Origin of the sequence: Bauldia litoralis (genome assembly GCF_900104485.1) — a bacterium.
Taxonomy (GTDB): Bacteria; Pseudomonadota; Alphaproteobacteria; order Rhizobiales; family Kaistiaceae; genus Bauldia; species Bauldia litoralis.
Map to the genome: position 1 here is coordinate 1 of NZ_FMXQ01000008.1, position 220,343 is coordinate 220,343.

The window sequence follows — 220,343 nt, forward strand, 5'->3', positions numbered from 1 at the left end:
GTGCGTCCGCCCCCCGGGGATCATGGATACGGCGTCCGGTCTCGGCAACCTGTTCCAGCAACTGGCTCAGGGGATCGGCGGACGCGACCCTGACCTCGTTGACCATGGTCTCCTTCCACCGGGCCCGTGTCTTGAGCCAGAAGATCGCCGCGACCACGGACTCTCGACCGTCGCCGGTTGCCTTGCGGAAGAGGTTCTCGGCGACCTTCGAGTTCGCCTTGATGTGGCCGGTATCCAGTTCCTGCCGGTAGTGACGCCTCAGGGTCTTCGGGTCGATGCCGATGACGGTGGCGATATCGGTCTCCGGGACGCCATAGCCTGCCATGGCTTCAACCTGCCGACGGCTGACGAGGTCGGGGTCGTGCGGTCGTCGTCCCATGGTCAACCTAGAAGCTCCAGCGCGTCCTCATGGCGGATAGCGAGTTCGGTGACGCTGGTCTCCTTCCAGCCGGCCCGGCACTTCAGCCAGAAGATGGCCGCGGTCACGCCCTCGCGGCCGTCGCCGGTGGCCTTCCGGTAGAGGTTCTCGGCAACCCGGGCATTGGCCTTGGTGTGCCCGTGGTCGAGTTCCTCGCGGTAGTGCTTGCGCAGGGTCTTGGGATCGATGCCGATCACGCCGGCAATCTCGATCTCGGGCACGCCGAAGCCTGCGAGCGCCTCGACCTGGCGCCGGGAAGCTGTATCGGGGCTGTGGGCGCGGCGTCCCATCACGCATCCTCGCGATTGAAGGTCAGAACGGTCCGTGTGGACGACGTATTTCGGGCTGTGGGCGCTTCCGGGGACTCCGGGTGCCTCGCGGACGGTGCCCGGTCAGGACCGCTCGTGTAGCCGGGCGGTCTTGCGAAGCCACGGGTCGTGGACGGGTTCGGGTCCTTGCCGAGGCGAAAGGGCCACAGGGCGCACCGCGTAGCGGGGCAAAGACGGACCTCGCCGGGCTGGTAGCACGAACAATCCAGGCACTTCGCTCGCACCGCCTGGAGGAGGGTGGCCTTGGTCGTCATGACAGGCCTCCGGCACCATGCGCCTCGCCGACATCGACACCGGAGCCGTCATGGTCTGTTCCAATGTCTGACCTGACACCCGTCTGCGTTACGATCCTTCCCAGATCGTTCCTGCGGCCGCTCGCCTCCTCCGCGCTGCGCTCGCCCGAGACCTCGGCGAACGTCCGCCCATCGGCATCAAGAACCGCCTGTTCGCCGGTGAAGTCCTGCCAGCGCCTGATGGCGACATCGACATAGGCCGGGTCCAGTTCGATGGCGTGGCACGAGCGGCCGGTCATCTCGGCGGCAATGATCGTGGTGCCCGATCCGCAGAAGGGTTCGTAGACCGCCTGTCCGGGCGACGAGTTGTTCTCGATCGGCCGCTTCATGCATTCGACCGGCTTCTCGGTGCCATGGCCGGTGTCGTTCTTGCGGTGCAGGATCGACCACACCGTGCTCTGGCTTCGGTCCCCCGCCCAGTGACCGGTCTTGCCCTTGCGGACGCTGTAGTAGGCGGGTTCATGAGACCAGTGATAATCGCCGCGACCGATCACCAGCCGGGTCTTGTCCCAGATGATCTGGGAGCGGATGGCGAAGCCGGAAGCCTCGAGGCTGTGCGCGACCGTCCCGGCATGCAGGCCGCCATGCCAGACATAGGCGACGTCGCCGGGGAAGAGGGCCCAGGCCTCGCGCCAGTCGGCCCGGTCGTCGTTGAGCACCTTGCCCTTCGCAATGGCCGAACCTTCGGTCAGTCCTGCGCCTTCCCGCCACGCCGGATCGTAGTTCACGCCATACGGCGGATCGGTAACCATCAGGTGGGGCGACACCCCGGCAAGGACGAGGGCAACGTCATCCGGATTGGTCGCATCGCCGCAGACCAGCCGATGCTTGCCCATGACCCAGACGTCACCCCGCTGGGCAACCGGAACCACCGGCGGCTCCGGGATCGCGTCCGGGTCGATCAGCCCTTCGTTGCCGAGGTTCAGGAGACCCGCAAGCTCATCTCCGCCGAAGCCAGTCAGCGACAGATCGAAGCCGACCGCATCGAGGTCCGCCAGTTCCAGCGCCAGCAGGTCCTTGTCCCAGCCTGCGTTCAGGGCGAGCTTGTTGTCGGCGATGACATAGGCCTGCTTCTCTGCATCGCTCATCCCCGCCAGTTCGATCACCGGCACCTCGGTCATCCCGAGCTTGCGCGCCGCCAGCAGCCGGCCATGCCCGGCAATCACCCCGTCCTCGCCATCGACCAGCACCGGGTTCGTCCAGCCGAACGCACGGATCGACGCGGCGATCTCCGCTACCTGCGCATCCGAGTGCGTCCGCGCATTCTTCGCATACGGGACCAGGCGATCGAGGGGACGATACTCGATCTTGAGCCGATCAATTAGACCTTCGTTCATTGCGCCGCCATCCGTGAATGTAGATGAGGCGATTATAGTATCGGTCTCTGTCTTTATCTACGCGACAGGACTACGAAACGCTTCGCAATACTTCGATGAACGGCTGAGCAGGCGGTTGTTTCTCTTCTTATCTGGAGCGAGAGTGACGCATATGACGGATGTGACGGTTTGAGGGCCACTTGGATATTTCTGATAGACGGGTTTTTGAAAAGTAGGCCCAACCGACGGAAATCTGTCACATCTGTCATGGGCCCACCGGTGGCGGCTGACATCACATCGCATCAAGCCGGCGAATTTCTCGCGCCACGGCAGACTGTCAAACGCTCGGCGTGCGCTTCGCCGCCGTCGCGGCTTCGGTTCAGACAACTCGATGACGGCACAGGAGTTAGCCGGTATTCCCGCGCTATCTGCGGATTGAGGGCGGATTACTCTCCGCCCTACGCCTGCTGAAAGCTCCGGCCTGCACTGCTACTGGCGGGTCAGATGAGCGCACTTGGCCGAGGCGTCCTCGCCCATCTCGGAATAGCACAGGTCGAGCACGTCGGAGCCGACGAGCGAGCCGGTGAATACGCCGTCGACGTCGACGACCACGACGATGCGCCCGTCCGGGGTCATGCTGCCGTAGATGTCTTCGGTTTCGTAGGCGCCGGCAGTGCCATAGGACTTCTTCCCCGTGAACGCGGTCTCCCGCTGCTCGCCGACCTCCAGGATGAACTCGTGCCGGTCCCACCCGTCCTGGGCACCGACGCCGACCTCCTCGCCCTTCCAGGTACCGATGAGCGAAACCGGGTCGGCGGCGAGCGCGGGGGCGGCGATGAAAAGGGCGATCGTCGCGAAGGCTGCTGACTTCATGTGATGAACCTCGGATTTGAGCAATATCGTTGCAAAATAATTTTGATCAGACTCAGGCTTACACCTCCGACATCATTGGAAACGGTAGTTCCATCAAGAAGAATAAAGTCGATCAACGTAGATTGCTTGTGGTTGTGAGTCTTACTCGAAATCCCCTAAGCAATTTTGAATTTGCGGTGGAGTTCCCCTCGGGGGATCTCGGATCCGCATCAGCGCGACGATCCGATTGTCTACGCCAACCGATGATCGCGACAATCGGTGAACCGCATGACCTCGGCTGGAAGCTCACCGTCTACTGCCGCTTCGGCAAGCGGGAGGGGATGAAGTCGATTCGGGCATGCACGGCGCGAGCAGAGATGGATCTTGAAACGTTGATGTGGACCCGCGGGCGGGACTTCCCGATCACGCCGCTTGACAGCCGGATGAAGTGCCTCGTTGCGGATCGCGGAAGGTGCTGGTGGCGTTTGAACCGCAGCCATCCCAGACGCGGGCCTGAGCCGGCCCAGGCGGGCCACCCGCTATCCGTTCTATCGGGTTGAGGAAAGCCGTCTCCCCCTACCCGGAGGCGGCTTTCTGCTTTTCACGCTTCCATCTCGATATCGACAAGCTTGCCGCTAAGAGGGTTCCACTCATGGGGCCTGTGGCACGCCGAGCATCTGATTGTCAGGGAGCTTTTTCCATCCCAATCGAGCGCAAGCTGCGAGCCTGGGAAAATGTCCCGCCCGGTGACCGGGCACTTCGCTGTGATTTTTGGCTTTGAGTAAAGGCGCAGGTCCACTCACGCGAGTCGAGTCATTCCGTCTGAGGGGCCGAGTTTCAAACTGAAACACGACCGTCACGCGAGAGGGCTTGAACTCGCGCGCCGAGACAGTCGAACCTTGGTTTTCTTGAGGACTAGAACGGAAGGCATCGTGGAGGTGTCTGCCGATCCCCGAAGAGACCGTCTCCACCCGCCGTTGGAGGCGGCTTCTGCTTTTCTGAGGGACGAATGAGGAAGGCCGCGGCCACGGGGGGCTGTGAGTCAAGGGAAGCCGTAGCCATCCCACCGATTTCCGCAACGTTCTTACGTACTTTATGTCGGACATAATTGACTTTGATCAATGGATCGTGACATAGATCGAATATGATCGAATTTGGACACCGCAAATGTTGCGGTAATAATAGCTGCTGTTACGCGATAAGGCGGGGTCAACATAGAATATTTTTATCAATTGTATTTCGGAATACAGACTTTTTATTTGATTTTGAGAGCAAAAACAGCTTCTAGAACCCGATACATCTGGAGAATAATTTGAATGGGACGTGCAATGAAGCCTGAGTTCCATGTTTCAATATGGAAACTGATAGACAACTTCCAGATTCATGATGCTGAAGCCGGTCGCTTTATTTTATTGTCGCCAGATGGAGAAGTGGAGGTGTGCGCCTCGGTCCAACCTTGGCCCAGCGAAGAAATGGCGCGCAGTTATGCTTTAGCCCGAGGTTGGACGGTAGTGCCGCCCGATACGGATAAAGCATCACCGTTCATATTGGAAAAGTCCCGTGGTGCCGCATCAACGGTGACGGGGTTGGCGCGCGAAGAAACCTCAGGGACGAAGCTCATTCAGCCCGAGCGTCAGCGTATACGATAAGCGTCTGGCTGCAGTTTTGATTTTGCTCGCGACAGATTCCCCACTTTGTTGCCGTCTGCCCAGCGCGCGGACGCGATCCTAGCGAGTTCTGATGAGCGCACGTCGCTTTGCTGCCATGCTCTCCCGGAGAGTACCGTTGCAGAGGCTGTTGAGATGTAGGCATTGTGGGTCAGATGGATCGCAAATTCGTTCTCCCTCTTCTTGTCCCGCTTTTAAGCGCGGCCTTTGTTGCAACTGATTTCGGACCGAGCGTGACAGGACCGTCGTTCTCTGAGGCGCAGCCAAAGAAGCGGCCGGGCTTGTTTCAGCGACTCTTCGGGCGACGCGAGCCCAAGACCGCGACGCCGCCGCGGACTTCATCTCCGCGCGCTTCTTCACCCACCAAGCGCCGCAGCCGCCAAGGCTCGGGCTATCGCACGCTCTGCGTCAGAGCCTGCGACGGCTTTTATTTTCCCATCAGCCATTCAAGCAACCGCGCGCGATTCAAGATCGACGAGACGGTCTGCAAGGCAATGTATGGTGGAGCGGACGCCGAGCTTTTCATACTTGCCAACGGACGCAGCGCTGAGCGGGCCGTATCTCTCTCCGGTCGGCTGCTCACCTCGGAGCCATACGCGTTCGCTTATCGGTCAAACTTCAGCGAAACATGCCAGGAAGAGCTGAAGTCTGGCTTGGCCCATCTTGAGAAAGTCTTTGCCGCGCGCATCGCCGACAAGACCAGGGCAGACGTACAGGCCGCCGCAGGAGTGCAGAAGTATCATACGCTTCCCGTGCCGGTGGCCCGGATCAATGCGAGCGAAGATCCCGAGACTCTGTCCAATCTTGCCGGCCGGTTTGCGGTCGCCTTAGTCAAAGCGATCGGTTCCGAGGGAGTGGCGATAGCCTCGACCCGCATACGCCGTCTCGGTCCCGACTATTATTACCTTGCGCCGGCGACAATCGATTCGCTCTACGATCCGCCCGATCTCGGACCTGAGTTTAGTCTGATTAGCTCGGCTCATGCCGCAGACTGGGCTGACAAGGATGCCGCCCCGCCCGGCTCGACGGTGGTGCAGTAGGCGGCGCATGCCTCGTCGGCTGAAATTGCCGCGTCCATGATTCACCGATGATCGCGACAATCGTTGAAGCGCATGACCTCCTCTGGAAACTCACCGTCTACCGCCACTTAAGGATGCTCCAAGGCCGGCGAAGTTCAGTAGCCAGAATGACGCTCAGAGGCTCCGACTGCCGCCTTGCCGCCGTTGCGGGTGGGGTTCCGACAACTCGATCCAGACAGGCGCGTGATCGCTGGCGTGCTCGCGACCACGGACACTCCGATCGACGCCTGCAGCGACGGCCCGATTGGCGAGTTCGGGGCTCAACAAAAGATGATCAATGCGAAGACCAGCGTCGCGAGCGAAGGCGTTCCGATAGTATTTCCAGAAGGTGTAGACCCGGCGGTCCGGATGCAGCTTGCGGATCGCATCGGTCCAGCCTTGGGCGAGGAGCTTACGAAACGCCTCGCGCACTTCGGGCCGGAAAAGCGCGTCGTCGACCCAGCGCTCCGGAGCATAGACGTCCTGTTCCGTGGGCATGACGTTGAAGTCGCCCGCCAGAACGACCGGCACCCCCGCTTCGAGAAGGTCCTTGGCGTGGTCTCTCAAGCGCTCGAACCAGCAAAGCTTGTAATCGAACTTCGCACCCGGCGCCGGGTTGCCATTCGGCAGGTAAAGGCATCCGACCAGGACACCGTTGACGGCAGCCTCAATGTACCTGCTTTGTCGATCCTCGGGATCGCCCGGTAGGCCACGCCGGGTCTCGACCGGCTCGGGTGCCCCGAGCAAGGATCGCGACGCCGTTCCAGCTCTTCTGTCCCTGCCAGATCGCGCCATAGCCCGCATCGCGGATCGCCTCCTCCGGAAAGGCCTCCTGCGTGGCCTTGAGTTCCTGCAAGCAGACAACGTCCGGATTGGTAACGGTGAGCCACTCAAGCAAGTTGGCGAGACGACCATTGACGCCATTGATGTTGAAGGTCGCTATTCGCACCGGGCCAACCAACCTGACGAGCGGATCAACGGCCTTCGTAGGGCACGGCGTGTCCGGTCCGCATCATTTCCTGATTAACGTCAAGTCCGTCCAGAAAGATCGTCGCCAGCCAGCGGCCGAACGAGTCATCCCGGTCGGCGCCGTCCTTGCCTTTGGCCGTCCGGATTATGACAGTCTTCCCGTCGATGAGGCCCTTCAAGTATTCCGAGGCCGCCAGACCGGCTTCCTTGGACTCTCCTCTGACCTCGGGTGCATCGATGTCCAGCAATCGAATCCGCTGCTTTCTAATCCAGACATAAAATCCCAGATCGATATCGACATCGATTGTGTCCCCGTCGACGACCCGGACAACTTCAGCCCTGTAGAGGTACGCGGGCTCAGTCGGATGGGCCTCTTCAGCAGAGGCCCGCCCGGCGGAAACGAGAAGCAAAAGTGAAATGATGGCGATCGTCCGAAATGAAGGAGCCAAGCTGATTTTCTTCATGTTGTGGGATGCAAACGATCGCGCGAGACTCATCCTAGGCATTATTCCGGCTAGGTTCACCCGGAGGGAAGCCGCAAGCGATGAGATAAACTCCCAGCAATCCTTCGTCGCTGTCGAGTTCTGGAAAGTCGTCGCGCGGATCGCGACCGCGTTCCTTTTGGTACTGTTCGACAGCTGAGACCAGGCGTGGATCCGACACTGGTTTCCAATCGGGCAAGGCATAAACTCCTTCGCCTAAAGATCAGGTGTATGGCCAACCCCACACGCCTAATTCGGCCAATGAACTCACTGCTGAGAACAACCGAGACACGATAGTCTGTCCTTGGTACACTTCAAGTCGATCCGTGTCTCACCATGGTTTGTTCGTGCGGTAGAGGGGTCGGCGACCGCAATCGCCTGTGCCTCTTGATCGATCGGCGAGTGAGGCGGTTCCCATGGGTCATCAACATCTCGGTCAGCTGCCCGCGACGCGTCAATGGCAGTCGGTCATTGGGATGATCGCGGGTGGATCGGATGTCGCCGAGATTGCGGCGGCGACGTCTAGCGTCGCTGCAGCAAGTCTCGAAGCCTACGCCGACGATCCAACTGTCCGCCGGGCATTGTATGTTCTCGCTCAGATCCCGCTGGCGGCAAGGGATGACAATGTCGCCTTTCCAGATGCGTTGAGATTGATCGGGCTGGACTTGGACATACCCGACCTCATCCATATCGCATCGGCTTGCCTCGATGACCTAGACAGGCACGCACTGAGGGGGCGCAGCGATTTCGGTGAAATCGTTTCTCTGAGCGCCGTAGAGAGCCTGCAGGCTGTCACGCGCCGCTCCCTGGACGACCTCTTCGATCCGCAGAGCGAGGCCGAGCGGTTGGAACGAACGCGCGAAGTTCTTTCTGACCTTGCGACCGTGAAACAATTTGGGCTGCTAGCCGAGGATTTCTTCTCTCGGGTTCTCAGGCGTCACCTCGAGTACTACCTCAGCCGAGACCTCCCGAACCACGTTGGGATTTCGAAGCGTTTCTCCAGCCTGAGAGAGCACCAGGCGTTCACCGAAGCGTTCTATCTGCATTGCCGCGAGGCAGCTCGAATCGTCACTCGGTTCGCCGGCGAATGGTTCTCCAAGAACACCTTCGAAGGAGGAATAACCGAAAAGGGCGCCGGCGGCTTCGTACATATCGCCATGGGCAAGCTTCGCGACGAACTGCGGATGCGCAGCGGCACCCATGGCTGAGCAGTTTTCAATCCTCTGTGGCGAGGCGGCTCCGGATCAATGCGGTGAAGGCGTAATCCGCCTCGATGTCGATGGCGCGGAAGGGACAGCCGAACGGGTCAACCTCAAGGTCGATCACATCTCCTGCAAGATGGTGGCGACCGTGCCTGGCCGCCTGGTCGATCTGCTGGAGATCGCGGCATACGTCTATGCGGCGGACCAGTTAGTCACTCGCGGCGGTCCTAAGATGAGAGGGATGGGTCAAGCGTGGCGGAGAACCCTCGACTTCTCGATCCCTGTACGCGATGTGGCGTTCTGGCAATGCCCGGAAGTGCGGGACTGTCTGATCCAGACGCTGAGTTTTCTCTCGGACGATTACTATGAATTCCAATTCATGGGCGCCACCAATCCGCGACGAATCGACGAACGGCTGGATCTTTCGGGAGAGGGCGCGCCGAGGGGGTTTTCACCGGATCATGTGATCCTGTTCTCCGGTGGACTGGATTCGTTGGCGGGCGCTGCTTCGCTCCTGCAGTCGGACGAAAAAGTTGCTCTGATCTCCCATCACGCATCGAGTGCCATCCAGGCCCGCCAGAGAGACCTTGTCGAAGAGCTACGCCGAAGGGCACCGCCGGGGCATGTGTTCCACGTACCGGTGAGGGTCACGCGCGGACTAGACCCCCCGCGCTCGTTCACACAGCGGACCCGATCTTTTCTGTTCGCCTCTCTGGCAATGGTCGTCGCTCGGCTCTTCGACCAGTCGCGTGCGGTCTTCTTCGAGAACGGTGTCGTCAGCGTGAACCTTCCAATTGCCGAGCATGTTGTTGGTAGCCGTGCCACGCGCACGACACATCCAAAGGTACTCGCCGACTACAGCCGGCTCTTTAGCCTCATTGCTGAGACGGAGTTCACGGTCGCAAACCCCTATTTCTGGGATACCAAGGCGGAGGTTCTCCGAAGACTGGCCGACGCGGGCGCGGCTGACTTGATTGGCCGCAGCTTCAGCTGCAGTCACGTCCGCCTGAGCGTGGCGAAGGGGCAGCAATGCGGTATCTGCACTCAGTGTCTCGATCGTCGTTTCGGCGTCCTGACAGCTCGTCTGGAAGAGCATGATCCTCAGGATGGCTATGCTGTCGACCTGCTGACGGGGGCGAGAACCGATCCCCAGGAAGCGGCAGTCGCCGAGTCCTTCGTTCTCTCCGCGACCCGCTATCCCGAAATGTCGGACACAGCTTTCTTCGCCCGCTACGGTGGCCTCTTGCGTGTTCTCAGGCACTTGCCGGGTGATATGAACGAGAACGCAGCGCGCTTGTTCGAGCTTCACCGCCGTCACGGTCTCGGGGTGCGCAACGTTGTCGATGGAGCGCTTGGTAGGCTGTCTTCTCTCTCCAGCGTCTCCTCGCTGCCGCCGACATGCTTGTTGTCGCTGATGCGGTCATCGTTCGGCACGCCCGCATTGAGGGTTGTAGACCCGACCGAAACCGAACCGCCTGTTGCCAAACAGGCGACGGTACGAGATGTGCCGACAATTCCTCGGCCACTCGTCGTATGCCTCGCTCACGAAATCCGAAAGGTAATTATCGCTGACGACGTGGAGTTGGGGGCCAGCGCCTATTCCTTGCTATGCGAGCTGGTAGATCGTCGCCTCGGCGACTTGTCTGCTCGCCGATCCACCGACGAGTTCGAGTTCTTGCCCACCCGCCGCCTTGCTGCGTCTTTGAATATCGATGAAAGCGCTTTGCGCAAGCGAATCGCGCGCGTGCGAAAGGACATCCGAGACGGATTCGAACGGGCCTTTCGGATCCAGCCCACGAACGATGAGGTGATCGAGAGCGTGAAATGGAGCGGCTACCGACTCAATGCTTATACCCAAATTGGATCGGTGCCCCACATCGGCGCCCGCGATCTGGGCGATGTCACAACTCTCGCTAGGGTGTCACGACATCCGAAAAAGGATGACGGAAACCAAAGCTCTCACGGCGGCTGATGTCACGACTCTCGGTGGCCAGACCACATACACTCTGATCGAAATCCCGGACAATTCCTCGCAACGGAACGCGCAAGGAAGCGCTTCGGCGCATCGGCGCAAGCCAAGAGGAAATGTCGATGACTTCAGACGATATTTATTCGATCGAGGGTGTCGCACACCTGACCCAATCGGATGTGTCGCGCCGCTGGCGCCTTAGCCCCAGGACCCTTGAGCGGTGGCGCTACCTCGGGGTCGGCTTGCCCTACCTGAAACTTGGGGGGCGCGTGCTCTACCGTCTCGCTGACGTCGAGGCGTTCGAGGTGGAGCGTGAGCGGCGGGCGAGAACGCCACCCGCGGGCGACTGCCAGTCCAGGACCGGCATCTGAGGAGGATGAGCATGTCGAATCCCGTCCTCAAAGCCGAGGCAATTCGTCCCGATCCGGTAATGATTGCTGCGTTCGCAGACATGGCGCTCGATGGCCTCGACGGCTGGGCTGCGGTCCGGTGTTTCTCGGAGAAAGGCGGTGCAGATCACGTGCCGCGCTGCAAGTTCCACGAAACCGGTGACGACCTGGTCGCGGCGCTGGAGAAAGAGGCAGGTTCCGCGTCTGCATCGCGTCTCGCCTGTTTCATCGTCCCTGGCACAGTGTCTAGTCCGGGGTCGGCAAAGGCAGCCGATGTCGCTGCCATGAGATCAATCGTTGTCGATCTTGATCACGGAGACATTCGGGCCAAGCGGGATCATCTTGCGGAGCATCTGGGCACACCCTCAATGGAGGTTGCCTCTGGCGGCCGGACCGATGAAGGCGTCGAGCGTCTCCATCTGCATTGGCGTCTAAGTGAGCCGGCTACCGGAGATGAGGTCCGGGCTGTGTGCGAACTTCGTCATATGCTCGCACGGAAGATCGGTGGCGATCCGGCGTTTCAATCAGCTCACCAGCCGATCCGCCTGCCTGGTTCGGTCTACCGGAAGGGAAACGTGGAGCGTCTCTGCGAAATTCGCGAGCACCTCAGCGTTGAGTACGACCTCACCTATCTCCGCGAGACCGCCGACAGGATGTCACCGATCGCAGGTATTCCGGCGAAAGAACCATCGACAAGACGGCCGTTGCAGCAATTGATGGCCATGCCGGTGCGTGAAGGCGGCGTCGACGGAATGACACGCTTCGAAGCGGTGAGCCGGGCGATCGGTCATTTCGTCCGGCAGCATCGGCTTGGCGCCGTTGACTGGGACAACGCATGGAAAGAGATTCAGGCCTACAACGAAGCGTGTGTTCGACCACCTTGGCCTTTAGATCGTCTTCGCCGGGAAACTGATCGTCTGATTGCAGTTGACGATCGGAACCATCCTCTGGCCGACGGCGATGCTGCGGCGCCTCCAAGCGGATCGCAAGATGCCTTGGCCGAGTCCTTCTCGTGTCAGTACGGCGGCGAGTGGCGCCATGTCCCCGTTTGGGGAAAGTGGCTGAAGTGGTCCGGCACGCATTGGTGTGCGGACGACAACCATGAAGTTCGACACACCATCCGACTGCTATGTCGGACGCATGCTGCCAAGTGCGATACCGGCCAAAAGAGCATGGCGTCGGCGGCAACCATGTCCTCGGTCGAGCGCCTGGCCCGCTCCGACCCGCGGCATGCGCGTGGCCCGGACGATTGGGATCGTGACCCTTGGCTTCTCAACACGCCGAACGGCTCGGTCGATCTGAGGACCGGGTTGGCGTCGACGCCCAATCCCGCCGACGAGGTTACGAAAATCACCCGAGCCGCTTCGCGTGGTGACTGCCCGGCGTGGCGAATCTTCCTCGACAAGGTGACCGGCGAGAACGTCGAATTGCAGACCTACCTCCAGCGGGTCGCCGGCTACTGCCTCACGGGGCTTACCTCCGAGCATGCATTGTTCTTCCTTTATGGTACTGGCGCCAACGGCAAGTCGGTGTTCACCAGCACTCTGGACGTCATCTTCGGCGACTACGCCGAAGTGGCCCCGATCGAGATGTTGATGTCGAGTTCGGGCGATCGGCATCCGACTGAACTCGCCAAGCTCCGCGGCGCACGATTTGTAACCGCAGTCGAGACCGAGCGCGACCGTGCCTGGGCAGAGAGCAAGTTGAAGGTGCTCACCGGTGGCGACCGCATTACCGCACGATTCATGGGCCGCGATTTCTTCGACTTCACTCCGCAGTTCAAGATCGTCGCTGCCGGGAACCACAAGCCGGTCATCAAGACCGTGGACGAGGCGATGCGCCGTCGACTGCATCTCATCCCTTTCACCGTCACGATACCGCCGGCAGAACGTGACCCGGATCTCTCTGCGAAGCTTCTCCGTGAGGCGGACGGCATTCTCGCCTGGGCCGTCGAAGGTTGTCTCGCATGGCAGCGGGACGGACTGTGCCCGCCGGAGATCGTCCGCCGCGCAACCGACGAGTACTTCGAGACGGAAGACGCGATCGGCCGTTGGCTGGACGAGACTTGTGACCTGGATCTCGCCGCCAGGGAAAGTTCCTCGACGCTATACGGTTCCTGGCGGAACTGGGCTGAAGGAAACGGTGAATCACCAGGCTCGATGAAGAGCTTCGCGTCCGGCCTTGCCGGACGGTTCACTCCATATCGGCGAAGCAGAGAGAGAGGATTTTTAGGCCTACGTCTTCGCCCGAACTCCGACCGTCAGCCGGAGCTTGGTAGATGACCAGCGGCTCCCACACAGCGCATGTCGGTTCAGTGATCGCGCCGGACAGGTTGACCGCCAGCGAACGCCTCCATGAAATTGCTGCAATCCTCGCCGCCGGCGTCATGAGACTGAGGACGCGACAGTCAAGAAGTCTATCCGACCGCGGCGGAGAAAGTTCGGTGGACTTCACGCCCGGGCAGAGCGGTCATGCCAACCGTGTCGAAACGGTGGAGAGAGACCGATGACCGATGGCGTACTCGCCCGCCTCGCGGAGATCCCGAAGATGGACATCGCCGACCTCAAGACCATGTGGCGCCAACTGTTCCAGGCGGAGCCACCAGCGTTCAATCGCAAATACCTCGAAAGCCGCCTGAGCTATCGCGTCCAGGAACTGGCCTACGGAGGCCTGAAGCCGGAGACGGTGCGCCGGCTGGCAATCCTCGGCGATGGGCTGGGGCAGGGAGGAGGTCGAGGCAAGCGGCGCGGCACCACCAGCAGGACCGATCGCCCGGTCGCCGGGACACGTCTCCTGCGCGAATGGCAGGGCACCGAGCACTGCGTCACGGTTCTCGTCGATGGGTTCGAGTACGATGGCCGCCCGTACAAATCGCTCTCCGCCGTGGCGCGCGCCATCACCGGCACCCGGTGGAACGGCTGGGTGTTCTTCGGCCTGCGCGGGCAGGGAGGCGACGGGTGAGCAGAACGGTAACATCCGCCAACCCCGTCGTGCCGAAGCGGCGGTGCGCCGTCTACACGCGCAAGTCGACCGAAGAGGGGCTGGACCAGGAGTTCAACTCCCTCGATGCGCAGCGTGACGCTTGCGAGGCATACATCGCCAGCCAGAAGGCGGAAAGTTGGCTGCTCGTGCCGGACCGCTACGATGATGGCGGCGTCTCCGGCGGTACCCTTGACCGGCCAGCCCTGAAGCGACTCCTCCGCGATGTCGAGGCCGGGCTGATCGATATCGTCTGCACCTACAAGATCGACCGGCTGTCGCGCTCGCTGATGGACTTCTCCCGACTGGTCGAGGCGTTCGAGGAAAACGGTGTGACCTTCGTCTCGGTCACCCAGTCGTTCAATACCACCACCTCGATGGGGCGGCTGACTTTGAACATCCTCCTTTCCTTCGCGCAGTTCGAGCGGGAGGTGATTGGCGAGCGGATCAGGGACAAGTTCGCCGCCTCCCGTCGCAAGGGCATGTGGATGGGCGGCCGAGTCCCACTCGGCTACCGGGTCGAGAACCGGAAGCTCCTCGTCCAGGAGGACGAAGCAGCGACGGTCCGAATGGTCTTCGAGCGGTTCCTCAGCGTGGGGTCGGCGACGCTCCTCGCACGGGCTCTCGACAGCGAAGGCGTCACGACACGAAGCGGCAAGCCGATCGACAAGAGAGTCATCTACAAGCTCCTCAACAACCGGGTCTATGTCGGCGATGCGGTTCACAAAGGGACGGCTCATCCCGGTGAGCACGAAGCGATCATCGATCGGGATATCTGGGACAGGGTCCACACCGTTCTCGACAAAGCGCCGCGTCGTCGTGCGGGCCATACCCGTCGCCAGACGCCAGCCTTGCTCAAGGGATTGATCTTCGCCCCGAACGGCAAGGCAATGACCCCGGTCCACACTCGGAAGCGAGGCAAGCTCTATCGCTACTACACCACCACCAGCGTCAACCGGCTGGGTCCGGAGACGTGTTCGGTGCGCCGGGTGGCGGCCGCACAGATCGAGTCGCTGGTCATTGACCAGCTGCGAGCCATTCTTAGGTCGCCAGAGGTGATCGTGAAAACGTTCGTGGCCGCTCGGGCGGAGGATGCCACCATCACCGAAGCAGAGGTGCGGGATGCACTGTTCTGCCTCGATCCGCTCTGGGAGGAACTCTTCCCGGCCGAGCAGGCCCGCATCGTCCAGCTTCTCGTCGAACGCGTCGACCTCACTCCCGATCGCGCTTCCATCCGCATCCGAGCCGAGGGCATCGAGGCTCTCGTCCGGGAGATCGGGGGGCAGGCCTCGCTACGGCGGGCGGCCTGATGTCGGAGACCGTCATGCCAGAGATCGAGATCAGCCGGGACGGGACGGCGATCACCCTCCACGTCCCGATCACCCTGCGCCGCATCGGCGGACGCAAGATGGTTGTCTCGCCGGATGGCGAGCAGCCATGGGCACCGCCCAGGCCGCAAGTCGATGGCCCGCTGGTCAATGCTCTGGCCCGTGCCTTCCGGTGGAAGGATATGCTCGATGCCGGTCGCTACGCCACCGTCGAGGAACTCGCGGAAGCGGAAAGAATGAACGCCTCGTTCCTCGCTCGCGTCCTCCGTCTCACACTCCTGGCTCCCGATATTGTTGAGGCCATTCTCGATGGCCGTCAGCCGCCGACGCTCCAACTCCAACCGCTCATCCGAAAAGGGTTCCCGCTTGCATGGGGGGCACAGCGCCAGGCGCTGCTGCAGCAGACAAGGGTCGCAGAATAGCGGTAGAGTTGTGCTCATAGTCCGTGAGCGTGAAGGGGTACGGCCCCATTCCGGGTGAATCGCAATCAGGATCGCCAGCCTGATGATCCGCATTTGCGTAGGGATCACGGACGGCGCATGGTTCACGCAGCTGTCTGCGTCGGCAGGGATGGACGAGGTCAACTACTGGCAACTCAGCGGGAGGGTTCAGTTCCGCGCTCTGCAGCCCGCCGAGCTGTTTCTCTTCAAGCTTCATGTGCCGGACAACTTCATCGCCGGTGGGGGTCTTCAGTCACGCGGTTCCGTTGTCGATCGCCTGGGAGGCTTTCGATGAAAAGAACGGAGTGAAGTCGCTTTCCGAGATACGCCAACGCATCGCTCACTATCGCCACGATCCGGCGCTTCTCGATGAACGGTCAGATCCGGTCATTGGCTGCAGGATTCTGACGCAGCCTTTCTTCTGACCGCGAGAGAAGTGGATTCCTGTCCCTGCAAGCTGGGCGCCGAATATCGTGGCAGGGAAGGGCTACGGTTCAGATGAACCGGATGGGCGGGCGTTGTGGGATGCTGTTACCGAGCGACTGGCAGCCGACAGCATGTTTGAGCAAATCGCCCAACCTGATCGAGATCGACTTGCCGAGTGCTAAGAGCGATTTCGCGCGATTTGACCGGAATCTCGACCATCCGCTTTTGACCCAAAGCGGACCTTCGGTCGTGTCGGTGAGGGCGCCGAAGCCGGTGACCGTGCCGGCCACCGCGTTGCTGCGGCCAAACTGTGACCCACTGGGGCCGAAAGGCTGACGTCGACGCTGCTGTCGAGTTGGCGCGTCCATGGCGCTGTGGCCTTGGCGTCGGTCGCGTCGGAGGTCGATGCTGCAAACCTGGCTGGGAAAGGGATTCGTGGATGCATCACGCATGGACCGCCCGTAGCCGCTCATTTTGGCTTGCTCTTCAGATTGAAGTTAATCGAAGCGCATCGGCAGCGCAGCGCCTCGGGCGAGTTCCGTGGCGTGACGTACAGCCATGACCCGCAGTCTGGGCAGCGTAAGGTGCCCAGTAGATCCTTGAAGGCGGCAACGACCGGGATGAAATCGTTCCTCCCGAATTTCGCCCACGGGTTGAAGTGCACGGCCGGGTTCACCGTCCACTGCTCCACGTTGCTGGCCTGGCTCGCTTGGGCGAGGGCCGCTTTGCGCTCGGCAACCGCCGCCTTCGAGGCTTCGTTGCCCCAAGATTGGGCGGCATCAGCCGCCTTGCCGTAGAGTTCTTTGCTGCGCGCAAGTACCGCCGGAATCAGCTCGCCCAGCTCGTATTTCCCGTCGGCATGGAACACCGTTTTCGCGCCAAGATCATCGGCCAACACCCACGCGACATATTCGAGGTGGCGCCGCAGGGCGGCAGCCGCGACGTCGGCCTTTCCCCTGGCGAGCGCCGCGTCGATGTCTTCCCACACGTCCGTGTTGCTCTCGACCAACGGTCCGGTATCGACGCTCCAGCCATAGAGGGCTAGCGATGTCTTCGCGCTGACGAGCCGGTCGGAGCGCATTTGCTGTGCCCACAGCCGGTCGTGCGTGGTGATGATAAATTGGGTGTCCGGGAATTGGGTCTTGAGGAGCTTGCAGAACTGGCGACGGTGATCCGAGTCGACGGACATCACCACATCGTCCAGCAGCGCGATAGTGAAATCGTTGCCGAACAGCCGCTTCATCAGGGCGAGGTAGAGGCACACGCCCATGCCGTCCTGATGCCCCTCGCTGTGATAGGCGGCGGGCGGGTAGAGGCCACGGTCATAGAAATTGACCTTCAGGTCGACGCGGCTCTCGCTCGGTTTCAATTCGGCGGTGAAAGTCGCCTCATCGTCTTCGTTGACCATCCGGTAGAAGGCGCTGAAGTCGGCCTGAATGTCTGCGTACAGCGCGTTGAGTTCGTCCTCCATCGCGCTGCAGTATTCTTCGTAGGCGATCTTGGCGGTGGCACTCGCCAACTTGGCCGCGGCCTCCGCCCGCATGCTGGTGCGGTAATCTTCCAGACGCAACTGGGCCGTAGTCAGGAAGGTTTGCGCCTCGACGGCCGCACTTTGATCGGGCTTCGCCTCGATCGTGCGGCGGAGTCCAGCGAGGTTGTTCGCCACGTTCTCTGGAGCGGTGTACCACTCCTCTCCCAACCGGGCTTTTAGGCCTATTACGCCGTCGAAAGTGCCCAGTTGCGTTTTAAGCGTGCCGAGGTCCTTGCCCCAGCCATTGATGGCGTCGAGCGAAGCGTTGTCGTTCTCGCCCTTTGCAAGGCGATGGGTCTGGCGCAGCAGCGCCAAAAGCCCATCGACGTGACTGCCAATCGCCGCGCCATGGCGGAGTAGCGCTTGCTGCAGCGCGCCGGCATCATCGGATTTCGCCAGCTTGGCGCGCAGGTGCCCAAGGAGATGCTCCTCGGTAGGCCACGGATGGTCGCATAGCGGGCATTCGGGACCATCGACCAGCGCGAGACCTTTATCGAGCAGCACGCGCCGCTGCAGCGTCGCCAGCAGAGCGGGGTCGCGTTCCAGGCGCTCGATCCCGGAAAGAATCGCCGCGCTATCGCCAGCCACCAGAGCCGACACGCTCACGCTGGCCTCGTCGAGCGCTGCAAGATCGCGCAGCGCCGAGGTCTTGTTGAAGGCTGACCCCTTGTCCGGATCCGCGATGCCAGCATCCAGGCGGGTGTCGGCGGTAAGCTCGGCGACCGGCGCCAGTTCGAGGACGGCGCGGCGCTTGTTTACCGACTGCAGCAGTTCGGCGACAGCGTTGTTGTCAATCCCGAGGTGGCGCTGCAGCGTCGAGCGGCTGAAGATGACCTGGTTGCTCGCCGCCTTGAGCGCATTGCCAAGCTTGTTCTGGGCGCTGTTGAGCGCCGAACGGGTCTGCCCGATCTCTTCCAGCTTAAGGATCGTCTGGATTTCCTCGGAGCGCTTGCTGGGCTCGACCAGAATGAAGCGCAGAATATCGCGCCGGGCCAACGTGATCTCGGGGTGCTCCGCCAATTCCCCCAGAAGCGCCTGCACGTCCGGCTCATCAGGAACAATCGTCGGTTTGCTCGACGCCGAGACTTTGCGGGTGATCGTCGCGAGCTTGTTCAGCGAAGGAATGAAGACCTTGAGTTCAACGAAGGCCGCATCCGGAAAGTTCACCATGTCCACATGGGGCCCGTGCTCGGAAACGCTCAGCCCCTTGGTACCGCGCCCAGCCAGGCGCCCGATCTCGCCGGTGAGCCCAAACTCGATCGCGTCGATGATGCCGCTCTTGCCCGAACCATTCGGCCCCGAGATCGCAAACGTTGCCTGGCCGAAATCCACGTCGAGCTTGCGGATGCCGCGCACTTCCTCGATGTGGGCGTGCTCGAGTTTGATCATTTAACCTCGCCGCCGGGCGGGGCGCTGAACACGCGGATGAACTCATCGGCCTTGGGCCTCTTGCGGCGACTCAGCAGTGCCCTCAGCTCCACGACCTTGTCGGCGTCGATCTCCTTGCGCTGGGCGAGTGCGGCCAGGAACTTGTCGGCGATTTGCTGTTGAAGACTGGCCATGGTGAAACTCGTGCGGAAAGGGCGGTCCCAAGTCTAGCCCGCCGGATTTTCGGGGACCAATCCCAGCCGTCTGACCTCCCGCCATAGTCTATTTGGTTCGGAAGCGGTCCCCCTGGAAGCAAGGCATGGGTCTAGAGGATCAACTCGCTACGATCTGAGAGGCGTCCGCTTCTGGCGCAAAGCGGACGATCCGGAGATCGGCAGACTTCGCGTGGTTTTTGTCCTTTTCGCCCCAGCGAAAGTAGCTGCAACTCAGACTATCAGATCGGCGAAGAACGAAAGCGATTTCAACGTGACAAGCCTCCGTGTCGTTTGGTCAAACACCAGTGCTTTGGAGATATCGAGGCGGAGAGAGCGAAAGGGGAGAGGAGTCGCCTCCGAACTGATCGGAGCATCGGTACGGAAAAGCCTGGGATTCCTGCGCTTCTGGGGCGCCGGTAGAGGCTTGGAGAGGCGGGCACCGTTACGGTATTGGTAGCGGAGGAGGGACTCGAACCCCCGACACGCGGATTATGATTCCGCTGCTCTAACCAGCTGAGCTACTCCGCCCCGGCGTCTGGCGTCCGGACGCCGCGCATATAAGGAGTGTGGTCGAATCCTGTCAAGCAACGGGGCCGCCCAAATCCCGGGATTGGCGGCCGGCGCGGCTTGCCCTGGCCGCGCGGTCGCGGCGGCGGGGTGGCGAGCAATCGGCCGGGAGGGCAGCGATTCCCCGGTTTTTCGCTCGATGCGCCGCGGTCGCAGAAAGCCGGCGCGACAACCTTGTCCAGCGGCGAGGCCGAAAACCATAAAAATATCAGCGTCTTGACCGTCTGGTCGCGGCATGTTTCGTCGGTTCGTCATTTTTCAACGCCATTCGGCGATGATCGCGCTAAGACAGTCCCGCCACAGCGCCCCGAAAAGGGCCGATGAGGAGAGACATGGCGAAGTATTTCGGCACCGACGGAATCCGCGGCCGGTCAAACCGGCCGCCGATCACGCCGGATATCGCGATGAAGGTTGGCATGGCCGCCGGCCTGGTGTTCCGGAATGGCGATCACCGGCACCGGGTGGTGATCGGCAAGGACACGCGCCTGTCGAGCTACATGATCGAGAACGCGCTCAGCGCCGGCTTCCTGTCGATGGGCATGGACGTGCTGTTGACCGGGCCGATTCCGACGCCGGGCATCGCCATGCTGACCCGCTCGATGCGCTGCGATCTCGGCGTGATGATCTCTGCCTCGCACAATCCCTACGACGACAACGGCATCAAGCTCTTCGGTCCCGACGGCGCCAAGCTGTCGGACGCGACCGAGGCCGAGATCGAGGCGCTGATCGACGCCGATCTCGGCAGCCGGCTTGCCAGCCCCGACGCCCTCGGTCGCGCCCGCCGCATCGACGGGGTGAGCGACCGCTACATCGAGTACGCCAAGCGCACGCTGCCGCGAAACCTCTCGCTCGAGGGATTGCGGGTGGTGATCGATTGCGCCAACGGCGCCGGTTACAGCGTCGCGCCCGAGGCCCTGTGGGAACTCGGCGCCGAGGTGATTTCGCTTGGCGTCGAGCCGAACGGCTTCAACATCAACCGCGAGGTCGGATCGACCGCGCCGGAAGCGCTGGTCGCCAAGGTGCGCGAAGTGCGGGCCGATATCGGAATCGCCCTCGACGGCGATGCCGACCGCGCCGTGATTGTCGACGAGCATGGCCAGATCATCGACGGCGACCAGATGATGGCGGCGATCGCCACCTCCTGGGCGGCGCAGGGGCTGTTGTCGAAGCCCGGCATCGTCGCCACCGTGATGTCGAATCTCGGGCTCGAACGCTATCTCGCCGGCAAGGGCCTCGGCCTGGTGCGCACGCCGGTCGGCGACCGCCACGTCGCGGAGGCGATGCGTCTGGAGGGCTACAATCTCGGCGGCGAACAGTCCGGCCACATCATCCTGTCAGACTACACCACCACCGGCGACGGCCTCGTCGCGGCGCTGCAGCTTCTCGCCGTTGTCCGCGATCTCGGGCGTCCGGTCAGCGAGGTCTGCCACCTCTTCGAGCCGCTGCCCCAGGTCCTCAAGAGTGTCAGGACCAGCGGCGACCGGCGACCGCTGGAAGACAGCGCCATCCGCAAGATGATCGAGGACTTCAACGGCAAGCTCGGCGACAACGGACGGATTCTCGTCCGTGCGTCCGGCACGGAGCCGGTCATCAGGGTGATGGCCGAGGGCGACGATCCGGGCATGATCGCCGCGATCGTCGACGATCTGGTCGCTGCCCTCAGCGCCAGGGCCGCCTGAGCCGCCGGGATGCACATCACATGATTTCGGTCGATCCCAATGCGCCGCGCGGCATCGTGTGGATCGCGTCCTATCCCAAGTCAGGCAACACCTGGGTGCGGGTGTTCGTCCACCACCTTCTGCGCATGGCGGCCGGCAAGCCGCTCGAGCCGCATGACATCGACGAGCTGCATCGCACCAGCCGCAGCCCGGCGATCCGCATCGACCTCTTCGAGCGCTTCCTCGGCAAGCCGGTGACCGCCGCGAATGCCCGTGAGATCACCGAGGCTCGCCTCCAGGTCCATCAGGCGATCGCCGACGAGGCGGATGGCATCGTCTTCGCCAAGACCCATTCCTTCAATGGCGAGATTTTCGGCTATCCGATGATCAATCGTGCCCATTCGGCCGGCGCCCTCTATATCGTCCGCAATCCGCTCGACGTGGCGGTGTCGCTCGCCAATCACCTTAATGTGCCGATCGACAGCGCCATCGACTCGCTCGCCATGAGCCTGAATTCTCCGGTCGAGACCGAGGAATCGGCGTCGGAAGTCTGGGGATCGTGGACCGAGAATGTCAGGAGTTGGACGTCGAACCCGCCGCCGGTCATCCAGGTGACGCGCTATGAGGACCTGCTTGCCGATCCGCGCGCCCGCTTCGGCGATATGGTCGAGCACCTGCGGCTCGACGTCACGCCGGAACAGATCGACGAGGCGGTGGCGCTGGCTTCCTTCGATCGCATGCGCGCGGCCGAGGAAAAGTCCGGGTTCTATGAGCGCCCCGAACATACCGAACGCTTCTTTCGCGAAGGCCGCGCCGGCCAGTGGCGGGAAGTCCTCAGTCCCGAGCAGATCCAGCGCATCGTCGACGATCACGGTGAACAGATGGCCCGTTTCGGCTATCTGCCGAGCCACTGACCGACGGGCCGCGAGAAAGACCAACACGGACATCCGATGATCACCCTCAACAAGCACCGGCCTCGCGGCATCATCTGGCTCGCCTCCTATCCGCGTTCGGGCAACACCTGGTCCCGGGCCTTCATCCACGCGCTGGTCAATGTCGTGCGCGATCCGGATTACAGCGAGCTCGACATCAACCGGATCGAGCAATATTCGGCCTCGGAGAGCGCCGCCGATCTCTACCGGCCATTTCTCGGCAAGCCGGCCTTCCGCTCGACCCGCGCCGAGATCGCGGCCGCCCGGCCCAAGGTCCAGGCCGAGATCGTTACGCGCCTGCAGCGTCCGGTCTTCATCAAGACCCATAATGCCAACGCCACCGACAACGGCGCGCCAACGATCAACATGTCGGTCTCGGCCGGCGCGGTCTACATCCTGCGCAATCCGCTCGACGTGGCGATTTCCTTCGCCCATTTCCGCGGCGTGTCGATCGACCAAGTGATCGACGACATGGCGACATCGGGCTTTGGCGTCGCCACCAACCGCGAGAATGTCCATATCGTCACCGGCTCATGGACGGAGCATGTCCGCAGTTGGACGGACCGGCCGCACCCGGTGATCCTGACGGTGCGCTACGAGGATCTCGTCGAGAAGCCGACCGAGAGCTTCGGCGCGATCGCCCGCCACCTGCTGATGACGCCGGAGCCGGCGCAGCTCGAGAAAGCCATCGCGATGGCGAATTTCGACACGCTCCGCGAGAAGGAGGCGGCGGCCGGCTTCGTCGAGAAGCCGGAAACCTCGGCCGAGCCCTTCTTCCGCGTCGGCAAGCCCGGCCAGTGGCGCGAGGTGCTGACGCCGATCCAGGTCGACCGGGTGGTTTCGGCCCATCGTGCGATGATGAGCAAGTTCAAGTACCTGCCGGACTAGACCGGTCGGGCGTCAGCGCCCGCCCTTGCCGGCGGCGCCGATGATCGTCGCGACCGATTGCAGCTGCGTGTCGAGCCGGTCGTATTCCGGCGGCCGCAATTCGCCACCCATATACATGTCCGGGCTGCGGTAGCGCATGCCGCTCGGCACCGGCTTCAGCGCGGCGAAATGGAATTCGCGCGCGCCGGTGATCGACACCACCCGGGCGGCATTCCGCTCGGTGATGCCGCCGCCAGGCATGACGATGATGCGGTCGCCGGCCGCCTTGACCAGTTCGGCGATCGTCTCGGCGCCCTCGAAGGCGGTCGGCGCCAGGCCGGAGGTCAGTACCCGGTCGACGCCGAGGTCGATCAGCGTCTTCAGCGCCTCCATGGCGTCCGGCACCATGTCGAAGGCGCGGTGGAAGGTCACCGAGGCCGGGCGCGCCCGCTCGATCAGCCGCCTGGTCACCTTGGCGTCGATCTTGCCGTCGGGATCCAGCGCCCCGAAGACGAAGCCGTCGACGCCGGCCGACTTGGCCGTGGCGATGTCGGTTTCCATCGCCACCAGTTCCTCGACCCCGTAGAGGAAGTCGCCGCCGCGCGGGCGGATCATCATGTGGACGCCGATATTCTGGATCTCGCGGGCGACCAGCACCGTGCCGAGGCTCGGCGTCGTGCCGCCCTCGATCAGCCCGGCGCACAGCTCGACCCGCGCCGCGCCACCGTCGCGGGCGGCGACGATGCCGCGGATCGAATCGACACATACTTCAAAGCGAAGGTCGCTCACGGGCTGACCACCTTTCTGTCCTGACGCGTCACGCGTCGCTACCGTTGATCCATGTCTGTTGTACCGTCAGCCCTGCGTCGAGCAACACCAGGTCCGCCCGGAAGCCCGGCGCGATCTGGCCGATCTCGTCATCGAGGCCGAGAAACTCGGCCGGCGTCCGCGAGGCCATGCGCAGCGCGATCTCGAGCGGCAGGCCGAGCGCCTCCACCGTGTTGCGCACCGCCGTCGCCATGTCGAGGTCCGAGCCGGCGAGGGTGCCGTCCTCCATCGTCAGGCGGCCGCGTTCGCGCGTTACCGTCCGACCGTGCAGGACAAACTCCCCGAGCTCCGAACCGACCGACGACATGGCGTCGGTGATCAGCATCATCCGCTCCCAGCCCCGGGCGTTGATCGCAACCCGCAGGCTCGGCGCCGAGACATGCACGAGGTCGACGATCAGGCCGCACCAGGCGTCGAAATCGTCGAGCGCCGCGCCGACCGGCCCCGGTTCACGGCCGGTCAGCGGCGGCATGGCGTTGTAGAGATGGGTGAAGGCGGTCAGGCCGGCGGCGCGCGCAGCCCGGATCGTCTCGTAGGAGGCCGCGGTATGGCCGGCCGAGACCAGCACCCCGGCCGAGGCGAGCCGGGCGATCGTCTGGGTCGACACCATCTCCGGCGCCAGCGTCACCAGCGTCCGGCCGCGCGTCAGCCCGGTCATCAGCGCGATGTCGGCTTCCTCGACCGGGCGCATGAAGCTTGCCTGGTGGGCGCCCTTGCGCTCCGGGTTGAGGAAGGGGCCTTCGAGGTGAATGCCCAGCAGTCCGGGCACGCCTTTGGCCAGTGCCTCTTCTGCCGCGGCCATCGCCTCGGTGGTCGCCTCGAAGCTGTCGGTGATCAGCGTCGGCAGGAAGCCGGTGGTCCCGTATCGCCGATGGGCGGCGCCGATCGCGGCGATTCCCTCGACGGTCCGCGCGTCGTTGAACAGCACGCCGCCGCCGCCATTGACCTGGACGTCGACGAAGCCCGGTGCGATCAGGCCGTCGACCGCGCGCTGCTCGGCATCGGCCGGCACGTCGCCGGTCGCCACGATCCCGGCGATGCGCGTTCCATCGATCAGCACCGCCTCGCCGTCGCGCAGCCGCTCGCCGTCGAAAATCCGGGCGCCGGTCAGCGCGATCACGGTCATGGAGCGAGCGGTCCGGCGTTCATCGGGTTTCGGTGACCTTGCTGAGATGCGGCGGCCGGTCGGGATCGTTGCCCCGGGCGCGCGAGACGGTCTCGGCCATCGGGTAGAAGCTCTGGATCGTGGTCAGCGGCTGGACCAGCGGATGGACGCCGGCGGTCGTCGGCAGCACCACCGCCCCGGGGATTGTGGCCGGTCCGGCCGAGATCACCGGCACGCCGCGGGCCAGCAGCTCCGCCCCGGTTTCGGCGAGCGAGTCGAGCGCCGCATCGTCCTGGCTGAAGACGACCACCGGGAAGTCCGGCCCGGCGATCCGCTGCGGCCCGTGCTTCATCTCGGCGGCGCTCATCGCCTCGGCGTGAATGCCGCTGGTTTCCTTGAGTTTCAGCGCGGCTTCCTGGGCAACCGCGAGGCCGGGACCGCGGCCGATGACGTAGAGGCTGCGGGCGTCGGTGAGGAGCGGGACCAGGCCTTGCCAGTCGCAGGCCAGCGCGTCGCCAAGGTCGTCCGGCAGTCGGGCGACAGCGTCGATCAGCGCCGTGTCGCCGCTCCAGTGGGCGCCGAGCTGGAGCACGGCGGCGAGCGAGGCGATATAGGATTTCGTCGCCGCGACGCTGCGCTCGGCCCCGGCATGGACCGGCAGCACGATGTCGCAGAGTGCTGCGAGCGGCGAGGCGGTGTCGTTGACGATCGCCACCGTCAGCGCGCCGTCGTCGCGCGCCGCCGTCGCCAGCGTCAGGAGGTCGGGGCTCTTGCCCGACTGCGAAATGGCGATGAACAGCGCGTCGCGCATGCGCGGCCGCGCGCCGTAGATCGAGGTGACCGAGGGGCCGACCGATGAAACGATCGTGTTGAGATGCAGCTCGAAGAGATACTTGGCATAGGTCGCGGCGCTGTCGGACGAGCCGCGGGCGCAGGTGACGACGAATTGCGGCGGCCGGTCGCGCAGCCGCGCGCCGAGGTCGCGGCAGGTGTCGGCATTGGCCGCGATCAGCCGCGCCACCACCTCCGGCGCTTCGAACGTTTCGCTCAGCATCAGCGACCGGTTGCCGGTCGTACCGTCTTGCATCATGCCAGTTTCCTTTCGGCGAATGCGTTCTTCGCCATGAGGATGGCGCCATCGGCAGCGTCGCTTTCCGGCGCGACGCAGACGTCGCGATAGGGCGGCGCCAGCCACGGCAGGATTTCGGGGAAGACGCCGCCGATCATCGCCACCGTCGGCGCGCCGAGTTCCAGCAGCCGGGCGATGGCGCGGGTCACGTCGCGCGCCGCCTCCTCGAGGATCGGCATTGCCAGTGCGTCGCGCCGCGCGGCATGCTCGAACACCGCCGGTGCGAAGCTGCCATAGTCGCCGGGGGTGGCGCGCTCGGCCCATTCCACCGCCTTCGCCGCATCGTTGTCGAAGCGGGCGAGAACGGCCTCGGCCAGCGGCGTCAGCGGCGCCATGCCCTCCATCGCCCAGATCGAGCGGCGAATGGCATTGCGGCCGATCATCATGCCGCTGCCTTCGTCGGCGATGTCGTCACCCCAGCCGCCGACGGTGATCCGCTCGCCGTTGATCACCGCGAGGCCGGCAAAGCCGGTGCCGACGATCAGGATGGCGCCGTCCCGGTCGCCGCAGGCGCCGAGATAGGCGGCATAGGCGTCGGTATCGACGACCACCGAGGCGAAGGGATGGGGTTGGGCGAGGATGAAGTCGCGGTCCCAGGCCTGCTGCGTGCCGGCGAGCCCGAATCCGGCATGGACGCGGCTGAGATCGCCTTCGTCGAGCCCGGCTTCGTCGGCCGCCGCGCGGCAGGCCTTCAGCACCTCGGCAAAGGCGGAGTCCTTGAAGCGCGCGTTGCTTGCGCCGGCCGCGCCTTCGCCGAGCTGGCGACCCTGGGCGTCGCGAAGCCTGGCGCGGGTCCGGGTCGCGCCGCCGTCAACGCCCATGAACAGGGGCTGTCTCATGTCTCTCCCACGCGGTTTTCGCCGCCGCAGAAATAGTGGAACGCCACCGCGAAGCCAACCGCAAAACCGGCCGGTCCGGGAGGCGAGCGGACAGGACGTCGTCATGGTAGCAATAGCGTATGGGATTCCCTCCCGGCAGCCGGTGACTCTCGGCACGATGAATGGAACCGAAACCATCGGCGCGCTGTCCGTCGGGCTCGATTCCCGCGACGATGGCGAGGTCAAGCTGGCGGCGCGAAGACGGCCTCTCGCCACATCGGGCGCCTTACGTGCCGCCCTCGTCGCAGTCGCAGGTCAGCCGTAGCATGACGGCGATCGCCTGATCGTCCGTCAGGCCGCGGTCGCGCACCAGCGTCCGCCATGTGTCGAAGCTCACCGCGACCGCCAGTGCCGCGTCGAGGAGTTTCCTTGCCTGCCCTTTCGCCCTGAAGGGGGCGGCCAGGACCTCGACGGTGCGTTGCCAGTGTTCGTGATAGGGCGCCATGACCGGGTGATCGCGGGCGTCGGTGAGGACGCGACCGATCATCGCTTCGGTCCTCCGATGAAAGGCATAGCTCTCGCGCAGACCATGGCGCAGGCGCGTCCTGGCGTCGGCTATCGCAAGCCATGCGGTCGGATCCGGCAACGGGTTTTCACTGAAATACTGCCCGCTGCAGGCGCGTGTCAGCGCTGTCTCGTCGGGAAAGTGGCGATAGACGGTGACCCGTCCGACCTTCGCCTTCGCCGCGATATCGGCCATCGAGGTCGCCGCCGGCCCCTTGGTCTGGTGCAGGGCGATCGCCGCATCGACGATCTTTTGCCGCGTCTGGTCCTGGCGCTCGGCGCGCTGTTTCAATCGGTAGGGGCGGGTCATGGCTTCATGATACAGTGTCTTTCACCAATATTGACAATCCCCCCGGATCGGATATTTTCGAGAAACATAAAGTTTCATTAAAGGGGAGGTCGGTGCGATGTCTTTGCTAAGCATGGAGAACCCGGTTTTCGTCACCTACGTGATCGCGGCGTCGATCATGATCCTCAAGCTGATGGGGCAGGGCTGGGTGACTGTCGTCAGGATGATGGGGACCGACGCGGGTCTCCTCAATCCCGAGGACCTCAAGCCCGGCCCGGCGAACCGCAATCCGCGTCCCGAACAGCTTGAACCGAATGACTATGTCGAGCGGTCCCGGCGAATCCAGCGCAACGATCTGGAGAATATTCCCGGCTTTCTCGCCGCCGGCCTGCTGTTCGTCGCGGTCGGGCCGTCGCTCATCCTCGCCAATATCCTCATGTATGCCTTCGTCATCACGCGCCTTGCCCATACCGTCGCCTATACCAGCGGGCAGCGTCACGAGGTCCGCGCCACTTTCTACACGGTCGGTTCGGTGATCGTCATCGTCATGGCGGTCTACGCGTTGGTGGTGGCGCTCTTCTGAGGGCCGCCGGCCGGGGCTAGAGCGTCTGCGGCAGTGGCACGCCGTATTTCTCGGCCCAGGGCTCCAGCCGGTCGACGATGCCGGGGTAGAGCGCCAGCCCGTTGCGCATCGCGTCGCGCTTGCGGGCCAGCGCCCTCTCGCCGGGCAGCCGCACCTTCTCGATGCCGACGGCGGGCCGCGATCCGTGGCAGAGCGACACCAGTTCGCTGGTCTCGCGGTTGAAGGCGACGCGGCCGGCGAAGGCGTCGGGCTCGAAGACCTGGATGAAGATCGCCGCGCCCCAGAAACTCGGCTTGGACGATCGCCCGTCGCCCGACAGACCCTGGCTCAGCGACTCGACGATCAGCGCCATGCCGTAGCCCTTGTGGCCGTGGTCGTGGCCGCCGGTCGGCAGCAGCGTGCCTTTCGGTTCGTCGAACAGGATGCGCGGGTCGTTGGTGGCGTTGCCAGCGTGATCCTGCGCCCATTTGCCGGGAAAATGCTCGCCGCCGCCCCTCAGCCTTCCGGCCATGCCGTTGGTGGTGATCGAGGAACTCATGTCGATCAGGATCGGGTCGCCCTCGGTCGGGAAGCCGGCGGCGAAGGGGTCCGGGGTGAAGACGGGATCGAGCCCGCCATGCGGCGCGACGGTGGCGACGGCCGGATCGGAGCAGGCGATCAGGACGACCTGGCCGCGGTTGGTGGCGCGGGTGAGGTAGGCCGCGAGGCAGGCGATGTGGTGCGACTCGCGCACCGAGACCGTCGCGACGCCATAGTCGCTGGCGCGATTGCAGGCCTCGTCGATGGCGCGAGCGGTGATCCATACGCCCGACAGCCGCCGCGCGTCCCACAGCAGCGCCGCCTTGTGGTCGGACAGCACCTCGGGGTCGCCCGTTGCCCGCATCTCGCCGTTCTCGAGTTCGCGCAGGTAGTTCGGCGCGAGGTTCAGCCCGTGGGTGTCGTGACCCATCAGGTCGGCCTCGACCAGCAGCTCGGCGACCGTCGCCGGCTTGTCGCCATCCATGCCGGCGGCGGCGAACAGGGCGGCGGTGAAGTCGACGAGATCGGCGGGGCGGTAGCGGGTCATGTCTTCTCCTCGGTCGGGGGAAGAGTGCAGCCTACAACAAATCCGGATCGACGGCGTTCATCACCTCGACCGCGCCGTCCCAGATCATCACCGCCGCCACCCAGGCTATCAGGATAAGCCCGAGATAGGCGATCCAGCGATGGCGATGGAGCAGCTTGGCGATAAAGGTCGCGGCGATCCCCATCAGCGCCACCGACAATGCCAGCCCGACGACCATCACCCACAGGTGATCGCGCGCGGTGCCGGCGACGGCGAGCACGTTGTCGAGCGACATCGAGACGTCGGCGACGACGATCTGGATCAGCGCCTGTTTCAGGGTCTTGCATTGCTGCGGGCCACCAACCGCCTTCGTGCCCGGCGATCCTTCGACCGCCTGGCCGTGGAGCTTGCCGTCGATCTCGACGTCGAGCGCGTCGGTGCCGAGCGCGGCGGCGCTGTGACCGCCGTCCCGCAGTTCCCGCCACAGTTTCCACGACACCCAGAGGAGCAGCAGGCCGCCGGCCAGCAGCAGGCCGATGATGCCGAGCAGTTCCACCGTGAAGATGGCGAAGACGATCCTGAGCAGCGCCGCCGCAACGATGCCGAAGATGATCGCCTTCTTGCGAAGCTCCATCGGCAGCCCCGCCGCCGCCATCCCGACCACCACCGCGTTGTCGCCGGCGAGGACGAGGTCGATGACGATGACGGTGGCGAGGGCGGTGAGCTCGGAATACATCAGGCGGCGATCGGTTGGTCGGGGTGGCTTACGCCGGAACCGGCGCGTTGGTGGCGATCAGCTTCTCGTTCTTGAGGTCGCTCCACAGCGAGCCGGGAATGTCGGCGGTCCACCATTCTAGGATCTGGTTCATCTCCTCGGCCGATCGCGGGCCGGGAATGGTGCCGGCGACCGTCGGATGGGCGAGCGGGAAACGCAGCGCCGCGGCGGCGAGCGGCACGTTGTGGGCCTCGCAGACCCGGGCCATCGCCTTGACCTTGGTCATCACCGATTCAGGCGCCTTGACGTAGTTCCAGGTCTCGCGGCCGACCAGGATGCCGGAGTTGAACGGCCCGCCGATGATGATCGATGCGCCGTGCTTCTCGACCGCCGGCAGCAGCGTATCGAGCGAATCCTGCTCGAGCAGCGTGTAGCGGCCAGCAAGCAGGAAGCAGTCCCACTGGGCATGGGACAGCGCGTCGGCAATCGGTTGCGATTCGTTGACGCCGATGCCGATCGCCTTGACCGCGCCGCTGCTGCGCAGGTCGTCGAGCGCCCGTGCGGCGCCATCCATGGCGGCGGCATGCATCTTTGGCTGCGTCTCGGCGCCGTGGGTAAAGGTGTCGATGTCGTGGATGTAGAGGACGTCGATATGGTCGAGGCCGAGCCGCTGCAGGCTGTCCTCGTAGGAGCGCATGACGCCGTCATAGGAATAATCGAAGACGGGTTCGAAGGGCAGCGGCTGGCGCCAGTCGTCGTTCTGGCTCTGCTCGCCCTTGCGCGGCCGAAGCAGGCGTCCGACCTTCGTCGACAGCGTCCAGCCGTCGAGATGGCGCAGCGTGTCGCCGACCAGGCGTTCAGAGCGTCCGTAGCCGTAGAAGGGCGCCGTGTCGAAATAGCGAATGCCGGAATCGAAGGCTTCGAGGCAGAGAATCTTGGCGTCGGCGTCGGTCAGGTGCGCCTGGTTGCCGCCAAGCGTCGCGCCGCCCAGGCCCAGTGTCGTCACTTCCGCCGAGGTCCGGCCGAGCTTTCGCGTCTCGAATTTCATAGCTTCCCCCCTGGGTGGTTTTCTTTGAGATGAATCGTGTGCCCGATACATAAGCATCGTGCGGCCATGTAGCCAGCGGCAGCGGTCATCCGGTCGCAGTTTGGCGTCTTCCGCCGGGCGGCGGGCCGTCGGCAGGCCCTCTCATGGCCTTTTGGGCTGTTCCCGGGCGGGATCAGCCGATGCACCAGCCCTTGTAGCGCTGGCCGAAGATGTTGGTGCGCCAGCACGGCTTGGTGTTCTTGCCGATGACGTAACCGGCGACGGCGCCGGCCGCCCCGCCGATCGCCGCGCCGCCGACCGAACCGCCGGCGATGGCGCCGACCGCCGCGCCGGAAACCCCGCCGATGACCGCGCCGCGTTCGGCCCGTGTCGAGACGCAGCCCGACAGGGTGGCGGCAGTCAGCAGGCAGGCAAGGACGGCTGTGGTTGCTTTCATGGTTCCAACCCCCGATGCGCTTCCGGGCCGCGGCCGCGCCGCGCCGGTCAGACAGGCAATGCGCAGTGATAGCGAAAAGTTCGGGGCGGCGATATCGATATCGGCGGGCGGTGCCGGCGGTCAGCCCGGCCGGCTGGCGGGCGCGCCCCGGGCCGATGCGCCGGCCGGTTTCAGCCGCTTGCGGATTTCGGAAAGTACCGTCACGGCGAAGCCGGCGAACAGCACCCACCACGCCGGGCGGATCTGGAAGGAGAAGTCGAGATTGGCCATCAGTACCCGCTCGACGCTGACGCCGGTGGCGATCCCGTACCAGGCCGCCTCGACCACCACGGTCAGCAGCGCGGCCGCCACCGACAGGAGGGCCAGCGGCACGAAGCCTTCCTTGTAGCCGCGCTTGGCCATGATCCGGTAGCCCATCAGCCAGAAGAAGAAGCCCGACATCAGGACCGGCTGGCTGACGTCGATCTTCGACTGCATGTAGTAGTGGAGGATCGCCAGCGGCGTGATGATGTAGATCAGCTTGTGCAGCCGGTTCCAGCGCACGCCGCCGAGCCGCTTGACCCAGCCGTCGGTCGAGGTGACGCCGAGCGCGACCAGCCCGAGCAGCGCGACGAAGCCGATCAGCAGGTAGATGCGCTTGACGATCTCGGTCACGACGAAGCCGAGATCCCATTTGGAATCGAAGATATAGAGAACGAAATGGAGGAGGATGTAGGCGAGGGCGGCGAGGCCGATCATCCGCCGCACCTGGATCAGCTTCGACCAGTCGAACAGCCGCCGCGCCGGCGTCACCGCCAGCGTTATCAGCAACAGGTAGATCGTCCAGTCGCCGACGAAGTGGATCGCCGCGATATAGGGGCGCGGCCCCAGAGCCGTCGGCTCCGCCGGTCCGCCGGTCAGGGTCCGGTAGAGCAGCCATAGCGCCGGCAGCGCCAGCAGCACGAGAACCGTGGCCTTGAACGGCGCGAATTTTCCGGCCCGGTCGTTCCAGGGCATTTTTTGCGAAAACGTCTTGGTCTGGGCCACGGGATAATTCTCCTTGGCCGGAATATCGGCGGCTGGCGGGGCGCGTGCAATGCTGATACGCCGCTCGCGGCTTCACAGTCACGTCACGTGTTTGTCAGGTTTTCCGGGCGAAAGCGCCGCACGGGCGTGATCCGGCGCGTGATCTGCGCTAAGGGACGCGCCGGAACGGGCGGCGCGGGCGGCCCGGTCGGAGGAATACATTGGCTTACTGGACTGCGCGCATCATCCTGTGGCTGGTCGCCGTCTGCTACGGCATCTTCGCCTTTGGCCGGGTTCTCAACATGCTCGGCATGGGCGGCTTCGACTGGGCGACGGCGCCGCTCGAATGGCAGGTGATCGACGTCTTCTATCTCGCGGTCAACATCGCCGTCGTCTACGGCTTCGTCCTGCTCCGGCCGATCGGCTTCATGGCCTTCTTTCTCGCCGTCGTCACCCAGTTCGCGCTGTTCTGGGCGGTCTCCCCGGGTGAAGGCGTCGACGGCGCGCCGATCCGCGGTGCGTCCGTGTTCCTGAGCTACTTCGTGCCCTTCCACATCATAACCGTCGTGCTCGTCGTCGTGGCGCTCTTCCTGCTGCGTCGGCGCGATCGGCCCGAGCCGGCGGAGTGATGACCGGGATGGGCCAGTCGCCGCTTGCGGGAAGCGCCGCGAAGTTCCAATCTGCCGCCGGATGTCGGCAATCCGTTCGCGATCGTCCTGGCATGGCCGCGGCCAGCCGGCGGCGGCTTTTCGTCTGTGTGAGCGTTTGATGACTGCCCCACCCCTGCGTCTGATGACCCTGAAAACGCGCGCCGGCAGCCGGGCGCACTTCTATCATTTCTTCTTTGGCGTCCTGCTGCCGCTGGCCCGCTACATGGCGGGGGGCGACGACGACACGATCCCGCTGCTTGTCGAAGAGTGCGGTCCGATGGACGCCATCCTCGATGAACTGGACCTGCCGGGCCTCATCCTGCTGGGCAAGGACGAACATCGCCGGCTTCAGGGACGCATGCCGTTGACGACGGCGGAGCGCGTTTCACTGGCTCCTTACGATCTCGACGCCGTGAAAGGGGATTACGATCCGGTCGCCATCCGCGCCGGCGTCGATTGGCTTCTGGCCCGCTTTGGCGATCGGGTCGAGGCGCGCCGCCAGGCCTTGCAGGCCGAATGGTTGGGCCAGCCCCGCATCCTCATCGTCGATCGCGGTCCGCCCGATCCCTTCTATGCCAACGATCCGTCCTATGCCTCGGAACCGTCGAGACGGAAGACGGCTGGCGCCGAGCGTCGGCGGGTGGGCAACCACGAAGACCTGGTCGAGAGCCTCTCCGGCCTGTACCCGGGCTGCCGCGGCGTCCTTCTGGAAGGGCAATCGCTGGCGGCCCAGATCGCCTTGTTTCAGGTAGCGGATATCGTTGTCGCCCAGCATGGGGCAGCGCTGTCGAATATCGTCTGGATGCGTCCGGATGCCAGCATCGTCGAACTCGAAGGCGGGGCGCCGGAGATCGGCTATTTCGTGTCGCTGGCAGACGCCCTCGGCCTCAGCCACCGGTTCTTCCCGCAGGAAGGCCCGTTCGGTCCGGTGGACGTGGACAACCTGATCGAGGCGATCGAAGCGATCGCCAGGAACGCCCGGCGCGCCCGGGTGTCGGCGGGAGATGCCGCTGTGTCAGCCGGCGTGCCCGTGTCGGACCGGTCCGGGACCGTCGCACAATGACGTTGGCATCCGGTCGTCGAGACGGTAGCGCGCATGCCATCGCGTGACAGTCGCCAGCGAATCCTCGTCACCGGGGGTGCGGGGTTTCTCGGGTCGCATCTCGTCGACCGGCTGGTTGCCGCCGGCCACGACGTCATTTGCGTCGACAACCTGTTTACCGGGGCGGCCAGCAACGTCGACCATCTCCGCGACCACCCGCGGTTCAGGTTCATCCGCCACGACGTCACGATCCCGCTCTCGGTCGAGGTCGACCAGATCTACAATCTCGCCTGTCCCGCTTCGCCGATCCACTATCAGCGCGATCCCGTCGAGACGACCAGGACATCGGTGATCGGCGCCATCAACATGCTCGAACTGGCAAGGCGTCTCGGCTGCAAGATCCTTCAGGCCTCGACCAGCGAAGTCTATGGGGATCCAGAGGCGCATCCTCAGCCGGAAGGCTATTGGGGGCGCGTCAATCCGATCGGGCCGCGATCATGCTACGACGAGGGCAAGCGCTGCGCCGAGACGCTGTTCTTCGATTATCGTCGTCAACACGGACTGGCCATCAAGGTCGCCCGCATCTTCAACACGTATGGGCCGCGCATGCAGCCAAATGACGGCCGGGTGGTTTCGAACTTCATCGTCCAGTCGCTGGCCGGTGACCCGATCACTCTTTATGGCGACGGCAGCCAGACGCGGTCTTTCTGCTATGTCGATGATCTTGTCGACGGCCTCATCCGGCTGATGGAGACACCGGACGATTTCGTTGGCCCGGTCAACCTGGGCAATCCGGCGGAGTTCACGATCCGCGAACTCGCCATGAGGATCGTCAGCCTGACCGGCAACAGTGGAAGCAGGCTTGTATCTGCCACGCTGCCGGTCGATGACCCCCGCCAGCGCTGTCCGGATATCTCCCTCGCACAGGCGAAGCTCGACTGGCGACCCCGCGTCGCCCTCGAAGACGGCCTGATGCCGACCATCGCCTATTTCAGGGATGTGCTCCGCGCCTGATCGCCGCCTGCGCCGACCTCGGCGGCGATCGCCTCGATGGTGCGCTTGTCCTCGTCCAGCGTCAGCGCGGCAAGGCTTCGTTTCAGGGCAAGGGCCGAGTGACGACGGGCATTGTCGCCGAAGTCGGGGCGGCCCATCCGGGCCAGGGTTCGGAATGCCTTCTGCATCCGGATGCCGACTTCGAGCGTCGCGGCGCCGTCGCGTGCGATGGCATTGAACACGTCGTCGAAGGCATCATCCACGGAGACGGCGGGGATAAAGACCGATGGGTAGTGGATCTCGTCCGCCTCGGCGTCGCGTTCGCCTGCAAGGATGGAGAGGATCCGGACGACCCGGCCGATGATGTCGATCGCGGTGCCCGGATCGTTGATCCCCGGTGACAGTGCTCGCGAGGCGATTTCCGACAGGACGATCAGGCCGAAGCGCGGGTCCTGTGGGAAGGAGCGGGCGCTGTCTATCAGGAAGGCGTTGATCAGGGCCGCTCGCTCATCATCGTCGGGCTCCCAGGATGTCCAGGCCAGCGGTTCGGTGGTGTCGCTGAACGCGCCCGGCAGGCGAACGACGTAGATCGATCCGCCGGCGGTCTCGGCTATCCGGGAGAGGGCGCTGACGTCGAGATACTGGATGTAGCCGATGCGCTTGCCGAGCAGGGGAAAGGACGAGGTCGGCACCGAGACAAGCGCCGCACAGCCGAGATGCGGGCTCTGCCACCGGGCCATGATCGCCTTGGCGGTCGCCGCTTCGACCTTGTCCACCGTCTCGCCGAGCCGGCCGAGATGCGACAGGTAGTCGATCCAGCGAAAGAAGGTGATCAGGACGCCGGCAATGACGATCAGCGTCACGAAGAACAGGATGACCCGCCCGGTCGGCCCGTAGAAGCTGGTGCTGAGGGCGATGATCCCGACCAGGCTAAAGATGAACGCGCCGATGAAGGTCGACAGCACGTTCTGCGACGTCGAATCCTCGACCAGCAGGCGGGAGGCGCGGGGTGTCGCGGTGCTGGCGGCCGCCGCGAAGGCCGAAACCATGGTGCCGAGCGAGAAGGTCGCCACCGCCAGCATGCTGGACGCCATGATGCGCAGGATATCCTCGACGGAATCGGCGCCGAAGACCTCGGTGATGTCGGTGTTGTCGAGCACTGGCGGGACAAAGGCCGCGACGAGGGCCGTGAGCACCGCGACGATCCCGTAAAGCCCGGCGCGGAACCACAGCCGCCGGGTGATCAGCGTCCAGATCCATTCCCAGCGGCTGATCATGCTTTACGCCCCTTTCGCCCTCGGCCCGCTCGGCAGGGTCCGTCGCTGGCCGATCGGCAAGCTAGGCTAACCGATATCCGACCCGATTGGTTCCACGACGTTTGCCGCCTTCGGTGTTGCATGGCCGCGCCGCCTGACCGACACTCCCGGCCGTTCTGAAGGAGCCCTCTCATGTCGCGTACCTCGATCGGCCTCAGCGAGCGCCTCAACGACTATATCGTCGGCGCCCATACCGCCGAGCACCCCGTCCTGACGACGTTGCGCGACAAGACCGCCGCCTTGCCCGAGGCCGGCATGCAGATCGCGCCCGAACAGGGGCATTTCCTCGCCTTCCTCGTGCGTCTGACCGGCGCGCGGGCGGTGCTCGAGATCGGCACCTTCACCGGCTACAGCGCGCTCGCCGTGGCGCTGGCCCTGCCGCCGGATGGCGAGATCGTCGCCTGCGACGTCAGCGAGGAATGGACGAGCATCGGCAAGCGCCACTGGCTGGAGGCAGGTGTCGCCGAGCGGATCGACCTGCGCATCGCGCCCGCCCTCGAAACACTCGAGGCCCTGAAGGGCGAGGGCGCGTCCAGCCGCTTCGACATGGCCTTCATCGACGCGCAGAAGTCCGAATATGACGGCTATTACGAAGCCTGCCTCGACCTTGTCCGGGTCGGCGGCGTGATCGTGCTCGACAACATGCTGATGAGCGGCGCGGTCGCCGAGCCCGGCGCCGGCAGCGCCGGGGTCGCCGCCGTGCGCGCCCTCAACGCCAAGATCGCCGGCGACGACCGGGTCGATGCGGTGCTGCTTCCCGTCGGCGACGGCATGACGCTCGCCCGCCGCCTGGTCTAGGCTTCGTCGGCGACGGCTCAGCCGGCCTTCTTCCAGAATTGCGGGCTTTCCTCGAGGTCCCGCCACCGGGCCTTGGCCTCTTCCCAGCAGCCCTCGGCGCGCGCCTGGCTGGCGCCGATCACCCAGCCGATCGCCCGCTGCACCTGGCGGTCGTCGATCGCGTCGAGGTCGGTGGACTCCAGCGTCGCCGCGACGATGACCGAATCGTTCAGCGCGCCCAGCACGTTCTGGATCTTGCGCAGCCGCTTGCGAAACGGATCGACCGCCTTCCTGCTGTAGAGCGGCGACAGGAAATCGACCGCGTAGCGCAGCTTCTTGAGCTCCTTGCGCAGGTCGTGGCGCTGCTCGACCGTCAGCTTCTCGATCCTGCGGGCGCATTTGCCGGCCTTCTTCCAGTGCCCGGCGAGCGCCGTCTCGGCCAGTCTGGCGATCGGCGTGGCCAGCCGCCGCGACTGGTCGAAATCCGCCGGCAGGATCCAGCCGCGCGTCTCGACGAAGCGGGTCAGGTCGAGGACGAAAGCCTGTGCCCGCGCCCCGGTCAGCGTCTCGGCCACCTCCTTGCGTACCGCGTCGGCATGCTGGCGCAGCGGTGCGTCGAGCGCGGCGAGGCCCGGCTGGTCGGGATGCGTCTCGGCTTCGCGCCGGATGATGTCGTTCGTCACCACGTCGAGATCGCGGAGACCGCCGACCACATGGCCGAGCCAGCGCGCCTCGTCCTCGAGCCGCGACATCTCGGGGCTCTTCAGCACCGGCGCGAAGACCGAAAAGGCACTGCGCAGGCGGCGCAGGCCGACGCGCAACTGATGCGGGCCCTCCGGATCGTCGAGCCGCTGCATGACGACCATGTTGGTCGCCACCTGGTCGAAACACTCGCGCAGGATGTCGCGCGCCGCCAGTTCCGCGGTCTCGTTCGGGTCGAGCGGCACCGTCTGCGCGTTCCGCGGCGCCAGCGGCGGGTCGATCCAGCCTCGTTCCGCCAGCAGGAAGCCGCGCGCCGATTTCGACAGCCGCGAAAAGCGCAGGCCCCCATCGGGGAACAGGAGATGGGCGATGTCGAACAAGCCGCGCCGGTCGCCCTCGATCAGCTCGATCTCGGCCTCGCGCAGCGGCTCCGTCCGCTCGCCGGCATGGATCTCGCCGACATCGATGGCGAGTTCCGCCCGGGTGCCGTCCTCGAGCGTGACTTCCTTGGCCTGGCGGCGGATCACCGTCTCGCAGACCGGCTGCAGCGCCGAGCCGTTGACGGCGTGGAGGATCGTGTCGCGGATCGTTTCGTCGGGGATCGCCTCGAGGCAGAGGCGGCCGCCCGGCGCCGGATTCTCGACCTCGCCGACATCGGTCAGGCCGCCGTTCGGCGCGGCGGTGGTCTTCACGGTCTGGATCCAGCGGCGTCCGTCGCGGCGCAGCCGCAGCGAGAATCCGGCGGCCCTGAGGGCGTGTTCCGGTGTGTCGAAATAGGTGCTTCGCAGCGTTCGCGTCCGTGACGCGCCGGTCGAAAGCTTCGACGCGCGAATCTGCGCTCGCAGCCGCTTCAGCGTCGGATCGTCAATCTCGAACTTGAGCTCAATCTCGCGCATCTGCACCGCATGGAAAAGTCAGCCGATCCGGTTATCGCGAATCACCGGCCAACCCGCAAGCCGACCCGCTGGCGGGAGCCGCCGGGCTCATGGCCACAGGCCAGAAAAAGAGCGCTTCCCCGCCACTGGGGGCGCGCAATCGGCGAGGGCGTGTCCTATATGGTTGCCGCCGCCAAGCGGCGATCTTGCGGAAGGAGGTTACGTGTCTGCCTGGCTTCGTTCGATAGTCGATGATCCGCGCGCCGAGCGGGTCATCATGGTCCTGATCGTCATCAACGCCGTGATCCTCGGCCTCGAGACCAGCGAGACGATCATGGCCTCCCATGGCTGGCTGCTCGAGACGCTCGACCGGGCGATCCTCGCCGTCTTCGTCGTGGAGATCGCGGCGCGGATAATCGCCTATCGTGGCGCCTATTTCCGCGATCCGTGGAACGTCTTCGATTTCATCGTCGTCGCCATCGCCCTGGTGCCGGCTACCGAGACCTTTTCGGTGCTGCGGGCGCTGCGTGTCCTGCGCGTCCTCAGGCTGGTGACCCGCGTCCCGTCGCTGCGGCGGGTGGTCGGCGGGCTGATCACCGCGTTGCCGGGCATGGGGTCGGTCGTCGCCCTGCTCAGCCTGCTTTTCTACGTCTTCGCGGTGATGGCGACCAAGCTGTTCGGCGAGCAGTTCCCCGACTGGTTCGGGTCGATCGGCGCCTCGGCCTATTCGCTGTTCCAGATCATGACGCTGGAGAGCTGGTCGATGGGCATCGTCCGGCCGGTGATGGAAACCTATCCCTATGCCTGGGCCTTCTTCGTCCCCTTCATCGTCATCACCACCTTCGCCGTCCTCAACCTGTTCATCGGTATCGTCGTCAACGCCATGCAGGCCGAGCATGAAAAGGCGGTGAATGAGGAACGTGCCGCCGAGCGCGACATGATCCACGACGAGACGGCGCCGCTGGTTGAGGAAATCAAGGCATTGCGCGTCGAGATGGCGGCGCTGCGCCAGCGGATCGAGAATCCGGCTGTCCGGCCGCCCGAATAAGTCTCCGAACGAGAAAAAAGTGCCGGTCGCCCGGCGCCGGCCCTTGCGGCGGGCTGGCGGCCCCCCATTTGGGAGATTGCGGGCCGGGCCCCTCTGGCGACGCCATCTGTGGCGTCGTGATGTCGGACCGCATCGGGTGCGCTCGATGCCGGGTCCTCAAAAACCGGCGTATCGTGCTGCCCCTCGCCTGGTGAGGGAGCGAAACGCTTGGACCTGCAGACGCTGTTTCTTGGTCATCCGATCTGGATGTGGCTGGGCTTTCTCGGCCTCGTCGGCGTCCTGCTGGCCCTCGATCTTGGCGTTTTCCACCGCCGCAACTGCCAGATCGGCGTTTGCCACAGCCTGCTCCTCTCCGCCTTCTATATCGCTCTCGGCGTCGGCTTCAGTGGTCTGGTCGCGCTTCAGCTCGGCCAGCAGGCGAGCCTCGAATACCTCACCGGCTTCGTCGTCGAGAAGAGCCTGGCGATGGACAACCTCTTCGTCATCGCCACGATCTTCACCTACCTGTCGATCCCGCGCGAGTACCAGCACCGGGTGCTGTTCTGGGGCGTGCTCGGGGTAATCGTCCTGCGCGCCGTGATGATCGGCTTCGGCGCCGCGCTGGTCGCCGAGTTCCATTGGGTGCTCTACCTCTTCGCCGCCTTCCTGGTCGCCACCGGCATCAAGATGCTGTGGTCGGCCGACAGCCATTTCGACCTCGAGAACAACCCCGTTCTCAGGCTCGCCCGGCGCTGCTTCCGCGTCACCGATCGCCTCCACGGCAACCACTTCTTCGTCAAGCAGGCCGACCCGGCCACCGGCCGCCGCGTCACCTTCATCACCCCGCTCTTCCTGGCCCTGCTGGTGATCGAGGTCGCCGATGTCATCTTCGCCGTCGACTCGGTGCCGGCGGTCTTCGCCATCACCACCGATCCCTATCTCGTCTACACGTCAAACATCTTCGCGATCCTCGGCCTGCGGGCGCTGTATTTCGCGCTTGCCGCGGTGATGCACCGTTTCGCCTATCTCAAGCAGGCGCTGGCGATCCTGCTGGTCTTCGTCGGCTCGAAGGTCTTCGTCGCCGACATGCTGGGCTGGACCAAGTTCCCGGCCGAGTGGTCGCTCGCCGTTACCTTCGTCATCCTCGGCGGCGGCGTCGCCTATTCCATGTGGCGAACCCGCGCCTCCCCGGCCGAAGCCGTCGTCAAGGACGTCCCGGAGAAGGTCGAGCTCGAAAGCCGGCTCTAGGCGGCAAGGCGGGTTGCCGGCTGGACGCTTGACCCGGATCGGCACCTGGCGCCGGTCTCAGGCCCCATAGCAAAGATCGAGAAAGGCATTGGCGACCCGGTCGTCGATGTTGCGCGGCACCGGCACGACGCAGGCATCCCGCTCGGCCTTGCCCAGCGCGATCGCCTCGAGGCATCGCGCCTGCAGGGCGAAGCCGAGATCCATCGACTCGATCGAATTGCCCATCGGCCGCGGGCCGGCGAGGTTGAACATGTGCCCTTCGGCGATGATGCCGATGGTGCGGCCGTCGGCCAGACGCAGGGTTTCGATGCCGACTTCGTAGGCCGTCCGCTCGACCACCGTGCCATCACCCGCGATCCGCGCCGCCTCGATCTCCTGCGGAAAATGCCCGGCATTGGCGAGAACGACGCCATCCTTGAACAGCGGCAGGTCGTCGGGGCCGATGACGTGCTTGCCGCCGGTCACGGTGACGATGAAGTCGGCGCTGGCGATCGCCGCGTCGCGGGGCGGCGTTTCGTGGCCGTCGAGATGCGCCTGCAGGCGCTTGAGCGGATCGCGGTCGACGACGCTGACCCTGGCGTTGGCGTTGCGGAAGTTGGCGGCGACCCCCTTGCCGCAGGCGCCGTAGCCGAACACCGTGATGCGCTGGCCGTTGGTGGCGCGGTTGGTGATCCGGATGAAGGATTCCAGGACGCTCTGGCCGACGGCATGTTCGTTCTCGGCGAATTGCTTGATCGGGCTGTCGTTGATGACGAGGATCGGCATCCGGAAGTCGTCGCGCAGCGGTTCGAGCCGCATCCGCCCCGAGGTGGTCTCCTCGGTGCCGCCGAGCAGGCCGGCATACCGGTTCTGCCGGTAGAGGTCGAACAGGTCGCCGCCGTTGTCGAGGATGAGGTCCGGTTCTTCCGCCAGCACTGCAACGAGGCTCTCGTGGTGCTCCTTCGGGTTGCGGGTCGGGCCGCCGATCACCGTCACCCCGTGGTCGCGAAGATAGGCGACCGCCTCCGGCTGGGTGGTGTTGAGGTTGCCGGTCGAGACCATCCGGGCTCCGCCGGCCTGCAGCGTCAGGATCAGCGCCACGGTCTTCGGTTCGAGGTGGATGCCGGTGCCGATGGTCTTGCCGGCGAACGGCTTCGCGGCTTCGAACTCGGTGGCGATCCCGGCAAGCAGGCGGCAGTTCCGCCGCACCCAGTCGATACGGGTCTTCATGGTGGTCTCCATCGGCGGTCCTTGCCGGCAGGTGGGAAGGATCGGCCACCATCGCCTGTTGCCGCGATTCCGCCAATGGCGCCGTCCGACTTTTCACGACCGTCAGCCGATGGCGGCCGGATCGTTCCGATGCGCCAGGATCCACGTCGCCGCCGCCGCCAGGTCGTCGACCACGGCGGTCGGCGGCGGCGTCGCGCCGTCCTCGATGCCGGCGGTGTATTTCCCGGTCCGCACCAGCAGCGCCGCGCCGATCCCGGCGTCCAGCGCGCCGGAGACATCCGCCTCGATATCGTCGCCGACCATCACCGCCTCTGTCATGGCGCAGCCAGCCCCGGCCGCCGCCGCCGCATAGAAAGCCGGCGCCGGCTTGCCGAGCACCACCGCTTCGCGCCGGCTGGCATATTCGAGTGCGGTGACGAAAGCCCCGGCATCGAGGCTCAGGTCGCCATCGTCGTCCCGGAAGGTACGGTTCTTGGCCAGGGCGAGAAGGTCGGCGTCGCCGGACAGCGCCCGAAAGGCGTCGTTCAGCGTGTCGTAGGTAAAGTCGCGTCCCGCGTCGCCGACGACCACCGCCTTGTCCGGAAAGTCGGGGAGGCCGGCGAAATCCTCGACAAGCGCCGGATGGACCAGGAGGTGAGGCGATCGCCGGTTGGCGACGAGCCAAGTGCGCGCCGCCTCCGCCGGCGTGACGAGTTCGTCATTGTCGATGAGGAGGCCGATCCGCGCCAGCCGGTCGACGATGCCGGTTTTCGACATCCGCGTGGTGTTGGTGACGAAGCGCAGCGGCAGGCCGGCGTCGCGCAGCCGGGCGATTGCCTCGCCCGCGCCCGGAATCATGCTCTCGCCGAGATAGACCACCCCGGCGAGGTCGAGAAGAACACCCTTGATCATGGGTCGTCACCGCTGGGAGGAGGCGTGACACCAAGCCCCGACCATAGCGGCGATTGCCGGTGTGTGTGAAGCGGCGACGCGCCTCGCGCGCCGGGATTGTGGATTTCGACAATCGCCGGAATGTGCGATGACCCTTGCCGCAGGATGAAAACGAAACCGACGGGGACCCATGCCTGACATCATTTCCATCGGCGAGCCGCTCTTCGAACTCAACCAGCCGAAGGGCGAGGACATCTTTCGCCAGGGCCATGGCGGCGACACCTCGAATTGCGCCATCGCCGCCGCCCGCCAGGGCGCCAGCGTCGCCTATGTCACGTCGGTCGGTGCCGACCAGTTCGGCGAGTCCTTCATGAAGCTGTGGGCCGACGAGGGCATCGACACCAGCGCGGTGAGCCGCAGCCCGGTCGCCCATACCGGTCTCTATTTCGTCACCCATGCCGCCGACGGTCACGTCTTCTCCTACATGCGGGCCGGTTCGGCGGCGAGCCGGATGACGCCGGAGCAGTTGCCGGTCGCGATGATCGAGGGCGCCCGCATCCTTCATGCGTCGGGTATCAGCCAGGCGATCTCGTCGAGCGCCGCCGATGCCGTCTTCGCCGCGATGCGGATCGCGCGGGCGGCCGGCGTCACCGTCTCCTACGACACCAACCTCCGTCTCCGGCTGTGGCCGCTCGACCGGGCCCGCGCCGTCATCCATTCCGCCGTGGCGCTTGCCGATATCGTCCGCCCCGGTCTCGACGACGCCCGCCACCTGACCGGCCTAACCGACCCGGACAAGATCGTCGATTTCTACCTCGCGATGGGGGCGAAGATCGTCGCCCTGACCCTCGGCGAAGACGGCGCCATCATCGCCACCGCCGACCGCCGCGAGCGACTGCCGCCGATCGCCGTCAAGCTCGTCGACGCCACCGGCGCCGGCGACATGTTCGACGGCGCCTTCCTCTCCGAATACCTCCGCACCAACGACCCCTTCGCCTCGGCACGCTATGCCAACATGGCGGCGGCGCTGTCGACGGAGGGGTATGGCGCGGTCGCCCCTATGCCGCGTCGTGATGCGGTCGAGGCGGCGATCGCCGCCGGTCGTCGCTGACCGAAGCGGCGAATCGTCAGCCGAAACGAATCACTGTCGGGACAAGGGCGTCGCGCAGGTATCCCGGATCGACCGCGAAGACCGCCCGGGGTGTCCCGGCCGCCGCCCAGACTGTCCCAAACTGTAACAAGTCCTGATCCAGGAAGGTCGGCAGCTTAACCATGTGGCCGAAGGGCGGGATGCCGCCGATGGCGAAACCCGTGGCCTTTCGGACGAAATCGGCATCCGGCCGGACGATCGCCTCGCCGATGGTTTCCGCCATCGCCTTTTCGTTGACACGGTTGGTGCCGGAGACCAGGAACAGGTAAGCCTGTTCGCTGTCTTTTCCCTTGAATATCAGGGATTTGACGATTTGACTTACAGTACATTCGCAAGCCTGCGCCGCCTCTTCCGCGGTGCGGGTGCTGTCCGGCATCACGGTTACGGAAATCTCCAATCCGAGCCGTTCCGCCTCCTCCTGGACCCGTCTGGCCGCGGTGGGAAGCTCGGTCATTTCGGCAATTCCTTTTGTGGCGCGAAGTGTGCACAGCCTGATGCCAAGGGTGCGTGTTCTTGCTAACATATTGCTAACCAAGACGCATCCGCGTGAAGGAAGCCAGAACGATGAGTGACGTCACCGAAGGTCAGGGCGGAGCCGGGAATGTGCGGACGCTTCAGTCCGCCATCCGGCGCGTGCGAACGGCCGAGGCCGAACGCTCCGACGTGGTGGTCGAGTTGCGCGACGCCGAGCGCGCCCGCCTCGAAATGCTGGCGGATGAACTGAAGGGCGTCTTCGCCGAAGTCCCTGAGGATAACGACACTTTCGTCTTCAGCATTGGTGCCGGAACGCCGGCGCGGCTGTGGATCGACATGACCTCCTTCGTCGTCCTTGGCCGCGATCGCAGGACCTATCGCTTCCTCAAGGATACCCGCCTCGGCCGGACGGTGATCATCGAGACCGCCAATCTCGACGAGGTCGCCGACTGCGTCACCGACTATGTCGCCGAGCGGATCATCGAGCGCGAACGCGCCATCGAAGGCGACTGGGTGATCCGGCGCGCCAAGCGCGAGGAAACTGCGCGGCGGCAGGAAGAGAAGGGCATTCCCGCCCCGGCGGCAGCGCCCCCGGCGGCAGCGCGTTCGACCGACCGCAAGGCGCTCGGCTGGATCGCGGCGGCGTTCCTCTTCGGCATCCTTATCGGGGTGGCGGTGCTTCTCGGCTACGCCTGGATCCGTGTTCCCGCCTAGGTGACACCGGGCCCGACCAGCCGTTCTTCGGTCAGGGTCTCGATCGCGCCGCCATCGGCCCGCGTGCCGCGTTCCTCCATGTCGCATTCGAAACCGCCGTTTGCGGCGGCGATCTGGAAGGTCAGGTAGCTGCCACCGTGCCGACCGTGGCGGGGCGGCAGCGAGGCCGACGACGCGCCGATCACCGGGATCGGCCCCGACGGTCCGTCGATGCGATCGACGGTCGTGTGGTGATTGTGGCCGTGCAGGACCAGTTCGGCGCCGGCGCTCTTCAGGGCCTTGCGGAAGTGGCTGGCGCCAATCAGGCGCCGATGCCAGGGCGCGGAACCGATTGCCGGCGGGTGATGGATCAGCACGACGCGAAACAGCCCGGCTTCGCCCAACCGCTTGAGTTCCGCCTCGAGACGGTCGGCCTGAGGCTGACGGATCCGGCCAGTCGCCATCAGCGGTCCCGTGGCGATGGCGCTGGACAGCCCGACAATGGCGACCGGCCCCCGTATCCGGGTGAAGGGAAAGACCACCGGCGCATCGCCATGATCGTCGCCGATCATGTAGGGTTGCCAAGTCTTCTCGTAGTGGCGGATGGCGCTCGGCAGGTAAGCATCGTGGTTGCCCGGCACGGCGGTCACCTCCGTCGGCGCGCCGAGGCCCGCCAGCCATTCGGCGGCGGCGTCGATTTCCGGCGACAGGCCGATGTTGATCAGGTCGCCGGTCACCGCAATGTGGTCGCGCGGTCGGTCGAGCAATTCGTCGACCAGCACACGCAGGTTCTTCGGGCCGAGATCGGCAGCGCGGTTCCGATGCCAGTTGACGTAGCCGAAGATGCGCTTCGAGGCGAGCTGGCGCCATCGAACCGACGGCAGGGGACCGAGATGCGGATCGGAAAGCTGGACGAGGGTGAACACTGGTGCGACGTTCCATGAACTGCGTCGGCGGGTGGCTGCCGACGTCGTGGGTGGCGTGCCAGGGTATCCCTGATACGGGTGCGGCGGCTTGCCGGCGGGCGGCGACGCCGGACGGCATATAGAGCGATGGACAGCGGTCTGCCAACCGTGGCGGCCCGGTCTGGCAGCGGGACAAGGATCGGGAGACGGGATGGCATCCTGGAAGAACCGTCAGTTGGTTCGCGCGTTTCTGTTCTATTCGCGGTTTCGCAGGGGCATGACCCTCGGCGTGCGCGCCGCGATCTTCGATCCCGAGGGGCGCGTCTTCCTCGTCCGTCACAGCTACGTTCCCGGCTGGTATCTGCCCGGCGGCGGGGTCGATGCCGGCGAGATCCTCGTCCAGGCGATGGCGCGCGAAGTGATGGAGGAGGGCGGGATCCGGGTCGAGGGGGCGGACCTGTTCGGAATCTATCTCAACCGTCATGCCTCGCCACGCGACCATGTGGCGCTTTATGTCTGCCGGGACTGGTCGCAGGCAGCGGAGCCACCGCGCAACCGGGAGATCGTCGACAGCGGCTTCTATGCGATCGATCGCCTGCCACCGGAAACCACCGACGGGACGCGGCGTCGGCTGGACGAAATCGCCGGTGGCGCGGCGCCCGCGCCGGAATGGTAAGCCGGCCAAGCTGGACGCCCGATGGGGAAAGTGGTATCGCCGCGCACCCTGAGGATCGAACGATGTCCCTGACGGCCAACCTGCGACGACGACAGATGCGACGTGGCTTCCAGCCACCGATCGCCGTCCGGCTCCTTGCCTGCCGCAATCGCTGAAAAGCGTCCCGGCCGGCGGCGGGACCGGACCTGAACAGGATCCGCCATCGCAGGCCCGTCTCATGACCGCCCAACCCTTCTCATACCGTCTCGAATCGCCGGCGGATTCCGCCGAAATCGAAGCCCTTCACGCCGAAGCCTTCGGCCCCGGCCGATTTGCCCGTGCTGCCTTCCGGCTGCGCGAGGGCGTGCCGCATCTTCCGGCGCTCTCCTTCGTCGCCGTCGTCGACGAGGGTGTTGCGGCATCGGTGCGGCTGACCCCGATCACGATCGGCGACAGGCCGGCGCTCCTGCTGGGACCGCTGGCGGTCAAGCCGTCCTTCAAGGGGCGCGGGGCGGGCAAGCAACTGGTGCGCATGGCCGCCGAAGCCGCGCGCAACGACGGCCATTCCGTGCTGCTCCTGGTGGGCGACCTGCCTTACTATGGACCCTTGGGATTCGAGCAACTGGCGCCGCATGCGATCACCATGCCGGCGGCGGTCGATCCCGAGAGGGTACTGGTCGCCGGACTGGCGCCCGGGGTCCTCGACGGCCTGGCAGGCCCGGCCACCGCGGCCCCCCGGCGGTAGACGCCTAGCGACCTTCCCGGAACCAGGTGAAGGCGGGGAGGAAAAGCAGGACGAGGAGCGCCAGGAAGGCCGCCGGTCCCGCGTAGCCGCCAAGCAGCGGTACCCGGACGATGCCTTTCAGCACGCTGGCTTCAGTCATCCTGACGCCGATCCAGTCAGACCCCGAGAAGGTGGCTCCGGAGCGGATGGGCACGATCCGGGGAACGATCGGGGCGCCATCGCCGTCGCTCATCCGGGCAATCCGGCCGCCGGTCGCCTCGGACAGGGGAGCAAGCAGCCTGTCGGTCGAGCGGGCGTCGATGAACTCGCGCGGGTTGGCGGCGCCGACATGGGCGAAAGCGCGCTTGTCGCCCTGTTCGATGCGATAGAGGCCGATTTCGTCGCCGGGCAGCGTCGCGCTCCACAATCCGGGCTCGACTGGATCGAGGGTCACCGTCTTCGTGGCGCCGGATGGCGTCCGGACGGTGACGGGGGTGGTGTCCTCGCCCATCGTCTGGCGCTCGATGGTCAGCTCGCCGCCACGGGCCGTGGCGCGGAGCACTTCCTCCTCGAGGTCGGGCTCTTTCATCAGCCAGTGGGCGAGGCGGCGGAGCAGGTCGACATGCGGGCCGCCCCCCTCGTAGCCGCGCGCCCAGAGCCAGGCATGGTCGGACAGGAGCATGGCGACACGGCCTTCGCCGACCCGGTTCAGCACCAGCAGCGGCTTGTCGTCGGCGGCGCTCATTACCGTATCGCCTTCGGGCGCACCGACGTCGATCACCCGGAACCAGCGGCCCCATTCGGGGGGATCGAAGTTTCCGCCCTTCAGGCCGCGGGTAACCGGATGCTTGTGGCCCGTCTCGGTGACATTGGCGCGGAACGGCTTTTCGGTGATCGACCCGGTCGGGGCGACGGGCAGGACCGGAGACAGGGGCGTATCGAACAGGCTGCCATCGCCGGCATAGTCGGGCCCGGCGGCGATCAGCACGGCCCCGCCATCCTCGACATAGCGGGCGATGTTGTCGAAGTAGAGGATCGGCAGCACGCCGCGATGCTGGTAGCGGTCGAAGATGATCAGGTCGAACTCGTCGATCTTCTCCGAAAAGAGCTCGCGGGTGGGGAAGGCGATCAGCGACAGCTGGTTGATCGGCGTCCCGTCCTGTTTCTCGGGCGGGCGCAGGATGGTGAAATGGACGAGGTCGACCGCCGCGTCGGATTTCAGCAGGTTGCGCCAGGTGCGCTCGCCGGAATGCGGCTCGCCGGACACCAGGAGAACCCGGAGATTCTCGCGGATTCCCTCGATCGATGCGATGGCGCGGTTGTTGATCTCGGTCAGTTCGCCGTCGAGCGGTTCGGCCTCGAATTCGAGGATGTTGGGGCCGCCATGGGCGATCTCGACGGTGAATTCCTCCGTCGCGCCCGGGGTGACCAGTTCGCTCGAAAGCGGATTGCCGTCGCGGGTCACGTTGACCCGGACCCGGCCGCCGCTGGTCGCCACGCCGTCGTCGATGACCCGGAAGCGGATCGTCTGGGTCTCGCCAACGATCCCGAAGCGCGGGGCGCTTTCGATGATCAGTCGGCGGTCGAACTCGTCGTCATGGCCGGACAGGAGGACATGCACCGGCGCCTTGTGGCCGAGCGCGTCGGCGGTCTTCGGCACGTCGTGGACCTCGCCATCGGTCAGCACCACGACCGCACCCAGCCGATCGGGCGGGACGTCGACGAGGCTCGTTTCCAGGGGCTCGAAGAGCAGCGTGCCGTCGACGGTCGCGCCGCCGGCCTTGCCGGCCTCGACGGTCCGCACTTCCACGTTCTGAAACTCCGAGAGACGCTCCTTGAGTTCCGCCTCGGCGATCCGAGTCGCCTCGGCGCGGTCGTCGAGTTCCTGACTGGCGCTCTTGTCGACGACGACCGCGACGACCGTCGGCAGCGGCTCGCGGTCCTCGCGAAGCGCCACCGGATTGAACAGCGCCGCGAACAGGATCAACGCGGCGGCGGCGCGGATCCAGGCGCCGCGCATGCGCCGGATGACGCCGGGCAGCACCAGCGCGATGGTGACGATCGCGGCAGCGATCAGCAGCCACGCAGGCAGCAGCGGCTCGAAGGCGATCGACCAGTTCATTGCCCGAGACGCTCCAGAAGGGCCGGCACGTGCACCTGGTCCGCCTTGTAGTTGCCGGTCAGCGTGTACATGACGATGTTGACCCCCGTGCGGAAAGCCATTTCGCGCTGCAGGGGATCGGACGGGATCGTCGCGTAGAGCAGATCGCCGGCGGCGTTCATCGCCCAGGCGGCGGCAAGGTCATTCCCGGTGATCAGGATCGAGGAAACGCCGTCGCCGGGCTGTGCCGGTCGGTCGCTGCGGCCTTGATTGGCCTCCACCGCCTCGACCCATAGCGGCCCGCCGGAATAGCGGCCGGGGAAGTCGTTGAGCAGGTAGAAGGCCTTGGTCAATACATGGTCGACGGGTACCGGCTCCAGCGGCGGGACGTCGAGGTTGGCCAGCATGTCGCGCAATCGCTCGACGGCGGGCGTGCCGCTGAAGGTATTGAGGTTGCTGGATCGCTCGAGCTGGTCGCGGGTATCGAACAGCACTGTTCCACCCTGGCGCATATAGGCGTCGACGCGGGCCATGGTCGCCGATGTGGGCAGGTCGCTGTCCGGGTCGATTGGCCAGTAGAGCAGCGGGAAGAAGGTCAACTCGTCCCGTCCGGGATCGACGCCGACCGGGCTGCCCGGCTCGAGGGCCGAGCGTTCGGCAAGGACGCGGGACAACCCGCTGAGACCGGCCTCGCTGGCCGCATCGATCTCCCCGTTGCCGGTGATCACGTAAGCGAGGCGGGTTTCGCTGACGGCATCGATGGCGAACTGGTCGCTGGCTTCGTCGGCGACCGCCGGGCCGACCGTGGAGGCTGCGGCGACGACAACGAAACCGATGGCAAGCATCGCCGCGACCGCCGGTCCCCGTCGCCTGAGGTTCAGCATGCCGTTCAGCCAGAGCACCGCCAGCGCATCCAGCAGGAAGAGCGCCAGCGCCGCGGCAAGCAGCCATGGCCGCAGGTCGGTAGGCGCCTCGCTCGGGTAGGGCTGGACGGTCGCGTCCGGCACGGATGCCGGGTCGAACCGGGCCAGCGTCGCGGTCTCGTCGAGCAGGTTGAGCGAGCGGAAGCCCTCCTCGGTGCCGTAGAGGCCGGGCGGATGCTGCGGACCCGGAACGATCGTCGTCGCACTGGCCGGGAGCGGTCGCGCCTCGGCGCCGGGCGGGACGAAACGGCCGTAGCCGTCCAGCAGCCGGTAAGGCGCAATGGTCGCGGCGGATTGACCGTCGGCGCTGGTCTGGGTCCGGGCCGCGCTGGAGAAGGCGACGACCCGGCGCAGCATCTCGACGAAGGCGCCGGAGAGGGGCAGGTTCGACCAGCTCGTATCGGCGGTGACGTGGAAAAGGACCAGCCAGCCGCGGCCGGACTGGGCGGCGGTGACCAGCGGTGTGCCGTCGTCCAGCGCCGCCCAGGTGCGCTCGGTCAGATCGCCGTCCGGTTCGGCAAGGACCTGGCGCTTGATCAGCACGTCTTCGGGGACGGTCATCCCGGCGAAGGGGCTCGTCTCAGAGAAACTGGCGAGCGGCTGCTCCTCCTGCCAGGTCAGGCTGCCGCCGAGGGCGCGGTCGCCCTGCCGGAGACGCGCCGGGATCAGGGAATCGGTCGCAGCGGAAAGGTGGGGGCCGGCGAAGCGGACCAGCGTGCCGCCCTCGGCCACCCAATCGGCGACCGCGGTCTCGACATCCGCCGGCAGCGTGCCGATATCGGCCATGACAATGACCGAGGCGCCGGCTTCGATCAGTTCAGGCACGGCCACGGTGGCGTTGGCGTCGCGCGGTTCCTGGACATCGGCGAAGGGCTGGACGGCGCGGGCGATGTAATAGAGCGGCGAGAGCAGGGGCTGCGCGGCATCGGCGGCGGCGCCCGACAGCAGGCCGACCCGGCGGCGGCGCCAACGCTCGTCGAGGAGCTGCACCGCGCCGGCTGTCTCGGCACCGACGATATCGAGCCGGGCGATGTCGTTGCGCAACTCGACCGGCAAGTCGATGCGCGCCTCGGTCGACGCTTCGCCGGAGGGGAAGTCGAAGGGGAAATCGCCGATCGAGCGGCCCTTGATGTCAGTGGCGCGCACGAACCCGGCGGCAGGAAGACCGGCGTCGTCGCGGATGACCGGGACGTTGAGCGCGTCGGCGCCGCCGATCGGCGGGGTCAGCGCCATGGTCTCGGTCGCGGAGTCGGCATAGACCACCATCGGGCCGTCGATCCATTCGGCGAGGTAGCCACCGAAGGCGGCATTGGTATCGCCGCCGAGCCCGTCGGAAAGCCAGGCGAGCCCGCCAAAGGGCGTTTCGCGGATGGCCGCGTCGATCGTCGGGACGAGGTCGCTGTAGCTGGCGGCGTAGGGGCGCGGGGCGAGGGCTTCGAGCCGGCGGGTGGTTTCCGCCGCGTCCGCCGGTGCCAGTTCCTGGCCCGGGCCGTCGGCGGTGGCGAGCAGCGACATCGGGCGGCCGTCTTCCTCGGCGAGACCGATCACCCGCCGCGCCGTCTCGACGGTCGCCTCCCAATGCGGGGCGGAGGCCCAGCCGTTGTCGACGACGAGCAGGAGGGGGCCGGATCCCGGCGCCTGCTCGGTCGCCGGCTTGTAGACCGGGCCGGCAAGCGCGACGATCAGCGCCGCGGCCATCAGGCAGCGCAGCAGGATCAGCCACCACGGGGTGCGGGCCGGCTGTTCCTCCTTGCGGCTGATTTCCAGCAGTAGGCGGGTCGGCGGGAAGCTTTCCGTCTTCGGCTTCGGCGGGGTGACGCGCAGCAGCAGCCAGATCAGCGGCAGCGCCAGCAGTGCCAGCAGGATCGGCGCATAGGCGAAGGCGAAGGGCAGCCCGCTCATGCCGCCTGTCCCCAGGCCGAGGACGCCGCGTGCGAGTGCCGGTCGGCGAGACGGGCGTGGATCGCCAGCAGCGGCTCCGTCGCCGGCCGATCGGTGCGATGGATCAGGAAGCTCCAGTCAAGCCGGCGGCAGATCAGCGACAGGCGCTCGCGCAGGGCGGCGAGACGGGCCTGGTAGTCATCCCGGTACTGCTCGGCGCGGCCGACCGTGTGGCGCACGCCGCTTTCCGGATCGATGAACTCGGTGCGACCGCTGAACGGGAAAGTCTCCTCGATCGGGTCGACGACCTGGACGAGGTGGGCGCGGGCGCCGCTGCCAACGACGGCGTCGAGCATCGCTTCGGTCTTCGGCAGGGGATCGAGGAAGTCCCCGATCAGCACCACATCGGTAAAGCGACGCAGCATCCGCGTTTCGGGGGGGCGGGGCTCGGCACGGGAGAGGAAATCGGCGATGCGCTCGGCAGCATTGCGCGCCAGCATCGGGTCGCTTTCGCCGAGCAGTCCAACGCGCTCGCCGGCGGTGGAGAGCAGTTCGGTGAGCGCGAGGAGGAGAACCAGCGCCCGGTCTCGCTTCGAAACGGTGGAAAGCCGAGAGCGGAACATCATCGACGGCGACAGGTCGGCCCAGAGCCAGACCATGTGGGCCGCCTCCCACTCCTTCTCGCGGACATAATACTGATCGTCGCGGGCCGAGCGGCGCCAATCGACGGTCGAGGCGGCCTCGCCCGGCATAAAGGGGCGGAACTGCCAGAAGGTTTCGCCGCGGCCGGCGACACGACGACCGTGCCAGCCGGCAACGACGGTGGCGGCGACACGGCGGGCCTCGATCAACAGGTCGGGGAGGCCGCTTGCGACCCCCTTGGCCTCGGTCAGCGCGCCACGAACGCCACCGTCAGCACTGCCCGTCGCGAATGTCGACATTCCTATCCGATCTTGGCCTTCAGGCCGGCGATGATGTCGTTGATGGTCACGCCGTCGGCCCGGGCCGCGAAGGTCAGCGCCATGCGATGCTTGAGGACTGGTTCGGCCAACTCGCTGACATCGTCCAGCGACGGGGCGTAGCGGCCATCGATCAGGGCGCGGGCCCGGACGGCGAGCATCAACGACTGGCTGGCGCGGGGGCCCGGTCCCCAGGCGACCGCCTCGTCGAGTTTCGCGTCGCCATTGCCGGGGCGGGCGGAGCGCACGAGGTTGAGGATCGCCTCGACGACCGATTCGCCGACCGGCATGCCGCGGACCAGCCGCTGGATCGTCTGTACACCTTCTCCGTCGAGAACCTGTTCGGCGCCGGCATCGTTCGATCCGGTGGTCTCGAAGAGCATGCGTCGCTCGGCCTCGCGATCGGGGTAGTGGACATCGATCTGGAGGAGGAAGCGGTCAAGCTGCGCCTCGGGGAGCGGGTAAGTGCCTTCCTGCTCGAGAGGATTCTGGGTGGCGAGCACGTGGAACGGCGATGGCAGGTCATGCCGGACGCCAGCGACAGTAACGTGATGCTCCTGCATCGACTGGAGAAGCGCCGACTGGGTACGCGGGCTGGCGCGGTTGATCTCATCTGCCATCAGCAACTGGGTGAATACCGGTCCCGGCACGAAGCGGAAGGCGCGGCTGCCGTCGGCGCCGACATCCATCACCTCGGAGCCGAGAATGTCGGAGGGCATGAGGTCGGGCGTGAACTGGACCCGCGCGGCGTTCAATCCGAAAACAGTGCCGAGGGTTTCCACCAGCTTGGTCTTGGCGAGCCCCGGCACGCCGATCAACAGACCGTGACCGCCTGCGAGAATGGTTATTAGGGTCCGGTCGACGACCGTTTCCTGACCGTAGATGACCTTGCCGATCGCTTCGCGTGCGGATCGGATCTTGGCGACCGCTGCTTCGGTCTCCGCGAGAATCTTGTCGGGGTCGATCGCGACCTGGGGCTGGGTGGGTGCGCTCATTTTCCTAGACGCCTGGCTCTCTCGATGATGGAGCTTCCGATGGAAGGACCGGATGTCCGCAAGTGTTGCATGGGCGGCGCCACCGCAATAGAGGATTGTCCCGGCCGGGCCCGATCGGGGTCTTGCGCCTGACTGTAATCACATAGGGCAAAGCGCGGCAAAACAATGGCCGGGCTTGGATCGCATGGCCACGCCAGACCCGACCAGTGCTCCTGCGACGGCAACCGCCGATCGGCTTGGGAAATCGCCGGCGGTAAGTCCGGGGTCGCATCAATGACCGGCCACACTGACGACGAGTCGCGGTTTTCACCGTCGCGGTTCTTCCCGATGATGGCCGAAAAGCTCGAAACCGCCCCCCTGGCGGCGCAGTCCGAGCCGCAGGGCGATCACGTTCTCAATCCCGATCTCGCCGATGTGCCGTTCTCCTATCGCGATGCCGCGGTGCTCATTCCGGTCATCGCGCGGGAGCCGGATGTCACGGTGCTCCTCACCGTCCGTACCGCGCATCTCAGCGCCCATGCCGGCCAGATCGCCTTTCCCGGTGGCAAGATCGATCCATCGGACGGGTCGCCGACGGCCGCCGCGGTGCGCGAGACCGAGGAGGAAGTCGGCCTCGATCGTGCCGCGATCCACCCGATCGGCGGTCTCGTGCCATATCTCAGCCGCACGGGCTATCGCATCTTCCCGATCGTTGCGCGCGTCGACCCGGATTTCGCCCTGACGCTCAATCCGAACGAGGTCGAGGAGGCGTTCGAGGTGCCGCTCGCCTTCCTGATGAGTCCGGAGAATCATCGTCGCGGCAGCCGGATGTTTGGCGGCCGTTCGAGGGCCTTTTACGAAATCCCCTTCGAGAGGCACTATATATGGGGTGTCACCGCAGGAATCATCCGCGGTCTGTACGAACAGGTATGTGACTGATGGGTCGGCTGATCGCGTTCAATCTCTTGTTCTTCATGGTGCCGTTCGTCGTCTATCTCGGCTGGCTGTACATGAAGCGGGGACGGGTCAACGACACGGCGGACTGGACGCTGAGAATCGTCGGCTGGCTGGCCGCCGGCGGCGCGGTGATCATGATCGCCTCCCTGCTAGTCTTCGTGCATTTCTCCGGTGCGCCTCCCGGTGCCGTCTACGTTCCCGCCGAAATCGTCGACGGTGAACTGATCCCCGGCCACTTCGAATGATCGCCCGGCCAGACCGATGACCGGTCGTCTCCCCGATCTCGTCGGGGCCGGGTGGCTGGCGGATGCGCCGGTCAGGGCAGCATTCGATTTCCTCGACAGGGACGCGCCGCCGTCGCGGATCGTCGGCGGCGCGGTGCGCGATGCGCTGGCCGGGCTACCGGTCGGCGAACTCGACTTCGCCACGCCGCTCGAGCCGACGGCTGTCATGCAGCGGGCCGAGGCTGCCGGCCACAAGGCCGTGCCGACGGGTTTCGATCACGGCACGGTGACGGTCGTCGTGCGCGGACGACCATTTGAGGTGACGACGCTACGCGAGGATGTCGAGACGGACGGTCGTCATGCCGTCGTCCGGTTCGGCTCCGACTGGGAAGCCGACGCCCGTCGGCGCGACTTCACGGTCAATGCCCTCTCGGTCGATGCTTCGGGCAAGGTCCACGATCCGCTCGGCGGTTATCCCGATATCGTTGCCCGCCGGATCCGCTTTATCGGCGCCGCAGACCAGAGGATCGCCGAGGATCGCCTGCGGATCCTTCGCTTCTTCCGGTTCAATGCGACATTCGCCGACGGAGCGCTCGATCCGGAGGGATTGTCGGCGGCGATCCGGGGCCGAGACGGCTTGCGCGCGCTGTCGGGTGAACGGGTCGGCGCGGAAATGCGCCGGCTGGTGATAGGTCGGCGGGCGGTGCCGGTCGCCACGACGATGCAGGATTCCGGCATTCTCGGCGTCGTGCTCGGCGGCGTTGCCTATCTCGGCCCCTTTGATCGGTTGGCAGCCTTCGCGCCCGAGGGGGTTGCGCTGCGCCTTGCCGCGCTCGGTTGCCGTATCGTGGAGGATGTCGAGCGCCTGACCCAACGGCTGCGGCTCGCCAATGCCGAACGCGATGCGATGCTCGCCGCCGTGGTGTCGGCCCGCCGCTTCCGCCTGCCGCTGCGGGACCGCGAGGCGCGGCAGCGCCTCTACCGCCAGGGGCCAAAGCTCTGGCGGGACACGATCGCCCTGGCCCGGGCATGGGCCGGATCGGCGACGGACGACGACACCTGGCAGGCGCTCTATCGTCTGCCCGAGGTATGGACGGCGCCGCGCTTTCCGCTTGGCGGGCGGGATGTGCTCTCCGCCGGCGCGGTGCGCGGCCCGGCGGTTGGCGATGTTCTCAAGGCACTCGAGACCTGGTGGGTCGAGCAGGACTTCGCACCGGACGAAGCCACCCTCCGCGCCCGTCTTCAACAGATGGTGAGCGCGGCCCAATAGGGTTGGGCCGCGCCAGCCTTTGGGCTACGGTTTCGCGGAACTGCGGGGAGGGCAGGATCCATGGCGGCGACACGCGGCGGACGAATCTGGCGGGCGATCGCCATCTTCCTGTTCGGAGGCATCCTCGGCACCGCCTTTGGCGTCGCCGTTGGCCTCTTCATTTTCCCCTACGTCTTTCCACCGCCGCCCGCGACCGAGACGATCGCGTTGGAGGACACCGAGGCGTTGGTGGCGACGGGTGAATTCATCCATGCCGACCCATCCGATCCGGTCCACTACGGCAGCGGCAAGGTCAGCGTCTACGAGAAGGCGGTGTTCCTGGAGCCGGATTTCGAGGTCGGGCCGGGGCCGGCCTATCACGTCTATCTCGTGCCGAAGGAAAGGGTCCGCGTCTCCGGCGATGTCCGCGATACGATGTATGTCGACCTCGGCCAGCTCCGTGCCTTCAAGGGCAGCCAGCGCTATCCGATCCCCGATGGCGTCGACCTTGCCGACTATCCCAGCGTCGTCATCTGGTGCGAGACCTTCTCCGTCCTGATTTCGCCGGCTGACGTCACGCCAGTCGAGGAGACGTCGCTGCTGCATTCCTCCGGAACTGATTCCGCTTCCGCGCTCAAGCTGTTGTCGACAAACGAAAATCAGGGTTAGTCGACATGGAAAAAGTCAACGGAATCGGCGGTCTTTTTTTTCGCGCCAGCGATCCCCAGGCGATGGCCGAATGGTACGAGACCCATCTCGGCGTGACCCGGGCGCCCGGCAGCTACGAGGCGCCGGTCTGGTCGCAGGAGGCAGGCACGACGATCTTCGCGCCGTTCCCCAAGGACACCGACTATTTCGGCCGGCCGGCCAACCAGTGGATGGTCAATTTCCGCGTCGCCAATCTCGACGCGATGGTCGCCCAGCTCCGGGCCGCGGACATCGCGGTGACCGTTGACGAGACGGCCTATCCCAACGGCCGCTTCGCCCATCTCAACGATCCCGAGGGCAACCGGATCGAGCTGTGGGAACCGGCTGGCGCCTGACGGTTCACGGCCACTTGGCGACCGGCGGCATCGAGGAGAGGATCGAGTCGACGTTGCCGCCCGTCTTCAGCCCGAAGATCGTGCCGCGATCGTAGATCAGGTTGAACTCGACATAGCGCCCACGCCGGACGAGCTGCTCCTCCCGGTCCGCTTCGGTCCAGGGCGTCTCGAAATTACGCCGCACCAGTTGCGGATAGATGTCGAGGAAGGCGCGGCCGACATCCCGGGTGAAGGCGAAATCCGCGTGCCAGTCGCCCGTGTTGAGCCAGTCGTAGAAGATGCCGCCGATGCCGCGCGGCTCGTTGCGGTGCTTGAGGAAGAAATACTCGTCGCACCATGTCTTGAGGCGTTCATAGCTCGCCACGTCATGGGCGTCGCAGGCGGCCTTCATCGCGGCATGGAAGGCCTGTGAATCCGCGTCCTCCTGGGTGCGCCGCCGGTCGAGCACCGGCGTCAGGTCGGCGCCACCGCCGAACCACTGCCGGCTGGTGACGACCATCCGCGTGTTCATGTGGACGGCCGGAACGTTCGGATTGTGCATATGGGCGATCAACGAGATGCCGCTTGCCCAGAAGCCGGGGCTCTCCTCGGCGCCTGGAATCTCCTTGCGGAACTCCGGCGAGAATTCGCCGTGGACGGTCGAGACATGGACTCCGACCTTCTCGAAGACCCGGCCCTTCATGATCGCCATGACGCCCCCGCCACCGTCGGCGCCGCTGTGGTCCTTGCGGCTCCAGGGGGTGCGGACGAACCGACCGGGCGGCTGATCGGCGAGGGGGAGGCCAGCGGGGAGGTCGTCCTCGATCGCCTCGAAGGCGGCGACGAGCTGGTTGCGGAGGTCGCTGAACCACTTGTTCGCCTCGGTCTTCTTTACCTCAAGGTCCTCCGGCAGCGCGGCGGGCGCCCGGTCCATCATGTCTTTCCTGTTCATGCAGCGAATCCACCTGTCTGTCGGAGTGCCTCGCCGGCTACCATTGCCGCGGTGCTGGCGACATTGAGCGAGCGCAAGCCGGGGCGCATCGGGACGATCAGCCGGGCGTCGGCGGCCTGGTGCACGGTGTCGGGGACGCCAGCGCTTTCGCGGCCAAACAGCAGAATGTCGTCTTCCGCGAAAGCGAAGTCGGTGTAAGCCGTCGCGCCTCGGGTGGTCAGCAGGACGAGCCGCCCGCCGTTGGCCGCGCGCCACGCCGCGAATCCGTTCCAGTCGACGTGGCGGACGATGTCGACCATCTGAAGGTAATCCATGCCGGCGCGGCGGAGCGACCGGTCGGAAATATCGAACCCGGCCGGCCCCACGACGTGAGCCGTCAGCCCAAGGCAGGCGGCGAGCCGCAGGATATTCCCGGCATTTTGCGGTATATCGGGTTGATAGAGCGCGATCGAAATCATGTTCAGCCGGGTCTGGCGATGCCGGGCGGTGGTGCGTGCCCTACCTATCGCTGCGAAGCACCCTGAGTCGACTCGGGGCGTCCCCGACACCATATCGAGCAAACATGCTGAACTGGCTTTCCAATCTGAGCGATCCGTTTGTCGAGGCGCCGGTGGTCCGTCCGCCATCGGGGATGCTCGGCTTCTTCCGCTATTTCCTGGCGCCGGTTCGCGGGCTGCTTGCCTGGCTGGTGGTGGTTTCACTGATCGCGTCGCTCAGCGAGCTCGCCCTGTTCGTCTTTCTCGGCCAGCTGGTCGACCTGACGACGGACAATCCGTCGCCCGGCACGTTCTTCAGCGACAACGCCTGGCTGCTGACGGGCATGGCTTTCGTCCTGCTGGTCGTCCGTCCGGTCAGCGTACTCCTGTCGCGGGCGCTGACCACGGTTTCCTTCGTCGCGTCGCTGACGGCGCTGGTCCGGTGGCGGAGCTACCGCTACGTGCTGCGCCAGAGCCTTTCCTTCTTCCAGAACGATTTCGCCGGCCGTATCTCCCAGAAGGTCATGCAGAGCGGGCCGGCTTTGCGGGAAAGCGTTGTCAACGTCGTCGAGGGCGTGTGGACCCTGGTGATCTATCTCGCCGGGACGATCATTCTCTTCGCTGGCCTCGACGCCTGGCTGATCCTGCCGGTGGTGCTGTGGGCGCTGGCCTATGCGGTGACCATCGTCCGGCTGGTGCCGCCGGTGCGCGCCCGGTCGCAGGCGCTGGCGGAGGCCAATTCCAGCCTCTCCGGGCGGATCGTCGACGGCTACACCAATATCCAGGCGGTGAAGCTGTTCGCCCATGCCGAGCGCGAGGACGCCTTCGCCAAGGAAGGCTTCGTCCGGCAGGTCGACTCCTTCCGCCGGCTTGCAACGTCCATCCTGATGATGATGGCCTCGCTCAACGTCATCAACAGCCTGTTGATCTTCAGCGTCACGGGGCTGGCGCTGTGGCTGTGGTCGGTGGGCCAGATCAGCGTCGGCAGCATCGCCATGGCGAGCGCGCTGGTGATCCGGCTCAATCAGATGTCGGGCTGGATCCTGCGCACCATCACCTCGCTGTTCGAGAATATCGGCACCTTGCAGAACGCGATCGAGACGATCAGCCGGCCGAACGACATTGTCGACAATCCTGAGGCGAAGCCGATCGCGGTGACCGGCGGCGAGATCCGTTTCGAGAATGTCCGCTTCCACTATGGACGGGAGGACGGCGGGGTGATCGACGATCTGTCCCTGACCGTGGCGCCCGGCGAGCGGGTCGGGCTGGTCGGACGGTCGGGCGCCGGCAAGTCGACGCTCGTCAATCTCCTCCTGCGCCTCTACGACCTCGAAGGTGGCCGCATCCTCATCGACGGCCAGGACATCTCCGGTGTCACCCAGGAATCGCTTCGCAGCCGAATCGGCGTCGTGACCCAGGACACGGCGCTGCTCCATCGTTCGGTGCGGGACAACATCCGGTATGGACGCCCGGATGCCGGGGAGGATGAGATCGTGGCGGCGGCGGAGCGCGCCGAGGCGCATCACTTCATTCCCAATCTTCGCGATTTTCGCGGCAAGACCGGCTTCGACGCCCATGTCGGCGAGCGCGGTGTCAAGCTGTCCGGTGGTCAGCGGCAGCGGGTGGCGATCGCCCGGCTGCTGCTCAAGGACGCGCCGATTCTCGTTCTCGACGAGGCGACGAGCGCGCTCGATTCCGAGGTCGAGGCGGCAATCCAGGATCAGCTTTACAGCCTCATGGACGGGCGCACAGTGATTGCTATTGCGCATCGGCTCTCGACCATCGCCGTGCTCGACCGGCTGGTGGTGATGGACGAGGGGCGGATCGTCGAAACCGGGTCGCACCGGGAACTGCTGGAGCGCGACGGTCTCTATGCCGCACTGTGGCGGCGCCAGTCGGGCGGCTTCCTGGGCGGCGATCCCGGATTTGGAGACGAGCGCAGCGCCGCCGAGTGAAACCGGCCTGTGGCAGGATGACAACAGCCGCGAATCCCATGCCTCGCTGGATGTGACTTCCGGTTGAATTGCGCCACCGTCGGGTGTAGACACGTCGCCGCAAGGTGAACCGCTTCCGCAACGACTTCAGGAGGGATGAATGCAGCGCACTCGACTTATCATCCGCTCCGCGGTGGTGTCTGATCGCCTTCGGCCGACCGCCAACTAGGTCCGCCTCAATCTTTTCCAAGCGATAGCCTCAGGCGAGGACGGGACGGCACGGTTCGTCCCGGTTTCACTCGCCCTCGGAAGGGTCAACGGATCGAACCGCCAAACCGCTCCGAGCCGGGATTCACCCGGACGAAAGCCGGGTAGCGATGTGACGGATATCACAGCAGGGCGCGAGGCTCTTCGCTAGAAGCCGTCGCCCCATCGAGAAATGTCCAAGATGAATTTTTGCGCCCGCGCGGCAACTGCGCCGTCCGGACAAGGGAACTGACCCATGTTTGCCTTCTTCGAGAGACTGGTTGATCCGTACCCGGCAGAGGAGCCGGCGATGCCGCCGAAAGGTGTCCTCGCCTTCTGCCTGCATTACAGCCGGCCGCTGCTGCCGGCGCTGATCGCCATGTCGTTGCTGACCGCGCTGATCTCGATCATCGAAATCACCTTCTTCGCCTTCATCGGCGATCTGGTCGACTGGCTCGGCAGTGCCGACCGTGCGACGTTCTTTGGCGTGCACGGCTGGACGCTGGCTGCGATGGCGGCGGTCGTCCTGGTCGGCTTTCCGCTGGCGACTCTGGCGCAGTCCCTGTTCATGCACCAGGCGATCTACGGCAACTTCCCGATGATCGTTCGCTGGAAGGCGCATCGCTACATTCTGGGGCAGAGCCTCGACTTCTTTCACAACGAATTCGCCGGCCGCGTCTCGCAAAAGGTGATGCAGACGGCGCTGTCCGTGCGCGAGACCGTCACCAAGGTTCTCGATGTCTTTGTTTATGTGGCGGTCTATTTCATCGGCACGCTGGTCCTTGTCGGTCAGGCCGACCTGTGGCTGGTGGTGCCGCTGATCGCCTGGCTGGCGGTCTATTTCGCCATCCTGTTCCACTTCGTGCCGAAGCTGCAGCACATCTCCGGCATCCAGGCCGATGCCCGCGCCCAGATGACCGGCCGGGTGGTCGACAGCTACACGAACATCCAGACGATCAAGCTGTTTGCCCACACGATGCGCGAGCAGTCCTATGCGCGGGATGCGATGGACGAATTCATGGTCACCGTGCATCGCCAGATGCGGCTGGTCACCAAGCTGACGGTGGCGCTCCACATCGCCAATTCGGCATTGCTGGTTTCGATTGCAGGTGTCGCCATCTACGGCTGGCAGCAAAACGTCGTCAGTCTCGGCGCGATTGCGGTCGCCATCGCGCTTGTGATGCGGATTCGCGCCATGTCGCAGTGGATCCTGTGGGAGATCGCCGGGCTGTTCGAGAATATCGGCACCGTCGAGGATGGCATCAACACCATCGCCCAGCCGGTGGCGATCACCGATCGGCCCGGAGCAAAGGCGTTGACCGTCCACGAGGGCGAAATCCGCTTCGATCACGCCCGCTTCCACTATGGACGCCAGACCAAGGTGATCGAGGACCTGTCGCTGACCATCCGGCCCGGCGAGAAAGTCGGGCTGGTCGGTCGCTCGGGCGCCGGCAAGTCGACGCTGGTGAACCTGCTCCTGCGCTTCTACGACCTGGAAGGCGGGCGGATCCTGATCGATGGCCAGGACATAGCCGGCGTGACCCAGGAGTCGCTTCGCCGCCAGATCGGGATGGTGACCCAGGACACCTCGCTGCTGCACAGGTCGGTGCGCGACAACATCGCCTACGGTCATCCGACAGCCAGCGAAGTCGATATCCTCGCCGCCATACGCGGGGCCGAGGCCGACAGCTTCATTCCCGACCTTTCCGACATCAAGGGAAGGGCGGGGCTGGATGCCCATGTCGGCGAGCGCGGCGTCAAGCTGTCGGGCGGGCAGCGCCAGCGGATTGCGATCGCTCGGGTCCTGCTCAAGGATGCGCCGATCCTGATCCTCGACGAGGCGACCAGCGCGCTCGATTCGGAAGTCGAGGCGGCGATTCAGGAATCGCTCTACCGGCTGATGGAGGGCAAGACCGTGATCGCCATCGCCCATCGCCTGTCGACCATCGCCGCGATGGACCGGCTGGTGGTGCTTGAGCAGGGCAGGATCGCCGAAATCGGCACGCATGACGAGCTTCTGCGCCGCGGCGGCATCTACGCGCAGCTCTGGGACCGGCAGTCCGGCGGCTTCCTCGATCAGCAACTGATGCAGGCCGTCGATGCATGAAGAAGGCAAACCGGGGGCGCCTGTCGGTCCCGGGACGCCTGACGGTTCCCCGCGACAATGTGCGCATTCGTCAATGCTACACTGGACAAATTCCGATCCCGCTGGCTAAACAAACGCGGCCGGAAGGGAATCTGCTAAGCACCCTTGCCGGACTTGGGCCGGGGCTGGCTCGACAGGGGAAGATATCTTGGCGAATACCGAAACTGCGGATAACGCGGAACCGACCCGTCGCGATTTCATCTATATCGCGACCGGCGGTGTTGCCGCCGTAGGCGCGGCACTTACCATCTGGCCGTTTATCGACCAGATGAACCCCGATGCCGCCGCGCTGGCGCTGGCACAGGTCGAAGTCGACGTCTCGGCGCTGGAGCCGGGCATGTCGCTCACCGTGAAGTGGCGCGGCAAGCCGGTTTTCATCCGAAACCGCACGGCCAAGGAAATCGAGGAAGCCGAGGCGGTCGATGTCGACAGCCTTCCCGACGGCCTCGCGCGGAACGCCAACCTTGCCGCCGATGCACCGGCCAGCGACGCCAATCGCGGCGCTGACGGGCGCGAGGCCTGGCTGGTCCAGATCGGCATCTGCACGCATCTGGGCTGCGTACCGCTTGGGCAGCAGGGCGCCTATGGCGGGTACTTCTGCCCGTGCCATGGATCTGTTTACGACACGGCCGGTCGCATTCGGCAGGGGCCGGCACCGGAAAACCTGCATATCCCGGTCTATTCCTTCGTAACTGAAACGAAGCTTCGGATCGGCTGAGGGGACGGGCGCAATGGAAGGCCATTCGACATATCAACCGAAAAACGGCGCGGCCAAGTGGCTCGAGCGCCGGCTCCCGATCATGGGGCTCGCTCATTCCTCCTTCGTGGCCTATCCGACGCCGCGTAATCTGAACTACTGGTGGACCTTCGGAGCTATTCTCTCCTTCGTCCTTGCCGAGCAGATCATCACCGGCATCGTGCTCGCCATGCACTATGTTCCGGCCGGATCGCTGGCATTCTCGTCGGTCGAGTCGATCATGCGGGACGTCAATTTCGGCTGGCTGCTCCGCTACATCCACGCCAACGGCGCCTCGCTCTTCTTCTTCGCCGTCTATATCCACATGTTCCGCGGCATGTATTACGGCTCCTACAAGGAGCCCCGCGAAGTCCTGTGGATCCTCGGCGTCCTGATCCTGCTGCTGATGATCGCGGCCGCCTTCATGGGTTACGTCCTGCCCTGGGGGCAGATGTCCTTCTGGGCGGCGACGGTGATCACCAACCTGTTCTCGGCGATCCCGCTGGTCGGTCCCAGCATCACGGAATGGCTGTGGGGCGGCTTTGCGGTCGACAGCGCGACGCTGAACCGTTTCTACGCGCTGCACTACCTTCTGCCGTTCATGATTGCCGGCGTGGTTGTGCTCCACATCTGGGCGCTGCATGTCAGCGGCCAGAACAATCCCCTCGGCATCGACGTCAAGTCGAAGAAGGACACGCTGCCCTTCACGCCGTTCGCGACGATCAAGGACATGTTCGCCACCGTGGTGTTCCTGATCCTGTTCGCCTGGCTGGTCTTCTACCTGCCGAACTACATGGGCCATCCGGACAACTACATCCCGGCCGATCCGCTCAAGACCCCGGCCCATATCGTTCCGGAATGGTACTTCCTGCCGTTCTACGCGATCCTGCGCGCCATCCCTGACAAGCTGCTCGGCGTCATCGCCCTGTTCGCTGCGATCGCGGTGCTCTTCCTGCTGCCGTGGTTCGATACCTCTCGGGTCCGTTCGGCGAAGTTCCGCCCGATCTTCCGGCAGTTCTTCTGGATCTTCGTGCTGGTCTGCATCGGCCTCGGCTACCTGGGATCGCAGCCGGCGGAGGGTGGTTACGTCATCGCTTCGCGCATTCTGACGGCCTACTACTTTCTCCATTTCCTCGTCATTCTGCCGGTGATCGGGCTCATCGAGAGGCCCAAGCCGCTGCCCAACAGCATTTCGGAATCCGTTCTGCAGGGTTCCGGGGCAGCCGCGCCAGCAACTGGATCGAAGGGGTAGCACCGTGCGCAACCTGTCACTCACGGTCCCGCTGCTGACCGCTCCGTATCTTCGCGCCAGCCTTCTCGGCGCCATGGCGCTGGGTTTCGGCGCCTTCACGTCCCCGGCGATCAGCCAGGAGGGGGACGACGCATCCGAGCCGACCCAAGCCGAAATCGCGGCGATCGACGAAGAGCAGGAAGTGCACGACACCGCGCATTTCCCGCTCAAGAAGCCCGAACTGCTCAACTGGTCCTTCGCCGGCATTTTCGGACGCTATGACCTGCCGCAGCTGCAGCGCGGCTTCCAGGTCTATCGCGAAGTCTGCGCCAGCTGTCACGGTCTCGAATACGTCGCTTTCCGCAACTTCCAGGGCCATGGCGGGCTCGGCTATTCCGAGGCCGAGGTCAAGGCGCTCGCCGCCGAGTACCAGATCACCGCGGGTCCGAATGACGAGGGCGACATGTTCGAACGGCCCGGCATTCCGGCCGATCGCTTCCCGTCGCCGTTCCCGAATGTGCAGGCTGCGGCCGCCGCGAACGGTGGCGCTGCGCCGCCCGACCTGTCGCTGATGGCGAAGGCGCGCGGTGCGTCCCGCGGTCCGGTCTGGACGGTGCTCGATTTCTTCACGCAGTACCAGGAAGCGGGGCCGGACTACATCCACGCCCTGCTTACCGGCTATGGCGAAGAGCCGCCGCACGGTCTCGAAGTGGCGGAAGGCACCTACTACAATCCCTACTTCCTCGCCGGTGCGTCGCTGGCCATGCCGCCGCCGCTGTCGGATGGGATCGTCACCTATAGCGACGGATCGCCGGAGACCATCGACCAGTATTCGCGCGACGTTTCGGCCTTCCTGATGTGGGCGGCGGAACCGCACCTGGTCGAGCGGAAGCGCCTCGGCTTCCAGGTCGGCATCTTCCTCATCGTTTTCGCCGGGTTGATGTACCTGACCAAGAAGCGCGTCTGGGCCCGCGAAGCCCACTGATCGGCGGCAGGGGCGGCTGGGTTCTCCGGGCGCCGCGCTTGGGCGATCGGGTTATGTCGCTGACCCCTGCGAAGACCTGCGTAATTGCGTAGGATGGCGCCGTGAATCGGCGGATCGGGGGCGGGCGTAGCGACATGACTGGGGAACCGAGCCGCTTCGTCACGCTGGTCCTTGCCGTCGTCCTGGCGTTTGTCGTCGGCTGGCTTCTGGTCATAGGGCAGGGGATTCTCCTGCCGATCTTCGCCGCGGTCATCGCGGTCTACGTACTGACCGCGGCTGCCGACGCGATGGAGCGCGTTCCCGTCCTCCGTCGCCTGCCGCTCTTCCTGCGCCGGCTTCTCGTGCTCATCGGCTTCACCATGAGCTTCGTGGCGCTTGGCATCGTCATCGTCGTGACGGTCAATCAGCTCATCGAACTGGTCCCGGTCTATCGGCAGAATCTCGAAACGCTGGCCATCCAGTTTGCCGACCTGATCGGGATGAAGGAACACCCGACCTGGGACGACATCCACGAGGCGACGATCGGGCGCATCAACATCCGGGGCCTTCTGACAACGACGCTGGGCTCGGTCGCCAATCTCGGGACCACCACCTTCCTCGTGGTCGTCTATGCCGTCTTCCTGATGTCGGAGCGTGGCACCTTCGTCGGCAAGCTCGGCGCCGCCTTTCCGCAGGGCGACAGCGCGGAATTGACCACCCAGCTCGTTACCGACATCAACCGGCGGATCGGCGAATACCTGGCGATCAAGACGCTGGTCAACGTCATCCTCGGCGCTGTTTCCTATGTCGTCCTGCTGATCATGGGAGTTGACTTCGCGCTGTTCTGGGCGGTGATGATCGGGCTGTTCAACTACATCCCCTATGTCGGCTCCCTGATCGCAGTGGCGCTGCCGGTGATCCTCTCGCTCGCCCAGTTCGGGTCGGTGGCGACGACCGTCATGCTGGCGGCGCTGCTGATCATTCCGCAGGTTTTCGTCGGCAACTTTCTCGAACCGAAGCTGCTGTCGAAGCAGCTCAACCTGAGCCCCTTTGTCGTGCTCGTCGCCCTGGCGGTGTGGACCGCGATGTGGGGCCTGCCCGGGGCAATCCTGGCGATACCGATGACCTCGATGCTGGCCATCATCTTCGCCGCCTTCCCGGCGACGCGGTTCATCGCGGTCCTGCTGTCGGAGCGGGTCGATGAGCGCCATCACGGCGCGTGAGGATCGGCCTGCTCGCATAGCCTCCGTCCAGCGACTTTGCTAAACGGAGGCGCCACTCGAAAATCCGCCGCCCACCGACACCCAGAGTCCCGTCCATGCCCGCTGACACCGTCGACCTGAAATCGTTGATCCGGACCATTCCTGACTATCCGAAGCCGGGTATCCTGTTTCGCGACATCACGACGCTGCTTGCCGACCCGGTTGGCCTTCGGGCGGCGGTCGATGGCCTGGTCTGGCCGTTCCTCTCCTCCGGCATCGACTATGTCGCGGGGATCGAGGCGCGCGGCTTTATCCTCGGCGGCGCGGTGGCGCATGAACTCGGGCGCGGCTTCGTCCCGATCCGCAAGAAGGGCAAGCTCCCGTCGCGGACCATCGGCCAGGACTACAGCCTCGAATATGGCATCGACACCATCGAGATCCACGCCGACGCGATCCACCACAATGCGCGGATCCTGCTTGTCGACGACCTGATCGCCACCGGCGGTACGGCCGAGGCTGCGACCGAGTTGATCCGCCGCTCCGGCGGCGAGATCGTCGCAGCCGCCTTCGTCATCGATCTTCCCGACCTCGGCGGGGCGGCGCGCCTGGCCGCCAAGGACGTCGCCGTCCACACCCTTGTCAGCTTCGAAGGACACTGACCTCGCATGCCCGACCTCCGTATCTACATCGGCTATCGCACCGTTTCCTCCTGGTCGCTGCGCGCCTGGCTGCCGCTCACCAAGGTCGGCGTACCCTTCGAGGAGACGCTGATCCGCTACCGGCTGCCGGAGCACAAGCAGCGGCTCGTCGAGATCTCGCCGACCGGCAAGGTGCCGCTGCTCGTCCATCACCGCGATGGTGAGGAGATCAAGGTCTGGGACTCGATCGCGATCGGCGAATATCTCGCAGATACCTTCCCCGAGGCGCGGCTATGGCCGGCCGATCCGGTGGCGCGGGCCTTTGCGCGCTCGATCTCGGCGGAGATGCATAACGGCTTCCGGGCGCTGCGCGAGCACCTGCCGATGGCGCTGCTGGAGCGGACACCGAAGACCATCGACGATCCGGAAGCGCGGGCCGACATTGCCCGCGTCGCCGAGATATGGCGGCAGGCCCGCGACAACTGGGGCCGCAAGGACGGCGGGCCCTGGCTCTTCGGGCACTACACGGTCGCCGATGGCATGTATGCGCCGATCGTCACGCGGTTCCGAACTTACGGCGTGACGCTCGACCCGATCTGCGAGGCGTATATGGAGGCGGTCTGCGCCGACGCCGATCTCAAGGCCTGGGAGGCGCAGGCCGAGATCGATCCGCCGCAGGAGCCGCTGATCGGCTGAGGTCGGTCGCCGCTGGCAAGCGTCAGGGGGCGGCGTTCCGGGCCACGAAGACGTGGCCGATGAAGCTGAACACCGGCTCGCCCTTCTGGTTGGCGCCGGTGGTCTCGATCGAGACCAGCCCCCATTGCGGCCGCGACTTCGATACGCGCTTTGCGCTCACCTCGCCGACAAAGGCGATGGTGTCATCGGGATAGACGGGCCGGATCCACCTGAGATCGTCGAAGCCGGGGGAGGGACCCATCGGCGCTGCCGGTCGGCCGCTCAGCCGGGCCCGCTCCGCTTCCCTGGCGAAGTATCGCGACAACAGCCCGACCATGACCGAAGCGGTGTGCCAGCCACTGGCGCAGAGACCACCGAGCAGGCTGTCGGCGGCGGCGTCTTCGTCGACATGGAAATGCTGCGGGTCGTAGAGGCCGGCGAAGCGCTTGATCTCTTCCCTGGTGAAGGTATGCGCTCCGAAGTCGTGCGCACTGCCGACAATGATGTCGTCGTAGATCATCGAGCCGGCCGCCGTTCGAACATCACGGGGTTTTCCATCCACATGACGATGTCGCCGGACTGGTTGGATACCTCGTGGCGGAAGCGCACGATGCCGATCGTCGGGCGGCTCTTCGATGCGCGCGCCTCGAGAACGGTCGACGTGCCGGTCAGCCGGTCGCCGGGGCGCACCGGGCGGCGCCATTTCAGCGTTTCGATTCCGGGCGATCCCATGCAGCGCGAATCGAGCAGGTAAGCGTCGCAGACCATGCGCATGAACATCGCGCAGGTGTGCCATCCCGACGCCGAAAGCCCGGCTGTCAGATCGGTCGGCGCCGCGCGCTCGTCGAGGTGAAATGGCTGGGGATCGAACTCCGCCGCGAAGGCGATGATGTCGCTGCGTTGCACCTGCCGCTCCGGCAGGCGCAGCACGTCTCCCACGACGAAGTCTTCGAAGAATCGTTGGGCCATTGCCTGAACGTTGTCTCGTGATCTGCCGGGTCGACGGCAATCTTAACCGCAAGCGCCAGTATCGGCCGCACCGGCAGCCTGTCAAAGGCAATTCTGGTTTCCAAGACGGCCTGGGGCGGCTATAATTCTAGTATACCCCTCGCGGTTTCGAGACCTCCCCAGTGAACATGTTCGCATTCGCACGCCAGCACGTGCGGCCGCTGGCTTTTGGCGCATTGCACTCCTTCTACTCAGCGCCCGGCCAGACCTTCTTCATCGGCCTGTTCGTCGTCTCCTTCGGTGCCGATTTCGGTCTCGATCCGGCGGGCGTCGGCGCGCTGTATCTGGCTGGAACGCTGGCCTCTGCGGCCACTCTGCTTTTCGTCGGACACTGGATCGACCATATCCGCCTTGTTCATTTCAGCGCCGCAGTTGTGGTGGGTTGCGCCATCGCCTGTCTTGTCACATCGCTTGCCGTCGGGCCTTTGACGCTGTTCTTTGGTCTCTATCTCTTAAGGCTGACTGGGCAGGGATTGATGGTCCATGTCGAGGCGACGGCTACCGCGCGCACCTTCGATCGCGAACGCGGGCGTGCTCTCGGCATTACGGCGCTCGGCATTCCGATCTCCGAGATCATTTTTCCGCCGCTGGTGGTTGCCGGCATCGCCGCGATCGGCTGGCGGCCGACCTATGCGCTGGTCGGCGCGGTCGCCCTGTTCGTGCTGCTGCCGCTGACCCAGTGGCTGCTCTACGGCATAACGCGCTCGCCCCGACGGGAAGGCGGCACCGGCGGTGCTTTCCGGAGCCTGCTGGCGGGGCTGCGGGTCCTGTTACGCTCGCGCTATGTCTGGGCGGCGCTGCCGGCTATGGCGGTTCTGCCGTTTTATGCAACCGCGATCATGTTCCACATTACGACGATGGCCGACATCAGGGGATGGCCCGTCGGGTTCGTCGCGGCGAGTTTTCCGGCCCTGGCGATTGCGAATGTCTGCGGGTTGTTCATCTCCGGCCAGATCATCGACCGGGTTTCAGCGCGCAAGCTCTTCATGTTCCAGATGATACCGCTGTTATGCGGCATGACCGTGCTTGGAATGGTGACTGCACCCTGGGCGCTGCCCGTCGTCATGGCTTCAATCGGGTTCAGCGGCGGACTGTCGAAAACCACGCTGACCGCGGTCTGGGCGGAACTCTTCGGCACCGAAACGCTGGGGACGATCCGCAGCGCAGTCGCGATGTACATGGTGCTGATCTCGGCACTCGCGCCCTTTGTGCTCGGGGCCTTGCTTTCCGCGGGGTGGAGCATCGAGGTGGTAATGACTTGGTTCGTCATCATCGGCGTCGTGTGCATCACGCCGCCCGTCATCGCCGAGCGCTACGCCTTTCGCTGAGATGCTCTGGCGAGGGGATCAGCCGTTCCGCGCTGCTCCGACGCTGATCGACAGGACCGTGCAGGGTTCGTCATAGGGAACCCGCCAGGCGTGGCGCGTGCCGTTCTGGATCAGGATGTCTCCGGGGCCGAGATCGGTCGTCTCGCCGCCTTCCAGTTCGACGACGCATCGCCCGGACATCACATAGACGACGTCGATCGTGTCCGTCCGGTGCATCCCGGGATGCTTCGGGTCCATGTGCTCCAGCAGTCCCGGCAGCTTGCGGTTCATCTCGGCGGCCGCCTCCGCCATGTCGAGGTCCGGCGTCGGCGGTGTCGATGACGGCGGAATGGTGATCTGCTCGACGCGGTATCCGGCGGCCGGTGGGAACCAGGTGGTGTAGTCCGGCTTTTCGCCGCTCGTCGGCAGCGTCTGTGGCCCGTCGGCGCCCCAGATGCTGACGAAGCCGGCGCCGGGCATCATGGCGATCCCGTCGCTCTCCAGCACCGTGTCGCTGGCGATCATCGCCTTGCCGTCAGGCGATGTGCCGGTGACAACCCGGCGGATCTTGAGGCCGCTCATCGCCTCTCTCCAGACAGCGATTTCCTAGACGTTGAACTTGAACAGCATCACGTCGCCATCGGCGACCACGTATTCCTTGCCTTCGTCGCGCGCCTTGCCGGCTTCCTTCGCCGCCTGTTCGCCGCCGAGCGCGACGAAATCCTGGTAGGCGATGGTCTGGGCGCGAATGAAGCCGTGCTCGAAGTCGGTGTGGATGGTTCCGGCGGCCTGCGGCGCGCGGGCGCCTTTCTCCACGGTCCAGGCGCGCGCTTCCTTCGGTCCGACGGTGAAGAAGGTGATCAGGCCGAGCAGGTCGTAGCCGGCGCGGATCAGGCGATCGAGGCCGGGCTCCTTGAGGCCGAGCGATTCCATGAACTCGCGCTGTTCGGCATCGGGGAGCTGGGCGATCTCGGATTCGATTCCGGCGGAAATGACGACGCAGCCCGCCCCCTCCGCAGCGGCCATCTCCTCGACCCGGCGGGAGTGATCGTTGCCGGTGCCGGCCGAGGCTTCGTCGACATTGGCGACGTAGAGCACCGGCTTGGTGGTCAGCAGGTTGAGCGCCTTGAAGGCGGGGAGGTCGGTCTCGGCGATATCGGCGAGGCGCGCCGGCTTGCCGTTATTGAGCTGCTCGAGGGCTGCGTCCATCAGCGCCACTTCGGCCTTGGCGTTCTTGTCGCCCGTCGCCGCGCGTTTGCGAAGCGGCGTCACCCGCTTCTCGAGGCTGGAAAGGTCGGAGAGCATCAGTTCGGTATTCACCGTGTCCGCATCCGCTACCGGGTCGATCGTGCCCTCGACATGGGTGACGTCGCCGTCGTCGAAGCAGCGCAGGACATGGACCACCGCCTCGACCTCGCGGATGTTGGCGAGGAACTGGTTGCCGAGTCCTTCGCCCTTGGAGGCGCCGCGCACCAGCCCGGCGATATCGACGAAGCTGATCCGTGTCGGCACGGTCTGCGCCGACTTGCCGATCGCCGCGATCTTGTCGAGCCGCGGATCGGGGACCGCGACTTCGCCGGTATTCGGCTCGATCGTGCAGAAGGGATAGTTGGCCGCCTGTGCCGCCGCTGTCCGCGTCAGGGCATTGAAAAGCGTCGATTTGCCGACATTGGGCAGGCCGACGATGCCGCATCCGAAACCCATTCAGAAGTACCCTGTTCTCGATTGAAGAAAAAATGCGGCGGCTGCCGCGCTGCTTCTCACCGTACCGCGACGGTCACGTCAAGTGCCGATAGCGCTTGAAAAATCTCGCGCGGGCGTCAACATCGCCCTGTCTGGGGAGTTTCATCAGGCGCCGGCGCGATCCGATGCCAGTGTATCAGTTCAAAGGGAGGTCGAGAATGCGGTTTTCTGACGTGGCGCGGTCCATGGCGATCGGCGGCGTGGCCCTGACCATGGCGGCATTGCCCGTAAAGGCGCAGGATTTCGTCAACATTCTCACCGGCGGGACCAGCGGCGTCTACTATCCGCTCGGTGTCGCGCTCTCCAACCTCTATGCCGAAGCGCTTCCGGACGCCAAGGTCCAGGTCCAGTCGACCAAGGCCTCGGTCGAGAATCTCAACCTGATCCAGCAGGGCAAGGGCGAGGTGGCCTTCGCTCTCGGCGACTCGGTCAAGAACGGCTGGGAGGGAAACACCGAACTCGGCTTCCCCGGCAAGCTCGACAAGCTGCGCGCCATTGCCGCGATCTATCCGAACTACGTGCAGATCGTCGCCAGCCAGGATTCTGGCATCAAGACGCTGGCCGACCTCAAGGGCAAGAGCGTCTCGGTCGGTGCGCCGAAGTCGGGCACCGAACTCAACGCCCGGGCGATCTTCGGCGCCGCGGACATCACCTATGACGATCTCGGCCGCACCGAATACCTGCCTTTCGGCGAGTCGGTCGAACTGATGAAGAACCGCCAGCTCGACGCAACGTTGCAATCGGCGGGACTGGGCGTCGCCTCGATCCGCGACCTTGCCTCCTCGATCCCGATCCAGATGGTCGAGGTTCCGCCGGCGGTGATCGATTCGATCGGCGCGCCCTATCAGTCCGGCGTGATCCCGGCCGGCACCTATGATGGCCAGACCGAAGACGTGAACACGGCGGCGATCACCAACATCCTGGTCACCAGCGCCGATCTCGACGACGACACGGTCTACGCCTTGACCAAGGCGATGTTCGAGAATCTCGACGCGATGGTCGCCGCCCATGCGGCGGCGAAGATGATCAGCACCGACACGGCGACGAAGGGCTTGCCGATCCCGCTCCATCCGGGCGCCGAGCGCTACTACAAGGAAAAGGGAATCCTCTGATCGGGATCATCCCTGTGACCGGGGCGTCACGCCCCGGTCGTTGCCTGGCCGTCAGGAAATGGTGGAGCGTCGCTCATGCCGGTTGAGCGGTCGCATCCGCCGTCCGACGCATCGCCCGAGATCGGCCTGCACGATCCGCTGGCCGACAGTTTCAGCGGCAGCCGGGAAGGGCGGTTGCTGTTCGGGCTCGCGGTCGCCTTTTCGGCCTTCCAGCTGGCGACTGCCCTCGGCCTGCTGGTGCTGCCGAGCCAGATCGTCCGCGCCGTCCATGTCGGGTTCCTGATGCTGCTGGTCTTTCCGCTGATCGGGGTCGCGCGCCATGCGTCCCTGCCGGTCAAGTTGCTCGGCTGGATCCTCGGGCTGATCGGCGCGGCCATCGCCGCCTACCAGTGGATCTTCTACGACGACCTCATCATCCGGGCGGGCTATCCGACCGTCCTCGACCTTGTCGTCGGCACTGCCTTGATCGCCGTCGTCCTGCTTGCCGCGCTGCGGGTCATGGGACCGGCCCTGCCGATCATCGCCGGGGCTTTCCTCGCCTACTGCTTCTTCGGCCAGTACCTGCCGGCGCCGCTGGTTCACCGGGGGTACGACTTCGACCAGGTCATCGACCATATGGCCTTCGGCACCGAGGGCATCTACGGGATTCCCGTATACGTTTCAGCGACCTATATCTTTCTCTTCATACTCTTCGGGTCGTTTCTGGAGCGGGCGGGCATGATCCGCCTCTTCACCGACATTTCCCTCGGCCTTGTCGGTCATGCCCGCGGCGGGCCGGCAAAGGTCGCGGTCATCTCCTCCGGCCTGATGGGCACCATCTCGGGCTCGGGCGTCGCCAATGTCGTCACCACCGGCCAGTTCACCATCCCGCTGATGAAGCGCTTCGGCTATCGCTCGGCCTTCGCCGGCGGCGTCGAGGCGACCGCGTCGATGGGCGGCCAGATCATGCCGCCGGTGATGGGGGCGGTCGCCTTCATCATGGCCGAGACGCTCGACATCTCCTATGCCGAGGTGGTCAAGGCGGCCGTCATCCCGGCGCTGCTCTATTTCGCCTCGGCCTTCTGGATGGTCCATCTCGAAGCCGGCCGGCTCGGGCTCTTCGGCTTGCCGAAGGAGGAATGCCCCTCGGCGCTCAACGCCGTGCGGCGAAGCTGGTATCTGATCCTGCCGCTTGTGGCCCTGGTCTACCTCCTGTTCAGCGGCTACACGCCGCTCTTTGCCGGCTCCGTCGGCCTGGCGCTGACGGTGATGCTGATCCTCGGCACGGCGATCGCCGCCGGCCCGCCGGCGCCCGCGATCCGGATCGTCTTCTGGGTCGGGCTCGGCCTGGTCGCGGCGGCCTTCCTGGAATACGGCGTCTATGTGCTGGTCGGTGCGCTCACCGTGCTGGTGGTGTGGAACCTGTGGTCTCGCGGCGGCCGGGAGACCCTGTGGCTGTCGATCGACAGCCTTGCCGAGGGGGCCAAGATCGCGCTCACCGTCGGGATCGCCTGCGCCACCGTCGGGCTGGTGATCGGCACCATGACCCTGACGGGACTGGCGACGACCTTCGGCCAGTTCATCGTGTCGGTCGGCGGCACCAGCCTGTTCCTGTCGCTGGCGTTGACCATGGTCACCTGCCTGATCCTCGGCATGGGCATCCCGACCATCCCGAACTACATCATCACCTCGTCGCTGGCCGGGCCGGCGCTGCTCGAACTCGGGGTGCCGCTGATCGTCAGCCACATGTTCGTCTTCTATTTCGGCATCCTCGCCGACTTGACCCCGCCGGTGGCGCTGGCGGCCTTCGCCGCTGCGCCGATCGCCCGGGAAAGCGGCATGAAGATCGGCCTGTCGGCGGTCAAGATCGCGCTGGCCGGCTTCGTCATCCCGTTCATGGCTGTCTACGCACCGGCGCTGATGCTCCAGGATGGCGGTCCGCTGGCGGCGACGATCGGCTATGTGCCGGCCGTCGCCTATGTGGTCCTCAAGGTCTGCCTGGCGATCGCGCTCTGGGGCGCGGCTGCGATCGGCTACCTGCGCCGGCCGCTCGCCCTGTGGGAGCGGTTGCTTGCGGCAGTGGCCGCGGCGACCCTCGTCCTGGCCCTGCCCATCACCGACGAGATCGGCTTGGCCCTGTCGGCGGCTTTCGTCGGCCAGCATCTGTGGCGGGCGAGGCGGGCGGAGGCAGTTGCGTGAGCCTTTGCATCTTCGCCGGGGGCAAGGTGCTGACCATGGCGGTGACCGCCTTCACGCTGTCATGGACGCATACGGTCGAGAAGACGACATGGTCCGAGTCATGGCGGGTCCTGCCGGAGGGACTGACCGTCGTCTCGGCCCGTGTCGAGGGTTCCGGCGCCGGCATGGAGCCGCCGCCCGACGCCGTGTTCGACGGGACGGGCTGGACCTATCGGCCCGAGCTTCCGGCGCAGCCGCGCGTCGTGCTGGCCAACTCTGCCGAGGGCGGGACGTGGCGGCTTTGCGGTGGGGATGAATGCCTGACGCTGGGCGGCACCGGTGGCGCGCCGATCGTCCTGGAGCCGTGCCGCTAGATTGCGCTCAGCGGCCGAGGAGTTTCTTCAGGCCGCGGGCAAGGGGACCTTCGCCGGCGCCTTCCTTCTGTTCCGACGCCGATTCACCGGACGCAGGCAAGCCCTTGACCGGCTTGGTCTTCTGCTTTTCCGGCTTGGCCGTCCTGAGTTGCTCATGGACGCGGTTCGAAAAGGTCTGGTCCATGCGCTCGCCCATCAGCGGCGCATGTTCGGCCATCGCCTCGATCAGCGGTTCGAGCCAGGCTTTGTCGGCCTTGGCGAAGTCGTGCAGGACGTAGTGCGGGACCGCTTCCTTGACCCCCGGATGTCCGACGCCGATGCGCAACCGGCGGAAATCCGGGCCGATGGCGCCGGCAATCGAGCGGAGGCCGTTGTGGCCGGCAGCGCCGCCGCCCGCCTTCATGCGGATCTTGCCAGGGGCGAGGTCCACTTCGTCATGGATGACCATGACGTCTTCCGGCTTGAGCTTGTAGAACCGCATCGCCTCGCTGACGGCGCGGCCGGATTCGTTCATGTAGGTCTGGGGTTTGACGAGCAGGCACTTGTCGCCGGCAAAGGTGCCTTCGGAAATCTCGGCCTGGAATTTTCGCCGCCACGGAGTGAATCCGTGACGGCGATGGATTGCGTCGATGACCATGAAGCCGACATTGTGCCGGTTGGCGACGTATTGAGAACCCGGATTGCCGAGGCCGATGAGAAGCAGCATGACTGGCTCTCCCGGAGCCCGATTGCCGGGCTTCTACTAGCTGTCGTCGCCGTCCTTCTCGCCACCTTCTTCGCCTTCGCCGGCTTCTTCGCCGCTGGCAGCAGCTTCGGCGGCGGTCCGCAGCTCTTCCTTGATGCCGGCCGGAGCGGCAATCGTCGCGATGGTGAAATCGCGGTCGATCGTCACCTTGACGCCTGCCGGCAGCTCGATCGAGGAGATATGCAGGGAATCGTTGATGTCGAGGCCGGTGAGATCGGCGACGATGTGATTGGGGATCGCATCGGCCGGGCACTCGAGTTCGACCCTGTGACGGACAACGTTCAGCACACCACCACGGCGGATGCCGGGCGCGGCCTCTTCATTGGCGAAGTGCACCGGGATCTCGACCGTGATGGTCGATCCGGCCGTGATGCGGACGAAATCGACGTGGATCGGCTGGTCGGTGACCGGGTCGAGCTGGAAATCGCGCGGCAGGGTGCGGATCGTCTCGCCATTGACGTCGATCTCCGCGACCGTCGTCATGAATCCACCGCCGTGCAACTTGAAATAGATATCGCGGCTGGATAGCGCGATGGAAATCGGGGGTTCCTTGCCGCCGTAGATGACGGCCGGTATCAAGCCTTGACGACGTACGGCGCGAGCGGCCCCCTTGCCCACTTTTTCGCGTACGGTCGCCGTGAGCTGGTAATTAGCGCCCATCGGACAACTCCTTCATGTTGGAAACCCGCCAAATGGCTGGGTCTATGACCGCGTTGCCTCCAGGGGTGTCGGCGCGGCCGGCTGCGGTATAGACGATGCCGGGTTGCGGTGCAATGCGGGCGGGTGACTGCCGGTTCGGCCGGTCCTCAGTCGAAAAGACTGGAGACCGACTTCTCGCTCGCGGTCCGCGCAATCGCCTCGCCGATCAGGTTGGCGATGCTGCAGACGCGGACGCAGGGGGCGGCCTCGATGGCAGCCGTTGCCTGGATCGAGTCGGTGATCACCAGTTCCTCGAGCTTCGAAGCCATGATCCGCGCGACGGCGCCGCCGGACAGGACGCCGTGGGTGCAGTAGGCGAGCACCGACCTGGCGCCCATCTCCATCAGCACTTCGGCCGCGTTGCACAGGGTGCCGCCGGAATCGATGATGTCGTCGAACAGGATGCAGTTGCGCCCCTCGACGTCGCCGATGACGTTCATCACCTCGGCTTCGCCCGGCCGCTCGCGGCGCTTGTCGACGATGGCCAGCGGTGCATCCAGCCGCTTGGCGAGCGCGCGGGCGCGGACAACGCCGCCGACATCGGGCGACACCACCATCACGTGGTTGAGGTCGTGATGTTCCTTCACGTCCCGGGTCATCACCGGCACCGAAAAGAGGTTGTCGGTCGGGATGTCGAAGAAGCCCTGGATCTGGCCGGCATGGAGATCGAGCGTCAGCACGCGGTCGGCGCCGGCGCGGGTAATCAGGTTGGCGACCAGCTTGGCCGAGATCGGGGTCCGCGGGCCGGGTTTGCGGTCCTGCCGGGCATAGCCGAAATAGGGGAGGACAGCCGTGATCCGCTTGGCCGACGAACGACGCAGCGCGTCGATGATGATCAACAGCTCCATCAGGTGGTCGTTGGCGGGATAGCTCGTCGACTGGATGACGAACACGTCCTCGCCGCGGACATTCTCCATCACCTCGACGAAGATTTCCTGATCGGCGAAGCGACGCACCATGCACTTGGCAAGCGGGACTTCGAGATAAGCCCCGATCGCTTCGGCGAGGGCGCGGTTTGAATTACCGGCGACGAGCTTCATGTGGGTTCCGGCCCGTGGGAGGAGCGACCGACTGCATCTGGGCAATGCGCCGGGCGGGCGGCGCTATGTAACAAGGTGGTTCCCGCAGTGCAAACGCCGAGAGGCATTCCTCAAGCCTATCCGCTAACTATCCACCCATTTCAACAATTCGGCGATCGTCTGCCGCGCGGCCAGATTGACGGTCTCGTTGCCGATGCCCGTCCATGGATCTCCCGTTGCCCGACCACCGGCCTGCTGGCCGGTGATTCGATGCAGCCGGGCGCCCTTGTTGTCGACCACGTCCCAGACATAGACGAGCCGGGTCGACTGTCCGTCCGCCACTGCCGAGACGAAGCCTCGCACCTCGTAGACGCGGGACGGGTTGTTGTTCGGCACCACGTTCAGCCGCTGCGCCGATGCTTCGCGATTGAGGGCTGCCGACAGCGCCTGCAGAACCTGGATCGGTACACCCTCGACGGGCGCAAAGGCAAAGACGGCCGCCGAGCCGGTGACCGGCGGCTTGACCGATGGCTGGCTGGCGCCGGGGGCAAATTGTGTCGTGTTGCAGCCGGCGAGGAGGGTGGCTGCAATCACCAGAATCGCGAAGGATCGTCGGTTCCAGCGCATTTCAGACATAGGTACACACCCCGACACGCCCCTGAGCCTGTCTAGCTCCATTCCGCACAGCGGTCCAGAAACCCGGCGACAAATCCTGTGGGGGACGGTCGGCCGGAAACGCTGTCAATCCAGCGTGATGGCCGAGAGCAGGCGGCCGTAATCGGCTTCGCCCCGGTGGGTTGCTCGCCGGTAGGAGAAGAAGCGGTCCTCGTCGGCATAGGTGCACAGGCCGAGATCAGCCGCCAGCACGCCGGCGGAGAGGAGGCGGGCGACGATGAAGCTGGGGAGGTCGAACATCGCATGGCCGTCGCGGTCGGACGGGCCGAAGAAGCGGCTGTTGGTCGGATCGGCCGCCTCAAAGGCGTCGATCAGCTCGCCGCCAACCTCGTAATTCGCCCGCGAAATCGTCGGACCGAGGACCGCGACGATGCGCTCGCGATCGGCGCCAAGTCCTTCCATTGCCTCGATTGTTGCTTCGAGAACGCCCCCCAGCGCACCGCGCCAACCGGCGTGCGCGGCGGCGACGACACGGGCGGCCGTATCGGCAAAAAGCACCGGCCCGCAATCGGCGGTTCCGACGCCGACGGCGATGCCGGGGCGATTGGTGACGACGGCGTCGGCTCTTGGCCCTTCGCCGACTGGCCAGACCTTGTCGACGACCACGGCGATGTTGCTATGTATCTGATAAGGCGTCGCTAATTGCTCGTGATGAACGCGGAGCGTGCGGGCGGCGCGGGCTCGATTCTTGAAAACGAAGCCCTTGTCGTCCTTCGAGCCGACGCCACAGTTGAGCGATGCGTAGATGCTCGACGAGACCCCGCCCTCGCGGGTGAAGAAGCCGTAGCGGATGCCCGGCAAGGCGTCGAGAAGGCCATGGCCGAGCGTGCGCGGCTTCACCGCCTCGCCACTCCATGACACCCGTCCAGATCTCAGCATCCGCCCGATTCCTCACGCCTTTTCAGGATCATCCGCGTCGAAGACGGCGAGCGCAAGGCCGGGCGCGGAAACGGCGAGAACCTTGAAAATTTCCCCCATGCCGGCCGGGGAGGCGAGGCGCTCGACTGCCCGTTCCAGCGCTTCTCCGGTCGCCGCGTCCTTGCCGCGGGCGAGGCTTGCGGCACGTTCGGACAGGCCCAGGCGGGCGAGAAACGCCCCCTGCGACAGGAGCGGGCGCGGACGGGCGCCGACGGAACGCGCCGTCTCACCCAATGTCCCGAAATCGACATGGGCGGTGAGGTCGGCCTCGCCGGGAGCGGCCAGCGGATCGTCATATTCGTGTCGTCGGACCGCCTGGAAGGTGTCGCCGGCGGCGGGGCCGGAATAGCCGTAGTCGATGAACAACCCGGCGCCGCCTTCGGCCGCGATCCGGCCGGCGAGCGTCGCCATGATGGCTGTCGCGGCGGGGGCAGTCTCGACGATTGCACCCTCGGCGACGTCGTTGCCGAAACCCGGCGGCGGGGGCGCGGGGCGCAGGCCGAAGGCGAGGGCGCCGGTCTCGTCGAGGCCGATCATGCGTTCGGCCCAGCCGGTTTCGGTGCGGAGGAACTGGCGGATCGGCAGGGCGTCGAAGAATTCGTTGGCGACGACGATCAGCGGACCTGACGGCAGGTCGTCGATGCGTTCGTGCCAGGTCGGGGCGATGCCGGCGGCGGCGAGGGTCTCGGCCTGGATGGCGCGGAGGCGGGGGCTGGTCTCGACGAGGTGGACCCGGGCCGCCTCGACGAAAGCCGGGCGGAGGTGGGCGGTGCGCATCAGGTCGCTCATCAGCGTGCCGCGGCCGGGGCCGAGTTCGGCCAGCACGAACGCCGCCGGTGCGCCCATCGCCTCCCAGACGGCGACGGTCCATGCGCCGATCAGTTCGCCGAACATCTGGCTGACCTCCGGCGCGGTGACGAAATCGCCGCCACGGCCGAAAGGCTCGCGGGCTAGGTAGTAGCCATGCTCGGGATCGCCCAGGCAGGCGGCCATGTAGTCGGCGATGGTGATCGGGCCGTTGGCGCGAATGCGCGCGGCGAGTTTTTCGCCGAGCGGCGTCACTCGACCGGGGACTCGCCGCCCCGCCGCGCGGCGGTGGGCGCTACCGGTCGACGCCGCGACGCCCAGACCATCAGGATGATGCCGGCGATGATCATCGGCACCGAGAGCAGCATGCCCATGGTCAGCCCGCCGGCCAGGTAGCCGATCTGGATGTCGGGCTCGCGGAAGAATTCGACGAAGGTGCGGGAGACGCCGTAGCCGGCGGTGAAGGCGCCGGCGACGAAGCCGGGGGTCCGCAGCTTGAGATAGCGGTGCGTGAGAATCCGGCACAGCACGAAGAGGCCGATGCCCTCGAGCCCGGCCTCGTAGAGCTGGCTCGGGTGGCGCGGCTCCGTCCCGCCGAAGGGAAAGACAAAGGCCCAGGGGGCATCGGAAAATCGACCGAACAACTCGCCGTTGACGAAATTGGCGATGCGCCCGAGGAACAGGCCGAAGGTCACCGAGGGAGCGATGACGTCGATCAGCGACCAGACCGGGATCTTGCGCAGCCGGGCGAACAGGATCATCGCCAGCGTCGTGCCGAGGAAGCCGCCGTGGAAGGACATGCCGCCCTGCCACAGGGCGAAGATTTCCAGCGGGTTCTCCTGGAAGCGCGGCAGGTCGTAGAAGAGCACGTAGCCGATCCGGCCACCTAAGATGATGCCGAGGGTGCACCAGACGACGAAGTCGTCGATATCGGCCGGCTTCATCGGCGAGCCGGCAGGCCCCCACAGCCGCTGGTTCGAGACCAGCCGCTTGGCGTACCACCAGCCGAGAAAGATGCCGACGATATAGGCCAGCGCGTACCAGCGCAGCGCGAAGGGGCCGATCTCGATCAGCACCGGGTCGATGGTCGGAAAGGGCAGGGCGAGAAGGGACATCGCGGGCGCGGCTTCCAATGGGGCTCCGCGCCGGCGTCGTCAGGTCAGGCGCGGGGGCGAAGCAGGGGCAGGTTATCCCGAATGTCGCGAGGCGGGGCAAGGGTGAGAGGTGAGACGATCTCCGGTGGCGGATTTGCCGCGCCCCGTAAATCAGCCCAATTCAATGCCATGAACCGAGCACTTCGAGAACCGGGCATTCGGGCACCTCTTGTCCGGAGCATTGCGCCGCAGTCCTTGCCAGAACGCGCTCGACCCGCTTCAGATCGCGAATCTTGGCGCGAACGTTTCTCAGATGTTCATCGGTGCGCTTCTTGACTGCGGCACAGGTTTGAGTGTCACCGTCGACGAGTTCAAGCAGTCCCTTCATCTCCTCGATGGAAAAACCGAGTTCTCGTCCGCGCAGGATGAAACGGATCCGGACCGCGTGGCTTTCATCATAGACACGGTAACCCGCCGGAGTCCTTGGCGGGTCGGGCATCATGCCGATCTTTTCATAGTAGCGAATAGTCTCGAGATGACAGCCGGTCTTGCGCGCGAGTTCCGCCCGCTGAAAACCCTTCGCAAGAACGTGATCGCTCATCGTGCTGCGCACCCTTGAGTCTGTAGGAAGTACAGACCCTACCCTGCTCTGCATGGAAACACGAGATGTGACACAAACGAGTGACCACGACGCTCGAGCCGGACCGGCCGATTTGTCCGATGCGGCTCCGGAATCCAGGCAAGGATGGTTTGCCGCCGGTGGGATCGCCGGCGCTATCCTCGCCTCATCCTGCTGCATCGTTCCTTTGGTTCTTGTGACGGCAGGTGTCTCCGGCGCCTGGATCGGCGGCCTCGCTTCGCTGGAGCCCTACAAGCCCTACTTTGCAGCGTTCTCACTAATCTTCATCGGGCTCGGCTTCTGGCGAGTCTATTTCAGCGTGAGACCCGAATGCGCTGCAGGAGACTACTGCTCCAAGCCGCGATCGTCGGTGATCACTCAAACAGCACTCTGGAGTGCAACCGCGCTCGTTCTTCTCGCCTTGACCATCAATTGGTGGGCTCCGCTTTTCTACTGACGAGCCCGGAATTCGAGGAACAATCGTATGAAACGTCCCCTGACCGTCGCAGCGCTTGCCGTGGCCCTAGGGAGCGTTGGCGCCCTGTCGGCGCCGGTCATTCCGATTTTTGCCGCGCACTCAGAACAAGCACAGGCCGCGGACGTCGAGACGGTGACCTTCGCGATCGAAAACATGACCTGCGCACTCTGTCCGATTACTGTCAGGACGGTGATGGAACAGGTCGACGGCGTTCGATCGGTAAAGATCGATTTCGATGCCAAGACGGCCCTTGTGTCGTTCGATCCATCCGTTGCGACGGCCGAGGCGATCGCAGCGGCGTCGACGGATATCGGCTATCCGGCGAAGCCCGCGGATTAGCATCGGCTCTGCCACACCCGAAGGCGCCTGTTTTCGCGACGACGATTCACAACCCCTTCGTCGGTCCATTCCAGGACCCTGCATCGAAAGCACCGACATGATTGACTGCTGCGAGACAGACGCAAAGATGGATCGCTACGACCTCGCCGTCATCGGTGCCGGTTCGGCGGGCTTCTCCGCCGCGATTACGGCCGCGGAACAAAGGGCGCAAGTCGTCCTGATCGGTCATGGCACGATAGGCGGAACCTGCGTGAATGTCGGTTGCGTTCCTTCCAAGACCATGATCCGCGCGGCGGAAGCCTTGCACAGCTCCCGCGCGGCCAGTCGGTTTCCAGGCGTCTCGGGCGAGGCCCATCTCAGTAGCTGGCGGGATCTGATCGCAGCGAAGGACGATCTGGTCACGACGCTCCGACAGAAGAAATACATCGACCTGCTGCCGGACTATAACGGTATCGCCTATCTCGAAGGCGAAGCGCTGCTGGATGACCGAGGCGTTCTCGTCAATGGAGGCGTCGTCGATGCCGGCAGGGTCATTATCGCGACCGGATCTTCACCATCGCTGCCGGACATCCCCGGCGTAGCGAACATTCCCTATCTGACCAGCACCACCGCGCTGGATCTGACCGAGTTACCGCGCTCAATGATCGTGATCGGTGGTGGCTATATCGGTTGTGAACTGGCGCAGATGTTTGCGCGCGTCGGCACGGAGGTGACATTGGTGACCCGTTCGCGCGTGCTGCCGGAAGCGGAGCCGGAGATTTCCGACGCGTTGACCGGCTACCTCCGCGAAGACGGTATCACCGTCCGCTCCGGGCTCGCCTATCGCCGGATTGACCGCAGCGCGGACGGGATCGCTCTAGCCATTGAGATGAGCGACGGAGAATGTGAAACGCTCATCAGCGAGCACGTGCTGATCGCGACCGGTCGGTCGCCCAATACAGGCAAATTGGGACTGACCAAGGCAGGCGTGGAGTTGACGGCCGAAGGCGGTGTGTCCATCGACGATCGCATGCGCTCGTCGAAAAGCGGGGTATACGCTGCGGGGGACGTCACCGGTCGAGATCAGTTTGTCTATATGGCCGCGTATGGTGCGAAGCTGGCGGCGCTGAACGCGCTCAACGGCGATCGTCTCGTCTATGACAACACTGCCATGCCCTGGGTCGTATTCACCGATCCCCAGGTCGCCGGCGTCGGCATGAGCGAGGCGGCAGCGAACGCCGCGGGCTTTGAAACGAAGACTTCGATCGTCCCGCTTGACCAGGTACCGCGGGCACTTGCCGCGCGTGACACGCGGGGTCTCATCAAGCTCGTCGCCGACGCCAGGACGGATCGACTGCTTGGCGCGCAACTGTCGGCGCCAGAGGGCGCCGACAGCATCCAGACCATGGTTCTGGCGCTCAAGCATGGAATGACGGCAAAAGCACTCGGCGAGACGGTGTTCCCGTATCTGACAACCGTCGAGGGCCTTCGACTGGCAGCCCAGGGTTTCGGGAAAGACGTCAGTAAACTTTCCTGCTGCGCTGGCTAACGGGGCAATCTCCCGCAGGGACGGGTTCGCCGCGACCCATTTCGCCCGGAGGGGACTGGTGTCGTGGTGTGGGGCTGTCCCGCGGGCGCCGAGGCGCTGCGATTGCCGGGCGCGCGCTGGAAACACCGGCGGTCAGCCCCGCAGAGCGGGGATCCAGTAAACGATGTCGTGATTCGTTCTGCGCCGGCATCGGTTACTGGTTCCCCTTCCCTCGGCCCTTCGGGCCTCGCCGGGGATGACAGTCGCGCGAAGGTCGGCCGCGCGATTCATCCCGGCCGGGGAAACGCGTGGCCACGTCAGGCGCCGGACGGGGCGGAGACATCGGCCCAGGTCCGTCGCAACGCTCCGGCGGTGATGAAAAGGCCGGCCACCACGGTCAGGCCGAGCGCCAGCGGCAGGGTGAAGGCCTGGGCAATGAAGCCGATGATCGGCGGGGCCAGCAGAAAGCCCGCGGTCAGGCCGGTCGCGGTCGCGGCGACGCCGACGGCCGGCTCGACCCCAGGCATGTGGCTCGCCTGGCTCATGAAGAGCGGTGCGAGGTTGGCCGCGCCGATGCCGATGAGCAGGAAGCCGGAAGCGCTGAGCAGCGGCCAACTCGCCGACAGGACGACGACCATGCCGAGGGCCGCCGTCAGCCCGCCCGCGACCACCACCCGCCTGGCGCCCAACCGCTCCACCGCCTTGCCGCCGGCGAAGCGCGACACCGCCATGGCCAGCGCGAAGAGCCCGAGCCCGCTCGCCGCGTCGCCCGCGCTCATGCCCTTCTCCGTCGTCAGGAAAAGCGCGCTCCAGTCGTTGACGGTGAACTCGATGGTATTCGACAGGAAGGCGAGCAGGACCAGTCCGAGCAGCGCCGGCGGCGGAAGGGTGAACCGCGGTCCCTTCTTCGTCCCGGCCGGTCCCGCGGTTTCGTCGGCGAGAAGCCATCGTCCCGCGATCAGCGCGATCGGGATGAGGATCGCGCCGGCCGCGACGACCCCGCTGCCGTCGTCCCAGCCGTGATTGATCATCGTGCCGCCAGCAACGGATGCGAGCAGCACGCCCGAGGAGAAGAAGCCGTGGAAGACTGACATGGACGGTCGCGCACGCGCCGTCTCGATCCGCGATGCCTGCGTGTTGACTGAGACGTTCAGCGCGCCGCCGACCATGCCTGTCGCGATCAGGGCAACGAAGAGCAGTGGCACGTTCGGCACGTTCACCACCACCGGGAAGGCGATCAGGAACGCGACCGCGAAGACGACCGTGGCGCGCTTCGATCCGACCCGGCCGACAATCAGGCCGGCGACCGGCTGGAAGGCCAGCGATCCCACGCCGAGGCAAAGGAGCGCGAGCCCGAGGACGGCCGGCTCCAGCCCCAGCCGCCCGGCGACCACCGGGATGTGGACGAACCAGAAGCCGACGATCGACCCGAAAATGAGGAAGACGGTCGAGGCGGCGTATCGGGCGCGGCGCACCTCGAACGGCTCTCCTGGATAGTCGCGCGGCATGGCCGTATCCGTACAATGCGGAAATCGAGGTGGTCAGCAGGCCGGAACCGGTCATCCGTGCCCATAGCCGGCGGGCGCTGTCAATCCCGGCTGCCGAGGCATGCGCCGGGGGGAACGGTAACGGGAGGACGGCCAGTCTTCGGACTGTGCGTCGGCGGTCGTCCTGGCTGTCATCCCGCCATAGGGGAGGCTACCTCTTCGCGCCGGCCTCCGGTTCGGTGATCGCATCGTGGTCGACGAGGTTCCATTTCATGCCGGCGTTGCGGTAGATGCGCTTGCCGAGGCGCGGGTAGTCGCCGACGTCGTGCGCAAGGCGTTCGCCGGCAACGATGCATCGCAATGTCACCGTCCCGGTATTCCTGATCGAATGGGCGAGGCCGCCCTTGCGGTATCCCACGAAATCGCCGGCCTTCAGGGCGTAGCTGCGGTCGCCGATCATCGCCGTCGCATTGCCCTCGAGCACGAAGACGCATTCGTCCTCGTGGTGATGGACGTGATGCTCCGTGGTTTCATGCCCCGGATCGACCTCGATGATGTGAAAGCCCAGCCCCGTGAGGCCGGCGGCGTCTCCAAGCGACTTGTTGATTCGCACCGCCCCGGGATTGAGGAAGTGCGCCTTCCGAAGACCCTTCATGTCCGCGATCTCCTCGCGCGTGATCAAGTATCCGGGCTCTTCCATGTCAGAGACCTCGCGTGCCGGCGACGCACCAATTGCAGCGCGGTTCATCGTCCATATTTCGCTGTGATCGATGCCCTGTCGATTGCGGCGTTCTGGACATAGAAACCGACAAGTGCGCCTGAAGCCGTCTCGTCCAGCGGCAGGGCCTCCTGCGGCATCGCGTAAACGGTAAAGACATAGCGGTGCGGCGCCGACCCCTCGGGCGGACAGGCGCCGCCGAAGGCATTCTGCGAAAAATCATTTCGCGCCTCGACCATGCCACTCGGCCCGGGAACACCGTCCGTGCCGACGCCCTCCGGCAGCGACGTGACACCGGCCGGGATGTTGATCGCCGCCCAATGCCACCATCCGGATCCCGTTGGCGCGTCCGGATCGTAAGCCATGACGACGTAGCTTCTCGTCGCCTCCGGCGCGCCGGACCACGACAACGATGGCGACAGGTTTTCGCCATCGCATCCGAAGCCCGCATAGACCTGATCCCGGTCCATCAACCGACCTTCGGCGATATCGTCGGATGTCAGGCGCATTTCCGCCAAAGCCGACGCATTGAGGAGCGGCAGCAGGGCCATGGCCAGGCCGGCCCGGCGTAGTCTCGAATGGATTGCAGCGATCATCGGGAACTCCTTCAAGGTTCCCGACCATCGCTACATGCCCGGCTGCTGCGTCGCGGTGCCGGACCGATCTTATGCGGTGCCGATCCGATCAATCCGTTCATTCACGTCGGCCTGGCGGACATGCGACGGTGAAATGCCGAAGCGTTCCCGAAATCGGACCGCGAACCGCGAGGGCGAGGCGTATCCGACGTCGAGCGCAATCCGGTTGATCGGCAGATCGGTCGTCTGGATCATGCCAAGGGCAAAGGTCATTCGCGCGTCCATCAGGACATCGCCGAACGTCGTGCCTTCCGCTGCCAGACGCCGCCGGAACGTCGCTTCGCTGACCCCAAGGGCCCGCGCCGCGTCGATCGCACGCCATGCCGCATCCGGCTCGGCCGAGATCAGACCGCGAAGCCGATCGACGAAAGACGGCGCCAACCTTGGCCCGAAGCCGATACCGTCTTCATAGAGCCAGAGGATCACCTCGCGGAGCGCGTGTTCCCGCAGACGAACGGGCGTCAGAGGGTCTTCGACGCAGGCGCTCGCCCGTTCAAAGGCCTCAACGGTGCGGTCGTGCGCGGTGGCGCGGAATGGATCGCCGTCGAGCAGATCATCGCGTCGCAGACCATCCAGAATGCGATCGTCGACAACCAGGGCGTTTGCCGCATAGATCCCGCCGGGGGGAGGCCGGTTCTCGATTGTCAGCGGCACGCGCGGCGAGATCACGCCAAGTGACCCCGTCTTGAGGTCCACTCCGTTTCCTCCGGCCCGAATCCGTTTCGTGCCACTCCGCACGAACATGATCGCAGTCCTGTCGGCCGTCAGGGCCCTGAAAACGGCGCGGCGCGATTGCCGGACCAGAAGCAGCGGAGACATGGTCATGGCCGGGTATTCGGTTGTCATTTCGGATCCGGGTCCTGACAGGCAACCCGTTTGTTAGCGACTTGGCGCAGGGCCTTCAATCGTTGTCCGGACGACGGGTGCCGGCGCCTGGGGCGGAATGCCTCCGATCCTGGAAGGGGGCGGCTCGACCCTATGTCGCGGTTTCCGGTTCTGCTTCATCTTCCGGGCCGAGGACCTTCAGGGGTTGCTTGAAGGTCAGCGTCCGGTACGGGAACGGAATCTCGATGCCGGCGGTATCGAGGGCGGACTTGATCGCGGCGACGGCCTTGTCGCGCGAGGCGTGTTCGTCGGCCGGCGTCGAGCCCGCCCACCAGCGGACGAGGAAATCGATCGAGGACGAGCTGAATGCCTGGGCGAAGACCTCGACCTTTTCGTCGGTCCGCGTCTCCGTAGCGTTCTCCACCGCCTCGGCGATGACGGTGCGGCTTCGATCGACATCCTCGCCGTAGGCGACGCCGACGACCAGGGTGATACGGCGCCTCGGGCGATCGGTGAGAACGGTGGTCGGATTCTTGTAGATGTAGGAATTGGGAACCAGGATCAGTTCGCCTGACCGCTTTCGGACATACGTATCGCGGATCGTGATTTCCTCGACGCGGCCGGAAATGTCGTCACAAACGATGTCATCGCCGATGCGCATCGGCGCGCGCAGCAGGATAAGCAGCCCGGCGATGTAGTTCTCGAAGATATCCTTGAAGGCGAGACCGACGGCAATCGAGCCGATACCCAGCCCGGCCAGCAAGCTGGTCGGGGTCAGCCCCGGAAAGGCAATGGTCGCGGCAACGAGGATGCCGAGCACCCACGCGCCGATGCGGGCGAGCGACGACAGCGCCCGTCGCAAGGAGGGGCGCGCTCGCCACTTGCGGGTCAGCTTGCGCCCCGCCTTGCCGAGCAGGAAGACGGCAATCCACGTGGCGACAAGAACGAACGCCGCTGCAATCAGGTTTGGCGTCAGCGCGATCAACCCGCGCAGCAGGTTGCCGATCTGATCCTGGATGATCGTCAGCGGCGCAATTTGTCGATCCAATGGACGGCGCCTTCCTCTGGACCCGGATTACCCGGCATCAGGACGAACCGGCTCGCTTTCCGTTGCCGAGGTCGGCCTCGATGGCTTCCACCGCTTTCGATGCATGCTCGGTCGTCTTTTCATAGACGTCCGCGACTTGCTCCCGGGCCGTGTCGTAAGCCCCCTCCGCCTGACGGCCGAGGCTTGACTTCAATTCGTCGGAAGCAGCCCCCATTAGTTCGTCTTCGCTTTCGGTGCGGGGGAACGCAGCGGCGATCGCGGCCCCGGCGGCAAATGCCAGCGCCCCACCGACGAGCGGCTGGTTGCGGAAAGCAGCGACCACGGTTTCGTTGATCTGCCTCGCCTGATCGGTCGTGCTGCGCCCGGTTTGCGATGCCATGTGGGCGACGCGTGATGCGCCCGCGCCAAGGCTGTCCCTGGCGTCTTGGATGGCGTCGATCGCACTACGCCACGTGTGCGATGCCCATTCGGATGCATCGTCGAGGAGGGCGCCTGCCTCGTCCTTGAATGCTTTCACCTCCTTGCCGGTCGCGGTGGTGAACCCGCGATACGTATTCCCCGCCTCGTCGACGAAATGCCCGGCCCTGCGGCCCGTTTCGTCGGACAGGGCCTTGAACTTCGAACCGGCTTCGTCGGCGAACTCGACAAAGTGCCGGCCCGGCTCGTCGCTTGACCGGCGGACGCGTCTGAGGCTCTCACCGGCGATCGGCATGAGTGGGTAAAGCTCGTCGTCGGATCGATAACCATCGGTCCGCGCGGGACTGGCATCCGCATCGCGCCGCGTCTGACTGGTCATCAGCCATGCCAGGCTGATGCCGAGAAGGGCGACCGGCAGCGGGTTGGCGACAGCCGTCTTGCCGAGATTGCCAACGAACGCACCCCCGCTGTCCTTGGTATAGGCAAGGACCTCGTCGACGAGTTGACCAGGCGACAGGCGGGCCTGGAGGTCATCAATGGTGGCGTCCACCCGGGCACGCTGCGCTTCGATTTCGCGCTGGAGCCGATCCGTGCTGACTTCGGTGCTCATCATATTTTCTCCTTAACGAGATGAACGTCACGATCGAGCGATCGCACGGTCTTCGGGAGGCCGAGATTCGATGCCTTGAGGGCGTTCATGGCGCGCGACAGGAGCACCCAGGCGATCACCGCCAGCACCACTCCGACGATGCCGGCGGAGAGCGAACTCGCCCCGGTCTCGCCCATTCCCTGAGCGACAAACAGCGCGGCAAGGGCCGCGACCAATGCCGACAACAGGACGCCCAGCGCGGCGATCATCAGGACCGCGGCAGCGAGCAAGAGTTCGAGCGCCCCAATTGTCTGCGAGACCTTTTCCGTTGCCTCGGCCTTGGCAAGGCGCAGTTCATTTCGAAACAACCCGATGACATCGTCAGCCAACGTCCGAACAAGATCGGCAATCGACGGTGATGCACTTTCCCTGGACATCATTTTCTCTCCTCAATCCTGTCGAACCGGACAGCGGCGGTTCATCGGGCGGCTTTCGGAACGCCTGAAGTCGGCCGTGGCGAAACGTTGGGTTGGCTCGACGGCGCCGAAGAGTCGTTCTTCCGCTTCGCGGCGGAGGCGAGCGCGAAGCGTCCACTGGCGAAGCCGGCAAGCGCGGCGAGACCCAGGAAGGCAACAGGCTGCTTTCGCCCGAAATCCTCCGCCATCGCTACAAGATCGCCAACTTCACGATCCTTCAGCGTGTGCGACGCACGGTCGACGCCGTCGGCAAGGTCGCGCGCATACCGCGCGATCGCGTCGTCGTCCCGTTCCTTCAGGCTCTTGGCGACGTCGTTCAGCGCAGACGCCACGCCTCCAAGACGATCGGCGGCGGCGTTCTTCTGTTCGCCAGCAAAGGAGGCGGCTTTCTTCTCGATCACGCCAGCCTGCTTCTTCGCCTCCTCGGCAAGGTCCGAACCAATCTCGGCGGCCTTTGACTTGACGGCGTCGATGTCGCGCTCGGCGCGTCCCGCAACTGCGGACACACCGTCTTTCTTTTCTTCCTGACCCGGATGGGTGTTTTGTGAATCTGCCATCGTGGCTTCCTCCTCCACAGAGAGACATTTCTCAAAACCAACTTTCGGTGTGAGCATTTGTTCCTCTGGTGGCGGGATTTCTCCGATGCCGCGGGGAGTGCCGGCGCGGGCGGCGCATCCTTCGCGAAACCTCGTCGATCCTTGGCGGTGCGGGCCGTCCCGCGATGGGGAGAGGGGCGTCGCGATTGCAATGCGACCACGCCGCCGATAGATCGCGGTTCGGCGTGTCGTGCTGTAGGCTGGGCGGCACGGTCGCGACTCGGGGGATGACGCCAATGATGGTTCTTGCCGGGCTTCTGGCCCTCGACGCGGTGCTGCACGGGATCGTGGTGGCGCGGTTCGGCGCGCGGGAGAACGCGCCGTTCCTGGTCTTCACCGTCATCTATGCGGGGCTGGCGATCGCCGTCTTCCTGATGGTGCCCTACGCGCTGTGGGCAGTGCTGCTGCTGACCGCCTTCGGGCTGATCGGGCTGACCGTGACCTTTGGGAAGGTCCGCCGCGACAAGACCCTCGATGTCGTCATCTGGGGGCTCGATCTCGTCATCCTGATCGATACGGCCTATCTGCTTTACGCGACCTGGTGATCGGGACTGTGGATATCTGACGGCCGCTCAGCCCGTTCGCCGAGCGCGAGATCAGACGGCGTTGGATCGCGGAAACCGGCGAAATCGAGGGATTTCTGCAAGAATCCACTGTCGATACACGGGTTGTTTCCAATTTTCGTCATATCGTCGCTATTCGTGGCGCGCGAACGGACTGAATTCGCCGCGTCCCGATGGGCGGCGCGGTGTCGCAGAGGGTGGCGGGATGCAGTCTGGTCGCGGTAAGTCAATGAACAAGGTCACAACCGGCGCCACGGCGGTTGCTATAATTCCCAGGGGCTCTCCGGATCACCGACGGGGGCTCGCTAAAGGGCGGGGGTTGAAAATATCGAACCGATTGACGCCCGACGCAATGAGGCAACGAGTGAGCGACGCTGACGAATTCATTGCGCCGCTGGACTTGCCGGGCGTCGATTTCACCAGCACTGCCGATGTGCGGCGCCTTGTCAGGGAGCGCTACGAGCGCCTCGCCAAAGCGTCGGATGACGGGTTTATCGACGACTATATCGATGCCGTCGAATACCTGTTCAACGGCTCCGATCCCGAATACCAGGCCATGGACACGGCCTATCACGACATCACCCACACGCTGCAGGCGACGCTGTGCCTGGCCGAGCTGATCCATCGCCGGCACGAGGACGATGCCACGCCGCGCATCTCGGCGGCGGATTTCCGTCGCGCGCTGGTCGCGTCGCTGTTCCACGATATCGGCTTCCTCAAGAAGTCGGACGATCGCGAGGGGAGCGGCGCCAAGTACACCCATGTCCATGAACAGCGGTCGTGCGATTTCGCCCGGACCTTCCTCAAGGCGCGGGGCTGGACGGACAACGACATCCGGTTTGTCGAGAACCTGATCAGTTCGACGGGGCCGCGGGTCAACGTCAACGAGGTCGGGTTCCGCAGCGAGACAGAGCGCGTGCTGGGCCAGGCGGTCTGCACCGCGGACTATATCGGCCAGATCAGCGATCCGCGTTATCCGGACCGTCTCGAGCCCCTGTTCAACGAATTCGCCGAGAGCTACCGCTACCAGGGCCTCGCCCCGGACCAATGGCTCTTCCCGAGCTACGAGGCGCTGCTGCGCGGCACGCCGTCCTTCTGGGACGTCTTCGTCCTGCGCAAGCTGAACGAGGAATGCGCCGGCATCTGGCGTCACCTCGAGCATCCGGTGACCGGGGAGAATTCCTACAAGGCCTCGGTGGAGCACAACCTGGCGATCATCCGGGACCGGATCGCGGCGCTCGGCTGACCGACAACCACGTCCGTTCCTGGCGCGCGCCGCCGACCGATGCCGGCGACGCGCCGGCTTTCAGGACTCGACCAGAATCACAACCGAATCCGGCACGACGCCATCGTGGTTCATCGCCTCGGCGGCTGCCTCGGTCTGCAGCGCCGCACCCATCGCGTCCATGTCCGGCACGTCCATCATGACGGCGACATGCGTCGGGTCCCGGGGATTGACGAAGGTCCGAAGGTTGGTCACCCCGATCGAGCCGAAGAAGGCGTCCCGCTTCGGCGAGTTGAGCCAGTGATCGGCGCCCTTGGTGATGGTGTGATGAGCAATGACAGTCGGCATGACATCCTCCCTTTGGGCGGCCCCGACGGTCATGAGCGCCGCCTGTGGCCGCAGGGAGGAACGCAACCCGCCCGGCGGTTGTCAAGCCGCGGGCGGGATGCCGGCGGTCGCATCGGTCCGTCGGCTCAGCTTCCCTTCAGGAGGTTTTCGCGTTCGTCCGGGGTGCGGGTGGCGCCGGCTTCGCGCAGGACGTCATCCTCCTCGCTGGCCAGCCCGCCCTCGGCGCTCGTCGCGTCCGACTCGGCGACCCGGCGGGGCGGTCGGGCCCGCCTGGGTGCGACCGGCTTGCCCCCGGGCTCGCCGCGATAGATCGGCAGGCCCTGCGGGAAGATGACCTCGCGGGCTTCGTCTGGCATCGAGATGCCGCCGTCGAGCAGCGCCTGCTTGGTCTGGCGCATCAGGGCCGAGCGCAGCTTGATCGGCGAGTGGGTGTCGCTGTCGAACCAGAAGAAGACCTTGAGGTTGACGGTCGAGGCGGCGAGCTCGTCGACGACGACGATCGGCGCGGGGTCGTGGCGGACCGCCGGATGGCTGGTGAGGACCTTCTCGACGATCTCCTGCGCCTCGCTGGTGCGGTCGTCGTAGCTGATGCCGACCGAGAAGTCGCCGCGGCGGCTGGGGTTGCTCGAGAAATTGGTGATGACGCTCTTGAATACCAGCGCGTTGGGGATCTGGACGTGGTTGCCCTCCTGGGTGAGGAGGACCGTGCTCCGGGTGTTGAGGTTGGTGACGATGCCCTCGGCTTCGCCGACCCGGACGAGGTCGCCGGCGCGGAAGGGATTGCGGACGCTGAGCAGCAGGCTGGCGAGAAAGTTCTCGGCGATGTCGCGAAAGGCGAAGCCGATGATGATGCCGGCGACGCCGGTGCCGCCCAGCACGGTCAGCGCGAGGTTGGTCAGCCCGGAGATCTGGAGCACCAGATAGAGACCAAGGACGAAGACCGGGACGGCGAAGGCGCGCGACACCACCGTCAGCATCAGCGGTGAGGTGATCCGGTTGCCCAGCACCCAGCCCATGAATCGCGCCGCCAGCCGGGCGATCTGCCAGGTGATCAGCAGGATGACCGCGCCGATCAGGATGACCGGTACGGCGCGCTGCGCGGCCGTGCTGATCTTCTGGATTTCCTGAAGGGCGGGCGAGAGATCCCAGTCGATGTCGGGCTCGATCTCGATGCGGTTGACCACCGCGACGACATCCTCGGTGCGCGCGGCCAGCGCGCCGGCCCACTCGGACTGCTCCAGCGTGCCGCTGAAACCGTCGAGGAAGACGATGCCCTCGCGGACCTCGACCTTCGGATCGGTGAACCAGCCGCTGGCTTCGAGGATGCGCTGCAGCCGCGCCTGGATCTGGCTGTCCTGCGCCTCCGGCTTGACCGGGACGTTGTCGGCCATGGCGCGTCCGCTCCTTGCGCCGTCCTCGGCCTCGGACTGTGCCCGGACCGTGCCCGGGGCGACGGCCGCCATGACGATCACGGCGAGCGCCAGGAGAGGCGTGCGCCAGCGCACAGGGATCGGCGATTGGGGAACCATCCGACGAAGTCTCCACCGTTGAAGGGGCGGGCGAGGTCGCCCGCATTCCGGACATCCTGTGCCACAGCCGGGCAATCGAGGATAGGTTTCGGCTGTGTCATGAGGGGGGCAGTCCCGGGCGGCCGCGATCCAAGACGGAGGGGTCGCCGCGACAGCGGACGATCGGCTCATATGTTGATCAATTGCACCGCTTGCATGCAATCGACGGGCCTAGCCCAGGTTCGGCCGGTGGGCGCGGGTGCCGGGTTCTTGAAATCCGGGTAACCGGCAAGGCATGGCGCATGCCTTGCAAAGGCTTCGGCGTTCGACGCCAACCTTTCAAGGAGCATAGTGTGGTGACAAACCATTTGAAGAGCCGACTGAGCGCGGCCGCATTCGCATCGGCCGTCTTTGCCGCCGGGGCCGGCGGGACCGCCTTGCCCTCGCTGGCCGCCGTCGACTGCGGCGAGGCGCCGGCCGCGCCGGCCCATCATCTTCTTCCGGCCAACGCGGATACGGTTCACTGGGGCTATTTCGCCAAGGGGCGGGAGCCGGTGGTCGCCGCCCATTCCGGCGATTTCGTGACGATCGAGACGCTGACCCATCACGCCAATGACGACGCAGAGCGGATGGTGAAGGGCGATCCGGGCGCCGAGAGCGTCTTCAAGTGGGAGCCGGGCGACAAGGGCGTCGACCGCCGCGGCGCGGGGCCGATGGATGCCTCGGCTCTCGGGCGGGGCGCCGGCGAGGGCTTCGGCGTCCACGTGCTGACCGGGCCGGTCTATGTCTGCGGCGCCGAGCCGGGCGACGTGCTCGAAGTCAAGATTCTCGATCTCGCGCCACGCCCTTCCGCCAACCCGGACTATGCCGGCAAGACCTTCGGCAGCAACGCGGCCGCGTGGTGGGGATTCCACTATAACGACCTGATCGAGGAGCCGAAGCCGCGCGAGGTGATCACCATCTACGAGCTCGACGCGACCGGCGGCAAGGACTGGGCCAAGGCGGTCTACAGCTATCGCTGGGTGCCGCAGACCGATCCCGACGGCGTTGTCCACGAGATCATCGATTATCCCGGTGTCCCCGTCGACCACAGCACCGTGACCGAGACCCCGGCGCTCGAAGGAATCCGCGTTCCGATCCGTCCGCATTTCGGCACGATGGGCGTCGCACCGGCGGAAGCCGACTTCGTCGACTCGATCCCGCCAGGCTATTTCGGCGGCAATATCGACAACTGGCGGATCGGCAAGGGCGGCACGATGTACTACCCGGTCGCGGTCGAAGGCGCGCTGCTCAGCGCCGGCGACCCCCATGCCGCGCAGGGCGATTCAGAGCTTGCCGGCACGGCGATCGAGACGTCGATGACCGGTGTCGTGCAGGTGATCCTGCACAAGAAGGACGAACTGGCAGGGACGCCGCTCGAGGAACTGGACTATCCGCTGCTCGAGACCGATAGCGAGTGGGTGGTGCATGGCTTCAGCTACGCCAACTACCTCGACGAACTCGGCGATACGGCGCAGAGCGACATCTATTCGAAGTCGTCGATCGACAATGCGATGCGCGACGCCTTCCGCAAGATGCGGCACTTCCTGATGACGACGAAGGGGCTGAGCGAGGACGAGGCGATCTCGCTGATGTCGGTGGCGACCGACTTCGGCGTGACCCAGGTCGTCGACGGCAACTGGGGCGTCCATGGTGTGATCGAGAAGCGGGTCTTCGCGGACTAGCCTGACGACGACCGACAAGGGTGGCGGCTTCGCGGAGCCGCCACCTTATGGCTTCTCAAACGACCGCGAGGCGCGTCAGCTCAGCGTATAGTTGACCGTCGCGAACTCGACGTCGAGCGTCACCTTGTTGCGGGAACTGGTCTGGTAGAGGGCCGAGTAGGCGGCGGCGACGGCGACGACGTTGACCAGAGCGCCGAAGCCCGAATTCTCCGAATAGGCTTCCGACGCCTCGAATTCGAACTCGCCGTGGATCGTCGCGGTCTTCGGGATCAGGAGGTCGATCTCGTCGATCGAGTCGATGCCCGCTTTCACCGCGCCCAGCGCCTGCTTGACGCCCACCATGTTCTCGATCAGCGCGTCGGCATTGTCGTTGGCGGCGCCGGCGCTTTTCTTGGCGGCGCGCAGCATGGCGAGGAAGGTCGCCGGCACCAGCGTCGAGACGGAGACGGCGGCGAAGGTTTCCGCCATGACGACGGAGAAGGATGCGACGGAGATTGCGGTGCTCAATGCCATGATCTGTTGCCTCTCGGGTTGATCAGGGGCTTGGGGACGGGCCGATATCGAGCTTCAGGGTGGTGGTGGCGCCGGCGATGCCGCCGACCGATACGACCAGCGAGACCTCGGCCGATGCGCGGCCGATGGCGAGGTTCTCGACGTTGAGGAGCTTTTCCGCCTCGCGCATCGCCCGGGCGATGCTCTTCATCACGGCGGCGGGGTCGATCGGCTCGAGCGACGGCGCCGGAGAAACGCTGCCGCTGTCGCCGCCGGGCGGGGCTGGGAAGGGGTTGGGGATGTCGAAGCCGATTTCCTCGTCGAGATCGACCAGCCCGCCCACCGCCGCCTTGAACCCGGAATAGGGCAGTCCGCCGGCGCCGACCTTATCCGCCATCGGCTTGACATAGGTGTCGAGAAATTCGCCCGGCGTGATCTCGATCTGCGGCATGACGGTCTCGCTTGCTCAGGTATCGTTGCCAGTATCGGCGCGGCGCGGTGCGTCGGCGATCCGTTCCAGGCGCTGCTTGACGTCGGCGAGGACGGCGGCCGCGCGGTCGAGCTTGTCGTCGGTGAGGAACTGGAAGGCCTCGTCGAGCATCCCGGTCAGGCCCTCGCGTTCGGCGCGCTCCAGCCGCAGGCCGGCGACCTCCGCCCGCAGCAAGCCTATCGCCGAGCGGATCGCCGTTCGGTCGGGCGGAGCGGCGACGTCCTTGTCGTCGTCGGGGGCGATGGCGGGCGGCGGGGGTTCGGCGATCGCGACGATCTCGAGTTCGATGCGGCCGTGGTTGCGAACCAGGTCCTCGGTGGTGGTCGCGGTGGAGCCGATGCCGAAGAGGAAGGTCCGGGCGCCGAGGCCGACGGTGTCGTCGTCGCGGGTGGCGCTGCCGGAAAGTTCGAAATCGATCTGGACATTGGCGCGCTTCATGGCGACGGCGCCGACCGCCGAGCGGGAGGCCTCGGGCAGCTTCCGGGCCGCGGCACCTATGCCTTCGGCAATGTCGAGCAGCATGCGGTCGATGCCGATCGGAAGCGGAAATTGCGCCACGCTGTGTCGCCTCCCAGCCGTGTCGAAAGACAGCCTAGGGGGAGGGGCGGAATACTGTCAAATATTGACCAGGTGCTAACAGGTTTGTCGGCTTTTTATAGTTTGCCTGTGCTGCCGGTCGGCGCGCGATAATCTTGCCGGTGTCGCGGCTCGTCATGTCGACGCGGGGACCCGGCGGGGACGCCAGCAACTTGCGGGCGGACGACCGGATCACCATAGTGAAACGAACAGCCGGATTCCCGGCGCGTGGAGATGATTGCAATGACCCAGACCTCAAACCGCATGTTCGACGAGCTGGCCCGGTTGATGACCGACGCGGCCAATGTCGCCCAAGGCGTGCGTCGCGAGGCATCGACCGCCTTCCGCAGCCAGGCCGAGACATGGATCGCGGACATGGATCTCGTCCGCCGCGACGAATTCGACGCGGTGCGCGAGATGGCCTCCCGGGCGCGCGAGGAGAATGAGAAGCTGGCGGCGCGGATCACGGCGCTCGAAGCCGAACTCAAGGCGACGAAAGTAAAACGGCCAAAAGCCGCGGCAAAACCGGCGGCGAGCCGAAGTGCAACCGCCACCAAAACCAGCAAGGCCAAGCCTTCCGCCAAAAAAGCGCCGCCGACCGAAACTTGAGCCGGCAAAACAGTGGCTTGAACTGGGCTGTTGAAAAGGCGGTGCGCTTTGGCGCCGCCTGTGGCGACGCAGCAGTTTCGCGCCTATATACTGATTCTTAATGAAGATTCGAACCGGACGCGCGACTCGGACCAGTTCTTCTGCGGATCGGTCTATCTGTGTCCGTTACTTCGTCTCAGTATTCGACTGTCGCAGGCTTTCATGACCTTCATCGAAATCGAGCAAGAACGCCAGTCTCACCCCGTCGATGTGATCGAACACATCGCCGCGCTGAACGACTGGTCGTTCGAGCGGGCCGGCGACGACGAGATCACGGTCTCGGTCGCCGGGGGGTGGTCCGACTACCATGTCTCCTTCTCCTGGATGGAGGACAAGGAAGCGATCCATCTTGCCTGCGCCTTCGACCTCAAGGTGCCCGAGGCGCGGGTGGTCGAGGTGATGCGGCTCCTGACCATGGTCAACGAGCAGATGTGGATCGGCCATTTCGACCTGTGGACGGCCGAGGGCGTGATCATGTTCCGCCAGGCGCTGCTGCTGTCGGGCGGGGCGGAGCCGAACTCCCAGCAGGTCGAACGGCTGCTGGTGACGGCGATCGAGGCCTGCGACCGATACTTCCAGGCGTTCCAGTTCGTCGTCTGGGCCGGCAAGGATGCCGCGGAGGCGCTCGAGGGCGCACTCTTCGAGACCGCCGGCGAGGCGTGAACCGGCGCCCGCCATGCAAGGCATGACCCCCACCGCAGACCGTCCGCTGGTCCTGATCGGCGCTGGCAAGATGGGCAGCGCGCTGCTCTCCGGCTGGCTCGACGGCGGGCTGGATGCCAAGGCTGTCGTCGTCATCGAACCGTCGCCGTCGCCCGAGTGTGCGGCGCTGCTCGGCGATGCCGGGATCGTCGCGCATGCCGCGCCGCCGGCCGGGGTGACCGCCGATGTCGTGGTGCTGGCGATCAAGCCGCAGATCATGGGCGACACGCTGCCCGGTCTCCGCTCGCTGATCGGGCCGGGGACGACGGTGCTGTCGATCGCGGCCGGGACGACGCTGGCCAACCTCGAAGCCGGCCTTGGGCCGGCGGCGATCGTCCGGTCGATTCCCAATACGCCGGCACAGGTCGGCCGCGGCATCACCGCCGCCGTCGCCAATGGGCGGGTCGGCCCAGAGGCACGGGACCTCGTCACCCGGCTGCTCGAGGCGGTCGGCGATGTCGCCTGGGTCGAGGAAGAGGCGATGATCGACGCGGTGACCGCCGTTTCGGGCTCGGGGCCAGCCTATGTCTTCCACTTCGTCGAAAGCCTGGCCGCGGCAGCGGTCGATGCCGGGTTGCCGCCGGACCTCGCCGAGCGGCTGGCCCGGGCGACTGTCGAGGGCGCGGGCGAACTGCTCTATCGCTCGGACCTGTCGCCGTCGCAACTGCGCAAGAACGTCACCTCGCCGGGCGGCACGACCGCCGCGGCGCTCGACCACCTGATGGCGGAAGACGGCCTGTCGCCGCTGATGACGCGGGCGGTCGCGGCCGCGAAGAAGCGGTCGGAAGAGCTGTCTGGCTAGGGTCTGCCGACCTGGCTCGCTGACGCATTCTCCAGCGTGGCGTTCAGATCCTGATGTCGCATCTACTTCATTTGGGTGATGTGCGTCGTCAACTTGTATGACAATTTACTCCCGTTTCAGCGTTCTGGATCTTGGGAGGAAAGTCATGCGTGCTTTCAAACTTCTGGAGATGGACGACACGCTGCTGGTCGCGATCACCGACCGGAAACTGGCGGCAGCCGTCCGGGCTTTCGATTACGCCTGGCATGAGGTTGTGAACGACGGCGCAGGGGACCGGACAGACGCGATCATCGCCGCGCTGGATCGGCTTTACGTCGAGGCGTCCGAAGGACGATCCCACTGACGGACTGCTGCTTTTCGCTGCTTTTTTGTCGCCTCGTCCTCGCCATCGTCCGGGCGTAACATCGCGGGACCGAAGCGAGGAGTGACGCAGATGGCAAAGGCAACCAGACGGACGACCCGCAGTGCGAAAGCCGCTCCGAAAGCGGCCGCCGATCCGCGGGACGCGATCATCGACGCCTTCATGGCGCTTGCAGCCGAGCGCTCGGTGCGGGGCATCGAGCTTGGCGATATCGCCGAACGGGCCGGGCTTTCGCTCGCCACGTTGCGCGAAAGCCATGCCGGCAAGCTCGGCATTCTCGCCGGTTTCGCCCGGCGGATCGATCTTGCAGTGCTTGCCGAGGGCGACGCCGACCCGGAGAGCGAGCCGCGCGACCGGCTGTTCGAGGTGATGATGCGGCGCTTCGATGCGCTGGCGCCCTACAAGCCGGCGATCCGGCGCATGGCTCGGGCCGCGCGTTGCGATCCGGCGCTGGCGGCGGTCCTGCGACGGCTGACGCTGCGCTCGCAGCGATGGAACCTCGCGGCGGCCGGGATTTCGCACGGCGGGCTCAAGGGCCGGGTCGCGGAAAGCGGATCGGCGCTGGTCTATGCCGAGACGATGAAGACCTGGCTCGACGATGACGAGCCCGACCTCGGCGCCACCATGGCGACCCTCGACCGGGCGCTGCGGCGTGGCGAGCGCGGCATGCGGATGATGTCGAACCTTTGCTCGGTCCTGCCCCGGCTGGCCGAGCGGGGCCGTCGCGCGCGCGACGGCGAGGAAGCGACGGCCGCCTGACATCGGTCTGCCGCGAACCACCCGGTCGCCGTTGAGCGGCGTCGCCGGCCATGCTAGGCGGCGTCGACCAATTTCATGGAGAGGGCGATGAGCGGCGAGCCGGCGGCGACGATCAGTTTCGACGATTTCCTGAAGGTGGATATCCGCGTCGGCACGGTGGTGGAGGCGCGACCGTTTCCGGAGGCGCGCAAGCCCGCCTTCCAGCTCTTCATCGACTTCGGGCCGGGGATCGGCATCAAGAAATCCTCGGCGCAGATCACCGTCAACCACACGCTGGAGGACCTGGTCGGCCGGCAGGTGGCTGCGGTCGTCAACTTTCCGCCGCGCCAGATCGGGCCGATCAAGTCGGAGGTGCTGACGCTCGGCTTTCCAGACGCCGACGGCGAGGTGATGCTGTTCGGGCCCGACCGCAAGGTGCCGGACGGCGGGCGTCTCTACTAGGCGCTGACGCGCCTTTCAGCCGGGCCGGATTTCGTATCCGAAGAAGCGCACGACATCCGCGTCGGTCGAGAGGGTCTTGCCGATCCGCTCGATCTCTTCGGTCGACAACTTCGAGATCTGGTCCTCGTTCATGTTCCTGATCGGCTGGGACGGGTAATCCTTGACGTTCACCAGATAATTGCGGTCCGCCCCCGCCGAGCCCGTTTCCGACAGGCCGAATTTCTGGAATATCGCTTCCGGCGCCTCGCAGAATTCTTCATAGCGGATCATCGGGTAGCCTTCCCGCTCGGCGATGCGCTTCAACATGCGAGCGCACCCGATCCACCTTTCAGCCAGGCTCTCGACCCGCTCAAGCCGCTGCGCCCGATCGAGTTCGTCGAAGCCGTGGTAACGGTAACCGAGCGACGAGACGCTGGCATACGGGTCCCGGTTGTTGATGACGACGCGGGTACGGTCGAAGAGAGCGAGGATCTCCCGGTATCGGACCATGTTCGGCGGGCTCTTCTCGATAAGGTAGATGACCTCCGGATGCTTCTGCATCGTGGCATCCGCCGCTTCCCTCCACACTTTCCCGATCATCTCGTAATCGCACGGTTTCTGGTCGTTCCAGCGATCCTTTTCGTGAAGATGGTCGACCAGCCACTGCCCCTCGTACCTGCGCTGCAGCCCGCCGACTTGCGGGCTTTGCGCCATGAAGTCCGCCATCGACGTCGAACCGCTGTTCGGCGGCGTGAGGAGCAGGAGCATTTCGACGGGCCCGGGCGCGGGCGGTGTTTCGCCGATGCTCATGCCGGGATCACCACCTGGACGCGGAGGCCGCCGAGCGGGCTGATGTCGAGGGTGATGTCGCCGCCGTGGCTGCGGGCGATGTCGCGGGCGATGGCGAGGCCGAGACCAGTGCCGCTCTCGTCGATGTTGCGGGCGATATCGCCGCGATAGAAGGGCTTGAACACGGCCTCGCGCTCCTCCAGCGGGACGCCGGGTCCATCGTCGTCGACCTTCACCGTCAGCAGGCCGTTTTCATGGACGCCGGAGACCATCACCCGGTCGCCGTGGCGGATGGCGTTGCGGACGAGGTTGGTCAGGCAGCGCTTGAAGCCCTGCGGCCGGACCTTGACGATCGGATCGCCGGAAAAGGTGATGTCGGCCTCGTGGCCGGCGACGCGGATGTCGTTGCCGATCTCGCGCAGCAGCATGTCGACATCGGTATCCATCGTGGTCTCGCCGGCATCGCCGCGGGCGAAGGCGAGGTAGCCTTCGAGCATGCGGTTCATGTCGTCGACATCCTTGACCATCGGGTCGACGTCGGCCTTGTCCTCGATCAGGGCAAGCTGCAGGCGGAAGCGGGTGAGGATGGTGCGCAGGTCGTGGCTGACGCCGGCGAGCATCGCCGTGCGCTGTTCGATCTGTCGGTCGACGCGGTCGCGCATCTCGTGGAAGGCGATCGTCGCCCGGCGGACCTCGCGGGCGCCGCGCGGGGCGAAATCGGGCACGGCGCGGCCCTTGCCGAAGTCGTCGACGGCGGCGGCGAGCCGCAGGATCGGCCGGATCTGGTTGCGCAGGAAGATGATGGCGATGGTCAGTAGGATGACGCTGATGCCGACCATCCAGGACAGGAAGGTCAGCGAATTGGAGGCGTAGGTCTGGCTGCGCCGGGCGAAGACCCGCAGGACGTGCTCGTCGAGCTGGATGCGCATCTCGATCAGGTTCGAGCGGCCGACCGTGTCGATCCAGAACGGCCGGCCGATCTGCTTGGACAATTCGTGGCTGAAATTCTGGTCGAGGCTCGAGAAGAAGGGTTTCGGGCCGGCGGCGGGCAGGGGTTCGAGCGGCAGGACGGCAATGCGCAGGTTGAGGCGGTCCTTGGCGATCTTCGACAACTGGTCGAAATCGGCGTCCTGGGGATAGGTCTCGAGGACGTCGATGATCGCCGCGATGTCGGCGACGACGGCTTCGGTCAGGCGGGCCGTGACGGTCTGCCAGTGCTGCTCCATGAAGACAAAGGCAACGACGGTCTGGATGACGACGACCGGGGTGATGATGATGATCAGCGAACGGGCGTAGAGGCCCTTCGGCATGGCGTTGCCGAGGCGGCGGGCGAAATTGCGATAGGCGGCACGGAGGCCACGCCGCTTCGCCGCGGCGGGTCTGGCCGGGCCGCTCGTCCTGTCCCCGCTGCCCTTGACGGCCGTGTCCATGGTCAGAATGCGATCGTCAGCCGATACCCTATGCCGCGTACGGTCTGCAGGTAGAGCGGGTTGGCCGGGTCGGTCTCGATTTTCCGGCGGAGGCGGTTGATCTGGACATCGACGGTTCGCTCGCCCGTCGGCTCGCCGCCGGCGACGAGATCGCCGCGCGGCACCGTATCGCCGGGGGCGGCGGCGAAGATCGCCATGATCTGTCGTTCGCGATCGGTGAGGTGGACGATGTCGGTGCCCTTGCGCAGTTCCATCCGCTCGCGGTTGAAGGTGAAGGGACCGAAGCGGATCGCCTCGATCAGCGGTGTCGCGGCCGGCTGGCCGCGCTTGAGGATGTTGTTGATGCGCAGAAGCAGCTCGCGCGGCTCGAACGGCTTGGCGAGGTAGTCGTCGGCGCCGTTCTCGAGGCCCTCGATGCGCGCGTCGATCTCGGACCGGGCGGTGAGCATCAGGATCGGGACGTCCATCGTCTCGCGCAGACTGCGGGTCAGCTCGAGGCCGTTTTCGCCGGGCATCATCACGTCGACGATGAGGAGATCGAATTCGAGGCCGGCCAGCCGCCGGCGGGCGTCGCTGGCGTCGCTGGCGGCGGTGACGCGGAAGCCGCGTTCGCCGAGATAGCGTGACAGGAGATCGCGGATGCGGCTGTCGTCATCGATGACGAGGAGGTGGGCGGCGCCGTCGTCGACCGTGTTCTCGCCGCTGCCGGCCGGACTGGATTCGGTGTTCATGAGCCGATCAACCGTTCCACCATGTCGCGCTGGTCAGAATCGATGACGCGCCGCAGGAAGCGCTCGGCGCCCTGGCGCTCTTCGGGCGACAAGGCCTCGAGCGCATCGGCGATCCGCCGCTCCTGCGGGGCCATCAGCCGCAGGCCGAGGGCGCGGCCGGTCTCGGTCGGATAGAGCAGGCGCTGGCGACGGTCCTGTGGCCCCTGGACCTGCTCGATGAAGCCGCCATCGACCAGTTGTTTGAGGACGCGGCCGAGGCTCTGCTTGGTGATGTTGAGGATATCGAGCAGGTCGGCCACCCGGATGCCGGGATGGCGGTTGACGAAATGGACGACCCGGTGATGGGCGCGGCCGAAGCCGTAGGCGGCGAGAACCGCGTCCGGATCGGAGGTGAAATCGCGATAGGCGAAGAACAGGAGCTCGACAAAGGTGATCTCCGGCCGCTCGTCAACGGAGAGCGGTTCGGCGATCAGCCGGCCGGAGTCGCCGGAGGGACGACCCTGCGTCGCATCGGCTCTGGAAATTACGTCAGCCATGTTGACATATTTTTTTGCGTTTGTTACTCAATCAGGCGTCGTCACGAAACAATCGACTGCCGCGCCGGGTGTCGCCTTGCGGCGCACCTGTTGCCGGCACATTATCGACGATCGTGGCGCGACGCAAAAAGGTCCTGGCGGCAATCAACAGCCGGGGGCCGGGCCAACGGGAGCCGCTTCGAGCGGCCGTTTCCAGGGAGAGACTTCGATGGCGGCTGCGCCTTTCCACGATCGTCCGGGCGTCATCTGGATGAATGGCGAATTCGTTCCATGGGCGGATGCCAAGGTTCATGTCCTGTCCCATGGGCTGCATTATGGCAGCGGCGTCTTCGAGGGCGAGCGCGCCTATGGCGGCACGATCTTCAAGCTCGACGAACACACCCGCCGGCTCCACCACTCGGCCGAAATCCTCGGCTTCAAGATTCCGTGGTCGGTCGAGGAGATCAACCAGGTGTCGATCGAGCTTCTCGCCCGGCAGGGGCACAAGGACGCCTATGTCCGGCCGATCGCCTGGCGGGGCAGCGAGATGATGGGCGTCTCGGCGCAGGCCAACACGATCAACCTGTCGATCGCCGTATGGGAATGGCCGTCCTATTTCAAGCCGGCCGAGCGGCTGAAAGGCATTCGCCTCGACATGGCCAAGTATCGCCGGCCCGACCCGGCGACGGCGCCCTCGAAAGCCAAGGCGACCGGCCTTTACATGATCTGCACGCTGTCGAAGCACGATGCCGAGGCCAAGGGTTATGCCGATGCGCTGATGCTCGACTGGCGGGGGCGTGTCGCCGAGGCGACCGGCGCCAACGTCTTCTTCGTCAAGGACGGCATCATCCACACGCCGACGCCGGACTGCTTCCTCGACGGCATCACGCGGCGGACGGTCATCGGGCTGGCGAAGGATCGCGGCTACGAGATCGTCGAGCGGACGATCATGCCGGAGGAGATGGCCGACTTCGAGCAGTGCTTCCTGACCGGCACCGCCGCGGAAGTCACGCCGGTGTCCGAAATCGGTCCCTACAGCTTCACCGTCGGCGACATCACCCGCAACCTGATGGAAGACTATACCGCGCTGGTGCAGGGCAAGCTTCAGCCGGCCATGGCCTCGAGCGGCTGAGGTCGATCGACCGGCGCGCGGAAGCCGCGCTCCGCCAGCCCTGGTTCTCCCGGTGCGTTCCGTGTCGCGCCATCACCGGCCGATCGGCAAGTGCAAACCGGGCAGGCGACAGGCATGAGCGAAAGCGGCGAGGGGCGGAACTACCGGATCCTGCTCGGCCATGGCGCCGCCAACGGCGCGGGCTATGAACTGACCAGCGAAAAGCTGGTCCTGCCGTTTCTCTATACTGCCGTCGGCGCGCCGGTGTTCTTTGCCGGACTGCTGGTGCCGATCGCCGCCGTCGCCAAGCTGGCGGTGCAGATCGTCGCGGCGCCGGTAATCAGCGCGGCGCGGTCCAACAAGAAGTTCATCGCCCTGGCGGCGGTCGCGACGGCGATGGCGCTGGTGGTCATCAGCCTTACCGTCAATGCTGTGCCGGTCGACTGGCTGGTGCCCGTCTTCCTGCTCGTTTCGATGACGATCGGCGCGGCGGGCGGCTTCTACTCGCTCGCCTTCAACGACATGCTCGGCCGGGTGTTGCCGCAGTCGCGGCGCAGCCGCCTGCTGTTCACCCAGTCGGGGCTGGCCGGGGTCTTCGCCGTCGCCGTCGCGCTTGGCTCGCAATTCATCCTGCCGCCGGGAACGTCCCTGGCGGCGCACCAGGAACTGCTGTGGCTCGGCATCGTCCTGATCCTGGTTTCCGCCGGGCTGGTCGCCACGGTGCGCGAGCCGGAGAAGGTGCGGGCGCCCGAGCCTGAACCTGAACCTGAACCTGAACCTGAACCTGAACCTGAACATACATCGGCCGCCCGAAAGGGGCGGATCGCGGAACTTGGCCACGGCTTCCGGATCGCCTTCGCGCTGCCGTGGTTCAAGCATTTCGTCATCGCGCGCTCGCTGTTCCTGTCGATCGAACTGGCCATGCCGTTCTTTTCGATTCACGCGGCGACCTTTCACGGCAACAGCGTCACCGGGCTCAGCACCTTCGTCATCGCATCGAGCGCCGGGCTGGTGGTCGGTGGAATCGTCTGGCCGCGCATCGGCGCGCGCTCGATCCGGCTCCTGCTGACGCTGGCGGCAGGCGCCGCGGCGCTGGGCGGCGTGCTGGCGCTGACCATCGAATTCACCCCGGCCCTGCAGTCGGCGCAGGTCTACGCCATCGTGTTCGTGCTGGTCGGTCTTGGCGCGCAAGGCATCCTGAACGGCCGGACGCTCTACCTGGTCAGCGTGACCCGCGATATCGAGCGGCCCTTCTGCATCGCGTCGTCGAGCGTTATCACCGGCGTGGTGGCGGTTGGCCTGGGCGGGGTAGCCGGCGCCTTCGCCCAGCTTCAGGGCGTCGGCTGGCCGATCGGGATCATGGTCGTCCTCAATATCGCGGCGATGATCTACACGACGAGGCTTCGCGACATCCGGCCGACGCCGGCGGCGACCGAGGTGGCTCCGGCGACGCTGGAGCCGCGATAGGGGGTGGAGAGGGCGGCCCGTTCGATGCCGTCCGCTCCGGTTTTTCTGCGCGATTCTAGAGGATGCGTTCCTCGCCGGCGCCGTGGGCGATGACTTCGCGGTCGATGATCTCGACGTTCTTGAGGTCGGCGCGCCAGGCGTCCATGTGCGGCGCCTTGCCATGGGCTTCGAGCGACGGCCAGTCTTCCCAGCGCTCGACGATGCGGATCAGGCCCGGATCGATCAGGTCCTCGGCGAAGGCATAGAGGATGCAGCCTTTTTCCTGGCGGGTGGCCTCGAGCGTGCGCTTGGCGGCCGGCCGAAGGGCTTCGATGGCGTCGGGTGCGACGCGCAGGTGTCCGGTGACGATGATCAAGGCTTGTTCCTCGCATTGACGGGATTATTTGACGGGCCTTGGTTACCCGAAACCCTGCCATGCGGCCAGTGGGCGGAACCATGCGCGCCCGGATGCCTTATAAGCGGGCTGGCCGGATCGATTGAGGGCCGGCAGGGACAGAATCATGCAAACGTTTCGCTGCGTCTGCGGCAACACGCTCTTCTTCGAGAATACCTCCTGCGGCAATTGCGGGCGCGATGTCGGCTGGTGTCCGACATGCCGGCAGGTCAGCGGGCTCGACGCGCGCGACGACGGCACGTTCGCCTGCGTCTCGCCGGGTTGCGGCGCGGTGGTCAGGAAGTGCCTCAACTACAGCCAGGAGGGCGTCTGCAACCGCTGCATCGCGGTGGCGGGGACGCGGTCCGGGGAACTGTTCTGCGATTGCTGCCGGCTCAACGAGACGATTCCCGACCTGTCGGTCGACGGCAACCGCGCCCGCTGGGCCCAGCTCGAAGCGGCCAAGCGGCGACTGATCTACGGACTCGATTCGCTCGGGCTGCCTTACGGATCGGCGGCGGACGGCTTCGATCCGCCGCTGGCCTTCGCCTTCAAGGGGGACGTCATCCCGACCCAGGGCCTGTGGCGAACCATGGGCGAGGGCGAGCGGGTCTATACCGGGCATGCCGACGGCATGATCACCATCAACATCCGCGAGGCCGACGATGCGGAGCGCGAGAAGCTGCGGGTCGATTTCGGCGAAGCGCACCGCACGCTGATCGGCCATTTCCGCCACGAGATCGGCCATTACTACTGGGACCTGCTGGTCCGCGACCGGGCCGAGGATGGCTTCAAGGCGGTGTTCGGCGACCACGAGAACCCGGATTATGGCCAGGCGCTGTCGCTCTATTACGACAACGGCGCGCCGTCCGGCTGGCAAGAGACCTATGTCAGCGCCTATGCGACGATGCACCCATGGGAGGACTGGGCCGAGACCTTCGCGCTCTACCTGGCGATGGCGGCGATGCTCGACACCGCCTTCCACCTGCGCCTCGTCGATGCGGCGCCGGATGGCGACCTGGCGACGATGCTCGCCCGGTATCGGGGACTGGGGCTGGTGCTGAACGAGATCAGCCGGGAGATGGGGCTGCTCGACCTCGTGCCGGCGGTGATCACCGACGCAATCGCGGTGAAGCTCGGCTTCGTACACGACATGGTCGGCGGGGCCCGGGGGGCAGGCTGACCGCCGTTTCCCTACATCGCGCTTGGCAAGACCCTCATCCGGAAAGCCCGCCGAAGATCCAGGCGACCAGCAGCCCGGCGGCGAGGACTGCGAAGGAAACGGCGGCCATCACAGGGACGGGGGGACGCGGGGCCGGCGGCTTCATCGCGCTCATGTCCGTGCCCGCGCCGGGCTTCGTGTCCATGGTCATGCCAGGCATGGCATCGGTCGCCGCCGGCTTGCCGGCCGGTTGGGTCGGACGGACAGTCAGCATGCCGTGCTTGAGATGGTGGGCGACGAGCCACCAGTTCATCGGATAGGCGACGGCGAAGCCGGCCATCAGCGCGACCGACATGCGGAACCAGAACAGCGGCTCGCCCGGGTCGTGGGCGGCGGGGTTGCCCTTCCAGGCCAGCGTCGAGACCGCGATCATGCCGCCCATCAGGCAGTTCATCGACAGGAGTTCCGAGGTGAAGGTCATGCGCAGCGACTTGCCGTAGTCGCCGCCGGCCATGTCGCGCATGAACAGCGCCTGGAAGATGGTCCAGCCGAAGGCGAAGCCGAGCAGGTATTCGAGGCCGAGATCGACGACGATCGGCAGGGCGACCGCCGCCCCGATCACCGCGCCGACGAGGATGCCGATGCCGTCGCCGGCGACGCAATGCATGGTCGAGCCGAGCACCTGACGCCAGCGCGCGGCAACATATTGCTCATGGGTGCCGGGCAGCGGCTCGCGGCAGCCCAGCACATAGAGGAAGGCGCCGAACGGTCCGGCGTAGAGGGTGAAGAGGACGAAGCCCCACTTCATCACCGTGCTTTCGGGCGTGTTGCGGATGTCGATGGCGACGAACAGCACCGAGAGCGCCGTCAACCCGAACCACAGGAGCATTACGCCGTCGATGATCATGGCGGTTTCCGAATCTCCGCATGTTGTCGCCGCGAGGATAACAGATGGTCCGGTCGTCTTGAAAAGGGCGATTCGATCCGGTGCGCCGGATGCCTCTCGCCGATACCGGCTCCAGAATGCCTCTCCGGTCGGACTCGTGGCCGCCGCGAAGCTTGAGCCGGGTCCGTCAACCTGCCACCATCGGAGCAAGGGAAACGATGGCGGGGTCCCTTTATGAAGATCTTTCTTTCCTATGCGTCCGAACGCAGGGCGGCGGCCGAACCGATCGCCTTCTCGCTTCGCGACCGCGGGTTCGAGGTCTTTCTCGATCGCGACGACCTGCCGCCGGGCCGCAGCTTCGACGAGCAGATCGAGATGGCGGTCGCCAGGGCCGATCTCTTCGTCTTTCTGATCAGTCCGGAAGCGGTCGATCCCGGCCGTTTCACGCTGACCGAGGTTGAGTTTGCACGGCGCCGATGGCGCAAGGCGGACGGATACGTCCTGCCGGTGATGATCGCGGAAACACAACTCGCGTCGATCCCGAGCTTCCTCAAGAGCGTGAACATTCTTCAGCCGGCTGGCAACGCTGCAGCCGAAGTCAGTTCCGCCGTCGCGGCGATGGCGCGGCCGCCGCCGGCCGCCCGTATCGTGCCGCTGGCGATTGCAATGGGCGTCGTCACCGGGTTGCTGACGACCTTCGTGCCGCTCCCCCTCGACGCCATCCCCGGCGAGCCGGTGTCCGCCGGTTACGTCATCCACTATCCGGTCGCGGCGCCGCTCGGAGCCCCTGTCTTTTTCGGGATCGGCCTAACCGGTCTGGTGGCCTATTTCGAGCGCCCGTCGTTCGCCCGGCTGCTTGCCATCCTGCTCGCGGTCTTCATCGGCTGGCTACTCGCCATCAACCTCTATCTGATCCTCGCCGACATCGATGTTCCGAGCGACGACTCGGAAGGACTGCGCAAGGTCACGACGATCGCTGGCGTTGCGATCGGGGCGGTGTCCGGCGCCGTCGGCGCGGCGTCGACCTGGGCCGGCGCCGCGCTGGCCACGCGGCGGCTGGGGCGCATCGACGTGCTTCTGTCCGTGATCGTGACCGGAACGGTTTTCGGATGCCTTGTCTTCGTCAGCCACCGTGGGGATATCGACAAGCTGCAAAGCTGGATTCTGTTCTGTGGCTGGCAGGCAGCGGTCGCGGCGGTGCTTGGCTGGTATCTATCGCGGATTCCGCGATAGACCGTTGGCAGCAGGGGCGAATGCTATCGCCCGTCGAGCAGGTCCTGCAACGAGTTGCCGGGCTTCAGCGCGTCGAGGAGGATGCCGACGAAGCGGGCGATCAATCCTGACTTGATGAAGGGCGGCAGAAACGGGAACGGAAGGAGCCGAGCGAGCATATCCGGCAGGTTTTCGCGAAGGGCGTCGAGAAATTCGCCAGGCACGCCCTGTTCGCGGTTGAGCGCAGCCGCGAGGATCTCCTTCGGTATGAATTTAAAGGTGTTGCGATCGAGGCTCTGAATTATCTTGAGGATTATCTGGCCCTCTCGTTTTTCGGAGAGGAAGGGAAGATTGATAAGTGCATTCAATCGCTTGGCGAGCTTATCCTGCAGGTCTTCCGACAGGAAAAAGGTCTCCTTGAAGTCCCGTGCCGCCTCCTGAAAATCGAGATTGGGATTGGCGTTGACGTTGCTCATCGTGTTCCTCCGACGCCTGTTACCGGTGTGTTGTCCTGGGTCACAACCACACGTTAAACGAGCTTATATTGATTTGTCACTACTTAAAATTGCGTTGCAATTCTCACGGCCCGGGATCGCACTGGTGGGTCTTGTTCGATCCAATGGCGGGCAAGGTTCCTGACACATATGTGTCAGGAACTCGCGCTTGAACGCGCGCCGCGAGGCCTCGCCTTTGGCCGAGTCATCCCCCATATTCAGGCCATGCCAGCAAAGAAGAAGACCGGATTCTCCGAAGCGCCGCAGAAAGCCTTCAAAGAGGCGCGGAGCGATGACGGGGCGACAGGGAAAGAAAAGACCCTTCGAACCGCCCGCGGGACCTCCATGGGGGGGCCGGGGACGGCGAAGGAGCGCGCCGCCGCGGGGCTGAACCCGGTGCCGGGCATCGACATGAATCTCGAGGAGGCGGAAGCCTTCCTCGCGTCGACGCGGCCCAAGCCAGCGCCCGCCTCCGGGCGGGGAAGCAAGCGCGGGCCGGCGGCGGACGAGGCGCTGGCGGCGGGGGCAGTGACGGCGACGGTCGAGGCGCTGTCCAACCTGATCGAGAGCGGCCGGCCGGAATTCATCGCCAAGACCTGGGCGCCGCACCGGCCGCCGCGGCCGGAGAAATCCGAGGGCGGGATTCCGCTGCGGATCGTCTCGGAATTCGAGCCGAAGGGCGACCAGCCGCTGGCGATCGAGGAGCTGGTGACCGGCGTCAACGCGCACGAGCGCGACCAGGTGCTGCTCGGCGTCACCGGCTCGGGCAAGACCTACACCATGGCCAAGGTGATCGAGGCGACGCAGCGGCCGGCGCTGATCCTGGCGCCGAACAAGACCCTGGCCGCGCAGCTCTACGGCGAGTTCAAGGCCTTCTTCCCGGACAACGCGGTCGAGTATTTCGTTTCCTATTACGACTATTACCAGCCGGAGGCCTACGTCCCGCGCACCGACACCTATATCGAGAAGGAATCCTCGATCAACGAGCAGATCGACCGCATGCGCCACTCGGCGACGCGCTCGCTGCTCGAACGCGACGACGTGATCATCGTCGCCTCGGTGTCCTGCATCTACGGCATCGGCTCGGTCGAGACCTATACGGCGATGACCTTCGCCATCACGCTCGGCGAGCGGATCGACCAGCGGCAGCTGATCGCCGACCTTGTGGCGCTGCAATACAAGCGCTCCGACACCGACTTCCGGCGCGGCACCTTCCGGGTGCGCGGCGACACGATCGAGCTTTTTCCGGCGCATCTGGCCGATCACGCCTGGCGGATATCGCTGTTCGGCGACGAGATCGAGGCGATCACCGAATTCGACCCGCTGACCGGGCAGAAGCAGGGCGAACTGAAGACGGTCAAGGTCTACGCCAACTCGCATTACGTGACGCCGCGGCCGACGCTGGCGCAGGCGGTGAAGGGCATCCGCGAGGAACTGAAGGGGCGGCTCGACGAACTGAACCACGCCGGGCGGCTGCTCGAGGCGCAACGGCTGGAGCAGCGGACGCGCTTCGACCTCGAGATGATCGAGGCGACCGGCGCCTGCGCCGGCATCGAGAACTACTCGCGCTACCTCACGGGCCGCAAGCCCGGCGAGCCGCCGCCGACGCTGTTCGAATACCTGCCCGACAACGCGCTGGTCTTCGCCGACGAGAGCCATGTCACCATCCCGCAGATCGGCGGCATGTATCGCGGCGACTTCCGCCGCAAGGCGACGCTGGCCGAATACGGTTTCCGGTTGCCGTCCTGCATGGACAACCGGCCGCTGCGCTTCGAGGAATGGGACCTGATGCGGCCGCAGTCGCTTTACATCTCGGCGACACCGAGCGCCTGGGAGCTCGACCGCACCGGCGGCGTCTTCACCGAGCAGGTGATCCGGCCGACCGGGCTGATCGACCCGCCGGTCGAGGTGCGCCCGGCCAAGGACCAGGTCGACGACCTGCTCGGCGAGGTCAAGGCGGTGGCGCTCCAGGGCTACCGCTCGCTGATCACCGTGCTGACCAAGCGGATGGCCGAGGACCTGACCGAATACCTGCACGAGCAGGGGGTGCGGGTGCGCTACATGCATTCCGACGTCGAGACGCTGGAGCGGATCGAGATCATCCGCGACCTGCGGCTCGGCGCCTTCGACGCGCTGATCGGCATCAACCTGTTGCGCGAGGGGCTCGACATTCCCGAATGCGCGCTGGTGGCGATCCTCGACGCCGACAAGGAAGGTTTTTTGCGCTCGGAGACGTCGCTGGTCCAGACCATCGGCCGCGCGGCGCGCAACGTCGACGGCCGGGTCATCCTCTATGCCGACAAGATCACCGGCTCGATGGAGCGGGCGATGGCGGAGACCGACCGCCGGCGCGAGAAGCAGGTCGCCTACAACACCGAGCACGGCATCACGCCGGAGAGCATCAAGAAGTCGATCGGCGACATCCTCTCCTCGGTCTACGAGCAGGACCACGTGACGGTCTCGACCGGGCTCGGCGAGGACGAGGGCGCCTTTATCGGCCACAACCTCAAGGCGACCATCGCCGACCTCGAAAAACGGATGCGCGACGCCGCCGCCGACCTCGAATTCGAGGAAGCGGCGCGGATGCGCGACGAGATCAAGCGCCTGGAAACGCTGGACCTGGCGGTCGGCGGCGAGACCGACCGGGGGATGGGGGGCGATCAAGAGGCGAGGAGCGGCGGAGCCGCGACCGGGAATGGAAAAAGCCGCAAGGCTTCCGAGCGGCCGCGCAAGAATACGCTCGACGAGATGACGGTGCGGCGGACGGAAGTGCCGCTCGGCGGGGGCAAGCCGGTCAGCCGGCCCCACAAGCCGACGCTTGATTACATGGGTCCCGGCACGGACACCGAAGTGCCGCTCGGCAAGGCGCCACCGGCGAAACCACGCTCGATCGGTGGTCGGGCGGGCAGCCATGCCGGGAAGAAGGGGCGGCGTTAGGTTTGGCGCGTTGTTCGCCTAAAGTTTAAAAACTGGCGATTATTTTAGAGGCTGCTTCCGACAATTTGGCAATCTCTGGTACAATCTTTACTAAACCATCCCAGTAAGTTTGGAGGATTCCTTTTCTCGGAGAATCGCTGTCGATCTCTTTCGTAAACTCACCAAATATCTCTCCGGCCTCCTGACTGTCCGTTTGCATCACTGCCGCAGCGATTTCTGATAATGCTCTGCTTCTTTCTTCATCGCCCTTAGAGGAGAATTTATTAAACGCGCCCTCTACGTGGCTCCCTACGATTATTGGGGAGTTTTTTACATCTTCAATATTAAAGTTATAGACCATGCCGTTGCCTCCATCGCTTCGCTCTTCGCCGTTTCGCGCTGTTCCTCCGGGAAGGTGGTCATCAGCATCGCCAGCGAGGCGGGGAAGATGATCGCCGCGCCGACGCCCTGGACGCCACGGGCGACGATCAGCCATGTGCCGGTCCCGGCGAAGCCGCTGGCCAGCGAGGCGAGGCCGAAGACCAGCAGGCCTGCGATCATCAGCGCCTTGTGGCCGATCATGTCGCCGAGCTTGCCGGCGGCGGCGACCAGGCCGGCCAGCACCAGCATGTAGATGTTGACCACCCAGTGGGAGCCGAGCGTCGTCATGGCGAGGTCGGACTGGATGGTCGGCAGCGCGACGCCGACAATGGTCTCGTCAAGCAGGATGACGCCGAGGATCACCCCCATGGCGCCGAGGATCCACCATTTGCGACGGGTCGTGCTGTCGGTCGGCATGGCTCGTCCCGGTGTTCGTGTCGGCCGATCAGACCGGATTGCCGTCCGCGTCTTCCAGGTCCCGCTGGATGAAATGATCGGAGGCATGGATGCAGGTGATCTCGAGGCGCGCGGGCCCGAGGCTGATGAAGCGGTGCGGGGTGTCGGGCGGGACGACGACGATGTCGCCGGCCTCGGCGAGGATTTCCTTGCCGTCGACCAGCATCCTGGCCCTGCCGGCGTGCAGCACCCAGGTCTCCGAATAGGGGTGCACGTGGAGGACCGGGCCATCGCCGGGCGCCGCATCGACCAGGAAGATCGAGACGCCGCCGCCATAGGGGCGGCCCTCGAAGGCGACGGTGCCGTTTTCGAAGCGCTTCTGGTCCGCGGGGCGAATGACGTGGGTCATCGGGTGGCTCGCATGATTGTCCGCAGGCAGGCGGCGGTCCTGCCGCCAATGCCTTGCCGTCCATGTCTCACAGAATGCGAGTCGGCGCGGGGCGGTCAAGCTGCCTGCACGCCAGAGGGTTGCCGAGGCGCTAAAGCAGGAAGTCGGAGTCCGACAGGTCGTGGATGCCGGTGAGGTGGATTGCGAGGTCGGCGACGGCGTCGCCGTCGGTGTCGCCATAGACGATGGTGTCGCCGCCGGTGTGCTCGTAGCGGAGCTGGCCTTCGCGCCCGGTGAAGTCGCGCATGCCGATGAACCGGAAGGCGTCGTCGCCCTTGTCGTCGGGCTTCGCGTCGATCTTGCGGAGGTCGATGCGGTCGTTGCCATTGCCGAAATCGACAATGGTGTCAGGAGCGGAAACGGACGACTGGTCGACCGCGGTGATCTTGAACCGGTCGGCGCCGTTGCCGCCGTGGAGCAGGTCGGCGTCGCCGCCGCCCTTGATCATGTCGCGACCGTTGCCGCCGTCGATGGCATCGTCGCCGCCGCCACCTTTCAGGCTGTCGGCGCCCTTGTCGCCGTAGATGTCGTCGGCGCCGCCCTTGCCGTTGATCGTGTCCCTGCCGGCGCCACCGACCAGACCGTCCGCCGCGCTGCTGCCGGTCAGCTTGTCCTTGCCGTCCTCGCCAAAGAACAGGACGCCGGTGCTGCCGGCGTCCGCCGTCATGACGTCGGGCCCGTTGGTGCCGAAGGTCAGGGGCAGGGGGCTGGCGGCGCCGGCGTCGTTCGACGGGTCGTCGTCGAAGACGGAAGCGACACCGACGTCGGGGTAGCCCGGCAGCGAGTCCCAGGCGCGGTCGCCCGGCGCCACCTCGCCCATATAGGCCCAATGGGTGATGTTGAGGGCGCCGCTGCCGGTGGTCATCTGCATCTCGAAGAACCACTGGCCTTCGCTCTGCACCATCGTGCCCTTGCCGACCGTGATGTCCGAGGTCGGGTCGCTCGGCGTGAAGCTGAACGATACCGAGCCGGTCGGCGTGATCGAGCCGACGAGCGTCGAAAAGGTCCAGCCGCTGCCGATCGTCGTGGCGACCTGGCCGATGACGTTGCCGTTGATGACCTCCTCGATGTGCCAGATGGTCTGGTCGACGACATCCGCGGTCTGCGACGGATCCGTGTTGATGAGAACCACCGCCGGCAGATAGGGGGTCGGGACGTACCAGTAGGTGTCCTCGAGGAACTCCCACTGTCCGTCGTCGGTCGGCGGGTAGGCGATCGGGGTGGCCATGTGTCGGAACTCCTCGGGCGCGGATGCGTGAGAACCGGTGTCTAGCAGGCGAAGGTTAGCGGATTGCCAAGCCGGATGAGCTCGTCGCCGCCGGCGGCCGGGGGCAGGTTGGCTTCGCCGGGACCGCGACTGACGTTTGCGAGGCGGGCAGTTTCGCGCCGATCATGCTAAAAAGGGGACATGGGTTCGGTGCCTCACGGCTCGTCTTCATGTTTCAGGAGGGGAAGACCATGCGACGGATGATCTTGATTGCTTCGGCGGCGATGCTCGCCGGCCTGTCCCTTGCCAAGGCGGAAACGCTGCCGCTGCCGGAAAGCGTCATCGGCCTGACGACGCCGGAGGGCGAGGCGCTGCTGTTTGGCGCGGAGGCGCGCAGCGACTATTTCCCGCTCAGCATCCACTTCACGACACAGGTCAATCCGGCCTATTGCGGCCCGGCGTCGATCGCCATGGTGCTCAATGCGCTGGACGTGCCGCGCCCGGCCTCGGACATGACGACGGGGCTCGGCATGTTCGACCAGGAGAACATCTTCACCCCGGCCGCCGAGGCGGTGAAGCCGGCCGCGGCGATCCTCAGCCCGCCCTACGGGATGACGCTCGACGAGCTTGGCGGTGTCCTTGCCGCGCATGACCTCGACGTCGCGGTGGTTCACGCGGCCGATTCCGATCTCGATACCTTTCGCCAGACAGCGATCGCCCAGATCGAGGACGACGATCATTTCATCCTGGTCAATTACCTGCGCAAGGCGATCGGCCAGGAGGCCGGCGGCCATATCTCGCCGCTCGGCGCCTATGACGAGGACACCGACCGTTTCCTCATCCTGGACGTCACCCGCTACAAGTATCCGCCGGTCTGGGTCGAGGCGGCGGCGCTGTTCGGCGCGATGAACACGATCGACTCCGACAACAACGACCAGACGCGGGGCTATGTCAGCGTCAGCCGCTGAGCCGACTGCGACCGGCCGGCCGACAATCGCATTCCCTGCCACCCGGCTTGGCGCTACAGTGCGTGCCCCGCCTCACCTTCGAGGGCGCGGCATCGGAGAAGACCATCATGTCCAAGGGACGCGATCGACCCGGCAAGGAAACCCGAAAACCCAAGGCCGAAAAGAACAAGAAGAAGACAGGCGCCGCGACGCCACCGGCCGGCGGCGCAGCCAAGCCGGCGCTTGCCGTCGGCACCAGCCGCAAGAAATAAGCGTGCGCGCCCCGGCAATGCCGGGGCCGCCCGAAGCTGTGGCCATGCATCGCAAAAGATGCCTCAGGTCGGGAACATGCTCACGCTAGACGTCGCTGTCGGCAAGCATCGTGGCCATTCTTTCGGCTTCCGCCGCTTGCGTGGCTTGGCCGTGATGGTGGGCGAGCTTGGCGCGCAACTGCCAGAAGCCGACCGCATGGTGCGAAAGGGGCGCATCAGCGCGAATGGCTTCGCTCCACTTCCAGGCGCCTGACAGGTCGCCCATGTTCATCAGGGCCTTGATGACGGACTGGGCCATGAAGAAGCGCGACCACGCTGGCGCGGCGGCGCATTCCGTTTCGATCGCGCGCAGTCGAGCCTCCGCCTCAGGGCCGGTTCCGGCATTGAGATGAAAATGCGCAAGGGTCACGGCGGGTCGCGCCCGGCATTGGTCGAGGAGTTGCCGGATCTCCTGGCGTTCGAAGACCTTGCGAAAGTAAGACACTGTCCCTGCCGTCGGAAATACCGGCCCGAGGCGGGCATCGAGCAAACCATCCAGCGCCAGCCCGGCCGGGCCAGGATCTGGCTTCGTGCCGGTCACGACTTCCCGAATCGCCATCACCGCGGCGGCCTGTTCGGGGCTGATGTGCGGCGCTGCACCCGCGTGGGCTTGCGACATCGCAAATCGCCCGAGAAGGGTCGTGACCGGGTCCGCGTCCTCCAACCGGTCCAATCGCGACAGCGTGTGGAACAGTCGTGACGCATGATACACATAGCTGGCCGCGTCCCGCGTCTGCCGCTCGAAGGTTTCGCTTCCGATCCGGCTCTCCCAGGATTCCAGCTCTGCTGCGCGGTCCGGCGCCGGCATGCCGACGCGACAGGCGCCGTGGAAGGACAACGCCGTCACCCGGTGCAGGGTTCGCCAGACGACCCGTCTATCGGAGGCGAAGCTCTGGAGCATATGCAGGACGACCCGGCGGTCGCGGACACTCATCCATGCGCTTTCGCCGCGGAGATAGGTCGACCGGCGGTGCGCGAGATGCGTGTCGAAGATGCTCTTGAAATCGTGCTCGACCAGCAACGCCCGCTGTGCGGGATCCGAGGAATCGTGCAGGCCGAGCGAGACGGCGCCGTCCTCCTGGACCGATACCGGGGGCGTATCGACGACATCGGCGTCGTCGAGGCCTGCTCCCAGTGTTTCGACATGGTGCGGCAGCAGAAGGTCATCGTCGTCAGCGTAGAAGATGCGCTCCGAGCGGGCCTCGTGCACCGCGCGATTGCGACTGGCGGCGCCGTGAAACGGCGCCTTGGGCAGGTCGAGGAACCGCACCCTCGCATCGTGCGCGGCAAACGAGCGGGCGACGTTCCGCACCTCGGCGGTGCAGCCGTCGCCGACGACGATGACCTCGATATTCGGGACTGTCTGGTTGAGCGCCGATCGAAGGGACGCGCCAAGCGTCGCGGCGCGATCGTGGCTCGGAATGATGATGCTGGCGTATGGCTCCGTCATTCGCGGCGCACCCTAGCGCGCACGACGGGGTGGTCGGGATACAGGTCTTCGAGGCGCGGCAATCCGACGTCGGTCTGGGACAGGAGCGGCGATGGGTCAGGCCAGTCGACGGCGAGGATCGGATCATTCCAGATCACCCCCCCGCGATCGTGCGGGTCGAACTCCTTCGACACGTCGTTGATGTAGTCGGTCTCGGTGTAGCAATAAAAGGCGTTGGCCAAGCCTTCGCTGACGAACAGCCGCATATGGTCCCCCGGCGGATCACCGAGGAGGAAGCTCTCGCTCCGACCGAATGTCGGGCTCTGCGGCCGGACATCGGCGACGACGCACAGCGCGGTGCCGCGGACGATGTATACCAGCTTGCTCCATGGTTCGCGGTGAAAGCCGCGCAGGACACCGGCGGCCGACCGCGAATGATTGCCCTGCCGAAGGACCGGCTCATGGCCAAGCGCGTCCGCCAGTTCGCCAGCCTGGTAGCTTTGACGGAAGAAGCCGCGTTCATCGCGAATCGTTTCGCCACGCACCACAAGCAGGCCAGCGATCGTGGACTTTTCGACCGTCACAAGAGCCTCCAATTCGAAGCGGGAAATGCTACAAGCCTAGGCTGATACCGCCGGCCGAACAATTCGGGGCCGGCCGGCGGTGGGCGCACGATCAGCGGAGATCCGCGCCGAAATGCACTGCCAGCCAGACCGTTGGCCTGTCAACGTCGGTCCAGACGACGCGGTGCCGCTTGCGGGCGGGGAGGAAGGCCATGTCGCCGGGGGCCAGCGTACGCTCGGCCTCGCCTTCGACCGCGAGCCCGGCCGAACCGGTGAGCACAATCACCCATTCGTCGTTCGGCTGGTCATACCAGAAGTCTGGGGGAGAGGCCTGGCCGGTCGAGACGATGCGCTCGATGCGGATGCCGGGGCGGGAAAGCAGTTCGGTGATTTCCTCCTCGTCAAGCCGGGCCTTCACGCCGTGGAAGATGTTCTCCATGGCGGATCAGGCGTCCGGGTCGACGGGAGGGAAGGTGGAGAAGCCGTGGCTTTTCCGTTTTGCCCCTAGCGCGATGCGCGCCGCGGGAAACGCGGCTCGCGGGTTGGGCGGGAATAGGGCCAGCCCTGCAGAGTGGGGGCGGTGCGGTAGATTCGCGAGTTCATGGGTCTTTCCTTTTTGTTCTTGCGAGTCAGCGCCCGGTGGCGCTCCGCGAGGATATGATGGGGAAGAGACCATTTTGGAACCACCACTTTCGCCATGGCAGCCATGCATGCCGCGCGCGATGGCGGGACGCCGCCGGACACGGTTTGTTAACCACCGCATGCGGGGCCCGGCTGGCTACATGCCTTCGCCGGCTTCCGCCTTCAGGTACATGATCTGGGCGGTATAGGCGTCGATCAGGCAGTCGTAGTTGGCGCCGCAGGCGTCGCGCTTCTTGAGGAACTGGGCCTGGGCGGTCTTGACCTGGGAGACCTGGGCCGGGGTCAGGCTGCCGTTGGAGATCATCGTGTAATACTTGCCGGAGGTCTGGTCATCGAGCGAGGAAATCTGCGGGTTGTCGCAGATCGCGTGCTCGGTGGGCGTTGCCGCCTTGGCGCAATCGAAGGACGCGGCGTGGCCGGTGCCGGCGGTGAGGGCCGCCGCGGCGAGGGTCGTGGCGAAGGTGATCGCGATACGCTTGGTCATGGCCGTCTCCCTTGGGGGTTGGTTGCCAGCGTAGCAAAGCGCGCCCGCGTGGCGAACCGATGACGCCGGGCATGGTTTGCGCAGCGTTAGAGCTCTTCCTCGTAGGCGAGGTAGCGGATGATCCGCCACTTGCCGTCGGCTTCGCGGCGGAAGATGTCCATGCCTGGCTCGACGGAGGTGATGTTGAGCGGCGAGATGAACAGCGTCCAGGTCAGCCGGACCACGGCGAGGTCGCCCTCGACGATGATCTCCCGGAGGTCGAGCTCGTAGTGATAGTCGTTGGCCGGATCGGCGATCGACTTGCGCAGCAGCGCGCAGATCTCGTCATAGCTCCGCTCCGGCTGGCCGCGGTAGCTGGAGATGGCTTCCGACGAAAAGAGATCGCAGGCCTCATCGGCCCGGCCGGCGTTGAAGTCGTCGGTCCATTGCTCGAGCCGGGCGCGGATGTCGTCGACATCGCTGGCGGCGGCCGGGCTTGCGACGAAGACGACTGCAAGAATGACGGCCGCGAGGACGGCCAGCCGGCTGCGCATGCGACTATCCGTGGCCACGGTGATAATGAGTGATGCCCTCGAGCTTCTCGCGGTCGAACTTGCCGCCGACGAAGAACACCACCACCAGCAGTCCGGCGATCGCCAGGCAGGCGTCGACCAGGAAGGCCGTGCCGATGCCGTCCGCCAGCACCGGGTTGCTGACGACGATCGCGGTGTTGAGGCCAAGGCCGATCGAGCCGCCGGCGATTTGCGCCATGTAGATGATCGCGCCGGCGAGACTGGCACGCGACTTGTCGAGGGCAGTGACCCCGGCGGTGGTGATCGACGAATAGAACAGGCCAACGCCGACGCCGAGGACGGCCATGCCGGGGACGAGGTCGCCATAGGGCGACGACTGCTCGATGCGGGAGAGCAGGAACATGCCGATCGTCAGGGCGATGGCGCCGGCGGTGATGACGATCTTCGGACCCAGCCGGTTGTAGAGGGGGCCGGCAATGAAGGAGGTGGCGGCAAACAGGCCCATCATCGGCAGCAGCCCGGCGCCGGCCTCGATCGCGGAGTAGTCGAGCCGCTTCATCATGAATTGCGGCAGATAGAGCAGGGCGGCGAAGAACAGCGCTGACATCAGCAGGACCGCCAGCGCGGCGGCGGCGAATTCGCGGTTTTCGAGTACGTCGCGCGGCACCAGGGCGTGGCTGCCGGCGCGGCGCTCGACCAGTACGAAGCCGGTCAGGGCGAGGATGGCGACGACGAAGAGGCCAATGATGCGAACGTCGAGCCAGCCAAGGTCGGTGCCTTCGTCGAGCGCCAGCAGGAGGGCGATCAGGCCGGCGGAAAGGACGGCGATGCCGCCAAAGTCGATCTTGTGGTCGGCCCTGGTTCCGTCTTCCTTCGGCACCACCAGCCACGTCACCAGAACGCCGAAGGCGGCAATCGGCAGGTTGAGGAAGAAGATCCAGCGCCAGCTCGCGGCGTCGGTGAGAACCCCGCCGATCAGCGGTCCGACAGCGTTGCCGAACCCGGCGGCGCCGAGGATGATACCGCCGGCAAGGCCCTTCTTGCTCTCGGGCAGGAGGCCATAGGTCATGCCAAGGATCGCCGGCCACATCAGCGCGCCGCCGACGCCCATCAGGAAGCGCGAGGCGAGCAGCAGCCAGATATCCGGCGCAACGCCGCCGATGAAGGAGAAGAAGGCGAAGATGGCGGCGCCGACGAAGAATCCGAGCCGGCGGCCGAACATGTCAGCGAGACGCCCGCCGGTGACGATCAGCACGCCGAACACCATGGCATAGCCGTTGATCACCCACTGGGCGGTGGTGAGGCTGACGCCGAAGTCCTTTTCGATCGCGGGAATGGCGACAGACAGGGCGGTGAAGTCGTTGGCGATGATCAGGACGCCGACGGCCATCGCCGCCAGCCCGAGCATCTGCGCCTTGGTGAGCTTGTCGTCGTCCGGTCCGGCCGTGGTCTTCCCCGCCATCGTTCGAATCCCCCGTCGCCCGCATGACCCGTCGCGGCCGGAGTCTGCCACAGCGTGACCGCCGGCGCACTACCCACGCGCGACCGATGGAGCGCGGCTACTGGACGATGCAGGCGAGCGGCGACTCGGGGTGCAGGATGATTACCTTGTCGTCGCCGCCCCGGCCGAGATCAGGGCTGAAGCTGGCGTTGCCTTCCAGCGTCAGGTGATCGCCGATGCCGACCCGCAAGCCGTCGCCGCTGGCTTCGAGCGTGAAGGTGCCGGCGTCGCCTTCGGCCCAGCACTGGGCGGCGTCCATGGTCGAATCGCAGCTCGCCGAGCCGTAGAAGACATCGGGGCTGTTCTTCACCAGGAAGCCGAAATCGACGATGAAGGCGCCGGTGTCCGGTTCCCCGAAGTCGCCGCCGGTGACGTAGAAATACGTGACGCGCTGAAGCGGATGGGCGGCGAGATGCGCGGCGTCATAGCTGCGCGCATAGCAGGGCGGCGCGAAGTGCTTCTGGTAGAAGGACTCCTCGGCGATGGCCGCCGGGGCAGCCAGGACGACGAGAGCGAGCGATGCGATCAACTTGCGCATGCGCTATCCTGCCACGGCATCGGGCGACAGGCCAGATCGCCCCAGTCAAATCGAACCGGAAGGACCCTTGCCCCGCACAATCGCCACCGTGACATTCCTGGTTCGCGCCTATGACGAGGCGATTGCCTGGTTCACCGATGCGCTCGGCTTCACGCTGGTGGCCGACACGCCGTTGCCTGACGGCAAGCGCTGGGTCGTCGTCGCACCGCCGGGGAGCGGCGCCCGGCTGCTGCTTGCCGAGGCGGCGACACCGGAACAGGCGGCCCGCATCGGCGACCAGACCGGCGGGCGTGTGTTCCTGTTCCTCAAGACCGACGATTTCGATCGCGACCATGCCGCCATGCGCGAGCGCGGCGTCCGCTTTCGTGAGGTGCCGCGGCATGAGGCGTATGGGACCGTAGCGGTGTTCGACGACCTTTACGGCAATATGTGGGACCTGATCGAGCCGGCGGGATGAGGGCTCTTCCTGCTGTCGTCCTCCGGCTTGACCGGAGGACCGGTTTGAATCCGCATTGTCGGAATAAATTGTTTGCGGGCCATTCGGGCGGCGTTTCATTACTGATGCATCGCCGGCTTCTAAACGGTCCTCCGGTCAAGCCGGAGGACGACAGGCTTATGGGGCGGCGTTGGATCACAGGAACGATGGATTGAGATCTTCCCAATTGGGGTTGATGCTTTCAATCAGTTCGACCTTCCAGGCCCGGTTCCAATGCTTCAGTCGCTTCTCCCGGTGGATGGCGTCGGCGATGCGGTCGAAGCGTTCGTAGTAGACGAGTCGATCAAGGCCATATGTCTTCGTAAAGCCATCCACGATCCGGGCTCGGTGCTCGCTGAGCCGGCGCACGAGGTCGTTGGTGACGCCGACATAAAGCGTACCGAACGGACGATTGGTCAGAATATAGACGTGGTACGCCATGGAAGAATGCAGGCGGAAACGACGCTGACAGTCAATCGCTATTGAGCGACCACCGCGTTGGGTCGATCTCCTCCGGCTGCGTTGTGTTGGCGTCTTATCGGGCGCTGAAATCCCGCGCTGTTTCGGCGATCTCTGCCTTGATCCAGCGTCTGAAGTCGCGGACCTTGGCCGGTTCGCGGCGGGTGGCGGAGGTGACCAGCCAGTAGCCGAGGCCGGTGGCGGCGCGTTCGGGGAAAGGCGCGACGAGCTGGCCGACCGACAGGGCGTAATGGGCCAGCGTCTGCCAGGCGAGCATGACGCCCTGGCCGGCGATCGCCGCGTCGAGGGCGAGCGAGGCGTCGGTGAAGGTGTTGCCGTCGCGCAGGTCCGCGTCGCAGAGGCCGAAGGGCGCCAGCCAGACATCCCAGCTGATCGAGGAATTGGCGTCGCGGACGATCGGCAGGGCAAGGATGTCGCGCGGCTCGCGGAGCGTTTCCGCCATCGCCGGGGTGCAGACCGGGAAGACCTCCTGGGGGAGGAGGAAATCGGTGGCGACGCCGTGCCAGTCGCCGTCGCCGACCCGGATGGCGATGTCGATGTCCGAGGCGTCGGGACTGACCATCGTCACCGAGGCGTCGAGACGGACCTGGATGTCGGGAAAGGATTGCGCATAGCGCGAGAGGCGCGGCACCAGCCACTTCGAGGCGAAGACCGGCGCGACCGAGATGGTCAGCGTGGTGTCGGCGTGATGCTTCGACAAGGCGACCGCCTCGTCGAGGGTGTTGAAGCCGGCGGTCAGCCGACCGAGCAGGGCGCGGCCAAAGGCGGTCGGCGCGACGCCACGGCTGGTGCGGTCGAAAACCGGGGTGCCGAGCTGCTTCTCGCATTTGATGATCTGCTGGCTGACCGCGCCGGCCGAGACGCCGAGCTCTCCGGCGGCGGCGCGAAGCGAGCCGAGCCGCCCGACCGCCTCCACGGCGCGGAGCCCGTTGAGATGAACGCGATTGAGGTTTTTCATATAGTTTTTCTATATCGATTGCGATTCAATCTCCATTGAAAAACGACCGATAAAAGCGGATTTCAGCGTCATCACAACGCGAATGGGTGACGCCATGTTCACGAAAACCTTAAGCAAGTGGTTCGGCCGCACGAGTCGCTCACGGCAGCCGGCGCCGCTCAGTGACGAAGCGCGATGGGCGGCCGATCCGCTGTCGCATCCGGTCCTGAAGGCGATGACGGCGGCCGAGCTGGCCGACCTGACATTGCCGCGCTATCGCGTGGATCAGCCATCGGGTCGTCGCTGCGCGGGTTGAATCCGGTACCGACGGCCAAGGGCCACCGTCCGGTGGAGCCGGGACCTTGTGCCGGAAACGGGCTGCCGTCCGGTCGGCTGGATGATACAAGGCGGGAAACTTCCGGCATGCCCGTGGTTGCCCGCCGTCCAGTCGAATAGGGTGACCGGCGACACGGCGCGGGCACCGGGCTGGCGGACGCAGGGAGGCGACGGACATGATCAGGGTCGGTATCGGCGGATGGACCTTCGCGCCCTGGCGCGGCACCTTCTATCCGGAAGGGCTGAAACATGCCGACGAACTGAAGTATGCCGGCGAGCACCTGACCACGATCGAGATCAACGGCACCTTCTATCGCACCCAGTCGGCCAAGAGCTTCGCCAAGTGGCGCGACGAGACGCCCGACGGCTTCGTCTTCGCGCTGAAGGGGCACCGCGCCGTGGTCAACAAGAAGGTGCTGGCCGAAGCCGGGGAGGGGATCGAGTGGTTTCTCAACTCCGGCTTGCTGGAACTCGGCGACAAGCTCGGCCCGCTGTTGTGGCAGTTTGCGCCATACAAGAAATTCGATGCCGACGACTTCGGCGCGTTCCTGACGCTGCTGCCGAAAGAGAAGGGCGGCCTGGCGCTTCGCCACGTCGTCGAGGTCCGGCACGAGAGCTTCCTCGTGCCCGAATGCGTCGATCTCCTGCGCCAGCACGGCGTGGCCGTCGTCTATGCGGAATCGGACGACTATCCGGCGATCGCCGACGTAACGGCCGACTTCGTCTATGCGCGCCTGCAGAAGACCGAGGAGTCGATCGCGACCGGCTACGCGGCCGATGATCTCGACCGCTTCGCCGCGATGGCGAAGACATGGGCGGGCGGCGGCGAGCCCGAGAGCCTGCCGCGCTTCGGTGCGAAAGCCAAGAAGGCGAAGCGTGACGTCTATGTCTACATGATCGCCGGGGCCAAGGTCCGCGCGCCGGCCGCCGCGATGGCGCTGATCGAGCGGGTCTCCTAACCTTCTCGGAATCCGTCAGAGCGACGCGAACTGCGTGTAGCCGTCAGGCAGCGGCTTGCCGGTCCGCTCCGACTCGTCCTCGAGAAGGCGAAGGAGGTTGAGCCGGGTCTCGTCAAAATCCGGGACCGGATTGCCCTCGGCCATGGCAAGACGCTGGAGGCCCAGCCCGGCGGCAGTGTAGCCGGCGGCGTCCCGGGCAATACCGATCTCCGCGATCTCGATGTGGTCCGGAGGCGGATAGATCGGATCGCCGCCCGGTTCGGTGCCGGGCACGGGATAGTAGAGGCCCACCGAGGCTATCGCTGGTCCGGCCGGATGGCCGCTCGGGGCGAAGTAGCCGGAGCCATCGCCCATGGTGCGCGCCTCGGCGAGCGGGCGCTCGAGAAAGCGGTTGGCATCGAACCCGTCGAGGTCGTCGAGGTGCGGCCGGAATTCTTCGGTCGAGACCATCAGCATCTTCGCCGGATCGAGGCCGCGTTCGTCGATGAGGAAGCGGAGGACCGCCGGAAGGATGGTGTCGTCCTCCGGCTCCGGATGGCCGAGCCCGATGATGTCGAAGGCGGCGAGCACGCCGGCGCGGTCGCGCTCGGGGATGTCCTCGACCCTGGCGGCGGTCTGCAGGCGCATGGTCGGGCCGTCGGAGCTAACCGAATCCGACTCGTCGAAGCGAAGTCCGCTGTTGAAGGCATCGCCGGTGATCAGATCGAGCGGTGGGACGGACTTGTAGCCGAGGCCGGCGAAATAGGCCGCGGCATTTTCGGCGATGGCGCGCTCGGCGTCGGTTGCGGCCCAGGCAAACCGTCCGCCGGCGGCTGCGGCGACAGCACCAGCGGCCGAGAGCTGGAGAAGGTTCCGGCGATTGAGGGTCATTGCGCGGTCTCCCATCCGTGACTGCATGGCAGCTACCCTAACGCGGGCCAGCCGCCGGACCCAAGAGCCTGCCTCGCTTCTTCCAGCTATCGTTCACGCAACGTAACCGGACGAATCCATTGGTGACCTCCGGGCCGCATTCGCGCCCCATTCCGCCCGAAGAAAGCGGCCATCGTTTCGGCGCCAGAGGGGGTCGAACGGATTTTCCTTTGGGGCCAGGGGGACGCAATCGCGGCTTGCGATGCGGATCTCGCAACAGGATGAGTAAAGAGTGGGGTTTGTAAAGTCGCGCATCGGCGCGTTTGGAATGGCCATCGTTGTGTGTACGGCGATGGTTGGTCTTGCAAGTCAGGCGGAAGCCGCCAGCCAGTGTGGCAAGGCTTCCTGGTACAAGATGGGAACCAAGACGGCGAGCGGTGAAAAGATGAATGCCCGCGCCCTCGCCGCGGCCCACAAGAGCCTTCCCTTCGGTACGAAGGTTCGGGTCGAGAATCTCTCCAATGGCCGGTCGGTCGTGGTGCGGATCAACGACCGCGGTCCGTTCACCGGTGGACGGGTGATCGACCTCACCCAGGGGGCGGCCGAGAAGATCGGCATGATCAACTCGGGCGTGGCCCGGGTGAAGATGACGGTCGTTGGCGGCAAGGGCAAGCTGTCGGCGAACTGCAGCTAGGGCATCCCCGGGAAAGCGCAGGCGCGCTTTCCCGGCCGGATGTCTGGCCTGCGACAAGGGTTGCTGCTCGGCGAGCAAAGTGGGGCGTGACCGAGCGCGAGCGTCCCGGTAGCGATGGCTTCGGCCGGCGTTACCGGGACGATCCCGCCATACGAAACAGACTCAGATTCCTGATCCGATTGTATTCGCGACGGTCGAAAGCCCGGTGCTTCGACTGGCATGCGCGCTTTTCCGATTCTAGCAGCCTGCGGATCGAGGCCTGGAGGCTGCCGCAGCTTTTCGCCGAGAGCCGCTGCGCCTTGGCGACGAAAGTCTTGCCGCACTGGATGTAGATGCTGCGATGGGTGTTCTCGTGGCGCTTGGAAAAGGCGACGAAGCTGCGCCAGGCATTGCGGGTACTCGACGCCATTGAGGATTCGCTGCGACCACGGGGCAGCGTCATGACGAAGTTAATGTTGAGGGTCACCTTCGGCGCCCGGCAGGTGCCGCCGGTCATCTTGGACGGGGCGGAAATCCGGTAGGACGGCCGGATGTTGGCGACGGCATTGCCGTGATCGCCGCGAAACGGGTTCGACCGCATGTATGAGACCAGCGAGCGAGCCGTCGAACCACTGACGCTGTACGACCGGTATTGCGTACTGGAGCGGACGTCGGCGACCGACATCGATACCGCCCCAACGGTCAGCGCCGCCGCGACCGACAGTCGCGCAATACCACTCCACCCAATCCAGGACAGGATCATGGTCTCAGCTCCCAAGTCCGACTCTACCCGGGTTGGCGCGAAAGGGAACCCCGTGCGGGTATTTGATTTCAGGCGTCGGAGGGGCGGGCTGCCGGTCCAAAGGCGGCACGGTCGAAGGACGACGACTTGATCAGTGCCGTGACGGGCTGGCCGACCCGCAGACCGAGCGCGCGGACAGCTTCGCCGGTGATGCTGGCGATCAGCGGCATGCCGGCCGCGTCAAGGCTGACCTCGACCGTCGGCGGCTCCGCCTCGACGATCGCCGTGACCGTCGCGGAGAGGCGATTGCGGATCGACAGGTTGCCCGGGTCACCGACGGCGAGGGCGACGTCGCGGGCGCGAATGCGCATGCGTATCTCGCTGCCCTCGGCCTGATCGAGACGTGGCACCGAGAAGCGTCCGGCAGGATGCTCCAGCGTCGTGAGGTGGGGATCGGGACCGGGCGCGCCGACCCGCAACGTCAGCACGACGCTCGCCTCCTGCTGACCCGTATGGGCGCGCAGGTCGGCGCGGGCGAGGATGTCGCTGACCGGCCCGTTGGCGACGACCTTGCCGCCGACCAGCAGCACCATCGTATCCGCGATCCGCGCGACCTCGTCGATGGCGTGGCTGACATAGACGATCGGCAGCCGCATCTCGTCGCGCAGGCGTTCGATATAGGGCAGGAGATCGGCCTTGCGGGCCTCGTCGAGGGAGGCGAGGGGCTCGTCCATCAGGAGGAGCCGGGGGCTGGCGAGCAGCGCCCGGCCGATGGCGACGCGCTGCTTCTCGCCGCCCGACAGGCCGGCCGGCTGGCGCTCGAGCAGGGAGGCGATGCCGAGCAGGTCGACGATCGTGTCAAAGTCGGCCCAGCGTTCCTTCGTGGTCGAGAAGCGGCGCCCGTAGACCAGGTTTCGCCGCACCGAGAGATGGGGGAAGAGGCGTCCCTCCTGGAAGACATAACCGATGCGCCGCCGGTGGGCGGGGACGAAGACGCCCCGCGTCGTGTCGACCAGCGTGTCGCCATCGATGGCGATCGCGCCGCGCTCCGGACGGGCAAGGCCGGCGATCAGGTTGACCAGCGTCGTCTTGCCGGCGCCGGAATGACCGAACAGCGCGGTGATCCGCCCGGCGCTCTCGAAGGCCGCGTCGAGGGCGAACCCGCCGGCCCGCGCCGAGATGTCGACCGCCAGCGTCATTGTCCGAGGACCCGGCGGCCGGCGCGGCGGGACAACGCTTCCGAGGCGAGGAGCGCGGCAAAGGCGATGACGACGGCGATCAGCGTCAGGCGGAGGGCGGCGGCCTCGCCGCCGGGGACCTGGGTATAGGACCAGATCGCCGAGGGGATGGTCTGGGTGACGCCGGGGATATTGCCGACGAAGGTGATGGTCGCGCCGAATTCGCCGAGCGCCCGGGCGAAGGCGAGGACGGTGCCGGCAAGGATGCCGGGCAGCATCAACGGCAGGGTGATCGTCAGCAGCACGATGGGGCGGCTGGCGCCCAGCGTCGCGGCGGCGTCCTCGTAGCGCCTGTCGATCGCCTCCAGCGACAGCCGCATGGCGCGGACCATCAGCGGCAGCCCCATGATGCCGGCAGCGAGCGCCGCGCCCGTCCAGTTGAAGGCGAGGACGATGCCGAAGGTCCGTTCGAGGAATTCGCCGACCGGCCCGCGTCGACCGAAGGCGAGAAGGAGCAGGTAGCCGGTGACCACTGGCGGCATCACCAGCGGCAGGTAGACGATGCCGTCGAGGATGGCGCGCCCGGGGAAGCGAAAGCGGGCCAGCACATAGGCGGCAAGCAGCCCGATCGGCAATCCACAGAGCGCGGCGGCGAAGGCGACCCGGAGGCTGAGCCCGATGGCCGACCATTCCTGCGGGGTCAGCGGTTCGAGCATGGCCGCTTACGAACCGGCATCGATGACGGTGAAGCCTTCGGTCTCGAAGGCGGGGCGCGCGGCGTCGGAGAGCAGAAAGTCATAGAAGGCCCGGGCGTCGGGGTTGGTCGAGGCGGCGATCATCGCGACGGGGTAGCGGACCGGCGGATGGCTGTCCTCGGGAAAGACGCCGATCACCCGGACCGCCGGTTCGGCGGCGGCATCGGTCGCGTAGACGATGCCGAGCGGCGCTTCACCGCGGGCGACGAAGGCGAGGGCCGTGCGGACATTGTCGGCCTCGACGATATGGCCGGCGACACTGTCCCAGGCGCCGAGCGACTGGAGCGCCGCCTTGCCGTAGCGACCGGCCGGGACGGCCTCGGTGTTGGCCATGGCGAGCAGACCGTCGCCGAGCAGGGCGGCGAGGTCCATGCCGGGCGCGATGGCGATCGTTGCGTCGGACGCCGCGGGCGCGATGAGGACGATGCGGTTGCCGAGCAGCGTGTGGCGCGTGTCGGGAACGATCAGGCTACGGTCGGCGACGTAGTCCATCCATGCGGTGTCGGCGGCGATGAAGATGTCAGCCGGCGCCTGTTGCTCGATCTGCTTGGCAAGCGTCGCGGTGCCGGCATAGCTGACCAGCACGGTCCTGCCGGTCGTCTCCCGATAGGTGGCGGCGGCCGTGTCGAGGGCGTTCTTGAGGCTGGCGGCGGCAAAGACCACGACATCGTCGGCGGCGGCCGAGACCGTCAGGCCGGCGCAGACGGCAAGGGCAAGAAAGAAACGACGGGCGAGGGCGGTGAACATGCTGCGGGACCGATATGGTCAAACGGAAATATCGCTCGACAGGTCAGCACGCTCCGGGCTGCAAAGTCAATCGGAACCGGCGTTCTGTCCCGGATCCGCGAGGTGCTGGCGCAGGTCCGCCACGCCGGCTTCGATCGCACTCTCGGCGTCCGCTTCCATCTGCCGGTAGCGGGCGAGGACGAATTCACCGAGTTCGGTGAGGCGCGCGCCGCCACCGCCGCCGGAACCGCCTTTCTCTGTTTCGACCAACGGGGATCTGAACGCGGCGTTCAATTCGCGGACGAGGCTCCAGCCGCGCTTGTAGCTCATGTCGAAGCGGCCGGCGGCAGCGGTCAGCGAGCGGGTGTCGCGGATCGCTTCGAGGAGGTCGGCCTTGCCGGGGCCGAGGGCAACGCCCGGCCGAAGCACGACGCGAAAGCGCAGGCCTTCGGTGATGTTGGCGAACTGGGCCACGTCGATCTCACTCCGGCGCCTTGGAATCCGGCATTGGCCAGCCGGACGGTCACCAGACGTTGTCTAGCGCCAAAGCGCGACGGTGAGAACCGGCGCGTGCCCGCAAGCCGCCACCGGGGGCGCGGTCAGCCGCCTATCTCGCGGATCGAGTCGCGGGGGATCAACGGGCATTCAAGCTTGGTGACGGGGTGCTTGCCGGTCGGAGCAGAGGTCATGGACAGGGCATGCTCGACCGCCCAGCGGCCCATCTCGCGATGCGGTAGGACCAGCGTCGTCAGTTGCGGCGTGAGGTGGCGGGCGACCTCCTCGTCGTCGTAGCCGATGACCGAGACGTCGTCGGGAATCGTCCGGCCCGTCTCCTTCAGCGCCTCGTAGCAGCCGACCGCCATGCGATCGTTGGAGCAGAAGATGGCGGTCGGCGGATCGTCGAGTTTCATCAGGGCGAGGGTGTGTTCGTAGCCGGCACTGGTCTGCCAGTTGCCCTCGCGGACCAGGTCGGGATCATAGGGAATGTCGGCGGTGGCCAGCGCCTGGCGGTAGCCGCGCAGGCGGTCGCGCGCCGCGTCCATCCACATCTCGCCGGTGATGATGGCGATGCGGCGATGACCGGCGCCGATCAGCGCGTCGGCGGCGCGATGGCCGCCGGCCACCTCGCCCGGACAGACGCTCGGGAAGGCGCGATCGTCGGAATAGCAGTTGAGCAGGACGACGGGGACGCGGGCGGCGTAGAGCGCCGGCGGCACCTCGACCTTGCGGGTCATGATCGTCGCGTAGATTAGCGCGTCGATACCGTTGCGCAGCATTGCCGCGATGGTGATCGGCTCCATCTCCGGGTCGTTCAGCGTCTGGGCGATGGTGACGACATGCCCGGTCTGCCAGCCGGCCTCGCGCGCGCCCTCGATCGAGACGACGGCCTCCGGACTGGTGGCGATATGGTCGAAGACGATGCCGATCTGGTGGGGGCGGTCGCCGAGGGCGACATGGCCCGGGATGATCTCGTAGCCAAGATCGCCGGCGACCGCGATGACGCGGGCGCGGGTCGTCTTCGAAATGCGGATGCCGGGAGTATTGTTGAGGACGACCGACACCGTCGACTGCGAGCAGCCAGCGAGCCGGGCGACATCGGTCATCGTGACCCGCTTGCCGTTGCCGCGACCGGCGGAGGTGGTCCGGCCCGGACCGGGCGCGCCCTTGCCCCGTTTCATGCGATTTCCATTTTCACTAATACTGGGATAATAATATTAGCAACCGGATCGAGTGGACACAAACATGCCGGCTGCCCCGATCCGGTCGTCCGGTCCCTCAGAGGATTCAGGCGGTCTCGATGGCGCCGGTAATCAGGCCGGTGACTTCCTCCGGCGAACTCATGGCGACCTTCTTGTCCGCGACCTTGTGGCCGCGCCGCATGACGATGATGCGGTCGGCGACCGTGAAGACATCGGGCATGCGGTGGCTGATCAGGACAACCGCAATACCCTGGTCGCGCAGATGCTTGATCAGATTCAGCACCTCTGCCACCTGACGGACGGAGATCGCCGCCGTCGGCTCGTCCATCAGCACGATCTTTGCCTCGGACAGCATGGTGCGGGCGATGGCCACGGCCTGGCGTTGGCCGCCCGACATCTGCTTGACGAGGTCGCGGGGCCGGGTCTCCGACTTGATTTCACCAAAGAGCTCGCCAGCACGCCGGAACATCGCCGGGTAGTCGAGAATCTGGAAAGGGCCGATGCCCCGGCGCAGTTCGCGGCCGAGAAAGACGTTGGCGGCGGCGCTGAGATTGTCGCAAAGCGCGAGATCCTGGTAGACGATCTCGATGCCATGCTGCCGGGCCTCGATCGGCCGGTGCATGACGAGGTTCTTGCCCTCCATCTTCAGCGTGCCGTGAGTCGGGCGGAAATTGCCGGCGATGATCTTGACGAGCGTCGACTTGCCTGCGCCGTTGTCGCCCATCAGGCCGACAACTTCTCCGGGTTCGAGACTGAGCGAGACGCCGTCCAGCGCATGGATGGCGCCGAAGTGTTTTGCGATGTTGGTGAGTTCAAGCAGGGCCATATCGGACGTTCGCTCCCAGCCGGCGCGCGATGGGCCGGCGCCTCCCTTGTCCGCGTACTTTCTGGAAGCGTTTCCGACGCACCCAGAAAGGCGGCTCTGGAATTAGCTTACCATCGTCGCACCCGTCAAATGCACGACAGAATCATTCATCGGACGAAATGGGCGCATTCCGGTCTCTAAAACAAACCACTGGTAGCAGGCATGGTGTCTCCTACACCGGATCCGCCCTGATGCAAGACAGCGAGAAGGATTGGGAACGTTTCCATAAAATCCGCCAGAAGCGCTGTCAATATCCGTATCACAAATTTGTACGATAACTTACCGTTGACGGACGTACCGTACGACGATTAGCTAGTTGCCGGGAGAATACTGAATGCTGATGTTGGTTACCGGCGCGACTGGCAAGGTCGGGCGCGCTTTCCTGGCGCGCATGTCCGCCGATCCGTCTTATCGAGAGGCTCGTTTCCGCGCCCTCTGCCACAACCGGATGCTCGAGCCGAGCGACCGTCTCGATGTCGTCAAGGGATCGATATCGGACCGGGCCGTCGTCGAGCAGGCGATGGATGGCGTCACCCATGTCGTTCATCTGGCGACCTGCAAGGAGACGCCTGACGACGTGATGGATATCACGGTGAAGGGGATGTTCTGGCTGCTCGAAGCGTACCGTGAGAGCGCGACGGCGCGCCAGTTCATCCTCATCGGCGGCGACGCCGCGATCGGCCACTTCTTCTATCGCACCGATGGGCCGCTGACCGAAGCGGCGCCGCACAGCGCGTATCCGGGTTGCTACGCGCTGTCGAAGGTCCTTGAGGAAGTCATGCTGGAGCAGGTCGGTATCCAGTATGGCATCAACCATTGCTGCCTGCGTGCGCCATGGATCATGGCGGATGACGATTTCCGGTACACCCTGTCGTTTGGCGACGATGTCTTCGGCGGCCCCGACTGGAAGACGATGGTGCCGGCGGAAGATGCCCGGCGCTACCACCTCGAGGGGACCGTGCCACTGCTTCTCGACGCCGACGACCAGCCGATGAAGCGCAACTTCGTGCATGTCGACGACCTGGTAGCGGCGATCATGGCCGCTATCGACAATCCGAAGGCGGAACGGCAGTTGTTCAATATCTGCATGGACCGGCCGGTGGACTATGGCGAGGTTGCGGATTATCTGCAGCGGACGCGCGGCCTCGATTCGATTGCGATTCCCAGCGCGTTTCATTCGACCTGGCTGGACAACAGCAAGGCGAAGTTCGCCTTGGACTGGCAGCCCGAATACGATCTGGAGAGACTTGTCGAGGCGGCCTGGACCCATGAACGGGCGCCCGACAATCCGCGTGTCGTCTGGTATCCGGGATGACGACCGTGGCCTGGAAGAGCGGAGAGGCAGGAACGAGATGAGGAGAGGCTTGCTGCTGATTGCCGCCGCGGCGCTCCTTTGCGCCGGCGCGCCCGCCATGGCGGAGAAGAAGACGCTCGCGGTGGTGGTCAAGGGCCTGGACAATCCATTCTTCAAGGCGGTCGGACGCGGCTGCGATGACTGGAACACGGACAACGCCAAGTCCGACTACGAGTGCGTCAACGCCGGTCCGGAGTTGAGCGCCGACAGTGCCGGGCAAATCCAGATCGTCGAGAAGCTGATCGACTCCGGCGTCGCGGGGCTGGCGATCGCGCCCTCCGATCCGGCGGCGATGGCGGCGGCGATTCGGGCCAAGGCGCCGACGATGCCGGTGATGACGATCGATTCCGATTTCGATCGGCCTGACCGCGGTCTGCGCGCGACCTTTCTCGGCACCGACAACGAGCAGGTGGGCGCGCTGATGGCGCAACTGCTGATGAAGTACAAGCCGGAGGGCGGCACCGTCTGCCTGCAACTCGGCGCCGAATCCAACGAGAAGATCAACGCGCGGGCGCAGGGCTTCCGCGACGCGATTGCCGGCGAACCGGGGGCCGGCAGGTTGTCGGAAACCAACGGCTGGAGCGAAATCGCCGGCTGCCCGGTCCATGCCGACGACCGGATCGACCTCGCGGCCAGCCAGATGGAAGAGATCCTCGCCGCCAATCCGGCGCTCGACGGGTTCATCCTGGTGGGCGGCTGGGCGCAGTTCGCGCCGCAGATCTATGGCCAGGTCGCCAGCACGGTGAAGGACAAGCTCGACAGCCGGAGCCTGATCGTCATCGGCGGCGATACGCTGCCGCCGCAGATGGCGGCGCTCAAGGCGGGCAACAGCCATGGGCAGATCGGCCAGCGACCGTTCGAGATGGGCAATCGCGCACCCGATATCCTGATTCAACTGATCAAGGAGGAGACCGTCGAGGATCGCCTCCACACCGAACTCAGCCAGTGCACGCCGGAGAATGCCGACAGCTGCCTTGGCAAATGAATCGGGGACGACCGGCGCAAGACCGGTCTCCCCCAAGAGCTCATCCGCTGGATGAGAACCCGACGGAACGGAAACTTGGAGGCGCTTCGGCGCCTCCCTTTTTTTGTGCATGACGGTTGAGAAGGGACGCGGCGAGGGCGTGCTGCCCTTATCATGCGCTGTCGGCCGAATCGGGCTGCAAGACAAACGTTCGGGGGAACGCCATGGCCAGGAAGATTGTGCGGTGGGTCGCCATCGGACTCGTCGCGATCGTCATTCTCGCCGTCGCCGGGGCGTTCCTGATGCCCCGCTACCGGATTGTCGAGCGGTCGGTCGACATCGATGCGCCGGCGGGGGACGTCTTCGCAGTGGTGAGCGATCTCCGCCGCTTCAATGAGTGGTCGCCGTGGTTCGGGCGGGACCCGGAGGCCACCTATACCTTTACCGGTCCGGCCGACGGAGTCGGCCAGACGTTCCACTGGGAAAGCGACGATCCCGATGTCGGCTCCGGGTCGATGGAGGTCGCGTCGATCACGCCCGACGACCGGGTCGACATCGCGCTCGACTTCGCCGATCAGGGGACCGCCGAGACGTGGTTCACGGTCGTTCCGGAAGGCGCCGGCAGCACCGTGACTTGGGCCTTTTCAACCGACCTCGGTTTCAACCCGATCGGACGGTATTTCGGCCCGATGATCGACGACATGGTCGGCGCCGACTACGAAGCTGGGCTTCAGAAGCTCAAGACCCTGGCCGAGACGCCGCCCCCCGAGGCGCCCGACGAGGAATAGCCGCGCGGACGGTCTATTCGACCGGCCGCCACGTCAGGGGAACGTGGCCGGGGTGCGACGCGACGCGACCGAGCCATCCGCGGATGCCGGGATAGGGGGTGAGGTCGAAGCCGCCTTCATCCGCAACATGGGTGTAGGAATACAATGCGATGTCGGCGATGGAAAAGGCGCCGCCGGCAAACCAGTCATGGGTGGCGAGCCGCGTCTCCATCACCGCGAGCGCCCGGTGTCCCCGGGTCTGCCAGTCGGCGAGCTGCTCGGCCGTCGCCTTGCCGATTTTCTCGGGATAGACGGACATCCATGACCGGGCGACCGCGATCGTCGGTTCGTGCTCGTATTGCTCGAAGAACAGCCACTGGTAGCAGACCGCGCGATCGTAGGCGTCGGCGGGCAGGTATGCCGTACCCTCGGCAAGATGGATCAGCATGGCGTTGGATTCGGACAGCCGCCGTCCGTCCGGCAGGACGAGGAGTGGGGTTCGGCCATTCGGATTGAGCGCCAGGAAATCCGGCGTGCGGGTGGCACCCTGGCGCGGATCGGTCTCGATCAGCCGGAACGGCAGGCGGAGAAGATGGAGGAGCAGGCGGACCTTGTAGCAGTTGCCCGAGGCTTCCATCGAATAGAGCGTGTAGCGATTGTCCATGACATGGCCCCCCTGTCGCGTTCCGGCGATGCTAGCGTCGCGGCCGAAGGCGATCCAATTCCAAATAGGCGCGACATTCATCAACGAAATCGAACGGTGCCGGGAACGACTCCGGGAATCTGGCGTTGAGGCGGGACAGACATTTGTAACCGCCAGACCAAGGAGACCCGCATGTCGCTGAAGACACTCGACGACCTTTTCTTGCATTTCCTCAAGGACATGTATTTCGCAGAGAAGCAGTTGGTGAAAGCCCTGCCGAAGATGGCGAAGAAGGCATCTTCGCCGCAACTCGCCGAGGCCTTCGAGAGCCATCTCGCGGAGACCAAGGAGCATGTGTCGCGTCTCGAGCAGGTGTTCGAGATCGTCGGCAAGACGGCCCGTGCCGAGACCTGCCCGGCGATCAAGGGCATCGTCGAGGAAGGCGAGGAGATCATGAGCGAGGCGGAGGATCCGGAGGCGCTGGACGCCGGTCTGATCGCCGCCGCCCAGGCTGCCGAGCATTACGAGATTGCGCGTTACGGCACGATGGTGGCATGGGCCGAGAAACTCGGCATCAAGGACGCCGTCAAGATCCTCAACACGACGCTCGACGAGGAATACTCGGCGGACAAGAAGCTGTCGGCGCTCGCCGAGGGCTCGGTCAACAAGAAGGCCGCGTAACCACGCAGCAGCGCTGAGCGAATGGAAGCCGCTGCCGATACAGAAAATCGGCTGCGGCTTTCATCGTTTTGTCAGGCGCTGCCCAGCCCCTCGGCTTCGCGACGGAGGCTGACAGCCTGGTTGTCGCCGATGGTCACGTCCGACCAGCGCACCGCTTCACCCTCCGCCACGTCATGGTCGAGGGTCACGCCATGGGCGAGACCGATTGGCAGCGCGCCATGGGCCAGGCTGCGATCGGCCGGCCAGAGCTTGCCCCACACCGTGTAGCCGCCTTCGCCGTCGAGCTTCTCACCGGCCTTGAGATTGCGCTTGGCGACCGCCACCGCGTCGCCGCGGAAGGACATGGTGCTGCCCGTCGGCTCGCCGCGCAGCGCCGCCGACAGCACCGAAATCCCGAGTTCAAGTCCGATCAGGTGATAGGGGCGGTAGAGCGCGCCGTATCGTCCAGAGGGGTCAGTCCGCATGCCGTATTGCTCGAAGCAGCTGGCGGTGTAGTCGTTGGTCGCCTCGATGACGACATAGACGCCCCAGCGCAGGTCGCGCTCGACCGGGCTGCCGTCGCGATTGAGCGACGAGACCACTTCGACCATGCCGCGGCTTTCGAGCTGACCGCCATCCGACTTCGGCTTGAGGATCGTCGGCAGGTCGTCGACGCCGCAGGGCGGGAAGCGCAGGCCGTCAGACGGCACGGCGAGGCCACAGGCATTGGCGATTGCCGCCATCTCGATCGACGACTTGGTGCCATCGAGGAAGGAATTAAACATCTGTGGGTTCATGCCCGCCGCCTTGGCCCGGGCGGGGTCGAGGCCGTAGTGGCTCCAGACATCGTCCGGGGTCACGGCGTGGTACTCGGGCATGTACTTGGTGCCCTTGCCGGCGGCGATGACCTGGAAGCCGGCGGCGCGGGCCCAGTCGACCTGCTCGGCGACGAGGGCAGGCTGGTCGCCATAGGCCATCGAATAGACGACGCCGGCGGCGCGGGCGCGGGCGGCGAGCGCCGGCCCGGCCAGCACGTCGGCCTCGACATTGACCATGACGATATGCTTGCCGGCCTCGATCGCGGCGAGCGCGTGGCGGATGCCGGCGGCCGGGTTGCCGGTGACCTCGACGACGACCTCGATATCGTCGCGAGCGATGGCTTCGGCACCGTCCTCGGTGAAATCGCAGGCGGCGATGCGCTCCTCGTCCCATCCGACGTTGCGGCAGGCGGCCTTGGCCCGCTCGATGTCGAGATCGACGATGACGTTGATCCTGAGACCCGGCGACGTCGGGGCCTGGGAGAGGAACATCGAGCCGAATTTACCGGCGCCGATGACGGCGACGCCGATCGGTCCCTTGGTGGCGGCGCGTTCGGCGGCGAGGCGAGCGAGATTCATCGGGTCTTCTTTCAGGGCGGTGGGAGACCAGCGTCTTTTCGCCGGTCGCGCCCTTGCAGACAAGCCCCGTCTAACGCCGACCCTCTCTTGCAGTTTCGACCGGCCCGGTTTGGCTGTTCAGCCGCCGGGAGCGAAGAATCCGATGGCCCGGCCGATGATCAATTCCATCAGGTCGTCACGCAGTCGCTTGAGCCGCGCCGCGGTGATGCCGGCAGCCGCCAGGGAGGCGAGGATCGCCAGGTCCTTCTGGCTCTTCATCAAAAAGGAAAACTCCTGCGCGGTGAGTTGGCCTTCCGCCAAGGCATTGCCCCAGCGCTCGACCTTTTCCTGGGTGCTTTCAAGAAAGGATCCTGCGTCGGTCGTCAGTTGCTGCGTGTAGTCCTTGAGCGCACCGACAGCCAGCGCCTTGACGCCTTCCAGGACATCCGCAACGAAATCGTCGAAATCCTTCACGGGGACCTCCTCAGCCGGAACGGCACGCGGATGCCGATTGCTTGTTTGCCTCGAGGCAGATGATGTAGTCGAACCCTTCCGCGATCTGCGCCTTCGCCTCGGCGAGGAAGAAGGACGAGAGGCGCCCGTTCTCCCGCCACATCCGCACGAGCCCTCCATAAAGATTGCGGTCCGAATCGCGCATGATGCGCCACTGTTCGGCTGAAAGCCGGTTGTTGGGCGTTCCCGCGGCAAATTCGTAGGCGGCATCTATCCTGACGTTCAGCGCGTCGACCTGGGCCGCGTGACTGGAATAGGGCTCGTCGGCCCGGGCGACGAGCGCCAGCGTCTCGGCCTTCAACGTCGTGGCGTTGGTGTAAGCCTGAAGGCTGTATTCGCCGATTGGCAGCGAACTGCAGGCGGCCAGCGAGACGGCCGCCACGAGAGCGATCGCCAGCCAATGCAGTCGGGTTCCGAGGTGTGCCGCCATCTTCCCTCCGGAGCGCAACCGCGCCCTTCACGGGATCTAACCCTGCGCCAAGACTAGCATACAACCGGGAGTATTGCCAAAACTGCACGGATGCGCTTGGCGCGATGAGAGCGCCTGCCGCTTGAGATTCTCGCTGCACCGCACTACGGTCCGCGCGCCTTTCGCCCAATGGAGCATATGAAGATGGGTTTCCTTGCCGACTCCCTGTCGCGCATCAAGCCGTCGGCGACGATTGCCGTCACCGACAAGGCCCGGGAATTGCGCGCCGCCGGGCGCGACGTCATCGGCCTCGGCGCCGGCGAACCGGATTTCGACACGCCGGACAACGTCAAGGAAGCGGCGATCCGCGCCATCCGCGAGGGCAAGACCAAATACACGGCCATTGACGGTATCGCGGAACTCAAGGCGGCGATCGCGGCCAAGTTCAAGCGCGAGAACAATGTCGATTACGAGACGTCCGAGATCAGTGTCGGCACCGGCGGCAAGCAGGTGCTGTTCAACGCGCTGATGGCGACGCTCAATCCCGGCGACGAAGTGATCGTCCCGGCGCCGTATTGGGTGAGCTATCCGGAAATCGTCTCGCTGGCCGGCGCGACACCGGTGATCCTGCCGACCACGGTCGAGGCCAAGTTCAAGCTGACGCCCGAGGCGCTGGAAGCGGCGATCACGCCGAAGACCAAGTGGCTGATCCTCAACTCGCCGTCGAACCCCTCCGGCGCCGCCTATTCGCGGGCCGAGTTGAAGGCGCTGACCGACGTGCTGATGAAGCACGAGCATGTCTGGGTGCTGACCGACGACATGTACGAGCATCTGATCTACGACGACTTCGTCTTCACGACCGTGGTCGAGGTGGAGCCGGGGCTGAAGGCGCGGACACTGACGCTGAACGGCGTATCGAAGGCCTATGCGATGACCGGTTGGCGCATCGGCTACGGCGCCGGGCCGACCATGCTGATCAAGGCGATGGCCAAGCTCCAGTCGCAGTCGACGACCAATCCGTCGTCGATCTCGCAATGGGCGGCGGTCGAGGCGCTGAAAGGTCCGCAGGACTTCATCCCGAGGAACTGCTCGATTTTCCGCGAACGGCGCGATCTGGTCGTATCGATGCTCAACCAGGCCAACGGCATTTCCTGCCTCAAGCCGGAAGGGGCGTTTTATGTCTTTCCGTCCTGCGAAGGGACGCTGGGCAAGACCAGCGCCGGCGGCAAGGCGCTGAAGACCGACGAGGATTTCGTGACGGCGCTGCTCGAGGAAGAGGGCGTCGCGGTGGTCCATGGCTCGGCATTCGGCCTGTCGCCCTTCTTCCGTATTTCCTATGCGGTCGCGACCGAGGCGCTTGAGGAAGCCTGCCTGCGCATCCAGCGGTTCTGCGCCGGGCTACGCTGAGACAGGCGGGGAGAGCGGGCATCGGAGCCTTCGGTGCAGGGCCGGAAACCGCCAGCGTGGAGGCACTCCGCGCCCACCAGTTCGAGCGTCTCAAGACGACGATCGCGCACGTTCTCGACCGGGTGCCGCGCTACCGGGAGAAACTCACGGCCGCCGGGGTGGGCCTCGACGACCTGACGTCGCTCGACGACCTGGTGCGGTTTCCCTTCACGACCAAGGACGACCTGCGCGCATGCTACCCGTTCGGGATGTTCGCCGCGCCGATGGAAGACATCGTGCGGCTGCATGTCTCGAGTGGCACGACCGGCAAGCCGACGGTGGTCGGCTACACGGCCGGCGATATCGACCGCTGGGCCGATATCATGGCGCGATCGCTGCAGGCGGTCGGCGTCGGACCGGCCGACCTGGTGCATATCGCCTTCGGCTACGGGTTGTTCACCGGCGGCCTCGGTTGGCACTACGGGGTTGAGCGCCTCGGCGCGACCGTGATCCCGGCAAGCGGCGGCTTTACCGACCGGCAGGTCGACCTGATGCGGGACTTCCGGCCGACGGTGCTGCTGGCGACGCCGTCCTATGCGCTGGTCATCGCAGACGCTTTCGCGGCGCGCGGCTTCGATCCGGCAGATTGCGGCTTACGGACCGTGATCTGCGGCGCCGAGCCATGGTCGGAGGGGATGCGTGCCGAGATCGAAGCGCGCTTCCGCGTCGAGGCTTACGATTCCTACGGGCTGTCGGAGGTGATCGGCCCCGGCGTCGCCCAGGAGCGGGCGGGAGACAAGGGGGCTCTGACAATCTTCGAGGATCACTTCTATCCCGAGGTCGTCGATCCCGAGACGGGCGCGATCATGCCCGAGGGCGAGCCGGGCGAGGCCGTCTTCACCTCGCTGACCAAGGAGGGTTTCCCGGTCATTCGCTACCGGACCCGGGACCTGACGCGGCTTTTGCCGCCAGTCGATGGGCCGATGCGGCGGATCGCGCGGGTGGCCGGGCGCAGCGACGACATGCTGATCATCCGCGGGGTGAACGTGTTTCCGTCGCAGATCGAGGCTATCCTGACCGGCGAGCCGCGGCTGGCGCCCTGTTACCTCCTCGAGATCCGGCGACGCGGGCGGCTCGACGAACTGACAGTCAAGGTCGAGACACGGACGGTCGAGGCGGCGGAAGCGAACGGGGGCGATATCGGCCGGCACGCGGAACGTCTGATAAAGGACCACGTTGGCGTCGGCGCGACGGTCGTGGTGGTGCCGCCCGGGACCATCGAGCGCTCGCAGGGCAAGGCCAGGCGCGTGGTCGATCTCAGGCCCGCATCGTGATTGCCTCGGCGTCTCTCGCCGGTTGGAACACCTGAAGACAACGAATTGCGTATTGGGGAACGATAGTCATGGATGCAGAAGGCAATACCGCGTTGGACGCTCTCATCGCCGCCGGCCTCGATTCCGAGGCGGTTCATGGATGGGGCGCGGCGGAACCGGCTCGGACCGCCGACATCACGACCGATCGGCATCGATATTCGGCATTCTGGGACCGTTCGACGGGGCTGATAGACGCGTTGCCGACCAAGTCGAAGCGGACCGAGGCCGAGGCGGCAGCGGCGGCACACATCTTCGCGGTGGCGCGGGAGAGCCGCGAGCGCTTCCTCGCGGTCCATGCGGCGGCGGTTTATGAGGAAATCACCGACCGGCGCGGTCGGCATGTGCGTCTCGAGGATCTGGTCCTCGCCGCCGCGGCGGCGATTCCCGGCCTGACGCCGACCGAGGAGGAAGTCGCGGCCGAGTCCCGACTCCACCAGGGAGACAAGGACGGCGTCGAGATCGACCAAGGGATCTTCCTTGCCCAGACGCTCGCCGTCGAGGAGGCCGGTCTGCATCTCTGTCACGCGATGCTGCTGCCGCGGGCCGAGACGGCGGAGCACCTCGAGCGCTTCGTCGCCGATGGCGTGCTCGATCTCGGCACGGTCAGGCTCGAGCGACGGGGCAAGGCGGTGTTGCTCACCGCCACCAATCCGCGCTTCCTCAATGCCGAGGACACGACGACCCTCGACCTGATGGAAATTGCCGTCGACGTGGCGACCCTCGATCCGGTCAGCGAGATCGCGGTGATGCGCGGCGGCAAGGCGGAGCATCCGAAATACCAGGGCCGGAGCGTCTTCGGCAGCGGCATCAACCTGACGCATCTCTATTGCGGCAAGATACCCTTCGTCTGGTTCCTCAAGCGCGACCTCGGCTACGTCCACAAGATGCTGCGCGGCGTCGCCCGGCCGGACTCGCTGCCCGACGACGTCCGCGGGCGGGGGATCGAGAAGCCGTGGGTGGCGGCGGTGGATACCTTCGCGATCGGCGGCCATTGCCAACTCCTGTTGGTCGCCGACTACGTGCTGGCGGCCGACGATGCCTTCATGACGTTGCCGGCGCGCAAGGAGGGGATCATCCCGGGCTTTGCCAACCTCCGCCTGCCGCGCCACACCGGCGACCGCATTGCCCGCGAGGCGATCCAGTATGAACTGAAGCTCGTCTGCGACAGCCAGCAGGGGCGGCTGATCTGCGACGAGATCGCCTCGGCGGACGCGATGGGAGAGGCGATCGACAAGGTGGTCACCGGGCTGACCTCGGCCGGCGTCGTCAGCGCGGTCGGCAACCGCCGCGCTTTCCGGGTCGGAGAGGAGCCGCTCGACCTCTTTCGCCGCTATGCCTCGGTCTATGCCCGCGAGCAGGCCTACTGCCACTTCAGCCCGGCGCTGATCGCCAACCTGGAACGCAACTGGGATGCCAAGAACCGCAAGGCGTGAGGTCTCAACGGGCGGCGCGGCCTCTGTCGGCGATCCGGCCGTCAGGGCGGTGATAGACGCCACGCCGCAGCCGGCGCGGGACCGGTTGCTCGCCTTGCGGGCGCTGATCCTCGAAACCGCCGACGCCACGCCGGGCGTCGGCCGGATCGAGGAGACGCTCAAGTGGGGGCAGCCGAGCTACCTGACGCCCGAGACGAGGAGCGGCACCACCATCCGGATTGATACGGTGAGGGACGAGCCGGGTCGCGTGGCCCTCTACGTCCACTGCCAGACCCGCCTCATCGACCGCTTTCGCGAGCTTTATCCCGACGACCTGTCCTTCGAGGGCAATCGCGCCGTGCTGCTCGGCGCGGATGCGCCGCTTCCCGAGGCACCTCTGCGCCATTGCATCGGGCTGGCGCTGACCTATCACGCAGAGAAGAAGCGCCGCTAGAACAGGGCGCCGGGGCGGCCGCGGCGGAGTGATCCGCCACGGCCGTGTTTATCGTCGCGTCAGGTCAGGTGTTCCTTGAAGAACGCGATGGTGCGGTCTTCGGCGAGCTTCGCCGCTTCGGCGTCGTAACGCGGCGTCGTGTCGTTGTGGAAGCCGTGATTGACGTCGGGATAGATGTGGGCGGTGTAGGTCTTGCCAGCCGCCTTCAGCGCCTCCTCATAGGCAGGCCAGCCGGCGTTGATGCGCTCGTCGAGGCCGGCATATTGGAGGAGGAGAGGCGCCTCGATCGCGGCGGCGTCCTCGGCGGCCGGTTGACGACCGTAGAAGGGGACGCCGGCGGCGAGTTCGGGATAGGCAACGGCGATGGCGTTGACGACGCCGCCGCCATAACAGAAGCCGACGGCCCCGACCTTACCGGTGCAGTCTTCGCGAGCGGCCAGATATTCAAAGCCGGCGAAGAAATCGTTGAGCAGTTTTTCCGGATCGACCTTCTGCTGGAGCTCCCGGCCTTCGTCATCGGTGCCGGGATAGCCGCCGACCGAGGTCAGGCCGTCGGGAGCGAGAGCCATGAAGCCGGCCTTGGCCATGCGTCGGGCGACGTCCTCGATATAGGGGTTTAGGCCGCGGTTCTCGTGGATGACGAGGACGCCGGCAAGCTTGCCGGTCGCGCCGGCCGGGCGGACCAGGTAGGCGTTGACCTCGCCATTGCCGTTCGGCGAGGGATAGGTGACCCGGCTGGTCTCGATATCGGGATCGTCCTCGGCGACCTGGGCCGCGAGGGCGTAATCCGGCGAGAGCTGGTGGAGGAGGGCGGCCGCGGTGACGCCGCCGATGGCGAACTTACCGGCCCTGTTGAGGAATTCACGCTTGGTGATCTTCCCATGGGCGTAGAAGTCGTAGAGCTCAAGCAGCTCCTGCGGGAAGTCCTTCGCGGTTTTGCGACGCATGGGGGTGAGATCGTTCATCGGCTCTGTTCTCCGCTTCTGACTAAGGACAAGCGGCAGAGATCCGGTCTCCGAGGTCAGAGCCAGCCACGCCGCTTGAAGTAGAGATAGGGCAGCACTGCCGAGGCGACCATAAGGCCGATGGCGACGGGATAGCCGAATTGCCAGGACAATTCCGGCATGTCGGTGAAATTCATGCCGTAGACCGTTCCGATCAGGGTCGGCGGGAAGAAGATCGTCGCCGCGATGGTGAGGACGCGGATCACCTCGTTCTGCTCGACCGAGATCAGGCCGAGGGTGGCGTCGAGCAGAAAGGTGATCTTGTTGGAGAGAAAGCCGACGTGATCCTCCAGCGAGCGAACGTCGCGGGCGATCAGCTTCAGGCGGTTCTTGTTGACGCCCTTGGTGAAGCCGCCGGGCAGGGTAAGGCTGGCGAACTGGATCAGGCGCTCGATCGAAGCGAGGCTCTCGCGGGCCTTGGCCGCGAGGTCGCCCTGGGTGCCGACATCGCCGATCAGTTGTTCGAGGCGGAGGCCGCCGCGACGCTCGGTGCGGGCGGCGAAGATATCCCGGTTGATGCGGTCGACATCGGCGCTGATCCGCTCGAGGACGTCGGCGGTCCGGTCAACCACCGCTTCGATGAGGCCAAGGAAGACCGATGGAATCGTGCCGCAGCGGCTGCCCGGCTTGCTGGCCCGGGCGAGAAACTGATGGAGGGCGCGCAGGTCGTCATAGCGCAGGGTGGCAATGCGCTGGTCGCCGGTGACGACGATGGTCAACGGGACCAGTGACGCCTCGCCCTTGTCGACGCCGGTCAGCACGGTCGCGGTCATGAAGACTGCGCCGTCCTCGCTGTAGAAGCGACTGGAGAACTCGATCTCCGACGCTTCCTCGCGGGTGGGAAGGCTGGCACTCAGAAAGACTTCGGTGGCGGCATCCTCGCTCGGCGTCGGGTGAACGAGGTCGACCCATCGCGTTTCCTCCGGCACCGGCCCGCCATCGGTCAGGTCGAGGCGCTTCGGGCCGCCGGGACTGAGGGTGTAGGCATCGAGCATTCAGGAAACCTCGGCATGACTCAGCATGGAACTGACATGCATACGCGCCGTTGATCAAGGGACGGTGAACCAAGCGCCCGCCCGCCATGCCTATACCGGCAACCGGGGTCGGACGAAACATCCATCGTAACGAGACAACGGCGGTCCTGACTGGCGGACAGCGTCGACGCCGACTTTCTTCAATCCCGCCAGAAGGAGAGTACCCATGCGCGCTGCACACCTTGGAAAATCTGCGCGAGCCCTGGCGATTGCCGGCGCCGTCCTGTTTGCCGGCGGAGCGTTCTCCGGGCCGGTCGAAGCGGCGGAAGGCAGCCACGTCAAGATCGGCGTCCTGACCTGCGCTGCCGGCCCCAAGATCGGTCTGCTGATCACCTCGGCCGAGAAGATCGAATGCACCTTCGAACCTTCCGGGGCCGAGGCGGAGCAGTATTACGGCCGCATCCGCAACTTCGGCCTCGACATCGGCGTGACCGCCGGCAGCGTCATCGTCTGGGGCGTGCTGGCGGCGCAGGATGACTATGCAGCGGGGTCGCTGGCAGGCGAGTATGTCGGCGTGTCCGCCGAGCAGACCGTGGTGCTGGGGCTTGGCGCCAATGTGCTTGTCGGCGGCTCCGACGACTCGCTCATCCTTCAGCCGCTCAGCGTTCAGGCGCAGGCCGGGCTGAACCTCGCCGTCGGCGTCAGCCGGATGGTGATCGAACAACGGTGACGGGCCGGATCGCGATGGGAGCGCCGGGCAATGTCCCCGCTCCCATCCACCGGTCATCTTTCCGGAATGCGTCGACGGCTTGCCAGCCGCCCCGTTCCCTGAGACGATCCATTGAAGAGCGGAGGAAGGCTCAAGAACAATTGGAGAACGGGGAGGCGGCGCGATGTCTGACGGCAACAGGCACGCTGCATACGCTTGCCCATCGTTGCACAGCCCCTGCTACTCTAACCCCTTGATCTTGCACATAGTCTGCACAAAGCTTGCCCAAGGCTGCACAAGGCCGAACATTGTCGCGTGTTATGAAGGGAACCTTGCCTTTCATAAGTTCGCAACCTAATCGTCGGGACCACCAAACGCGAGGAACCGACGATGGCTCGACCGACAAACAGGCTGACCGATACGTGGCTACGCAAGGCGAAGATCGGCAACGGCATCTACGCCGACGGAGCGTCCCTCTACCTCCGAGTCCAAGGGGCGTCTCGGTCCTGGCTGTTCATCTATACCGACGCCAATCGGAAGCGCCGCGAGATGGGCCTTGGGGCTTACCCTGCGGTGTCGCTGAAAGACGCGCGGTCGAAGGCCGAGGCCGCTAGGCAACTACGCGCCGAGGGCCGAGACCCGATTGAAGCCAAGCGCATTGCCACGGGTGGCGATGCCGAGGCCGCGACGTTCGAGAAGGTCGCCCGCGATTGGATCAACCTAATGGTCCCGACATGGACGGGGGCCGAGGTCGCGACGCGCTACCAAGGCTACCTGCGAAATTGGACGTTCACCATCAACGCGCTGCCGGTCGGTGAGATCGACAAGCACGCCGTCGCCTCGACGTTGAGACCCATTTGGGGCAAGCCGACCGGCGATATGGTCCGTAGCTTCATTGAGCGCGTCCTCGGCTACGCGATGGTTCGTGAGCTACGCCCCGAGGGTCTGAACCCGGCTCGCCTGCGTGGCAACATCGACAGTCTGCTGAAAGCTCCCAAGCACGTCACGACACACCATGCCGCTATCGGCTGGCGAGACGTCCCTGCGCTGATGTTGGAACTTGCTGGCGAGCCATCGGTCGCCTCGTCTGCTCTGCGCCTCGCGATCCTGACGGCGTCCCGGCAACGCGAAATCCGCGAGCTTCGCTGGCGGGAGGTCCAGGCCGACCGTCTCGTGATCGATGCCAAGCGGTACAAGACCCGGCAGGAGCACACAGTGCCGATTTCAGCACCAGCGAAGGCGATCCTAGACGCCATGCCGCGCGGTGACGACGAAGCGCTAGTCTTCGAGGGTACGAACTCTCATTCGTTCGGCTCTCTGCTGAAAGAGGGAACCCCGCACGGCATCGCGCGGTCGTCGTTCGCGGTCTGGGCCGTCGAAAACGGCTTCAGCACCGATGATGTAGATCGCTGCCTTGGGCACATTGTCGGCAGCGAGGTCACGCGGTCTTATGTGCGCTCGGATTTCTTTGAGGCCAAAGCCCGCCTGCTGTCGGCGTGGGGCGAGTTCATCGACGGTTGTTGAGTCCTCGACAAACGACCCGGTGGCGATGCAACCTGCGCGGATGGGACCGTGGAGGAAGTGGCAGAACCCGTCTATCTTGATCGCCGCAGGTCTGCTTTTCGGCTTGCTGATCGCGGGCCTCTGGCCTGCTGCTGGCAGCCCTCCGTCGCCTTTCTTTGAGCAGGTCCACCGCTGGCAGACTCTCGTCGGGGCATTGGTCGCGGGCGGAGCGGCCCTTCTTGCGGCTCGCATCGCTTGGCGAGCGGTCCGCGATCAGATCCAGTCAAACAAGCTTCTGGCCGACGAACAGCTCGGGGAAATGCGTCGGCAGTTCCGGCACCAGATGGATGTCGTCACCGTCCGCGATAGGGTCGCCATAGATCGCGAGACCAAGGGAATAGCCTCTCTCCTTGAGAGAAATGTCGAGAGGATCGACAGAATCGAGAAGGATATCCGTGATGGAAAACACACTGCCGCAGCTTCTCGCTGGAGATGGGTTGTAGAAAATGTCCGCGCTTTGGAAGAGTGGATCACCACCGACAAATCTATAGAAACTCGAAAAATCCTCTCCCTCAGGGAAACAGGCAGGATTCACATGCTCGCGTTGAAAATCAAGATGCACGTAGATGACGGCCTCGCCACCCCCGGCGTGGACGACTTGTCCCATATTCGAGAAGACGCCGTCGCGGCTCGAGACGCGGTCGTAGATGTCAGGGAGCGCGTCGCGGGTTGGGTTCCCAAGGAAGGCTGATGTCGCGTGCCGTCACGACCCGACCTGCCCGCGCATTCGGTCGAAACGCCCTGACCGGCGCTCAGGGCCGCTCGGTGGGGGCAGTCGCCGTCGCCGGCTGACCCGTTGACCCTATCGCCCTCACGCTGCCCTCACACTGCCCGCATATGTCGGCGCGAGGGGCGTAGTTGTTCCCGCTGAACAGCAGCAATCCAGCGTTGCTGCCGAAGGCCAGCACCCTCCATAAGTTTGGTGCATAATTTCCATCAGGGTAAAGCCTTGGTGCCGGGTTCCTATTGGCTAGGGATTGTTGCCACGGGGGTGGTGATTGGCCGCTCGGCTCGTCGTGGCTCGGGTCGTCGTGGCTCGGGGTGAGGGCTTAACCGAAGATTGGTTCTCATGCGGGCGGGTAATAGGCGTCCGTCCGCAGGGCTTAGCTGGCTGTGGATCGAGCGCCGAACGTTTCACACCCGGTTACCCTTCGACATCCAACATCCCTCATTCGCTTACGCAATTACCCGCTTCACCAATCTAAATGTGCCCGTCAGCCGGTGTCAGGGGTCCGTCAGCCAGCCAGTACCCTTCAAAACGTATGATTTCCGCGCCCTCGTCAGCCCATGTCAGCCATGTCAGGGGTAATAAACAATTTGATTTAATATAATAAGAGGGGGGGTACGTAGGAAACAACAATTACGCGGGACCCCTGACGGGCTGACGAAACGGCAGAAATCGGCCGTTTCATGGCTGGCAGCACCCCTGACAGGTCGACCCAACTATTCAGGATTTATGGCAATACCTGTGAAGGTATGGACCCGTTTACCCTCAATTGTTGGACGGCCTTTTGAAACCTTAGCACCAAGATTTGAAAACAAGTCTCGGGCAAATTGATCCAATGTTATTGTTTTCGCATTGTTTCGTGAGCACCACACGCCCCATTCAACATAAAGCTGATCCTTGAGGCACCATGCCCCCGTGGCAACTGTACAACGGTCTGCAACGAAGGCTGCAACCGGCGAGCCAAGACGTTCGATGTCATTGATCTCATCGGTGCCGCTTTGCGATTGCGTGAAATGGTGCTGCTCATTGAGATCATCTAAACCAGCCAATGCCCACATGGCTATGCTCGCAAGCTCAGGCCGAAGCTTTTGGGAAAAGAGGGTTCGATCTTCATTGCCATAAAATGAATGGGTGAACTTCAGTAAGATCAGGCGTGACGACAACGCGCCTGACGCGTCCGAGACGCTAATCGCCTCGTTAGCGGCTAACACGATCCGAGCTGACAGCTTGCCGACATAATCCGATAGGTATTTGCGCTTCGCGTTTACTGAATCTTCGCCCGAGATCGCCTTGAAGTTGCCCGCTAGCTTCGCCTGCGCATCGCCGCGCAAACCCTTCATAATCATATCGGGAAAAAAGACGGCTAGCTTATCGATGGCGCTTTGCAATCCGAAATCGCTGCCGAAATCTGAGGCTGTAGACGACGAGTAGTTTTCGCGGCCCATGATTTCCTGAATGACGCGAAGGATGGTGCCTTTACCACCTCGTTTGACACCGATGAATGCAAAGATCTTTTGAAACGAGGTGTCATATGTCATCAAGTAGCCAATGATCTGACGAAGGCACCTAATCGAATCTGGATCGTCTGGCCAAAGGGTATTCAAGAACCCCAACCATTCAGTTGGCGGTGGTAACGCGTTGTCATAGGCCACACCAATCGCGGCCGTGTTGAAAAAATCAGGGTCTTGCTTCAACAGCGTCTTTGACGGCCAATGGTAGATCCCGTTCGTAAACGCGATACAATCCGCTGGCTTTTTATCGATGCCGTTTGCCAACCAACTTGGTGCTTCAACCAGTGTCGAAACCATTGTGATCGGCTTAAGCGCCTCGAAGGTCTTACGAACATCTTGTGGTTGTGGATTAAATTCAACAACGGCACCCTTGTCGTTGAGCACCTTCATCTTATCGAGAAACATCCAGATGCCGTTGTCAACAGCCTGATCCTCAAGCTGCCGATAATGAGAACCAACCCAAATATAAAATGCGCCGCGCCAAAATTTTATAGGAGGTAATCTTTCGCGGAGTAAAAATTCGCGAGCGTTTGTCAACGGTGCTTGTCGATTAAGCACCATATCTCGCATCTCGTCGCCGGTAGCCTGGTTTACTGATGCCTTAGGCTTACCGTAGAGCATCTCATAGGTCTGCTCGGCAGAGGATTTACTTGGTTCGTCTGTCATTATAGTTCACCCACGCCAAATTGTTGCTTGACAAGCGCGGGCAAGTAACCGATAGGGGGAAAGCGGTTCACCCCCCGCGCCAATGCGAAGCCCCCATCGATCAGCATCGGTGGGGGTTTTCTTTTGACGTATATGCGGGGAACGTCGAACCGTTACTGCCGACACCTATGCCGTCTCTGCGACTGCGTCAACCCTCACGCGCCGGCACAACGATCTGCGCATTCGGCAGGAAATATTCGATCAGCGCATCAAGCATCTCAGGCTTCGGCCAAGTAGTTGCACCCCGCCGAAACATATAGATTGCCTGAATATCGACGCCGGTCTCATGGGCGAGGGTTGGCGCATGCGCCTTCACCGCCGCGGATCGCAAGTATTCGATTACCTGAACCAAGTTCAATGGCATCGGCGCGGTGTTGATGTATTGCTTATTTTTGGTCATTGACTGCCTTTCTTGCGCAATTCTCATTGACATCACGTTTTAATTATAATACATTTAATCCAATACGTCAACAGCCAAAATATTACTTGATCGGGCAAGAAAACTATGACACTTGACCTGCCGTTCATCTTGCCGCCTCAGCTGGAACCGCTGACGACGCTGAAGATTTGGGCGAACTGGCGGCCATACGGGCGACAGGTTCGGAACCCTGACGGCACCAAGACCATGAAGGTCGGCAAGCCGCCGATCAATCCGTTGAACGGTACCTTTCTGAAGTCCTCAGATCAAAGCTTGTGGTTCCCTTATGAGACCTGCCGCGAGCGGATCGTTACGTTGTCGATGGCACGGGGGCGGACGACGCCGGGGTTCGATCCAGCAGCCAATGTCAAGGGGTTGGGTTTGTTTCATGGGGCCGTCAACGATGAGGGCCGCGCCTCGAACCTGACCACCATCGATTTCGATTTCAAGGCGCTACCTCGCGACGACGCGCGGTGGGTGTGGGCGCGCGATTGGCTCCGTCGCTTCGATATGTCATTCACGCAGACGTCGCCGTCAGGCCAAGGTTGCCACGTCATGGGGTGGGCCTCTGACGAGCTTCGGTCGCGTATCGGCGCAACCCGGCCGGTCAGAGGCTGCATCGACATCATCGCGCAGATGGGTTTCCTGACAATCACCAGCGTTGAAAACACGCTTCGCAATCTGCCGCTTGCCGACATCAGCGAACCGCTGGCAGCTTTGCTCGACGCCGAGGGCATTACAGCGGCACCACCCGTGGCACCATCGCCTCCGGGCACCCTGGAGGGCTTGGAGGCGTATTATGCAGCGTGTCGTCTCGACAAGCGGTTTCAGCCGTTGCTCTGCCGCACCGTCGAACCCGGCAATCGCAACTACAACTTCGCCGTGACGACGCTGGCGGGCACCTTGAAGCAGGCCGGGGCTACCGAGATGGCCGCGTATCAGATCATCCTCGAAGCAACCATCACGCGACGATCCCCGCCAAGCGCGAAGGGCGAGGCCCGCGACGATAAGTTGCACCGTCTATTCTTTGGCCCGAAACCGATTTGGGAACGGCTGAAATGACCGCGCAAGTCTTGATCGTGCCGAACCGCGACTTCGACACGTGGGAACCGAAGCGGACCCCTCCCGAGGCGCAGGCCGAGACTTGGCTGAACTACCTACACATGCGCCATATGCTGGCTCACGGGTCCGAAGCGGCCGATGCTTGGCGGGCAGGCATCGAAGTCGTGATGATCCAAGACATCAAGGTCATCGCCGTCACCGAACGCGGGGTCTTTTCGTCGAAGCATTGGCTCGTGGATTACCTCAACGCACGTCTGGTTTTCGAGGTCAACTTGACCATCGTTTCCGAGGACGGGAAGCGGATGAAGCATTTCAGACCAGCTATGCCACGGATGCGGCGGGCAACACCCGAGGATGGCGGCACCTCAACGATCCTTCGCATGCCTCCGCGCTGCCTTCGGTAACGTTCGGGCGATTTTCCGGCATATGCGCCCTCACGGGCAGGCAATTTCCCCCACCCCCCTAAATTCACGTCTTTACGGGCGGTGCCCGGGCAAATCGCCTTGTCGGGCATATGACCCTTACTTGATACCCTGCCGCCCGTCAGCGATGCCCCGCAGCAAGCGAGTTTGGGTGAGGCTGGCAGCCGTCGCCCGTGAGCCTTAAGCGGGTAATTTGGGCGGGAAGTGGTCATTCGCCGCGATATGAACGAACCGCAGTGATGCGCCAAACGGTCGTCCTGAGGCAATCGATTACCACACCTCTTCTTCGCGTTCGTCAACAAGGTCGCATTCGGTTTCGGTTCGACTTTGGATCGTCGTCCAACACCTGAGTGGTCCGGGGACATCCATCCTCGCCGCTGCGGTCTACCGGCTGCTCAGCATGATTACGGGACGGCGCCTGTCTCGCGATGGCTGAAGGTCGGCATCACGGCCTTGCGGGGTCACCGTTTCCCGTGAGCCTTTGTGCGGGCTGGCACGCATGATGTTACGGCACACGCATCTCCGAGTAGTCACCCCGCGCGCGAAGCGTCATTGTCGCCGGCGCTTCGGTGCGGTTTCGCCAGAACCATCCGTGATTCCCGGTGAACGCCGCCGTCAGCGTTCCCACCTGATCCGGTACCCCCCGACCTTTTTCATAGCTGATGTTGTTGCCGCCACCGTCACCGTGGGTGTCGAAGTTCAAGACTGCGCCATTCGCCGTCCATTCGAACTCGGCCACCGCACCTTCCTCCATCACCAGCTTAATCTCGATTCCCTCTCCTGGCGCGAGCGTATAGCTGACTTCGTCGCGCCACGCTGACACGGGCGCGTCGGATTGCGCTGGTGCAGCGGCGATTTCGGCCGCGGGCGCTACCGTTTCCACTTGCGGTGCGGCCGGCATATCTTCAGGCGACACCGGTGCAGCACTGGTTCTCGCGGCAATAGCCGCAAGTTGTGCTTCAAGCGCCGCCAACCGATCGGCCTGGGCAGGATCGCCCGAAACCGGCGCGGGAGCCGGGATCGGAGAAGCCGCCAGCGCAGCATCTTCCGCCGCGGCTTCTGCGTAGAGTTGTTGCTTGATTTCACCCATCTGGGTCAGCCCGAGTACTCGGCCAAGGCCGGTCGCGTCGATCCCGTATTCCGCGGGAAGCCAGAAGACGGTCAAGATGACGCCCGCGACTGCCGCGGAGCCGAGCGTAGCGCGGATCAGGCCGCCCGAGGTCGCCTCAACGCCCTCGATATGTCCGGATCGCCCCGGCCTTGAAGGATTGCGCGGGCCTGAGCGACGCGGCGGGACTGGGGGATTCTGACGGTCGAATCTTTCTTGCATTGGAACTTTTCCCTAGGATCAGGCGACGATGTAGCCGGCGAGCTGGAAGCCGATCAGGGCGAAGCCCGCCGTCATCATGAGGACGTTTGCGGCATAGGCATGCCGCGCGAAGGAAGGAGTGGCGCGCCAACGCGTCATCACCAGCAGGATCGCGGTGAGCGCCAGGAGTTGCCCAATCTCGACGCCGACATTGAAAGCGAGAAGATTGGGCACGAGGCCGTCGGGGGAAATGTTGTAGTCGATGATCTTCGACGACAGGCCGAATCCGTGGAGGAAGCCGAAAATCAGCGTGGCTGCTTTAGTGTTCGGTTGGACGCCGAACCACAACGGAAAGGCGCCGAGATTGTCTAGCGCCTTGTAGACCACCGAGAACCCGATGATCGCGTCGATGATGTAGCTGTCGATGCCTATGTTGAAGTAAACGCCGAGAAGCATCGTCGTGGAGTGACCAATGGCGAACAGACTTACGTAGCCAGCGATGTGCTTCATTCCGTAAAGAAAGAAGATCACACCGAACAGGAAAAGTATGTGATCATAGCCGGTCACCATATGCTTGGCGCCGAGATAGATGAACGGGATGATGTGCATCCCAGTTATTTCCTGGATGTAGCCCTGGTCGCCAAGCGTGACCGCATGGGCGAGGGCGAAATCCGACCAGAGGACTAGGACGGCCGCGAGCGCGAGCGACGCCGCAGCGGGATGGACGTGGGGGCGCGCAACGCCAATGCGTTCGCTTTGGATCATGTACGTTTCCTTGGGAAGCGGTCAGCCGAAAGAGGAGAAATCAGGCTGACGCTATCCTCGGCGGACGCTTGACGCCGCCCGGCCCGCGATCGACGCGCGCAATTGCGACCGGATGAAAGCGGACCGAACATGGGTCCGCGGCGGCCGCTGACTGGGTATGCAAGATCGCGTGGATTTGATGCTCGTGATCGCTGGCATCATGGGCATGCCCTGTCGACCCTGGCGAATAACCCTCTTCATGGGCTTGTTCATGAGTTGACGCGGTTTCCTGAGCGATCGTCGGCGTATGCGTCAGCGCAATGAAAACCGGCGCGAACATCATCACCAATAGCCCGAGTATGGCGATCGCTCTTCGCAAAGTTGGTCCCACCCCATTCAATCCGTTGCTTCAACCCTTGCGAGGCTTTGGCAAACTCATGTTATATCCCCCCCAGGGGGATAAATGATTCATATGACAGACCAGCATCTTCACGCAACCCACCCCGGCCTCATCAAACGCCTGAAACGGGCCGATGGCCATCTCAGGCACGTGATCGAGATGATTGTTGACGGCCGGCCCTGCGCCGAGATCGCGATCCAGATGCAGGCCGTAGAGCGCGCGATCACGGCGGCGAAGCGGACGCTGATCCACGATCACATCGACAACTGCCTTGGGGATGGGGGCGAGGATGACCTCTCCGAACTGCGGGCCCTGGCCAAGCTCCTTTGAAGCCACGCCATGTTGTCAGTCCTCGCCAACCCGACTTATCGACACCTCTTCGCCGCCCAAGTGATCGCTTTGGTCGGGACCGGCCTCATGACGGTGGCGTTGGCGCTACTTGCGTTCGAACTCGCCGGTGAGGACGCCGGGGCGGTGCTCGGCACGGCCCTAGCGATCAAGATGATTGCTTACGTGGGCTTGGCACCTGTCGCAGGGGCCTTCGCGATGCGCCTGCCGCGTCGTGCACTGCTGGTCGGACTTGACGTCATCCGGGCCACGGTGGCGCTGGCATTGCCCTTCGTCGACCAGATCTGGCAGGTCTACGTACTGATCGCGGTCCTGCAGTCAGCGTCGGCCGCCTTCACGCCGACTTTTCAGGCGACAATCCCGGACATCCTGCCTGATGAACGCGATTACACGAACGCGCTATCCCTTTCCCGGCTCGCCTACGACCTGGAGAATCTGCTGAGCCCTGTACTGGCCGCAATGTTGGTCGCACTGATCGGCTTCCACTGGCTCTTTGGTGGCACAGTCATCGGGTTTCTGATCTCGGCGGCGCTGATCGTCTCGGTGTCGCTACCCGCCGCAGCCCGACAGAAGACAGAGGAGCGGTTCACCGCCCGCGTCGCGAGGGGCTTGCGCATCTACCTCGCGACCCCACGCCTGCGTGGTCTGCTCGCGATCAATCTTTCGGTAGCTGCGGCAGGCGCGATGGTCATCGTCAATACAGTTGTTATCGCCAAGGGCATGCTCGACCTGGCCAACGCTGACGTGGCGGTCGCCCTGGCGGCCTTTGGTGCAGGTTCGATGATCTCGGCATTGGCGATGCCGCGCCTGCTAGACCGCTTTCGCGACCGATCCGTCATGGTCATGGCCGCCGGCGCAATGGCGTTCATCCTTTTTGGCTTTGCCGCCATCGTTAGTGTCAGCACTGCCTTGACGCTGTGGGCGCTGCTCCTCGCGACCTGGCTACCGCTGGGCATGGCCTATTCTGCGGCGCAAGTGCCGGTTGGCCGTCTGCTACGTCGCTCCACCCACGCCCAGGATCGTCCGGCGGTCTATGCCGCCCAATTCGCCCTGTCCCATGCCTGCTGGCTCATCACCTATCCTCTCGCGGGCTGGTTAGGCAGCACCGCGGGCATGCCGGCAACGCTGGTTGTGCTCGCAATTTTGGCCGCGGCCGGTTCGGTCCTAGCCGCACGCCTGTGGCCGGCCGCCGACCCGGATGTCGTTGGGCATATCCACCCCGACCTGCCGCCGGATCATCCCCACCTGACGGGAACCGACAGCGGGCGGCAACACGCACATGCCTTTGTCATCGACGAGCTTCACGCACACTGGCCGGTGCCGACGCGATGATGGCATGGCTGGTCGCCGCCCAGGAATGGATCTACGGAACCATCAACGGCTACCTGTCCGCCTTCGCGTCAAATGAGGACTGGTCTGCGCTACTGAGCGTCATGCCGCTCGGGATCGGGTTCGGAGCGATTCATGCCCTGACACCCGGCCACAGCAAGACACTTCTCGCTTCCTACCTTGTAGGGTCACCGCTGGCCTACCTGCGCGGCCTCGCGGTTTCCAGCGTCCTTGCAGCGACGCATGTAGGAATGGCCGTGGTCATTGCCCTATTTGCGGCGGAGCTCCTCACCCGTACGCTCGTCGGCGCAGGACGGGCGCCGACAGTCGAAGATATAAGCCGTGGCCTGCTGGTTCTCATAGGGATTTGGTTCGTCGTGAGGGCGGTTCGCGGCTCCTCTGGCCACACGCATGGTGAACGCGAAGGCGTCGCGGTTGGCGTGATCGCCGGGCTCATTCCCTGCCCGCTGACATTGTTCGTCATGGTTCTGGCCTTATCTCGTGGTGTGCCGGAAGCGGGCCTCGCCTTCGCGCTTGCGATGATGATCGGAGTTGGACTTACGCTTGGCGTCGTTGCCCTGCTTGCAGTGGCCGGCCGCAGCGCTCTCACTGCGGCGATGAAGAAGTTTGGCACATCAATCTCGGTCGTATCGCGCACGCTTGACGCACTCGCGGGATCGTTGCTCATCGTATTTGGATTTCGAGAGCTCTTGCTGTGATGCTGTCGATCTCCTCCAGGACGGGAGCCGGGTTTGTCCATGCGCGCCTCCTGCTTGTCCTAAGCGCGGCCGCTGGACCGGCAATTCTGCCGGAAGAGACTGTCGCGCACCCGCATGTTTTCGTGGATGCGAAGGTAGAGGTCGTCTTCGATGACGCCGGCCGTTTGGCGGCCGTACGGAACATCTGGCGTTTCGATCCAGCGTTTAGCCAATATGCGATAGAAGGGCTCGACACCGATGGAGACGGTACGTTCAGCGAAAACGAACTAGCGTCGCTTTCCAGGGTCAACGTCGAATCGTTGGCCGAATTTGGCTATTTCACATACCTGAGGGTCGGTGACCGGGCAGCAGGCTTCGGGGATGCCGAGAACTATTGGCTTGAACTCGACGGCGAGCAGTTGACCCTGTTCTACACTCTGCCGGTCGCAGAACCATTCGTCATCCAGCAACCGCCTTACCTCGAAATTTTTGATGCCGCGTATTTCGTCGGCTTCGGCTTCGACGAGGTCGAACCATTTCGTCTCGTCAACGCACCCGAGGGCTGCACGGGCAACCATCAACTTCCCGAAGAGCTCGACGTGCAGACGATGACAATCCTGGGCCAACTCCCGGCCGATCAACGCAGCTTGCCGCCCGAACTCGCCGAGGCGACCAAGAGCCTGGCGAACTACATTGAGATCGACTGCGGTGGGCGTCAGCAACTTGCGGCGATCGATGACGCCGAAGTCGCGGCCATCCCGTTGCGAGAACCAGCGAACAAAGCCGAAAGGCATTGGCTACTGGGGGCCGTCCTGATCCTCGTCGCGGGGGGAGGGTCTGCAGCGTGGTGGATATGGAATCGTTCGAAGAAAGCGTAATCGCTCCACCGTCGCAGCGCCTCAGGCGACCGGCCCGGGCAAGTGTCCGCGACGGGTCGGGAGCTGTCATTCCCAGCCTAGCGGTCCAATGGCGGCTTTGGGCCGGAAGTGCCGGTGCGACAAGTCAAGCCGAAGGTCTCGGGATGGCTCGGAGCTGACCTTGCCACGTCCCCTGGTCAGGCGGCCTCCGGTCCATACTGACGCCACAACTCGATGCCCCCCGACGCCCATCCGACGTTGTTCGTCCCTTCGAGAGCTGTGCCCGCGCTGGATGCGCGATTGCGCACCGTGAGGATTTCGTCGCCCGCATGCATCACAGAGAACGCGATGAACTTGAGGCATCCGAGGATGATGCCGGCCGGAATATCTTCGCATGCTGCGAAGCCCGACTTGTACATGATCATCAGGCCCGGATTGACTCCTTGCGCGGCACCTTGCCCGCACGGATCGCAGCACTGCCTCAGATCGATGACGTAGCGGTCAACCGCAATCGAGACGACCTGCGCACCGGGCTTAATGCGAAGCTGTTGCGGAGGCAGCGACCCGCCGTAGAGGTAGACGATGCCGTCCACCGAGGGGTGCGCCATCTGGAACCGATAGCTCGGCTTCATGAACCCGAACTTGCTCCTCCGTGGCAACGCCTCAACCGGCTCAGTGATGGTGCGCTGACCTGCCAACACCATGCCCGTATACTGCTCGGCGGCCTCGACGGCGGCCTTGCGATACAGATTTAGTTGCTCGTCCGAGACCTGCGGCACGTCGTCGGTTTTCGTGTGCTCGCGGATTAGTTCGATTGGCAGGAAAACTTCGAGGTCCCACCATTTGTCAGCCCCGCATGACGGCACGCCACCGACGTTATCCGGTGCGGCGCAGGTGGGCATATTCGGCGGCTGATGTTGGGGGCGGTAGTCATTCATCATCGAAATCCTTATCGAGTACGTCTCGATCGATCTGAGGCACGTATGGCTCGGCAAGCTGCTGCGGTGTCAGCGGACCCGGCTGTGCATTGCGTTCTTGCTCCGACCTGTACGGGCGGCCTTCGCGGGCTGCGGCTGCTTCCTCCAACGAGGGTGAATTCAGTCCGAGCGGTTGCGCGGGCTTGCCGAAATGATTCTCCAGGTCTGACAGCAGGCGCGGCTTGATTGTCATCGGCCCCACCCTGCTCCGGTCTTGCCGTCCGACATATGCCGCTTGAGGCGCACCGCATCGTCCATCGGATCAGCGCCGAGGGTCGGCAACGCGTCATTGCTGTAGACGACATTGCCACGGGGGAGGTCCGGGGCCATGACGCTGGCGAGCGACTTGGGTTCACCGACTGAAGCCGCGCCGATAAGGGTGTCGGTCATCGCGTCATAGGTCAGCAGATCGTTGAAGACGAAGCTGACGATCTTGCCGAGGGTCTTGGCGTCAACGTCAGCCTTGCCCTTCGCAAAGCGATCCAGCTGATCGAGGTTGATCTTGGCAAACTCTTGCAGGCGGGCGCGGCCTTCCCCGAGCGTCGAGACTGCGTATCGGATGCGGGCGAGACCGCTTTCATCTTGGTTCATGTCTGAACTTTCTCGGTTCGTTGAGTTTCAATCATCACGCGGATGATCTCGCGTGCTTTCTCGACGGCATCCTTGCCGATCTTGAGAAATTCGGTTGTTGGTGCGGGGCCGATCTTTTCCCGGCTAAGGATGCGACATGCGGGGTTGACCGGGTGGAGGCAAAGCGACACCTCATCAAGCCGCGCCTGCGACACCTCGGCGTAATAATCCGAGCGGCCTTTGTTGCGAATCTCGTAGGCGACAACGCCGAAAGCTACCGAGAAGCCCTGTGTCTGCTCTGCCTTGGCGTCGTCGTCCACAAGGGCCGAAATGTGCAGCTCATCGCCGCGATAGCCGAGATGGATGATGGTTCCACACGTGGCTGACATTCCATGCCGCCACAGCAACGGCACTGCCCGCGTCACGTCAAAAGCCCCGGCCCGCACCGAATGTCGGGCATGGTCGATTGCCGGGGTTGACGCGATGCCGCGGACGATGGTTGTCACGGCTAGTGCGTCCTGCCGCTGAACTCGGGGCTCATCTGGATCGGCTTTTCGCCCATCAGCGCCCGCAGTTCGAGGGCCTCGGCCTGCTCGGCGAGCTCACGCTGCATCTTGTGCGCGTTGCCAAATTCCTTGGCGATGATGCCGCCGTCTGCACCCATGCTGGCCGGGCGTTCGGCACCATGCATGTGCATGCCTTTGCGGATGGTCTTCGGGTCTCGCTTTGTCATCTCATTTCCTCGTTGGTTTGAGCTCAGCGGACGTGCAACCCCAACAGGAGAAAAGGCGCACATCCGCTAGTTCGCTCAAGACTCGTCAGATCACCAACAAGGGCTCAGTTGACGGGGCGAAGCCCCCACCTGCACCACACGGGCGCTGGAGGGGGATTGAAGCTCGGACGCGGATGCATTGGCTTGCCGACACAAAGCACGACGAGCGTCCGAGCACCCAGCCGCAGGGGGCTGAGTATTTGCTGCAGCTTGATTGGATGAATGCTGCATTTCGTCTGGCTTTAGCTGTGTCGGCACTTGCATTACTTCACACCCTCCAAGTAATGTCAAATGATTTTCTTGAAGATGTGATGATTTTCATGTATTGCGATGGGCAATACATGGATCGAACACCATCTATACAGGAGCAAGCAGATGCCCGAGGCCATCCCAACCGGCAACGAGCTAGTGGCTAGCGCACCCTTCCCGCCCGAGGGCTGGACGCAGCATCCCGACAATCCGGCCTACTATTTCAAGGGCAAGGAGGTGTTGAACGAGGCGCAAATCCGGGCCAAGTACAGCCGCTATCACACCACGCCAGTCCACGGGCATGCGAGCGATCCGCGGCTCAAGGAGACGATGGCCCTGCGTCGGTCCAACATGCTTGAGACCATCGAGCAAGCCAGCACCCACCACCAGAAAGCAATCGACACCCTTTCCGACATCATGGACGACCCGGATGCTACCGCAGCGCAAGTTCGAGCCTGCGAAAGCATCATCCATTGGGCATCCGGCGCACCCGAGCGGTTCATCCATATCGCCCTCGAGATCAGGCATGCGTCCATCGGCGACGCCATGAATGCCGTCATCGCCGCCGTGGCAGATGGCGATTGCTCAGTTGAGGCCGGTGAATCTTTGATGTCGATGCTCAAGCAGAAAGCCGAGGTCTCAGACATGGCCCTGCTCCAGGCGCAAATCTCGGAACTGCGCGATATGGTTCAGACCGTTGCCACGGGTGGCGGTAGGCTGATCAACGGATGAGCGGCCGCATCACGAATATGATCAGCCAGATCGCGACGTTGAAGCGCACGCTGCGCAAGACCTCGAACATCAACGTAGCGCGCACCGTCCTGTCGATCTTCGACGGGGCCGAGGACCTCGTTAGCTTCGATCCCAATCCTCGAGACGGCCCCTTCGTCCGCGTGACCCTTTGCGCTGTGCCGTCAGGTTCTTTCTTTTACGCCAAGCCGATGGACCCGACGAAGCCAAGCAGCGTCATGGTGCGGCTAGGCCCTGTGTACGCCGCGCCCGAGGTTGACGACTTCGAGGAGGTCAACCGCGTCATCGATCTGCACGCCACTACCGGGGCCAAGCCCGTCACGCCAGAGGAAGATCGGGTCCAGCACGACGCCAAGGCAACCGAGAAGCTAACTGAGGTCGATCAGATCAGTTCGATTGAGGCTTACCGGAAAGCGCACAAGGCAAGACTGATAGAGAAGATGAAGGAACTGAACTAATGGGGCCATCCACATTGCCAGAGGGCGTCAGCGCCCTTGAACACCATCGCAACCTGATCCTCGAGCGCGCGCTGCAACGCATCGCTGATCGAAAGCGCCGCCTTGCCGAGCAGGCCGAGAAGCCCCGAGCCGTAGGGGTGTCAGGCTACATCGTCTCCCCCATTGCCGATCAGATCGAGGAACTGCGCCGCCAAGCCAGTGGCAAGGCCAAGGGCGGGCTATTCAGCTTCCTGCGCTGGGGCCGCTAGTTCGTCGTCATCGAAATTATGCGGGGTGAAGTTCGGGTAATCTTCCTCGAACTTCGCTTTGATCATCTCAATGATTACCGCACCTTCCTCTGACGGGTATTTCTCGATCTCGGCGATGATGTCTTGCATAAACAACCAGAGCTTATTCGGCGCTACGAACTCCAGAGCATATTTGGCGTGTTCATCGGCAATTTTTTTGAGGACTTCCCTGATGGTGGTTTCGTCGGGGGTGGGCATCAGTCTGCTCCTTGCGTGCGCTAGTCGTCGTATGGCTCTTTTAGTTCGGCGGTAGCCGCGTCGAAATCCGCGACCGAGATGTGCTCCCAGCCGGGCGTGACCCTGCGCCCTGCGTCGATGGCGAGGACCGGGGGCTTGATGTATCGCAGCAGTTCGGATTCGAGGTAGTAGACCCTGCCGCCGTCGCGATAGGCTTTGATCGCGCCCGACCGAACACGGTTGCCGAGGGTGTTGCGATGGATGCCGCCGAGCAGTTCGCACGCAGCTTTGGTGTTGAGCCGTCGATCTGTCATTGTAAGATCATAAGCGGCACCTCGCGTTCCCGCAAATTATGGTGCGAATTATGAAAGGGTGCCCGAAACCGTTGTAAATGGGGGGGTTCGAGATGTCTGACGGCAACAGTGCGAGAGTAGAGGGCCCCCGGTGCATTGCCTTGGTCGGCCCGTTCGCCAGCGGCAAGACGACGTTGCTTGAAGCCATCCTTGCCAGAACCGACGCAATCAACCGACAGGGCACGATCGCCGAGAAAAACACGGTCGGCGACGCTTCGCCCGAGGCGCGGGCGCACCAGATGAGCGTCGAGGCGAATATCGCCGAGACGGATTTCATGGGCGACCAGTTCACTTTCATCGATTGTCCCGGGTCGATCGAGTTCGGTTTCGAGGCCGCGCCGATCCTCGCCGGGGTCGACCTCGCGGTGGTGGTGGCGGAAGCCGACGACAAGAAGATCCCGGCGCTTCAGGTCATCCTCAAGGGGTTGGAGGACAGGGGCATTCCCCGCATCCTCTTTCTCAACAAGATCGACAAGACCGAGGTCAGCGTTCGCCAGACGCTTGAGATGCTGCAATCGGCGAGCAGCGTGCCCCTGGTCCTGCGACACATCCCGATCCGGCAGAACGATGTCGTCACCGGATTCATCGACCTCGCCCTGGAACGCGCCTTCGTCTACCGCGAACACGCGGCGAGCGAACTGATCGACATGACCGACGCCGACCGCGCCCGGGAGGCGGAGGCTCGCTACACCATGCTGGAGACGCTCGCCGACTATGACGACGGGTTGATGGAGCAACTGCTCGAGGACATCCAGCCCGACCAGGACCAGATCTTCCAGGACCTGGCGAAGGAGACGCGGGAGGGCGTGATCTGCCCGGTGCTGATCGGGTCGGCGGAGGGTGCCAACGGCATCGGCCGGTTGCTCAAGGCGATCCGCCATGAAGCGCTCGCCATTGACGATACCCGTGCCCGGCTGGGCGTAGCCGCCAGCGACGATGGCGCGGTGCAGGTGCTCAAGACGCTGCATACCACCCATGGCGGCAAGTTGTCGATCGTCCGGGTGCTCAGCGGCACGGTCGGCGACGGCGCCGAATTCACCGGTCCGGACGGGCCGGTCGGGCGGGTTTCCGGTGTCTTCAGGATTGCCGGTCAGCAGGCAACCAAACGCAACGCCGCGGTCGCTGGCGAGACGGTCGGTCTCGGCAAGCTCGACGATGCGCAGACCGGCACGACGTTGTCGACTGCGAAGGAGGCGCCGCCTCAGGTGGTGACGCTGACGCCACCGGAGCCGGTGCTCGGCACCGCGGTCTCCTCGGCCGAGCGACGGGACGACGTCAAGCTGTCCTCGGCGCTGACCAAGGCCGTCGAGGAAGATCCATCGCTACGGGTCACCCATGTCCAGGATACTGGCGAGACGGTGCTGGAAGGGCAGGGGGAGATGCACCTGAGGGTGGCGCTGGAACGGCTGACCGGCAAATACGGCATCTCGGTCGACACCCACGATCCGCGCATCCCCTACAAGGAAACCATCCGCGCTTCGACCACAGTGCGCGGCCGGCACAAGAAACAGTCGGGCGGTCACGGACAGTTCGGCGATGTGGTGCTCGAGATCGCGCCGCGGCCGCGCGGCGCCGGCTTTGCCTTCGACGAGAAGATCAGCGGCGGTTCGGTCCCGCGCAACTATTTCTCGGCGATCGAGGCCGGCATCGTCGAATATCTCGACCGGGGCCCGCTCGGCTTCCCCGTGGTCGATGTCGCGGTGACCCTCACCGACGGGTCCTATCACTCCGTCGATTCCTCCGACCAGGCGTTCCGCACGGCGGCGCAGGTCGGCATGCGCGAGGGCATGCCGCTGTGCAAGCCGGTGCTGCTCGAGCCGATCCTCAAGGTTGAGATCGCCGTGCCGTCGGAGGCGACGCCCCGAGTCAACGGCATCGTCTCGCAACGGCGCGGCCAGATCCTCGGCTTTGATGCGCGTCCGGGCTGGCAGGGCTGGGACGTTGTCGAGGCGATGATCCCGCAATCCGAGATCCGCGACCTGATCATCGAACTGAGGTCGGCGACAGCCGGTGTCGGCACCTTCGAGGCGCATTTCGATCACCTCGCGGACCTCAGCGGCAAGCTGGCCGACCAGGCGATCGAGCGGGCGAGCGCCCAGGCGGCGTAGGCGCGCCTCGGCCGGACGGAGAATCGCGCTTCGATCAATGGTGGTGTTCGCGCCGCGCCCGGTGCCGCTTGGCCTTCGTGCGGTTTCCGCATGTCGCCATGTCGCACCAGCGGCGCGAGTTGTTCTTGCTGAGATCGAGAAACAGCCATTGGCAGTCGTTGCCCGGGCCGTGGCCGGGGCATTGCTTGATCCGGGAGAAATCGGCGGTCGCAAGCAGGTCGATGGCGGAGAGGGCGAGCGGTCCGATGAGGGCAGCTTCCGGCGACGCTTCGCTGAAGTCGAAACGATAGCCACCGCCGGCCGCCGGCGCGAGCTCTCCCGATCCGATCGCTCGCTGGGCATGATCCCGAAGCACTCGCAGGTCAGCTCCCTCCGGCTTCTCGCCGAAGGCGAGGGCGCTGCCGATGCGATAGATCGCGTCGCGGAGGGCCAGGGCGTGGCGGAAGGTGCGCTGCGCGACGCCGGCATCGGCGTCGAAGGCCGCAAGGCAACGCCGCGCGCCCGCTTCGTCGACAATCCCCGCATGCCGTGCCCACGCGACAAGGTCCGATGGCGCATGAAGGTTTTCGAACGGAGTCGGTGAATCGCGACCGCTGGCGGTATTGGCAAAATCGAACGCCGGAACACCCCCGACGAGCGAGACGCTGGCTGCTGAGGACGACATATGACACCTTCAAAAACTGTATAGCTGGTTATTGACATAACCGTCAATAATAAAATAGACGGTTATATGACCTGACCGGATTCAATCGCGCCACTCCAGAGGAGGTTCTCATGGACACGACCCACTACATGCTCGCCAGCCAGCTTCAGACCGCCCTCACGACCAAAGGGGCTGCGGTTCGCGGCGGGAACGGCCGGGACGATCCCTATGCCGCAATCGATGCGGCGATCCGGGGTGCCCGCAATGCGCTCTTCCGGTTCATGACCGTGATCGCGAGTGTCAGCGTCGGGTTGGCAGCGATTGGGTACGCCGGGGAAGGGGGCGCCGGGGTTCTGGTCGCCGCGCTTGGCTGGACGCCGTTCGGATGAGACCGGCTATCGCCCGGATCTGGCGGGGCCGCACCCGCACAGCAGATGCCGATGCCTATGCGCGGTACCTCTACGACGCGGGTATCAAGCCGCTTGAGGAGACCGCGCTGGCGGTCGAACTGTTTCGGGAAGATGGCCCGGAGGAGACCGAGTTCGTCACCATCTCCTATTGGGAATCCATCGAGGCGATGGCGCGATTTGCCGGCAAGAACCCGCGCCGCATCCACCACCTTGCCCGCGATCCCGAGTTTCTGGTCGCGATGCCCGAGGGCGTGCAGATCCTCCGGATCGTGGCGTCCGCGGGGCGGTTCGACGCTGATCGAGGAACGGCGGAACCGACGGGCCCGCGCGCCGGTTGATGGACAGCCCACACCTTCGTGATTTGATCGTGTGTAGGCAGGGGCATAGGTCTGTCAGACGACAGAATGCGCCAATGGAGCATGCGATGTACGTGAAACGACAGAAGGGCTGGGAGATTCCGGAGCGGCTTGCCACGCCGGAATCGGTCTATCTCAACCGCCGCCAGATCCTCGCGGCAAGCGGTCTCGGACTGGCCGCGGCAACCCTTCCCGGCATCGCCAGCGCCCAGACCGATCCTTCGGCCGATCTCTACCCGGCGGCGCGCAACTCGAAATATACGATCGAGCGCGAGGTCACGCCGGAATCGATCAACACCACCTACAACAACTTCTACGAATTCGGCACCCACAAGAACATCGCCCGCGCCGCCGAGGCCCTGCCGATCCGGCCGTGGGAAGTGAAGATCGACGGGATGGTGGAGAACGAGATCACCACCGATTTCGACACGCTGATCCGCAAGATGCCGCTGGAGGAACGCCTCTACCGGCATCGCTGCGTCGAGCGGTGGTCGATGACCGTGCCGTGGACCGGCTTCCCGCTTGCCGAACTGGTGAAGATGGCCAAGCCGCTCGGCGACGCGACATATCTGCGGATGGAAACCTTCATGATGCCGGATGTCGCCACCGGCCAGAAGCAGATCTGGTATCCGTGGCCGTATGTCGAAGGCGTCAGCATGGCCGAGGCGACCAACGACCTCGCCTTCCTGGTCACCGGCGCCTATGGCAAGCCGGTCGCCAAGTCGATGGGCGCGCCGCTGCGGCTGCACCTGCCGTGGAAATACGGCTTCAAGTCGATCAAGTCGATCGTCCGCTTCACCTTCACCGACGAACAGCCGGTGACCTTTTGGCAGGATCTGGCGGCCAGCGAATATGGCTTCTGGGCCAACGTCAATCCGGAAGTGGCGCATCCGCGCTGGAGCCAGGCGAGCGAGCGTGACCTGACGACCAACGAGCAGATTCCGACACGGTTGTTCAACGGCTATGCCGAATACGTCGCCGATCTCTACGTCGGGATGGAAGACCAGAACATCTACATGTAGCCGCTGCCGGCGCCCTCGTTCGAGGGCATCCGGAACGCCTGAACCCGGCCCGTGGCGATCATCGCCGCGGGCTTTTCGCGTGTCCGATCAATGCCGCCAGGCAACGTCCGGACTATGTCGGGGGAGAGGGCATCTTCAAAGAAAAAGCCGGGCCGCTATGGCCCGGCAGTTCTTTGCCACATCAGCAACGCGAGCGACAAACCTTCCAGAGAGGAACTGACGACGTTGCGATCCGTGCGTAGGGAGGAAGTGACGAACGAATCACTGCGCCGACAACTCAGTGTACTCCTGCAAAAAAATTGTGCAGCGTCTTGTCGTCAGTGCTGTGAAGAAAGTGTGACACGCGGTAAAATTGCAACAGCACTCCAAAGCACTGCTCAATATGACCAGTTCTGCGCCTTCGACAGAAGGAAATCCCTGAAGACATGGACTCGTGCCGAGTTCTTCAACTCGGCCGGATAGACGAAATACGACGCGAAGCTCGGAACTTCTGCTTCCGGCAGAAGCCGCTTCAGTCGCGACTCGCCTTCCACCATGTAGTCGGGAAGCACTGCGATGCCGATGCCGCGAACGGCCGCGCTCTTGATCGACAGCAGGTTGTTGATCCGCAGGATCGGCGTCCGCGGATTGCCGGGATCGCGGCCGGCGAGTTCCAGCCAGTTCACGTCGCGCAGGTAATTGGGCACCGGTACGCCGAAAGTGACGATGCGGTGCTTGTCCAGTTCCTCCAGCGACTTGGGATGGCCGAAACGCTCAAGATACTCCGGGGCGGCGTAAAGGTGCATGTGCACGGTGAACAGGCGCCGCTGGATGAGGTCGGGCTGGGTCGGCTGCCGCAGGCGAATGGCGATGTCGGCCTCGCGCATGTTGAGGTCGAGTTCGCCGTCATCGAGGATCAATTGCAGTTCGATGTCGGGATAATGGTCGATGAACTCGTGGATGCGATCGGTCAGCCAGGTCGAGCCGAGGCCGACCGTGGTGGTCAGGCGGAGTCGCCCCGTCGGTTGCTCGGCCGAATCGGCGAGCCGGGCACGGACCGCCTCGAGCTTCGACATGACCTCGTTGGCGGCCCGGTAGAGGTGTTCGCCCTGTTCGGTCAGGATCAGGCCGCGGGCGTGGCGATGAAACAGCGAGACGCCGAGGTCCTGCTCCAGCGCGCTGACCTGGCGGCTCACCGCCGACTGGCTCATGTGCAGCGTTTCGCCGGCATGCGTGAACGAGCCGGCCTGGGCGGCGGCGTGGAAAATCCGGAGTTTGTCCCAGTCCATCGAGGGCCGGTCTTTCGCGTTATTCAGCCGCTTCGGCTGCGTCTTCCGACATGGCCAGGAATTTCTCGGCTTCGAGGGCGGCCATGCAGCCCTGGCCGGCGGCGGTCACTGCCTGGCGATAGAAGTCATCGGTAACGTCACCCGCGGCATAGACGCCGGGAATGCCGGTGGCGGTCGAGCCCGGCTCGGTCAGCACATAGCCGCCGGTCTTGGTTCGCAACTGGCCGCCGAGGAAGTCGACCGACGGCGCATGGCCGATCGCGACGAAGACGCCGTCGACCTTCAACTCGCTTTCGGTGCCGGACTTGGCATTGCGCAGCCGCAGGCCGTTGACCGAGAGCGGCGGTCCGGAATCGCCGAGGACATCCTCGACCACCGTGTCCCAGAGCACCTCGATCTTGTCATTGGCGAACAGCCGGTTCTGCAGGATCTTTTCGGCCCGGAAGGAATCGCGGCGATGGATGACCGTCACCTTCGAGGCGAAATGGGTGAGGAACAGCGCCTCCTCGACCGCGGTATTGCCGCCGCCGATCACCGCGACCTCGCGACCCTTGTAGAAGAAGCCGTCGCAGGTGGCGCAGGCCGAGACGCCGAAGCCCTTGAAGCGGTCCTCGCTCGGCAGGTTGAGCCACTTGGCCTGGGCGCCGGTGGCGATGATCAGGGCGTCGGCGGTGTAGGTCTCGCCGGCGTCGCCGTTCAGCCGGAAGGGGCGCTGCGACAGGTCGACCGAACTGATGTGGTCGGTGACCATGCGGGTGCCGACATGCTCGGCCTGGGCCCGCATCTGCTCCATCAGCCATGGCCCCTGGATCGGCTCGGCGAAGCCCGGATAGTTCTCGACATCGGTGGTGATGGTGAGCTGGCCGCCTGGCTGGATGCCCGCGATCAGGATCGGTTCCAGCATCGCGCGGGCTGCATAGATGGCAGCCGTGTAACCGGCCGGCCCCGAGCCGACGATGATGACTTTCGCATGCATGAACCAGGGTCCCCTGAAATGTCGTCCGCGCGACGCGACAATGCGCCGGCGCGTTCCGGGATTCGAGCCAGTCGAAATCTAGGGACTAAGGCCCCCAGTCTGCAAGGAGCGCATGGCTCCTGTGAATAACAATCCACTCACGAAATGGTGGCCGCGGAGAGCGGGAAGCCTCCGCGGCCGTCATAAGCGAGACATAATGGGCCGGCGCGAAGCGGGATGAGGACCCGGCATCACGCCAGCCATGCGGCAGCTAGCCGGAGGGCGGGGTCAGGCCACCGCCGCCCGATCCGCCGCCGCTGCCACCGCCGCCCGGTGTCTTGCCGCCACCGCCGGTGCCACCACCGCCGGTGCCGCCACCGCCACCGCCCGGGGGCAAGGGCGGTGGGCCGCCGGCGAAGGCGGCTGCCAGTTCGGGATAGCTCTCGGCCGGCGCCCAGCCCGGCGCGCCCGTCTTCCAGACCAGGTCGGTCCGGGCGACACTACCTTGCTGAATGCGCTGGATCATCTCCTGAAGGGGCAGCGGGCCCACCGGTTGGCCGTTGACGGCGACGAAGTACTCGACATCGGTCTGCGGCAGCGGCGGCGGGCCGGGCGGCGTGGGGCCGGGGCCGGGCGGTGTCGGGCCAGGACCGGGCGGCGTCGGGCCGGGAGCCGGACCACTGCCGCCAGCCTGGAAGAACACGTCGCGCGTTCCGTCCGTGAACTGGAGCCGCATGGCGAGGCCGTTCTGCGACCAGACGCCCTGGAACTTGATCGGAGCGATACCGGGCTGGGCGAGCTGGATTTCGCCCTGCGCGTTGTTGCCGCCGTCGGTCTGACCGGTCAGCGTGCCCTGATCGGAGCCGGAAATGGTTCCCTGAAGGGAGTTACCGTTCTGGCGCAATTCAAGCGTCACGCCAGCGACGTCGCCAGTGCCCTGATACGTGCCGCTCATGTGATCGGCGGAGGCGGCTGAGCCCCAGAGCAACGTCAAAATGAAGAGGAGAACTGGACCTGCAATGCGCATCGCTCACTCCGGCTTCTATCATAAAAACGGCATCCTAGCAGCGGCCGGACGCCGGGGACAGAGCGCGGGTTCGGGAGTTTTCTTTCGTCTTTGGAAGCCAATTATTTCAAATCGTGCGAAATTGGGTAACATTCCGCCGCGTAGCACCACCGCCATGAACTTCGGAAGCGAGATCGCCAGACGTGAAAGCCCGACTTGACGCGATTGACTGGAAGATTCTCAAGGAACTTCAGGCGAATGGCAGGATCACCAACGTTGCGCTGGCGCAGCGCGTCGGTGTCTCGGCGCCGCCGTGCCTGCGCCGCGTCCGGGCACTGGAAGAGGCGGGCGTCATCGAGGGCTACAGGGCGCTGATCGATACGAAGGCGCTGGGCCTGACCGTGAGCGCCTTTGCCCTGGTGGGGCTGTCGAGCCAGAGCCAGGCCGATCTTGCGGCCTTCGAGGAAAAGGTGCGGGAATGGCGGATCGTGCGCGAGTGCCACATGCTGTCCGGCGACATCGATTTCATCCTGAAATGTGTCGCACCGGATCTCGAAACCTTCCAGTCCTTCATCATCGAGGACCTGACGCGCTCGCCGCAGGTCGAGAGCGTGCGGACGTCGCTGGTCATTCGCCGGCTCAAGGATGAGCCGGCGGTGCCGATAAATTGATGGGCCGGGGAGGCGTCGTCAGCCGTATTTGACGGAGATGATCTCGTAGGAGCGCGCGCCGCCGGGCGCCGCCACTTCGACGGTATCGTTCTTCGACTTGCCGATCAGGGCGCGCGCGATGGGCGAGGAGATCGAGATCTTGCCCTCCTTCACGTCGGCCTCGAGGTCGCCAACGATCTGATATTTCTTCTTTTCTTCCGTATCCTCGTCAACGAGGGTCACGGTCGCGCCGAACTTGATGGTCTTCGAGCCGGTCAGCTTGGCGACATCGATGATCTCGGCGCGCGAGAGCTTGTCTTCGAGCTCCATGATGCGCCCCTCGTTAAGGCCATGGGCTTCCTTCGCAGCGTGGTATTCGGCGTTCTCGGACAGGTCGCCATGGCCGCGGGCCTCGGCAATCTGTTCGATGATCCGCGGACGCTCCTCGGAGGTGCGCCGCTTCAACTCCAATTCCAGCGCCGCGTGTCCGGCTGCGGTCATTGGAACGTTTTCCATTACCCTTCAACCTCGTTCTTGGTCGGCTTGCTTGCCGATTCCGTGCTCAGTCATACCACAAGGCCCGCATTCCATTCCTGCTGGAACACCGCGACCCGATTCAGTTTTTGGTGGTCTTGGTCAAGCCGGAGAAAAATAGGATTGCAGTGGCCGGACTTCAAGACTGCCGTGCTTGTATGCCTCGATCCCCAGTGACGCCGCGACCGCACCTGCGATCGTCGTATAATACGGGACCCGGTGCAAAAGCGCGGCGCGTCTCAGCGACCGACTATCGGTGAAAGCCTGCCTGCCTTCCGTCGTGTTGATGACGAGCTGGATGCCTCCATTCTTGATAGCATCGACGATGTGCGGCCGACCTTCAAGCACCTTGTTGATCTTGGCGCAGGGAACGCCTTCCGCCTCGAGGAACCGCTGGGTGCCGCTGGTGGCGACGATATCGAATCCCAGCGACTTCAGCAGCTTCATCGCATTGACAATGCCGGACTTGTCGCTGTCGCGGACGGAAACGAAGACCGTGCCGCTGATCGGCACCGCGCCGCCGGCTGCAAGCTGGCTCTTGGCGAAGGCGACCGCATAGTCCCGGTCGAGCCCCATCGCCTCGCCGGTCGAGCGCATTTCCGGGCCGAGAAGCGTGTCAACATTCGGGAAGCGGGCGAAGGGGAAGACGGCTTCCTTGACCGCAACGTGATCGATGCCATTCGGCTTCAGGTCGAAATCCGCCAGCGGCGTCCCGGCCATCACCAGAGAGCCGATCTTGGCGAAGGGCTTGCCGACCGTCTTGGCGACGAAGGGCACGGTTCGCGAGGCGCGCGGATTGACCTCGAGGACGTAGATGTCGCCGTCCTTGATCGCGTACTGGACGTTCATCAGGCCGCGAACCTCCAGCCCGAGGGCGAGCGCCCGCGTCTGCTTCTCCAGTTCGGCGATGGTCTCGGCCGAAAGGGAATGGGGCGGCAGAGAGCAGGCGGAATCGCCGGAATGAATGCCGGCCTGCTCGATGTGCTCCATGATCCCGCAGATGAAGACGTCCTTGGTGTCGGCCAGGGCATCGACATCGACCTCGATGGCGTCCGAGAGGTAGCGGTCGAAGAGCAGCGGATTCTTGCCGAGCAGCGTGTTGATCTGGCCGGTCTTGTCGTTCGGGTAGCGGATCTTGACGTCGCCCGGCACAAGCTCTGGCAGCGTGCCGAGCAGGTAGTCGCCGAGTTGCGTGTCCTCGCGGATGATCTGCATCGCCCGCCCGCCGAGCACGTAGGACGGCCGCACCACCAGCGGATAGCCGAGTTCGGCGACGACCAGCCGCGCCTGTTCGACCGAATAGGCGATGCCGTTCTTCGGCTGCTTCAGGCCGAGCTTGGAAATCAGCTTCTGGAAGCGGTCGCGGTCCTCGGCCAGGTCGATGGCGTCCGGCGAGGTGCCGAGGATCGGAACGTCCGCCTCCTGCAGGGCATGGGCGAGCTTCAGCGGGGTCTGGCCGCCGAACTGGACGATGACCCCATGCAGCGTGCCTTTCGACTGCTCGACCCGGACGATCTCGAGCACGTCCTCGGCCGTCAGCGGCTCGAAATAGAGCCGGTCGGAGGTGTCGTAATCGGTCGACACGGTCTCCGGGTTGCAGTTGATCATGATCGTCTCGAAGCCCGCGTCCGAGAGCGCGAAGCAGGCGTGGCAGCAGCAATAGTCGAACTCGATTCCCTGGCCGATGCGGTTCGGGCCGCCGCCGAGGATGATGACCTTGCGGCGGTCGGTCGGCTCGGCCTCGGAGGCTGCCGCTCCGGCGAAGGGCGGCTCGTAGGTCGAGTAGAGATAGGCGGTCGGCGAGGCGAATTCGGCGGCGCAGGTGTCGATGCGCTTGTAGACGGGATGGACGCCGAGTTCCGCCCGCAAGGCGGCGACATCTGCCTCCGACTTGCCGGCCAGCCCGCCAAGCCGCGCGTCGGAAAAGCCCATTGCCTTCAGCCGCCGCAGCGGGCCGGGAATGTCCGGCAGGCCATGACTGCGAACCTTGCTTTCCGATTCAACGATTGACTGTAACTGCCTGAGAAACCACGGATCGATCTTCGAAACCGCGTGGATCTCCTCGATCGACATGCCGTGGCGCATCGCCTGGGCGCAGGTCAGAAGCCGGTCCGGCGTCGGCCGGCCGAGGGCGGCGCGGATGGCGTTCTTGTCGTCGCCTTCGTCGAGGCCGGGGATGACGACTTCGTCGAGGCCCGAATAGCCGGTCTCGAGACCGCGCAGCGCTTTCTGCAGGGACTCGGCAAAGGTCCGGCCGATCGCCATGACCTCGCCGACCGACTTCATCGCGGTGGTCAGCAGCGGCTCGGCGCCGGGGAATTTCTCGAAGGCGAAGCGCGGGATCTTGGTGACGACGTAGTCGATGGTCGGCTCGAAGGCGGCCGGAGTCGCACCGCCGGTGATGTCGTTCTCAAGTTCGTCGAGGGTGTAGCCGACAGCCAGCTTGGCGGCGACCTTGGCGATCGGGAAGCCGGTCGCCTTCGACGCCAACGCCGAGGAGCGCGACACCCGCGGGTTCATCTCGATGACGATCAGCCGGCCGTCGGCCGGATTGACGGCGAACTGGACGTTGGAGCCGCCGGTCTCGACGCCGATCTCGCGCAAGACCGCGAGCGAGGCGTCGCGCATGACCTGGAATTCCTTGTCGGTCAGCGTCAGGGCCGGGGCGACGGTGATCGAATCGCCGGTATGGATGCCCATCGGGTCGATATTCTCGATCGAGCAGACGATGATGCAGTTGTCCGCCTTGTCGCGGACCACCTCCATCTCGAACTCCTTCCAGCCGATCACCGATTCCTCGATCAGCACTTCGTCGGTCGGCGAGGCGTCAATGCCGCGCTCGACGATTTCGAGGAATTCCTCGCGGTTGTAGGCGATGCCGCCGCCGGTGCCGCCCATGGTGAAAGAGGGGCGGATGATCGCCGGCAGGCCGATGATATCCATGGCCTTCAGTGCATCGACCAGCGAATGGGCCAACTCGGAGCGGGGAGTCTCGAGGCCGATCTTGCCCATCGCCTCGCGGAACAGTTCGCGATCCTCGGCCTTGTCGATGGCCTCGGCGGTGGCACCGATCAGTTCGACGTCGAACTTGTCGAGAACGCCGTCCTTGCGCAGCGACAGGGCGCAGTTGAGCGCCGTCTGGCCGCCCATGGTCGGCAGCAGGACCAGCTTCTCGTCAGGGCGCTCGCTGCGCTCCTTCTCGATGATCTTGGCGACCAGTTCCGGGGTGATCGGCTCGATATAGGTGGCGTCGGCGATCTCCGGATCGGTCATGATCGTCGCCGGATTCGAATTGACCAGGACGACCCGGTAACCCTCTTCCTTCAGCGCCTTGACGGCCTGGGTTCCGGAATAGTCGAACTCGCAGGCCTGGCCGATGACAATCGGGCCGGCGCCGATGATGAGGACGGACTGGATATCTGTGCGTTTGGGCATGGGGCTCCAGGCGCGAACGAAACCCCGGGGCGGCGATTCCGACCGGGGCCAAGGCGAAAATATGAGGCTGGAGGCGGCTTATAGGGGAAATGGGCGGCGGGGGGAAGATGGGCGGGCGTTATTGGCTGCGACATCGCCTGGCGGGATTTCCGGGGGTTTCGGACCCGGCACGCGGTGACCATGTAAGGAGATACGGAAATCAGGTTCAGCCGAAGAGTGAGATCATGGCCTATTATTTTGCCAAGACCGTCGATATGCCGTTCGACGCGGCGATCGAAGCGGTTACCGCGGCGCTGGCGGAACGCGGCTTCGGCGTGCTGACCACTATCGACGTCCAGGCGACGATGAAGAAGAAAATCGACGCCGACATGCCGCCCTACACCATCCTCGGCGCCTGCAACCCCGGATTCGCCTTCGAGGCTCTCCAGGCCGAGGACAAGATCGGGACGATGCTGCCGTGCAACGTCATTGTTCGCGCGACGGAGGACGGCAAGGTCGAGGTCGCGGCAGTCGATCCGGTCGCGTCCATGCAGGCGGTCGGCAGTTCCGCGCTGGGCAAGATCGCAGGCGAAGTGCAGCAGCGGCTGAAGGATACCGTCGACAGCCTTTGACCGCACTCGAGCGATCGGCGGAACGCTCCGGCCCCGATTGACGTTTCATTCTTCGCCGTCGAATGTCGGTCGGTTTCAAGGCTCAGGAGCAGACACGTGAAGTGGCGCGGGCGACGGCAGAGCAGCAATATTGAGGACCGTCGCGGCAGCAGCGGCGGATTCGGCGGTTTCGGCCGCAGTGGCGGTTCCCGGATCGGCCTGCCGACCGGTCGGGCGCGCGCCGGCGGCGGACTCGGGATCGGCGCGATCGTCGTGATCCTGATTGTCGCCTGGATTGCCGGGATCAACCCGCTTGAACTCCTCAGCGGCGGCGGTGGCGGCGGTCCCGTCGTGACTGGCCAGCCCAGCCGGCAACAGGCGCCGACGGGCACCCCCGACGATGCCGGCGGGCAGTTCGTCGCCGTGGTGCTCGCCGATACGGAGAGCACTTGGCAGCGCATTTTCCGCGAAGGCGGTGAGACCTACAAAGAGCCCATCCTGGTGCTCTTTTCGGGGCAGACATCGTCGGCCTGCGGCTTTGCCAGCGCGGCGACCGGGCCGTTCTACTGCCCGGGCGACCAGAAGGTTTACATCGACCTCGACTTCTACCGCGAACTCCGCGACCGCTTCGACGCGCCCGGCGATTTCGCCCAGGCCTATGTCATCGCCCACGAGATCGGCCACCACATCCAGAACCTTCTTGGTGTGCTTCCCGACGTCAATGCGGCGCGACAGAAGGCGAGCAAGGCCAAGGCGAACGAATTGTCGGTGCGGCTCGAACTCCAGGCCGATTGCCTGGCCGGCATCTGGGCGCATGACGCCGAGACGCGAGACGTTCTCGAAGTCGGCGACATTGACGAGGCGCTGAACGCCGCCGCCCAGATCGGCGATGACGCGATCCAGCAGCGCACCCAGGGCTATGTCGTCCCGGAGAGCTTTAACCACGGCTCCTCGGCGCAGCGCAGCCGGTGGTTCAAACGCGGCTTCGAGCAGGGTAACCTCGACGCCTGCGATACCTTCGGTCCGGCGAATATCTGATCTCGCCGGGCGAGCCGCGTTGCCTTCAGGGGAGGAATCCATGCGGAAAGCGACGGGAGCTGCGCTCCTTCTGTCCCTCGGGCTTGCTGTACCGGCGGCGGCGCAATCGAGCCCGCCCGATCTCGGCGGCGACTGGGCCTGCGACGCCACGCCGATGCTGATCCGTGGCGAGTGGACGACGCTGACCTACGCAATCACCATCGCCGACCAGCGAGACGCGCTGTTCACCGCCGAGATGGACTGGTCGCTGCCGCCGGATAACGACGTCACCGGCAACCAGGCGGGCACCTCGTCCTTCAGCGGCACGATCAAGGCGCTCGGCGTCATCGGCTGGGACAACGAGACCGTCGACATGGTCGCCTTCGGCGACGGACACCGGCACCACGGCACCCTGGTCGACGCCAACACCATCCGCTTCGTCCACAGCGAAACCGGCGACGACGCCTGGGTGGCGCGATCGGTCTGCCGGCGCGAGGGCGGCTGATCGAAAGCGCCCGGCCGCTGCGCATGTCATGCGGGCGACGGCAGGTGTTATCTTCGGCAGCGTCGAAGTCGGAGGTCTCCCATGCCGAGTGACACCATCGCAGAACTCGCAAGCCGGCTGCTGGCGCTGGACGAGGGCGACCTGACGCCGCGGGAAAAAGCCGTGATCGAGCGGGCGGCGCGGCGGTTGGCCGTGTCCCGCAACATCAACGTCGAGTTCCAGGAGAGCTTCACCTTCGGTCAGCGGGTCGCCGATCGGGTCGCCGAGATCGGCGGATCCTGGACCTTCATCATCGGCTTCCTGACGTTCGTGGCGCTGTGGATGCTGCTCAACACCTGGCTCGTCTTCGCCCGGCCATTCGATCCCTATCCCTTCATCTTCCTCAACCTGATCCTGTCGCTGCTCGCCGCGGTCCAGGCGCCGGTGATCATCATGTCGCAGAACCGGCAGGCGGCGAAGGATCGCCTCAGCGCCGCCCACGACTACGAGGTCAATCTCAAGGCCGAGATCGAGATCGCCGCGCTGCACGAGAAGCTCGACCAGATCCGGGCGCACGAACTGGCGATGCTGGTCGAGAGGACCTGCGGTCCGCAGGCCTCCTCGACCGAAAGCAGCAAGTAGGACCGTGTCCCTGCCGGGCTTTTGAGCACGGCCGTGCCGCGCCGATAGGCGTCTGATCCTCGCCGTGCGCAACGGCGGGGCGCATGCGAGCAGCGCTTCTGGCCATACCGCCCCAGGGTCCGGCGTATGTCCGATCTGGTCTTCTTATTGCTTTGCATGGAGGGAGGCAGCGCGGCTTCGCGCGGCCACGGTTCGCGATTGCAGACTCTTGAGGTGACCTCCATGACCCGCAAAGTTCCCGTCATCGACCTCACCGATTTCCGTACCGGTCGAGACAAGCAGGCAGTGGTCGAACAGGTGGCCGATGCCTGTCGGTCGATCGGCTTCCTGGTGATCTCCGGCCACGGCGTTCCGGCCGAGATGTTCGACGCGATGCTCGGTGTCTCCAAGGGCTTCTTCGATCTTCCGGTGGAGACGAAGAAGCGGGCGATACCGGCGGACGGTTCGTTCCGCGGCTACTCGGAACTGGCCAACATGTCGCTTGGCCAGTCGCTCGGCGACGACGCGCCGCCCGATCTGCGTGAGGGCTTCAGCGTCAATCGCGTGCAGGACAAGAGCGACCCGTATTACAGCAACCCGGCCGCGGGAAAGCTGTTCGCTCCCAATGTCTGGCCCGACCCGGAGGATGTCCCCGGCTTCGAGCAGGCCTTTTCGGACTATTACCTGGCGATGGAGGGGGTGGCGACGACGCTGATGCGTATCTTCGCGCTGGCCCTCGAACTGCCGGAGGACTTCTTCGACGCCAAGGTCGACAAGCACTTCACCAACCTCGTCGCCTACCACTATCCACCGATGCCGGCGGCGCCGAAGCCCGGCCAGTTGCGCGGCGGCGCCCACACCGATTTCGGCAGCCTGACGCTGGTCTACGGTCACCCGTCGGTCAGTGGCCTGCAGGTGTGGGATGGCAGCGAATGGGAAGACGTGCCGGTCGAGCCGGGCACGCTTGTGGTCAACCTCGGCGACCTGATGGCCCAGTGGACCAACGACCTGTGGGTGTCGACGCTCCACCGCGTCGCCAACCCGCCGGAGTCCGAGTGGGACAAGGCGCGCTACTCGCTGATCTTCTTCCACCAGCCCAATTACGACTGCGTGATCGAGAGCCTCGATCAGGTCAACCCGGCCAAGTACCCGCCGACGACATCGGGCGAGCACCTGCGCCGGAAAATCCTGGCCATGCGCGTCGCTGCATAGCCAACAGAGAGGAGTTCGGACCAATGAGCCTGAAGCATATGGCGGTGGCGGGATACGTGGCCCTCGCAATCGCGGCGGCGCTGCCCGCCTTCGCCGCCGACAAGGTGACCTTCGGCACCAACTGGACGGCGCAGGCCGAACATGGCGGCTTCTACTACGCCAAGGCCTACGGCATCTACGAGGAGTACGGTCTCGACGTCGAGATCAAGCCCGGCGGTCCGCAGGTCAACACGCCGGCCCTGCTGATCGGCGGACAGCTCGACTTCGCCATGCTGTCCGGCTCGTTCAATCCGCTCAACATGGTGCGGGAGAACATCCCCTATATCGCGGTCGCCGCGACTTTCCAGAAAGATCCGCAAATCCTTCTTGCCCACGCCGACCAGGGGCTCACGAAGCTGTCGGAACTGAAGGACAAGCCGATCTTCATCGCTGCCGGGGCGCATGAGACCTTCTGGCAGTTCCTGCGGGTCAAGTTCGGCTTCAGCGACGAGCAGATTCGTCCCTACGCCTACAGCATCGCTCCCTTCCTCGCCGATCCGACCGCGATCCAGCAGGGCTATGTCACCAACGAGCCGTTCCGGGCGCGCGAGGCGGGAATCGAGCCGGAGGTCTTCCTGCTCGCCGACAACGGCTACGGCTCCTACGCGACGCTGATCGGCACGTCGATCCAGATGGTCGAAGACCACCCCGATCTGGTCCAGCGCTTCGTCGATGCCTCGATCAAGGGCTGGTATGGGTATCTGACCTCGGAGCGGTCGAAGGCCGACGCGCTCATCCTCGCCGACAATCCTGACTATTCGCTGGACAAGGCCGACGAAGCGGTCGCGGCGATGAATGCGTTTGAGCTGGCTACCGGCGGCGACGCCGAGACCCTCGGGATCGGCGTGATGACCGACGAACGCTGGCAGGCCTTTTTCGAGACCATGGTCGAAGCCGGCGTCTATCCGGCCGACCTGGACTGGCAGAAGGGCTACACCCTGCAGTTCGTCAACAAGGGCGTCGGCATGTAGCGCGCCGGTCAACCATGCCTGCGCCGATCGTGCTCGGCGCAGGAGCGGCCGCTCGGGTCGGCGTCAGCCCTTGGCGTCCATCATGTCGGTGAAGCGCTCGAACAGGTAGCGCGAGTCGCGGGGGCCCGGGGAGGCTTCCGGGTGATACTGGACCGAGAAGACCGGACGGTCGCCGAGCCGCAACCCGCAATTCGAACCATCGAACAGCGACACATGGGTCTGTTCGACGCCGGCCGGCAGCGTGTCGGTGTCGACGGCGAAGCCGTGGTTCATCGAGGTGATCTCGACCTTGCCGGTGGTCAGGTCCTTGACCGGGTGGTTGGCTCCGTGATGGCCCTGGTGCATCTTCACCGTCTTGCCGCCCAGCGCGATGCCGAGCATCTGGTGGCCGAGGCAGATGCCGAAGGTCGGCGTGCCGGAGTCGACGACATGGCGGATGGCCGGCACGGCATAGGCGCCAGTCGCCTCCGGGTCGCCGGGGCCATTGGAGAGGAAGACGCCGTCCGGCTTGTGGGCGAGGATCTCCTCGCCGGTGGCGGTCGCCGGCAGCACCGTCACCCGGCAGCCATGGTCGGCGAGCAGCCGCAGGATGTTGCGCTTGATGCCGTAGTCGACCGCGACGACATGATGGCGCGGCGATTCCATCCGGCCATAGCCCTTGTCCCACTGCCAGGAGGTCTCGTCCCAAGTGTAGGTCTGGGCGGTGGTGATGTCCTTGGCCAGGTCCATGCCGACCAGCCCCGGCCAACCCTTGGCCTCGGCCTTGAGCCGGGCAAGGTCGAAATCGCCGCGGCGGTCGTGGACGATGATCGCGTCGGCGGCGCCCTTGGTGCGGATCAGGGTGGTCAGCGCCCGGGTGTCGATGCCGGCGAGGCCGATGATGCCGCGGGCCCGCAGCCACTGGTCGAAGTCCCGCGTCGCGCGGTAGTTCGACGGATCGGTGATGTCGGTCTTCAGCACGCAGCCGCGCACGCCGGAGGAGGCAGCCATGTTGACCGTCTCGATGTCCTCGTCGTTGACGCCGACATTGCCGATATGCGGAAAGGTGAAGGTGATGATCTGGCCGGCATAGGAGGGATCGGTGAGGATCTCCTGGTAGCCGGTCATCGCGGTGTTGAAGCAGACCTCTCCGGTCGCTTCGCCCTCGGCGCCGATTCCCTGTCCTTCGATCACCGTGCCGTCGGCAAGGATCAGAACGGCGGTCGGGCGTGGCTCAGTCCAGCCTGAATCGGGCATCTTGATTTCCGCGGGTGTTGGAACCATATGATTGCGCCGATGGGTAATCGGCACGAACGCGCTGATGATGCGCGGGGCCAAAGTAGGTGAGCCGTATCATCGCGTCAACTGTGGACCAAAATACAAAGTCCAGTTGAATCAGATACTTACGGACGATCGAAAAGTTGCGCGTGGAAGCGCGCGGGGTTATCCTCGCGCGTCGCGCCACCAGGAGGCTCGGAATGCGTGAGCAGATCAATGCGGCTCTCAAACAGTCGACGCTCGACAAGAACAAGCGGAAGGTTTCCACCTTACGCCTGATAAATGCGGCGATTCTGGACCGCGACATCGCGGCGCGGGGGGCTGGCAGGGATCCGGTCAGCGACGAGGACATCCTCGAAATCCTGACCAAGATGATTCGCCAGCGCCTTGAATCCGCCAAGACCTACGAGGAGGGCAACCGCCTCGACCTGGCCGAGCAGGAACTCGAGGAAATCGCGATCATCAAGGCCTTCCTGCCCGCACAGCTCGACGAGGACGAGGTTCGCTCGGCCTGCGCCGATCTGGTCAAGGAGACCAACGCCAAGGGCCTGCGCGACATCGGCCGCTGCATGCAGACGCTGAAATCGCGCTACCAGGGCCGCATGGACTTCGGCAAGGCCAGCACCGTGGTGAAGGGCCTGCTGAGCTAAGCGGGCCTCGATCGACCGTGAGGCTCAGCCGCGTGGCGGCCTCGCGATCAACGACTTCAGGTCAAAGGATTCGTCCGCGCAGGATTCGGGCGAGGGTGATTGACTCGCGCCGAGCAGGCGTCGCCCGACCATGTGATCGGCCGCGCGGTTGACCGAGTCGATCGCCACCAGGCGATCCCCGTCAAAGTGAAACACCGAAAAGATGCCGCTGTCCGGCGCGCCGCGAGTGACGCTTCGCGTCGCGTTGAACGGGAGGCCGACCATCTGCAGCTTGACGTCGCCCTGATCCGACCAGAACCACGGCACCTCGCGGAACGGCTCGGGCTTGCCGAGAATTGCCCGGGCGGCGCATTTGGCCTGGTCGACGGCGTTCTGGACCGATTCCAGCCGGATGCGGCGGCCGAGGCTCCAATGGTCGAAGGTCGCGCAATCGCCGAGGGCGAAGATTTCCGGCACGCTGGTCGCCATCACATCGTCGACGAGGATGCCGTTGTCGATGGTCAAGCCGGCGCTCTTGCCGAGTTCGACATTCGGTATGACGCCGATGCCGATGATCGCGAGGTCCGCCGGGATCGGGTCTCCGGCGGCGGTCTCGACCGAGACGACATGGCCTGAATCGCCAACGATGCGGCCGACCGGCGTGGCGAGCCGGATGTCGCTTCCCCAGCCGCGGTGAAGAGCGAGGAAGTGGGCGGAGATTTCCGGCGCGACGACCCGCCCCATCAGACGCTCCGCCGCCTCGAGGACCGTCACGGTCTTGCCGAGCAGGCGGGCGGTTGCGGCGATCTCGAGGCCGATGAAGCCGCCGCCGACCACGACAACATCGTTTGCCGCGTAGAGCCGGTCGCGGATGGCGCGGGCGTCCTTGGCGTTGCGCAGCGCCAGCACGCCGTCGAGGTCAATGCCTTCGATCCCCGGCATGCGCGCCCGCGATCCCGGCGCCAGCACCAGCCGGTCGAAGGGCAGGGCGCTGCCATCGGATAGGCCGAGTGTCTGCGCCTGGCGGTCGATGCCGGTCGCCTCGGTCTCCAGCATCAGGGTGATGTCGTTCTTCTCGTAGAAGGCTTCTGGCCGGAGCGGGAGAAGGTTGTGATCGGCCTCCTTGAGAAAGGCCTTGGAAAGCGGCGGGCGCTGGTAGGGAATGTCAGGCTCGGCCGTCACCAGTGTCAGCCCGCCCTCGTAGCCTTCCGCCCGAAGACTGGCCGCGGCCTGTGATCCGCCATGACCGCCGCCGACGACGATGATTCCCTTCTCGAACACGGGTCGACCTGCTCCCTCTTCCATCAAAGCCATCGCGCCAGGGCGCTTCGAATGCGCGGTTTGCTAACAGGTGGCAGGCGAAAGGTCTTGGAAAATTATTCTACGCATTTGCGCGTCCGGCCGTGGCGCCGGGGCGACCCTGCTTTACCGCTCGTTAACCATAGTTGCCGATAGTCGTGCCACCGATTTGGGGCCGAAAACCGAAATGCGATTCGCAATCATCACCAAGGTCGTCGCGGCATTGGCGCTGCTCGCCGGATGCGCGACCTACGACCCCGCGATGCTGGTGAATCACGGGGATCTCGTCGCTCCCTATCGCCTCGACAGTGGCGATCAGCTGCGGATGGTGGTCTTCGGCCAGGACAATCTCTCGAACACCTATATCGTCGATCAGGCGGGTGCGATCTCGGTGCCGCTGATCGGCAACGTGTCGGTGCGCAACCGCTCGACGGCCGAGGTCGCGAACCTGGTCAAGGCGAAGCTGCAAAAGGGCTTTGTCCGCGATCCCAATGTCTCGATCGAGGTCGTGCGCTACCGGCCCTTCTTCGCCATGGGCGAGGTCGCCGCCGCGGGGCAGTACAGCTTCGCACCGGGGATGACCGTGCAGAGCGCAATCGCCACGGCCGGCGGGTTCACGCCGCGGGCCGACAAGCGCTTCGTCAAAGTCAGCCGGCGCACCGGCGGCGAGGTCGAGACGATCAGCCTCGACATGACCGATCCGATCAAGCCAGGCGATACGCTCTACGTGCAGGAACGCATCTTCTGAGCAGCGCGAAACACCGTCGCGCACCTGAATCTTAACGTCTCCTGACGCATCTTCCCGGCCCATCGGCAGGCAACAGCCACGCAGAGGGAGCGACGATGAAACGCGCGGTGACGACCGGTCCCGGTTCGCTCGGCTGGTACGTCCGGCGCCTGCGCAACATGCCGCTCCGGGAAGTCGCCTTCCGGGTTTCCGAACACGCCAGGAAAGCCTATTCCCGCCGCCACCATCGGGGCTGGGAGCGGTTCGCCGACTCCGCCGCCAGGCCGCCGATGCTGCCCGGCATCCGCGAAGCGGTGGCGGCCGCCCCGGTCGCAGCGCGTCAGGCGATCGACGCGGCCGCGGCAGACGTCCTCGCCGGGCGTTTCAAGGCGCTGGGCGTCGCCTGGCCGCAGCGCTCGCCGGAAGCCCTTTTCCCGGCCGGGATCTGGCGTCTCGATCCGACGACGGGCGGACTGTGGCCGGGCAGCGAAGCCTATACCTTCGACATCGCCTATCGGCGCCAGCAGGGCCTCGGCGACGTCAAGCAGGTCTGGGAATTCAACCGCCTGCAATTCCTGCAGCCGCTGGCGGCAAAGGCGCTGCTCGACGATGACGCGGCGGCGACGGCCGCGATCGATGCGGCGATCGCCAGTTGGTACGACGCCAATCCGCCCTTCATGGGCATCGGCTGGAGTTCGGGAATCGAACTGGCGCTCCGATCGATCAGCCTGCTGGTGGTCGCCTCGCTCTGCGGGGACCGTCTCAAGCCGGAGACGCTGACCCGGATGCGCACCATGCTGAAGGCGCACGCCTTCTGGCTCGCGCGCTTTCCGTCGCGCTTCTCCTCGGCGAACAACCACCTGATTGCCGAGGTGGCGGGCGAATTCCTCATCGCGGTGGCGATGCCGGAGCTGACCGGGGCGGGCGCGATGGTCGCTCGGGCGCAGGCAGTACTGGCGCGCGAAGCGCTCCTCCAGATCCTGCCCGACGGCGTCCCGGCCGAACAGTCGCCGACCTATGGCGCCTTCAGCGTCGAGTTCCTGCTGCTTTGCATCGTGGTCGCGCGAACCGCCGGGCATCCGTTTCCCACAGAGGTCGAGGATCGACTTGGCCGCTTTGCCGACTTCGTCATCTGGATCGCGACGGCCAACGGTTCGGTGCCGGCGATCGGCGACGACGACGAGGGGCGCGTGCTGACGTTGGGGGGCGACGAGCCGCGCTACGTCGCCTCCGTCGCTTCCGCCGCCGCTGCCTGGGTCCGCGGGAAAGGGCCGGCCTTTGCGGGCGAGACGCTCCGCAATGTCATCTTCGACAAGGCCGGCACGTCGCCAGCACCGGTCGGGCAGCGGACCTTCGAAACCGGCGGCTACTCGGTATTCCGTGACCGGGCAGGGGGGCGGGATATCCTGCTCGTCCTCGACCACGGACCGCTCGGCTATCTCTCCATCGCCGCTCATGGCCACGCCGACGCGCTCTCCATCTTCCTGGCGGTCGATGGCACGCCGGTGCTGGTCGATCCCGGGACCTGCGCCTACAACGCGGACAGCGCCTTGCGCGACTGGTTCCGAGGTACCCGCGCCCACAACACCCTGTCGATCGACGACACGGACCAGAGCGTCATGGCGGGCGCGTTCAACTGGTCGCACAAGGCCACGGCCCGTCTCGACGAGCGGGTGGATGGACCGCAGTGGCGGCTACGCGCGTCACACGATGGATATGTGAAGCGCAATGGCCTGCGCCACGAGCGTACGCTCGCCGCCGGTGCCGACCGGATTCACATCACCGACAGGCTGCTGGGCGGCGGCGAGGCGGATGCCGAGGTCTGCTTCCAGCTTGCCCCGGCGCTCGACGCGACACGCGACGGCGACGCGGTCGTCGTCTCACGCGGCGGCGACATGGTGGTCCGTATCGTCCTGCCGCAAGGCGCCATCGCGATCGCGCGAGGCGAGGAGGGTCTCGCCGGCGGGTGGGTGTCGCCGTCCTTCGGGATCAGGGTACCGGCCAGCCGCATCGCGTGGCGCGGGCGCGTCGGCGCTGGCGGGGTGCAGTTCCGGATCGAGGTCTGAAGGCGACAGGCCTGTCGGCTAGACCGCGTTCTTCCGCGCCGAGGCGGAAAAGACGGTCAGGATCATGATCCAGACATCGAGAAAAACCGACCAATTGTCGATGTAGTAGAGGTCGTGGGAGGTGCGGCCTTCGAGCATCTCCATCGTCAGCGTCGCACCGCGAAAGCCGTGGACCTGTGCCCAGCCGGTGATGCCGGGCTTGATCCGCTGGCGGTTGGCGTAGGTCGCCAGCTGGCTGCTCAGCTCGTTGTCGTGCGACACCGCATGCGGCCGGGGACCGACGAGGCTCATCTCGCCGAAGAAGACGTTGATCAGCTGCGGCAGCTCGTCGATGCTCAGCGCGCGGAGGATGCGCCCGACCTTCGTCACCCGGATGTCGCCGCGCACCGCCTGGCGAATGTCGCCATTTTCCATGACCGTCATCGTGCGGAACTTCCAGATCATGAAGACTTCGCCGTTGAAGCCGCGCCGGGCCTGGCGGAAGAAGGCCGGGCCGGGGCTGTCCAGATGGATGATCGCGGCGATGATCAGGAAGGACGGGGCGAGCACGACCAGGCCGATGGCGGACAGCACGATATCCATCGCCCGCTTGACGAAGACCCCGGCGTCGCTCAGCGGCTTGCGCATGAAGCGCAGGGCGTTGTTCGGGCCGATCGCGACGACGTCGACAAGGTTGAGCGGCGCGGTCTTGGTCACCGGCGCATAGGCGAAATTGAGGGCGAAACGCTGGAGCGCCGAGACAATCGGCTGAAGCTTCTTCAGGCTGAATCCGTCGCCGACGAAGATGACGTAGCTGGCGCCGAGCTGGACGCTGTCGGCGGCAAATGTGCTGAGCCGTTCCTCGTCGGGCATGCCGTCCCGGTCGGCGATGTCGTCAATGTAGAGGACGTTGGTCAGCCGGTATCCGAAGCGCGACAGATGGCCATTGAGCAGAAAGCCGACGACGTCGATTCGCTTGCCGATCACGGCCACCTTCTGCAGGGCCAGTTCGCCGCTGCGGATGCGGTTGGTCGAGATCGAGCGGACGAGGTTTCGGGTCCCGATCAGGACCGGGATGCCAAGCAAGTAGGCCGACGTCAGGGAGACGCGTGAGAATTCCGCGACGCTGCCGCTGAGGAAGGCAAGAAAGAGCACCGTGGCGAAAGCGCCTGTCCACTGCACGACGCTACTGGGCAAGGCGGTGTTGGTCCGACGACCGTAATCGAGGAACCGACTACATGCCGCGGCCGCCGATCCGCCGTAGATCGTTCCGGTCAGGGCAGCGAAGGTCAGGTAGATCGTCCAGCGGAAAGTCTGTGGCTCAACATCAAGGATAAAAGCGTGGTAGCAAAACGAAACGATCAAAACGCAAAGAGCTGCCACTGTTCCTTCAATTAAGGATACAATTAAGCAAAATATCAGCCGGTGCGCGCCAATGAATTGCAGAAAAACGTCTGCAATTGTCTGGTGTTCGCTTGTCTTGCTATCCGGCGTTGCCGACATGGTTCGCGTTCCGAGCATGCGTTCACGACCAATAGGCAGTTTAAATCAAATCTTAAAGAATTTTTCTGGATATGGGTTAATCCCCGACGCCGGTTTTGCCACCGGGCGCTGCCAGAAGCGCCAGCGCCGCGCGCTCGCTGTCCGCCGCAGAGCCGCGTGGCACCGCGACAGTGGATGAAATCGCCCCTCCGTCGTCCTTCGCGCGTCTCGTGCAGCGATCTCGTCATTAATATTAACAGATAAAACGCATTGAAAGTTATCCGTTGTTATTTATCTAATTCTCTGCAGAGAGCAAAATTAAGAATATCCTCTGCGGCGTGAGGTATTACTGACGATGCGTGTGTCGTTTCTCGACCTTCCCATAGACATCCTGACGATGGACGAAACCGTCGATCGCGCCCTTGAGGGCATGCGATCGCGGACCCGAGTCCAGCATGTCGCGGTGAATGTCGCGAAGGTCGTGAAGGCGCAGTCGGACGCGGAGCTTCGCGAGGATATTGTCGGTAGCGACCTGATCGGCGTCGATGGCATGGGCCTCGTGCTCGGCCTTCGGATGGCCGGCATCCGCGTCCCCGAACGGGCGGCCGGCATCGACCTGATGAACCGGCTGCTCGAGCAGTGCGCCGCCAAAGGGTATCGGCCGTATTTTCTCGGCGCCACCGACAGTGTCGTCCATCGCGCCGCCGAGGAAGCCTGCCGCCGGTACCCGGGACTGGTCATGGCCGGGGTCCAGGACGGCTATTTCACGCCGGAGGAGGAACCGAGGATCGTCGACCGGGTCCGGGCGAGCAATGCCGACTGCCTGTTCATCGGCCTGCCGACGCCAGCCAAGGAGCGTCTCCTCGGCAAGTATCGCGACCGGTTCGGTGTCCCCTTCGTCATGGGTGTCGGAGGCTCCTTCGACGTCCTGTCGGGCATGGTCGCGCGGGCTCCGGTGTGGGTGCAGAAAAGCGGTTTCGAATGGCTCTACCGCGTCCTGCAGGAGCCGCGACGTCTCTGGTGGCGCTACGCCAGCACCAACGCGGTCTTCCTGCGGCTGATGTGCAGTGTCCTGGCCCAGCGCGTCACGACCGGAAAGGTTCACTGACATGCCGCGCATACTCGTCGTCTTCGGAACGCGGCCGGAAGCGATCAAGCTCTGGCCCGTCATTGTCGAACTCGAGCGGCAGCCGGACACCGAGGTTTCGGTCTGCGTCACCGCCCAGCATCGCTCGATGCTCGACCAGGTACTGGAAACGGCCGGCCTGGCGCCGGATTACGATCTCGACCTGATGCGCGATGCCCAGTCGCTCGATGCCTTGACCGCCCGCATCCTTACCGGTCTGGGGCCGGTCCTGGACGAGGTGAAGCCGGACTGCGTCGTGGTCCAGGGCGATACCGCCACGGCGATGTCGGCGAGCCTTGCCGCATACTACAAGAAAGTTCCGGTCGCCCATATCGAGGCGGGGCTCCGCAGCGGCAACATCTACGAGCCGTGGCCCGAGGAAGTTGCGCGCCGGGTGATCGGCACGATCGCGCGCTACCACTTTGCTCCGACGCGCCGGGCGGCCGACGCGTTGCGCGCCGAGGGCGTACCGGGCAACGTCGTCTTCCAGACCGGCAACACCGTGATCGACGCGCTGCTGATGACCAAGGCAAAGCTTGATCGCGACCGCTCGCGGGTCGCGGGCCTTGCGCCGCTTTCCGAACGCTTCTCGGGCAAGCGGATCCTGCTTGTCACCTGCCACCGGCGGGAAAGCTTCGGCGCCGGCATCGACGAGATCATGGACGCGCTGCTCGATCTCGCCGAGCGCGGCGATGTCGGAATCATCTTTCCCATCCATCCCAATCCAGCGGTGCGCGGGCCGGTCCAGGCGCGGCTGGCGAAGCATCCGGCTATCGCGCTGATCGAGCCGCAGGACTACCCGCATTTCGTCCGCCTCCTCGATATCGCCCACCTTGTCCTCACCGACTCCGGGGGAATTCAGGAGGAGGCGCCGGCGCTGGGCAAGCCGGTGCTGGTCCTGCGCAACACAACCGAACGCGGTGAAGGGGTCGACGCGGGGACAGCGCGCCTGGTCGGCACCGACCGGACGCGCATCGTCTCGGAAACCAACCGGCTGCTGGACGACGCCGAGGCCTATGCCGCCATGGCGGAGGCGCACAGCCCCTTCGGGGATGGCCATGCCGCCAGCCGGATCGCGGCGATTCTCGCACGCATGGCCGACACCGCGCCCGCGCCGGTCCAGGTTGTCGGGAATACCGACGCCCACCGCGCCAGGGCCGACGCCTATCGTGTCTTCCGGGAGCGGCGTGCTGTCGCCCGGGCAGTCGGGGGCCACCGCTGATGAAGCGCCCGGATTTCTCCACCGTCATGGTCGTCGGTCTCGGCTATGTCGGGCTGCCGACCGCCGCGCTCATCGCCAGCCGCGGCTTTCAGGTCATCGGGCTCGACAACAATCCCGACGTTGTCTCGACGATCAACTCCGGTCGTGTCCATATCGTCGAGGCGGATCTCGACGGACTGGTGCAGAAGGTGGTGGGCAGCGGGCTCCTGCGTGCCGTCGAGGCGCCGGTCCCGGCCGACGTTTACCTGATTGCCGTGCCGACGCCGATCACCGAGGACAAGCTGCCCAATATCGGCCTCGTGCATGACGCGGCCCGCTCGATTGCTCCGGTGCTCAAGAAGGGCGATCTGGTGATCCTAGAGTCGACTTCTCAGATCGGGACGACCGAGGCGATCTCCGAACTGCTCGGCGAACTCCGGCCCGACCTGTCGATGCCGACCGCTGTCGGCGAGGCGGCCGATGTGTCCGTAGCCTATTGCCCGGAGCGGATCCTGCCCGGTCGCGTCCTGGCCGAGCTGGTCTCGAACGACCGGTGCATCGGCGGTATCTCGCGGCGCTGCGCGCGGCGGGCCCAGCGCTTCTACACCACCTTCGTCCGCGGCACCTGCTTTCGCACCACGGCGCGCACCGCGGAATTCGTCAAGCTGGCCGAGAATTCCTTCCGCGATACCAATATCGCCCTGGCCAACGAACTGTCCCTGATCTGCGAGCGCTTCGGCATCGACACCTGGGAAGCGGTCGGCCTCGCCAACCGGCATCCACGGGTCAATATCCTCAAGCCGGGACCGGGCGTCGGCGGCCACTGCATCGCCGTCGATCCGTGGTTCATGGTCGCCTCCGCGCCGGATCTCGCCAACGTCATCCGCACCGCCCGCGTCGTCAACGACGGGCGCGTCGCGCATACGGTCGAGCGGTGTATCGAGGTCATCGAGCGCGGCGACGCCGATGCGCCGATCGCCTGTTTCGGGCTCGCCTACAAGGCCGATATCGACGACCTTCGGGAGAGCCCGGCGCTCGATATCGCCACCGAGCTTTGCCGGCGCTATGGCAGCCGCATCAGGATCGTCGAGCCCAACATCCAGACGCTGCCGAAGGACCTCGCCGCTCTTGGCGCCGAACTGACGGACACGGACAGCGCGCTGGCGGCTGGCGGCATCCTGCTGCTCCTCGTCGACCACGAGGAATTCAAGATGATCGCTCCGGAAGAGCGGGCTGGCGCCTTGACCTACGACTCCCGCGGCATTTGGCGGGCGACCGAAGCGGCCGTCGATTGAGCGGCATCCCGGCCCGAACCGAATGATGACCGCTCGGTTGGTTCCGCGCTCCGGATGGAGACATCAGGTGAAGGCACCCGTCACGCTCATGCGCGCGATTGCTATCGCCGCGGCAGGCATGGTTCTGGCGAATCCCACACTCGCGGGCCCCGCCAACGGAACAGTCCTGGTGCTGCCGTCGCCGAACGGCGATTCGACCTATGCTTTTGGTGTGCAGACCTCCGACAAGCCGTGGAGCATCGAGACGCCCGCGGCCGGCGCGCTTCGGTTCGAGGTGAAGGCCGGCGACCGCTGGCCGAACGATGCGCCGGGAAGGGAGCGAAGCGAGATCGCCGCGGCGGCCATCTATCCGCCGGGCGAAGACATTGCCGTGTCCTATGATTTCACGATCGAACCAGGTGTGGCGAGTTCCGCCAAGTGGCTGGTCGCCGGTCAGTTTCACGCCAACGATCGCCAGACGCCGCCGCCTTTTGCCGTCGAGATGCGCGGCGAGAAGCTGGCGATCGCGATCCGCTACAGGCGAGCCGAGGATGACGCGATCCAGTCGCAATACATCTACAGCGATCCAAAGGACCTGGAGCGCGGTCGGCCTTACGCGATGCAGATCGAGGCGCGGTTCAGCACAACCGACGGAGCTCTGCGCGTGCTTCGCGACGGCATCGAGATCGTCAGCTATCGCGGACCGCTTGGCTATGACAACGGCGTCTACTGGAAGCAGGGGGTCTATCGGTCGTCGGCCGATGAACCGATCGCAGCGACATACCGAAACCTGAGGTTCTCGCCCGGTTGAGGCAACCAGAAGGGCATGGATGAGGCGGGGCGCTTTCAACCTTGAGCGCGGTCCATAGCCGGCAAATCAGGTCGCGATTCATCCGGTGATTTTGCCTGCGTTGGGGAGGCTGCCAGTTTCTCTACGATTTTAACCAACTTTTCAGGATTGAGTCCAAGTCGGCGACTTCTCGTACTAACAATCGTCATCGAACCCGACGACGAAAAAGGGTTTCCCAGTGGCACACACACTCGACAATCAAGGAACCGCAGTCGCAGGCCCGGCCTCGCCGAGGGCGCGCAGCTATGCGGAGGCCCGGGCGGCCAGCGGGTTGGCGGTCGAACGTGGGCGGCTGGTCGATCGTCGTGTCTCGGATGGCACAGTTGCCGTCGATATCGGTCATCTCGGCGGATGGCTGCGCCGGGGTCTGGTGGTTCTGTTCCTCTTGGCCATTCTCGGAGCGGTTGCCGGCTTTCTCTTCGCGACGATGACCAAGCCGATCTACACGGTGTCGACCGACATCCTGGTCGATCCGACCAACCTGCAGGTCGTGCAGGACGACCTCTTTTCGCCGAACGTCCAGAACAATTCCCAGCTTCTAAGCGTCGACAGCAAGCTCCGCGTCCTGACGTCGCGGAACGTCCTCCAGCGCGTCGTTGCCGGCCTCGGCCTGCAGAACGACCCGGAGTTCGTCGATAACACCCCGTCCTTCTTCAGTATCGCTCGCCTGCTTGGCCAGGAGCGTCCGGCCGGCCGGCCCGAGGATACGGCGATCATGGCGCTGGCCGAACGGGTCAAGGCATCGCGCGACGAGCGGTCCTTCGTGGTGACGCTGTCGGTCTCGTCAGAGGATCCGCAGAAAGCCATCCTTATCTCCGAGGCGTTGGCCCAATCCTTCAAGGAAGAACTGGCGCTCGCCGAATCGACCAGCGCGTCGCGCACCGCGGCATCGCTTAACGGTCGGCTGGCGTCTCTCAGGGAAGAGGTCGATGTGGCCGAACAGGCGGTGGCGCGCTTCACCAACGAGCACGGACTGCAGTCGAGCGGCGACGAGTTGACCAGTACCCGCGAGATGACCGAGTTCAATGCCCTGAAGGTCGCAGCGCAGGGGCGCCTGATCGAAGCGCGGACGCGATATGAGGCGCTGGTATCCGATAGCGCCGACCCGACCGGCAACGCCGCGGTCCTGCAATCCGAGACCATTTCGCTGCTCAAGGCCCAGCAGTCGCTCCTGATGCAGAGGGCCGGTGGGCAAGCGCTCGCCTACGGGCCGCGGCATCCCGAGAGGCTGGCACTGGAGCGGCAGCTGGCGGATATCGACAAGGCAATTGCCGACGAGACGAAGCGGATCGTCGAGGCGGCGCGGATCGAACTGGCGGAGGCCGAGGCGACGGTGGCCGCGCTCTCGGATCGTGCCGACGAGAGTCGGTCGACCGTCGCGACGGATAACGGGGCCGAGGTCGAACTGCGCGCCCTGCAGCGCGAAGCCGCCGCCAAGGTCTCGGTCTATGAGGCATTTCTTTCGCGGGCACGCGAGATCACCGAACGCGAGCAACTCGACACGACGAATATCCGGGTCATCTCGAGCGCGGTGCCGCCGACCACGCGAAGCTGGCCGCCGAGCACCGCCATTGCGACCGCCGCCGGCGGGCTTCTCGGCCTGGCACTGGGCGTCATGCTGGTCATCGCTTTCGGGCTGGCGCGGGACATGCGTCGCAGCCAGCAACGTGGCGCCTAGCCGCTCGAGGACGTACCCCGGTCGCAGGACGAGGCGGCCCGGACCTTCCAACATTGCCCAGGGCGCCAGCCCTGCCGGTCCCGACATCGAGGTCGCAGATTCGCCGTGAAGGCTCTGATCCGATCATCCGTCATCGTCACCGGAATCCGGGGCGTCGGCATCGTGCTGCAGAGCCTGGTCCTGCTCTTCCTGGCCCGGACTTTGCCGGTCCATGACCTTGGCATCTTTGCTCTATTCTATGCCGGTTTCGGCATCGCGCGCATTCTCGGGCCTCTCGGCGCCGACCAGGTGACGATGCGGCGGGCGGCGGTCGCCGGCGGCGCGTTCGACGAAGAGCTTCACCGCGTCCTCAACACCTCCTTCGTCCTTGTCGTCGGCGTCAATGCGGCCGTCGCGGCGCTGCTCGCCGCCGTCGCCTTCCTCGCCTTCCCGTCGCTTCTGGCGAATACGGGCCTCTCAACCCCGCAGCTCCTGATTGTCGCCGCTTCGCTGCCGGCCTTCGCGATCATCGGGCTGATGACCTATCAACTGCGCGGCTTCAATCTCAACGCTCTGGCGCAGTTTCCCGACAGTATCGTGCTGCAACTGGCGCTTGGCGGCAGCGTTGCCGTCTTTTCGCTTCTCGGGCATCTCGATCTCGCCACGGCCTTGCTGTCGCTGGTCGGTGCGGCATGGCTGGTCGTGATCATCTATCTGGCGATCCGCCTCCGGCTTGGAGTCGACCTGAGCATCGGGCCGCGTTGGGCGACCACGAAGTCGCTGTTTCGGGAAAGCCGCGCGGTTCTCTACGCGCTGAGCGTCACCACCATCTCGGGCCGGGTGCCGCTCCTCCTTTCGGCGCCGCTGCTCGGATCGGCCGCGACGGCCATTTTCGATCTCGCGGCACGTTTCGGCAGCGTTCCGTCCATCACCACGTCGGCAGTGACAGCGGCCTTCTCGCCCCGATTCGCGGAGCTGGCGCACGCCCGTCAATGCGGGACGCTCTCCCGAACGCTTTCGGTGTCGTCGCTCGTCGCGGTGGCGCCCGCGCTTCTCTGCTTCGTCGTCATCGCCGTGGCGGCGCCATACCTGATCGAGGCCGTGCTGCCGCCGGTCTACGGGCACATCTATGTGCCGATGCTGGTGGTCTGCGCGGCGGCGACCGTCAATGCCTGCTTCGGCGTCACCAGCAGCCTCCTGTTCATGGCCGGGCAAAGCCATGTGGTGCGGAACTTCTCCTTCGCCCAACTGGCGACGGTCTGCATCCTGACTCCGCCGCTTGCGCTGGCTTTCGGACCGCTCGGTCTGGCCTGCGTGGCGCTGGCCAGTTCGATCGTCCGCGATCTCGGCATGGCGATCTGGGCAAGCCGGACATTCGGGATCGCGCCGCCGCCGTTCGGGATCCGCCGCACCGGGCAGCCGCAAATTCGAGAATCCGGCGAGCTCGCCTGATGGGCCAGGCGCGCCGGGTCAGTGCCTGCTGTCGGCCAGGCACGCCGCGTAGAGCGCCGCCATGCGCGTCGCATAGCCGTTGACGTCAAATCCTTCCAGGAATGCGGTTCGGGCGCCGTTGGACAGCAAGCGCCGGAGGTCGGCATCGGAGATCACGCGGCCCAACGCGTCGGCCAGTGCCTCGACATCGCCGGGCGGGACCAGGAGGCCGGAGACACCGTTATCGATCGCCTCGCCGATGGCGCCGACCGGTGTCGACACTACGGTCAACCCGTAGGCCATGCCTTCCAGCACCGACATCGGCAGCCCTTCGTGATGCGACGGCAGCACCATGATATCCGCGGACGAGAGCAGTTCGCGCACTGTGTCGGGGCCAACCCATCCGGGAAATGCGATGCGATCGCCGATGCCGCGCTCGGCGGCCGCAGTGCGGTATGCCTCGATGTCTCCGTCGCCGGCGAGCACCGCCGTCCAGGACAGGGCTGCGATCCGTGGCGTCGCGAGCGCCTCGATCAGTTCGGGAACGCCCTTGCCCTGGCCGAGCCGCCCGAGGAAGAGGATCTTCGGCGGTTTGGAGGCGTCCTCTCGGCGCTCGATGATGGCCGGGCCGGGGACCGCGTTGTGCATGACGACGACCCGATCCGGATCGATGCCGACCTCGTCGACAACGAAGGCGCGCCATTCGGCGCCGAGGACGACGACGCGGGCGGCACGGGTCAGCATGCTGCGGGTGAAGGCCCGGACCGGGCGCGGCAGGCCACGATAGAAGTGGTGATAGCGGCCACTGTGGATATGCACGAGATAGGGAGCGCCGACCATCCGGGCGACCAGTGCGATGATCGACTTGCGCGCCGTGCTGGCGCCGACCGAGACATTGATGTGGAGGATATCGGCCTTGGCCGTAGCGAAAAGCCAGGCAACCACCGCGGCGGCCCGCATGAGAAAGAATGGCGACCAGACGAGGCTGCCGGTGCCACGCGGATCGACGATCCTCACCTGCGGTGCGTCAGGCCGTTGCTCGAAGGCAGTCGCCAGGTAGTCCATCGCCCGGCTGATCCCTCCCTCGAAGTGTCGCCCGCCGGGGCAGACGATGACGGCGCGGATCTTTGTCGGACCGGGCGAGGCGGTGTCCTGGACCATGTGGGGCGAGCCGGTATTCCTGTCGGGCCAGAGGCCGGAAATGCCTGGACGCAGACCCGGTCGAAGCGGATCTCCGATGCCTTCCACCGTAGCCGCGAGGTCTGAATATTTCCTTTGGTCTCGCGCGAAAAGGCGCAGCGAAGGCCGCTTGCAGTGATCGCGCCATCGGCGTTCGCGGGCCGATTGCCTGGTTAAACATGTTTGCCGAAAAGCTAACGGGCTCCCTAAAGCAAGCGTAGAATATGAGGGATTTTCATGAGCCGACGGCAGGCGACCAAAGCCGGCATCCACGTTGGCGATCGAGCCCAGGGCGGCGATGTGAATCGGCGCGGCAGTCATGACCACCTATGACGATACCTTAGCAGGAACGGGCGGGCAGAGGCTGGTTCTCCGCATCTGGGGGCCGGTGACGCTGCTCTTCGTCGCCAGCGCCGTCCACACGCTCGCCTTTCCCTTCACCTCTGAGGCGATGGGCTATGCCATCGCCGGTGTGGTCGGACTGGCGCTGGTGCTGACCGCGATCCTGCCGGCCTATGCCGATGGCCGGCTCGAATTCGACGGACGCAAGGTCTGGTACCTGGTCATGCTGGTCGCGACAGCGATCGGCTTCTTCTTCCGGATCGCCAACGAGGCGACGGTGTTCGAATTCGTTACCAGTCTCATCCGGGTGCAGACGGCGCTCGCCGCGCTCATCTTCTTCACCTCCACCAGTGGAACCCTCGCCGTCCGTCCGGCGATCGTGACCTACGCCGCGATCGTGGCCATTGCCGTTGCGATGACGGCCTCTTTCGGTCTGTATGACTATGCCGGCATCGCGCGTCCCTATCCCTTCACCGGGGTCGGTGGCGTCCACCCCAGTGCCTATGCGGTCGCGGCGGCGCTGGTTGGCACCATCGTCTTCAAGATGCGCGGGGCGATCGGCTGGAAGCTGGCCATGCTTCTCGGTGCCCCGCTGCTCGGCTTGCTCCTGGCGTTCCAGGTGCGGACGACATGGATGATGATGCTGGCCTTCGTCAGCGTTCTCCTCATTGCCGCGATCCGTCGCCGCGTTGATCAACGAGCGTTCTCCGCGATGCTCGGCATTTCGCTAGCGGTGATTGTCATCGTTGTCGCGCTGCTGATGGTGTTCGGCCTCGGCGGGTTCGACCTCACCAACTTTTCGAGCGGTCGAACCAGCGTCTATGTCGAGCGCCTCCAACTGATCGCCCAGCGGCCCTGGCCCGAGATACTGTTCGGCACCGGTGTCGGGTCCGACAGCCTGCGCAGCGCGACCTGGTGGTGGGAGGAGAAGGATTCCCACAACGACTTCCTGCGGATCGTCGTCGAGCAGGGTGTCATCTGCGTCGTGGCGGTGGCGGCCATCCTGATCGGATCGGCGCGGCGGTTGACGGATACGGTCCAGTTCGCCGTTTTCGCCGCCCTGGTCTCCGGGTCGCTGCTCAGCAACGGTCTGCTGGATCGGCCATTGCTCGCCGTGCTCTTCGTCAGCACGCTGGCCATTCGGGACAGGCGGCCGGACGCCAGGGGTCGGATGCCCGTGGCCGGCGACTGAGCCACCCGGACTGGTCGCTGCAAGCCGACGACATTCTCGCAGATCCCGGCGCAGATGATGCGGGCGTCAGGTCAGAACCGTGCGGGCCGCGGTTGCGGCGACGGCGGGGTCTGGCGCCATCGCGATCCGACAGATCGACCGGCGGCGCGGAACGCTCTCGTCGATGCCGTCGATTGTCTCGAGCCGGCCGGCACGGTTTAGCGTGTGGATATGCGGATACGGCCAGTCGGAACGGATGTCGATGCCGACCGGCGGAGCCATCGTCACCATGGCCGCGTCGAGGTGGATGATCTCGGACAGTCCCAGTCCGCCGCCGTAGCACTGCGTACCGTTCTGGACCGGCAGGAAGAACCGGCCGTCGATCTCGACAACGGCGCCGCCCGGGCGGGCCCGGCTGCGGTCGATCAGGATCGGGTTCATCGGGTGGGGCATCCACGGGCCTTCCAGCGATTCGGCATGAAAGACGACGAGGGTGTCGGAGGCGCTGCCGCCATGGTCGCGTTGGGTGGCAAAGAGCCAGAGCTTGCCGTCGCGGTCGAGCAGGGTCGCGTCAAAGAGATCCTCGCCCTCGATCAGAGTGCGATGCCGCGTCCAGCGACGGGGAAAGTCCTCCGCCCGGTAGAGAATGAGGCTGTTGCCGGCGCCGCCTTCCGGCAACATCCAGATCTCGCCGTCCCGGGCGAAGACCTGCGGATAGGAAAGATGATGCGGTTCCTCGAGAACCGGGCCGGTGCCGATGACATGGCCGTTCGCGTCGATCTCGGCCACCGAGATCACACCCTTGCCGGTGGTGTAGGGGAGCTCCTCGACGAAGATGAAATGGCGGCCGGCCCAGGCGAAGGGAAAGGGGTCCCCATAGAAGCGCTGGCCGTCTTCGGGAAGCATCGACCACGCTCCGCCGCCGAGCGTGCCGGTCTCGGCGACCCCCGGGCCGTCGACGAAGCGATAGCCGACCCGCCAGTGATGGTCGCGGTAGCACAGCCGGCGCGCCGCCCGTTTCACCAGCCGCGGCAGGGTTGAAGACAGGTATGCGCTGGCCAGGCCCCGCCTTGGCGGGGCCGCCGGTGCGGCGATGGGTTTCGGGACGATCGCCGCCAGCCGGCCCTCGACGAACCGCTCCGCCGTGGTGACGACGAGGGTGATGGCGCGGGCGAGGATGTCGTCGAGACCGCGCGATATCAACACGCGGCTGTCGACCATCGGCGCGGCGGTTGCGACGGGTTCGCCGTCGAGGCTGAGCGACAGGTCGGGCAGGCCGCCATTGGCGAGCACGCGGGCGGCCGTCGATACGCAGCGGCTACCATCGAAGGAGATGGTGAGGGTCGGTGCGACGCGGTTCACGCTGGCCCCGGTGAGGTCTATGGCCAGCTCGGCGGCGCGCGGAGAGGCGAGCTCGGCGGGACCTTCGACGACGGCGGCGAGGTTGCATCGTCGCGACGAGAGGAGTCGCCCTTCGAGCGCAAGAATCAGGTCGAGAGTGGGAAGCGATGCCGACCCCGAGCCGGTCCGGATCACCGCGACGTCATGCCCGGTCACGCGAAGCCGGTCGACAATTGTCGCCTGCCACCGCCGCAGTCCCTTTTCAGGCAGGATGACGTCAATGCATGCCACGCGTCACAGCCCCACTCTTCATGGCATCGGTCGATGCCGACAAATCATGCGTGCAGCGAGATGGCGATTTTCCGGCAGGGCCAGGTGTCGCTGCAGGGAGGCCCCGGGGACTCGGCCCCGGGACTAGCCTACAGGCCGATGGCGTTGGCCCCGATCCGCAGCGCCTTGATGACGCGCCCGGGATTCTGGATCCGGAAGGTCTTCCTGATCCGGTCGTTGACCACCCAGGTCGCTGTCGTGCCGGCAACGAAGCGGGTGCTCTCACCGGCCTTCAGGGTGAACTTGCGACCCATATAGTCGATCTCCGCCGACCCTTCGAGCACGTAGATGTCCTCGTCGACGCTGTAATGCCAGACGAAGCTGCCGGGGCCGACCGCCTGCCAGATGCCGCTCGACGAAGCCCAGAAGTCGGAGCGTTCGAAGACGGCCATGCTGAATTCCGGCGATCCGGAAAGGATCCAGGAGGGGTCGATTGGCGACGGCTGCAATTCGTGCGGCTGCGCCAACCCGAGGTCGGCCTTGTAGCCGATCACCGCCGGCATGCGGGTGGCGAGGCCGATCGCCCCGACCACCGCCAGGGTGACGATCACGGTCGTGGCCACGAGTCCGAAACGCCGTGTCTTCTTCGGTGCGCTGTCCGTTCCCGCGCCACCGAAGGCGTCGGTGAGCGCCGGGCCGGACGCCGTTGATTGCCGATAGTTGCTCATCATGCGGCCTCCTGCGGATCCAGTAGTCGGGAGACGAGGGTGGTGATGCTGTCGACGGAGCGGAAATTCTCCGGCGTGATCTGGACAGGGGGGATGGTCACGTCGAATTCGGCCTCGACCGCCAGCATGAGGTTCACCATGTCGACCGAGGTCAGGCCGATTTCGATGAGGTCCTGACCGGTCGAGATCGGAGGGCGGCCGGTTTGCCCGTCGGGGTGATTCCTCGCGAGGATGTCCTCCACGAGGGCCACGAGCCTGTCTTCCGAAGCGGAAACGAAAGTCTTGAGCGGTTGCATGGGCGGATACCTGCGGTCGCGTTTTCTAAAGTCACGGCATCCTTTTATCTCCGGCGAATTCTGTCAATTTTTAATCAATATCCACGACCATGTCGCTGAAATTAACCTTACGACTTAAAGTTAAGATCCGCACATAGACAATTTGAGTCAGATTCGAGAATAGATTTCTTGAATTGCTTCAAAATTTGCACGAGTTTGTTTGCTGCGATCCTTGCTACCTATCGGAGAAGCTGCGGCGCGATTGCATCGGAGCAAGATGGCAAGGGACCGAGCAGGAGAGGCACACCATGACCGCGCTCGACATTACCAAGCCCGAATCCCGTCCAACCCGACCGCACGCCAACGGCAATGCCGTTCCGGCGGATGCCGTGTCTGCAACCCGCAAGGAGCGCGTCGAAGCGGCGGCCGCCATTGCCCGACAATACGCGCCCGAGGTCGACACGGCGGGACGGTTCCCCAAAGAGGCGATCGCGGCGATCCGCGAACAGCGGCTCTTCGGCATCATGATTCCCCGCGAGCTCGGCGGCGAGGGCGCCAGCGTCTCCGACGTTGTCGATGTCTGCTACCGGCTCGGCCAGACCTGCGCTTCGACCGCAATGATCTTCGCGATGCACCAGACCAAGGTCGCCTGCCTGGTCCGCCATGGGGCAAGCGATCCCTGGCATCGCAACCTGCTCCACCGCGTCGCGGCTGAACAACTGCTCCTCGCCTCGTCGACGACGGAGGGCAAGGCCGGCGGCAATGTCCGCTCCAGCGACGCCGCCATCGTTCGCGACGGCGATGCGATCAGTCTCGAGCGCGCCGCCACCGTCATCTCCTACGGCGCCTATGCCGACGGCGTGGTCACCACGGCCCGGCGTTCGGTCGAGGCCGAGTCCTCGGACCAGGTGCTCGTCGCCTTCCTCAAGGACGACTACACGCTGGAGCCGACTGTCTCCTGGGACACGCTTGGCATGCGCGGCACATGCAGCTCCGGCTTCGCGCTGAAGGCAACCGGTTCGGCCAGCCAGATCCTGCCGGTCTCCTATGACAAGATCCACGCCCAGACCATGACGCCGGTCGCCCATCTTGCCTGGGCCGGGGTGTGGACCGGCATCGCCGCCGCGGCGGTCGAGAAGGCGCGGCTCTTCGTTCGTAACGCGGCGCGCCATTCGAAGGGTCAGTTGCCGCCGGCGGCGGCGCGCGTCACCGAGGCGAGCGCGTCGCTCCTCAAGCTGCAGAGCCTGATGGACGCGTCGCTTCGCCGCTTCGAGCAGGCCGCCCATGATGAACGGGTGCTCGGATCCTTCGACTTCCAGACTGCGATCAACCTGGTCAAGGTCGATGCGTCCGAGCTGGCGGTCGAGACCGTGATGACGGCCATGCGCGCCTGCGGATTGTCCGGCTATCGAAACGACGGCGATTTCACCATCGGCCGTCATCTGCGCGATGTGCTCTCGTCGCCGATCATGATCAACAACGATCGGATCATGGCGAATGCCGGCGCCTCGTCGTTGATGGTCGCCATCCCCGAATCCCTGCAGGGCTGAGGCCGACGGCCGGAGCCCCGAGAAACCGAACCCCTTGTCGAGTTGCGGAGTCCGACGATCATGACCGTAGCCATCAGAACCACTGTTTCCGAATCGCCGGACCGGCAGGATGCCCTTGCCGACGCCCTGTTCCATCCCATGGGTGTCGCCGGCGTCTATGCGCGCACCGGCCTCTACGAGGATATCGTCGAGCGCCTGACCGCATGGATTTCCGCCAAGCGCGAAGAGGGCACCGAGGTTCTTCGCTTTCCCCCGGTGATGAGCCGGCGCGACCTCGAGAAGCACGGCTACCTCAAGAGCTTCCCGAACCTGCTCGGCTGCGTCTGCGCCCTGCACGGGACGGAGGCCGATATCCGCGCCGCCGCCGATCTTCAGGCGACCGGCGGCGACTGGACCGCATCGCTGTCGCCGGCCGACATGGTGCTCAGCCCGGCCGCTTGCTACCCGGTCTATCCGCTGGCCGCCAGCCGCGGTCCGGTCACCCCCGGCGGCTGGCTGTTCGACGTCGCGTCGGATTGTTTCCGGCATGAGCCGTCCAGCGATCTCGATCGCTTCCAGTCCTTCCGGATGCGCGAATATGTCTGCATCGGCAGCGAGGACGAGGTCCTTGCCTTCCGCGACCGCTGGATGGCGAAGGCCGAGGAGCTGGCCGGCGAACTGGGGCTCCCCTGCGCCGTCAAGCCGGCAAGCGATCCCTTCTTCGGTCGCACGGGCCAGGTCATGGCGGTCAGCCAGATCCAGCAGGCGCTGAAGTTCGAGCTGTTGATCCCGCTCCACTCGGCCGAGAAGCCGACCGCCTGCATGAGCTTCAACTGTCACCGCGATCACTTCGGAACGACCTGGGACATCAAGGACCAGTCGGGCGCTCCGGCCCATACCGCCTGTGTCGCCTTCGGCATGGACCGGCTGGCGGTGGCGCTGTTCTGGACCCATGGCCTCGACACGGCCGCATGGCCCCATGCGGTCCGCGATTCCCTGAAGCTCTGAACACGACGGCTCGCGGCGACCGCGAGCCGATCACCTCGACCACGACAATGCCGGGCCTCGCGACCTCGTCGCGGGGCTTTTCGTTGCAAATACCGGTGGGTTTCAGGCCGTGCTGCCGGCGTCGACCGTCAGCACCGTACCGGTGATGCTGCGCCCGCCTTCGCCGAGCAGGAACTCTATGCTGCGGGCGACGTCGTCGACTTCCGTCAAGCGTCGCAGGGGGCTGCGGCGGACCAGGCGCGCGTGATGATCCTCGTCCATGCCGTTGGTCATGTCGGTGTCGATGAATCCCGGCGCGATCGCGTTGACCGTCACGCCGACCTTGCCCATCTCGCGGGCAAGCGAGCGGGTGAAGCCGACAAGGCTCGCCTTGGTCGCGCTGTAGACCGACAAGCCGCTATAGCCGTTCGAGGCGACGATCGAGGCGATGTTGATCACCCGCCCGGCGCCCTCGATCATCATCGAGCGCGTCACGTATTTGGTCAGGACGATCGGCGCCAGGGTGTTGAGCCGGATCAGGCCCTCGATCTGGGAATTGTGCATGTTGGCGAGCAGGCCCGACGTGCCGATGCCGGCATTGTTGACGAGGCCGTAGATAGCGCCCGACGACTTGCGGATATCGGTGACAAATGCCGGGATCGCGTCGGTGTCGGTCAAATCGAAGGACGCGAAGCGCAGCGCGCCGGTTCCCGCCTCGCCGACCGCGTCGATCGCGGCGGAGAGTTCGTCGGACTGCGACCTCGCAACGGCAATGACGCCGTAGCCGGCCGCGGCCAGCCGCGTTGCGATGCCGAGGCCCAGTCCCCGACTGCCGCCGGTCACGATGACGTTATGCATGGTCGCGGGCCAGCTTGCCGGCGGCCGTCACCGTCAGCGCCGGGACGAAGCGGATCGTTGCCGGCACCTTGTGCTGGGGCAGGGTGCCGCGGCAGAGATGGATGATCTCATCCTTGAGCGCATCGTCCCAGCCTTCGCCGGAAGCTGCCGGTTGGTTGTCGTTCAGGACGACTTCGGCGACGACGATCGATCCCATGATCGGGCTCTTCCTTGCCTTGACCAGCGACATGCGAACGCCCTGGTGCCGGTTGATGACCGCCTCGACCTCTTCCGGGTGAACTTTCAGGCCGCCGACATTGATGATGCCGCCACGCCGGCCAACGAAATAGAAGCGGTCGCCGCGGCGCTCGATCATGTCGCCGGTGTCGATGAAGCCGTCCGCATCGGTGAGCGGTTCGGCGTTGCGGCCGAGATACCTATCGGCGCCGCGCGGCGAGCGAATGCGAAGCGAGCCGTCCTCGACCTTCATCGAGACATCGCCACCGCCTTCGATGAGGCTGGCCGGGAAGCCTTCGAGGCCATCGTCGACGGCGAAGCCGACTCCCGCCTCGGTCGATGCATAGGCATGGCCGATCGCCGCGTCGGGAAAGGTGTCGTGGAGGGCGTTGAGAATCGCCTGGTCCGCGATCTCGCCGGACAGCCGGATATAGTCCGGCGCGATCGCATTGGCCGTCGCGCACATGATCGTCCGGCGCCAATGCGACGGCGTTCCCGAGATGTGGGTGACGCCGCTGGCCGCCAGTCGATGGAGATGATCGACGATCGTTTCGCCGGCATGGGAGAGGACGAGGGAACTGTCGCCCAGCATGGCGCGCAGGAAGATCTGCAGTCCGCCGTAGCGACGGATGTCATAGAAGGTCGCCCAGACCGTCGGCCGTTCGCGCGGTGGCGGCGTGGTGATCGCGGCGGTCAGGCCGTCCAGGCTGTGGACCACCATCTTGGGGACGCCGGTCGTGCCGGAGGTCAGCAGCACCCATTCGGTCGCGCACGGTTCGCTCGGCGCTCCCTCGTATGCGGCGACGGGAAGGCCGCAGCCGACAACCGGCTTGCCGATCGCGGCGAAGGTCCCGGGATCGCGGTCCGAGACGATCGCGTCGACCTCGGCGTCGTCGACGATCGCCGCGAGATAGTCGGGACGGAGGTCCGGTGGGGACAGCACCATGCGCCGCGCGACACCGTCGAGTTCGATCACGGCGAGGGCAGCGGTCATCTGGTCGTCGGTGGCGATCAGGACAGATCGGCCGGCCAGGGTCTGGCGGTCGACGGCGAGGCTCGTCCCGACGGCGATCGCGTCGAGGGAAACGCTCGCGTCGACGCCCAGGATGCGGCGGCCGGTGAGACCGGCGCCGCGCAGGATGCCGCCAAGCGTCCGCGGTCTAGTGTGCGCCATCCTCGTACAGCCTGACGAAGTCGCCGAAGGTGACGGGGAAGTTGACGTCATCCGACGCGGTGAAGGGGTCGTAGCCCAGCTTGTCTTCGAGATTGGCAACCAGCAGGGCAAAGCACAGCGAATCCAGACCGGAATCGGTCAGGACCAAGTTATCGTCCAGCGCGGCGATCTGTTTTTCTTGTTGTTTGGCAATGGTCTCTATCTGAGAGACGATCTTTTCTCTGGTCGTCATTTTAACCATCTGATCGAATTAAATTGTACTTAGACTGTAATAAAGAGGCGGATACGATACAAGTTGATTGACTATTCATGGTGAACGACGCCGCCGATGGAATCCGAACCCAGAATCCGCTGCCGAGCGATCACGGAAGACGATCTCGATGGAGTGATCGCCCTGCTCATGCGCGGCTTCCCGATGCGCGATCGCGCCTACTGGGCGCGTGGTCTCGGCCGGCAGTCCGAGCGCATCGTGCCGGAGGGCGTTCTACGATACGGCTGCATGCTCGATCGGGGCGGCGAGGCGGTCGGCGTGCTGCTTGTGCTGTCCGGATCGGTGGAGATCGACGGCAGGACCGAGACCCGCTGCAACCTGTCGAGCTGGTATGTGGAGCCCGCGTTCCGGAGCTTCGCGCCCATGCTCGTGTCGGTGGCGCTGAAGAACAAAAACGTCACCTTCATGAACGTGACCCCGGCGAAACACACCTGGCCGGTGGTCGAGGCGCAGGGCTTCGCGCCGTTCTGCCATGGCCAGTTCACCGCCTTTCCGTTTCTCAACCGGAGTCGAGGCGCTGTCCGGGTGAGCCGCGTCGATGCCGGCCAGACGCCGACGCAGTCCCTCGCATCGCCCGAACGCGACCTGCTGCGGGCCCATGCCGGCTATGGCTGCATCAGCCTTGTCTGCTCGACGCCGGATGGCGACGTTCCGTTCATCTTCCGGCCGTTCAAACGGTGGAAGGACCGGCTGCCCTGCATGCGGCTGATCTATTGCCGCGACATCGCGGATTTCGTCCGCTTCGCCGGACCGCTCGGCCGGCATCTGCTGATGCATGGCAGTCCCTGGGTGATCGTCGATTCCGACGGGCCGATCGACGGGCTGGTCGGCTTCTACCAGACCGAGAGCGGCCGCAAGTATTTCAGGGGGCCCAACAAGCCGCGGCTCGGCGATCTCGCCTATACCGAATTCGCCCTCTTCGGACCCTGACCCCCAGACAGGCACCCCCGCGATGCATACGCCCCTGAAGACCCGGACCGCCGCCGAAGTTCTCGTCGACCAGCTCATCGCCAACGGCGTCGAGCATGTCTTCTGCGTTCCCGGCGAGAGCTACCTCGGCGTCCTCGATGCGCTCTACGATCGCGACATCACCGTGACGGTCTGCCGGCAGGAGGGTGGGGCGGCGATGATGGCCGATGCGATCGGCAAGGCGACCGGCAAGCCCGGCGTCTGTTTCGTCACCCGCGGGCCGGGCGCCACCAACGCGGCCGCCGGCATTCACATCGCCGACCAGGATTCGACGCCGATGATCATGTTCGTCGGCCAGGTCGACCGCCATGTCCGGGGACGCGGCGCCTTCCAGGAGATGGACTATCCGGCGGTCTTCGGCAGCATGACCCGGTGGACGACCGAGATCGACGACGCCACCCGCGTACCCGAACTCGTCTCGCGCGCCTTCCATGCCGCCACCGGCGGACGCCCCGGCCCGGTGGTGGTCGGACTGCCCGCCGACATGCTGCGCGAGCGCGTCTCCATCGACATCGCGCCGCCGTTCGAGCCGATCGAGGCGTCGCCCGGCAAGGCCGAGATGGCGCGACTCGAGGACTTGCTGGGCAAGGCCGAACGACCGCTGATGATCCTCGGCGGCACGCGCTGGACCGAGGACGCTTGTGACGCCGTTACGCGCTTCGCCGAGCGGCTTCATCTTCCGGTCGCCACCAGCTACCGGCGGCTGCCGCTCTTCGACCCGCTGCACCCCTGCTATGCCGGCGACCTCGGGCTCGGGCCGAACCCGAAGCTGATCGCGCGGGTCAAGGCGGCGGACCTCGTCATCCTCTGCAGTGGCCGGCTCGGCGATATTCCCTCGCAGGGCTACACCCTTCTCGACATCCCCGGACCGCGTTGCAAGCTGGTCCATGTCCATCCGGCGTCGGAGGAACTCGGCCGGGTCTACCAGCCCCATCTCGCCATCCAGTCCGGGCCGGTGCGCTTTGCCGAGGCGCTGGAAACCATCGCCGCGCCCGGCGACATCGCCTGGCGCGCGGTGACCGACGCGACCCATGCCGAGTATCTCGACTGGACCGAAACGGCGACTGACCAGCCCGGCGGAGTCAATCTCGGCGCGGTCATGGTCTGGATGCGCGACAACCTTCCGGTCGACACGATCCTTTGCAACGGCGCCGGCAACTACGCCGCCTGGATTCATCGCTTCTACCGGTTCCGGCGCTTCGCCACCCACATCGCGCCGACCTCGGCGTCGATGGGCTACGGCATGCCGTCGGCGGTGGCGATGAAGCGGCTTCATCCGGACCGGACGGTGCTGTCCGTCAACGGCGACGGCGACTTCCTGATGAACGGGCAGGAGTTCGCCACGGCGGTCCAGTACGACCTGCCGATCATCACCATCGTCTGCGACAACGGCATGTACGGCACCATCCGCATGCACCAGGAGCGGGAACACCCGGGCCGGGTGTCGGCGACCGACCTGCGCAATCCGGATTTCAGCGCCTATGCGCGTGCCTTCGGTGGCTTCGGCGTCACGGTCGAGAGGACCGAGGATTTCCCCGCCGCGTTTCGGGCGGCCGAGGACTCGGGCCAGCCGGCGATCATCCATCTCAGGATCGACCCGCAGGCGATTACCCCGTCGGCGACACTCGACGGCATCCGCGACCGCGCCCTGGCGGCTCGCCGGGACTGAGCGGGGCAGGGGACTCCGGGCACCGGTTCAGCGGTGGGCGAAGTCCCAGTAGAGCTTGCGGGCCTTGGCGTAGAACGGGCCGGGCTGGAGTTCCCGGTCGTCGATCCGGGTGACCGGCATCGCCTTCGAGAAATTGCCGGTCGAGAAGATCTCGTCGGCCGCCTGGAAGTCGGCAAAGGTCAGGGTCTTCTCGATCACCGTGTTGCCGTCCTCGCGGAGCAGGCCGATCATCCGCTGGCGCGTGATGCCGTTCAGGAAGGTGCCGTTGGGAACTGGCGTGTAGACGACACCGTCCCTGGCCATGAAGACATTGGAATTGCCGAGTTCGGCGACGTTGCCCAGCATGTCGCGCATGACGCAGTTGGTGAATCCGCGACCATGGGCTTCGAGCATGGCGCGCGAGTTGTTGGGATAGAGGCAACCGGCCTTGGCCTTGACCGGCGCGGTCTCGTCGGTCGGGCGGCGGAAGGGCGAGAGCGTGATCGACATGCCCTTCGGCTCAGGCATCGGCGCCTCGTACATGCACAGGCACCAGCGGGTCGATTCCGGATCGAAGCGGACACCGCCGCCGGGGCCACCCGCCTCCGCCCAGTACATCGGCCGGATATAGAGCGCCGCATCCGGATCGAAGCGGCGAAGACCCTCCTTGGCCAGCGCCATCCATTCCACCTCGCTGACCACCGGCTTGAGGCGGAGGTGGGTCGCGGACTGGTTGACCCGGGCGAAATGCAGGTCGAGGTCGGGGGTGACGCCCTCGAACGCCCGGCCACCGTCGAAGACCGCCGACCCGAGCCAGGTGCCATGGGTGCGAACGCCCATGATCGCGACGTTGCCCTCGTGCCAGTCTCCGCCGAAAAACGTCCAGGTCTTTGATGGCGCCGCGGTGAGGTTCTCGCTGGTCATCGCTCTTTTCCTTCCCACGCGTTGCGCGCGTTTGGCCTATTATGGGCCGATCGATAGTGTAGAGTCAGGTCGTCTTCCCCGTGCCGATAGATCCCCACGCCCGGCGCTTTCTCGACATGGTGGCGATTGCGCCATCGGCCGATCCGGCCCGCATGACCGTTGAGGAGCGGCGCGAGTCCTTTGTCAAGCTGATGGCGCTTTCCGGCTCGCAGGTCGCGGTCGGCGGTGTCGAGGATCGCACGATCCCCGGACCCGGCGGCCCGTTGTCGATTCGCCTCTACCGCCCCGTTTCCGACATGGAAGCCGCGCTGCCGGCCCTGGTCTTCTTTCACGGCGGCGGCCTGGTCGCCGGCAGTCTCGAGACCCATGACGCGCTCTGCCGGACGCTCGCCGGAGAGAGCGGCGTCATCGTGATCGCCGTCGACTACCGCCTCGCGCCCGAGCATCCGTTTCCGGCCGCCATCGAGGACGCAAATGCGGCCACCGCCTGGGTGATGGCCCATGCCGCGTCGCTCGGCATCGACCCCGACCGAATCGCCGTCAGCGGCGATTCCGGTGGCGCCACGCTGGCGACCGTCGTCTGCCGCGAGGCGCGGGGCGGGGACGGGCCGGCGATAGCCCTGCAACTGCTTCTCTGTCCCGTGCTCGACCTGGTTGCCGAGACGCCGTCGCGGCAGGAATTCGCCAGCGGCTACCTTCTCGATCGGGCGATGATGCGGCGCGACCTCGAGCACTACGGCCCCTGCGATCCCCTCGACCCCCGGGTGTCGCCGCTGCGCGCGCCGGATCTCGCCGGCATGCCGCGGACGATCATTCATTCGGCCGAATTCGATCCGCTGCGCGACGAGGACCGGGCCTATGCCGAGCGCCTGATGCAGGCCGGTGTCGCGGTCGATCACACCTGCCATCCGGGGATGATCCATCATTTCTACGGGCTGACCGGAATCGTCCCCGCCGCCCGGACCAGCCTTGCGGCGATCTGCCGGGGGCTTGGCGACGCGCTGTCCTAGGCGCGCGACAGTCTCAGAGCCGGACCCGACCCGCGACGATGCGGGCGTAGAGGTCGCTATCGAGCCTTGCATAGGCTTTCTCGGTTGGATCGTCGAAATACAGCACGTCGGCGATGGCCTCCGGATCGAAGCCCTCGGAGGCCAGATGAAAGGTCTTCGGCTTGAACGTCTCGGTCACTTCGAGTTCCGCCCGGATACGCAGGAAGAGCGGCCGCGCATAGGCAGGCAGCCGGTCGTCGAGATGGGCGTGGAGGGTGGCGAGGTCGAAGTCGTCGGCAATCTCCAGCGCCGCCATGCCGGCGCGACCGTCGGCGCCGGGCACAGCGACGCCATAGACCTGCGCATCGAGGACGCCGGGGCAGGCGGCAATCGCCGCATGGACCTCCAGCGTCGAGACATTCTCGCCTTTCCAGCGAAACGAACCGCCGACGCGGTCGACGAAGTAGAAGAAGCCTTTCTCGTCCTGGCGCATCAGGTCGCCGGTGCGAAACCAGGCGTCGCCGGGGGCGAAGACGTCGCGCAGGACCTTGCCCTCGGTTTCGTCGTCGCTGGTATAGCCCTCGAAACGCGTGCCGCCATCGCCGATCCGGCCGATCGCCTCGCCGACCTCGTTGCGGGCGCAGCGGATGCAGAGGCCGGCGGTGTCGCGAACCGGGGCGTTGGCGTCGGCGTCGAAACGGACGATCGCCGCCGGGAAGCGATGGGCGAGATAGGGCGGGATCCGCCCGATCGAGCCCGGCTTGCCCTCGAGGTTGTAGAGCGAGAAGGTGCCTTCGGTTGCCGCATAGAATTCGAGAATCTGCGGGATGCGGAACCGCTCCTGGAACGCCTCCCACACATCGGCGCGCAGGCCGTTGCCACAGCACAGCCGCAGCCTGTGCCGCCGCTCGGCCGGGGAGGGGAGTGCTGCGTTCAGGTAGCGGCACAACTCGCCGATATACTGGAACAGCGTGCAGTCCCAGCGGACGATGTCGTTCCAGAATTCGCCGACCGAGAAGCGCTCGCGCAGGACCACGGAGCCACCGCCGACCAGCACGCTTGCCGGCGCCACGATGCCGCCGATGCTGTGATACATCGGCAGGCAATCATACATGCGGTCGTCCGGCCCGACATCGGTCATCCCGGCGAACCAGTACGCCCAGGCCATGATCCGCCGATGGCTGATATTGGCGGCTTTCGGCAGGCCCGTCGTCCCCGAGGTGTAGATGCACAAGGCGCGGTCGGAGAGCGTCACCGGCCGTGTCTCGTCAGCCACCAGCGGCGCGCCGTCATAGGCGCCGGCGACCAGCGGCGTCAGGGTGCTGTCGCCCGCATCCGGCCCGCCGCCGATCGTCCAGGTTTTCGGGGCAGCATGGGTCAGTTCCGGCGACGCGATGGCGGCGCGGTAGTCGTCGGCGACGACGAGATGCTTCGGCGCGACCACGCCGATGCAGTGGGCCAGAGATGCCGCCGTCAGGTTGGTGTTGAGCAGCGCGACGACGCCACCGACCCGGCTGACGCCGAGCCAGAAGGCCATGTAGTCGGGGCAGTTCGGCATCAGCAGGCAGACGACGTCGCCGGGCGCGATCCCCTGGTCAAGCGCCCAGCGCGCATAGCGGCGCGACCGTTCGGCAAGTGCCGAGAAGCTGAGGCATTCGCGATCCGACAGGAGGGCAGGGGCATCGCCGAAACGCTCGGCCAGTTCGTCGATCACCACCGGCAGGGTGCGCAGCGGCGCGTCGTCGAGGCGAGCGGTCATTTCGAGCGCCCGCAGCCAGCCCTTCGACGATCCGCCCGGACTGGCGTCACGCGCCGGGCTGGGCGCGTCGCGGCTCATCGGAGTAGCCATCGTGTCGACCTTGCTGAGCGTTTCGCGAACCGCTCGACAATGAGCCCGCCGGCGACGTGATTCAATAAGATCGCCGGTTTGAGTCAAATCTAAACTTAAACGTTAAGGTTACCAGCAGCGAAAATCATATAAATATTGATTGAAATAGTAGTTCTCGCCACTGTCTGGCTGCGGGCATCGCCCTTGGCAAGTATCGCCGGGCCGATATCCGATGGCTCCGAAAGGCCGCCGCTTGCGGCCGGGAAGTGGCAGGATGCGAAGCGAAACGATCGCAATTCACGGTGGCTATGACACCGATCCGGTCACCAAGGCGGTGACCGCCCCGATTTACCAGACCGTCGCCTATGAGTTCGACAGCGCCGATCACGGCGCATCGCTGTTCAACCTTGAGGTCGAGGGCTATCGCTACAGCCGGATCAGCAACCCGACCACCGAGGTGCTGGAGCGTCGCGTCGCGCTGATGGAGGGCGGTCTCGCAGCCCTTGCGGTCAGCACCGGCCAGGCGGCGCTGCACTATGCGCTGGTCAATCTCGCCGACCATGGCGGCAACATCATTTCCGTGCCGCAGCTCTACGGCACCACCCACACGCTTCTCGCCCATGTCCTGCCGCGGCAGGGGATCTCGGTCCGCTTCGCCGCGACCGACCGAGCGGAGGACATTGCCCCGCTCATCGACGACGACACCCGCGCCGTCTTCTGCGAAACCGTCGGCAATCCGGCCGGCAATATCTGCGACATCGAGAAGATCGCCGCCGTGGCGCACAGCGCCGGCGTACCGCTGATCGTCGACAACACGGTGGCGACGCCGATCCTGCTGCGGCCGATCGAGCATGGCGCGGACATCGTCGTTCATTCGCTGACCAAGTTCATGGGCGGCCACGGCACGACGATGGGCGGCATCATCGTCGACAGCGGCAAGTTCCCCTGGACGGAGCATGGCCGGCGATTCCCGATGTTCAGCGCGCCCGACGCCTCCTATCACGACATGGTCTATTCCGACGCCTTCGGCCCCGGCGCCTATATCGCCCGCGCCCGCAGCGTCTACCAGCGCACCACCGGCGCGGTGCTGCCGCCGATGAGCGCCTTCCAGCTTATGCAGGGCATCGAGACCGTGGCGCTGCGTGTCGAGCGGCATGTCGAGAATGCCAGACGGGTGGCGGAGTTCCTGCGCGACGATCCGCGCACGGCCTGGGTCTCCTATGCCGGTTTTCCCGAGAGCCCGTATCACGGGCTGGTCGACAAGTATCTCGGCGGCCGCGTTCCCTCGCTCCTGACCTTCGGCGCGCGCGGCGGCTTCGAGGGCGGCAAGGCCTTCTATGACGCGCTGACGCTGGTCAAGCGTCTGGTCAATATCGGCGACGCCAAGTCGCTTGCCTGTCATCCCGCCTCGACGACCCATCGCCAGATGACCGTCGAGGAGCAGCGGGGCGCTGGCATCACCCCGGACACCATCCGTCTCAGCATCGGCATCGAGCATATCGACGACATCCTCGCCGATATCGACCAGGCGCTGGACGCATCGATGGCGACTGACGAGACGGCACAGGCGGCCGAGTAACGGAGGCGAGAGACTGTTGTTTGTCGTGCTCAATCAGGATCTGCAAGGACATCCGATCAGCGGCGACGGGCAACTGGGCGACGCCGGTCGCCGGACGCTTGGCGCATCGGATACCGGCTGTCTTGAGATCGGGCTGGTCAACAACATGCCGGATGCCGCGCTACGGCCGACGGAACGCCAGTTCTCGCGACTTCTCGCGGCGGCGGCCGGCAGGCATACGGTTCGGCTCCATTTCTACTCGCTCGACAGCATCCGCCGTGGCGACGAGGCCCGTGCCTATCTGCGGACGACATATGGCGACCTCGCCGAACTCCGGTCGGCCGGGCTCGATGCCCTGATCGTGACCGGCTGCGAGCCGTGCGCGCCGCACCTGAGCGACGAGCCTTACTGGCAGGATCTTGCGGGCATTGTCGACTGGGCGGAGGACAACACGACCACCACCCTGTGGTCCTGCCTCGCCGCCCATGCCGCGGTGCTGCACATGGACGGCGTCGAGCGGCATCGCCTGGCGGACAAGCGCTTCGGGGTCCTGGATTGCGACGTGGTCTCGGACAGCCCGCTGGTCGCCGGCATCCGCTCGCCGTTCCGCGTATCCCATTCGCGCTGGAACGAATTGCGGGCGGACGAACTGACGGCCGCCGGCTACCGCATCCTGACGCGGTCCACCGCCGGCGACGTCGACATGTTCGCCCGGGAGCGGAAGAGCCTGTTCCTGTTCTTCCAGGGGCACCCGGAATACACCGCCTATTCGCTGATGGGCGAGTACCGCCGGGACGTCGGCCGCTACCTGCGCGGTGAAATGGCCCGCTATCCGGCCACGCCGCTCGGCTATTTCGACAGCAAGACCGAGCAGCGACTGGCCGCTTTCGGCGAGAAGGCGGCGGGGGCCCGCGATCCGGCTCTGCTGGAGGAGTTTCCGGGAAGCGGCATGCTGCGTCCCAGGTCCGTCCGCAGGCTGACAACGTCCGGTGTCGCCGTCATCCGCAACTGGCTGTCATCGATCGCCACGCGCAAGGGAGAAGGCGCATGGGCGTCATGAGTACCGCGCTTGCCGCCGTCGATCTCGATGATATGCCGCATGACTTCCGGCTTGCGATGCGCAATCTCGCCGCCGGCGTGTCGATCGTCACCACGGGAGAAGGCCGGGGCCGCGCCGGTCTCACCGCGACGTCGGTCAACTCGCTGTCGATCGATCCGCCGTGCCTGCTGGTGTGCATCGGCCGCGCTTCGGGCACCCTGGCAGCGCTCCAGAAGAACCGGTCCTTCGGCGTCAGCGTCCTTGACGCAGGGCAGCAGGCGATCGCCGAACGCTTCGCCGGCAATGGCGGGCAGCATGGTGCTGCGCGGTTCAACGGCTTCGACTGGACGACCGGAGTGACCGGCGCGCCGCTTGCCGAAGGCGCGCTGTCGGCGTTCGACTGCACACTCGAAACGCTGGTCGAATGGCATTCCCACGCGATCGTCGTCGGCCGGGTCCGGTCGGTGCACACGAATGAAGGTGCCGCGCCGCTGACCTACTGGCGTGGCGGCTATGGCAGCTTCGATCCCCAGGCCGGATAAGCAGCGCCGGCTGGCGGCCTAGCCGCCGTATCCGGCCGACCTCGGGATGAACAGCACCAGGTCCGGCAGCAGGACGATTGCCAGCAGGGCGATCACCAGGGTGAGAATGAACGCCCAGGATTCCCGGATCAGTTCGGCCAGTGGAATGCGCGACACGCCGCTGATCAGGAACAGCAACTCGCCATAGGGCGGGGTGATCAGCCCGATCATCATGTCGACGACCACCACCACGCCGAAATGCACCGGATCGACGCCCAGCGCGTGGACCGAGGGCATCAGGATCGGCACCATGATCAGCAGCATCAGCAGCGTGTCGAGCACGGCGCCGAGGACCAGGAAGAGCACCGAGACCAGCAGCAGAAAGGCGACCGGGCTCAGGCCCAGGCTGGTGATCCAGTTGCCGAGGGCATAGGGGATCTGCTCGCTCGCCACGACATAGTTGATGAACAGCGCGCCGACGACGGTGATGGCGACGATCGCGGTCGCCCGGGCCGAGCCGAGCAGCGACTGGTAAAGCGACCGGAGGTTCATCTCGCGGTAGATGAAAGCGAGCAGCATCGCATAGGCGGCGGCGACCGCGGCTGCCTCCGTCGGCGTCACCGCGCCTGAATAGATGCCGCCGAGGAGAATGACCGGCAGCATCAGCGCTGGCGCCGCGCGCAGGGTGGTGCGGCGCACCGCGGTGAACGGCACCGGGTCCTCGACCGGGAACCCGCGCCGCCGCGCGACGATGAACACCTGGATGCAGAGCGCCAGCCCCATCAACAGGCCG

At 65.1% G+C, this 220,343-nt stretch carries 232 protein-coding genes, 1 tRNA gene and 2 pseudogenes (1 of these 235 running past the window's edge); 113 read left to right on the forward strand and 122 right to left on the reverse strand.

The window, feature by feature from the left end:
• The 4 genes and pseudogenes from BLT60_RS17825 to BLT60_RS17845 all read right to left on the reverse strand — a co-directional run.
• Positions 1-325, reverse strand: a pseudogene (locus BLT60_RS17825) (hypothetical protein); the annotation flags it as partial.
• Between the two features lie 56 nt (positions 326-381).
• The gene (locus BLT60_RS17830) at positions 382-708 is read right to left on the reverse strand and encodes a hypothetical protein (protein ID WP_090878494.1); all 327 of its coding nucleotides are present in this window, start codon (positions 706-708) and stop codon (positions 382-384) included.
• A 289-nt stretch (positions 709-997) separates the two neighbouring features.
• Positions 998-2,377 carry a site-specific DNA-methyltransferase gene (locus BLT60_RS17840; RefSeq protein ID WP_090878498.1) on the reverse strand — a complete coding sequence of 460 codons (1,380 nt, stop codon included), beginning with the start codon at positions 2,375-2,377 and terminating at the stop codon, positions 998-1,000.
• A 468-nt stretch (positions 2,378-2,845) separates the two neighbouring features.
• The gene (locus BLT60_RS17845) at positions 2,846-3,229 is read right to left on the reverse strand and encodes a hypothetical protein (protein WP_090878500.1); all 384 of its coding nucleotides are present in this window, start codon (positions 3,227-3,229) and stop codon (positions 2,846-2,848) included.
• Between the two features lie 1,295 nt (positions 3,230-4,524).
• Between BLT60_RS17845 and BLT60_RS24120 the strand changes: the two genes are divergently transcribed.
• Complete coding sequence (locus BLT60_RS24120; protein WP_139167883.1) at positions 4,525-4,857, forward strand: hypothetical protein; 333 nt, start codon at positions 4,525-4,527, stop codon at positions 4,855-4,857.
• A gap of 173 nt (positions 4,858-5,030) precedes the next feature.
• Positions 5,031-5,915, forward strand: coding sequence for a DUF2865 domain-containing protein (locus BLT60_RS17855; protein WP_090878502.1), 885 nt, complete (start codon positions 5,031-5,033; stop codon positions 5,913-5,915).
• A gap of 153 nt (positions 5,916-6,068) precedes the next feature.
• On the opposite strand, the pseudogene xth reads toward BLT60_RS17855, so the two are convergent.
• Both xth and BLT60_RS17865 read right to left on the reverse strand, forming a co-directional pair.
• A pseudogene (xth, locus tag BLT60_RS17860) lies at positions 6,069-6,882 on the reverse strand (exodeoxyribonuclease III).
• Positions 6,883-6,907: 25 nt separating this feature from the next.
• The gene (locus BLT60_RS17865; RefSeq protein ID WP_090878504.1) at positions 6,908-7,366 is read right to left on the reverse strand and encodes a thermonuclease family protein; all 459 of its coding nucleotides are present in this window, start codon (positions 7,364-7,366) and stop codon (positions 6,908-6,910) included.
• A 434-nt stretch (positions 7,367-7,800) separates the two neighbouring features.
• Between BLT60_RS17865 and BLT60_RS17875 the strand changes: the two genes are divergently transcribed.
• The 8 genes from BLT60_RS17875 (at position 7,801) to BLT60_RS17915 (ending at position 15,986) form a co-directional block, all read left to right on the forward strand.
• On the forward strand, positions 7,801-8,592 hold the full coding sequence (locus tag BLT60_RS17875; RefSeq protein ID WP_090878508.1) for a hypothetical protein: 792 nt from the start codon (positions 7,801-7,803) through the stop codon (positions 8,590-8,592).
• Positions 8,585-10,558 (forward strand): hypothetical protein, encoded by a 1,974-nt coding sequence (locus BLT60_RS17880; protein ID WP_090878510.1) that lies wholly within the window; start codon positions 8,585-8,587, stop codon positions 10,556-10,558. The genes BLT60_RS17875 and BLT60_RS17880 overlap by 8 nt, the downstream gene beginning before the upstream one ends.
• A gap of 119 nt (positions 10,559-10,677) precedes the next feature.
• Positions 10,678-10,926 carry a helix-turn-helix transcriptional regulator gene (locus tag BLT60_RS17885; RefSeq protein ID WP_090878925.1) on the forward strand — a complete coding sequence of 83 codons (249 nt, stop codon included), beginning with the start codon at positions 10,678-10,680 and terminating at the stop codon, positions 10,924-10,926.
• A gap of 11 nt (positions 10,927-10,937) precedes the next feature.
• Positions 10,938-13,226 (forward strand): phage/plasmid primase, P4 family, encoded by a 2,289-nt coding sequence (locus tag BLT60_RS17890; protein WP_175478515.1) that lies wholly within the window; start codon positions 10,938-10,940, stop codon positions 13,224-13,226.
• A 223-nt stretch (positions 13,227-13,449) separates the two neighbouring features.
• A complete protein-coding gene (locus BLT60_RS17900) occupies positions 13,450-13,905 on the forward strand; it encodes a DUF2924 domain-containing protein (RefSeq protein ID WP_090878515.1) in 456 nt (151 codons plus the stop codon).
• Positions 13,902-15,233 carry a recombinase family protein gene (locus tag BLT60_RS17905; RefSeq protein ID WP_090878517.1) on the forward strand — a complete coding sequence of 444 codons (1,332 nt, stop codon included), beginning with the start codon at positions 13,902-13,904 and terminating at the stop codon, positions 15,231-15,233. Before BLT60_RS17900 ends, BLT60_RS17905 begins: the two co-directional genes overlap by 4 nt.
• Before the next feature lie 14 nt (positions 15,234-15,247).
• Entirely contained in the window at positions 15,248-15,673 is a 426-nt protein-coding gene (locus BLT60_RS17910) for a hypothetical protein (RefSeq protein WP_090878927.1), read from the forward strand.
• 82 nt (positions 15,674-15,755) lie between these two features.
• The gene (locus tag BLT60_RS17915; protein ID WP_090878519.1) at positions 15,756-15,986 is read left to right on the forward strand and encodes a hypothetical protein; all 231 of its coding nucleotides are present in this window, start codon (positions 15,756-15,758) and stop codon (positions 15,984-15,986) included.
• A gap of 199 nt (positions 15,987-16,185) precedes the next feature.
• Here BLT60_RS17915 and BLT60_RS24125 read toward each other — a convergent pair whose 3' ends face one another.
• From BLT60_RS24125 to BLT60_RS17930, 4 genes are all read right to left on the reverse strand, one after another.
• The gene (locus BLT60_RS24125) at positions 16,186-16,590 is read right to left on the reverse strand and encodes a hypothetical protein (protein ID WP_139167884.1); all 405 of its coding nucleotides are present in this window, start codon (positions 16,588-16,590) and stop codon (positions 16,186-16,188) included.
• A complete protein-coding gene (locus tag BLT60_RS17925) occupies positions 16,587-19,037 on the reverse strand; it encodes an ATP-binding protein (protein ID WP_090878523.1) in 2,451 nt (816 codons plus the stop codon). The genes BLT60_RS24125 and BLT60_RS17925 overlap by 4 nt, the downstream gene beginning before the upstream one ends.
• Positions 19,034-19,210 carry a hypothetical protein gene (locus tag BLT60_RS24425; protein WP_175478516.1) on the reverse strand — a complete coding sequence of 59 codons (177 nt, stop codon included), beginning with the start codon at positions 19,208-19,210 and terminating at the stop codon, positions 19,034-19,036. The genes BLT60_RS17925 and BLT60_RS24425 overlap by 4 nt, the downstream gene beginning before the upstream one ends.
• A 472-nt stretch (positions 19,211-19,682) precedes the next feature.
• Positions 19,683-19,759: transfer RNA gene (locus tag BLT60_RS17930), tRNA-Met, on the reverse strand.
• Positions 19,760-20,130: 371 nt separating this feature from the next.
• On the opposite strand from BLT60_RS17930, the gene glmM reads away from it, so the two are divergent.
• Genes glmM through BLT60_RS17945 form a run of 3 tightly spaced genes read left to right on the forward strand, consistent with a single transcriptional unit; the run spans position 20,131 to position 23,276 of the window.
• On the forward strand, positions 20,131-21,477 hold the full coding sequence (gene glmM, locus BLT60_RS17935) for a phosphoglucosamine mutase (protein ID WP_090878525.1): 1,347 nt from the start codon (positions 20,131-20,133) through the stop codon (positions 21,475-21,477).
• Between the two features lie 20 nt (positions 21,478-21,497).
• Complete coding sequence (locus BLT60_RS17940; protein WP_090878527.1) at positions 21,498-22,370, forward strand: sulfotransferase domain-containing protein; 873 nt, start codon at positions 21,498-21,500, stop codon at positions 22,368-22,370.
• A gap of 36 nt (positions 22,371-22,406) precedes the next feature.
• Entirely contained in the window at positions 22,407-23,276 is an 870-nt protein-coding gene (locus BLT60_RS17945; RefSeq protein ID WP_090878529.1) for a sulfotransferase domain-containing protein, read from the forward strand.
• A gap of 12 nt (positions 23,277-23,288) precedes the next feature.
• Here the strand turns inward: BLT60_RS17945 and BLT60_RS17950 are convergent, their stop codons facing one another.
• The 5 genes from BLT60_RS17950 to BLT60_RS17970 all read right to left on the reverse strand — a co-directional run bounded on the left by BLT60_RS17950 (position 23,289) and on the right by BLT60_RS17970 (position 28,009).
• Entirely contained in the window at positions 23,289-24,044 is a 756-nt protein-coding gene (locus BLT60_RS17950) for a copper homeostasis protein CutC (RefSeq protein ID WP_090878531.1), read from the reverse strand.
• 28 nt (positions 24,045-24,072) lie between these two features.
• On the reverse strand, positions 24,073-25,209 hold the full coding sequence (nagA, locus tag BLT60_RS17955; RefSeq protein ID WP_090878533.1) for an N-acetylglucosamine-6-phosphate deacetylase: 1,137 nt from the start codon (positions 25,207-25,209) through the stop codon (positions 24,073-24,075).
• Positions 25,210-25,228: 19 nt separating this feature from the next.
• The gene (locus BLT60_RS17960) at positions 25,229-26,278 is read right to left on the reverse strand and encodes an SIS domain-containing protein (protein ID WP_244521319.1); all 1,050 of its coding nucleotides are present in this window, start codon (positions 26,276-26,278) and stop codon (positions 25,229-25,231) included.
• Positions 26,275-27,156: a glucosamine kinase nucleotide-binding domain-containing protein gene (locus BLT60_RS17965; protein ID WP_090878537.1), complete on the reverse strand. Its 882-nt coding sequence runs from the start codon at positions 27,154-27,156 to the stop codon at positions 26,275-26,277. The genes BLT60_RS17960 and BLT60_RS17965 overlap by 4 nt, the downstream gene beginning before the upstream one ends.
• A 265-nt stretch (positions 27,157-27,421) precedes the next feature.
• Complete coding sequence (locus tag BLT60_RS17970; RefSeq protein ID WP_090878539.1) at positions 27,422-28,009, reverse strand: TetR/AcrR family transcriptional regulator; 588 nt, start codon at positions 28,007-28,009, stop codon at positions 27,422-27,424.
• Between the two features lie 97 nt (positions 28,010-28,106).
• Between BLT60_RS17970 and BLT60_RS17975 the strand changes: the two genes are divergently transcribed.
• On the forward strand, positions 28,107-28,571 hold the full coding sequence (locus tag BLT60_RS17975; RefSeq protein ID WP_090878541.1) for an MAPEG family protein: 465 nt from the start codon (positions 28,107-28,109) through the stop codon (positions 28,569-28,571).
• Positions 28,572-28,587: 16 nt separating this feature from the next.
• Here the strand turns inward: BLT60_RS17975 and BLT60_RS17980 are convergent, their stop codons facing one another.
• The 5 genes from BLT60_RS17980 to BLT60_RS18000 all read right to left on the reverse strand — a co-directional run bounded on the left by BLT60_RS17980 (position 28,588) and on the right by BLT60_RS18000 (position 32,841).
• The gene (locus BLT60_RS17980) at positions 28,588-29,637 is read right to left on the reverse strand and encodes an Ldh family oxidoreductase (protein ID WP_090878543.1); all 1,050 of its coding nucleotides are present in this window, start codon (positions 29,635-29,637) and stop codon (positions 28,588-28,590) included.
• 31 nt (positions 29,638-29,668) lie between these two features.
• Positions 29,669-30,352, reverse strand: coding sequence for a YjbE family putative metal transport protein (locus BLT60_RS17985; protein WP_090878545.1), 684 nt, complete (start codon positions 30,350-30,352; stop codon positions 29,669-29,671).
• 28 nt (positions 30,353-30,380) lie between these two features.
• Complete coding sequence (locus tag BLT60_RS17990; protein ID WP_090878547.1) at positions 30,381-31,379, reverse strand: aldo/keto reductase; 999 nt, start codon at positions 31,377-31,379, stop codon at positions 30,381-30,383.
• Between the two features lie 172 nt (positions 31,380-31,551).
• The gene (locus BLT60_RS17995; protein WP_090878549.1) at positions 31,552-31,815 is read right to left on the reverse strand and encodes a YMGG-like glycine zipper-containing protein; all 264 of its coding nucleotides are present in this window, start codon (positions 31,813-31,815) and stop codon (positions 31,552-31,554) included.
• A 120-nt stretch (positions 31,816-31,935) separates the two neighbouring features.
• On the reverse strand, positions 31,936-32,841 hold the full coding sequence (locus BLT60_RS18000) for a protein-methionine-sulfoxide reductase heme-binding subunit MsrQ (RefSeq protein WP_244521320.1): 906 nt from the start codon (positions 32,839-32,841) through the stop codon (positions 31,936-31,938).
• Between the two features lie 200 nt (positions 32,842-33,041).
• Here BLT60_RS18000 and BLT60_RS18005 point away from each other — a divergent pair, with 200 nt between their 5' ends.
• The 3 genes from BLT60_RS18005 to BLT60_RS18015 all read left to right on the forward strand — a co-directional run bounded on the left by BLT60_RS18005 (position 33,042) and on the right by BLT60_RS18015 (position 35,526).
• Positions 33,042-33,449: a hypothetical protein gene (locus BLT60_RS18005; protein ID WP_090878553.1), complete on the forward strand. Its 408-nt coding sequence runs from the start codon at positions 33,042-33,044 to the stop codon at positions 33,447-33,449.
• Between the two features lie 298 nt (positions 33,450-33,747).
• Positions 33,748-34,533, forward strand: coding sequence for a glycosyltransferase 61 family protein (locus tag BLT60_RS18010; RefSeq protein ID WP_244521321.1), 786 nt, complete (start codon positions 33,748-33,750; stop codon positions 34,531-34,533).
• Positions 34,534-34,566: 33 nt separating this feature from the next.
• Entirely contained in the window at positions 34,567-35,526 is a 960-nt protein-coding gene (locus BLT60_RS18015; RefSeq protein ID WP_090878557.1) for a UDP-glucuronic acid decarboxylase family protein, read from the forward strand.
• On the opposite strand, the gene BLT60_RS18020 is transcribed toward BLT60_RS18015, so the two are convergent.
• Positions 35,499-36,782, reverse strand: coding sequence for a DUF2254 domain-containing protein (locus BLT60_RS18020; RefSeq protein ID WP_090878558.1), 1,284 nt, complete (start codon positions 36,780-36,782; stop codon positions 35,499-35,501). The genes BLT60_RS18015 and BLT60_RS18020 overlap by 28 nt on opposite strands.
• Positions 36,783-36,953: 171 nt before the next feature.
• On the opposite strand from BLT60_RS18020, the gene BLT60_RS18025 reads away from it, so the two are divergent.
• The gene (locus BLT60_RS18025) at positions 36,954-37,619 is read left to right on the forward strand and encodes a class I SAM-dependent methyltransferase (RefSeq protein WP_090878560.1); all 666 of its coding nucleotides are present in this window, start codon (positions 36,954-36,956) and stop codon (positions 37,617-37,619) included.
• Between the two features lie 17 nt (positions 37,620-37,636).
• Here the strand turns inward: BLT60_RS18025 and BLT60_RS18030 are convergent, their stop codons facing one another.
• The gene (locus tag BLT60_RS18030) at positions 37,637-39,196 is read right to left on the reverse strand and encodes a CYTH and CHAD domain-containing protein (RefSeq protein WP_090878562.1); all 1,560 of its coding nucleotides are present in this window, start codon (positions 39,194-39,196) and stop codon (positions 37,637-37,639) included.
• 202 nt (positions 39,197-39,398) lie between these two features.
• On the opposite strand from BLT60_RS18030, the gene BLT60_RS18035 reads away from it, so the two are divergent.
• The gene (locus BLT60_RS18035) at positions 39,399-40,223 is read left to right on the forward strand and encodes an ion transporter (protein ID WP_244521322.1); all 825 of its coding nucleotides are present in this window, start codon (positions 39,399-39,401) and stop codon (positions 40,221-40,223) included.
• Between the two features lie 246 nt (positions 40,224-40,469).
• Complete coding sequence (locus BLT60_RS18040) at positions 40,470-41,450, forward strand: TerC family protein (protein ID WP_175478534.1); 981 nt, start codon at positions 40,470-40,472, stop codon at positions 41,448-41,450.
• A gap of 57 nt (positions 41,451-41,507) precedes the next feature.
• Here the strand turns inward: BLT60_RS18040 and BLT60_RS18045 are convergent, their stop codons facing one another.
• Positions 41,508-42,659: an adenosylhomocysteinase gene (locus BLT60_RS18045; protein WP_090878931.1), complete on the reverse strand. Its 1,152-nt coding sequence runs from the start codon at positions 42,657-42,659 to the stop codon at positions 41,508-41,510.
• A 102-nt stretch (positions 42,660-42,761) separates the two neighbouring features.
• On the reverse strand, positions 42,762-43,550 hold the full coding sequence (locus BLT60_RS18050) for a TIGR01458 family HAD-type hydrolase (RefSeq protein WP_090878566.1): 789 nt from the start codon (positions 43,548-43,550) through the stop codon (positions 42,762-42,764).
• Between the two features lie 169 nt (positions 43,551-43,719).
• Between BLT60_RS18050 and BLT60_RS18055 the strand changes: the two genes are divergently transcribed.
• The gene (locus BLT60_RS18055; RefSeq protein ID WP_090878568.1) at positions 43,720-44,640 is read left to right on the forward strand and encodes a sugar kinase; all 921 of its coding nucleotides are present in this window, start codon (positions 43,720-43,722) and stop codon (positions 44,638-44,640) included.
• Between the two features lie 16 nt (positions 44,641-44,656).
• Here BLT60_RS18055 and BLT60_RS18060 read toward each other — a convergent pair whose 3' ends face one another.
• Positions 44,657-45,214 carry a YbaK/EbsC family protein gene (locus tag BLT60_RS18060; protein WP_342028619.1) on the reverse strand — a complete coding sequence of 186 codons (558 nt, stop codon included), beginning with the start codon at positions 45,212-45,214 and terminating at the stop codon, positions 44,657-44,659.
• 29 nt (positions 45,215-45,243) lie between these two features.
• Here BLT60_RS18060 and BLT60_RS18065 point away from each other — a divergent pair, with 29 nt between their 5' ends.
• On the forward strand, positions 45,244-45,867 hold the full coding sequence (locus BLT60_RS18065; protein ID WP_090878933.1) for a hypothetical protein: 624 nt from the start codon (positions 45,244-45,246) through the stop codon (positions 45,865-45,867).
• Here BLT60_RS18065 and BLT60_RS18070 read toward each other — a convergent pair.
• Positions 45,864-46,772, reverse strand: a complete 909-nt coding sequence (locus tag BLT60_RS18070; protein ID WP_090878572.1) for a metallophosphoesterase family protein — start codon at positions 46,770-46,772, stop codon at positions 45,864-45,866. The genes BLT60_RS18065 and BLT60_RS18070 overlap by 4 nt on opposite strands.
• Before the next feature lie 190 nt (positions 46,773-46,962).
• Between BLT60_RS18070 and BLT60_RS18075 the strand changes: the two genes are divergently transcribed.
• Both BLT60_RS18075 and BLT60_RS18080 read left to right on the forward strand, forming a co-directional pair.
• Positions 46,963-47,427 (forward strand): NUDIX domain-containing protein, encoded by a 465-nt coding sequence (locus BLT60_RS18075; protein ID WP_090878574.1) that lies wholly within the window; start codon positions 46,963-46,965, stop codon positions 47,425-47,427.
• A 217-nt stretch (positions 47,428-47,644) separates the two neighbouring features.
• On the forward strand, positions 47,645-48,151 hold the full coding sequence (locus BLT60_RS18080) for a GNAT family N-acetyltransferase (RefSeq protein ID WP_090878576.1): 507 nt from the start codon (positions 47,645-47,647) through the stop codon (positions 48,149-48,151).
• A 4-nt stretch (positions 48,152-48,155) separates the two neighbouring features.
• On the opposite strand, the gene BLT60_RS18085 is transcribed toward BLT60_RS18080, so the two are convergent.
• Genes BLT60_RS18085 through BLT60_RS18100 form a run of 4 tightly spaced genes read right to left on the reverse strand, consistent with a single transcriptional unit; the run spans position 48,156 to position 54,989 of the window.
• Complete coding sequence (locus BLT60_RS18085) at positions 48,156-50,252, reverse strand: DUF7408 domain-containing protein (RefSeq protein WP_090878578.1); 2,097 nt, start codon at positions 50,250-50,252, stop codon at positions 48,156-48,158.
• The gene (locus BLT60_RS18090; protein ID WP_090878580.1) at positions 50,249-53,056 is read right to left on the reverse strand and encodes a DUF4159 domain-containing protein; all 2,808 of its coding nucleotides are present in this window, start codon (positions 53,054-53,056) and stop codon (positions 50,249-50,251) included. Before BLT60_RS18090 ends, BLT60_RS18085 begins: the two co-directional genes overlap by 4 nt.
• Entirely contained in the window at positions 53,053-53,976 is a 924-nt protein-coding gene (locus BLT60_RS18095) for a DUF58 domain-containing protein (protein WP_090878582.1), read from the reverse strand. The genes BLT60_RS18090 and BLT60_RS18095 overlap by 4 nt, the downstream gene beginning before the upstream one ends.
• A 2-nt stretch (positions 53,977-53,978) precedes the next feature.
• Positions 53,979-54,989 (reverse strand): AAA family ATPase, encoded by a 1,011-nt coding sequence (locus BLT60_RS18100; RefSeq protein WP_090878584.1) that lies wholly within the window; start codon positions 54,987-54,989, stop codon positions 53,979-53,981.
• A 273-nt stretch (positions 54,990-55,262) separates the two neighbouring features.
• On the opposite strand from BLT60_RS18100, the gene BLT60_RS18105 reads away from it, so the two are divergent.
• The 5 genes from BLT60_RS18105 to BLT60_RS18125 are packed head-to-tail and all read left to right on the forward strand — an operon-like array spanning position 55,263 to position 58,441.
• Positions 55,263-55,907 (forward strand): CoA pyrophosphatase, encoded by a 645-nt coding sequence (locus BLT60_RS18105; RefSeq protein ID WP_090878585.1) that lies wholly within the window; start codon positions 55,263-55,265, stop codon positions 55,905-55,907.
• Positions 55,907-56,170: a DUF6111 family protein gene (locus BLT60_RS18110; RefSeq protein WP_090878587.1), complete on the forward strand. Its 264-nt coding sequence runs from the start codon at positions 55,907-55,909 to the stop codon at positions 56,168-56,170. Before BLT60_RS18105 ends, BLT60_RS18110 begins: the two co-directional genes overlap by 1 nt.
• Before the next feature lie 16 nt (positions 56,171-56,186).
• Positions 56,187-57,419, forward strand: coding sequence for a CCA tRNA nucleotidyltransferase (locus BLT60_RS18115; RefSeq protein ID WP_090878589.1), 1,233 nt, complete (start codon positions 56,187-56,189; stop codon positions 57,417-57,419).
• A 60-nt stretch (positions 57,420-57,479) separates the two neighbouring features.
• Complete coding sequence (locus tag BLT60_RS18120) at positions 57,480-58,067, forward strand: DM13 domain-containing protein (RefSeq protein WP_090878591.1); 588 nt, start codon at positions 57,480-57,482, stop codon at positions 58,065-58,067.
• A gap of 5 nt (positions 58,068-58,072) precedes the next feature.
• Positions 58,073-58,441, forward strand: coding sequence for a VOC family protein (locus BLT60_RS18125; protein ID WP_090878593.1), 369 nt, complete (start codon positions 58,073-58,075; stop codon positions 58,439-58,441).
• A gap of 4 nt (positions 58,442-58,445) precedes the next feature.
• Here BLT60_RS18125 and hemF read toward each other — a convergent pair whose 3' ends face one another.
• The gene (hemF, locus tag BLT60_RS18130) at positions 58,446-59,372 is read right to left on the reverse strand and encodes an oxygen-dependent coproporphyrinogen oxidase (RefSeq protein ID WP_210185641.1); all 927 of its coding nucleotides are present in this window, start codon (positions 59,370-59,372) and stop codon (positions 58,446-58,448) included.
• Positions 59,369-59,836 (reverse strand): tRNA (cytidine(34)-2'-O)-methyltransferase, encoded by a 468-nt coding sequence (locus BLT60_RS18135; protein WP_244521339.1) that lies wholly within the window; start codon positions 59,834-59,836, stop codon positions 59,369-59,371. Before BLT60_RS18135 ends, hemF begins: the two co-directional genes overlap by 4 nt.
• Before the next feature lie 98 nt (positions 59,837-59,934).
• Here BLT60_RS18135 and BLT60_RS18140 point away from each other — a divergent pair, with 98 nt between their 5' ends.
• The 8 genes from BLT60_RS18140 to BLT60_RS18175 all read left to right on the forward strand — a co-directional run bounded on the left by BLT60_RS18140 (position 59,935) and on the right by BLT60_RS18175 (position 69,641).
• Complete coding sequence (locus tag BLT60_RS18140) at positions 59,935-61,803, forward strand: ABC transporter ATP-binding protein (protein ID WP_090878597.1); 1,869 nt, start codon at positions 59,935-59,937, stop codon at positions 61,801-61,803.
• 481 nt (positions 61,804-62,284) lie between these two features.
• Positions 62,285-64,135: an ABC transporter ATP-binding protein gene (locus BLT60_RS18145; RefSeq protein ID WP_090878599.1), complete on the forward strand. Its 1,851-nt coding sequence runs from the start codon at positions 62,285-62,287 to the stop codon at positions 64,133-64,135.
• A 187-nt stretch (positions 64,136-64,322) separates the two neighbouring features.
• The gene (gene petA / locus BLT60_RS18150) at positions 64,323-64,892 is read left to right on the forward strand and encodes a ubiquinol-cytochrome c reductase iron-sulfur subunit (protein ID WP_090878601.1); all 570 of its coding nucleotides are present in this window, start codon (positions 64,323-64,325) and stop codon (positions 64,890-64,892) included.
• 13 nt (positions 64,893-64,905) lie between these two features.
• The gene (locus BLT60_RS18155) at positions 64,906-66,162 is read left to right on the forward strand and encodes a cytochrome b (protein ID WP_090878603.1); all 1,257 of its coding nucleotides are present in this window, start codon (positions 64,906-64,908) and stop codon (positions 66,160-66,162) included.
• A gap of 4 nt (positions 66,163-66,166) precedes the next feature.
• Complete coding sequence (locus tag BLT60_RS18160) at positions 66,167-67,126, forward strand: cytochrome c1 (RefSeq protein WP_244521323.1); 960 nt, start codon at positions 66,167-66,169, stop codon at positions 67,124-67,126.
• A 134-nt stretch (positions 67,127-67,260) separates the two neighbouring features.
• Positions 67,261-68,328, forward strand: a complete 1,068-nt coding sequence (locus BLT60_RS18165) for an AI-2E family transporter (protein ID WP_090878605.1) — start codon at positions 67,261-67,263, stop codon at positions 68,326-68,328.
• Positions 68,329-68,423: 95 nt separating this feature from the next.
• Entirely contained in the window at positions 68,424-68,966 is a 543-nt protein-coding gene (locus BLT60_RS18170; RefSeq protein ID WP_090878607.1) for an adenine phosphoribosyltransferase, read from the forward strand.
• Positions 68,967-68,972: 6 nt separating this feature from the next.
• Positions 68,973-69,641 (forward strand): glutathione S-transferase, encoded by a 669-nt coding sequence (locus BLT60_RS18175; RefSeq protein WP_090878609.1) that lies wholly within the window; start codon positions 68,973-68,975, stop codon positions 69,639-69,641.
• A gap of 22 nt (positions 69,642-69,663) precedes the next feature.
• Here BLT60_RS18175 and BLT60_RS18180 read toward each other — a convergent pair whose 3' ends face one another.
• Positions 69,664-70,140 carry a MaoC family dehydratase gene (locus BLT60_RS18180; RefSeq protein ID WP_090878611.1) on the reverse strand — a complete coding sequence of 159 codons (477 nt, stop codon included), beginning with the start codon at positions 70,138-70,140 and terminating at the stop codon, positions 69,664-69,666.
• The gene (locus tag BLT60_RS18185; protein ID WP_090878612.1) at positions 70,137-70,589 is read right to left on the reverse strand and encodes a MaoC family dehydratase; all 453 of its coding nucleotides are present in this window, start codon (positions 70,587-70,589) and stop codon (positions 70,137-70,139) included. The genes BLT60_RS18180 and BLT60_RS18185 overlap by 4 nt, the downstream gene beginning before the upstream one ends.
• A gap of 167 nt (positions 70,590-70,756) precedes the next feature.
• On the opposite strand from BLT60_RS18185, the gene BLT60_RS18190 reads away from it, so the two are divergent.
• Positions 70,757-71,956: an MFS transporter gene (locus BLT60_RS18190; RefSeq protein ID WP_244521340.1), complete on the forward strand. Its 1,200-nt coding sequence runs from the start codon at positions 70,757-70,759 to the stop codon at positions 71,954-71,956.
• A gap of 18 nt (positions 71,957-71,974) precedes the next feature.
• On the opposite strand, the gene BLT60_RS18195 is transcribed toward BLT60_RS18190, so the two are convergent.
• Positions 71,975-72,517, reverse strand: coding sequence for a cupin domain-containing protein (locus tag BLT60_RS18195; RefSeq protein WP_090878616.1), 543 nt, complete (start codon positions 72,515-72,517; stop codon positions 71,975-71,977).
• A 24-nt stretch (positions 72,518-72,541) separates the two neighbouring features.
• Positions 72,542-73,639, reverse strand: a complete 1,098-nt coding sequence (gene ychF, locus BLT60_RS18200; RefSeq protein WP_090878618.1) for a redox-regulated ATPase YchF — start codon at positions 73,637-73,639, stop codon at positions 72,542-72,544.
• A gap of 197 nt (positions 73,640-73,836) precedes the next feature.
• Here ychF and BLT60_RS18205 point away from each other — a divergent pair, with 197 nt between their 5' ends.
• The 3 genes from BLT60_RS18205 to BLT60_RS18215 all read left to right on the forward strand — a co-directional run bounded on the left by BLT60_RS18205 (position 73,837) and on the right by BLT60_RS18215 (position 77,321).
• Complete coding sequence (locus BLT60_RS18205) at positions 73,837-74,790, forward strand: TAXI family TRAP transporter solute-binding subunit (protein WP_090878620.1); 954 nt, start codon at positions 73,837-73,839, stop codon at positions 74,788-74,790.
• A gap of 75 nt (positions 74,791-74,865) precedes the next feature.
• Entirely contained in the window at positions 74,866-76,968 is a 2,103-nt protein-coding gene (locus BLT60_RS18210) for a TRAP transporter permease (RefSeq protein ID WP_090878622.1), read from the forward strand.
• The gene (locus BLT60_RS18215) at positions 76,965-77,321 is read left to right on the forward strand and encodes a DUF1850 domain-containing protein (RefSeq protein WP_090878624.1); all 357 of its coding nucleotides are present in this window, start codon (positions 76,965-76,967) and stop codon (positions 77,319-77,321) included. Before BLT60_RS18210 ends, BLT60_RS18215 begins: the two co-directional genes overlap by 4 nt.
• A 7-nt stretch (positions 77,322-77,328) precedes the next feature.
• Here the strand turns inward: BLT60_RS18215 and pth are convergent, their stop codons facing one another.
• The 8 genes from pth to BLT60_RS18255 form a co-directional block, all read right to left on the reverse strand.
• Complete coding sequence (pth, locus tag BLT60_RS18220) at positions 77,329-78,027, reverse strand: aminoacyl-tRNA hydrolase (RefSeq protein WP_090878626.1); 699 nt, start codon at positions 78,025-78,027, stop codon at positions 77,329-77,331.
• A gap of 36 nt (positions 78,028-78,063) precedes the next feature.
• On the reverse strand, positions 78,064-78,726 hold the full coding sequence (locus BLT60_RS18225; protein ID WP_090878628.1) for a 50S ribosomal protein L25/general stress protein Ctc: 663 nt from the start codon (positions 78,724-78,726) through the stop codon (positions 78,064-78,066).
• A 146-nt stretch (positions 78,727-78,872) separates the two neighbouring features.
• Positions 78,873-79,805 (reverse strand): ribose-phosphate pyrophosphokinase, encoded by a 933-nt coding sequence (locus BLT60_RS18230; protein ID WP_090878630.1) that lies wholly within the window; start codon positions 79,803-79,805, stop codon positions 78,873-78,875.
• A gap of 123 nt (positions 79,806-79,928) precedes the next feature.
• A complete protein-coding gene (locus tag BLT60_RS18235; RefSeq protein WP_139167885.1) occupies positions 79,929-80,420 on the reverse strand; it encodes a hypothetical protein in 492 nt (163 codons plus the stop codon).
• Positions 80,421-80,525: 105 nt separating this feature from the next.
• On the reverse strand, positions 80,526-81,338 hold the full coding sequence (gene pgeF / locus BLT60_RS18240; protein ID WP_090878634.1) for a peptidoglycan editing factor PgeF: 813 nt from the start codon (positions 81,336-81,338) through the stop codon (positions 80,526-80,528).
• A 12-nt stretch (positions 81,339-81,350) separates the two neighbouring features.
• Positions 81,351-82,439 carry a class I SAM-dependent methyltransferase gene (locus BLT60_RS18245; protein WP_244521324.1) on the reverse strand — a complete coding sequence of 363 codons (1,089 nt, stop codon included), beginning with the start codon at positions 82,437-82,439 and terminating at the stop codon, positions 81,351-81,353.
• Positions 82,436-83,299: a prolipoprotein diacylglyceryl transferase gene (gene lgt / locus BLT60_RS18250; protein ID WP_090878636.1), complete on the reverse strand. Its 864-nt coding sequence runs from the start codon at positions 83,297-83,299 to the stop codon at positions 82,436-82,438. Before lgt ends, BLT60_RS18245 begins: the two co-directional genes overlap by 4 nt.
• Before the next feature lie 160 nt (positions 83,300-83,459).
• Positions 83,460-83,879: a MerR family transcriptional regulator gene (locus BLT60_RS18255; protein WP_090878638.1), complete on the reverse strand. Its 420-nt coding sequence runs from the start codon at positions 83,877-83,879 to the stop codon at positions 83,460-83,462.
• Between the two features lies 1 nt (position 83,880).
• On the opposite strand from BLT60_RS18255, the gene BLT60_RS18260 reads away from it, so the two are divergent.
• The 3 genes from BLT60_RS18260 to merA all read left to right on the forward strand — a co-directional run bounded on the left by BLT60_RS18260 (position 83,881) and on the right by merA (position 86,242).
• Positions 83,881-84,354 carry a mercuric transporter MerT family protein gene (locus BLT60_RS18260; protein ID WP_244521325.1) on the forward strand — a complete coding sequence of 158 codons (474 nt, stop codon included), beginning with the start codon at positions 83,881-83,883 and terminating at the stop codon, positions 84,352-84,354.
• A gap of 27 nt (positions 84,355-84,381) precedes the next feature.
• Complete coding sequence (locus BLT60_RS18265; RefSeq protein ID WP_090878640.1) at positions 84,382-84,714, forward strand: cation transporter; 333 nt, start codon at positions 84,382-84,384, stop codon at positions 84,712-84,714.
• Positions 84,715-84,841: 127 nt separating this feature from the next.
• Positions 84,842-86,242, forward strand: a complete 1,401-nt coding sequence (gene merA / locus BLT60_RS18270) for a mercury(II) reductase (RefSeq protein WP_342028620.1) — start codon at positions 84,842-84,844, stop codon at positions 86,240-86,242.
• A gap of 296 nt (positions 86,243-86,538) precedes the next feature.
• On the opposite strand, the gene BLT60_RS18275 is transcribed toward merA, so the two are convergent.
• From BLT60_RS18275 to BLT60_RS18310, 8 genes are all read right to left on the reverse strand, one after another.
• Positions 86,539-87,729, reverse strand: coding sequence for an MFS transporter (locus tag BLT60_RS18275; RefSeq protein ID WP_090878644.1), 1,191 nt, complete (start codon positions 87,727-87,729; stop codon positions 86,539-86,541).
• 190 nt (positions 87,730-87,919) lie between these two features.
• Positions 87,920-88,363, reverse strand: a complete 444-nt coding sequence (locus tag BLT60_RS18280) for a cupin domain-containing protein (RefSeq protein WP_210185642.1) — start codon at positions 88,361-88,363, stop codon at positions 87,920-87,922.
• An 89-nt stretch (positions 88,364-88,452) separates the two neighbouring features.
• Entirely contained in the window at positions 88,453-88,977 is a 525-nt protein-coding gene (locus BLT60_RS18285; protein WP_090878648.1) for a YbhB/YbcL family Raf kinase inhibitor-like protein, read from the reverse strand.
• Between the two features lie 114 nt (positions 88,978-89,091).
• Complete coding sequence (locus BLT60_RS18290) at positions 89,092-89,907, reverse strand: helix-turn-helix transcriptional regulator (protein ID WP_090878650.1); 816 nt, start codon at positions 89,905-89,907, stop codon at positions 89,092-89,094.
• A gap of 130 nt (positions 89,908-90,037) precedes the next feature.
• Positions 90,038-90,934 (reverse strand): mechanosensitive ion channel family protein, encoded by an 897-nt coding sequence (locus tag BLT60_RS18295; RefSeq protein WP_210185643.1) that lies wholly within the window; start codon positions 90,932-90,934, stop codon positions 90,038-90,040.
• Positions 90,935-90,971: 37 nt separating this feature from the next.
• Positions 90,972-91,961, reverse strand: a complete 990-nt coding sequence (locus BLT60_RS18300) for a DUF3618 domain-containing protein (protein WP_175478518.1) — start codon at positions 91,959-91,961, stop codon at positions 90,972-90,974.
• The gene (locus BLT60_RS18305; protein WP_090878943.1) at positions 91,961-92,377 is read right to left on the reverse strand and encodes a phage holin family protein; all 417 of its coding nucleotides are present in this window, start codon (positions 92,375-92,377) and stop codon (positions 91,961-91,963) included. Before BLT60_RS18305 ends, BLT60_RS18300 begins: the two co-directional genes overlap by 1 nt.
• Before the next feature lie 41 nt (positions 92,378-92,418).
• A complete protein-coding gene (locus BLT60_RS18310; protein ID WP_139167886.1) occupies positions 92,419-93,030 on the reverse strand; it encodes a nutrient deprivation-induced protein in 612 nt (203 codons plus the stop codon).
• Positions 93,031-93,248: 218 nt separating this feature from the next.
• Here BLT60_RS18310 and BLT60_RS18315 point away from each other — a divergent pair, with 218 nt between their 5' ends.
• Positions 93,249-93,557 carry a hypothetical protein gene (locus BLT60_RS18315; RefSeq protein WP_090878656.1) on the forward strand — a complete coding sequence of 103 codons (309 nt, stop codon included), beginning with the start codon at positions 93,249-93,251 and terminating at the stop codon, positions 93,555-93,557.
• A 382-nt stretch (positions 93,558-93,939) separates the two neighbouring features.
• Entirely contained in the window at positions 93,940-94,821 is an 882-nt protein-coding gene (locus tag BLT60_RS18320; RefSeq protein WP_090878658.1) for a hypothetical protein, read from the forward strand.
• Positions 94,822-94,881: 60 nt separating this feature from the next.
• Here BLT60_RS18320 and BLT60_RS18325 read toward each other — a convergent pair whose 3' ends face one another.
• Both BLT60_RS18325 and BLT60_RS18330 read right to left on the reverse strand, forming a co-directional pair.
• Positions 94,882-95,148, reverse strand: a complete 267-nt coding sequence (locus BLT60_RS18325; RefSeq protein ID WP_090878945.1) for a hypothetical protein — start codon at positions 95,146-95,148, stop codon at positions 94,882-94,884.
• Between the two features lie 125 nt (positions 95,149-95,273).
• Positions 95,274-96,677: a mechanosensitive ion channel family protein gene (locus BLT60_RS18330; protein ID WP_175478519.1), complete on the reverse strand. Its 1,404-nt coding sequence runs from the start codon at positions 96,675-96,677 to the stop codon at positions 95,274-95,276.
• A gap of 335 nt (positions 96,678-97,012) precedes the next feature.
• Here BLT60_RS18330 and BLT60_RS18335 point away from each other — a divergent pair, with 335 nt between their 5' ends.
• A complete protein-coding gene (locus BLT60_RS18335; protein ID WP_244521326.1) occupies positions 97,013-98,380 on the forward strand; it encodes an acetamidase/formamidase family protein in 1,368 nt (455 codons plus the stop codon).
• 75 nt (positions 98,381-98,455) lie between these two features.
• Here the strand turns inward: BLT60_RS18335 and BLT60_RS18340 are convergent, their stop codons facing one another.
• Genes BLT60_RS18340 through BLT60_RS18350 form a run of 3 tightly spaced genes read right to left on the reverse strand, consistent with a single transcriptional unit; the run spans position 98,456 to position 99,920 of the window.
• Positions 98,456-98,893 (reverse strand): hypothetical protein, encoded by a 438-nt coding sequence (locus BLT60_RS18340; RefSeq protein ID WP_090878664.1) that lies wholly within the window; start codon positions 98,891-98,893, stop codon positions 98,456-98,458.
• Positions 98,894-98,915: 22 nt separating this feature from the next.
• Positions 98,916-99,323, reverse strand: coding sequence for a hypothetical protein (locus BLT60_RS18345; RefSeq protein WP_090878665.1), 408 nt, complete (start codon positions 99,321-99,323; stop codon positions 98,916-98,918).
• Between the two features lie 15 nt (positions 99,324-99,338).
• Positions 99,339-99,920, reverse strand: coding sequence for a hypothetical protein (locus tag BLT60_RS18350; RefSeq protein ID WP_090878667.1), 582 nt, complete (start codon positions 99,918-99,920; stop codon positions 99,339-99,341).
• 261 nt (positions 99,921-100,181) lie between these two features.
• On the opposite strand from BLT60_RS18350, the gene BLT60_RS18355 reads away from it, so the two are divergent.
• The 6 genes from BLT60_RS18355 to BLT60_RS18380 all read left to right on the forward strand — a co-directional run bounded on the left by BLT60_RS18355 (position 100,182) and on the right by BLT60_RS18380 (position 103,651).
• Complete coding sequence (locus BLT60_RS18355) at positions 100,182-100,547, forward strand: accessory factor UbiK family protein (protein ID WP_090878947.1); 366 nt, start codon at positions 100,182-100,184, stop codon at positions 100,545-100,547.
• Between the two features lie 201 nt (positions 100,548-100,748).
• Positions 100,749-101,249 (forward strand): type III secretion system chaperone family protein, encoded by a 501-nt coding sequence (locus BLT60_RS18360; protein WP_090878950.1) that lies wholly within the window; start codon positions 100,749-100,751, stop codon positions 101,247-101,249.
• 22 nt (positions 101,250-101,271) lie between these two features.
• Positions 101,272-102,090 carry a pyrroline-5-carboxylate reductase gene (proC, locus tag BLT60_RS18365; protein WP_090878949.1) on the forward strand — a complete coding sequence of 273 codons (819 nt, stop codon included), beginning with the start codon at positions 101,272-101,274 and terminating at the stop codon, positions 102,088-102,090.
• Positions 102,091-102,235: 145 nt separating this feature from the next.
• On the forward strand, positions 102,236-102,433 hold the full coding sequence (locus BLT60_RS18370) for a hypothetical protein (protein WP_090878669.1): 198 nt from the start codon (positions 102,236-102,238) through the stop codon (positions 102,431-102,433).
• A 90-nt stretch (positions 102,434-102,523) separates the two neighbouring features.
• Positions 102,524-103,210, forward strand: coding sequence for a hypothetical protein (locus BLT60_RS18375; RefSeq protein WP_090878671.1), 687 nt, complete (start codon positions 102,524-102,526; stop codon positions 103,208-103,210).
• A gap of 87 nt (positions 103,211-103,297) precedes the next feature.
• Entirely contained in the window at positions 103,298-103,651 is a 354-nt protein-coding gene (locus BLT60_RS18380) for a tRNA-binding protein (protein WP_425285033.1), read from the forward strand.
• A gap of 15 nt (positions 103,652-103,666) precedes the next feature.
• On the opposite strand, the gene BLT60_RS18385 is transcribed toward BLT60_RS18380, so the two are convergent.
• Genes BLT60_RS18385 through BLT60_RS18400 form a run of 4 tightly spaced genes read right to left on the reverse strand, consistent with a single transcriptional unit; the run spans position 103,667 to position 107,116 of the window.
• The gene (locus tag BLT60_RS18385; protein WP_090878675.1) at positions 103,667-104,440 is read right to left on the reverse strand and encodes a sulfotransferase; all 774 of its coding nucleotides are present in this window, start codon (positions 104,438-104,440) and stop codon (positions 103,667-103,669) included.
• Positions 104,437-105,849 (reverse strand): ATP-binding protein, encoded by a 1,413-nt coding sequence (locus BLT60_RS18390; protein ID WP_090878677.1) that lies wholly within the window; start codon positions 105,847-105,849, stop codon positions 104,437-104,439. Before BLT60_RS18390 ends, BLT60_RS18385 begins: the two co-directional genes overlap by 4 nt.
• Positions 105,850-105,851: 2 nt before the next feature.
• Entirely contained in the window at positions 105,852-106,580 is a 729-nt protein-coding gene (locus BLT60_RS18395) for a response regulator (protein WP_090878678.1), read from the reverse strand.
• On the reverse strand, positions 106,577-107,116 hold the full coding sequence (locus BLT60_RS18400; protein WP_090878680.1) for a MarR family winged helix-turn-helix transcriptional regulator: 540 nt from the start codon (positions 107,114-107,116) through the stop codon (positions 106,577-106,579). Before BLT60_RS18400 ends, BLT60_RS18395 begins: the two co-directional genes overlap by 4 nt.
• A gap of 208 nt (positions 107,117-107,324) precedes the next feature.
• Here BLT60_RS18400 and BLT60_RS18405 point away from each other — a divergent pair, with 208 nt between their 5' ends.
• Together BLT60_RS18405 and BLT60_RS18410 are read left to right on the forward strand one after the other, a co-directional pair.
• Positions 107,325-108,227, forward strand: a complete 903-nt coding sequence (locus BLT60_RS18405; protein ID WP_090878682.1) for a branched-chain amino acid aminotransferase — start codon at positions 107,325-107,327, stop codon at positions 108,225-108,227.
• A gap of 114 nt (positions 108,228-108,341) precedes the next feature.
• Positions 108,342-109,673 (forward strand): MFS transporter, encoded by a 1,332-nt coding sequence (locus tag BLT60_RS18410; protein ID WP_090878683.1) that lies wholly within the window; start codon positions 108,342-108,344, stop codon positions 109,671-109,673.
• A gap of 55 nt (positions 109,674-109,728) precedes the next feature.
• Here the strand turns inward: BLT60_RS18410 and BLT60_RS18415 are convergent, their stop codons facing one another.
• On the reverse strand, positions 109,729-110,028 hold the full coding sequence (locus BLT60_RS18415) for a putative quinol monooxygenase (RefSeq protein ID WP_090878685.1): 300 nt from the start codon (positions 110,026-110,028) through the stop codon (positions 109,729-109,731).
• Positions 110,029-110,173: 145 nt separating this feature from the next.
• On the opposite strand from BLT60_RS18415, the gene BLT60_RS18420 reads away from it, so the two are divergent.
• Complete coding sequence (locus BLT60_RS18420; protein ID WP_090878687.1) at positions 110,174-111,229, forward strand: zinc-binding metallopeptidase family protein; 1,056 nt, start codon at positions 110,174-110,176, stop codon at positions 111,227-111,229.
• 34 nt (positions 111,230-111,263) lie between these two features.
• Here the strand turns inward: BLT60_RS18420 and BLT60_RS18425 are convergent, their stop codons facing one another.
• Positions 111,264-112,115, reverse strand: a complete 852-nt coding sequence (locus BLT60_RS18425) for a DUF4396 domain-containing protein (RefSeq protein WP_090878689.1) — start codon at positions 112,113-112,115, stop codon at positions 111,264-111,266.
• A 213-nt stretch (positions 112,116-112,328) separates the two neighbouring features.
• Here BLT60_RS18425 and BLT60_RS18430 point away from each other — a divergent pair, with 213 nt between their 5' ends.
• On the forward strand, positions 112,329-113,327 hold the full coding sequence (locus BLT60_RS18430) for a toll/interleukin-1 receptor domain-containing protein (RefSeq protein ID WP_090878691.1): 999 nt from the start codon (positions 112,329-112,331) through the stop codon (positions 113,325-113,327).
• A gap of 23 nt (positions 113,328-113,350) precedes the next feature.
• Here the strand turns inward: BLT60_RS18430 and BLT60_RS18435 are convergent, their stop codons facing one another.
• Complete coding sequence (locus BLT60_RS18435) at positions 113,351-113,782, reverse strand: hypothetical protein (protein WP_090878693.1); 432 nt, start codon at positions 113,780-113,782, stop codon at positions 113,351-113,353.
• 363 nt (positions 113,783-114,145) lie between these two features.
• On the opposite strand from BLT60_RS18435, the gene uvrB reads away from it, so the two are divergent.
• Positions 114,146-116,737, forward strand: a complete 2,592-nt coding sequence (gene uvrB, locus BLT60_RS18440; protein WP_244521327.1) for an excinuclease ABC subunit UvrB — start codon at positions 114,146-114,148, stop codon at positions 116,735-116,737.
• Between the two features lie 25 nt (positions 116,738-116,762).
• Here uvrB and BLT60_RS24130 read toward each other — a convergent pair whose 3' ends face one another.
• The 4 genes from BLT60_RS24130 to BLT60_RS18455 all read right to left on the reverse strand — a co-directional run bounded on the left by BLT60_RS24130 (position 116,763) and on the right by BLT60_RS18455 (position 119,169).
• Complete coding sequence (locus BLT60_RS24130; protein WP_139167887.1) at positions 116,763-117,077, reverse strand: hypothetical protein; 315 nt, start codon at positions 117,075-117,077, stop codon at positions 116,763-116,765.
• The gene (locus tag BLT60_RS18445; RefSeq protein ID WP_175478520.1) at positions 117,047-117,514 is read right to left on the reverse strand and encodes an MFS transporter; all 468 of its coding nucleotides are present in this window, start codon (positions 117,512-117,514) and stop codon (positions 117,047-117,049) included. Before BLT60_RS18445 ends, BLT60_RS24130 begins: the two co-directional genes overlap by 31 nt.
• Before the next feature lie 28 nt (positions 117,515-117,542).
• The gene (locus BLT60_RS18450; RefSeq protein WP_090878698.1) at positions 117,543-117,902 is read right to left on the reverse strand and encodes a cupin domain-containing protein; all 360 of its coding nucleotides are present in this window, start codon (positions 117,900-117,902) and stop codon (positions 117,543-117,545) included.
• Positions 117,903-118,032: 130 nt separating this feature from the next.
• Complete coding sequence (locus tag BLT60_RS18455; RefSeq protein ID WP_090878700.1) at positions 118,033-119,169, reverse strand: calcium-binding protein; 1,137 nt, start codon at positions 119,167-119,169, stop codon at positions 118,033-118,035.
• Between the two features lie 230 nt (positions 119,170-119,399).
• On the opposite strand from BLT60_RS18455, the gene BLT60_RS18460 reads away from it, so the two are divergent.
• Together BLT60_RS18460 and BLT60_RS24430 are read left to right on the forward strand one after the other, a co-directional pair.
• Positions 119,400-120,116, forward strand: coding sequence for a phytochelatin synthase family protein (locus BLT60_RS18460; RefSeq protein ID WP_090878952.1), 717 nt, complete (start codon positions 119,400-119,402; stop codon positions 120,114-120,116).
• A gap of 107 nt (positions 120,117-120,223) precedes the next feature.
• Positions 120,224-120,367, forward strand: coding sequence for a hypothetical protein (locus BLT60_RS24430; protein ID WP_175478521.1), 144 nt, complete (start codon positions 120,224-120,226; stop codon positions 120,365-120,367).
• Positions 120,368-120,452: 85 nt separating this feature from the next.
• Here BLT60_RS24430 and BLT60_RS18470 read toward each other — a convergent pair whose 3' ends face one another.
• From BLT60_RS18470 to BLT60_RS18500, 7 genes are all read right to left on the reverse strand, one after another.
• The gene (locus BLT60_RS18470; RefSeq protein WP_090878703.1) at positions 120,453-121,856 is read right to left on the reverse strand and encodes a glycosyltransferase family A protein; all 1,404 of its coding nucleotides are present in this window, start codon (positions 121,854-121,856) and stop codon (positions 120,453-120,455) included.
• Positions 121,853-122,419: a dTDP-4-dehydrorhamnose 3,5-epimerase family protein gene (locus tag BLT60_RS18475; RefSeq protein ID WP_175478522.1), complete on the reverse strand. Its 567-nt coding sequence runs from the start codon at positions 122,417-122,419 to the stop codon at positions 121,853-121,855. Before BLT60_RS18475 ends, BLT60_RS18470 begins: the two co-directional genes overlap by 4 nt.
• Before the next feature lie 91 nt (positions 122,420-122,510).
• Positions 122,511-122,837 carry a cupin domain-containing protein gene (locus BLT60_RS18480; RefSeq protein ID WP_090878707.1) on the reverse strand — a complete coding sequence of 109 codons (327 nt, stop codon included), beginning with the start codon at positions 122,835-122,837 and terminating at the stop codon, positions 122,511-122,513.
• A 339-nt stretch (positions 122,838-123,176) separates the two neighbouring features.
• Positions 123,177-123,524, reverse strand: coding sequence for a lysozyme inhibitor LprI family protein (locus BLT60_RS18485; RefSeq protein ID WP_090878709.1), 348 nt, complete (start codon positions 123,522-123,524; stop codon positions 123,177-123,179).
• Between the two features lie 86 nt (positions 123,525-123,610).
• On the reverse strand, positions 123,611-124,057 hold the full coding sequence (locus BLT60_RS18490) for a YybH family protein (RefSeq protein WP_090878711.1): 447 nt from the start codon (positions 124,055-124,057) through the stop codon (positions 123,611-123,613).
• A gap of 4 nt (positions 124,058-124,061) precedes the next feature.
• Positions 124,062-125,498 (reverse strand): MFS transporter, encoded by a 1,437-nt coding sequence (locus tag BLT60_RS18495; RefSeq protein WP_090878713.1) that lies wholly within the window; start codon positions 125,496-125,498, stop codon positions 124,062-124,064.
• A gap of 97 nt (positions 125,499-125,595) precedes the next feature.
• Complete coding sequence (locus BLT60_RS18500) at positions 125,596-126,075, reverse strand: hypothetical protein (RefSeq protein WP_090878715.1); 480 nt, start codon at positions 126,073-126,075, stop codon at positions 125,596-125,598.
• 67 nt (positions 126,076-126,142) lie between these two features.
• Here BLT60_RS18500 and BLT60_RS18505 point away from each other — a divergent pair, with 67 nt between their 5' ends.
• On the forward strand, positions 126,143-126,532 hold the full coding sequence (locus tag BLT60_RS18505) for a VOC family protein (protein WP_244521328.1): 390 nt from the start codon (positions 126,143-126,145) through the stop codon (positions 126,530-126,532).
• A gap of 174 nt (positions 126,533-126,706) precedes the next feature.
• On the opposite strand, the gene BLT60_RS18510 is transcribed toward BLT60_RS18505, so the two are convergent.
• Entirely contained in the window at positions 126,707-126,991 is a 285-nt protein-coding gene (locus BLT60_RS18510; protein WP_090878719.1) for a GIY-YIG nuclease family protein, read from the reverse strand.
• A gap of 94 nt (positions 126,992-127,085) precedes the next feature.
• Positions 127,086-127,988, reverse strand: coding sequence for a LysR substrate-binding domain-containing protein (locus BLT60_RS18515; RefSeq protein ID WP_090878721.1), 903 nt, complete (start codon positions 127,986-127,988; stop codon positions 127,086-127,088).
• A gap of 94 nt (positions 127,989-128,082) precedes the next feature.
• On the opposite strand from BLT60_RS18515, the gene BLT60_RS18520 reads away from it, so the two are divergent.
• Together BLT60_RS18520 and BLT60_RS18525 are read left to right on the forward strand one after the other, a co-directional pair.
• The gene (locus BLT60_RS18520; RefSeq protein WP_139167888.1) at positions 128,083-128,283 is read left to right on the forward strand and encodes a hypothetical protein; all 201 of its coding nucleotides are present in this window, start codon (positions 128,083-128,085) and stop codon (positions 128,281-128,283) included.
• 196 nt (positions 128,284-128,479) lie between these two features.
• The gene (locus BLT60_RS18525; protein WP_090878725.1) at positions 128,480-129,262 is read left to right on the forward strand and encodes a DUF72 domain-containing protein; all 783 of its coding nucleotides are present in this window, start codon (positions 128,480-128,482) and stop codon (positions 129,260-129,262) included.
• Between the two features lie 15 nt (positions 129,263-129,277).
• Here the strand turns inward: BLT60_RS18525 and BLT60_RS18530 are convergent, their stop codons facing one another.
• Positions 129,278-130,132 carry a hypothetical protein gene (locus tag BLT60_RS18530; RefSeq protein ID WP_090878727.1) on the reverse strand — a complete coding sequence of 285 codons (855 nt, stop codon included), beginning with the start codon at positions 130,130-130,132 and terminating at the stop codon, positions 129,278-129,280.
• Positions 130,133-130,439: 307 nt separating this feature from the next.
• On the opposite strand from BLT60_RS18530, the gene BLT60_RS18535 reads away from it, so the two are divergent.
• Positions 130,440-130,805 (forward strand): septal ring lytic transglycosylase RlpA family protein, encoded by a 366-nt coding sequence (locus tag BLT60_RS18535; RefSeq protein ID WP_090878729.1) that lies wholly within the window; start codon positions 130,440-130,442, stop codon positions 130,803-130,805.
• A 130-nt stretch (positions 130,806-130,935) separates the two neighbouring features.
• Here BLT60_RS18535 and BLT60_RS18540 read toward each other — a convergent pair whose 3' ends face one another.
• The 7 genes from BLT60_RS18540 to BLT60_RS18570 all read right to left on the reverse strand — a co-directional run bounded on the left by BLT60_RS18540 (position 130,936) and on the right by BLT60_RS18570 (position 136,711).
• Positions 130,936-131,547 (reverse strand): DUF922 domain-containing protein, encoded by a 612-nt coding sequence (locus tag BLT60_RS18540; RefSeq protein WP_090878731.1) that lies wholly within the window; start codon positions 131,545-131,547, stop codon positions 130,936-130,938.
• A 68-nt stretch (positions 131,548-131,615) separates the two neighbouring features.
• Positions 131,616-132,725 (reverse strand): molybdenum ABC transporter ATP-binding protein, encoded by a 1,110-nt coding sequence (gene modC, locus BLT60_RS18545; RefSeq protein ID WP_090878733.1) that lies wholly within the window; start codon positions 132,723-132,725, stop codon positions 131,616-131,618.
• Entirely contained in the window at positions 132,722-133,420 is a 699-nt protein-coding gene (gene modB / locus BLT60_RS18550; RefSeq protein WP_090878735.1) for a molybdate ABC transporter permease subunit, read from the reverse strand. The genes modC and modB overlap by 4 nt, the downstream gene beginning before the upstream one ends.
• A 6-nt stretch (positions 133,421-133,426) precedes the next feature.
• Positions 133,427-134,206, reverse strand: coding sequence for a molybdate ABC transporter substrate-binding protein (modA, locus tag BLT60_RS18555; RefSeq protein WP_090878737.1), 780 nt, complete (start codon positions 134,204-134,206; stop codon positions 133,427-133,429).
• A 66-nt stretch (positions 134,207-134,272) separates the two neighbouring features.
• Positions 134,273-134,659, reverse strand: a complete 387-nt coding sequence (locus tag BLT60_RS18560; protein ID WP_090878739.1) for a winged helix-turn-helix domain-containing protein — start codon at positions 134,657-134,659, stop codon at positions 134,273-134,275.
• A gap of 125 nt (positions 134,660-134,784) precedes the next feature.
• A complete protein-coding gene (locus tag BLT60_RS18565) occupies positions 134,785-135,864 on the reverse strand; it encodes a LacI family DNA-binding transcriptional regulator (RefSeq protein WP_244521329.1) in 1,080 nt (359 codons plus the stop codon).
• A gap of 106 nt (positions 135,865-135,970) precedes the next feature.
• Positions 135,971-136,711, reverse strand: a complete 741-nt coding sequence (locus tag BLT60_RS18570; protein ID WP_090878741.1) for an ATP-binding cassette domain-containing protein — start codon at positions 136,709-136,711, stop codon at positions 135,971-135,973.
• Between the two features lie 373 nt (positions 136,712-137,084).
• On the opposite strand from BLT60_RS18570, the gene BLT60_RS18575 reads away from it, so the two are divergent.
• The 3 genes from BLT60_RS18575 (at position 137,085) to BLT60_RS18585 (ending at position 139,856) form a co-directional block, all read left to right on the forward strand.
• Positions 137,085-138,065, forward strand: a complete 981-nt coding sequence (locus tag BLT60_RS18575) for an NAD-dependent epimerase/dehydratase family protein (RefSeq protein ID WP_090878743.1) — start codon at positions 137,085-137,087, stop codon at positions 138,063-138,065.
• 49 nt (positions 138,066-138,114) lie between these two features.
• Positions 138,115-139,089, forward strand: coding sequence for a substrate-binding domain-containing protein (locus BLT60_RS18580; protein WP_244521330.1), 975 nt, complete (start codon positions 138,115-138,117; stop codon positions 139,087-139,089).
• A 203-nt stretch (positions 139,090-139,292) separates the two neighbouring features.
• Positions 139,293-139,856, forward strand: a complete 564-nt coding sequence (locus tag BLT60_RS18585; RefSeq protein WP_090878747.1) for an SRPBCC family protein — start codon at positions 139,293-139,295, stop codon at positions 139,854-139,856.
• Positions 139,857-139,869: 13 nt separating this feature from the next.
• Here the strand turns inward: BLT60_RS18585 and BLT60_RS18590 are convergent, their stop codons facing one another.
• Positions 139,870-140,499: a glutathione S-transferase family protein gene (locus tag BLT60_RS18590; RefSeq protein WP_090878956.1), complete on the reverse strand. Its 630-nt coding sequence runs from the start codon at positions 140,497-140,499 to the stop codon at positions 139,870-139,872.
• Positions 140,500-140,670: 171 nt separating this feature from the next.
• Between BLT60_RS18590 and BLT60_RS18595 the strand changes: the two genes are divergently transcribed.
• A complete protein-coding gene (locus BLT60_RS18595; protein ID WP_090878749.1) occupies positions 140,671-141,159 on the forward strand; it encodes a YciE/YciF ferroxidase family protein in 489 nt (162 codons plus the stop codon).
• A gap of 71 nt (positions 141,160-141,230) precedes the next feature.
• Here the strand turns inward: BLT60_RS18595 and BLT60_RS18600 are convergent, their stop codons facing one another.
• The 3 genes from BLT60_RS18600 to BLT60_RS18610 form a co-directional block, all read right to left on the reverse strand.
• The gene (locus BLT60_RS18600) at positions 141,231-142,535 is read right to left on the reverse strand and encodes an NAD(P)H-dependent oxidoreductase (RefSeq protein ID WP_090878750.1); all 1,305 of its coding nucleotides are present in this window, start codon (positions 142,533-142,535) and stop codon (positions 141,231-141,233) included.
• 117 nt (positions 142,536-142,652) lie between these two features.
• On the reverse strand, positions 142,653-142,988 hold the full coding sequence (locus tag BLT60_RS18605; protein WP_090878752.1) for a hypothetical protein: 336 nt from the start codon (positions 142,986-142,988) through the stop codon (positions 142,653-142,655).
• Between the two features lie 10 nt (positions 142,989-142,998).
• Positions 142,999-143,457 carry a hypothetical protein gene (locus BLT60_RS18610; RefSeq protein ID WP_090878754.1) on the reverse strand — a complete coding sequence of 153 codons (459 nt, stop codon included), beginning with the start codon at positions 143,455-143,457 and terminating at the stop codon, positions 142,999-143,001.
• 183 nt (positions 143,458-143,640) lie between these two features.
• Between BLT60_RS18610 and BLT60_RS18615 the strand changes: the two genes are divergently transcribed.
• The 4 genes from BLT60_RS18615 to BLT60_RS18630 all read left to right on the forward strand — a co-directional run bounded on the left by BLT60_RS18615 (position 143,641) and on the right by BLT60_RS18630 (position 148,061).
• Entirely contained in the window at positions 143,641-144,843 is a 1,203-nt protein-coding gene (locus BLT60_RS18615; RefSeq protein ID WP_090878958.1) for a pyridoxal phosphate-dependent aminotransferase, read from the forward strand.
• A gap of 56 nt (positions 144,844-144,899) precedes the next feature.
• Positions 144,900-146,156 carry a phenylacetate--CoA ligase family protein gene (locus BLT60_RS18620; RefSeq protein WP_244521331.1) on the forward strand — a complete coding sequence of 419 codons (1,257 nt, stop codon included), beginning with the start codon at positions 144,900-144,902 and terminating at the stop codon, positions 146,154-146,156.
• Positions 146,157-146,224: 68 nt separating this feature from the next.
• The gene (locus BLT60_RS18625; RefSeq protein WP_090878758.1) at positions 146,225-147,628 is read left to right on the forward strand and encodes an enoyl-CoA hydratase/isomerase family protein; all 1,404 of its coding nucleotides are present in this window, start codon (positions 146,225-146,227) and stop codon (positions 147,626-147,628) included.
• Positions 147,606-148,061: a DUF1801 domain-containing protein gene (locus tag BLT60_RS18630; RefSeq protein ID WP_090878760.1), complete on the forward strand. Its 456-nt coding sequence runs from the start codon at positions 147,606-147,608 to the stop codon at positions 148,059-148,061. Before BLT60_RS18625 ends, BLT60_RS18630 begins: the two co-directional genes overlap by 23 nt.
• A gap of 59 nt (positions 148,062-148,120) precedes the next feature.
• Here the strand turns inward: BLT60_RS18630 and yghX are convergent, their stop codons facing one another.
• Positions 148,121-149,008: a YghX family hydrolase gene (yghX, locus tag BLT60_RS18635; protein ID WP_090878960.1), complete on the reverse strand. Its 888-nt coding sequence runs from the start codon at positions 149,006-149,008 to the stop codon at positions 148,121-148,123.
• A gap of 74 nt (positions 149,009-149,082) precedes the next feature.
• Positions 149,083-150,060, reverse strand: coding sequence for a magnesium transporter CorA family protein (locus tag BLT60_RS18640; protein ID WP_090878762.1), 978 nt, complete (start codon positions 150,058-150,060; stop codon positions 149,083-149,085).
• Positions 150,061-150,265: 205 nt separating this feature from the next.
• Between BLT60_RS18640 and BLT60_RS18645 the strand changes: the two genes are divergently transcribed.
• The 3 genes from BLT60_RS18645 to BLT60_RS18655 all read left to right on the forward strand — a co-directional run bounded on the left by BLT60_RS18645 (position 150,266) and on the right by BLT60_RS18655 (position 153,002).
• A complete protein-coding gene (locus BLT60_RS18645) occupies positions 150,266-150,769 on the forward strand; it encodes a DUF992 domain-containing protein (RefSeq protein ID WP_090878764.1) in 504 nt (167 codons plus the stop codon).
• A 369-nt stretch (positions 150,770-151,138) separates the two neighbouring features.
• Positions 151,139-152,272, forward strand: coding sequence for a tyrosine-type recombinase/integrase (locus tag BLT60_RS18650; RefSeq protein ID WP_090878766.1), 1,134 nt, complete (start codon positions 151,139-151,141; stop codon positions 152,270-152,272).
• 76 nt (positions 152,273-152,348) lie between these two features.
• Positions 152,349-153,002, forward strand: coding sequence for a hypothetical protein (locus BLT60_RS18655; protein ID WP_139167889.1), 654 nt, complete (start codon positions 152,349-152,351; stop codon positions 153,000-153,002).
• A 752-nt stretch (positions 153,003-153,754) separates the two neighbouring features.
• Here BLT60_RS18655 and BLT60_RS18660 read toward each other — a convergent pair.
• Complete coding sequence (locus BLT60_RS18660) at positions 153,755-155,215, reverse strand: DNA primase family protein (protein ID WP_090878770.1); 1,461 nt, start codon at positions 155,213-155,215, stop codon at positions 153,755-153,757.
• A gap of 187 nt (positions 155,216-155,402) precedes the next feature.
• Positions 155,403-155,654 carry a hypothetical protein gene (locus BLT60_RS18665; RefSeq protein WP_090878772.1) on the reverse strand — a complete coding sequence of 84 codons (252 nt, stop codon included), beginning with the start codon at positions 155,652-155,654 and terminating at the stop codon, positions 155,403-155,405.
• A gap of 105 nt (positions 155,655-155,759) precedes the next feature.
• On the opposite strand from BLT60_RS18665, the gene BLT60_RS18670 reads away from it, so the two are divergent.
• Together BLT60_RS18670 and BLT60_RS18675 are read left to right on the forward strand one after the other, a co-directional pair.
• A complete protein-coding gene (locus BLT60_RS18670) occupies positions 155,760-156,734 on the forward strand; it encodes a hypothetical protein (protein WP_090878774.1) in 975 nt (324 codons plus the stop codon).
• Positions 156,731-157,138, forward strand: coding sequence for a hypothetical protein (locus tag BLT60_RS18675; protein WP_090878776.1), 408 nt, complete (start codon positions 156,731-156,733; stop codon positions 157,136-157,138). The genes BLT60_RS18670 and BLT60_RS18675 overlap by 4 nt, the downstream gene beginning before the upstream one ends.
• Before the next feature lie 523 nt (positions 157,139-157,661).
• Here the strand turns inward: BLT60_RS18675 and BLT60_RS18680 are convergent.
• From BLT60_RS18680 to BLT60_RS24135, 3 genes are read right to left on the reverse strand one after another with little or no spacing between them, the layout of a single operon-like run.
• Entirely contained in the window at positions 157,662-158,486 is an 825-nt protein-coding gene (locus BLT60_RS18680) for a hypothetical protein (RefSeq protein ID WP_244521332.1), read from the reverse strand.
• An 18-nt stretch (positions 158,487-158,504) separates the two neighbouring features.
• Entirely contained in the window at positions 158,505-159,230 is a 726-nt protein-coding gene (locus BLT60_RS18685) for a HupE/UreJ family protein (protein ID WP_090878778.1), read from the reverse strand.
• 40 nt (positions 159,231-159,270) lie between these two features.
• The gene (locus tag BLT60_RS24135) at positions 159,271-159,552 is read right to left on the reverse strand and encodes a hypothetical protein (protein ID WP_139167890.1); all 282 of its coding nucleotides are present in this window, start codon (positions 159,550-159,552) and stop codon (positions 159,271-159,273) included.
• Between the two features lie 120 nt (positions 159,553-159,672).
• Between BLT60_RS24135 and BLT60_RS18690 the strand changes: the two genes are divergently transcribed.
• From BLT60_RS18690 to BLT60_RS18705, 4 genes are read left to right on the forward strand one after another with little or no spacing between them, the layout of a single operon-like run.
• Entirely contained in the window at positions 159,673-159,939 is a 267-nt protein-coding gene (locus BLT60_RS18690) for a metal-sensing transcriptional repressor (RefSeq protein ID WP_425285034.1), read from the forward strand.
• A gap of 9 nt (positions 159,940-159,948) precedes the next feature.
• On the forward strand, positions 159,949-161,289 hold the full coding sequence (locus BLT60_RS18695) for an MFS transporter (RefSeq protein ID WP_090878780.1): 1,341 nt from the start codon (positions 159,949-159,951) through the stop codon (positions 161,287-161,289).
• Positions 161,289-162,005, forward strand: coding sequence for a HoxN/HupN/NixA family nickel/cobalt transporter (locus BLT60_RS18700; protein WP_244521333.1), 717 nt, complete (start codon positions 161,289-161,291; stop codon positions 162,003-162,005). Before BLT60_RS18695 ends, BLT60_RS18700 begins: the two co-directional genes overlap by 1 nt.
• A complete protein-coding gene (locus BLT60_RS18705) occupies positions 162,005-162,862 on the forward strand; it encodes a DUF1007 family protein (RefSeq protein WP_090878784.1) in 858 nt (285 codons plus the stop codon). The genes BLT60_RS18700 and BLT60_RS18705 overlap by 1 nt, the downstream gene beginning before the upstream one ends.
• 176 nt (positions 162,863-163,038) lie before the next feature.
• Here BLT60_RS18705 and BLT60_RS18710 read toward each other — a convergent pair whose 3' ends face one another.
• From BLT60_RS18710 to BLT60_RS18725, 5 genes are read right to left on the reverse strand one after another with little or no spacing between them, the layout of a single operon-like run.
• A complete protein-coding gene (locus BLT60_RS18710) occupies positions 163,039-163,779 on the reverse strand; it encodes a hypothetical protein (protein ID WP_139167891.1) in 741 nt (246 codons plus the stop codon).
• A complete protein-coding gene (locus tag BLT60_RS24140; protein ID WP_139167892.1) occupies positions 163,772-164,011 on the reverse strand; it encodes a hypothetical protein in 240 nt (79 codons plus the stop codon). Before BLT60_RS24140 ends, BLT60_RS18710 begins: the two co-directional genes overlap by 8 nt.
• Complete coding sequence (locus tag BLT60_RS18715) at positions 164,008-164,409, reverse strand: hypothetical protein (protein ID WP_090878787.1); 402 nt, start codon at positions 164,407-164,409, stop codon at positions 164,008-164,010. The genes BLT60_RS24140 and BLT60_RS18715 overlap by 4 nt, the downstream gene beginning before the upstream one ends.
• Positions 164,406-164,894, reverse strand: coding sequence for a hypothetical protein (locus BLT60_RS18720; protein WP_090878789.1), 489 nt, complete (start codon positions 164,892-164,894; stop codon positions 164,406-164,408). The genes BLT60_RS18715 and BLT60_RS18720 overlap by 4 nt, the downstream gene beginning before the upstream one ends.
• Before the next feature lie 2 nt (positions 164,895-164,896).
• Positions 164,897-165,121 (reverse strand): hypothetical protein, encoded by a 225-nt coding sequence (locus tag BLT60_RS18725; RefSeq protein ID WP_090878791.1) that lies wholly within the window; start codon positions 165,119-165,121, stop codon positions 164,897-164,899.
• A gap of 414 nt (positions 165,122-165,535) precedes the next feature.
• Here BLT60_RS18725 and BLT60_RS18730 point away from each other — a divergent pair, with 414 nt between their 5' ends.
• Genes BLT60_RS18730 through BLT60_RS24145 form a run of 3 tightly spaced genes read left to right on the forward strand, consistent with a single transcriptional unit; the run spans position 165,536 to position 166,865 of the window.
• Positions 165,536-166,141 (forward strand): hypothetical protein, encoded by a 606-nt coding sequence (locus tag BLT60_RS18730; protein ID WP_139167893.1) that lies wholly within the window; start codon positions 165,536-165,538, stop codon positions 166,139-166,141.
• Positions 166,138-166,617, forward strand: a complete 480-nt coding sequence (locus BLT60_RS18735; RefSeq protein WP_090878795.1) for a hypothetical protein — start codon at positions 166,138-166,140, stop codon at positions 166,615-166,617. The genes BLT60_RS18730 and BLT60_RS18735 overlap by 4 nt, the downstream gene beginning before the upstream one ends.
• Positions 166,617-166,865, forward strand: a complete 249-nt coding sequence (locus BLT60_RS24145; RefSeq protein ID WP_139167894.1) for a hypothetical protein — start codon at positions 166,617-166,619, stop codon at positions 166,863-166,865. Before BLT60_RS18735 ends, BLT60_RS24145 begins: the two co-directional genes overlap by 1 nt.
• On the opposite strand, the gene BLT60_RS18740 is transcribed toward BLT60_RS24145, so the two are convergent.
• The gene (locus tag BLT60_RS18740; RefSeq protein WP_090878798.1) at positions 166,836-167,102 is read right to left on the reverse strand and encodes a hypothetical protein; all 267 of its coding nucleotides are present in this window, start codon (positions 167,100-167,102) and stop codon (positions 166,836-166,838) included. The two genes, BLT60_RS24145 and BLT60_RS18740, sit on opposite strands and share 30 nt — an antisense overlap.
• A gap of 20 nt (positions 167,103-167,122) precedes the next feature.
• Positions 167,123-167,395 carry a helix-turn-helix domain-containing protein gene (locus BLT60_RS18745; protein WP_090878800.1) on the reverse strand — a complete coding sequence of 91 codons (273 nt, stop codon included), beginning with the start codon at positions 167,393-167,395 and terminating at the stop codon, positions 167,123-167,125.
• A 92-nt stretch (positions 167,396-167,487) separates the two neighbouring features.
• Between BLT60_RS18745 and BLT60_RS18750 the strand changes: the two genes are divergently transcribed.
• Positions 167,488-169,542: an elongation factor G gene (locus BLT60_RS18750; RefSeq protein WP_090878967.1), complete on the forward strand. Its 2,055-nt coding sequence runs from the start codon at positions 167,488-167,490 to the stop codon at positions 169,540-169,542.
• A gap of 34 nt (positions 169,543-169,576) precedes the next feature.
• Here BLT60_RS18750 and BLT60_RS18755 read toward each other — a convergent pair whose 3' ends face one another.
• Complete coding sequence (locus tag BLT60_RS18755; RefSeq protein WP_090878803.1) at positions 169,577-170,206, reverse strand: CGNR zinc finger domain-containing protein; 630 nt, start codon at positions 170,204-170,206, stop codon at positions 169,577-169,579.
• 110 nt (positions 170,207-170,316) lie between these two features.
• On the opposite strand from BLT60_RS18755, the gene BLT60_RS18760 reads away from it, so the two are divergent.
• From BLT60_RS18760 to msrP, 3 genes are all read left to right on the forward strand, one after another.
• Positions 170,317-170,574, forward strand: coding sequence for a hypothetical protein (locus tag BLT60_RS18760; RefSeq protein ID WP_090878805.1), 258 nt, complete (start codon positions 170,317-170,319; stop codon positions 170,572-170,574).
• The gene (locus BLT60_RS18765; RefSeq protein WP_090878807.1) at positions 170,571-170,933 is read left to right on the forward strand and encodes a hypothetical protein; all 363 of its coding nucleotides are present in this window, start codon (positions 170,571-170,573) and stop codon (positions 170,931-170,933) included. Before BLT60_RS18760 ends, BLT60_RS18765 begins: the two co-directional genes overlap by 4 nt.
• Before the next feature lie 86 nt (positions 170,934-171,019).
• On the forward strand, positions 171,020-171,973 hold the full coding sequence (gene msrP / locus BLT60_RS18770; protein ID WP_090878968.1) for a protein-methionine-sulfoxide reductase catalytic subunit MsrP: 954 nt from the start codon (positions 171,020-171,022) through the stop codon (positions 171,971-171,973).
• A 377-nt stretch (positions 171,974-172,350) separates the two neighbouring features.
• On the opposite strand, the gene BLT60_RS18775 is transcribed toward msrP, so the two are convergent.
• From BLT60_RS18775 to BLT60_RS18785, 3 genes are all read right to left on the reverse strand, one after another.
• Positions 172,351-173,241 (reverse strand): LysR family transcriptional regulator, encoded by an 891-nt coding sequence (locus BLT60_RS18775; protein ID WP_090878809.1) that lies wholly within the window; start codon positions 173,239-173,241, stop codon positions 172,351-172,353.
• Between the two features lie 19 nt (positions 173,242-173,260).
• Positions 173,261-174,217, reverse strand: coding sequence for a thioredoxin-disulfide reductase (gene trxB, locus BLT60_RS18780; RefSeq protein WP_090878810.1), 957 nt, complete (start codon positions 174,215-174,217; stop codon positions 173,261-173,263).
• Positions 174,218-174,467: 250 nt separating this feature from the next.
• Complete coding sequence (locus BLT60_RS18785; RefSeq protein ID WP_090878812.1) at positions 174,468-175,223, reverse strand: DUF4339 domain-containing protein; 756 nt, start codon at positions 175,221-175,223, stop codon at positions 174,468-174,470.
• Between the two features lie 182 nt (positions 175,224-175,405).
• On the opposite strand from BLT60_RS18785, the gene BLT60_RS18790 reads away from it, so the two are divergent.
• Complete coding sequence (locus BLT60_RS18790) at positions 175,406-175,873, forward strand: Lrp/AsnC family transcriptional regulator (protein ID WP_090878813.1); 468 nt, start codon at positions 175,406-175,408, stop codon at positions 175,871-175,873.
• 18 nt (positions 175,874-175,891) lie between these two features.
• On the opposite strand, the gene greA is transcribed toward BLT60_RS18790, so the two are convergent.
• Together greA and carB are read right to left on the reverse strand one after the other, a co-directional pair.
• The gene (greA, locus tag BLT60_RS18795) at positions 175,892-176,368 is read right to left on the reverse strand and encodes a transcription elongation factor GreA (protein WP_090878815.1); all 477 of its coding nucleotides are present in this window, start codon (positions 176,366-176,368) and stop codon (positions 175,892-175,894) included.
• Positions 176,369-176,488: 120 nt separating this feature from the next.
• The gene (carB, locus tag BLT60_RS18800; protein ID WP_090878817.1) at positions 176,489-179,821 is read right to left on the reverse strand and encodes a carbamoyl-phosphate synthase large subunit; all 3,333 of its coding nucleotides are present in this window, start codon (positions 179,819-179,821) and stop codon (positions 176,489-176,491) included.
• 224 nt (positions 179,822-180,045) lie between these two features.
• On the opposite strand from carB, the gene BLT60_RS18805 reads away from it, so the two are divergent.
• The 6 genes from BLT60_RS18805 (at position 180,046) to BLT60_RS18830 (ending at position 184,755) form a co-directional block, all read left to right on the forward strand.
• On the forward strand, positions 180,046-180,432 hold the full coding sequence (locus BLT60_RS18805; RefSeq protein WP_090878819.1) for a DUF302 domain-containing protein: 387 nt from the start codon (positions 180,046-180,048) through the stop codon (positions 180,430-180,432).
• A 96-nt stretch (positions 180,433-180,528) separates the two neighbouring features.
• On the forward strand, positions 180,529-181,449 hold the full coding sequence (gene ypfJ / locus BLT60_RS18810; protein WP_090878820.1) for a KPN_02809 family neutral zinc metallopeptidase: 921 nt from the start codon (positions 180,529-180,531) through the stop codon (positions 181,447-181,449).
• Between the two features lie 40 nt (positions 181,450-181,489).
• Positions 181,490-181,933 (forward strand): hypothetical protein, encoded by a 444-nt coding sequence (locus BLT60_RS18815; protein WP_090878822.1) that lies wholly within the window; start codon positions 181,490-181,492, stop codon positions 181,931-181,933.
• 81 nt (positions 181,934-182,014) lie between these two features.
• Positions 182,015-182,554 carry a DUF1003 domain-containing protein gene (locus tag BLT60_RS18820; protein WP_090878824.1) on the forward strand — a complete coding sequence of 180 codons (540 nt, stop codon included), beginning with the start codon at positions 182,015-182,017 and terminating at the stop codon, positions 182,552-182,554.
• A gap of 222 nt (positions 182,555-182,776) precedes the next feature.
• A complete protein-coding gene (locus BLT60_RS18825; protein ID WP_090878826.1) occupies positions 182,777-183,745 on the forward strand; it encodes an isopenicillin N synthase family dioxygenase in 969 nt (322 codons plus the stop codon).
• 23 nt (positions 183,746-183,768) lie between these two features.
• Entirely contained in the window at positions 183,769-184,755 is a 987-nt protein-coding gene (locus BLT60_RS18830; protein WP_175478523.1) for an ABC transporter substrate-binding protein, read from the forward strand.
• Positions 184,756-184,818: 63 nt separating this feature from the next.
• Here the strand turns inward: BLT60_RS18830 and carA are convergent, their stop codons facing one another.
• Complete coding sequence (gene carA / locus BLT60_RS18835; RefSeq protein ID WP_090878972.1) at positions 184,819-185,991, reverse strand: glutamine-hydrolyzing carbamoyl-phosphate synthase small subunit; 1,173 nt, start codon at positions 185,989-185,991, stop codon at positions 184,819-184,821.
• A 221-nt stretch (positions 185,992-186,212) separates the two neighbouring features.
• On the opposite strand from carA, the gene BLT60_RS18840 reads away from it, so the two are divergent.
• Positions 186,213-186,662 (forward strand): GatB/YqeY domain-containing protein, encoded by a 450-nt coding sequence (locus tag BLT60_RS18840; protein ID WP_090878828.1) that lies wholly within the window; start codon positions 186,213-186,215, stop codon positions 186,660-186,662.
• Between the two features lie 24 nt (positions 186,663-186,686).
• Here the strand turns inward: BLT60_RS18840 and BLT60_RS18845 are convergent, their stop codons facing one another.
• Positions 186,687-187,946 carry an NAD(P)/FAD-dependent oxidoreductase gene (locus BLT60_RS18845; RefSeq protein ID WP_090878830.1) on the reverse strand — a complete coding sequence of 420 codons (1,260 nt, stop codon included), beginning with the start codon at positions 187,944-187,946 and terminating at the stop codon, positions 186,687-186,689.
• A gap of 181 nt (positions 187,947-188,127) precedes the next feature.
• Between BLT60_RS18845 and BLT60_RS18850 the strand changes: the two genes are divergently transcribed.
• Both BLT60_RS18850 and BLT60_RS18855 read left to right on the forward strand, forming a co-directional pair.
• Positions 188,128-188,688: a polysaccharide biosynthesis/export family protein gene (locus tag BLT60_RS18850; RefSeq protein WP_090878832.1), complete on the forward strand. Its 561-nt coding sequence runs from the start codon at positions 188,128-188,130 to the stop codon at positions 188,686-188,688.
• Positions 188,689-188,783: 95 nt separating this feature from the next.
• Complete coding sequence (locus tag BLT60_RS18855) at positions 188,784-190,733, forward strand: alginate lyase family protein (protein WP_090878834.1); 1,950 nt, start codon at positions 188,784-188,786, stop codon at positions 190,731-190,733.
• Positions 190,734-190,751: 18 nt separating this feature from the next.
• Here BLT60_RS18855 and BLT60_RS18860 read toward each other — a convergent pair whose 3' ends face one another.
• A complete protein-coding gene (locus tag BLT60_RS18860) occupies positions 190,752-192,233 on the reverse strand; it encodes an exopolysaccharide biosynthesis polyprenyl glycosylphosphotransferase (protein ID WP_090878835.1) in 1,482 nt (493 codons plus the stop codon).
• Positions 192,234-192,549: 316 nt separating this feature from the next.
• Here BLT60_RS18860 and BLT60_RS18865 point away from each other — a divergent pair, with 316 nt between their 5' ends.
• The 6 genes from BLT60_RS18865 (at position 192,550) to BLT60_RS18890 (ending at position 199,754) form a co-directional block, all read left to right on the forward strand.
• Entirely contained in the window at positions 192,550-193,302 is a 753-nt protein-coding gene (locus BLT60_RS18865) for a WecB/TagA/CpsF family glycosyltransferase (RefSeq protein ID WP_090878837.1), read from the forward strand.
• Position 193,303: 1 nt separating this feature from the next.
• Positions 193,304-194,542 carry a non-hydrolyzing UDP-N-acetylglucosamine 2-epimerase gene (gene wecB, locus BLT60_RS18870; protein ID WP_090878839.1) on the forward strand — a complete coding sequence of 413 codons (1,239 nt, stop codon included), beginning with the start codon at positions 193,304-193,306 and terminating at the stop codon, positions 194,540-194,542.
• Positions 194,542-195,816 (forward strand): UDP-N-acetyl-D-mannosamine dehydrogenase, encoded by a 1,275-nt coding sequence (gene wecC, locus BLT60_RS18875; protein WP_090878841.1) that lies wholly within the window; start codon positions 194,542-194,544, stop codon positions 195,814-195,816. Before wecB ends, wecC begins: the two co-directional genes overlap by 1 nt.
• Before the next feature lie 67 nt (positions 195,817-195,883).
• Complete coding sequence (locus BLT60_RS18880; RefSeq protein WP_175478525.1) at positions 195,884-196,606, forward strand: heparin lyase I family protein; 723 nt, start codon at positions 195,884-195,886, stop codon at positions 196,604-196,606.
• 310 nt (positions 196,607-196,916) lie between these two features.
• Entirely contained in the window at positions 196,917-198,323 is a 1,407-nt protein-coding gene (locus BLT60_RS18885) for a GumC family protein (RefSeq protein ID WP_175478526.1), read from the forward strand.
• A 105-nt stretch (positions 198,324-198,428) separates the two neighbouring features.
• Entirely contained in the window at positions 198,429-199,754 is a 1,326-nt protein-coding gene (locus tag BLT60_RS18890; RefSeq protein WP_090878847.1) for a lipopolysaccharide biosynthesis protein, read from the forward strand.
• A gap of 18 nt (positions 199,755-199,772) precedes the next feature.
• Here BLT60_RS18890 and BLT60_RS18895 read toward each other — a convergent pair whose 3' ends face one another.
• Positions 199,773-200,894 carry a glycosyltransferase family 4 protein gene (locus tag BLT60_RS18895; protein ID WP_175478527.1) on the reverse strand — a complete coding sequence of 374 codons (1,122 nt, stop codon included), beginning with the start codon at positions 200,892-200,894 and terminating at the stop codon, positions 199,773-199,775.
• Between the two features lie 337 nt (positions 200,895-201,231).
• Here BLT60_RS18895 and BLT60_RS18900 point away from each other — a divergent pair, with 337 nt between their 5' ends.
• On the forward strand, positions 201,232-202,446 hold the full coding sequence (locus tag BLT60_RS18900) for an O-antigen ligase family protein (RefSeq protein WP_090878851.1): 1,215 nt from the start codon (positions 201,232-201,234) through the stop codon (positions 202,444-202,446).
• Between the two features lie 66 nt (positions 202,447-202,512).
• Here BLT60_RS18900 and BLT60_RS18905 read toward each other — a convergent pair whose 3' ends face one another.
• The 3 genes from BLT60_RS18905 to BLT60_RS18915 form a co-directional block, all read right to left on the reverse strand.
• Positions 202,513-204,057 carry a glucosamine inositolphosphorylceramide transferase family protein gene (locus BLT60_RS18905; protein WP_090878853.1) on the reverse strand — a complete coding sequence of 515 codons (1,545 nt, stop codon included), beginning with the start codon at positions 204,055-204,057 and terminating at the stop codon, positions 202,513-202,515.
• Positions 204,058-204,185: 128 nt separating this feature from the next.
• Positions 204,186-204,764 (reverse strand): cupin domain-containing protein, encoded by a 579-nt coding sequence (locus BLT60_RS18910; protein ID WP_175478528.1) that lies wholly within the window; start codon positions 204,762-204,764, stop codon positions 204,186-204,188.
• Complete coding sequence (locus tag BLT60_RS18915) at positions 204,764-205,015, reverse strand: phosphopantetheine-binding protein (protein WP_425285036.1); 252 nt, start codon at positions 205,013-205,015, stop codon at positions 204,764-204,766. Before BLT60_RS18915 ends, BLT60_RS18910 begins: the two co-directional genes overlap by 1 nt.
• A 332-nt stretch (positions 205,016-205,347) precedes the next feature.
• Here BLT60_RS18915 and BLT60_RS18920 point away from each other — a divergent pair, with 332 nt between their 5' ends.
• Both BLT60_RS18920 and BLT60_RS18925 read left to right on the forward strand, forming a co-directional pair.
• On the forward strand, positions 205,348-206,589 hold the full coding sequence (locus BLT60_RS18920) for an acyl-CoA dehydrogenase family protein (protein WP_090878859.1): 1,242 nt from the start codon (positions 205,348-205,350) through the stop codon (positions 206,587-206,589).
• A gap of 60 nt (positions 206,590-206,649) precedes the next feature.
• Positions 206,650-207,576 carry an amino acid--[acyl-carrier-protein] ligase gene (locus tag BLT60_RS18925; RefSeq protein ID WP_090878861.1) on the forward strand — a complete coding sequence of 309 codons (927 nt, stop codon included), beginning with the start codon at positions 206,650-206,652 and terminating at the stop codon, positions 207,574-207,576.
• Between the two features lie 102 nt (positions 207,577-207,678).
• Here the strand turns inward: BLT60_RS18925 and BLT60_RS18930 are convergent, their stop codons facing one another.
• The 3 genes from BLT60_RS18930 to BLT60_RS18940 are packed head-to-tail and all read right to left on the reverse strand — an operon-like array spanning position 207,679 to position 210,035.
• Positions 207,679-208,413, reverse strand: coding sequence for an SDR family NAD(P)-dependent oxidoreductase (locus BLT60_RS18930; protein WP_090878863.1), 735 nt, complete (start codon positions 208,411-208,413; stop codon positions 207,679-207,681).
• Positions 208,406-209,803 (reverse strand): AMP-binding protein, encoded by a 1,398-nt coding sequence (locus tag BLT60_RS18935; RefSeq protein ID WP_090878865.1) that lies wholly within the window; start codon positions 209,801-209,803, stop codon positions 208,406-208,408. The genes BLT60_RS18930 and BLT60_RS18935 overlap by 8 nt, the downstream gene beginning before the upstream one ends.
• Positions 209,790-210,035, reverse strand: coding sequence for a phosphopantetheine-binding protein (locus BLT60_RS18940; protein ID WP_090878974.1), 246 nt, complete (start codon positions 210,033-210,035; stop codon positions 209,790-209,792). Before BLT60_RS18940 ends, BLT60_RS18935 begins: the two co-directional genes overlap by 14 nt.
• A gap of 96 nt (positions 210,036-210,131) precedes the next feature.
• Between BLT60_RS18940 and BLT60_RS18945 the strand changes: the two genes are divergently transcribed.
• The gene (locus BLT60_RS18945; protein ID WP_090878867.1) at positions 210,132-211,004 is read left to right on the forward strand and encodes a hypothetical protein; all 873 of its coding nucleotides are present in this window, start codon (positions 210,132-210,134) and stop codon (positions 211,002-211,004) included.
• Between the two features lie 22 nt (positions 211,005-211,026).
• Positions 211,027-212,712 carry a thiamine pyrophosphate-binding protein gene (locus BLT60_RS18950; RefSeq protein ID WP_090878869.1) on the forward strand — a complete coding sequence of 562 codons (1,686 nt, stop codon included), beginning with the start codon at positions 211,027-211,029 and terminating at the stop codon, positions 212,710-212,712.
• A gap of 27 nt (positions 212,713-212,739) precedes the next feature.
• Here BLT60_RS18950 and BLT60_RS18955 read toward each other — a convergent pair whose 3' ends face one another.
• Positions 212,740-213,615: a branched-chain amino acid aminotransferase gene (locus BLT60_RS18955; RefSeq protein ID WP_090878871.1), complete on the reverse strand. Its 876-nt coding sequence runs from the start codon at positions 213,613-213,615 to the stop codon at positions 212,740-212,742.
• An 80-nt stretch (positions 213,616-213,695) separates the two neighbouring features.
• Between BLT60_RS18955 and BLT60_RS18960 the strand changes: the two genes are divergently transcribed.
• Positions 213,696-214,625 carry an alpha/beta hydrolase gene (locus tag BLT60_RS18960; protein ID WP_090878873.1) on the forward strand — a complete coding sequence of 310 codons (930 nt, stop codon included), beginning with the start codon at positions 213,696-213,698 and terminating at the stop codon, positions 214,623-214,625.
• A gap of 13 nt (positions 214,626-214,638) precedes the next feature.
• Here BLT60_RS18960 and BLT60_RS18965 read toward each other — a convergent pair whose 3' ends face one another.
• Positions 214,639-216,441, reverse strand: coding sequence for a long-chain-acyl-CoA synthetase (locus BLT60_RS18965; protein WP_090878875.1), 1,803 nt, complete (start codon positions 216,439-216,441; stop codon positions 214,639-214,641).
• A 265-nt stretch (positions 216,442-216,706) separates the two neighbouring features.
• Between BLT60_RS18965 and BLT60_RS18970 the strand changes: the two genes are divergently transcribed.
• The 3 genes from BLT60_RS18970 to BLT60_RS18980 are packed head-to-tail and all read left to right on the forward strand — an operon-like array spanning position 216,707 to position 219,571.
• Positions 216,707-218,011, forward strand: a complete 1,305-nt coding sequence (locus BLT60_RS18970) for an O-acetylhomoserine aminocarboxypropyltransferase/cysteine synthase family protein (RefSeq protein ID WP_090878877.1) — start codon at positions 216,707-216,709, stop codon at positions 218,009-218,011.
• 25 nt (positions 218,012-218,036) lie between these two features.
• Entirely contained in the window at positions 218,037-219,050 is a 1,014-nt protein-coding gene (gene metA / locus BLT60_RS18975; protein WP_244521342.1) for a homoserine O-succinyltransferase MetA, read from the forward strand.
• Entirely contained in the window at positions 219,038-219,571 is a 534-nt protein-coding gene (locus BLT60_RS18980) for a flavin reductase family protein (RefSeq protein WP_244521336.1), read from the forward strand. The genes metA and BLT60_RS18980 overlap by 13 nt, the downstream gene beginning before the upstream one ends.
• A gap of 18 nt (positions 219,572-219,589) precedes the next feature.
• Here BLT60_RS18980 and BLT60_RS18985 read toward each other — a convergent pair whose 3' ends face one another.
• Positions 219,590-220,343: the 3' portion of a TRAP transporter large permease gene (locus tag BLT60_RS18985; RefSeq protein WP_090878881.1), read on the reverse strand. 539 nt of this gene lie beyond the right edge of the window; only the last 754 of its 1,293 coding nucleotides appear in the window; its start codon lies beyond the right edge, outside the window; it ends in the stop codon at positions 219,590-219,592.

Excerpts from the sequence above, each read along its gene's own strand:
- BLT60_RS17830 (WP_090878494.1), bottom strand. The coding sequence starts at position 708 with ATGGGACGCCGCGCCCACAGCCCCGATACAGCTTCCCGGCGCCAGGTC.
- BLT60_RS17840 (WP_090878498.1), bottom strand. The coding sequence starts at position 2,377 with ATGAACGAAGGTCTAATTGATCGGCTCAAGATCGAGTATCGTCCCCTC.
- BLT60_RS17845 (WP_090878500.1), bottom strand. The coding sequence starts at position 3,229 with ATGAAGTCAGCAGCCTTCGCGACGATCGCCCTTTTCATCGCCGCCCCC.
- BLT60_RS24120 (WP_139167883.1), top strand. The coding sequence starts at position 4,525 with ATGGGACGTGCAATGAAGCCTGAGTTCCATGTTTCAATATGGAAACTG.
- BLT60_RS17855 (WP_090878502.1), top strand. The coding sequence starts at position 5,031 with ATGGATCGCAAATTCGTTCTCCCTCTTCTTGTCCCGCTTTTAAGCGCG.
- BLT60_RS17865 (WP_090878504.1), bottom strand. The coding sequence starts at position 7,366 with ATGAAGAAAATCAGCTTGGCTCCTTCATTTCGGACGATCGCCATCATT.
- BLT60_RS17875 (WP_090878508.1), top strand. The coding sequence starts at position 7,801 with ATGGGTCATCAACATCTCGGTCAGCTGCCCGCGACGCGTCAATGGCAG.
- BLT60_RS17880 (WP_090878510.1), top strand. The coding sequence starts at position 8,585 with ATGGCTGAGCAGTTTTCAATCCTCTGTGGCGAGGCGGCTCCGGATCAA.
- BLT60_RS17885 (WP_090878925.1), top strand. The coding sequence starts at position 10,678 with ATGACTTCAGACGATATTTATTCGATCGAGGGTGTCGCACACCTGACC.
- BLT60_RS17890 (WP_175478515.1), top strand. The coding sequence starts at position 10,938 with ATGTCGAATCCCGTCCTCAAAGCCGAGGCAATTCGTCCCGATCCGGTA.
- BLT60_RS17900 (WP_090878515.1), top strand. The coding sequence starts at position 13,450 with ATGACCGATGGCGTACTCGCCCGCCTCGCGGAGATCCCGAAGATGGAC.
- BLT60_RS17910 (WP_090878927.1), top strand. The coding sequence starts at position 15,248 with ATGCCAGAGATCGAGATCAGCCGGGACGGGACGGCGATCACCCTCCAC.
- BLT60_RS17915 (WP_090878519.1), top strand. The coding sequence starts at position 15,756 with ATGATCCGCATTTGCGTAGGGATCACGGACGGCGCATGGTTCACGCAG.
- BLT60_RS24125 (WP_139167884.1), bottom strand. The coding sequence starts at position 16,590 with ATGAGCGGCTACGGGCGGTCCATGCGTGATGCATCCACGAATCCCTTT.
- BLT60_RS17925 (WP_090878523.1), bottom strand. The coding sequence starts at position 19,037 with ATGATCAAACTCGAGCACGCCCACATCGAGGAAGTGCGCGGCATCCGC.
- BLT60_RS24425 (WP_175478516.1), bottom strand. The coding sequence starts at position 19,210 with ATGGCCAGTCTTCAACAGCAAATCGCCGACAAGTTCCTGGCCGCACTC.
- glmM (WP_090878525.1), top strand. The coding sequence starts at position 20,131 with ATGGCGAAGTATTTCGGCACCGACGGAATCCGCGGCCGGTCAAACCGG.
- BLT60_RS17940 (WP_090878527.1), top strand. The coding sequence starts at position 21,498 with ATGATTTCGGTCGATCCCAATGCGCCGCGCGGCATCGTGTGGATCGCG.
- BLT60_RS17945 (WP_090878529.1), top strand. The coding sequence starts at position 22,407 with ATGATCACCCTCAACAAGCACCGGCCTCGCGGCATCATCTGGCTCGCC.
- nagA (WP_090878533.1), bottom strand. The coding sequence starts at position 25,209 with ATGACCGTGATCGCGCTGACCGGCGCCCGGATTTTCGACGGCGAGCGG.
- BLT60_RS17960 (WP_244521319.1), bottom strand. The coding sequence starts at position 26,278 with ATGATGCAAGACGGTACGACCGGCAACCGGTCGCTGATGCTGAGCGAA.
- BLT60_RS17965 (WP_090878537.1), bottom strand. The coding sequence starts at position 27,156 with ATGAGACAGCCCCTGTTCATGGGCGTTGACGGCGGCGCGACCCGGACC.
- BLT60_RS17970 (WP_090878539.1), bottom strand. The coding sequence starts at position 28,009 with ATGACCCGCCCCTACCGATTGAAACAGCGCGCCGAGCGCCAGGACCAG.
- BLT60_RS17975 (WP_090878541.1), top strand. The coding sequence starts at position 28,107 with ATGTCTTTGCTAAGCATGGAGAACCCGGTTTTCGTCACCTACGTGATC.
- BLT60_RS17980 (WP_090878543.1), bottom strand. The coding sequence starts at position 29,637 with ATGACCCGCTACCGCCCCGCCGATCTCGTCGACTTCACCGCCGCCCTG.
- BLT60_RS17985 (WP_090878545.1), bottom strand. The coding sequence starts at position 30,352 with ATGTATTCCGAGCTCACCGCCCTCGCCACCGTCATCGTCATCGACCTC.
- BLT60_RS17990 (WP_090878547.1), bottom strand. The coding sequence starts at position 31,379 with ATGAAATTCGAGACGCGAAAGCTCGGCCGGACCTCGGCGGAAGTGACG.
- BLT60_RS17995 (WP_090878549.1), bottom strand. The coding sequence starts at position 31,815 with ATGAAAGCAACCACAGCCGTCCTTGCCTGCCTGCTGACTGCCGCCACC.
- BLT60_RS18010 (WP_244521321.1), top strand. The coding sequence starts at position 33,748 with ATGGACGCCATCCTCGATGAACTGGACCTGCCGGGCCTCATCCTGCTG.
- BLT60_RS18015 (WP_090878557.1), top strand. The coding sequence starts at position 34,567 with ATGCCATCGCGTGACAGTCGCCAGCGAATCCTCGTCACCGGGGGTGCG.
- BLT60_RS18020 (WP_090878558.1), bottom strand. The coding sequence starts at position 36,782 with ATGATCAGCCGCTGGGAATGGATCTGGACGCTGATCACCCGGCGGCTG.
- BLT60_RS18025 (WP_090878560.1), top strand. The coding sequence starts at position 36,954 with ATGTCGCGTACCTCGATCGGCCTCAGCGAGCGCCTCAACGACTATATC.
- BLT60_RS18030 (WP_090878562.1), bottom strand. The coding sequence starts at position 39,196 with ATGCGCGAGATTGAGCTCAAGTTCGAGATTGACGATCCGACGCTGAAG.
- BLT60_RS18040 (WP_175478534.1), top strand. The coding sequence starts at position 40,470 with ATGTGGCTGGGCTTTCTCGGCCTCGTCGGCGTCCTGCTGGCCCTCGAT.
- BLT60_RS18045 (WP_090878931.1), bottom strand. The coding sequence starts at position 42,659 with ATGAAGACCCGTATCGACTGGGTGCGGCGGAACTGCCGCCTGCTTGCC.
- BLT60_RS18050 (WP_090878566.1), bottom strand. The coding sequence starts at position 43,550 with ATGATCAAGGGTGTTCTTCTCGACCTCGCCGGGGTGGTCTATCTCGGC.
- BLT60_RS18055 (WP_090878568.1), top strand. The coding sequence starts at position 43,720 with ATGCCTGACATCATTTCCATCGGCGAGCCGCTCTTCGAACTCAACCAG.
- BLT60_RS18065 (WP_090878933.1), top strand. The coding sequence starts at position 45,244 with ATGAGTGACGTCACCGAAGGTCAGGGCGGAGCCGGGAATGTGCGGACG.
- BLT60_RS18075 (WP_090878574.1), top strand. The coding sequence starts at position 46,963 with ATGGCATCCTGGAAGAACCGTCAGTTGGTTCGCGCGTTTCTGTTCTAT.
- BLT60_RS18080 (WP_090878576.1), top strand. The coding sequence starts at position 47,645 with ATGACCGCCCAACCCTTCTCATACCGTCTCGAATCGCCGGCGGATTCC.
- BLT60_RS18085 (WP_090878578.1), bottom strand. The coding sequence starts at position 50,252 with ATGAACTGGTCGATCGCCTTCGAGCCGCTGCTGCCTGCGTGGCTGCTG.
- BLT60_RS18090 (WP_090878580.1), bottom strand. The coding sequence starts at position 53,056 with ATGAGCGGGCTGCCCTTCGCCTTCGCCTATGCGCCGATCCTGCTGGCA.
- BLT60_RS18095 (WP_090878582.1), bottom strand. The coding sequence starts at position 53,976 with ATGTCGACATTCGCGACGGGCAGTGCTGACGGTGGCGTTCGTGGCGCG.
- BLT60_RS18100 (WP_090878584.1), bottom strand. The coding sequence starts at position 54,989 with ATGAGCGCACCCACCCAGCCCCAGGTCGCGATCGACCCCGACAAGATT.
- BLT60_RS18105 (WP_090878585.1), top strand. The coding sequence starts at position 55,263 with ATGACCGGCCACACTGACGACGAGTCGCGGTTTTCACCGTCGCGGTTC.
- BLT60_RS18110 (WP_090878587.1), top strand. The coding sequence starts at position 55,907 with ATGGGTCGGCTGATCGCGTTCAATCTCTTGTTCTTCATGGTGCCGTTC.
- BLT60_RS18115 (WP_090878589.1), top strand. The coding sequence starts at position 56,187 with ATGACCGGTCGTCTCCCCGATCTCGTCGGGGCCGGGTGGCTGGCGGAT.
- BLT60_RS18120 (WP_090878591.1), top strand. The coding sequence starts at position 57,480 with ATGGCGGCGACACGCGGCGGACGAATCTGGCGGGCGATCGCCATCTTC.
- BLT60_RS18125 (WP_090878593.1), top strand. The coding sequence starts at position 58,073 with ATGGAAAAAGTCAACGGAATCGGCGGTCTTTTTTTTCGCGCCAGCGAT.
- hemF (WP_210185641.1), bottom strand. The coding sequence starts at position 59,372 with ATGAACAGGAAAGACATGATGGACCGGGCGCCCGCCGCGCTGCCGGAG.
- BLT60_RS18140 (WP_090878597.1), top strand. The coding sequence starts at position 59,935 with ATGCTGAACTGGCTTTCCAATCTGAGCGATCCGTTTGTCGAGGCGCCG.
- BLT60_RS18145 (WP_090878599.1), top strand. The coding sequence starts at position 62,285 with ATGTTTGCCTTCTTCGAGAGACTGGTTGATCCGTACCCGGCAGAGGAG.
- BLT60_RS18155 (WP_090878603.1), top strand. The coding sequence starts at position 64,906 with ATGGAAGGCCATTCGACATATCAACCGAAAAACGGCGCGGCCAAGTGG.
- BLT60_RS18165 (WP_090878605.1), top strand. The coding sequence starts at position 67,261 with ATGACTGGGGAACCGAGCCGCTTCGTCACGCTGGTCCTTGCCGTCGTC.
- BLT60_RS18170 (WP_090878607.1), top strand. The coding sequence starts at position 68,424 with ATGCCCGCTGACACCGTCGACCTGAAATCGTTGATCCGGACCATTCCT.
- BLT60_RS18175 (WP_090878609.1), top strand. The coding sequence starts at position 68,973 with ATGCCCGACCTCCGTATCTACATCGGCTATCGCACCGTTTCCTCCTGG.
- BLT60_RS18180 (WP_090878611.1), bottom strand. The coding sequence starts at position 70,140 with ATGATCTACGACGACATCATTGTCGGCAGTGCGCACGACTTCGGAGCG.
- BLT60_RS18185 (WP_090878612.1), bottom strand. The coding sequence starts at position 70,589 with ATGGCCCAACGATTCTTCGAAGACTTCGTCGTGGGAGACGTGCTGCGC.
- BLT60_RS18190 (WP_244521340.1), top strand. The coding sequence starts at position 70,757 with ATGTTCGCATTCGCACGCCAGCACGTGCGGCCGCTGGCTTTTGGCGCA.
- BLT60_RS18195 (WP_090878616.1), bottom strand. The coding sequence starts at position 72,517 with ATGAGCGGCCTCAAGATCCGCCGGGTTGTCACCGGCACATCGCCTGAC.
- ychF (WP_090878618.1), bottom strand. The coding sequence starts at position 73,639 with ATGGGTTTCGGATGCGGCATCGTCGGCCTGCCCAATGTCGGCAAATCG.
- BLT60_RS18205 (WP_090878620.1), top strand. The coding sequence starts at position 73,837 with ATGCGGTTTTCTGACGTGGCGCGGTCCATGGCGATCGGCGGCGTGGCC.
- BLT60_RS18210 (WP_090878622.1), top strand. The coding sequence starts at position 74,866 with ATGCCGGTTGAGCGGTCGCATCCGCCGTCCGACGCATCGCCCGAGATC.
- pth (WP_090878626.1), bottom strand. The coding sequence starts at position 78,027 with ATGCTGCTTCTCATCGGCCTCGGCAATCCGGGTTCTCAATACGTCGCC.
- BLT60_RS18225 (WP_090878628.1), bottom strand. The coding sequence starts at position 78,726 with ATGGGCGCTAATTACCAGCTCACGGCGACCGTACGCGAAAAAGTGGGC.
- BLT60_RS18230 (WP_090878630.1), bottom strand. The coding sequence starts at position 79,805 with ATGAAGCTCGTCGCCGGTAATTCAAACCGCGCCCTCGCCGAAGCGATC.
- BLT60_RS18235 (WP_139167885.1), bottom strand. The coding sequence starts at position 80,420 with ATGTCTGAAATGCGCTGGAACCGACGATCCTTCGCGATTCTGGTGATT.
- pgeF (WP_090878634.1), bottom strand. The coding sequence starts at position 81,338 with ATGCTGAGATCTGGACGGGTGTCATGGAGTGGCGAGGCGGTGAAGCCG.
- lgt (WP_090878636.1), bottom strand. The coding sequence starts at position 83,299 with ATGTCCCTTCTCGCCCTGCCCTTTCCGACCATCGACCCGGTGCTGATC.
- BLT60_RS18255 (WP_090878638.1), bottom strand. The coding sequence starts at position 83,879 with ATGAGCGATCACGTTCTTGCGAAGGGTTTTCAGCGGGCGGAACTCGCG.
- BLT60_RS18265 (WP_090878640.1), top strand. The coding sequence starts at position 84,382 with ATGAAACGTCCCCTGACCGTCGCAGCGCTTGCCGTGGCCCTAGGGAGC.
- merA (WP_342028620.1), top strand. The coding sequence starts at position 84,842 with ATGGATCGCTACGACCTCGCCGTCATCGGTGCCGGTTCGGCGGGCTTC.
- BLT60_RS18275 (WP_090878644.1), bottom strand. The coding sequence starts at position 87,729 with ATGCCGCGCGACTATCCAGGAGAGCCGTTCGAGGTGCGCCGCGCCCGA.
- BLT60_RS18280 (WP_210185642.1), bottom strand. The coding sequence starts at position 88,363 with ATGAAGGGTCTTCGGAAGGCGCACTTCCTCAATCCCGGGGCGGTGCGA.
- BLT60_RS18285 (WP_090878648.1), bottom strand. The coding sequence starts at position 88,977 with ATGGCCCTGCTGCCGCTCCTCAATGCGTCGGCTTTGGCGGAAATGCGC.
- BLT60_RS18290 (WP_090878650.1), bottom strand. The coding sequence starts at position 89,907 with ATGACAACCGAATACCCGGCCATGACCATGTCTCCGCTGCTTCTGGTC.
- BLT60_RS18300 (WP_175478518.1), bottom strand. The coding sequence starts at position 91,961 with ATGAGCACCGAAGTCAGCACGGATCGGCTCCAGCGCGAAATCGAAGCG.
- BLT60_RS18305 (WP_090878943.1), bottom strand. The coding sequence starts at position 92,377 with ATGTCCAGGGAAAGTGCATCACCGTCGATTGCCGATCTTGTTCGGACG.
- BLT60_RS18310 (WP_139167886.1), bottom strand. The coding sequence starts at position 93,030 with ATGCTCACACCGAAAGTTGGTTTTGAGAAATGTCTCTCTGTGGAGGAG.
- BLT60_RS18315 (WP_090878656.1), top strand. The coding sequence starts at position 93,249 with ATGATGGTTCTTGCCGGGCTTCTGGCCCTCGACGCGGTGCTGCACGGG.
- BLT60_RS18325 (WP_090878945.1), bottom strand. The coding sequence starts at position 95,148 with ATGCCGACTGTCATTGCTCATCACACCATCACCAAGGGCGCCGATCAC.
- BLT60_RS18330 (WP_175478519.1), bottom strand. The coding sequence starts at position 96,677 with ATGGTTCCCCAATCGCCGATCCCTGTGCGCTGGCGCACGCCTCTCCTG.
- BLT60_RS18340 (WP_090878664.1), bottom strand. The coding sequence starts at position 98,893 with ATGGCATTGAGCACCGCAATCTCCGTCGCATCCTTCTCCGTCGTCATG.
- BLT60_RS18345 (WP_090878665.1), bottom strand. The coding sequence starts at position 99,323 with ATGCCGCAGATCGAGATCACGCCGGGCGAATTTCTCGACACCTATGTC.
- BLT60_RS18355 (WP_090878947.1), top strand. The coding sequence starts at position 100,182 with ATGACCCAGACCTCAAACCGCATGTTCGACGAGCTGGCCCGGTTGATG.
- BLT60_RS18360 (WP_090878950.1), top strand. The coding sequence starts at position 100,749 with ATGACCTTCATCGAAATCGAGCAAGAACGCCAGTCTCACCCCGTCGAT.
- proC (WP_090878949.1), top strand. The coding sequence starts at position 101,272 with ATGACCCCCACCGCAGACCGTCCGCTGGTCCTGATCGGCGCTGGCAAG.
- BLT60_RS18370 (WP_090878669.1), top strand. The coding sequence starts at position 102,236 with ATGCGTGCTTTCAAACTTCTGGAGATGGACGACACGCTGCTGGTCGCG.
- BLT60_RS18375 (WP_090878671.1), top strand. The coding sequence starts at position 102,524 with ATGGCAAAGGCAACCAGACGGACGACCCGCAGTGCGAAAGCCGCTCCG.
- BLT60_RS18380 (WP_425285033.1), top strand. The coding sequence starts at position 103,298 with ATGAGCGGCGAGCCGGCGGCGACGATCAGTTTCGACGATTTCCTGAAG.
- BLT60_RS18385 (WP_090878675.1), bottom strand. The coding sequence starts at position 104,440 with ATGAGCATCGGCGAAACACCGCCCGCGCCCGGGCCCGTCGAAATGCTC.
- BLT60_RS18390 (WP_090878677.1), bottom strand. The coding sequence starts at position 105,849 with ATGGACACGGCCGTCAAGGGCAGCGGGGACAGGACGAGCGGCCCGGCC.
- BLT60_RS18395 (WP_090878678.1), bottom strand. The coding sequence starts at position 106,580 with ATGAACACCGAATCCAGTCCGGCCGGCAGCGGCGAGAACACGGTCGAC.
- BLT60_RS18400 (WP_090878680.1), bottom strand. The coding sequence starts at position 107,116 with ATGGCTGACGTAATTTCCAGAGCCGATGCGACGCAGGGTCGTCCCTCC.
- BLT60_RS18405 (WP_090878682.1), top strand. The coding sequence starts at position 107,325 with ATGGCGGCTGCGCCTTTCCACGATCGTCCGGGCGTCATCTGGATGAAT.
- BLT60_RS18410 (WP_090878683.1), top strand. The coding sequence starts at position 108,342 with ATGAGCGAAAGCGGCGAGGGGCGGAACTACCGGATCCTGCTCGGCCAT.
- BLT60_RS18420 (WP_090878687.1), top strand. The coding sequence starts at position 110,174 with ATGCAAACGTTTCGCTGCGTCTGCGGCAACACGCTCTTCTTCGAGAAT.
- BLT60_RS18425 (WP_090878689.1), bottom strand. The coding sequence starts at position 112,115 with ATGATCATCGACGGCGTAATGCTCCTGTGGTTCGGGTTGACGGCGCTC.
- BLT60_RS18430 (WP_090878691.1), top strand. The coding sequence starts at position 112,329 with ATGAAGATCTTTCTTTCCTATGCGTCCGAACGCAGGGCGGCGGCCGAA.
- BLT60_RS18435 (WP_090878693.1), bottom strand. The coding sequence starts at position 113,782 with ATGAGCAACGTCAACGCCAATCCCAATCTCGATTTTCAGGAGGCGGCA.
- uvrB (WP_244521327.1), top strand. The coding sequence starts at position 114,146 with ATGGGGGGGCCGGGGACGGCGAAGGAGCGCGCCGCCGCGGGGCTGAAC.
- BLT60_RS24130 (WP_139167887.1), bottom strand. The coding sequence starts at position 117,077 with ATGGTCTATAACTTTAATATTGAAGATGTAAAAAACTCCCCAATAATC.
- BLT60_RS18445 (WP_175478520.1), bottom strand. The coding sequence starts at position 117,514 with ATGCCGACCGACAGCACGACCCGTCGCAAATGGTGGATCCTCGGCGCC.
- BLT60_RS18450 (WP_090878698.1), bottom strand. The coding sequence starts at position 117,902 with ATGACCCACGTCATTCGCCCCGCGGACCAGAAGCGCTTCGAAAACGGC.
- BLT60_RS18455 (WP_090878700.1), bottom strand. The coding sequence starts at position 119,169 with ATGGCCACCCCGATCGCCTACCCGCCGACCGACGACGGACAGTGGGAG.
- BLT60_RS18460 (WP_090878952.1), top strand. The coding sequence starts at position 119,400 with ATGCGACGGATGATCTTGATTGCTTCGGCGGCGATGCTCGCCGGCCTG.
- BLT60_RS24430 (WP_175478521.1), top strand. The coding sequence starts at position 120,224 with ATGTCCAAGGGACGCGATCGACCCGGCAAGGAAACCCGAAAACCCAAG.
- BLT60_RS18470 (WP_090878703.1), bottom strand. The coding sequence starts at position 121,856 with ATGACGGAGCCATACGCCAGCATCATCATTCCGAGCCACGATCGCGCC.
- BLT60_RS18480 (WP_090878707.1), bottom strand. The coding sequence starts at position 122,837 with ATGGAGAACATCTTCCACGGCGTGAAGGCCCGGCTTGACGAGGAGGAA.
- BLT60_RS18485 (WP_090878709.1), bottom strand. The coding sequence starts at position 123,524 with ATGACCAAGCGTATCGCGATCACCTTCGCCACGACCCTCGCCGCGGCG.
- BLT60_RS18490 (WP_090878711.1), bottom strand. The coding sequence starts at position 124,057 with ATGCGCAGCCGGCTGGCCGTCCTCGCGGCCGTCATTCTTGCAGTCGTC.
- BLT60_RS18495 (WP_090878713.1), bottom strand. The coding sequence starts at position 125,498 with ATGGCGGGGAAGACCACGGCCGGACCGGACGACGACAAGCTCACCAAG.
- BLT60_RS18500 (WP_090878715.1), bottom strand. The coding sequence starts at position 126,075 with ATGCGCAAGTTGATCGCATCGCTCGCTCTCGTCGTCCTGGCTGCCCCG.
- BLT60_RS18510 (WP_090878719.1), bottom strand. The coding sequence starts at position 126,991 with ATGGCGTACCACGTCTATATTCTGACCAATCGTCCGTTCGGTACGCTT.
- BLT60_RS18515 (WP_090878721.1), bottom strand. The coding sequence starts at position 127,988 with ATGAAAAACCTCAATCGCGTTCATCTCAACGGGCTCCGCGCCGTGGAG.
- BLT60_RS18520 (WP_139167888.1), top strand. The coding sequence starts at position 128,083 with ATGTTCACGAAAACCTTAAGCAAGTGGTTCGGCCGCACGAGTCGCTCA.
- BLT60_RS18525 (WP_090878725.1), top strand. The coding sequence starts at position 128,480 with ATGATCAGGGTCGGTATCGGCGGATGGACCTTCGCGCCCTGGCGCGGC.
- BLT60_RS18530 (WP_090878727.1), bottom strand. The coding sequence starts at position 130,132 with ATGACCCTCAATCGCCGGAACCTTCTCCAGCTCTCGGCCGCTGGTGCT.
- BLT60_RS18535 (WP_090878729.1), top strand. The coding sequence starts at position 130,440 with ATGGCCATCGTTGTGTGTACGGCGATGGTTGGTCTTGCAAGTCAGGCG.
- BLT60_RS18540 (WP_090878731.1), bottom strand. The coding sequence starts at position 131,547 with ATGATCCTGTCCTGGATTGGGTGGAGTGGTATTGCGCGACTGTCGGTC.
- modC (WP_090878733.1), bottom strand. The coding sequence starts at position 132,725 with ATGACGCTGGCGGTCGACATCTCGGCGCGGGCCGGCGGGTTCGCCCTC.
- modB (WP_090878735.1), bottom strand. The coding sequence starts at position 133,420 with ATGCTCGAACCGCTGACCCCGCAGGAATGGTCGGCCATCGGGCTCAGC.
- modA (WP_090878737.1), bottom strand. The coding sequence starts at position 134,206 with ATGTTCACCGCCCTCGCCCGTCGTTTCTTTCTTGCCCTTGCCGTCTGC.
- BLT60_RS18565 (WP_244521329.1), bottom strand. The coding sequence starts at position 135,864 with ATGAAACGGGGCAAGGGCGCGCCCGGTCCGGGCCGGACCACCTCCGCC.
- BLT60_RS18570 (WP_090878741.1), bottom strand. The coding sequence starts at position 136,711 with ATGGCCCTGCTTGAACTCACCAACATCGCAAAACACTTCGGCGCCATC.
- BLT60_RS18575 (WP_090878743.1), top strand. The coding sequence starts at position 137,085 with ATGCTGATGTTGGTTACCGGCGCGACTGGCAAGGTCGGGCGCGCTTTC.
- BLT60_RS18585 (WP_090878747.1), top strand. The coding sequence starts at position 139,293 with ATGGCCAGGAAGATTGTGCGGTGGGTCGCCATCGGACTCGTCGCGATC.
- BLT60_RS18590 (WP_090878956.1), bottom strand. The coding sequence starts at position 140,499 with ATGGACAATCGCTACACGCTCTATTCGATGGAAGCCTCGGGCAACTGC.
- BLT60_RS18595 (WP_090878749.1), top strand. The coding sequence starts at position 140,671 with ATGTCGCTGAAGACACTCGACGACCTTTTCTTGCATTTCCTCAAGGAC.
- BLT60_RS18600 (WP_090878750.1), bottom strand. The coding sequence starts at position 142,535 with ATGAATCTCGCTCGCCTCGCCGCCGAACGCGCCGCCACCAAGGGACCG.
- BLT60_RS18610 (WP_090878754.1), bottom strand. The coding sequence starts at position 143,457 with ATGGCGGCACACCTCGGAACCCGACTGCATTGGCTGGCGATCGCTCTC.
- BLT60_RS18615 (WP_090878958.1), top strand. The coding sequence starts at position 143,641 with ATGGGTTTCCTTGCCGACTCCCTGTCGCGCATCAAGCCGTCGGCGACG.
- BLT60_RS18625 (WP_090878758.1), top strand. The coding sequence starts at position 146,225 with ATGGATGCAGAAGGCAATACCGCGTTGGACGCTCTCATCGCCGCCGGC.
- BLT60_RS18630 (WP_090878760.1), top strand. The coding sequence starts at position 147,606 with ATGCCAAGAACCGCAAGGCGTGAGGTCTCAACGGGCGGCGCGGCCTCT.
- yghX (WP_090878960.1), bottom strand. The coding sequence starts at position 149,008 with ATGCGTCGCAAAACCGCGAAGGACTTCCCGCAGGAGCTGCTTGAGCTC.
- BLT60_RS18640 (WP_090878762.1), bottom strand. The coding sequence starts at position 150,060 with ATGCTCGATGCCTACACCCTCAGTCCCGGCGGCCCGAAGCGCCTCGAC.
- BLT60_RS18645 (WP_090878764.1), top strand. The coding sequence starts at position 150,266 with ATGCGCGCTGCACACCTTGGAAAATCTGCGCGAGCCCTGGCGATTGCC.
- BLT60_RS18650 (WP_090878766.1), top strand. The coding sequence starts at position 151,139 with ATGGCTCGACCGACAAACAGGCTGACCGATACGTGGCTACGCAAGGCG.
- BLT60_RS18660 (WP_090878770.1), bottom strand. The coding sequence starts at position 155,215 with ATGACAGACGAACCAAGTAAATCCTCTGCCGAGCAGACCTATGAGATG.
- BLT60_RS18665 (WP_090878772.1), bottom strand. The coding sequence starts at position 155,654 with ATGACCAAAAATAAGCAATACATCAACACCGCGCCGATGCCATTGAAC.
- BLT60_RS18670 (WP_090878774.1), top strand. The coding sequence starts at position 155,760 with ATGACACTTGACCTGCCGTTCATCTTGCCGCCTCAGCTGGAACCGCTG.
- BLT60_RS18675 (WP_090878776.1), top strand. The coding sequence starts at position 156,731 with ATGACCGCGCAAGTCTTGATCGTGCCGAACCGCGACTTCGACACGTGG.
- BLT60_RS18680 (WP_244521332.1), bottom strand. The coding sequence starts at position 158,486 with ATGCAAGAAAGATTCGACCGTCAGAATCCCCCAGTCCCGCCGCGTCGC.
- BLT60_RS18685 (WP_090878778.1), bottom strand. The coding sequence starts at position 159,230 with ATGATCCAAAGCGAACGCATTGGCGTTGCGCGCCCCCACGTCCATCCC.
- BLT60_RS24135 (WP_139167890.1), bottom strand. The coding sequence starts at position 159,552 with ATGATGTTCGCGCCGGTTTTCATTGCGCTGACGCATACGCCGACGATC.
- BLT60_RS18690 (WP_425285034.1), top strand. The coding sequence starts at position 159,673 with ATGATTCATATGACAGACCAGCATCTTCACGCAACCCACCCCGGCCTC.
- BLT60_RS18695 (WP_090878780.1), top strand. The coding sequence starts at position 159,949 with ATGTTGTCAGTCCTCGCCAACCCGACTTATCGACACCTCTTCGCCGCC.
- BLT60_RS18700 (WP_244521333.1), top strand. The coding sequence starts at position 161,289 with ATGGCATGGCTGGTCGCCGCCCAGGAATGGATCTACGGAACCATCAAC.
- BLT60_RS18705 (WP_090878784.1), top strand. The coding sequence starts at position 162,005 with ATGCTGTCGATCTCCTCCAGGACGGGAGCCGGGTTTGTCCATGCGCGC.
- BLT60_RS18710 (WP_139167891.1), bottom strand. The coding sequence starts at position 163,779 with ATGAATGACTACCGCCCCCAACATCAGCCGCCGAATATGCCCACCTGC.
- BLT60_RS24140 (WP_139167892.1), bottom strand. The coding sequence starts at position 164,011 with ATGACAATCAAGCCGCGCCTGCTGTCAGACCTGGAGAATCATTTCGGC.
- BLT60_RS18715 (WP_090878787.1), bottom strand. The coding sequence starts at position 164,409 with ATGAACCAAGATGAAAGCGGTCTCGCCCGCATCCGATACGCAGTCTCG.
- BLT60_RS18725 (WP_090878791.1), bottom strand. The coding sequence starts at position 165,121 with ATGACAAAGCGAGACCCGAAGACCATCCGCAAAGGCATGCACATGCAT.
- BLT60_RS18730 (WP_139167893.1), top strand. The coding sequence starts at position 165,536 with ATGCCCGAGGCCATCCCAACCGGCAACGAGCTAGTGGCTAGCGCACCC.
- BLT60_RS18735 (WP_090878795.1), top strand. The coding sequence starts at position 166,138 with ATGAGCGGCCGCATCACGAATATGATCAGCCAGATCGCGACGTTGAAG.
- BLT60_RS24145 (WP_139167894.1), top strand. The coding sequence starts at position 166,617 with ATGGGGCCATCCACATTGCCAGAGGGCGTCAGCGCCCTTGAACACCAT.
- BLT60_RS18740 (WP_090878798.1), bottom strand. The coding sequence starts at position 167,102 with ATGCCCACCCCCGACGAAACCACCATCAGGGAAGTCCTCAAAAAAATT.
- BLT60_RS18745 (WP_090878800.1), bottom strand. The coding sequence starts at position 167,395 with ATGACAGATCGACGGCTCAACACCAAAGCTGCGTGCGAACTGCTCGGC.
- BLT60_RS18750 (WP_090878967.1), top strand. The coding sequence starts at position 167,488 with ATGTCTGACGGCAACAGTGCGAGAGTAGAGGGCCCCCGGTGCATTGCC.
- BLT60_RS18755 (WP_090878803.1), bottom strand. The coding sequence starts at position 170,206 with ATGTCGTCCTCAGCAGCCAGCGTCTCGCTCGTCGGGGGTGTTCCGGCG.
- BLT60_RS18760 (WP_090878805.1), top strand. The coding sequence starts at position 170,317 with ATGGACACGACCCACTACATGCTCGCCAGCCAGCTTCAGACCGCCCTC.
- BLT60_RS18765 (WP_090878807.1), top strand. The coding sequence starts at position 170,571 with ATGAGACCGGCTATCGCCCGGATCTGGCGGGGCCGCACCCGCACAGCA.
- msrP (WP_090878968.1), top strand. The coding sequence starts at position 171,020 with ATGTACGTGAAACGACAGAAGGGCTGGGAGATTCCGGAGCGGCTTGCC.
- BLT60_RS18775 (WP_090878809.1), bottom strand. The coding sequence starts at position 173,241 with ATGGACTGGGACAAACTCCGGATTTTCCACGCCGCCGCCCAGGCCGGC.
- trxB (WP_090878810.1), bottom strand. The coding sequence starts at position 174,217 with ATGCATGCGAAAGTCATCATCGTCGGCTCGGGGCCGGCCGGTTACACG.
- BLT60_RS18785 (WP_090878812.1), bottom strand. The coding sequence starts at position 175,223 with ATGCGCATTGCAGGTCCAGTTCTCCTCTTCATTTTGACGTTGCTCTGG.
- greA (WP_090878815.1), bottom strand. The coding sequence starts at position 176,368 with ATGGAAAACGTTCCAATGACCGCAGCCGGACACGCGGCGCTGGAATTG.
- carB (WP_090878817.1), bottom strand. The coding sequence starts at position 179,821 with ATGCCCAAACGCACAGATATCCAGTCCGTCCTCATCATCGGCGCCGGC.
- BLT60_RS18805 (WP_090878819.1), top strand. The coding sequence starts at position 180,046 with ATGGCCTATTATTTTGCCAAGACCGTCGATATGCCGTTCGACGCGGCG.
- BLT60_RS18815 (WP_090878822.1), top strand. The coding sequence starts at position 181,490 with ATGCGGAAAGCGACGGGAGCTGCGCTCCTTCTGTCCCTCGGGCTTGCT.
- BLT60_RS18820 (WP_090878824.1), top strand. The coding sequence starts at position 182,015 with ATGCCGAGTGACACCATCGCAGAACTCGCAAGCCGGCTGCTGGCGCTG.
- BLT60_RS18825 (WP_090878826.1), top strand. The coding sequence starts at position 182,777 with ATGACCCGCAAAGTTCCCGTCATCGACCTCACCGATTTCCGTACCGGT.
- BLT60_RS18830 (WP_175478523.1), top strand. The coding sequence starts at position 183,769 with ATGAGCCTGAAGCATATGGCGGTGGCGGGATACGTGGCCCTCGCAATC.
- carA (WP_090878972.1), bottom strand. The coding sequence starts at position 185,991 with ATGCCCGATTCAGGCTGGACTGAGCCACGCCCGACCGCCGTTCTGATC.
- BLT60_RS18840 (WP_090878828.1), top strand. The coding sequence starts at position 186,213 with ATGCGTGAGCAGATCAATGCGGCTCTCAAACAGTCGACGCTCGACAAG.
- BLT60_RS18845 (WP_090878830.1), bottom strand. The coding sequence starts at position 187,946 with ATGGAAGAGGGAGCAGGTCGACCCGTGTTCGAGAAGGGAATCATCGTC.
- BLT60_RS18850 (WP_090878832.1), top strand. The coding sequence starts at position 188,128 with ATGCGATTCGCAATCATCACCAAGGTCGTCGCGGCATTGGCGCTGCTC.
- BLT60_RS18855 (WP_090878834.1), top strand. The coding sequence starts at position 188,784 with ATGAAACGCGCGGTGACGACCGGTCCCGGTTCGCTCGGCTGGTACGTC.
- BLT60_RS18860 (WP_090878835.1), bottom strand. The coding sequence starts at position 192,233 with ATGCTCGGAACGCGAACCATGTCGGCAACGCCGGATAGCAAGACAAGC.
- BLT60_RS18865 (WP_090878837.1), top strand. The coding sequence starts at position 192,550 with ATGCGTGTGTCGTTTCTCGACCTTCCCATAGACATCCTGACGATGGAC.
- wecB (WP_090878839.1), top strand. The coding sequence starts at position 193,304 with ATGCCGCGCATACTCGTCGTCTTCGGAACGCGGCCGGAAGCGATCAAG.
- wecC (WP_090878841.1), top strand. The coding sequence starts at position 194,542 with ATGAAGCGCCCGGATTTCTCCACCGTCATGGTCGTCGGTCTCGGCTAT.
- BLT60_RS18895 (WP_175478527.1), bottom strand. The coding sequence starts at position 200,894 with ATGGTCCAGGACACCGCCTCGCCCGGTCCGACAAAGATCCGCGCCGTC.
- BLT60_RS18900 (WP_090878851.1), top strand. The coding sequence starts at position 201,232 with ATGACCACCTATGACGATACCTTAGCAGGAACGGGCGGGCAGAGGCTG.
- BLT60_RS18910 (WP_175478528.1), bottom strand. The coding sequence starts at position 204,764 with ATGAGCAACTATCGGCAATCAACGGCGTCCGGCCCGGCGCTCACCGAC.
- BLT60_RS18920 (WP_090878859.1), top strand. The coding sequence starts at position 205,348 with ATGACCGCGCTCGACATTACCAAGCCCGAATCCCGTCCAACCCGACCG.
- BLT60_RS18925 (WP_090878861.1), top strand. The coding sequence starts at position 206,650 with ATGACCGTAGCCATCAGAACCACTGTTTCCGAATCGCCGGACCGGCAG.
- BLT60_RS18930 (WP_090878863.1), bottom strand. The coding sequence starts at position 208,413 with ATGCATAACGTCATCGTGACCGGCGGCAGTCGGGGACTGGGCCTCGGC.
- BLT60_RS18935 (WP_090878865.1), bottom strand. The coding sequence starts at position 209,803 with ATGGCGCACACTAGACCGCGGACGCTTGGCGGCATCCTGCGCGGCGCC.
- BLT60_RS18940 (WP_090878974.1), bottom strand. The coding sequence starts at position 210,035 with ATGACGACCAGAGAAAAGATCGTCTCTCAGATAGAGACCATTGCCAAA.
- BLT60_RS18945 (WP_090878867.1), top strand. The coding sequence starts at position 210,132 with ATGGAATCCGAACCCAGAATCCGCTGCCGAGCGATCACGGAAGACGAT.
- BLT60_RS18950 (WP_090878869.1), top strand. The coding sequence starts at position 211,027 with ATGCATACGCCCCTGAAGACCCGGACCGCCGCCGAAGTTCTCGTCGAC.
- BLT60_RS18955 (WP_090878871.1), bottom strand. The coding sequence starts at position 213,615 with ATGACCAGCGAGAACCTCACCGCGGCGCCATCAAAGACCTGGACGTTT.
- BLT60_RS18965 (WP_090878875.1), bottom strand. The coding sequence starts at position 216,441 with ATGAGCCGCGACGCGCCCAGCCCGGCGCGTGACGCCAGTCCGGGCGGA.
- BLT60_RS18970 (WP_090878877.1), top strand. The coding sequence starts at position 216,707 with ATGCGAAGCGAAACGATCGCAATTCACGGTGGCTATGACACCGATCCG.
- BLT60_RS18980 (WP_244521336.1), top strand. The coding sequence starts at position 219,038 with ATGGGCGTCATGAGTACCGCGCTTGCCGCCGTCGATCTCGATGATATG.